This window comes from Lysobacter sp. HA18, assembly GCF_054057595.1.
Genome location: NZ_JBSRZL010000001.1, coordinates 925253 through 1145290, shown reverse-complemented (window position 1 = coordinate 1145290; position 220038 = coordinate 925253). Strand labels below are relative to the sequence as shown.

Genomic DNA, 220038 nt, shown 5'->3' with positions numbered 1-220038 from the left:
GACTGATCTATCTGGGCGTCGCGCACGAGCAGCCGCCGAAGTCCGGTCATCTGCGCCTGGTCATCGACATCGGCGGCGGCTCGACCGAATTCATCATCGGCAGCGGGTTCGAGGCGATCGAGCGCGAGAGCGTGCAGGTCGGCGCGATCGCCACCACGCGGCGGTTCTTCAGCGACGGCAAGCTCTCGCGCAAGGCTTGGCGTGCGGGCGTCGCCGCAGTCAGCGCGGAGCTGCAGCAATTCGCCGGCACGTACCGCTCGCTGGGCTGGGACGAAGCACTGGGCTCATCGGGCACGGCGCGAGCGATCGGCGAGATCTGCGCTGCGATGAAGCTCACCAAGGGTGCAATCACCGCGGAAGCTCTGCCTCTGGTCCGCGACCGCCTGCTGCAGGCCGAACGCATCGAGGACATCCAGTTGCCCGGTCTGTCGCCCGATCGGCAATCGATCATCGCGGGCGGCCTGCTGGTGATGGAAGCGACGTTCGACGCGCTGGCACTCACGCGTGTGGCCGTCAGCAAGGCAGCGATGCGCGAAGGCATCCTGTACGACATGATCGGCCGCGGCGGGCTGGACGATCCGCGCGAAGCGTCCGTGGTGGCGCTGATGGAGCGCTACGGCATCGACCGTGCGCAGGCGCAGCGCGTCGAGGACACGGCACTTCGCTTGTTCGACCAGGTCGCACGTGACTGGTCGCTGGACGACGACGACCGTCTGATGCTGGCGCGCGCCTCGCGCCTGCACGAACTCGGCCTCACCATTGCGCACAGCAAGTACCACCTGCACGGCGCGTACGTGATCGAGAACTCCGACATCTCGGGCTTCTCGCAACAGCAGCAGCAGTTCCTCGCCGCGCTGGTGCGGACGCATCGCCGTCGCCTGCACAAGAGCGATTTCGATGCCCTGCCCGACCGACTGCTCGCCTCCGCGCGCCGACTCGCTGCGCTGCTGCGTGTCGCGGTTGTGCTGCATCGCGGTCACGACCCCGAGCCGATTCCGCAGCTCGGCGCGCGTGCCGAAGGCGATCTGCTGACGCTGGCCCTGTCGCGGCCGTGGTTCGACAGTCGGCCGCTGCTGAAAGCCGACGTCCGCACGGAACAGGATTACTTCGGCGGCCTCGGTATTGAGCTGGTGATCGATACGCTCTGACGAATAGGGCGCGACGACTCACATCGTCGCGCCCGTTTCGCATCATGCAGTCCGCGCAGCCGGTGTACCGACGCGATACCAGTCCAGTCGACGCGTCGCGATCATGACGGCGGCGAGGATCGCGAACAGCAGTACCGAGCCCATCACCAGCGCGTTGTCTTCTGAAATCAGCAGCCCGTACAGTGCCGCGTACAGCAGGCCCAGCATCGCGGCGAACGCGGTGCCGCGTAGTGCGCTACGCAATGCTGCGCTGAGATAGAAGCCGATCAGTCCGATACACGCGACGCTGGCAACCGCATATGCCGCGGGGAACGCGATGTGCTCACTGAGGCTGACCAGCAGCAGGAAGAAGATCACCAGTGCGAGGCCGACCAATCCGTATTGGATCGGGTGGATCGGCAACTGGCGGATCACTTCGAACATGAAGAAGGCGACGAAGGTGATCGCGATGAACAGCACGCCGTACTTCGTCGCGCGGTCGGCCATGGTGTAGGCATCGACGGGGTCATCGAGCACGACGCCGACGGTTGCTGGCGCGGTGGCGTCAAGCACCGTGCCCGATGCGCCTCGTAGTGATGCAGCGCGTCCCGTGAGGTACTGGCGCTGCGCATCCGTCGCGATGGACGCGACCTGCCACTGCGCCTTGAAGCCCGCGTCGGAAATATCACTACGCCAAGGCGAGAGCCCCTGGAAGCTCGGATGCCGCCACGTCGAATGGATGTCGATGTTGTTGCGCTTGCCGACCGGCACGAACGCGATCGACTGCGTGCCCGCGAGCTGCACGTCCAGCCGCGACGTGAGCGAGAAATGTGCACCCGATGCGGGCACCGCGAGCGAGGCGTGCATGCCCGCGTCGTCGCGTGCACCCGCGCCCTCCTGCAGCGCGGCGTCCCGGCCGTCGATGCGTAGGCGGGGCGTGCCATGCAAGCCGCGAACGTCGGAAAGCGCGTAACCGAGCACCGGCACGCCGATGACGCGGTCGGCGCCCGGCGATTCGGCCGGAATCTGCACGTCGAAATCGCCGGTAATCGCGCCATTCCACTCGTACACCGGCACGCGATACAGCCCGCGACGGCGCGTCGTGGTCGCGAGTGCGCCGGCCGCGTCGAGCCGCGTCGGGAAGAACGTCCACTCCGACGCCTGTCGCTTGCGCACGCTGCGAACGACGCCGTCAGCTCCAGTCTCCTGGACGTCCACGGTCTCCGAATACGGCACCGTCAATACGGGCCCGATCACCGTCTGCGGCCCCGCGTACATGCGGCCGATATCCATGACCGCCTGTTCGCGATAACGCTGCCGTTCGCCGATCAGCCCGTTGACCATCGCGAGCGGTATGAGGATCAGCAACGTCATCACCGCTACCAACACCAGCTTGAACCCGATGCGCATGTCGCCCATCCATATGAAGGTGCGACGAGCCTCGCGCATGAGCGTGCGCCGGCGATGGCCGGACGGTGAAGCGAATATGAAGTCAGGCGGGAAGGTCGATGCGCGCTTCGGCGCCGCCATTATCGCGATTGCGGAGCGTGGCAGTGCCGCCGTGCAGGGCGGCAACCTCGGCAACGAAACAAAGTCCGAGGCCGCTGCTGCGGCTGGCCCCGCCCGGGCGCGGCAACGAGTAGAAGCGCTCGAAGACGCGGCTGGTCGCGTAGTCCGGAACGCCGGCGCCACGATCGAGGACTCGAAGTACGACGCCGCCGTCATCGTGTTCGGCCCGCAACTCGATCGTGCTGTCGTCCGGCGCGAAGTCCGATGCGTTCTCGATGAGGTTGGCGAGCGCCTGGCGCAGCAGGAACGCGTCGCCTGCAGTTTGCGGAAGACCGGTCGCGATCGCCGCTTCGGCCGTCTGCCCACGCGCACGGAGCCGTTCGCGGCAATCCGACAGCGCGCCGTCGACCAACGCGTTGATATCGACCCGTTGTGGCGATTCGATGCGCTGGCGATGTTCGACCGCCGCGAGCGCGAGCAGCTTGTCGATCATCTGCGCCATGCGATCGCTCTGCGCGCGGATGCCGGCGGCGAACTGCGCGCGGTCGGCGTCGGCCAGCGGTTGCTCGAGCAGCTCGGCACTCGCGCGAATGGCGGCCAGCGGGCTCTTCATCTCGTGCGTCAGCGAGTGCACGTACTGCTCGACGTATTGCTTGCCCTCGAGCTTCGTGCGCATGGTTTCCAGCGCGTGGCCGAGCTCCGCGAATTCGCCGGCGGTCGACGGCAGCGTCGCGCGCTCGCCTTCGGTGACGGACTGCGCGTAGCGGCGCAGCAGCCCGAGCTGTCGCGACAGCCACCACGCGGCGGCGAGCCCCGTCAGCAACGCGACGCCGAGCAACACGGCACCCCAGCGCGTGATGATGTTCTGGCTGCGATCGATGAACGGCTGCAGCGCGCGATTGGGTTTGGCGACGGTGAGCACGCCGATCAGCTGACCGTTCGCGTCGCGCACCGGCGCCGCGACGTGCATCACCGTCGAATATGGATCCTTCGGATTCTCCGCCGTCGATCGCGCGCCGTACTGGCCGTGCAGCGTGCGATAGACGTCGTTCCACTTCGAGTAGTCGCGCCCGATATCACGCCCCGTGCTGTCGAACACGACGATGCCGCGGGCGTCGGTCACGTACACGCGATACGTCGTGACGCGCTTGGGAAAACCCCAGATCGCAGCGCCGGGGTCGCGGCCGTGCAATGCGCGCACGTGCTGCGCGAAGCGGCCATCGGCGATATGGCCGGATGCGAGATCGTCGGCTGCGAGTTCGGCCAGCACGTTCGCGGTGTCGACCAGCGTGTCTTCCATCGCCTGCCGCACGCCGGGCTTCACCTGTGCGACGAACACCTTCGTCAGCAGCAGGCCGGCCAGCGCGACGATCGCGAAGTACCCGAGGAAGATGCGAAGGCCGATGCGCATGTCAGTCGACGTGCAGCGAGTAGCCGAGCCCGCGTTGCGTGCGGATCGGGTCGGCGTCCGGGTCGACGTCGCGCAGCTTCGCGCGCAGCGTCTTGATGTGCGTGTCGACGGTGCGGTCGGTGCTGTCGCTGTCCGTGCCCCAGACACGGTCCATCAGCTGCGCGCGGGTCAGGATCGCGCCGGGCCGCTGCAGCAGTGCCGCGAGCAGGCCGTATTCGTAACGCGTCAGGTCCAGCGCGCGCCCGCGCCAGGCGATGCGATGGCCTTCGGCGTCGTGCACGAATCGGCCCACCGGCGCCGCGCCGCGGCTGCGTCGCAGCACCGCGCGAACGCGGGCGACGAGTTCGCGCGGCGAAAAGGGTTTGGCGACGTAGTCGTCGGCACCGATCTCGAAGCCCAGCACGCGATCGGCTTCGGCGTCGCGTGCGGTGAGGAAGATCACCGGCAGGTCGCGGCCGCGGCGCAGTTCGCGACAGAGCGCGAAGCCGCCGATGTCGGGCAGGCCGACGTCGAGGATGGCGAGATCGTGCGTGCCCGCGGCCGCGAGACGCAGCGCGTCGCCACCGGTCAGCGCGTGCTCGACCTCGAAACCGTCCTCGCGCAGCGCGAACTCAATGGTCCGCGCGATCGCGCTCTCGTCCTCGACCAGCAGGATCCGCCCCATGTGCCCCTCCGATGCCGCCATCAGTGTGCCACCGCGTACCCGCGTACCCTATCCGGCATGAACTATCGCCACGCCTTCCATGCCGGCAACCATGCCGACGTCCTCAAGCACACCGCGCTGCTCGCGCTCTGCGACGCGCTCACCGCCAAGCCGGCGCCGCTTTTCGCGATGGACACGCACGCCGGCCGCGGCATGTATTACCTCGACGCGGCGCAGGCCAAGCGCACGGGTGAGGCGTCGGGCGGTGTTGGCGGCGTCGATCGCCTGCAGCCGGGCACCGCGCCTGCGCCGCTGCGGGCCTACGTCGACGCGATCACGGCCTGCCGCAATGCGCACGGCCCGAACGCCTACCCCGGCTCACCGTGGCTGCTGGCGCATGCGCTGCGTGAGCAAGACCGCATCACCTGCTGCGAGCTGCTGCCTGAAGAAGCCGAAGCACTGAAAACCGCGATGGCGCCGGACGCACGCGTCGCCGTGCATGCACGTGACGGCTACGGCGCGATGCACGCCCTGCTTCCGCCGCGCATCGGCAACGAGCGCTTCGCTCGCGGCTTGGTGCTGATCGACCCGCCGTTCGAAGCGCAGCTGCAGGAATTCGAGACGGCGCTGCGCGCGCTGCGCGATGCGATCGAGCGCTGGCCGCAGGGCACCTACGCGTTCTGGTACCCGATCAAGCAGCGACGCGCGTTGCAGCGCGCCTATCGCTCGATGGCGACGATCCCGGCGAAGTCGGTGATGCTCGCCGAGTTGCTCGTGCGACCCGACGACTCGCCGCTGCGCATGAACGGTAGCGGCCTGTTGCTGCTCAATGCGCCCTACCGCTTCGACCAGCGCATGCGCGAGCTGTTGCCTGTGCTCGCCGATGTGCTCGGCGAGCCGGCCGGTTCGGCGTGGCGCGTCGAATGGCTGAAAGCGCCGGCCTGATCAGTCGTTCGTCGCGACGCCGTTCTTGTCGACGAGGTCCGGCTCGAAGAAGCTCCAGCGCACCTCGGGGAATGCCACCTTCATCTCGCGCTCGACGGTGTTGATCGCGTGCACCATCGCCGTCGCGCTGCCTGCCTCGTGCATCTGCGCCTGCACCGACACCACCGCGTGATTGCCGAGCTGCACGGTGATGAGGTTGAGCACGCGATCGATCTCGGGCCGCGCCTTCAGGAACTCGCACAGCTGGGTTTCGCGCAGCGGATCCATGCTCTGACCGATCAGCATGGCCTTGATGCCGATGCCGACCATGATCGCGACCACGATCAGCAGCACGCCGATCGCGATGGTACCCACCGCATCCCAGATCGGATTGCCGGTGACGACCGACAGCATCACCGCGACCAGTGCGAGCACGAGGCCGGCGAGCGCCGCGAGATCCTCGCCGAAGATCACCAGCAGCTCGCCTTGGCGCGTTTCGCGGAACCACTGGAACAGCGAACGGCCGCCACGGGCCTTGTTCACTTCCTGCATGCAGGCGCGCATCGAAATGCCTTCGGCGATCACGCCGAAGGTCAGCACGCCCGCCGCCCACCACCACTGTTTCAGCGGCTCGGGGCTCGACAGCTTGTGGATGCCCTCGTACAGCGAAAACATGCCGCCGATGGTGAACAGCATCACCGCGACCAGGAACGACCAGAAGTAGATCGCCTTGCCGTAGCCCAGCGGATAGTTCGGTGACGGCGGCTTCTGCGACTGGCGCACGCCGACCAGCAGCAGCACCTGGTTGCCGCAGTCGGCGAACGAATGCACGGTTTCGGCGAGCATCGCGCTCGAGCCCGTAAAGAACGCCGCCACGCCCTTCGCGATCGCGATCGCGAGGTTCGCGCCGAGCGCGAAGAAGATCGCGCGAGTGGAATCGCCGCCAGCCATGGATCGTCCTGTTTCGAATAGGCCGGCGAGTCTACCAATCGGCCGTGCAGCTGCTCGCAGTGCGCGATTCGTCCCATCCAAGCGACCGTAGCTGCGGGCGAACCGAACGGCGCATGACGAGGCGGCCGCGCACAACGCAAATACAACGCGCCGGACAACGAAAGGCTCACGTCGACTCTGGAACGATCCCGCCATGGCAGCGCGCGACCGTCTCCCGCCCTGGCACGAACGCCATCGTCTTCCGAACGGCCGTGAGGTGCTGATCCGTCCCATCCGACCGGAGGACGCCGAACCGCTGCGCGCAGGCTTCGCGCTGCTGGAGCCCGAGGTGGTGCGGTCGACATTGGTGCGGGGCACCGAGCTGTCGACCTCCGACGCCGATCGCCTCGCGCGCCCGAACCCGCGCACCGAGTTCACGCTGGTCGCCACCGACCTCGACTCCCCCGGCGAGGCGCTGATCGGCGCGATCGCCTATGTCCATACCGACAGCGCCGGCCAGGTCGGCGACTTCACCATCCTCGTCAGCCGCTTCGTCGCGGGCATGGGCATGCGCCGCTACCTGCTGACCCGCGTGGCGAAATGGGCGCGCAGCCGCGGCCTCGGCGTCCTGCGCGGCGAGCTGCCGCAGGACCCGGACGTGCTCGGGCTCGCCGAGTCGCTGGGCTTCCAGGCGGGCGACGGCGGCCGTGATCCGTCGCTGGTGCGCGTCTCGCTGGAACTGCCGCGCCGATGACCGCACTCAGGACATGCGACGCGGTTCAGTAGAATCGCGCGCCTCATGCCGACCCCTCTTCTTCCCGTTCCGCCGCTGCCGAAGGCCGGCCAGCAGCGCGCCTGGTGGCGCGCGCCGGTCTCGCCGTCCGCGCTGGCCTTCCATATCGCCGCCACCGCGACCGCCCACAGCGGCCCGCTGCTCGCGATCACCCGCGACAACCAGAGCGCGCACCAGCTCGAAGGCGACCTGCGCACGCTGCTCGGCCCGCGCGCCGGCGTCGAAGGCGATACGCCCGTGCTCGCCTTCCCCGACTGGGAAACGCTGCCCTACGACGCCTTCAGCCCGCATCCGGACATCGTCAGCCAGCGCCTGGCCACGCTGCACCGACTGCCGCAGCTCAAGCGCGGTGTGGTCGTGCTGCCCGTGCAGACGCTCATGCAGCGGCTCGCGCCGCCCAGGCACGTGGTCGGCGGCAGTTTCGACGTGCGCGTCGGCCAGCGTCTCGACCTCGACTCCGAAAAGCGTCGTCTCGAAGCCGCCGGCTATCGCCACGTTCCGCAGGTGCTCGATCCGGGCGACTTCGCCGTGCGCGGCGGCCTGCTCGACGTCTATCCGATGGGTTCGGACCAGCCGTTCCGCATCGAGCTTCTCGACGACGAGATCGACACCATCCGCGTGTTCGACCCCGAATCGCAGCGTTCGCTGGAAAAGATGGATCGCATCCATCTGCTGCCCGGCCGCGAGCTTCCGCTGGACGAAGCCGCGCTCAAGGGCGCACTCGAACGCCTGCGCGAACGCTTCGACGTCGACACGCGCCGCAGCTCGCTCTATCAGGACCTGAAGTCGGGCCTCGCGCCCAGCGGCGTCGAGTACTACCTGCCGCTGTTCTTCGACGAGACGGCGACGCTTTTCGATTACCTGTCGGAAGGCGTGCTGCCCATCGTCACCGAAGGCAGCTTCGAAGCCGCGGAACAGTTCTGGTCGCAGACCGGCGATCGCTACGAGCAGCGCCGCCATGACGTCGAGCGTCCTGTGCTGCCGCCGTCCGAGTTGTATCTGTCGCCGGACGCGCTGCGTGGCGTATTCAACGAAACCTCGCGCGTCGAAGTCTGCGGCGCGAACCATGCGCAGCTCGACCGCGCGCAACCGCTCGGCGATCAGCCAGCGATGCCGCTGCCGCTCGCGCCGCGAGATCCCGCTGCGACGGATTCGCTGAGGTCGTTCCTGGGCACATACCCGGGCGACGTCCTGATCGCAGCGGATTCCGCAGGCCGCCGCGAAGCCCTGCTCGAACTCCTCGACGCCGTCGGCCTGACGCCAACGGTGTTGCCCGACTGGACGACGTTCTACGAGCGCGGCCCCGCCACCCGCGAAGGCCCCGCCGACAGCACATCGACCGACACCTCCAACGGCGTTACCGCCAAACGCGGTAACGCCCGCAGCGATGACCGTCGCGAAGACGACGGTCGATCGGTGCGAGTTGGTCCGGCGTCACCGACGCCGGATAACAAGTTCTTCGCGATCGCCGTAGCACCGCTCGACGATGGCTTCGCGATCAGCACGCCGACGTTCACCGTCCTCACCGAACGCCAGCTGTTCCCCGAGCGCGCATCGCAGCCGCGTCGGCGCAAGCGCGCCGGCCGCGAGCCCGAAGCGATCATCCGCGATCTCGGCGAGCTCAACGAAGGCTCGCCGATCGTCCACGAGGATCACGGCGTCGGCCGTTATCGCGGACTGGTGACGCTCGACGTCGGCGGCATGCCGGGCGAGTTCCTCGACATCGAGTACGCCAAGGGCGATCGCCTGTACGTGCCGGTCGCGCAGTTGCACCTGATCAACCGCTATTCCGGCGCGTCCGAAGAGACCGCGCCCCTGCATTCGCTGGGTGGCGAGCAGTGGCAGAAGGCGAAGAAGAAGGCGGCGGAAAAGGTTCGCGACGTCGCCGCGGAATTGCTCGAAATCCAGGCCAAGCGCCGGGCTCGCGCGGGACTCGCGATCGATGTCGATCGCACGATGTACGAGCCCTTCGCCGCCGCGTTCCCGTTCGAGGAAACGCCGGACCAGGCCTCCGCCATCAGCGCGGTCGTGCGCGACCTGCAGAGCAGCCAGCCGATGGACCGCGTGGTCTGCGGCGACGTCGGTTTCGGCAAGACCGAAGTCGCGGTGCGCGCGGCGTTCACCGCAGCCGCGGGCGGCAAGCAGGTCGCGCTGCTCGTACCGACCACGCTGCTCGCGGAACAGCACTACCGCAACTTCCGCGACCGTTTCGCCGACTGGCCGATCCGCGTCGAAGTGCTGTCGCGTTTCAAGTCGAAGAAGGAAATCGCGGCGGAACTCGAGAAGGTCGCCGAAGGCACGATCGACGTCATCGTCGGCACGCATCGCCTGCTGCAGCCCGACGTGAAGTTCAAGGATCTCGGCCTCGTCATCGTCGACGAGGAACAGCGCTTCGGCGTGCGCCAGAAGGAAGCGCTGAAGGCGTTGCGCGCGAACGTGCACCTGCTCACGCTGACGGCGACGCCGATTCCGCGAACGCTCAACATGGCGATGGCCGGCCTGCGGGATCTATCGATCATCGCGACGCCGCCCGCGCATCGCCTCGCGGTGCAGACCTTCGTCGTGCCGTGGGACGACGCGCAGCTGCGCGAAGCGTTCCAGCGCGAGCTGTCGCGCGGCGGCCAGGTCTATTTCCTGCACAACGACGTGGAAAGCATCGGCCGTATGCAGCGCCAGCTGCAGGAACTCGTGCCGGACGCGCGCATCGGTGTCGCGCACGGACAGATGCCGGAGCGCGAGCTCGAACGCGTGATGCTCGACTTCCACAAGCAGCGCTTCAACGTGCTGCTGTCGACGACGATCATCGAATCGGGCATCGATATTCCGAACGCGAACACCATCATCATCAATCGCGCCGACAAGTTCGGCCTTGCGCAGTTGCACCAGCTGCGCGGACGCGTCGGTCGATCGCATCATCGCGCCTACGCCTATCTCGTCATTCCGGATCGCAAGACGATCACTGCCGACGCCAAGAAGCGACTCGACGCGATCGAGGCGATGGATGAGCTCGGCGCCGGTTTCACGCTCGCGACCCACGACCTAGAAATCCGCGGCGCCGGCGAACTGCTCGGCGAAGAGCAGAGCGGCCAGATGGCGGAGGTCGGCTTCAGCCTCTACACCGAGCTGCTCGAACGCGCGGTGCGTTCGATCCGCCAGGGCAAGCTGCCGGACGTCGACATGGTCGAAGCGCGCGGCGCAGACGTCGAACTGCACGTGCCGGCGCTGATTCCAGATGACTACCTGCCCGACGTGCATACGCGCCTGACGCTCTACAAGCGCATCAGCAGCGCGCGTAACGCGGATGAGCTGCGCGAACTGCAGGTCGAGATGATCGATCGCTTCGGCCTGCTGCCCGACGCCGCGAAGAACCTTTTCGCGATCGCGGAGCTCAAGCTCGACGCGACGACGCTCGGCATCCGCAAGCTGGAACTCGCGGAGAAGACCGGGCGCGTGCAGTTCCTGGAAAAGCCCAACGTCGACGCAATGGCGGTGATCCGGCTCATCCAGGGCCAGCCCAAGCTCTACAAGATGGAAGGCTCGGACAAGTTGAAGCTGACGCTCGACCTGCCCGAGGGCGCGCAGCGCATAGCGGCCGCGCGCGGGCTGCTGATCACGCTCGCCGCGCGGTGACATGACCAGCTGCACATGCGCGCCGAGCCCCGGCGCGCTGTGATGGGCGGATTCCGGTTGGGGAAACCGTCGCCATGCGCAGCCTGCTGATCCGGCTCGTCGCGTTGTCCATGCTCGTGCTGCTCGCTGCCTGCGCTACCGCGCGTAGCGACGTCGAGCCGGGCGCCACCTTCGTGCTCATCCGCCACGCCGAAAAGGGCGACGACGACGCGCGCGATCCGTCGCTGTCGCAGGCCGGCCGCAAGCGTGTCGAACGGCTGGTGTCGCGGCTGCGCGACACGCGGCTCACGGCGGTCTACGCCAGCAACTTTCGACGCACGCAGCAGACCGCGGCGCCGATTGCCGCCGCGCACGGCCTGACCGTCATCACCTACGACGCGGCGCGTCCGGCTGCTGAATTCGCCGCGGCGCTGCGTAGTGCGCATCCGACCGGCACCGTGCTCGTCGTCGGCCACAGCAACACGATCCCGGCACTCGCGCAGGCGCTGTGCCGCTGCGACATCGGCCCGACCGCCGAAAGCGAATACGGCCGACGCATCACCATCGAGGTGCTGCCGGACGGCCGCGCCACGGTCGACGACCGCCGCGAGCCGTGAACAGGCCGACACATACGGCCGGCTAGGCTCGGCGGGTTGCCCCTTCGACCGGAGTCGCCATGCCCCGTTTCGCCAGCGCGTTCCTTCCCCTGCTCCTGCTTGCCGGCTGCGCGTCCGCAGGTGCCGGCAGCGGCCACACCGTCGCGGCCGGCACGCCGGTCACGCTCGCCAAGGGCGAGACGATCACCCTGCCCGACGCGTCCACGCTCACCTATGTCGACGTCAACAGCGATTCGCGCTGCCCGCCGAACGTGCAGTGCATCCAGGCCGGCACCGCGATCGTCGCGTTCCGCCACGGCGCGGGTACGGCGTCACACGATGTCGTGCTCGATTCGGGCAAGGCGCCTTCGGCCGACATGGACGCCACGTGGCGCCTCACACTGATCACGCTGGATTTCGCCTCGCCGCCGAACGCGACGGTGCGCGTCGACCGCCGCTGATCGCCGCGAAAAACCCAGGCGCGCCGTGTTCACCTGACGCGGCGCGTCTTTTTTTGACGCAGTGCGACATGACAGGCTGAGACATCCCAAGCCTGAACACGGATCATTTGTCAAGCGCTCTGGATCGGACTATGTTCGGGCTGTGGTCGCGGCCGTCGCCGCGATACGCATGGGGAACAACATGGTCAAGACCAATCGCGCATCGATCGGCTTCGCGCTGCTCGCGATGGTGGGCTTCGCGCACGCACAGGCCACGACGACCTGCCCGACGCTGCCCGCCGACAGCGGCCTCACGTGGGAAACGAAGACTGCAGGCGACACGCAGTTCTGCCGCGCGATGCGGTCGGACGGCAGCGAAGCCTTCGGCCTTTACATGGCCGCGCAGACGCCGTTCAAACCGAACCGCAGCGATCGCGCCGAAGAAGTGAAGATCGACGGCCGCGACACCTACTGGTATCGCAGCGAACTCGCGGGCCAGCCGGACGTGCAGGCGCGCGAGACGTCGATCTCGCTGCCCGGCGGCCGCGTCGCCTATCTGTGGATCCAGGCCAACTCGAAAGACGACCTGACGCAGGCGATCACGCAGAGCAGCACGCTGCGCTTCGGCGCCGGCGGCGGCGCGCAACTGTCGAGCAAGTGACGGCGACGTCCGGGCACGTGCCCGGACGTTTTCAGAATCGGCCGGCCTGGTAGTCCGCGAAGGCCTGCTCGAGTTCCGCGCGCGTGTTCATCACGAACGGGCCATAGCGCGCGACCGGCTCGCGCAGCGGGCGACCTGCGACCAGTAATACGCGCGCAGCACCTTTCGCTTCGAACGCGACGCTTTCGCCATCGAGCACTCCGAGTTGCTTCGTACGCACGAGCTGCCCGGCGATCTCGGCGTCGCCTTCGAACACGTACACGAACCCGGAGTGGCCTTCGGGCAGCTCGTACGTCCACGACGCGCCGGCATCGAGCGCGATGTCGAGATAGACCGGCGACGTCGCCGGCTGCGCGATCGGCCCGACCGCATCGCCGACTTCGCCCGCGATCACTTTCACGCTGACGCCCGCAGCGGGCCGCGCGACCGGAATCAGTTCCGGCGCGAATTCCTGGTACTTCGGCTCGCCCATCTTGTCGCGCGCCGGCAGGTTCACCCACAGCTGGAAACCGCGCATGCGGCCGGATTCCTGCTCCGGCATTTCCGAATGCACGAGGCCGCGACCCGCGGTCATCCACTGCACACTGCCGGGCACCAGCACGCCTTCGTTGCCGTGGTTGTCGCGATGACGCATGCGGCCGTCGAGCATGTAGGTGACGGTTTCGAAGCCGCGATGCGGGTGATCCGGGAAGCCGGCGAGGTAATCCTGCGGCCGGTCGGTGCCGAACTCGTCGAGCATCAGGAACGGGTCGAGATGATCGAGCTGCGGGGTGCCGATCACGCGCGTCAGCTTGACGCCTGCGCCGTCGGACGCCGGCATGCCAGTCGCGAGGCGGGAAATACGGGCGGGACGGGACATCGGCGGCTCCAGCGAATTCGATCCGACAAGGATGGCGGCGCGTAGCGCAAACCGAAGTGCGCACGAGGCGCACGTTTCGTTCCATCGGTGACGCCAGCCCGTCAGCCCAGCGCGGTGATCTTCCAGCAGCGGTGGATGCGGGCATCGCGCTCGAAGTCGGGCGGAATCGTGCTCGCGCTGATGTCCTCGACATTAGCGAACGTCGCCAGCTGCGCTTCGTCGAGCTTGAACCGACGGTAGTTGTTCGAGAAATACAGCACGCCGCCAGGCGCCAGCCGCGCGACCGCCGCACGAAGCAGCCGCACGTGCGAGGCCTGCACGTCGAAGTCGCTGGCGCGCTTGGAGTTGGAGAACGTCGGCGGGTCGCAGAAGACGAGGTCGTACTGGCCGCTGTCGCCCTCCAGCCATGCAATGGCATCCGCCTGCACCAGCCGGTGGCGCGAACCGCCGACGCCGCTTTCCTGCAGGTTGTCGGCGCACCACTGCAGGTACGTCGCCGACAGATCGACCGTCGTCGTCGAGCGCGCACCGCCGAGTGCCGCATGCACGGTCGCCGCACCGGTGTATGCGAACAGATTGAGGAAGCGCGTGTCGCGTGCTTCTTCCGCGATGCGCAGGCGCAATGGGCGGTGGTCGAGGAACAGGCCGGTATCGAGATAGTCGAACAGGTTCACGCGCAGGTGCGCGCGACCTTCGCGTACGACGATGAACTCGCCGCGCCGATCGAAGTGCCCGTACTTGCTGCCGCCCTTTCCGCGCTCGCGCGTCTTCAGCGCCACGTTGTCGCGCGGCACGGCGAACACTTCCCGCGCGGCGTTGAGCAGTTCATTGCGACGACGTCGCGTGTCGGCTTCCGGGATGTCCGCGGGCGCCGCGTATTCCTGCACATGCAGGAAGGTGCGCGGCTCGCGTTCGTCGGTGGTGTAGACGTCGATCGCCGCCGAGTATTCCGGCAGGTCGGCGTCGTACGCACGGAAGCAGGTGATGCCTTCGCGCTCGCGCCATGACTTCAGCTTGCGCACGTTCTTGCGCAGACGATTCGCGACCATCTCGGCGCCGGGCGACAGCGCACTTGGCGCTTCGACGTTTGCACTGTCGCGCGCGGGGCCGATCGGATCGACGGTGAGCAGCACCGTCTCGATCGCACCGTTGAACATGCGATAGGTCTTCTTCGCGCGCAGGCCGGTCGAGCGTGCGAGTGATTCGTCGCCGCAGAGCAGGCTTGCGCGCCAGGTCGGCAGGCTTTTGCGCAACGCGTCGCCCAGCGCGCGATACAGCGCGGGGTCGGCTTCGAGTCGCGCGTCGTACGGCGGATTGCACGCGACGACGCCGGTGCCCGACGCGATCTCGGGTGACAACGTCGGGCCCGGATCGCGCACGTCCGCTGCCCGCCAGTCGATGACATCGACGAGCCCCGCGGTGATCGCGTTGTCGCGCGCAGCACGTATGGCCAGCGGATCGATGTCGCGCCCGAAGAAGACGTTTCGCAGCGACGCGCGACCTTCGGCCTCGCGGCGGATCGCATCGACGCGCACGTCCGCCCACGACGTCGTATCGAACCCCAGCCAGCGCGTCGGCAACTCATCGCCATGCCGCAACAGCCCCGGCGCGACGTCGGCGGCCATCAGCGCGCCTTCGATCATCAACGTGCCGCTGCCGCACATCGGGTCGAGCAGCGCACCGCCGTCGCGATACGAATCCATCCAGCGCCCGCGCATCAGCACGGCGGCGGCGAGGTTTTCCTTCAGCGGTGCGTCGACCTGCTTGCGACGCCAGCCGCGGCGATGCATCGGCGCGCCCGACAGATCGATCGACAGGATCGCGCGGCCTTTGCGCACGACGAGGTTCAAGCGAACGTCCGGCGATTCGAGGTCGACGTCAGGGCGCGAACCCGTCTTCGCACGCAGCGTATCGACCACCGCGTCCTTGACCCGCTGCGCCGCGTACTGCGCGTGGTTCAGGCCGCTGCCGCCGACATGCGCATCCACCGCGATCGTCGCGCCCGCCGGCACGTGCTGCGTCCAGTCGACGGCGGATGCACCGGCGAACAACGCATGTTCGTCAGCGCATTCGAATTCGGTGATCGGCCACAGGATGCGGCTCGCGAGGCGCGACCACATCACCGCGCGTTGCGCGTCGACCGGCGTGCCTTCGACGTTTGCACCGGCGACGGTCGCAGTCGCATGCGTGCAGCCGAGCGCAATGAGCTCGTCGACGAGCAGGTATTCGAGGCCTTTGCCACAGCTGGCGAAGAAGCGCATCGGTCAGAGCCTCGCGAGCAGCGCGGCGAACGCCTGCGCGCTGGCCTCGACGTGATTGGACAGCCGGTGCGTGTCGTCGACCAGCAGCAGCGCGGCGCGACGCTTATGCGACCACGCGATCACGTCGTCGGCCGGGATGAGTTCGTCGTCCCAGCCATGGATCACGGACGTCGGCACGTGCGCGGCTTCGAGAGGGTGCTTCGCATCCAGCCGCACGGGCGGCGCCATCAGGAACAGGCCGGCGATGTCGAATTCTTGGGATACGTGTCCGCTGATCCACGCGCCGAGGCTCGAGCCGGCGAGCACGACCAGCCCACGCGACGCCGCCTCGCGCACGCGCTCGCGCAGGCGTTCGACGCGCGCGGACACATCGCCGAGCGGGCTGATGTCGCGCTTGGCGTCGAGGTCGGTGTAGTCGGGCCGCTCGTGCGTGAAGCCCAGGCGCGCGGCGACGTCGGCCAGCGCCGTCACCTTGGTGGCGTCGGGGCCGCTTTCGAAGCCGTGGGAGAGGATGCAGTGTCCGCGCATGCGGGGGCCGTGCCGGGAAAGGCCGCCATTGTCGCCGGTCCGCGCTTGCGGCGTGTCAGTCGAGCGCGATGACGGCGTCGCCGAGCCGGATTGCGCCGCCTTCCACGATCCGCGCGCACAGCCCGCCGTGGCCGCGCATCGCGTTGTAGCCGCCGTCGCCCAGCGCCGCTTCCATCTTCGAGCAGGGGTCGCAGGGACCGGTGCCTTCCAGCACGACGTCGCCGATGCGGAAACGCCGGCCCTTAAGCGCGATCACGGGAATACCGCTGACGACGACATTGCGGCGGAGCAGCGTCGGATCGATTGCGCCGAGCCCCGCGAGTTGCGCGATCACCGGCAGATGCTCGGCCTGCAGCAGGGTGACGCCGCGCTTGCCGCCGCCACCGGCGTAGCGGTCGCCGACGAGGCCTTTGTCGGCCACTGCTTCCACGACATCGCATGGGACGACCGGCGCATCGCGCGCGGGCCGAACGCCCAGCCATTCGACGCGGCCCTCGCGCGGGAAACGCGCCATCAGCGCGCCGAGCAGCGAACGGTCGGGAAATCGATTCATGCGTCGATCCTAGCGTCGCCGGGTGAAGCGAACGCGCGCCGCGCGACCGGGTAGCATCGCCGCATGCTGCCCGACCTCCCGCCGCTGCCCATCGACGTCGATCCCCTGCCCTACGAGTCGCGCCTCGCCGCGCGCCCGCTGTCGCAGGTTGACCTCGTCGTCATCCACTGCACCGAAGTGCCGACGCTCGCGGAATCGCGCACGTTCGGCGAGAAGGTGCTGTACGAGGACAGCGGCACCGGCAACAGCGGGCATTTCTATATCGACCGCGACGGGTCACTGCATCAGTACGTGGCGACCGATCGCGTCGCGCACCACACGCGCGGCTACAACCCGCGGTCGATCGGCATCGAGCTGGTCAACACCGGCCGCTACCCGCGCTGGCTCGACGCCGATCATCAGGCGATGACCGAGCCCTACACGCCGGCGCAGATCGACACGCTCATCGCACTGCTGAAGCGGCTCGTCGCCCAGCACCCGGCGCTGCGCTTCATCGCCGGACACGAGGACCTCGACACCACGATGGTCGATGCGACCGACGACCCGACGAAGCAGGTGCATCGCAAGCGCGACCCGGGCCCGCTGTTCCCGTGGGACCACGTGCTGGCCGGCGCGCCGCTGCAGCGCCTGAACGTGCCGGCGCCTGCCGCCGGGCCGTAAAAGACCGGCCGGTATACTTCGCGGCCGTTCCGCAAGGATTTGCCGCGCATGACTTCCCCCGTTTCCGAGCTGGTCGACCTGCTGGCGGTCGAGCGGCTCGAAGACAACGTGTTCCGCGGCCAGAGCCGCGACATCGGCACCAAGTACGTCTTCGGTGGCCAGGTGCTCGGCCAGGGGCTCGCCGCCGCGCAGAACACGATGGATTCGGCCAAGGATCCGCGCGCGGCGCATTCGCTGCACGCCTACTTCCTGCGTGCCGGCGATATCGATGCGCCCATCCTGTACATGGTCGACCGCACGCGCGATGGTGGCAGCTTCTCGGTACGCCGCGTGACGGCGATCCAGCACGGCCAACCGATCCTGTTCCTCGCCGCGTCGTTCCAGCACGAGGAATCGGGCAGCGAGCATCAGCTCTCGATGCCGGAAGTGCCGCAGCCGGAAGACGTCGAGCACGACCACACGGTGCCCCCCGAAGTGCTGGCGCGCCTGCCGACGAAGGTGCAGCGCTGGCTGTCGCGGCAGGGGCCGTTCGAGTTCCGCCACGTGTATCCGCGCGACGAGCTCAAGCCGCCGAAGCGCCCGCCCTACCAGCAGGTGTGGTTCCGCCTGAGCGAGAAGGTCGGCGACGAGCCCGAACTGCATCGCGCGCTGCTGACGTATGCGTCCGACTTCCATCTGCTCGGCACGGCGACGTTCCCGCACGGCATCAGCTACTACCAGCCGAACGTGCAGATGGCGTCGCTCGATCACGCACTCTGGTTCCACCGCCCGTTCCGCGCGGACGACTGGCTGCTGTATTCGATCGACAGCCCTAGCGCGCAGCATGCGCGTGGCCTGGCGCGCGGCATGATCTACGACCGCCACGGCCGGCTCGTGGCCAGCACCGCGCAGGAAGGCATGATCCGCGTGCTCGACGACAAGGCCGCGCGCGGCCCGATGGTGGGCTGATGCGTCAGGTCTTTTCCAGCGCGCGACTCGAGAACGTCGAACGCGTTGCCGCGATGCTGCGCGAAGCGGACATCGAAGTGCGCATCACCGACGGCCGCTCGTACAAGGGCGGTCGCCGTTCGACGGTGAGCTATCGCGACCAGGGCGATGCCGCGCGTCCCGCGGTATGGGTGGTGCGATCGGAAGACAGCGGTCGCGCGCGCGAGATCCTGCGTGGCGCGGGCTTGCTCGACTCCACACGTCCCAGCGACGCCAAGCTCAGCTTCCGCTCGGAATTCGGCGACGAAACCACGCGCACGCCAGCGCAGCGCCGCGCGACGAAGGTGAAAGTCGCGCTGCTGTTCGGCATCGTCATCGTGGTCGTCATGGCGTTTATCCGCGCCGGGCAGACACCGGTGCCGCCGAGCGTCGCGAGCGGCCCGTTCGACGGCCATGTCGCCGCCACGCTGATCCCCATCGCACAGGCCGTCATAGAGAAGGAACTGCCGGACATCGACACGCCGGTCGCCTGCCTCGCCGTCGACCACGCCGACGCACCGCGCGAAGTGCGCGATGCATTGCGTCCGCCCGCGGGCATGACCATCGTGCCGGCGTCGCACTGCCAACGCATCGCCGACGAGGACACCGGTTCGGTGCATCCGCCGTCGAAGAAGAAGGCCACGATGGTCGACGTCGATCATTTCCGGCCGACGTCGCCGGATGCCGGCACCATCGAATACAGCGCGTACCACCACCGCATGTGGGCGAAGTACAAGACGCTGGAAGTGCGACGCGTCAACGGCGTGTGGCAGGTCACGAAGACGCTGAAGGTCGTCTCGCCTTAAGTCGTCGTGGCGCGCGTAACTGCTCGCGCGCCGCAGAAAAACATCACACAAAAAAATGCCCCGCGTCCGAAGACGCGGGGCAATTCGTGCTGCTTTGGGGAAATCAGGACTTGCCAGTGCCGCCCGAGCCCACGCCGTTCGCGCGCTCCGGATGCATGCGCTTGAACGCGGCGCGCATTTCGTCGCGGGTGACGAAGCCATCGCGGTTGGCGTCCATCTGGTCGAACTTCGACGCGAAGGGCGAGGTGCCGGCTTCGGCGCGGCTCAGTCGGCCGTCCTTGTCGGTGTCGAGCTTGGCGAGACCGCCACGGCCTTCGTGCTTCGGTCGCTCGTTCGCGTCGATGCGGCCGTCGTGGTTGACGTCGAGCTGGTCGAACTTCTGCGCGAAGCCGGGGATCTTCGCCGCTTCGGTGCGATCGATCGCACCGTCGTTGTTGGCGTCGATCTTCTTCCAGCCACCTTCATGGCCGCCACGCATGCCGTCGTGCTGCGGACGCTCGGAGGCGTCGATGCGGCCGTCCTTGTTCTTGTCGAGCTGGTCGAAGTGCTCGGCGAAGCGCGGCATCGTCGCGGCTTCGGCGCGATCGATCACGCCATCGTTGTTGGCGTCGATCTTCTTCCAGCCGCCTTCGTGGCCGCCGCGCATGCCGTCGCGCTGCGGGCGCTCGGACGCGTCGAGGCGGCCGTCGTGGTTCTTGTCGAGCTGATCGAACTTGGCCGCGAAGCCCGGACGGGCGGCGGCTTCGGTGCGATCGATCACGCCGTCGCCGTTGGCGTCGATGCGGGCATGGGTGCGCGCGCCGGCGGTGGCGGTCGTCGACGCGGTCGTCGGCTGGGCCGCGAACGCCGCACCGGCGGCGAGGACCGAGGCGACAGCGAGGGCAAGGATCTGGGTGTGCTTCACGTGTGTTACTCCGGGTGCCAGGCGTTACCGCCGATGCAGGAGGAAACGCCCGGCCCGTCGCGCGGTTGACGCAGCGCGGCCCGTGTTCAGCCGCGGGCCAGCTGCAACGGGCGGTATGCTCCGGTCATGGGCAACACCCCGGCGCGCGAAGGCGAGGATCTCCGCCTGTTCCACACAGGTCTGCACGACTGCGGCTACTGGCCGGAGCGGCAGGCGCGCGACCTCGTGCTCGATCCGCGGGACCCCCGCCTGCCCGACTGGTACGCGCTCGCGCTGGGCTGGGGCTTCCGACGGTCCGGCGACATCGTCTACCGCCCGCACTGCGCATCGTGTCGCGCATGCACGCCGGTGCGCATTCCGGTCGCCGAGTTCCATCCGAACCGCACGCAGCGCAAGACGCTCCGTCGCAATGCCGACCTCGTCATGCGCGTCTGTCCGGCCGAGCGCACCGAAGAGCATCTCGACCTGTATCGACGCTACCTGTCCACGCGACACGCAGGCGGCGGCATGGACATGCACGGCGCGCCGGAGTTCGACCAATTCCTCGTCGGGCGCTGGAGCCGAACGCGCTTCCTCGAGTTCCGCACGTCGACGCCCGATCACACGCTGCTCGCGGTTGCCGTCACCGACATGACGCCGGATGCGCTGTCGGCGGTGTACACGTTCTACGACCCCGCGCAGGCCGATCGCGGGCTCGGCAATTACGCGATCTTGCGCCAGCTGCAATGGGCGGCCGAGGAAAACCGCGCTCACCTGTATCTCGGCTACTGGATCGCCGGACATCGCAAGATGGATTACAAGCGCAATTTCCGTCCGCTCGAAGCGTTCGACGGCCGCCAGTGGCTGGCCTTCCCCGACGAGACCCCATGACCCGAATCCTGACTGCCGCGCTGCTCATCGCGGCGCTGCTCGTTCTTGCGGCCTGCGTTCGCGTACGCGTGCAGGGCGACCGCGACCAGTGGGCGCGCGACATCCGCGCGAACGGCGCCGCCGCGCTGCGCATCGCGACGTACAACACCTCGCTCAACGACGATCGCGCCGGCGGCCTGATCGCGCGCCTCCAAGGCGACGACGCGAATGCACGCAAGGTCGCCGCCGTGCTGCAGCGCGTGCGTCCGGACATCGTGCTGCTCAACGAGTTCGACTTCGACGCGCAGCATCGCGCGGCCGATCTGTTCCAGCAGCGCTATCTCGGCGTCGCACAGGCGGGTGGCGGTGATGCGCTGACGTATCCGTATCGCTATCTCGCTCCGGTCAACACCGGCGTGCCAAGCGGTTTCGATCTCGATCGGAACGGCAAGGTCGGTGGCGAAGGTCGCGCGGCGGGAAACGATTCGTGGGGCTTCGGGCTGCATCCCGGCCAGTACGGAATGCTCGTGCTGTCGCGTTATCCGATCACCGCGAAGGACGTGCGCACGTTCCAGAACTTCCGCTGGAAGAACCTGCCGAACGCGCGCGTGCCGCGTGATCCGAAGACCGGCGAACCCTGGTATTCGGCCGACGCATGGGCGCGTTTCCCGCTGTCGTCGAAATCGCATTGGGACGTGCCGATCGAGACGCCGCTGGGCCGCATCCACGTGCTCGCCGCGCATCCCACGCCGCCGGTATTCGACGGCCCGGAAAACCGCAACGGCCTGCGTAATTACGACGAAATCCGCCTGTGGGCCGAATACCTGTCGCCGGGCGACAAGCCGTGGCTCTGCGATGACCGCGGCCGTTGCGGTGGCCTCGCGCAGGATGCGTCGTTCGTCATTCTGGGCGACCACAACGCGGACCCGGTCGATGGCGACGGTGAGCCCGGCGCGATCGGTCAGCTCGTGAACCATCCGCGCGTCAACGGTACGGTGCCGCCGACCAGCGAAGGTGGGCCCGAGCGCGCCGCGCAGTACGGGATCGCACGAAAGGGCGACATCGCCACGCACACGGGCGACTTCGGACCGCAGGCCGGCACGCTGCGACTGGACTACGTGCTGCCTTCGAAGGATCTACCGGTCCGTGGCGGCAGTATGTTCTGGCCGAAGGCGGGCGCGCCGGGTAGCGAACTGCTCGACGCCAGCGACCATCACCTCGTCTGGCTGGACTTCGCTCCGCGCTGAGACGCGCGCGACTCAGCCTTCCGGCGGACGCCGGCGATCGTCGTCGACCGACGCGTTCGCACCCGAAGGTTCGGCCGAATGCGGCATCGCGCTGGACGTTTCCTTCGGCGACGGCGCGCCCGGCCCGACCACCGGCAACGCATTCGGACGCGGCTCACGGCTGCGCGCGAAGCCGAACGCAATGTCGCTGTGCATCGACACGATCATGCGCACCATCGCCATCGGGATCATGAGTTCGATCTCGGCGTCGCCACCCGCATCGTCCTTCGCGCGCAGCGTCATTTCCACGAACGCGCCGCCCGTATCGACGATGTGACATGGAATGTGCGGGCCGGTCGCGCCTTCCTGCACGTACGGCTTGATCGCCTCGCCCAGCGCTTCCCACGCCTGCTCGAAGAGGAAGACGGCGTATCCGCTGGTGTGCTCGGTCATGTGCGCATTCTCACTTCAGGTCGATGTTCAACGCGGCGGCGGACTGCCGCGCACGTTCGCGGGCATCCTCGACGTCGGCACCGAGAGCGAGCGTGACGGCCACGCGCCGTTGGCCCGCAACGCGCGGCTTTCCGAACAACCGAAGCGCGGTATCAGGGTGCGCCAACGCATCGCCGAGGTTGGAAAACACCGGCACGCCGTGGCCTTCGGCGAGAACCGCGCACGACGCCGCCGCGCCGTACTCGCGCACCGCGGGAATCGGCAGGCCGAGGATCGCGCGCGCATGCAGCGCGAATTCGGACAGGTCCTGCGAGATCAGCGTCACCAGGCCGGTGTCATGCGGGCGCGGCGAGACTTCGCTGAACCACACGTCGTCGCCACGCACGAAGAGTTCGACGCCGAACATGCCCCAGCCGCCGAGTTCGTCGGTGATCGCGCGCGCGATGCGCTGCGACGTCGCCAGCGCGCGCGTGCTCATCGCCTGCGGCATCCAGCTTTCGCGATAGTCGCCGTCGCGCTGCAGATGCCCGACCGGCGCGCAGAACGTGGTGCCGCCGACGTGGCGCACGGTCAGCAGCGTGATCTCGTAATCGAAATCGACGAAGCCTTCGACGATGCAGCGCCCCGCACCGGCACGACCACCGGTCTGTGCGTATTCCCAGGCCTTGTCGATCTCGCCTTCCGCGCGAACCGTCGACTGTCCCTTGCCCGATGACGACATCACCGGCTTGACCACGCACGGCATGCCGACCGCCGCGATCGCCTCCACGTATTCCTCGTAGGTGTCGACGAAGCGGTACGGCGACGTCGGCAGTTCCAGCGTCTCGGCGGCCAGACGGCGGATGCCTTCGCGATCCATCGTCAGCCATGCGGCGCGGGCGGTGGGCACGATGCGGGTCGGTGTGCCGTCCTGCTGGTATTGCAGCTCGAGTTCCACCAACGTCGGTGTGTGGATGGCCTCGATCTCGGGAACGATCAGGTGGGGCTTCTCGAGGTCGATCAGTGCGCGCACCGCGTCGCCGTCGAGCATGTCGAGCACGTGGCTGCGATGCGCGACCTGCATGGCCGGCGCGTCGGCATAGCGATCGGCGGCGATAACCTCGCAACCCAGGCGCTGCAGCTCGATCGCGACTTCCTTGCCCAGCTCACCCGAGCCCAGCAGGAGCACGCGCGTGGCGTAGGGAGACAGTGGCGTTCCGATCGTGGGCATGGCGCGGGCGTCCTGCGGAAAGCGCACAGTCTAGGCGGCGTCGGCGTGGTCGGCATCGATGGCGCATCGCTGCGTGGTCGTCGCGTCGTCGAACGATGGCGATGCACGTGCGATCCTGTGCGCATGCGTCGACCGGGGCTGCCCATCCGACTGCGCGGCGGCCTCGCCTGCGCGCTGGCGATCGTGCTTGCGAGTTGCTCGCGGGCGCCCGCCGATGGCGATGCGCGCGTGAGTGGCCTGATGCTGGATTCGCAGCTCAGCGAGATCAGCGGGCTCGCGGTGTCCAACCGCCACGCCGACACGCTGTGGATGCACGACGACGGTGGCAACCCGCCGCGGCTGTTCGCGATCGACCGCAGCGGCGATCGCGTCGCCACGTTCCGCGTCGAAGGCGTGCCCAAGACCGACTGGGAAGACATCGCGGCGTTCCAGATGCAGGGCCGCGACTACCTGATGCTGGCCGATACCGGCGACAACGGCGGCCTGCGTCGCACGCTGCAACTGCATGCGATCGAGGAGCCGGCGACGCTCGAGAACGCGCGCCTGAAACCGGCCTGGTCGATCGTTTTCCGCTGGCCCGACGGCCCGCGCGACTGCGAGGCGGTGGCGGTCGACGCACGCCGCGGCGAGGTACTGCTGATCTCCAAGCGTCGCCAGCCGCCGGAGCTGTTCCGCCTGCCGCTGCATCCGCAGCTCGACCCGCCCGCCGTCGCCGAACGCATCGCGCGCCTGCGCATGCCGCCGCAACTGGCACCGCAGAGCGGCACCGAGGAGCGCGCGCCGCTGTCCGCGCAGGTCACCGCCGCCAGCATTTCGCCCGACGGCACGCGTCTCGCCGTTCTGACCTACCGCTACCTGCTCATCTACACGCGCATGTCCGACGAGGACTGGGCGCGCGCCGTCACCCATCCGCCGCAGGTGCTGACGCTGCCTTGGCTACCGCAGGCCGAGGCGATGGGCTGGGACCGCGACGGCCACCACGTGTTCGCGACCGGCGAGTTCGTCCCGGCCCCGCTCTACCGCATCGACGTCGATGCCGCCGACGAGCGGCATTAGAGAGTGATATCGATCTGATATCGTTTCCTCACCACTGAGGGAACACCCATGAAAGAGATCCAAGCCCGTTCGCTGCCCGGAATCCCGGTTCTGCTCGCGCTGCTGGTCGCCGGCTTCGCCGACGTTGCGTTCTTCATCAACGCCGCGGCCGACGCCCTGCCGGCCCGCATGGCCATCGCGGCCGTGATCGGCGGCCTGCTGTTTCTCTGCCTGTTCGGCCTCTACATGCTCGAGCCCAACCAGGCGGCGGTACTGAGCCTGTTCGGCCGCTACGTCGGCAGCGACCACCAGAACGGCCTGCGCTGGAACAACCCCTTCTATTCGAAGAAGAAGGTCAGCTTGCGCGTGCGCAACTTCGAAAGCGGCAAGCTCAAGGTCAACGAGCTCGACGGCTCGCCGATCGAAATCGCCGCCGTGATCGTCTGGCAGGTGGCCGACACCGCCGAAGCCGTGTTCAACGTCAACGACTACGAAAGCTTCGTGCACATCCAGGCCGAGTCGGCGCTGCGCGCGATGGCCACGAGCTACCCGTACGACCAGCATGAGGAAGGCCAGCTCGCGCTGCGCAGCCACGCGGCCGAGATCAGCAAGCATCTCGCCGAGGAACTCGCCGAGCGCTTGGCCGACGCCGGCGTGCAGGTGGTCGACGCCCGCATCAGCCACCTCGCCTACGCACCGGAAATCGCGCAGGCCATGCTGCAGCGCCAGCAGGCGAACGCGATCATCGCGGCGCGTACGCGGATCGTCGCGGGTGCGGTCGGCATGGTGCAGATGGCGCTCGCCGAGCTCGAGAAGAACGGCGTCGTGCATCTCGATGAAGAGCGCAAGGCGCAGATGGTGAGCAACCTGCTGGTCGTGCTCTGCGGTGAACGTGGCACGCAGCCCATCGTCAACGCGGGCTCGATCTACTGATGGATGGCACCGGTATCGCCCTCGCCTTCGCACTCACCAGCGTGCCGGCGTTCCTGGTCGCGCAGTCGCTGTCACGCAGTGCGCAGCGACGCGACCCGGACACGCGTGAATCGCATCTCGCACTGGTGCTGGTTCGGTTCATGCGCATCGTCGGCGCGACCATGCTGGTCGGCGCGGCGGCGATGTACTGGGTACGCGACGACGTAAGCCACATCGTGATCGTCGCGCTCGGCGTCGCGCTCGCGGTGAATGCACTGGCGATCGCGATGCTGGTCGCCGTGGTGCGCGGGCGTCGACGGTGAGCGAGAAAAAGGCCTATCCGCTGCGGATCAATGCCGAAGTGCTTTCGGCGGTGCAGCGCTGGTCCGACGACGAACTGCGCAGCCTCAACGCACAGATCGAGTACGTGTTGCGCGACGCACTGCGCAAGGCCGGCCGGCTGCCCAAGCCCGGCGATGACACGCCCGCGGAGGGCGAAGAAACATGAGCGGACGTCGCTGGTCGTACAAGGTCGTGCAGGTGAAACCGAAGCTGTTCGGCGCGCGCACGGCCGATGTAGAAGCGGTACTGGCCCAGCACGGGCAGGCGGGCTGGGAGCTCGTCAATGCCGTGCAGGTCGGAATGTATTCGTGGCTCTACCTCAAGAAGGAAATCTGACATGCGCAAGCGCAATGCATCCGTCGCCGTGGTGTTCATCGTTATCCTGATCGCCGTAGCTGCCGGCACGCACCTGATCTGATGGACGGGACGCGTAAGTTCGAGATCGAGCCGCCGGCAGGCATGACCGTCGCGATGCTCGCGGCCACTGCTGTGTTGCCCATGCTGGTCGTGGCCGTCCTGCTTGCGGGGATGGACAGGGCGGCGGATCGCGAAGGCACCGTCGTCACGATCAGCGCAGCGCTTCTGGCATGCGCGATCGCCGCCGGTTTCGCAGTCCTTTCGTTGCGTCGACGCCGCATCGAACTCACGCCATCGCAGCTGGTCGTGAAGGCGGGACCGTTCACGCGACGCATTCCGCGCGAACAACTCGACGTCGAGTCCGCACGCATCGCGGCTGCAGGCGAGCAGGCCGACACCCGCGCTGCGCTCAAACTCTTCGGTGCACGCCTGCCCGGCTATCGCGCCGGCTGGTTCGTAATGCTCGACGGCCATCGCGCGTTCGTGCTGGCCACACGCGGCCGCGTGCTGCGCCTGCCGGTGCGCGATGCCGCGCCGTTCGTGCTCACGCCATCGGAGCCCGACATGCTGCTGACCGCGCTGCGCAGCATGGTTTCGTCGGCGCCGTCCCGCTAACCTGCCGGCATGCGCGCGCGACCCGACATCCTCGTCAACACACCCGACATCGAGCTCTGGCCGGCGCACCTGCTGCGCGCACGCTCGAACGCCGATGCGCGCGTGGTTGCGCGCGCGAGCCACGTATTGCGACGCAAGCGCGACGGCCGCTTCCTCGCTGCTGCGACGTCGACGGGCATCGAACCGCTGAGCTGGAACTGGCGGCGCGAAGCGGGCGTCGACAACGCGCTGCGCGCGCTCGTTTCGAGCTCTCGAACCCCGCACGTCGACGATCGCGACCTGCCGCTCGCGCGCATCACGCAGCGGCTCGAAATCCTTGGACTCGACGCCGACGCCTATCGCGATCGCACCGGTCTTGATCTCGTCGCCGAACCGGCTGCGCTCACGTTCGCCGGTTTCGATCGCTATCGCCGTCCGCTGTGGCTGAGACCGGCGGCGGCGCGCGCGTGGCGCAGCCTGCACGATGCGGCGCAACGCGAAGGCGTCGTGCTCGAAGCGATCTCCGGCTATCGAAGCCACGACTACCAACTCGGCATCTTCGATCGCAAGCTCGCACGCGGCCAGACCGTCCAAGAAATCCTGACCGTCAACGCGGCGCCGGGCTACAGCGAACATCACTCCGGTCGCGCGCTCGACATCTCCGCACCGGGCGAGCCGCCGGCGGAAGAATCGTTCGAAACGACGGCCGCGTTCGACTGGCTGCAGCGCAACGCGGGCGCTTACGGCTTCGTCATGAGCTACCCGCGCGACAACCCGCACGGCATCGTCTACGAGCCGTGGCATTGGTGTCATCGCGGCTGAGCCCGCTCACCCGTCGATCACCGCCGCGCCGCAACCCTCCGCGTTTTCCATGGAGGACCGCCATGCCCATCGCCAACGCGCTCGCCGGCATCGCCGTGCAGGACCTCGCCGTTTCGCGCGGCTGGTATGAAGCGTTGCTCGAATCGCCATCGTCGAGTCCGATGCCCGAGGTGGCCGAATGGTCGCTGCCGCGCGGGGGCGGCCTGCAGCTGTTTCGCGATCCACTACGTGCCGGCTCGTCGTCCGCCACGCTCGCGGTCGACGACATCGACGCGCAGCGCGAACGACTCGCGACGCTAGGCGTGGAGATCGTGGATTCGACCGATGCTGACGCGGTACGCACGATCACCTTGCGTGACCCGGACGACAACCGGCTCGTACTCGCGCAGGCCCTGGACCCGCGCCTCGCGCACTGACCGCGCGTCAGCCCTGCGAGCGCTTCACCGGTTTCGCCGGCGCGGGTGCGGCGAAGTCTGCGATGCGCCAGAGATAGAAGCTGGCGTACGTGCGATACGGGCCCCACGCCTCGCCGCGTTCGGCAAGCGTGCGTGGCGTCGGCATTGCATCGAGGTCGTCGAGCAGTTGTGCACCCTTGCGGATGCCGAGATCGTCGACCGGCAGCACGTCGGGCCGCCCGAGCCGGAACATCAGCATCATCTCGACGGTCCAGCGCCCGATGCCGCGGATCGGCACGAGCGCCGCGATGATCGCGTCCTCGTCCATCACCGACATCTGGCGCAGCGTCGGGATCTCGCCGAGTGCCTCGCGCCTTGCGAGGTCGCGCAGAGCGAGGAGCTTGTTGCCCGATACGCCGCATGCGCGTAGCGTCGCGTCGTCGCAACGACCTAGCGTGTCGGCGTGCAGTCGGGCGCTGGCGATGGCGACTTCGACGCGTGACACGATGGTCGCTGCCGCCTTGCCCGACAGCTGCTGGTAAAGGATCGCGCGCGCCAGCGCGTCGACGGGATCGAACGGTTTGCGCCAGCGCGGCTCCGCATCGATCGGGCCGATGCGCCGCATCCAAGCCCCGAGCGCACGATCGGCGCGGCGCAGATGCTTGGTCGCCGCGTCGACATCGAATCCACGGGACCAGCGCGGCATGTCAGCGCCCTGCCCGTTCGACGGCGACGAGCAGCCAGCCGACGATGAGCAACATGCCGCCCGCAGGCGCGAGTCGCGTCGGCCAGCCCATCAGCTGCGCAGCGACGAGGCTGCCGGAGAACAACAGCACGCCGATCACGAAGGAGATTCGCGCGAGACCGCCCACGCGCCCGCGGCTCGGGATGTATGCGACCAGCGCGATGCCATGCGCCAGCGCCATTGCCGCGGCGGTGTAGAGCCAACGCTGTGCATCACCGGTCGCGCCGTGCGCCGCATAAGCGGAGAGCGCGACGCCCGAAGCGCCGAACAGCGCACCGACGACACCGGGCCAGCGCGCATCACGACTCATGCGTGGCCTCGAAACGCTGGCGCCGCAACATTTCCGCCGCCCAACGAAAAACGCGCCGCAAGCGGCGCGTTTTCGAAGTCGGTCGGGCTTACTTGACCGCCCACTGGACCGTGAACTTGCCCTGGTCGGTGAAGCCGGCATCGATGCCGCCGTTCCAGAGCTCGTACGGACGATCGACCGTGGCGTAACCGTGCGTCAGCGACCACGCACGGATGGCGTCGCGCAGATGCTGCAGGTTGCCCATGTCGCCAGTGAACGTCGTACCCACGACCTTCGAGGCGTCGTTGTAGGCGACCTTGACCGGCGTGCCGGCGGTGGTGATACCCTCGATCTTGTCGCCCGCGCCGGCCTTCTTGACCGGAACCGCGACGTCGAACGAGTAGTTCGCCGAACCCTGCTCGTTGGTGATGATGCGCACCGGGCCGGCCTGCTCGAGGCCATTCGACGCGATCACCTTCTTGATCCACTCGAGGTTCGAGTTCATCTGGCCGCGGATCTTGTCGCGGTCGATCGGCACGACGGCGCCGACAGTCAGCAGCGTCTCGACCGGACGGTTGGTCAGGCTCGGGAGCGGCGACTTGTACTCGGTCGGCAGCTGGCTGTAGTCGATGTTCGGCACGCCGGCGAGGGCGTTCGACAGGCGGCCCAGGCCGAGCTTGATGTCCTCACCCACGCTGTTGCTCACGTACAGGCCGGCGTAGCGCGCGATCGGGTTGAAGCCGTAGTCGACGTCGTAGGTCTGCGTGATCTGCGTATTGCGACCGTGGTTGCCGACTGGCTGCAGCTTGAACTCGCTGCGCTTGTTGTTGCCCGGCGAGCCGGTTTCGATCGCATAAGCGATGCGCTTGTTCCGCTCGCTCTGGGTGATCTCCCAGCTGCCGTTGCCGACGCCGCGGACCTTGGACTGGTACGCGATCTTGGCGCCGACGCCCTCGTCCTTGCCCGAGGTCTGAACCTGGGCGGCCGGGTCGTGCAGCAGCACGGGGTTCCAGTCGGTGAAACGACGGGTGTTGTTGAGCAGGTCGTACGCGATCGAGACCTTGCGGTTCGACTGGACCGACTCGGACAGGTGACGACTGCTGGGCAGGAAAATGCCCACGATCACGAACAGTGCGAAGACGATCGCGATGGAAATCAGGATCTCGAGCAAACGGGTCATTCAGGAGTTCTCCGGGGCCTGGCCCGCGCCACCCTTCGCAGGACCTAGGCGCAGACCGCCAATCGTAGCAAGACAGCGGCACTGGCGTGAATGCCGAATGCGGGTCGAATTCGACGGCGTGAAGCAGGCCGCGTTTTCGGGGTGCCGCTGGCCTGCCGATGTGCCGGGCCACGTTGCGCGCGGCAGCCAAGCTGCTACAGCCGCCTTCACACCAACGCGGGCGCAAAAGCGCCGGATCCGGCGGGCCGGACCGCGGCGCAGGCGAAACGCTGCTAGACCAGCTGCAGCTCGAACGCCTTGAGCACGGCGCGCGTGCGGTCGCGCACGCCGAGCTTGGACAGGATGTTCGACACGTGGTTCTTGATCGTGCCTTCCGCCACGCCGAGCGAATTCGCGATTTCCTTGTTCGAGAAGCCGCCCGCCATCAGCCGCAGGATTTCGGTCTCGCGCTCGGTCAACGGGTCCGGGCGGTCGAGGCTGACGAAATCGTTGCGCATGTGCTCCAGACCCGACAGCAGGCGCTGGGTGACCGCCGGCTGCACCAGCGATCCACCGTCGGCGACGGCGACGATCGCGCCGACCAGCTGGTCCAGCGAGACATCCTTCAGCAGGTAGCCCTTGGCGCCGGCCTTGATGCCCGCGAGCACGAGCTGGTCGTCGTCGAAGGTCGTGAGGATGATGGTCGGCGGCAGCTGGCCCAGGCGCGCGAGCGTCTGCACGGCTTCCAGGCCGGACATCACCGGCATGCGCATGTCCATCAGCACGACGTCGGGCTTGATCTGCGGGATCTGCTCGACCGCCTGGCGACCATCGGCGGCCTCTGCGATCACGTCGATGCCGTCGGCCAGCGCGAGCAGCGAGCGCACGCCCTGTCGGACGAGGTTCTGGTCGTCGACCAGCATCACGCGGATGCGACGATCGGATGGCGCGGTCATGCGGCAACTCCTTCTCGGACGGCCTCGGCGGCCGCGATGGGTAGAACGAGCCGGAGACGGAAGCCGTCGCCGGGCCGGGTTTCGATGTCGAGCGTGCCGCCCTGCTGCGCAAGGCGTTCGCGCATGCCGCGAAGGCCGTTGCCGGCGACGAGCAGGTCCGCGCCGCGGCCGTCGTCGCGCGCGGTCACGATGATGTTGGTGCCCTCGCGCCGCGCCGCGATCCACAGATGCCGCGCGCCGGAATGACGCACGGCATTGGTGATGATTTCCTGCGTGCAGCGCAGCAGCACGTGCGCACGCTCGGGGTCGTCGATGGTCAACGGCGATTCGATGTCCATCGCGATGTCGAGCGACGGCACGTTTTCGGCGAGCGGACGCAGCGCGACGGAAAGATCCATCGCACCACCGTCGCGCAGCTGGCTCACCGCTTCGCGCACGTCGGTGAGCAACAGACGTGCAAGCGTATGCGCCTGCAAAACGTGGTCTTTCGCGCGACCTTCGGCCAAATGACCCGCGACTTCGAGATTCAGGCTCAGCGCCGTGAGATGGTGCCCGAGCAGGTCGTGCAATTCGCGCGAGATGCGCGTGCGTTCGTTGACGCGCGCGCTCTCCGCAAGCAACAAACGCGTCGCGCGCAGTTCGGCATTGAGTCGACGCTGTTCTTCGCGCGCATCCGCCTGCTGTCGTGCGATCAGGCTCGTCGCGAACACGAACACCGAGAATCCGGTGTACAGCAGCGACTGCATCAACGCTTCGAACAACGGGAAGTTGAAGCCGTAGACGAAGACCGGCATCACCGCAAATTGGCTCGCGATCAGCCACGGGATGCCTGCGCGCAATGGCAGCAGCCAGGGCAGCAGGCACGCGGCGGTCATCAGAAGCACGCTGCCGAGGCCACTTCGGCTGTAGTAGCTGACGCCGATCGCGCTCGCGGTGAGCAGCAAAAGGCCGATGACGTCGCCGATGCGCGCCGTCCGGCGGCCGAAACCCTTGGCCAGCCAGAAGTAGCTCGCACCGAAAAGCAGGTAGACGCCCCAGCCGAGGAGAGTCATCGACCGCGGGCCCAGAGCCTCGTCGCCTGCGAGGTCTTCGGCGCCTTGCGGGCCGAACGTCATGTAGAGCAGAGGCAAGCCGACCATGGCCCAGGTCGAGAGACCGGAGTACCGCAGGAGTCGGGTGTGGTTCAGTTGGACCGGCATCGATGCATCCTACGCCGCGTTTCCGCAGCGCCCTCCGGCCGAAAGTCATGGCAAGCGGCGCTGGCCCCGACGGGGCGGGCGTGCGATAATCGCGCGCCGCGCCGCACTGGCTCGGCTGCCCTCCCCGGAGCCGGAAGAATGTCGATCGTCGTCCGCGACGTGCGCGAGCACGAGCTGGATTCCGTCCTAGCCCTGAACAACGCCGCCGGCCCCGCGATCCTTCCGCTGGATGCCACCCGTCTTCAGCACTTCTACGAGACCGCCGAGTACTTCCGTGTCGCCGAGCGCGACGGGTCGCTCACCGGTTTCCTCATCGGCATGGGCGACGCGTCGGATCACGACAGCTCGAACTTCCGCTGGTTCCGCGAGCGTCATTCGGAGTTCTTCTATATCGACCGCATCGTCGTGGCCAGCCGACGTCGTGGCGGCGGTGTCGGCCGCGCGTTCTATGCCGATGCGCAGACCTATGCCGAACTGCGCTATCCGCAGATGGCCTGCGAAGTACTGATGCAGGGCGGCAACGACCCGGTGCTGCTGTTCCACGGCACGTTCGGTTTCAACGAAGTCGGCCAGCACGTGATGGACGAAACCGGCCTGCGTGCGTCGATGCTGATGAAACCGCTGTGCAGCTATCCGTGGGTGCGCGACACGTACGGCCGCGACCTGCCGTCCGAACCCTGGATCCACACGCCGCGCACGCCGATCGCCTCGCGAACGCGCGCCGCAGGAGGCCGCGCATGAGCGCGCAAATGGATTTCGAGCCCGCGGGCGAACTGAAGATCGGGCAGGTCGGCATCGCGAATTTGCGCGTGCGCACGCTCGATGTCGCGAAGCTCGCTGAGGAAATGCGCGGCCGCGTGCAGCGCGCGCCGAACCTGTTCGCGCGTGCAGCGGTGGTGCTGGATTTCGGCGGCCTGACGCGTACGCCGGACGTCGCGACCGCGCAGGCGCTGGTCGATGCGCTGCGCGATGCGGGCGTGCTGCCTGTCGCCCTCGCCTACGGCACCACCGAGATCGAAGCGCTGTCGCGCGAGCTCGGGCTTCCGCTTCTCGCGAAATTCCGCGCGCAGTACGAACGTGCCGATGGCGCGCCGGCGGAACCTGCGCCCGCGCCACGTCGCGAGCGCGCGCCGGAGCCTGTGGCCGCGCCCGTAGCGGCACCCGCGGCCGCGTCGACGTCGCAGCCCGGCATGGTGCAGTCCGCGCCGGTGCGTTCGGGCCAGCAGGTCTACGCCGACAATCGCGATCTCACCGTGCTCGCGTCGGTCGGTGCAGGCGCGGAAGTCATGTCCGACGGCTCCATCCACATCTACGGCGCTCTGCGCGGTCGCGCGCTCGCCGGCGCGCAGGGTTACGAGCAGGCGCGCATCTTCTGCCGCGAATTCCACGCCGAACTCGTCGCGATCGCCGGTCACTACAAGGTGTCGGAAGACATCCCCGCCCATCTGCTCGGAAAGCCCGTGCAGGTGTGGCTCGAAGCGGGCCAGTTGCGGATCGAAGCACTGGACGCGTAAGCCGTCACACATCCGCATGCTTTAGGGCATGCTGTCGCCCGCACCGGCGTTGCCGGCGGGGACCTGAGCACGAATCCGGAGGAACCTCAGTTGGCAGAAATCATCGTAGTCACGTCGGGCAAGGGTGGCGTGGGCAAAACCACCACCAGCGCCAGCCTCGCCTGCGGCCTCGCGCGTCGCGGCCACAAGGTCGCCGTCATCGACTTCGACGTCGGCCTGCGCAACCTCGACCTGATCATGGGTTGCGAGCGTCGCGTGGTGTACGACTTCGTCAACGTCGTGCATGGCGAAGCGTCGCTCAAGCAGGCGCTGATCAAGGACAAGCGTTTCGACAACCTCTTCGTGCTCGCCGCCAGCCAAACGCGTGACAAGGACGCGCTGACCAAGGAAGGCGTGCAGAAGGTGCTCGACGATCTTTCCGCCGACGGCTTCGACTACATCGTCTGCGATTCGCCGGCCGGCATCGAGAAGGGCGCGTTCCTCGCGATGTACTTCGCGGACCAGGCGGTCGTCGTCGTGAACCCGGAAGTGTCGTCCGTGCGCGACTCCGACCGCATCCTCGGCCTGCTGGCGTCCAAGACGCGCCGCGCCGAGAACGGCGAACGCGTCAAGGAACACCTGCTGCTCACCCGCTACAGCCCCAAGCGCGTCGAGACCGGCGAGATGCTGAGCATCGGCGACGTCGAGGAAATCCTCGGCCTCAAGGCCGTCGGCGTGATCCCGGAGTCCGGCGACGTGCTGAACGCGTCGAACAAGGGCGAGCCGGTCATCCTCGAGACCACGTCCGACGCAGCGCAGGCCTACGACGACTCCGTCGCGCGCCTGCTCGGCGAGACCCGCCCGCTGCGGTTCGTACAGGTCGAGAAGAAGGGCTTCTTCGGCAAGCTCTTTGGAGGCTGAGCCATGGGCATCTTCGATTTCCTGACGACGAAGAAGCAGACGGCCTCGGTTGCGAAGGACCGCCTGCGCATCATCGTCGCGCATGAGCGCGTCACCCGCGGCGGCCCGGATTACCTGCCGATGCTGCAGCGCGAGCTGCTCGAGGTGATCCGCAAGTACGTGAACGTCGACGCCGAGGCGGTCAAGGTCGACCTGATCGGCGACGGCGACAACAAGGTGCTCGACATCTCCGTCGCGCTGCCGGAAGGCCCCGTGCAGTCCTGATCCACATGTCGTTTCCACTTCGATGCCCTCGCCCGCGCGGGGGCATCGTCGTCTCCGGCCCATGCTGACACTCGCCGACATCGACTTTGAGGCCGCGTCCGCGCTGCTCGCGCGCTACGGGCTCGTGCTCGTGCGCGTGGCGGACGGAGAACCGATTCCCGGCAGCTACTGGGGCGAGTGCGAGGCCGGATTGATCGGCTCGACCGTATACGCGCGCAGCGACACGCCAGTGCATTCACTTTTGCACGAAGCCGCGCACCTGATCGTGCTGCCGCCGGAGCGTCGTGCGCTGGTGCACACGGATGCGACGGATTCGGTCGAGGAAGAAGACGCCGTCTGCGTGCTGCAGTCGTTGTTGGGGGATGCCCTGCCCGGCGTCGGCGCCGACCGCGTGCTCGCCGACATGGACACCTGGGGCTACACATTCCGGCTGGGCTCGGCGAAGGCCTATGTCGAGAACGACGCCGCGGAAGCCTGGGCATGGCTCGACCGTGCGGGGCTGGCCGACGCCACCACGCGACGCCTGCGCCTGCCGGGCTGAACCGACCTGTCGAACGGCCGCCTTGCGCGGGCGGTTGGCCGCCTCTAGCCTCCGGACACGCCCTACCGGAGTTCCCCCATGAAACCCGTCCGCGCCCTGCTCGCACTGAGCATCGTCGCCGTCCTCGGCCTGTCCGGCTGCAAGGCACCGCCCGGCACGTCCTCGACGACCGCGCCCACCGCGTCCGGCACCGCCGCGCCGCCGGAAAACGAAACCGCCGACCAGTTCGTCGCGCGCGTCAACGACGAATACCGAGCCATGTATCCGGAGCTGACGTCGGCGCAGTGGCTGTCCTCGACGTACATCAACGAAGACAGCGAACTCGTTTCGGCGAAGGCGAACGAGCGCTATCTGGCGCAGCTCAACCGCTGGATCGAACAGTCGCGTCGTTTCGAAGGCCAGAAGATGTCTCCGGACACGGCGCGCGCCATCCAGCTGCTCAAGCTGCAGGCCGCGATGCCGCCACCCAAGGATCCGAAGAAGCTGGCCGAACTCACCGGCATCGCCACGCGCATGGAAGGCGCGTACGGCAAGGGCGAGTACTGCACCGGCGAAGGCCCGGCGAAGACCTGTCGCCAGCTCGGTGATCTCGAGGAAGTGCTGGCCAAGAGCCGCGATTACGACGAACAACTCGATGCGTGGCAGGGCTGGCATTCGACCGCCTCCGCGCAGCGCAAGGACTACACACGTTTCGCCAGCCTGATCAACGAAGGCGCGCGCGACATGGGCTATGCCGACGCCGGCGAGCTGTGGCGTTCGGGCTACGACATGACGCCTGCGGAGCTGTCGGCGGAAACGGATCGACTGTGGGGCCAGGTCAAGCCGCTCTACGAACAGTTGCACTGCTACGCGGGCACCAAGCTCGACGCGAAGTACGGCGCGCAGCGCGGCCACGTCGCCGGGCACATGCTCCCCGCGCACCTGATGGGCAACATGTGGCAGCAGGACTGGAGCAACCTCTGGGACATGCTCGCGCCGTATCCGGGCGCGGGCAGCCTCGACGTCAATGCGTCGCTGGAAGCGCAGTACCAGAAGAACCTGACGGCCGAGACCGCGAAGATCAGCGGCGAGCATTCGCCGTCGGCGACGTCGCAGGCCGAGCACGATGCGCTGCTCGTCACCGCGAAGCAGATGAACGAGCGTGCGCAGGATTTCTACACGTCGATCGGCATGCCGAAGCTTCCGGCGAGCTATTGGGAGCGCACGCAGTTCATCAAGCCGCGTGATCGTGACGTGGTCTGCCATGCGTCCGCGTGGGACATGAACATGGCCGGCGACGTGCGCATCAAGATGTGCACGAAGCCGACGGAAGAAGACTTCACCACGATCTACCACGAGATGGGCCACGTGTATTACTACCTGGCCTACAACAAGCAGCCACCGCTGTTCCAGTCGGGCGCGCACGACGGTTTCCATGAAGCGATCGGTGACACCATCGTGCTGTCGATGACGCCGTCCTACCTGCACCAGATCGGGCTGGTCGACCAGCCGCAGGTGAGCAACGAAGCGCTGATCAACGCGCAGATGCGCATGGCGCTGGCGAAAGTCGCGTTCCTGCCGTTCGGCCTGATGATCGACCGCTGGCGTTGGGGCGTGTTCGACGGCTCGATCAAGCCCGAGAACTACAACACCGCGTGGTGGCAGCTGAAGGCGAAGTACCAGGGTGTCGCGCCGCCGACGCCGCGCGGCGAAACCTTCTTCGACCCGGGCGCGAAGTACCACGTGCCGGCAAACACGCCGTACACGCGCTACTTCCTCGCCGACATCCTGCAGTTCCAGTTCTACAAATCGCTCTGCGATGCGTCGGGCTACAAGGGCCCGCTGTACGAATGCAGCTTCTACGGCAACCCCGGAAGCCGGACGTCGCTACCTGACGATGCTGTCGCATGGCGCCAGCCAGCCGTGGCAGAAGACGCTCAAGGAAATGACGGGCAGCGAGAAGATGGATGCGTCCGCCGTGCTCGAATACTTCGCACCGCTGCAGCAGTGGCTGAAGCAGCAGAACGAAGGCAAGACCTGCGGCTGGCAGCCGGACGCAGTGACATCCGCGCCGCCTGCACCGGCACCGTCCACACCCGCGACATCGCCTGCCAAGGCGTGATCGAACCGAAGGGCCGGCATTGCCGGCCCTTCTTCGTTATGGGTTACGGCGCCGGCACGTCCGCGCCTTCGCAGCGCAGCGCCTGTTTCTTCGACACGGCGATTTCCCAGCTCCAGAACGCGTAGGCGACGAGCGTCATCGTGGTCGCAGCCGCGGCGAGCCAGAGCACGTGGTGCGACAGCAGCGGCGAGATGACGCCCGCGACCAGCGCGTTCATCACCAGGCTGGTGAAGGCCTGCAGCGACGACGCCGAACCGCGCTGACGCGGATACATGTCGAGGATTGCGAGCGTCAGCACCGGGAACACCAGCGCGATGCCGAACGCATGCAGCGTCATCGGCAACACCGCCCATGGAATCTGCGGCACCGGGACGATCGCGTTGTAGGCGACGTTGAACACCATCGCGATCGCGGTTGCGGCGAACCCAATGCGCACGAGACGATCGCCACTGAGCTTTCCCGCGGCGCGCCCCGATACGAACGCGCCGATCACCATGCCGCCGATGGTCGGCACGAAGAACCAGCCGAACTGCGTTTCGCCCAAGTGCCGGCCGTGCAGTCGAAGCATCTCGAGCACGAACACCGGCGCCGATGCGATGTAGAGAAACAGCGCGCTGAAGTTGAACGACGCCGCGGCGGCGAGTCGCTGGAAGCGCGGGTTGGTGAAGATCCCGGCGTAGTCGCGCAGCAGCGTGCGCGGCACGAATGGGAGGCGCGATGAAGGCGGATGCGTCTCCGGCAACACGGCCGACGTCATGGCCAGCAACACCAGCGCAAACGCGACCAGGAACCAGAAGATCATCGGCCAGCGGCTCCAGCCCAGCAGCCAGCCGCCGATGATGGGCGCGATCGCCGGCGCGATGCCGAAGATCATCGACACCTGACTCATCAGGCGCTGCGCGTCGGGGCCGTGCAGCACGTCGCGAATCACGGCGCGCCCGACGATGAGGCCGACGCCCGACGACAGCCCCTGCAGCGCGCGGAAGGCGAGCAGCGTCGGCAGGTCCTTCGCGAGCGCACACCCCGCCGACGCCGCGGCGAAGACGATCAGCCCGCCGATGATCACGCGCCGCCGCCCGATCGCGTCAGACAGCGGCCCGTGCACCACGCTCATCAGCGCGTAGGCGATCAGGTAGACGCTGATCGTCTGCTGCATGGCCAAGGCGTCCGCGCCCAGCTGCGCGCCGATCTGCGGGAACGCCGGGAAGATGGTGTCGATCGAGAACGGGCCAAACATCGCCAGCCCGCCCAGCAGCAGGGCGAGGCGTCGCGTCGAGGGGCGGACGTTCGGCGTCATGGTCGAGGCGCGTGACGGCGGACTAGGGTAACCGGCGCGACACCGCCGACCGCCCCGGACGTGCCCGACGGCCGCTTCGTCGCGACCAATGGAACGGGCCGTGGACCGGCCGCGGGTTGTTCCGCCGCGCCCGCGCCCTTACGTTGACCGCATGGCCTCCCCCGACCCCCTGAGCGTCGCCACGCGCGGCACGCGGCGCAGCGACTACGGCATCGTCGCCTCGCTGCTCCCCTACCTCAAACCGCACGTCGCGCGCATCGCGTTCGCGATCGGCTGCCTGCTGGTCGCCAAGCTGCTCGGGCTGACCGTGCCGATGCTGCTCAAGCACATCGTCGATTCGCTGAACATCCAGGCGTCGTTGCGCGTGCTGCCGGTGCTGCTGCTCACTGCGTACGGCGCGGCGCGCGTCGGCGTCAACCTGTTCACCGAACTGCGGCAGGTCGTGTTCGCACGCGTCATGGCGCGCACCGCACGCGAGGTCACGCTGAAGGTGTTCCGCCACCTCCATGCGCTCAGCCTGAAGTTCCACCTGTCGCGACGCACGGGCGGCGTGTCGCGCGATGTCGAACGCGGCGGCACCGCGATCACCGATCTTCTCGACTGGACGATCTACACGATCATCCCGACGATCATCGAAGTGACGCTGGTCACCGGCTTCCTCGTCTACAAGTACGGCTGGTCGTTCGGCGGGATCACGCTGCTCACGCTCGCCGGTTACATCGGCTGGACGTTCGCCGTCACCGAATGGCGCACGCGCTACTACCGCGCAAAGGTGGAAGCGGACACCAAGGCGAACTCGCGTGCGGTCGACTCGTTGCTCAACTACGAGACGGTGAAGTACTTCAACAACGAAGAGCACGAGGCGCGGCGCTACGACGAGAACCTCAAGCACGTCGAGGAAGCGACGGTGATGAGCCTGAAGTCGCTCGCCGTGCTCAACGTCGGCCAGACCGCGATCGTGTCGCTCGGCGTCACCGCGCTGATGTGGCGCGCGGCAGCGGGCGTCGTCGCCGGGCAGTTCACGCTGGGCGACCTGGTGCTCGTCAACGCCTACCTGCTGCAGCTCGCCGGCCCGCTGAACTACCTCGGCATGATGTATCGCGAGATCAAGCAGTCGATCACCAACATGGAGCGCCTGTTCGGCCTGCTCGACGAGAAGCTCGACGTGCAGGACACGGCCGGGTCGCAGCCGCTGCACACGCGCAGGGCGCACGTGCGCTTCGAGGATGTGCGCTTCGCGTACGACCCGCGTCGCGAGATCCTCAAGGGCGTGAACTTCGAAATCCGTCCGGGGCAGACGGTCGCCGTCGTCGGGCATTCGGGCTCGGGCAAGTCGACGCTCGCACGCCTGCTCTACCGCTTCTACGACCCCGACCACGGCCGCATCACCATCGACGGCCACGACCTCCGCGATCTGACGCAAGGGTCCGTGCGCGCTGCGATCGCGACCGTCCCGCAGGACACCGTGCTGTTCAACGACACGATCTTCTACAACATCCATTACGGCCGCCCTGAGGCGACGCGCGACGAAGTGGAAGCCGCGGCGAAGGCGGCGCACATCCACGAGTTCATCCTCGCGATGCCGGATGGTTACGAAACGGAAGTCGGCGAGCGCGGCCTGAAGCTTTCGGGTGGCGAGAAGCAGCGCGTTGCGATCGCGCGCGCGCTGCTGAAGAACCCGGCGATCATGATTTTCGATGAAGCGACGTCCGCACTCGATTCGCGCTCGGAAAAAGCGATCCAGGCCGAACTCGAACGCATCGCCCAAGGCCGTACGACGCTGGTGATCGCGCATCGCCTGTCGACCGTGATGAATGCCGACCGCATCCTGGTGATGGACGCCGGCCGCATCGTCGAACAGGGCACGCACGACGAGCTCATCGCCGCGCTGGGCCATTACGCGCAGCTGTGGCAGCTGCAGTTGCAGGCCGCGGACGAAGCGGCCGCGGCGTAACGGTTACTCGCCCGGCACGCCGGGATCGAACTCGTCGTTGACGGTTTCGAGACAGACCGGCGCACGCGATTTGAGCGTGTACCGGCGAACGTGCGTGCGGTCGTCCTCGATGCTGCCGACCGTGCGCGACGCCTTGTTGGTGAGCAGGTTCACGCTGACGTCGGTCGTCTCGCCGCTGTTGCGCTGCACGCTGTCCTCGTCGAACCCGACCATGCGCATGCAGCCGTCCTGCCAGCGGAATTTGTAGGTCGTGCGGCTCGTCGACCATGAGCCCATGTTGGCGAAGAAGCCGACCGTCACTGCGAGCACGCGCTTATCGAGCGACACGCTGCCTTCCTCCAGTGGATCCTCGCGCGTCGGGTTGTCATTGCGGCGGATCAGCCGGTCCGACTGCGCGACGCGGCGCCAACCGCCCGCGGGGTCGGCAACGAGCACGACCAGCAGGCGCGGATTCGTGTCGAGCTCCTGCACGCCAAAGCCGTCGTTGTGCAGGACGTTGCGCGGGTCGGCGTTGTGCAGAAGCAGCACGGCGTCGGCCTTGGCGTCGGCGTCGATCGGGCCGTCGAGCCTGCTTTCGATGGTCCAGCCAGCGGGCACGAAGCCCTGCACCGTCGGGGCCTTCGCCGGCAGTGTCGGCGTCCCGACGTCGGGAATCACGAGTTCGCGTTCCTGGGCGCCGGCGGTACCCGCGATAAGCAGAGTCGATGCCAGCGACGTCACGATGAACCGGGTCATGCGCATTCCCCAATGAGCGGCCGTCAGCGTAGCCCGGCGCCTGCGGCGCGCCCAGCCCTCGCGGTACAATCGGCGTCGACGCACCCGGTGGGAGAAGCGGGTTTCGACCCGCTGCCGAAGGCGCAATCGCCCGGAATCGCTCAGGCCCCCACACCGCCGGCTGCACACACTCTGGAGAGATCGGCCTGCCTTCGGGTACGCGCCGGCGCCGAAGGGGCAAGACACGCATCCTCCCCCGCGTGTCCAAACTCTCAGGCAAAAGGACAGAGGGGCACCTTCCCGCGGCCGCGCGCCGCGCACTGATGCCCGCCATGACCCAGCCCACCTCCCTGCGCGCCCTCGAGCACCACGACGGCTTCATCGAACGCCACATCGGCCCGAACGACGCCGAGATCGCGCAGATGCTGCGCACCGTCGGCCACGATTCGCTCGACGCACTGACCGACGCGATCGTCCCCGGCTCCATCGCATCCGGCAATCCGCTCGCGTTGCCCGAGCCCATCAGCGAGGTCGAGGCGCTCGCCAAGATCCGCGCGATCGCATCGAAGAACAGCGTGTACCGCAGCTTCATCGGCCAGGGCTATTACGGCACGCAGACGCCGAACGTCATCCTGCGCAACATCCTCGAGAACCCCGCGTGGTACACGGCCTACACGCCGTACCAGGCCGAGATCTCGCAGGGCCGCATGGAAGCGCTGATCAACTTCCAGACGATGGTCGCCGAGCTCACGGGCATGGAGATCGCGAACGCATCGCTGCTCGACGAGGCGACCGCCGCCGCCGAGGCGATGACGCTTGCCAAGCGTTCTGCCAAGTCGAAGTCGAACACCTTCCTCGTGTCCGGCGACACGCATCCGCAGACGATCGAAGTGCTGCGCACGCGCGCCGAACCGCTCGGCATCAACGTCGAGCTGGCCAATGGCAACGACGACTGGAAGGCCGCGCTCGCCAAGGGCGACTTCTTCGGCGTGCTGATCCAGTACCCGGCGTCCAGCGGTTGGCTCGCCGACTGGACGGCCGATGCGGAAGCGATCCACGCGAACGGTGCACTTGTCGTGTTCGCCACCGACCTGCTCGCGCTGACGCTGCTCAAGCCGCCGGGCGAAATGGGTGCCGACATCGTGATCGGCAACAGCCAGCGCTTCGGCGTGCCGTTCGGCTTCGGCGGTCCGCATGCCGCATTCATGGCCTGCCGCGATGCGTTCAAGCGCTCGATGCCGGGCCGCCTGATCGGCGTGTCGATCGACACCGAAGGCAAGCCCGCGTATCGCCTGACGCTGCAGACGCGCGAGCAGCACATCCGTCGCGAGAAGGCGACGTCGAACATCTGCACCGCGCAGGTTCTGCTGGCGGTGATGGCGTCGATGTACGCCGTCTACCACGGCCCGGAAGGTCTGACGCGCATCGCATCGCGCGTGGCGCGTATGACCGCAATCCTTTCCGCCGGCCTCGCCGAACTCGGCTTCGATCGCCATCACCACAACACGGCGTTCGACACGATCTGCCTCAAGACCGGCGACCGCACCGACGCGATCGCGGCACGCGCACGTTCGATGGGCGCGAACCTGCGCATCGCGTGGGACGAGTACCTGTGCATTTCGCTCGACGAAACGACGACGCGTGCGGACCTCGAACTGCTGTGGCGCATCTTCGGCGGCGATGACGCGGCGCTGCCCGACATCGACACGCTCGACGCGAAGGCGCCGTCGCTCATCCCGGCCGAAGTGCAGCGCACGAGCGCGTTCCTGACGCACCCGGTGTTCAACACGCATCACAGCGAGCACGAAATCCTGCGCTACATGCGCATGCTGGCGGACAAGGACCTCGCGCTCGACCGCACCATGATTCCGCTGGGCTCGTGCACGATGAAGCTCAACGCCACGGCCGAGATGATCCCAGTGACGTGGCCGGAGTTCGCGAACATCCATCCGTTCGCGCCGGCCGACCAGGCGGAGGGCTATCGCGAACTGATCGCCGGCCTCGAGGACATGCTGGTCGAATGCACCGGCTACGACGCGGTGAGCCTGCAGCCGAACTCGGGCGCGCAGGGCGAATACGCGGGCCTGCTCGCAATCCGCGCGTACCACCTGTCGCGCAATGAAGGCCATCGCGACATCTGCCTGATCCCGGAATCCGCACACGGCACGAATCCCGCGTCGGCGCAGATGTGCGGCATGCAGGTCGTCGTCACCAAGTGCGATGCGAACGGCAACGTCGACGTCGGCGACATCCGCGCGAAGGCGGAGAAATATTCCGACCGACTCGCCGCGATCATGATGACGTACCCCTCCACGCACGGCGTCTTCGAGGAAGACGTCGTCGAGATCTGCGAGGTCGTGCATAAGCACGGCGGCCAGGTTTATACCGACGGCGCGAACATGAACGCACTGGTCGGCGTCGCCAAGCCCGGCAAGTGGGGCTCGGACGTTTCGCACCTCAACCTGCACAAGACGTTCTGCATTCCGCACGGCGGCGGCGGCCCGGGTGTTGGTCCGTGCGCGGTGAAGTCGCACCTGGCGCCCTTCCTGCCGGGCGCGCTGCACAAGGACGGCATGCGCACGTCGGGCGTGGGCGAAGGCGGCGTCGGCATGGTGTCGGCGGCGAGCTTTGGTTCCGCATCGATCCTGCCGATCAGCTGGATGTACGTGACGATGATGGGTGCGTCCGGCCTGCGTCGCGCAACGCAGGTGGCGTTGCTCAACGCGAACTACATCGCGAAGAAGCTCGAGCCGCATTACGAGACGCTCTACACCGGTCGTAACGGGCTGGTCGCGCACGAATGCATCCTCGACCTGCGCCCGATCAAGGACGCGACCGGCATCAGCGCCGAGGACGTGGCCAAGCGCCTCATCGACTTCGGTTTCCATGCGCCGACGCTGAGCTTCCCGGTCGCGGGCACGCTGATGGTCGAGCCGACGGAGAGCGAGTCGCTGCACGAACTCGACCGCTTCATCGACGCGATGATCCAGATCCGCGACGAGATCCGTGCGATCGAGGACGGTCGTCTGGATCGCGAGGACAACCCGCTCAAGAACGCACCGCATACCGCGACGATGGTCGCGGGCAGCGAATGGACGCACGCGTATCCGCGCGAGCTGGCCGCGTTCCCGTTGCCGGTGCTCAAGCAGCACAAGTACTGGCCGCCCGTGGCGCGCGTCGACAACGTCTACGGCGACAAGAACGTGTTCTGCTCGTGCGTGCCGATCGAGGCCTTCGACGGCGAGCCGGAAGCCTTCAGCGAACCCAACGTGATGTAAGCCGGAAATCGGCCGGAAAGAGCCCCGCATCTGCGGGGCTTTTTCTTTGCTGCATCCGTCAGACGACGTCGCCCATCAGCGGGTCGGCCCGTCGTTCGTTCGAGACGATGGCGACTGCCGCGGTGCGTTTCCCGCCACCGTGGCTGGCCTCGCCACCCAGCCGGCCGATCTGCGCCATGTGCGCGCGATCGCGACTCACCGCCTCGCCGCCCTTGCGGCCGGCCTCGCGGGCCTCCGCCGAGTCGAACTCGTGGGCGTGGCCGCTCTCGTGTGCGGCACGGCCGCCCATCGATGAGATTGCACGTTGTTTATCCGGATCCATGCTGCCGAAGCCACCTCCGTGGCGGCCGCCGCGGTTGCTGCTGGTCATGTCTGCTTCCTCGATTGGCGGCGGCGCCGTCTTCGACGCCGTTCCATTCCGTGGCTGCTGCGGGGGCAGTCAGCAACGGTCCGCGCTGCCCGACGGGTCCGTGCACCGGCCGGGAGCGTTCACAGGTTATCGACACGATTGTTATCGGCGCGCCAACCGGACGTTCACATCTGCACTCCGTTCGTCGTCGCGGCGCGCGTCCAGTGCGCATCGCGGTCACGCCGCCTCGGTAGGCTGGTGCGCTTCCGGAGGATCGAATGCCGCAACGTCACAACCTCACCGAAGGCCCCATCGCCCGCACGCTGTTCCTGTTCGCGCTGCCCATCCTCGGCGGCAACGTGCTGCAGTCGCTCAATGGTTCCATCAACGCGGTATGGGTGGGCCGGTTCCTCGGCGAGCAGGCGCTCACCGCCACCGCAAACGCCAACAACGTGATGTTCCTCCTACTCGGTGCGGTGTTCGGCGTCGGCATGGCGGCGAGCATCCTGGTCGCGCAGTCGATCGGTCGCAACGATTTGACGCAAGCACGCTGCGTCATCGGCACCAGCGCGACCTTCTTCATCAGCCTGTCGATCATCATCGCGGCGGTCGGCCTCCCCCTGTCGCGACACGTGCTCTCGTGGATGGACACGCCCGCCGCCGCGCTGCCGTTCGCCGAGGCCTACCTGCGCATCATCTTCCTCGCGCTGCCGTTCCTCTACGCGTTTACGTTCATCACCGCGATCCTTCGCGGCTCCGGCGACACGCGCACGCCTTTCATCTTCCTGTTGCTGACCGTCGTGCTCGACATTGGCTTCAACCCGCTGCTGCTGTTCGGCATCGGCCCGTTCCCGAAGATGGGCATCTCCGGCGCGGCCACGGCGACATTGATCGCCAACGCCACCAGCCTCACCGCGTTGCTGCTGTGGCTGCGCCACAAGAAGCATCGCCTGTGGATCAGCCGCAACGAGCGACATCTCTACAAGCCGAACTTCGCGGTACTGAAGTCGCTGATCGTCAAGGGCATTCCGATCGGCCTGCAGATGATGCTGATCTCCGTCGCGATGCTCGCGATGATGACGATGGTCAACAAGCACGGTGTCGAAACGACGGCCGCGTATGGCGCATCGCTGCAGCTGTGGACCTACGTGCAGATGCCGGCGATGGCGATCGGTGCGGCGTGTTCGTCGATGGCCGCGCAGAACGTCGGCGCGAATCGCTGGGACCGCGTGCATTCCACCGCGAAGTCCGGCGTGCTGTTCAACTTCCTCATGACCGGCGCACTGATCATTCCGCTGATCGTGTTCGATCGCCAGACGCTGTCGCTATTCCTGCCCGAGTCGAGCCCGGCGCTCGCGATCGCGCAGCACCTCGACCCGATCGTGATCGTCTCGTTCCTGTTTTTCGGCGTGACGTTCGTGCTGTCCGGCGTTGTACGCGCGACCGGCGCGGTGATTCCGCCGCTGCTGATCCTCGCGTTCGCGCTGTGGGGCGTGCGCGTGCCATTCGCGTCGATGCTGCAGCCGCGGCTGGGTGCGGACGCGATCTGGTGGAGTTTCCCGGCGAGCGCGATCGTCGCCATGCTCGCATCCGGCGCCTATTACCTGTTCGGCGGCTGGCGCAAGGCGAAGATGTTGCCGGCTGGCCACACGGAAATCGCGGTGCCGGCAGAAGTGCCGGCGATGCCGCCATCGCCGGTGGCGGACGTCGCCAGCTGCAACGAGGAAGCTACGGGCGTCGGCGGCCCATGACTTCGGCGAGATAAGGCGCGGTACGGCTGTCGGCGGCGCGAGCAATCTCCGCCGGCGGCCCGCAGGCGACGAGTCGACCGCCCTCCTCTCCTGCGCCGGGGCCGATGTCGATCACCCAGTCGCTCTGCGCGACCACGCGCATCTCGTGCTCGACCAGCACGACGGTGTTGCCCGCATCGACGAGCCCGTGCAGCTGCGCCATCAAACGGTCGACGTCGGCGGCATGCAGGCCCGTTGTCGGTTCGTCGAGTACGTATAGACCACGCCCACGCTGGCTGCGTTGCAACTCGGTCACCAGCTTGATGCGTTGCGCTTCGCCGCCCGACAGTTCCGTCGCCGGTTGCCCGAGGCGCAGATAGCCGAGGCCGATATCCCGCAGCAGTTCGAGCGGTCGCAGCACGGTCGATTCGTCCGCGAAGAATTCGCACGCTTCCTCGACGTTCATCGCCAGCACCTGCGCGATGTTCTTGCCGTTCCACTGCACCTTCAGCGTCGCCTCGTTGTAGCGCGCGCCGTGGCACGTCGGGCATGGCGCGTAGACGCTCGGCATGAACAACAGTTCGACGCTGACGAACCCTTCGCCCTCGCAGGTTTCGCAACGCCCCTTGGCGACGTTGAACGAGAAACGCCCGGCGTCGTAGCGACGACGACGCGCATCCCGCGTGGCCGCGAACAGCTTGCGCACGTGGTCGAACAGCCCGGTGTAGGTCGCGAGATTCGACCGCGGCGTGCGGCCGATGGGTTTCTGGTCGACGCGCACCAGTCGACGGATCGCATCGACGTCGCCACCGAGATGCCCGCGCGTGCGCTGCACGATGCTGGGCCCGTCCTCGGGTTCCGGCTCGTCATCCTCGGGCTCATGGCCGAGATGCCCGCAGACGAGTTCGACCAGCGCCTGGCTGATCAGGCTGGACTTGCCGGAACCCGACACGCCGGTCACCGCCGTGAGCACGCCGAGCGGAATGCGCGCGTCGAGCCCATGCAGGTTATTGCGATGCACATCGCGCAGTTCGAGCCAGCCGGTCGGATCACGACGCACGCGCGTCGGCGCAGGCACGCGATCGAACAGATAGCGCGCAGTCTCCGACGTCGACACCGCTTCGAGCCCCGGCGGCGGGCCGCTGTAGAGCACCTGCCCGCCGCGTTCGCCGGCGGCGGGCCCGACGTCGACCAGCCAATCGGCGCGCCGCATGGTGTCCAGGTCGTGCTCGACCACGAAGATCGAATTGCCGCTCTCGCGCAGCTGCAGCAGCGCCTCGAACAGCGCCTCGCTGTCGGCCGGATGCAGGCCTGCGGACGGCTCGTCCAGAACGTAGACGACACCGAACAGGTTCGAGCGGATCTGCGTCGCCAACCGAAGCCGTTGATGTTCGCCGGGCGACAGCGTGGGCGTTGCTCGATCTATCGCGAGATAGCCGAGTCCCAAGCCCTGCAGTGTGCCGATGCGCGCAACGAGATCCGCCGCGATGCGTTGCGCGGCGATGCGCTTTTCCTCCGACATGTTGCCGGTGCGGTGAATATCCGGCGCGGCCGCGTGCGTGGCATGACCGGCCGCCTTGCGTGTCGCGCGATCGCGCTTCGTCGCCTCGGCCCCGCGCGCGTCGCCATGTGCCTTGCGTGATGCGGCTTCGAAGCGGCCTTCCGCCACGGGGCGCAACACGTCGGCCAGTCGATCGAACGACAACTGCGACAACTCGCCGATATCGAGTCCCGCGAACTTGACCGACAGCGCTTCGCGCTTGAGTCGCTTGCCATCGCAGACCGGGCACAACGTGCCGGTGAGATATCGCGCAACGCGGCGCTTCATCAGCGCACTCTGTGTCGATGCGAATGTGTGCAGCACGTAGCGGCGCGCACCGGTGAACGTGCCCATGTACGCGGGCTCGGCCTTGCGCTTGAGCGCCGCGCGCGTTTCCGCGGGCGTGAAGCCCGGATACACCGGTACCGTCGGCGTTTCCTCGGTGAAGAGGATCCAGTCGCGATCCTTTTTCGGTAGGTTCTTCCATGGCGTGTCGACGTCGTAGCCGAGCGTCACCAGGATGTCGCGCAGGTTTTGTCCATGCCATGCGGGTGGCCATGATGCGATCGCACGGTCGCGGATCGACAGTGATGGATCCGGCACCATCGACGCTTCAGTGACGTCGTAGACGTAGCCGAGCCCGTGGCAGTTCGGGCATGCGCCCTGCGGGGTGTTCGCCGAGAAATCCTCGGCGTACAGCATCGCCTGCCCCGGCGGATACGTGCCGGCGCGCGAATACATCATGCGCACCAGGCTCGAGAGCGTGGTCACGCTGCCGACGGTCGATCGCGCACTCGCGGTGCCGCGTTGTTGTTGCAGCGCTACGGCGGGCGGCAGGCCTTCGATCTCGTCGACGTCCGGTACGCCCACCTGATCGATCAAGCGGCGCGCATACGGCGCGACCGACTCGAAATAGCGACGCTGCGCTTCCGCGTACAACGTGCCGAACGCGAGCGATGACTTGCCCGAACCCGACACGCCGGTAAACACCACCAGCGCATCGCGCGGAATGTCGACGTCGACGTCCTTCAGGTTGTGCTCGCGCGCGCCGCGGACGCGCACGAAGGCGTCGTCGCGCCTGGCCTGCCGCTTAGGAGTCTTGTGCCCGGAATCGCCGTCCATGCCGTGCTCGTCGTGAACCGCCTGAATTGGACGATGCCGCCAGCGCTCGCCGGGTGAAGACGCGCTCTGGTCTAATGCCGCCAGCCCTGTAGCCGACCGCCCCATGCGCCTGCCACCCCGCTTTCTCGCCGCGCTCGTACTCGCATTCGCCGCGCCTCCGGCGTTTGCCGCGCAGCCGATCACGGTGTTCGCCGCGGCGAGCCTGAAGGAAACGCTGGACGAAGCGGGCGCGCTCTACGGCAGCACGCATGGCGCGACGGTGCGCACGTCGTACGCCGCCAGCTCGGCACTGGCGCGGCAGATCGAGGACGGCGCACCCGCCGACGTATTCGTCTCCGCCGACCTGGACTGGATGGACGAGTTGCAGGCGAAGCGACTGATCGATGCGACGACGCGTCGCGACGTCGCCGGCAATTCACTGGTGCTGATCGCGCCGGCCAATTCGCAGACGCCGCCGACCGCGCTGAAGCGCGGCGTCGACCTGCGTCCAATGCTGGGCAACGACGGGCGCATCGCCCTCGCGCTTACGACCAGCGTTCCGGCCGGCAGGTACGGCCGCGCGGCACTCCAATCGCTGGGCGCATGGAACGGCGTGCAGCCGCGCGTGGTCGAGTCGGAGAACGTGCGTGCGGCGCTGCAGCTGGTCGCGCGTGGCGAAGCGGTGCTCGGCGTCGTCTACGCCAGCGATGCGCTTGCCGAACCGCGCGTTCGCGTCGTCGCGCGTTTCCCGGCGTCCACGCATCCGCGCATCGTGTATCCGGCCGCGCGCGTTGCCGAAAGCACGAATCCGCAGGCTGCGGGTTTCGTCGCGTGGCTGGCATCTCCGGCGGCGCAGGCCATCTTCCGTCGCCACGGATTCGCGGCGCCCAAGTGAGCATGCTCACCGCCGACGAAGCCTCGGCGGTCCTGCTGAGCCTGAAGGTCGCGACGGTCGCGACACTCGCGAGCCTGCCGGTCGCGATCGCGGTCGGCTGGCTGCTGGCGCGACGTCGCTTCCCGGGTCGGCTGCTCGTCGACGCGCTCGTACACCTGCCGCTGGTGTTGCCGCCCGTGGTGACCGGTTACGCCCTGCTCGCATTGCTGGGCCGACGCGGGCTCATCGGCGCGTGGCTGCACGACGCGCTCGGCATCACGTTCGCGTTCCGCTGGACCGGCGCCGCGCTTGCATGCGCGGTGATGGGTTTCCCGCTGATGGTGCGCGCGATCCGGTTGTCGATCGAAGGCGTGGACCGTCGATTGGAGAACGCAGCGTCCACACTTGGCGCATCGCGGTGGCGCGTGTTCACCGGCATTACGCTGCCGCTCGCGTGGCCGGGCATCGTCGCCGGCGCCGTGCTCGGCTTCGCGAAAGCGGTCGGCGAATTCGGTGCGACCATCACTTTCGTTTCCAGTATTCCCGGCGAAACGCGCACGCTGTCGTCGGCGATCTACGGCTTGTTGCAGGTACCGGGTGCGGAGTCGCGCGTCTGGTTGCTTTGCGCGGTTTCGGTCGCGATCTCGTTCATCGCGATGCTCGCGGCGGAAGCGCTGCTGCAGCGCGGCCGCACGGATCCGCCGACATGACCGGTATCGTCCACGACATCGACGTAGTGCTGCGACGCGGCGGCTTCGAACGACACGTGCGACTGCAGAGCGCGTCGCGCGTCATCGCGGTGGTCGGCGCGTCCGGAAGCGGCAAGACGTCGCTGCTGCATGCGGTCGCGGGGTTGGTCACACCGCTCGAAGGCCGCGTCGAAATCGCGGGCGAAACGTTGTTCGATTCGACTCGACGTATCGACGTGCCCGCGCACCGTCGCCGCATCGGATACGTGTTCCAGGACGGCCGCCTGTTTCCGCATCTCGACGTTCGCGCCAACCTGCTCTACGGCGCGAGGCAGTCACCATCGAACGCTGCGACACGTTTCGACGATGTCGTCGAGCTGCTCGCACTCGCGCCCTTGCTCGCGCGTCGAAGCAATGGGCTGTCCGGTGGCGAAGTGCAACGCATCGCGCTGGGTCGCGCCCTGCTCGCGCAGCCGCGACTGCTGCTGCTCGACGAGCCGCTGTCGATGCTCGACGCGGATCGTCGCGACGAACTTCTGCCTTACCTGCAACGCGTGCGCGATGAGAGCGGCCTGCCGATGATCTATGTCAGCCATGTGCCCGCGGAAGTCGCTCGCATCGCGCAGGACGTGCACCGCATCGACGCCGACTAGCGCCGGTTCGACTTCAGCGCGAAGAACCCAATCAGCGCGACGATGACCACCATCAGCACCACGATGCGCAGCGGATGCACGTCGAACAGCGCGCCGAGCATGTGGCAGCCCGTGCACAGCAGCGACGCGGCCGTTGCGAGCACGAACGCCTGGAACGGGAGTGCGGGGCGACGGTCGCGCATCGGTCGGCTTCCTTGCAGCAGGCCGACAGCGTAGGCGCGCGACGTTAGCCGCAGGTGCAGACGGTCACGCGCTCCGAGCCGCGCGGTCGGTCGCGGTGCGGTCTGCTTCGACGACGATGCGCTCGGCGTCCGCGAGGCGCAGCAGGTCGCGCTTCTCGTCGCCGATGCGGCGTCGCAGGCCGGGCCACAGCGGCTTGGAGTGCGCGAACAGCGTATCGACATGCGCGAGCTTGTAGTCCTGCACGGCGGTGACGATCTGCGCGTCGGTCAATGTCGAGGCACCCACCGTCGCGCCAAACGCCGTGCGCAGCGCCTTGGTGACGATCGACAGCGTCAGCGCGCCGTATTGCACCGCTGTGCTCCATAGCATGTCGTGCACGGCGTAACCGGCCGCGGCGAGGTCGATGCCGGCCTCGCGAAGGCGCGTCAGTTGAGCGTCGTAATGCGTGCGCCCGATGAAATCGTGCTGGTCCTGCGCGAAGCCCGGTTCGCTGGCGGCGATGCGCTTCCACATCGTGTCGAACGCGGACGTGCCAGGCTCGAGTCCGGCGAAGCGCTGCCCGTAGCTCGACTGCGCGAGGTAGGCCTGCAGCGTGCCCGCGCGCGACGAGAGCTGGTATTCGCCGTACGACTTGCCACCCGCGTCGTCCTGCCCGGTCGAAATGACGCCCGCGCCGCGCCCCGATGACTCATAGCGGCTCGACGTCAGCCCGAGCCGCCACTGGGAAAGGCGCTTGCGCGCCTGCCGGAGATTCATCGACGCCATGCGCGGCCTCGACGGATCGACATCAAGATGACGCTGGCCGCAGGTGTGCTCACAACTCCTTCGTCGCATATCGCCCGTGCAGGCCGCATCGACGCGCGCTGAAACGCAACGGGCCGCCCGAAGGCGGCCCGCGTCATGCGGCGAACTACATCGATTTCAGGCGAACGGATCCTGCAGCACGATATTGGCGTCGCGGTCGGGCCCGGTGGACACGATGGCGAGCGGGCAACCGGCGAGTTCCTCGAGCGAACGCAGGTAGGCGCGCGCGGCCGGCGGCAGCTTGTCCCATTCGGTGATGCCCGCGGTGCTCTCTTCCCAGCCCGGGAATTCGAGGTAGACCGGCGTGCACTCTTCCCAGCCGCCGGCGTCCAGCGGCGCGTATTCGGTGCGCTTGCCGCGGTATTCGTACGCGATGCAGATCTTGAGCTTCTCCATCCCGTCGAGGATGTCGAGCTTGGTGATGCACAGGCCGCTGATGCCGTTGATGGCGACCGCGCGCTTAAGCGCGACGATGTCCATCCAGCCGCAGCGACGCGGCCGGCCGGTGGTCGCGCCGTATTCCTGGCCACGATCGCGGATGCCCTGCCCGATCTCGTCGTCGAGCTCGGTCGGGAACGGGCCGCCGCCGACGCGCGTCGCATACGCCTTGGCGATGCCGAGCACGTAATCGATCGCGTCCGCGCCGACACCGGTACCAGCGAGCGCGCCGCCCACCGTCGTGTTCGACGACGTGACGTACGGATAGGTGCCGTGGTCGATGTCGAGCAGCGAACCCTGCGCGCCTTCGTACAGCACCTTTTTGCCCTGCTTGCGCAGCTCGTGAAGGATGCCGGCGACGTCGGCCTTCATCGGCTCCACGTACTCGCCGAACGCGAGCGCTTCGTCCAGCGTCTGCTGGTAGTCCACACCTTCGACGCCGAGATACTTGGTCAGCACGAAGTTGTGATAGTCGAGCGCGGCGCGCAGCTTCTCGGCCATTTCCTGCGGGTAATGCAGGTCGGCGATGCGGATGCCGCGACGCGCGACCTTGTCCTCGTACGCCGGGCCGATGCCGCGACCGGTGGTGCCGATCGCCTTGCCGCCGGCAGCCTTCTCGCGCGCCTGATCGAGGGCGATGTGGTACGGCATGATCACCGGCGTCGCCGGGCTGATCTTCAGGCGCGAACGCACTTCGACGCCATTGCCTTCGAGCTCCGCGATCTCCTTCTGCAGCGCGCCGGGATGCAGCACCACGCCGTTGCCGATCAGGCACAGCGCATCGGGACGCAGCACGCCCGACGGGATCAGGTGCAGCACGGTCTTCTTGCCGCCGATGACCAGCGTGTGGCCGGCGTTGTGGCCGCCTTGGAAGCGCACGACCGCGCCGATGTCCTGCGTCAGCAGGTCGACGATCTTGCCCTTGCCTTCGTCGCCCCACTGGGCGCCCAACACCACCACCGACTGACCCATTACCGCTCTCCAGATGCGCTGCATGCAGACGTCCGGCCGCGTGGACACGCGATATCGGCGGCACGCGGCAGCGCGCGTGATGGCGCCCTCGGGCGCACTCCGGCCGACCGATCCACCGTGGCGGATCGCAGACATGGAAAAAGCCGGCGGGTGTCCCCGTCCGGCTTTTGTGCATTATCCGGGTTTCGGTCCGGCGGGGCCACCCCGCCTGTCGTTCAGGCGCGCACGGCCCACAGCGAAAGCAGGCCGACGATGACGATCGCCGCGCCGAACGCACGCAGTTGCGGCGTCGTCAGCACGTACAGCCGCTCCACCGTGCGCTTCCAGCCCTCCGGCGTGAGGAACAGGAACAGGCCTTCGAGCACCGCCACCAGGCACAGTGCCGACAGCAACTCCCTCGCCATCAATGGTCGGACTTGAGGTACTGCAGGAACGGATCGTTCTTGTCGACGACGATCACCGTCTGCCCGGTGCCGAACGCATTGCGATACGCCTCGAGGCTGCGCTGGAACGCGTAGAAGCCCGGATCCTTCTGTGCGGCATCGGCGTACAGGCGCGCGGCCTGTGCATCACCCTGGCCACGCTGTTCCTGCGCATCACGCTCCGCTTCCGCGACGATCACCGCAGCGTCGCGATCGGCATCGGCCTTGATGCGCTGCGCTGCTTCGGCACCTTCGGCACGCAGCTGGCTCGCGACCTGCTTGCGCTGCGCGCTCATGCGGCTGTAGACGTCGGCAATGACCTTGCTGTCGGTCGGCAGGTCGATCTGCTTGATGCGCAGGTCGAGGATGCGAACGCCGAGCGTCGACGCACCGGTGTTGATCGCCGCCAGCTGCGCCGCGACGATGCGGCTGCGATCGCCGGACACCACTTCCGACAACGTGCGCGTATTGATCTCGTTGCGCAGCGCGTCCTTGATGATGGGCGCGAGGCGTTCGATCGCGACGGATTCATCGCCGCCCGTCGCGCGATAGAACGCGCGCAGGTTCTCGATGCGGCCGACGCCGAAGAAGTCCACGCTGATGTCCTTGCGCTCGGACGTCAGGTAACGCTCGGGCTCCGCGGGAAGCACGTTGAGTCGACGGTCGAACACCAGCTGGCTTTCGACCAGCGGGAACTTGAAGTGCAGGCCCGGGCCGAGATCGGTGCGCGCAAGACGACCCAGGTTGAGCACGATCGCGCTATGGCCTTCGGGCACAACGAACACCGAGCCCATCAGCGCGAGCAGCGTGGCGACGACAAGTGCGATCAGGACGGGATATCTCATCGTTCGGCTCCTGCGCTGCGCGGCTCACGTGGTGAGCGCGGGCCGCGACCGGCGTTCGCGCCCGAATCACCCGATGCGGTGACCGGCGACATCACGTCGGGAATGATCGATGGCGCGGTCTGCGCCTGCGGCTGCGCGAGCAACGGCGGAACGGTCGGCTGCGTGGCGTTCGCGTCGGACATCGGCACGTAGATCAGCTGGCGCGAATCGCCGCCCACGATCGTGCGGTTCTCCGACAGCACGTGCTGCACCGTTTCCAGCCAGAGGCGCTTGCGGGTGACATCCGGCGCGGCCTTGTACTGCTCGACGAGCAGCGAGAAACGATTCGCATCGCCGGTCGCGCGAGCAATCGCAGATGCCTTTTCGCCTTCGGCGGTCGCGCGCACGCGTGCGGCTTCACCGCGTGCTTCCGGGATCACCTTGGCGGCATACGCGCGTGCTTCGCTGATCACGCGATCCTTGTCCTGCTGCGCGCTGTTGACGTCGTCGAACGCGGGCTTCACTTCTTCCGGCGGACGCGCGTTCGGCAGGTTGAGTTCGGTGACCGTCAGCCCGGTGCGATACGCAAGCAGCGACTTCTCGAGACGCGTGCGTGCGGCGACCGCGAGCTGGTTGCGCGAGCCGAGCACCGTGTCCAGATTCGAACGGCCGACCATCTCGCGCACTGTCGACAGCGACGCTTCCTTCAGCACTTCGTCGGCATCTCGCGTGCCGAACAGGTACTGCTGCGAGTCGGCGATGCGGTACTGCACGTTCAAGTCGACGTAGACGATGTTCTCGTCCGACGTCAGCACCGGCACGGTCTGCGTGAACGTCTTGATCTCGGTCGCGTTGACCTTGGTGACGCTCTCGATCGGCCACGGCATCTTCAGGTGCGGGCCCGGCGTGAGCACGCGCGCGAACTGGCCGAAGCGCAGCACGACGCCGCGCTGCTGCTCGGAGATCAGCGTGAATGTCGAGAACACCAGCCAAGCGCCGAGCACCAGCGCGACCCAGCGCGCCGGGCCGTTGCCGTCGGCCATGCCGCGCAGCCGGTCGAGCAGATCGTTCGGCGCGAAACCACGGCGCGGGCCGCGCGATCGCGGCTCGCGGTCGCCGTTGTCACTGCCGGGCGTATTCCAGGCCATGCGGACTCCTGAGGGGTGCACCTGCGGGCCGCCGCGGGCGCGTCGATCGCGCCTTCGCGGGCGGCGACTGCCGGCGCGGGGATGTTCGGATTCTAGGTGGGGGGTCCGGCCGCCTCAACCAAGGGGCGAGGCGTCCGTCGGCGGCGGGAGCAGCGGCACCAGTGGGTGACCGCCCGCGCTGTCGGCGATTCGGCGGGCATCGACCTGCGGAAGGTCGACGTCGAGCGACCAACCATCGTCCTCGATGCGTTCCGCGCGGATGGCGCCCAGTTCGTACAGGCGGCCGCGTAGCCGTGCCGATGCGCTGGGCAGGTGGATGCGCCCGGTAACGCGTTCGAGCCCGAGCATCTGGCCGAGCGCTTCGCCCAGCAGGTCGAGGCCGGTACCGTCGCGCGCCGACAGCCACACGCGCGGGCGTTCCTCGACGAAGCGGTCGTAACGCGGCGCCATGTCCTCGAGCCGGTCGATCTTGTTGAACACCAGCAGCTGCGGGATGTCGCTGGCGCCGATGTCCTTGAGCACGGCGTCGACCTGCGCGATGCGATCCGTGCGCAGCGGGTCGGCCGCGTCGATCACATGCAGCAGGAGGTCGGCCTCGCGCGCTTCGGACAGCGTCGAGCGGAACGCGGCGACGAGGTCGTGCGGCAGGTCGCGCACGAAGCCGACGGTATCGGCCAGCACCACACCGCCACCGGCGACGTCGATGCGACGCACGGTCGGATCCAGCGTCGCGAAGAGCTGGTCGGCGGCGTAGGCCTCCGCGCCGGTCAATGAATTGAACAGCGTCGACTTGCCGGCGTTGGTGTAACCGACCAGCGCGACGCGCGGCAGCTCGCCCTTGGTGCGCGCGCGACGCATCTGCGTGCGCTGCACTTCGACCTTGTCGAGCTTCTTGGACAGCTGTTCGAGCCGCTTCTGCAGCAGGCGGCGGTCGGTTTCGAGCTGCGTTTCACCCGGGCCGCGCAGGCCGATCGAACCACCGCGCTGGCGCTCGAGGTGGGTCCAGCCGCGAACCAGGCGCGTGGCCATGTGCCGCAGCTGCGCGAGTTCGACCTGCAACTTGCCTTCGTGGCTGCGCGCACGCTGCGCGAAGATGTCGAGGATCAGCCCGGTGCGGTCGACCACGCGACGCTTGAGCAGCTTCTCGAGGTTGCGTTCCTGGCCCGGCGACAGCGAATGATTGACGAGGATCAGGTCGGCGCCGCTGGCTTCCGCCGCGGCGAGCACTTCTTCGAGTTTGCCGCTGCCGATCAGCGTCGCCGCGTTCGGGCGATCGATGCGCGCGGTCAGCACGGTGGCGACCGTCGCCCCGGCCGAACGCGCGAGTTCCTGGAACTCCTCCAGCACCGCCTCGTCGAGCGGGCCGGCATGCGGCTGGATCAGCAGCGCGTTCTCGCCCCCGCGTGAGCGTTCAAACACTCCGCACCTCCAACCGCAGTTCGGTCATTCCGATACCGGCTCCGACGACACGTCGCCATCGCCCGGCTGCACGTAGCCGCCGCCCGGGCCCACGCGCACGTTGCGCGCCGGCACGACGGTCGAAATCGCGTGCTTGTAGACCATCTGGCTCACGGTATTGCGCAGCAGCACCACGAACTGGTCGAAGGACTCGATGGTCCCCTGCAGCTTGATGCCGTTGACCAGGTACACCGACACCGGCACGCGCTCGCGGCGCAGTGCGTTCAGGAACGGGTCCTGGAGAGATTGCCCCTTCGACATTGCTGTTCCCCACCTTTTGCTCTTGTTGTTATTGGGCGGCCCGCTGATGCAGGCCGTGTCGCCGCGGTTGTCCCCACGGCAGCGACGGCCCGATGGTATCGCAAAGTGGCTGATTTCCCGTGGCGACGGCGTGGACGAACGCGACGATCAGCGCCGTTCGACGAAGTCCGTCACGAGTCGGTCGAGCCGGGCGCGGCCGGCCAGCGGGTCGCCCCATAGCGCGTCGAGCTCGCTGCGCAGCCACGTGAGCTGCCGCTTCGCGAGCTGGCGCGTGGCGAAGATGCCGCGGTCGCGCAGCGTCGCCGCGTCGAACTGGCCGTCGAGATGTTCCCAGGCCTGGCGATAGCCGACCGCGCGCATGGCCGGCAGGTCGAGCGGTCGCGGATGCGCGGCCAGTTCGGGCAAAGCGCGAAGGCGGCGGACTTCGTCGAGGAAGCCGGCGTCGAGCATGGCGTCGAAGCGACGCGCGATGCGGTCGTGCAGCACCTCACGCGATGGTGGCGCGACCACGAGCTTCAGCACGCGACACGGAAAACCATGCGCGGGCCGTTCGCGGCGCCAGTCGGAAATCGTGCGGCCGCTGATGCGCCAGACCTCGAGCGCACGCTGGATGCGTTGCGCGTCGGTCGCGTGGATTCGCGACGCCGCTTCGGGGTCGACTGTCGCGAGGTCCGCATGCAGCATCGCCCAGCCGCGCTCGGCGGCTTCGGTTTCGAGCGTCGAGCGGACGTTGGCATCGGCTTCGGGCATCGGCGCGAGACCCCGAAGCAGCGCATGGAAGTACAGCCCGGTACCGCCGGCGAGGATCGGCAGTCGGCCGCGCGCGAGGATGTCGTCGACAGCGGCGAGCGCATCCGTCGCGAACTCGGCCGCGGAGTACGGCTGCCACGGCTCGCGCACGTCGATGAGGTGATGCGCGACGCCTCCGCGTTCCTCCGCGGTCGGCTTCGCCGCGCCGATGTCGAGCCCGCGATACACGAGCGCCGAATCGACGCTCACCACTTCGCCGCCAAACCGCTGCGCCCACTCGACCGCGAGCGCGGTCTTGCCCGACGCGGTCGGGCCCATCAATGCGATGGCGAGCGGGCGCGGGTCGGCCATCGACGACGTCGCGACGTCAGGCGTGTTCGCCGCGCGCCAGCACGCTGCCGCGTCGACCGAACAGCAGGTACACGACCACGCCGATCGCGTTCCAGATCAGGAACCAGTACTGCGTGCGATGCGGCAGGCTGTAGAAGAGGTACAGACAGCCGAGGATCGCGACCGGCCCGACGATCCACGCCGCGGGTGTGCGGAACACACGCGGACGCTGCGGATCGCGGCGTCGCAACACCAGCAGGCAGGTCGCGACCGCGACGAACGCCGCCAGCGTGCCGGCATTCGCGAGCGCAGCGATCTCGTCCAGTCGCGCGATGCCCGCAAGCGCCGCGACGATCAACGCGGTGAACAACGTGATCGCAACTGGCGTGCCGGTGCGCGGATTGACCTTCGACAACGCACGCGGAAAGAGGCCATCGCGTGACATGACGAAGAAGATGCGGCTCTGCCCGTAGAAGAACGCGAGCAACACCGTCGGCAGCGCGACCACAGCTGCACCTGCGACGATCTTCGCCGCAGCGCCCTGCCCCAGCTCACGCATGATCAGCGCCAGCGGCGCCGGGCTCTGCGCGAACACCGTGTAGTGCATCGCACCCACCGCGGCCACCGCGACGAGCAGGTAGATCACGGTGCAGCCGATCATCGAACCGACGATGCCGATCGACAGGTCGCGCCCCGGGTTCTTCGCTTCTTCCGCGGCGGTGGAGATCGCGTCGAAACCGTAGAACGCGAAGAAGATGATCGCGGCGGCCGCCATGACGCCACGTTCCACGCCATCCGGCCCTGCGGACTTCTCGAAGCCGTACGGCATGAACGGATGCAGGTTGCTCGCGTCGAAATGCGGCATCGCGATCGCGACGAATACGCCGAGCGCGACGACCTTCACCGCGACCAGAATCGCATTCAGCGTCGCGCTTTCGCGCGTGCCGACCATCAACAACCCGGCGACCACGAACACGATCAGCACCGCCGGAAGATTGACGATGCCGCCGGCATGCGGGCCTGCGATCAATGCCTGCGGTAGCGCGACGCCGAGCCCGCGCAAAAACTCGACGACGGAGCCGGACCACCCGACCGCCACCGCACTCACAACCAGCGAGTACTCGAGGATCAGGCTCCAGCCCACCACCCAGGCGATGCTCTCGCCGAGCACCGCGTAGCTGTACGTGTACGCGCTGCCCGCGGCCGGCATCATTGTCGCCATCTCGGCATACGCGAGCGCGGCGCAGGCGCAGACCACGCCCGCCACCACGAACGACAGCAGCACCGCCGGGCCGGCGAGATTCGCCGCGACCCCGACCAGCGTGTAGATGCCCGTGCCGACGATCGCGCCGATGCCGAGCGCGACCAGGTGCGGCCAGCTCAGCGTCCGTACGAGGCGTCGCCCCTCCTCGTGCACGGTGATGCGATCGATGTCCTTGCGACGGAGCCAGGTCGACATGCATGCCTCGGGGCGGCGAACGGTGGCCGAAGTGTGGAGCAAGCGCGACCGCGATGCGATGCGCCCGCCGCCGCGGTCAAAATTTCGCCATGTTGGGACGCAGCCCCGACGCCATGCGGCTTCGCATGCTTATCCACAATCGACTCCCGCAGGTTATCCACAGCATGTGTGGGTAAGCGGCGTCGCGCCCGTTCGGCGCGATGTTGAGTGGTGCCGAAAGTCAATACGAAGAAGCGATCTCGTCGGTGTCGATGTCGCGCGCGGATGTCCGGCGCGGACAGTCGTTGCGCAGTCTCGCGACGTGCGTGGACGACGGGATCGCCGCCTCAATCCTCGTCCGGCCAGCGGATCGTCGGCGCCGCGCTGCGCGCTTTCGGTCGCGGTTGCGCGTCGACCGCGCTCCACACCTTGATCGCATCGACCGTCGCAGCGACGTCATGCGTGCGCACGATGCGCGCGCCATGTTGCACCGCGATCAGGTGCGCGGCGACGGAGCCGAAAATACGTTCCGCAGGTTTGTCGCGACCGGTGATGTCACCGATCGTGCGCTTGCGCGAAAGCCCCGCAAGCACCGGAACGCCGAGATCCGTGAACCGGTCGAAATTCGCGAGCAGTTGCAGGTTGTGATCCCGCGTCTTGCCGAAGCCGAAGCCGGGATCGACGACGATGCGCTTCTTGTCGATGCCCGACATTTCCGCAGCGAAGATGCGCTCCGCGAGAAAACGATGCACGTCCGCGACGACGTCGTCGTAGCGCGGATCGTCCTGCATCGAACGCGGCTCGCCGAGCATGTGCATCAGAACGGCGGGCACGCCCAACGACGCCGCGGTGTCGAGCGCGCCTTCGCGTCGTAGTGCATACACGTCATTGATCAAACCCGCGCCCGCGGCGACGGCTGCGCGCATCACCTCGGGTTTCGATGTGTCGACGCCGACCGGCACACCGGTCTCGCGTACGAGTCGTTCGATGACGGGCACGACGCGGCGGATCTCTTCGTCCGCATCCACTTCATCCGCACCGGGACGCGTCGATTCGCCGCCGATGTCGAGCAGGTCCGCGCCTTCGTCGACCAGCTTCCGCCCGTGCGCGACCGCGGCTTCGAGATCGAAATGCTGACCGACATCCGAAAACGAATCCGGCGTGACGTTGACGATGCCCATCACGCGCGGCCGATCGAGCACGAGGCGACGGCCGCCGCAGTCGAGTGCCGGCGCGATGTCGAACATCAGGGCTGGCCTTGCCGTGCTGCAATCCTGCTCAGCACGACGCCGAACGCGACGCCGAGCCCCACGCCGACCGCGATGTTGTGCATCGCCACACCGATCCCCGCACCGACGGCGATACCAATGGCGAGAAACGCGCCCATCCGACCCGACTGCTTCATTCGCCACCCAACAAAAAAGGCCAGAGCGGACTCTGGCCTTTTCGGATGTCGCTGGCAACGCGGATCAGGTGCCGGTGGGCTGCGGGCCGCCGAGCGTGAGGCGCTTCGGCTCCTCGTTCGCCGGGCCGCCACGGCCCCAGCCGGACGGCGGCGGCGGATCGCGGCCTTCCATGATCGCGTCGATCTGCGTCGCGTCGATGGTCTCGTACTCGAGCAGCGCCTTCGCCATCGCGTGCAGCTTGTCGACGTTGTCGGTGAGGATCTTCACCGAACGGGCGTAGGCATTGTCGAGGATGCCGCGCACCACTTCGTCGATCTTGCGAGCGGTCTCGTCGGACACGTTCTTGTGCTGCGTGACCGAGCGACCGAGGAACACCTCGTCCTCTTCCTCGCCGAACGTGATCGGGCCAAGTTCCGACAGGCCCCACTTGGTGACCATGTTGCGGGCCATCTTCGTCGCGCGCTCGATGTCGTTCGACGCGCCCGTGGTGACCTTGCCCGCGCCGAAGATCAGCTCTTCGGCGACGCGGCCGCCGTACAGCGAGCACAGCTGCGACTCGATGATCGTGCGGTTGTAGCTGTAGCGGTCGCCTTCCGGCAGGTACATGGTCACGCCGAGGGCGCGGCCGCGCGGAATGATCGTCACCTTGTAGACGGGATCGTGTTCCGGCACGAGGCGACCGACGATGGCGTGGCCCGCTTCGTGGTATGCGGTGTTGGTCTTTTCCTCGAGGCTCATCGCCATCGAGCGGCGCTCGGCGCCCATCAGGATCTTGTCGCGCGCCTTGTCGAAGTGCTCCATGTGCACCTGCTTGGCGTTGTCGCGCGCGGCGAACAGCGCGGCCTCGTTGCAGAGGTTCGCGAGGTCGGCGCCGGAGAAGCCCGGCGTGCCGCGTGCCACCACCATCGCGTCGACGTCGTCGCCGAGCGGCAGCTTCTTCATATGCACTTTCAGGATCTGGTCGCGACCGCGAACGTCCGGCAGGCCGACCGTCACCTGGCGATCGAAACGGCCTGGACGCAGCAGCGCGGGATCGAGCACGTCCGGACGGTTGGTCGCGGCGATCACGATGACGCCTTCGCCGCCTTCGAAACCGTCCATCTCGACGAGCAGCTGGTTGAGCGTCTGCTCGCGTTCGTCATGACCGCCGCCGAGACCGGCGCCGCGATGACGACCGACCGCATCGATTTCGTCAATGAAGATGATGCAGGGCGCGTGCTTCTTCGCCTGGTCGAACATGTCGCGCACGCGGCTCGCGCCGACGCCGACGAACATCTCGACGAAGTCCGAACCGGAGATCGAGAAGAACGGCACCTTCGCCTCACCCGCGATGGCGCGTGCGAGCAGCGTCTTGCCGGTACCCGGCGGGCCGACCATCAGCACGCCGCGCGGAATCTTGCCGCCGAGCTTCTGGAAGCGCGTGGGATCGCGCAGGAACTCGACGAGTTCGCCGACTTCCTGCTTCGCCTCGTCGCAACCCGCGACGTCGGCGAGCGTGACCTTGACCTGGTCCTCGCCCTGCATTTTTGCGCGCGACTTGCCGAAGCTCATCGCACCCTTGCTGCCGCCCTGTTGCATCTGCCGCATGACGAAAATCCACGCGCCGACGATCAACAGGATGGGAAGGAAGTTGAGCAGGATCGCCCACATCGACGGGCCGTTCTGCGGCGGCTGCTGGGCGACGGACACGCGGTGGTGCAGCAGGTCGTACATCAGCCCGCTGTCTTCCGGCGCGTAGGTCACGAACTTCGTGCCGTCCTTGCGCTCGCCGGCGATCGTCGTGCGGTCCTCGGCGATCTGCACCTTCTGGACGCGGTCGGACTGCACCTGCTGGATGAACTGGTCGTAGGCCAGCGTTTCCGTCTGCGCGCTGCGCGGCCCGAAGGCCTGGAAGACCACCATCAATACGACGGCGACCACCACCCACAGCAAAAGATTCTTGGCCAAGTCGTTCATCTTCATACCTTGTGTGTCATTGAAGCACGCACATCCTGTACGCGCCTTCAAGCACGGATCACATCGGACCCGGATCGACAACGGCCGCTTGCTGCACCGCGATCGCATCGCCACGTTTCCGCGGCGCCTGCCTTCGGCCATTAACGGCCTCGGGCCACCTTACTTCATCTCCGATCGTCGACCCTGCGCGAGCGCATAGACCTCCGGCGATCGTTTGCGCGAAGCCGCCGGCTTGCGGATCACGACCTTGTCGTAGCGCCGCCGCAGCTCCTTCACGTATTCGTCGAACCCCACGCCCTGGAACAGCTTGATCAGGAAGTTGCCGCCGACACGCAGGTGCCGATCGGCGAAATCCATGGCGAGCTCCGCCAGGTGCATGGAGCGCGGCAGATCCACCGCGTCCATACCGCTCATGTTGGGGGCCATGTCCGACAGCACAAGGTCTACCGGCAGTCCGTTGAGCGAGGCTTCGAGCCGGGCGAGGACTTCGTCTTCGCGGAAGTCGCCCAGCAGGAACTCCACGCCGGCCAGTGTCGGCATCTCGAGGATGTCGAGCGCGATGACGCGGCCCTTGTCGCCCATCGCCTGACGAACCCACTGCGACCACCCGCCGGGCGCGGCGCCGAGGTCGACGACGACCATGCCCGGTTTGAGCAGGCGGTCACGCTCGACGAGCTCCTCGAGCTTGTACGCCGCACGCGAGCGCAGGCCCTCGGCCTTCGCTTTCTTCACGTACGGGTCGGAGAAGTGTTCCTTGAGCCAGCGTTGGCTGGACTTGCTGCGCGTCGGCATCGTCGTGTGCACGCGCCGGAAAAGGCGGCGCAAGGCCGCATGATACCCTGCGCCTCCCCACGCTCCCGGTACCTCCGCTTGACCGCGCCCCGCCTTACGAATGCCCAGATCCGTTTTCTCCGCGGGCAGGCCCACGGCCTCAAGGCGATGTTGCAGGTCGGAGGCAAGGGCGTGACGCCCGCGGTCATCGCCGAAGTCGCGCAGGCGCTCGAGGACCACGAGCTGATCAAGGTGAAGGTCGCCGCCGAGGATCGCGAGGCGCGCGATGCGCTGATCGACGCGCTCGCCGACAGCGCGGGCGCCGCGCTGGTGCAGCGCATTGGCCATACCGCCGTGCTCTTCCGCCAGAGCCAGGAAAAGCGGCAGATCGTCCTTCCCCGCGCCTGACGCCGCCCCGACGGCGGCGCGTCGACACTCGTCGTAACGAGGAGCCGGCATGCAACTGACGCTCGAAACCCCGGAACACGCTTACGTGCTGCGCAGCGCCGACGGCAGCTCGGCTCTGGTCAACGATCGGCGCCTGACGACGAGCTTTGCCGTCTCGCCAGACACGCTGATCGAGGAATGGCCCGTGGTGGCGGTCGGTCTTTTGACGCCCGAGCTGCTGGAACCGCTGCTCGCGCTGAAGCCCGACGTCATCGTGATCGGCAGCGGCGGCCGCCAGGCATTCGCGCCGGTCGCGACGCAGGCGGCCTGCCTGCAGGCGGGCGTCGGCTTCGAAGTGATGGGCAACGATGCCGCCGCGCGCACTTACAGCGTGCTGGCCGGCGAAGGCCGGCGCGTCGTCGCGGGCTTCATTCTGGGCAGCTGATTCGCGGTCGACGCCGTAACCGTGGCGTCGAATCGACGATCAGCGCGCCGGCAGGTACAGCAGCGGATCGACCGGCTTGCCGGTGTAGCGGATCTCGAAGTGCAGCATGTCGCGCGGTGCGCCGCTATGGCCCATCTCGGCGATCGCATCGCCCGCCTTCACCAGCTGGCCTTCGTTGACCAGCCGGCGCCGGTTGTGTCCGTACGCGGACAGCCACTGTTCGTTGTGCTTGATGATCACCAGCTCGCCATAACCGACCAATCCGGCGCCGGAATACACGACGGTGCCGTCGGCCGCCGCACGCACCGGCGCGCCCTCGCTGCCGCCGATGTCGATACCCTGCTTCGTCGGCTCGCCAGGCACGAAGCGACCGACGAGCGAGCCGTCCGCCGGCCATTTCCATGCGAACCCGCTCGCGGGCGGCGCGACCACCACGGGCGGCGGCACGGGACGCGTGTCGTGCACGACCGGCGGTGCCGTGGTCGGCGTATGCGCGGTCGTGTCGCGCGAGGGCGCTGGCGTTGGAACCGACGGCGCGCGGGTGCCGCCGGGATACAGGCGCAAACGCTGGCCCGGATAGATCGTGTACGGCGGCGGCAATGCATTCCACGACGCGAGGTCGAGCACGCTGATGCCGTTGCGCGTCGCGATCGAATAAAGCGTCTCGCCACGCTGCACGATCGTGGTCCCGCCGGGCTTCCCCGTCGACACGCGCGGCGCGCTCGACGTGCGCGAGCCTGTCGACTCGCGCACCACCGTGCTCGAGCAACCGGCGATCAGCGCAACGGCGCTCATCGCCATCAGGGAACGAATGCCAAGACGATTCATGCGCCGTGCGCCCTCCAGACCAGCACGCCCACGCCGACCGCGACGAGCACCATCGCCACCCAGCCGATCGGTTCGATGTAGCGACGCAGCGTCGCTTCCGCACGCTCGCCGCCTGCGCGGATCACCGCGGCGACCAGGAACACGCGCTTGCCACGCCCGATCGCCATCGCAAGGATGAATTGCAGCATCGGTACGCCGACGATGCCCGACGCCCAGGTGAAGATCTTCATCGGGATCGGCATGAAACCGCCCAGCACGAGGAACGTAAATACCGCCCACGGCGATTCGGCGACTTTCGCCTGCACCGTGTGGATGCCCGATTCGATTGCCGGAAGCATGCCCATCGCCGCGAACAATGGCTTGATCGCTTCGAACGCGTAGTGGCCCAGCGCGTAGCCGACCAGCGAACCGAGCAGCGAGAACGCGAGGCTCAAGCCGGCGTAGCGGAATGCGCGACGCGGCTCGGCGACGCACATCGGCGCGAGCATCACTTCGGGCATGACGGGAAAGATGATCGCCTCGAAGAAGCTCAACGCTGCGAGGTAACGCACCGCATGTTTATGACGGGCCCATCCGATCGCGCGGTCGTACAGCGGGGCGAAAAGCTTCAAGCGGTTCTCCGTCTCAATCCACGATGCCCGACAACAGCGGCACGAACACGACCGGCGCCAACACCTGCTCGTCGAACGTGCCGTCCTCGCGCTGGCGGATACGCACCAGCGACTGCGCGTTCGCCGGCCCGACCGGCGCGATGAGCGTGCCGCCCGGAACCAGCTGCGCCTTCAACGCATCGACCAGTGCGGGTGCGCCGGCGGTGACGAGGATGGCATCGAACGGCGCGTTCTCGGGCCAGCCGATGCGACCGTCGTCATGCTTCGTTCGGACAGTCAGGCCGAGCTGGCGCAGGCGCTTGCGCGCGATACGCAGCAGTTCGCCGATGCGTTCGACCGTGTGCACCTCGAGGCCTAGCGCAGCGAGCACCGCGGCCTGGTAGCCGGAGCCGGTGCCGATCTCCAGCACCTTCTTCGGATTTGTTTCGATCAGCGCTTCGGTCATGCGCGCGACGACCCACGGCTGCGAGATCGTCTGCCCGTGACCGATCGGCAGCGCGGTGTCTTCATAGGCGCGCGTCGCGAGCACTTCGTCGACGAACAGATGGCGCGGCACCGTGCGGATCGCGTTGAGCACGCGCTCGTCGACGATGCCGTTCGCGCGCAGTCGCTCGACCAAGCGGTCGCGCACGCGCTGCGAGGTGAGCCCGCTGCCCGTCGCCTCGGGTTTGAGATGCATGCGCACGCTTATGACTCCGTCCGCAGGCGCAGCGTGTCGGCGAGACCGCCCACCCAACCGGCAACCTGCTCCAGCGCCTGGAAGCGCGTCAGGTCGACGTGGATCGGGGTAATCGACACGCAACCGCGACGGATCGCGTGGAAATCGGTGCCGGGGCCGGCGTCCTGTTCCGGGCCGGCGGCGCCGATCCAGTACCACTGGCGACCGCGCGGATCGACCTGCGAGACGCAGGCTTCGGCGCGATGGCGGTTACCGAGGCGCCCGACCTCGAAGCCCGCGAGTTCGTCCCACGGCACGTCGGGCACGTTGACGTTAAGGATGGTGTCGGCAGGCAACGGATCCACCGCCAGACGCGCGACCAACTCGACCGCCGCACGGGCGGCTGTCTCGTAATGACACCCGACGTGGTCGACCGTCGCGAGCGACACCGCGATCGCCGGCAACCCGAGGAAGCGGCCTTCCATCGCCGCGGCGACGGTGCCGGAATAGATGACGTCGTCGCCGAGGTTCGCGGTGTTGTTGATGCCTGACACCACGATGTCCGGCTCCTCGTCGAGCATGCCGGTCAGCGCGACGTGCACGCAGTCGGTCGGCGTGCCGAACACGCGGAACGTCTCGTTGTCCCGCTGCACGACGCGCACGGGCATGTCGAGGGTGAGCGAATTGCTCGCGCCGGAGCGGTCGCGGTCGGGCGCGACGGTGATGACGCTATGGCCGGCGGCGCGCAGGTGGTCCGCGAGGACGCGGATGCCCGGCGCGTCGACGCCGTCGTCGTTACTGACAAGAACTCGCATTCGGGGTCGTTGCGCCGGTGTGGAGGAACCGCCGGCGACGGCGGGCACTCATGATAGCCGAACGACCGCAGCGCCCATTCGCGCAATGAAGACGCTGTCGCAACGATGCGCACGCCGTCCCGTTACGCTGGCCGCATGGGCGACAACGATCCGCGCGACGAGGACCTCGAACTGTTCCGGCAGGCCGTTGGACCGGTGCGCCCGGTCGACGCCCCGCCGCTGCCGCCGGCCGGACCGAAGCCTAAGCCGCGTGCGCGAATGGCCGAACGCGACGAAGCCGCGGCAGCGACCGAGTTCAGGTTGGCGCTGGACGAACAGCTGCTGGGCGCGGGCGACGTGCTCAGTCATCGCACCGAGCGCCTGCCGCCGTACACCTTCCAGCGGCTCAAGCGCGGCGAGCTGTCCGCGCAGGAAGAGATCGACCTGCACGGCCTGGATGCGCGACAGGCGCAGTCACTGCTGCGCGAATTCCTTGCGGATGCGCGGCGTCATGGCGTCGGCTGTGTGCGGATCATCCACGGCAAGGGCCGCGGTGCGGACGAGCTCGACAGCAGCGGCGCACCGGTGCTCAAGAATCTCGTCGACCGCGTGCTTCGACATCGCGCGGACGTGCTGGGCTTCCATTCCGCGCCGCCCGCACAAGGCGGGACGGGCGCGGTTGTGGTGTTGCTGGCGAAGCGTTAGCGCGGAGTCTTCGCAGCTGCGTGCTTCAGTGGCGGATTCACCCACTCCACGTGGATTCCGCGTGCGACGGCCTGCTGATTGATCCGTGCGATGAACTCGCCGTCCTGCTGGCCCAGAACAGAGCTGGACGCGCGCGGCGCTACATACGTGGTTGAAGACGACTCGTGCATGCTCGCGCAGCCGGTGCCAGCGCCTGCGAGGAGAACGACCAGGAATGCGGAACGCATTGCGGACATAAACCCTCCTTCGGACGTCGATCGACATCCGCCCCCATGGCGGGCGTCGACTTCCTTATACGCCCGCCACTGAATGCGTTTCGCGTGATTCGCGGGCCGTTCGACGAACGGTCAGTCGAGCCGGCCGGCCGTCGATCGCACGTCGCCCAACGCTTCCAGAATGCAGGTCGCATAAGCGCCGGGCGGCAGGCCGAACGTGAGCTCCAGTGACGTTCTATCCGGACGAAGCCACGTCAGCGCCGACGGCCGCAATCGCAAGGCGCGACGTTCCTGCTCGAGCCCTGCCCGTTCGAGCCCGGCCTGCAGCGCCGGACCGTTGTCCGCGGCCATGCAGGTCGCTTCCAGCTCGCGACAGTCGCCCGCGCTGCGCAAGTCGCCGCGGCCCCACAGCGGCCCGGTCGGATGGATGTCGAACTCGGCAAGCCGCTGCGCCAGCGCGTCGTCGAACGGCTCGGGGCCGAATACGCTGCGACGGCCGTCGAGCATCCACACCTCGCCGTCGAGCGGCGTGTCCCAGCAGTCGCGACGCACGCGTTCGGCGAGCACGCGATTGAACAGCTCCGAACGCGCGGCCGACAGCAGCAGGCTTCGTTCCTCGCGACGCACGCGACGCCCCGCGAACATCGCGAGCGCCTGCTCGACGTTGTCGCCGGCGCGACCGAACCGCTGCTCACCGAAGTAGTTCGGCACGCCACGTCCTGCAATCGCTGCGAGGCGTGCATCGATCGCCGCGGCATCGCCTTCGACATCGCGCAACGTAATGGTGAAGCGATTGCCCGCGAGCGCGCCGCGCGGCAGCTTGCGCGAATGACGCGCGGAGAACAGCACGCGCAGCGACTCGTTCTCGAGCGTCGCGATGTCCGGCGATTCACGACCCGGCAGATGCACGGTGAAGCGCTGTCGCGTCACCGCGTGGCGATCCTTCAAACCCGCGTAGCCGATGGCGACTTCCTTGACGCCCGCCCACTCGGCGATGCGTCGCGCGGCGAACGCGGTGTTCATCCCGCGCTTCTCGATCTCGAGCAGCAGGTGCTCGCCCGTACCCGTCGGTTCGAAACCCGCGATCTCCTCGACGACGAAATCCTCGGGGCGCGACCGGAACGTGGCGGTCAGCACGGCATCGCCGTGCGCGCGCGGCAGCGATGTCGTCATGCCACCGACTCGAGCAGGCAGACCGCCATTGCGGCGATGCCTTCCTCGCGACCTGTGAAGCCGAGTCGTTCCGTGGTCGTCGCCTTGACGCTTACCGCGTCGATGGCGACGCCGAGATCCTGCGCGATGCACTCGCGCATGGTCTGCGCATGCGGCCCGACCTTGGGACGTTCTCCAATCACCGTCGCGTCGACGTTCACGACGCGAAAGCCGCGCTCCGCTGCGAGCGCGACGCAGTGGCGCACGAACGTACGGCTGTCGGCATCGCGCCAGCGTGCATCGCTTGGCGGGAAATGATGACCGATATCCCCAAGCGCGAGCGCGCCAAGGATCGCGTCGCACAGCGCATGCAGCACGACATCGCCATCCGAATGCGCGACGACGCCGCGCGAATGCGGAATGCGCACGCCACCCAGCATCACGTGGTCGCCATCACCGAACGCATGGACGTCGAAACCCTGGCCGATGCGGACGCTCATGCACTCACCTGGTTCGACCGGCGCGACAGCAGGAATTCGACGAGCGCAAGATCCGCGCGCGTCGTCACTTTGATGTTGTCCTCGCGTCCTTCGACGAGCAGTGGTCGACAACCGGCGAGTTCGAGCGCCATCGCTTCATCCGTCACGTTGACGCGCGCGGCGTATGCAGCGACGAGTGCGTCGCGCAGTACGTGCAGGCGCGCGGCCTGCGGTGTGAACGCGCGCCACAACCGCTCGCGTGGCTCGGTTCCCGCGCTGCATCCGTGGTTGTCCAGGCGCTTAAGCGTGTCGCGTACCGGCGCGGCGAGCAGTGCGCCGTCGTCGCTGTCGGACGCGGCGGCGATAAGGCGCTCGAGATCCGCTGCATCCAGGTTCGGACGCGCCGCATCGTGTACGAGCACCAGGACGCTGTCGTCATAATCGACGTGCGCCGCCAGCGCGTCCAGCGCTGCCAGCACCGATCCCGCGCGGTCGGCGCGACCGGTGCACGTCAGCACCGGCTTGCCGTGCAGCGACGTCCAGCCGGGCCAGCGCGTGTCTTCTTCGACAATCGCGACCATCGCACCTTCGACGCGCGGATGACGCAGCAATGCATCCAGCGCATGCGCGATCAGTGGCTTGCCCGCGACGTCGAGGTATTGCTTGGGAACCTCGCCACCGAAACGGGTGCCGGTGCCGGCGGCGGGCACGACGGCCCAGATGCGCGTCATGGCGTCGCGGGCGCAGTCGGCGCGTCGGCCGGCTTCTGCACGGGCCGCGTGTTCTCGACCACGCGATAGAAGACTTCGCCGGGCTTGATCATGCCGAGCTCGCTGCGCGCGCGATCCTCGACCGCGGCCTCGCCCGACTTCAGGTCTTCGACTTCGGCGGCCAGCGCGGCATTGCGCTGCTGCAGGCCGCCGTTGTCGTGTGCGAGCGCGTCGACCTGCAACTGCAGCGTACCGACCGCTTCACGTCCGCCCTCACCGCGCCACAGCCGCACCTGCAGCACTGCGAGCAGCATCGCCAGCAGGCCGATCAGGATCAGCAGGCCGTAGCGCGTTCGCGCCATCGGTCAGCGCACCAGGGACACGAACGCGTCGCGGCCGGCGTAACGCGCGGCGCTGCCGAGCTGCTCTTCGATGCGAAGCAGCTGGTTGTACTTGGCGACGCGATCGCTGCGGCACAGCGAGCCGGTCTTGATCTGCGTTGCCGTGGTCGCGACCGCGATGTCGGCGATCGTCGTGTCCTCGGTTTCGCCGGAACGGTGCGAGACGATGGCCGCATAGCGCGCGGCATCCGCCATCGCGATGGCCTCCAACGTTTCGGTCAGCGTGCCGATCTGGTTGACCTTGATCAGGATGGCGTTCGCGACGTTCTGGTCGATGCCTTCGCGGAAGATCTTCGGATTGGTGACGAACAAGTCGTCGCCGACCAGCTGCACCTTGTTTCCGACGCGCTCGGTGAGCAGCTTCCAGCCAGCCCAGTCGTGCTCGCCCATGCCATCTTCGATCGTGATGATCGGGTAACGCTGCGTCCAGTCGGCGAGGAAGTCGACGAACTGTTCGCTGGTCAGGCGCTTGCCTTCGCCGGTGAGGTTGTACTTGCCGTTCTCGAAGAACTCGCTGGACGCGACGTCGAGACCGAGCAGCACGTCCTCGCCCGCGCGATAACCGGCCTTGCCGATCGCTTCGAGGATGGTTTCCAGCGCTTCCTCATTGCTGCGCAGGTCAGGCGCGAAACCGCCCTCGTCGCCGACGGCCGTGCTCAGGCCGCGACCCTTGAGCACGCTCTTGAGCGCGTGGAAGATCTCGGTGCCCGCACGCAGCGCTTCGCGGAAGCTGTCGAAGCCGACCGGAAGCACCATGAATTCCTGCAGGTCGACGTTGTTGTCGGCATGTGCGCCGCCGTTGATGATGTTCATCATCGGCACCGGCAGCACGGCTTCGCGACCATTCGCGAGGTGCTGCCACAGCGGCATCTTCTTCGACGCTGCGACCGCGTGCGCATTCGCCATCGAAACGCCGAGCAGCGCGTTCGCGCCGAGACGACCCTTGTTGTCGGTGCCGTCGAGATCGATCAGCCGACGGTCGAGGCCGGCCTGGTCGTTCGCATCGAAACCAACCAGCGCCTGCGCGATCGCCGTGTTGACGTTCGCCACCGCGTGCGTGACGCCCTTGCCGAGATAGCGCGTCTTGTCGCCGTCGCGCAGCTCCACGGCTTCCTTCGTGCCGGTCGACGCGCCCGACGGCACCATCGCGCGGCCGAAGCTGCCGTCGGCGAGCGTGACGTCCGCTTCGAGCGTGGGGTTGCCGCGGCTGTCGAGGATTTCGCGGGCGTGGATCTTGGCGATCGTGGTCATCGTTGGAGCGTCGTCCTTAGACAGTGGATTCGAGGAAGCCGTTGCGCTTGGTCACTTCGTCGAGCGCCTTCAGCGTTTCGAGAAGCGCGCGCATTTTCGGCAGCGGCCATGCGTTCGGGCCGTCGGACAGCGCCTTCGACGGATCGGGATGCGTTTCCATGAAGATGCCGTCGATACCGACCGCCATCGCCGCGCGCGCGAGCACCGGCACGTGCTGGCGCTGGCCACCGCTGGACGAGCCCTGCCCGCCCGGCAACTGCACCGAGTGCGTCGCATCGAACACGACCGGGCAACCGGTTTCGCGCATCACCGCGAGCGAGCGCATGTCGCTCACCAGGTTGTTGTAGCCGAAGCTCGCGCCTCGCTCGCAGACCATGATGTCGTTGTTGCCGGTCGACTTCGCCTTCTCGACGACGGGCTTCATGTCCCACGGCGCAAGGAACTGGCCCTTCTTGATGTTGACCGGCTTGCCGGCGCTGCAGACCTTGGTGATGAAGTCGGTCTGACGCACGAGGAAGGCCGGCGTCTGCAGCACGTCGACCACGCTCGCGACTTCGTCGATCGGCGTGTACTCGTGCACGTCGGTCAGCACCGGCAGGCCGAGCTGGCGCTTCACTTCCGACAGCACCTTCAGGCCTTCTTCGACGCCCGGCCCGCGAAAGCCGTTGAGCGACGTGCGGTTCGCCTTGTCGAAGCTCGACTTGAAGATGAAGGGAATGCCGAGTTCCGTGGTGATTTCCTTGAGCTTGCCGGCGGTCTCCATCTGGAGTTCCATCGACTCGATCACGCACGGGCCGGCGATCAGGAAGAACGGCTTGTCGAGGCCGACCTCGAATCCGCAGAGTTTCATGGGGTACTCCAAAGCGAGGCGATGCGCGGTCCGCGCATCGCTCGAGACGACGAAGGCGCAGCGCGCATCAGTTGCGCACTTCCTTCAGCAATCGACCACCCGCCTGCGCCTTGTGTTCGCGGGCGGCACGGATGAAGCCGATGAAGAGCGGATGGCCGTCGCGCGGGGTCGACAGGAATTCCGGATGCGCCTGGCAGGCCAGAAACCAAGGGTGCGCGTCGCGCTTGAGTTCGACCATCTCGACGAGCAGGTCGTCCATCGACTTGCCCGACACGATGAGGCCCGCGTCCTCGAGCTGCGTGCGGTAGCGGTTGTTGAACTCGTAGCGATGGCGATGGCGTTCGCCGACGACGTCGCGACCGTAGGTGTCGCGCGCGAGCGTGCCCGGCTTGAGGCGCTGATCCTGCAGGCCCAAGCGCATGGTGCCGCCGAGGTCGCTGGCTTCGCTGCGACGTTCGACGTCGCCCGTCTGCGTCCGCCATTCGGTGATCAGGCCGATCACCGGATGCGGGGATGCCTTGTCGTTCTCGGTGCTGTTCGCGCCGTCGAGGCCGCAGACATTGCGCGCGTAATCGACCACCGCGGCCTGCATGCCGTAGCAGATGCCGAAGTACGGAATGCCGTGTTCGCGTGCGAACTTCGACGTCGCAACCTTGCCTTCGAAACCGCGATCGCCGAAGCCGCCGGGCACGAGGATGCCGTCGACGCCGTCGAGCGCGGACACGCCCTGCTTCTCGACGTCGCTGGATTCCAGCCACTTCAAGTTGACGCGCGTGCGCTGGCGCAGACCACCGTGCTTGAGCGCTTCGGCGACCGACTTGTACGCGTCCTGATGATCGACGTACTTGCCCACGACGCCGATCGTGACTTCATCGACCGGATGCTCGCTGGCGTCGAGCACCGCATCCCACTCGGACAGATCGGCCGGACCCGCTTGCAGGCCGAGGCGGCGGATGACGATGTCGTCCAGTCCCTGTTCGTGGAAGAAGCGCGGCAGCTTGTAGATGTTGTCGAGGTCGACGGCCGAGATCACCGCGCGCTCGGGCACGTTGGTGAACAGCGCGATCTTGCGACGGTCGGAATCCGGCAGCGGCTGTTCGCTGCGGCAGAGCAGGATGTCGGGCTGGATGCCGATCGAGCGCAGTTCCTTGACGGAGTGCTGCGTCGGCTTGGTCTTGAGCTCGCCGGCTGCGGCGATCCACGGCACCAGCGTGAGGTGCATGAACAGCGTCGATTCCGGGCCGCGCTCACTGCGCAGCTGGCGGATCGCTTCGAGGAACGGCAGCGATTCGATGTCACCCACCGTGCCGCCGACTTCCACCATGCCGATGTCGTAGCCGTCGGTGGCGTCGACGATGCAGCGCTTGATCTCGTCGGTGATGTGCGGGATCACCTGCACGGTGCCACCGAGGTAGTCGCCGCGGCGCTCCTTGCGGATCACCGATTCGTAGATGCGACCGGTGGTGATCGAGTTCTTGCGCGACAGGCGCGTGCGGACGTAGCGCTCGTAGTGGCCGAGGTCGAGATCGGTTTCGGCGCCGTCGTCGGTGACGTACACCTCGCCGTGCTGGAACGGGCTCATGGTGCCCGGATCGACGTTGATGTACGGATCGAGCTTCATCATCGTGACGCGCAGGCCGCGCGATTCGAGGATGGCCGCGAGCGATGCCGCCGCGATGCCCTTGCCGAGCGAGGACACCACGCCGCCGGTGACGAACACGAGCGGCGTTACATGGCTTGCGGAAGTCATGGGCGTGGGGTGCGCTGGAAAGTCGTAGTTTACAGGCGTGACGCGCGTCCCGCGAATCGACGAGCGCGCGACGCACAAAAGAAGCGCCCCGGACGAGCCGGGGCGCTGGGTTGCAGTACTGCGAGACGTCTTACTTGCGCTTGTGCGCGTCGCGCTTGGCCTTGCGCGCGTCCGCAGCGGCCTTCGCATCGGCCTTGGCGTCGGCGCTGACCTGCGCGTCGTCCGTCATCTGGCCGGTGCCGGCGAGCGCGTCGTCGGTCGCCGTGGTGGCGGTCGAGGCCGCCGTCTTGCCGGCGGTGACGGCCGAGTGCGTGGCGGCGTTGGCGTTGCCCGAAACGGCATTGACGGCATTGGTCGCCGCGTTCGTGGCGCCGGCGACCGGCAGCGCCGGCGTGGTGGCGCCGGCGGTCGCACCGGTCGAACCCGTGGCGGACGTGCCCGCGGTCGAGCCGGCGACGTTGCCGGAGACCGAACCCGACGCGTCGACGCCCGAGGTGCCGGCGGTCACGCTGCCATCGACGCCAGCGCCGGTGGTCGCATTGATCGGCGCATGCGCCGCGTCGCTGACGGCCGGACCGACCTTGTCACCCGCCTTGCGGGCGGTGGTCTTCGCGGTGTGGACCGCGCTGCTGCGTGCCTTGCCGGCGGGGAGCGTGGTGGAGTCGGTCACCGAACCGGTGACGCCACCCGTCGCGGAGCCGGTGGCGGTCGGGACGGTCGGCGTCGTGACCGGGGTTGCCGGGACGGACACCGGCGGCACGGACACCTGCGCGAATGCGGGGATGGCCATCGTGGCCAGAATCGAAAGGGCGAGGATTCGCTTCTTCATGGAGCCTCCATAAGGGAAACCGGGACGGCTCGGGGGAGTGCCGTCATCCGGCCCGCGACCCTACTGGCGGCCTACGTGGGCCGCTCGTGAAAACGGCGCTAAGGTCGCGTTCGGTCGTTCAGCCTTCAGCCGTCCAAGCCTATGCGACGCGCTCTGTTAGCATTTCGACTAATGAACAAGCGATATAACGCCGCCGACATCGAGGTGCTTTCCGGGCTGGACCCGGTCAAGCGCCGCCCGGGCATGTACACGGACACCGCCCGTCCCAACCATCTGGCGCAGGAGGTCATCGACAACTCCGTCGACGAGGCCCTCGGCGGCCATGCGCGGACCATCGAGGTCACGCTGCACAGCGACGGCTCCGCATCGGTCTCCGACGACGGCCGCGGCATGCCGGTCGACATCCATCCGGAAGAGAAGATTCCGGGCGTCGAACTCATCCTCACCCGCCTGCACGCCGGCGGTAAGTTCAGCGGCAACAACTACACGTTCTCCGGCGGCCTGCACGGCGTCGGCGTGAGCGTGGTCAACGCGCTGAGCACCAAGGTCGACGTGCGCATCAAGCGCGACGGCAACGAATACCGGATGACGTTCAAGGACGGCTTCCGCGATTCGCCGCTGGAAGTCATCGGCACGGTCGGCAAGAAGAACACCGGCACGCGCGTGCACTTCTGGCCGGATGCGAGCTACTTCGACACCGCGAAGTTCAACATCCGCGCGCTGCGTCATCTGCTGCGCGCGAAAGCCGTGCTCTGCCCGGGCCTAACCGTTCGCCTGTTCGACGAAGCGACCGGCGAGCGCGACGAGTGGTACTTCGAGAATGGCCTACGCGATTACCTCAAGGGCGAGCTCGGCGAACGCGAACTGCTGCCGCCGAATCTGTTCTCGGGTTCGTTGTCGAAGGAAACCGAAGTCGTCGACTGGGCCGCTGCGTGGGTGCCGGAAGGCGAGCTGGTGCAGGAGAGCTACGTCAACCTGATCCCGACCGCGCAGCACGGCACGCACGTCAACGGCCTGCGGACAGGCTTCACCGATGCGTTGCGCGAGTTCTGCGACTTCCGCAACCTGCTGCCGCGTGGCGTGAAGCTCGCGCCGGAAGACGTATGGGACCGCGTCGCGTTCGTGCTGTCGATCAAGATGACCGACCCGCAGTTCTCGGGTCAAACGAAGGAGCGTCTGTCATCGCGACAGGCCGCGGGCTTCGTCGAATCCGCCGCGCACGATGCGTTCTCGCTGTGGCTCAACCAGCATGTCGAGCTCGGCACGCGCATCGCGCAGCTCGCGATCGAACGTGCCGCTGCGCGCCTCAAGACCGAAAAGATCGTTCTGCGCAAGAAGGTGACGCAGGGGCCGGCACTGCCGGGCAAGCTGGCCGACTGCGCATCGCAGGATCTGTCGCGTACGGAACTCTTTCTTGTCGAAGGCGACTCCGCGGGCGGCAGTGCACGCCAAGCGCGTGAGAAAGATTTCCAGGCCATCCTTCCGCTGCGCGGCAAGATCCTCAACACATGGGAGGTCGCGTCGAGCGGCGTGCTGGCATCGCAGGAAGTGCATGACCTCGCAGTCGCCATCGGTTGCGATCCCGGCAAGGACGATCTCGCGGGCCTGCGCTACGGCAAGGTCGTGATCCTGGCCGACGCCGACTCGGACGGCCTGCACATCGCGACACTGCTGGCCGCACTGTTCCTCAAGCATTTCCCGTCGCTGGTCGCTGCCGGTCACGTCTTCGTCGCGATGCCGCCGCTGTTCCGCGTCGACGTGGGCAAGCAGGTGTTCTATGCGCTCGACGAAGAAGAGAAGCGCATCCTCATCGATCGCATCGAGCGTGATCGCGCGGCCAAGAAGAAGGGCACGCCGACGGGCGCCATCTCCGTCACCCGCTTCAAGGGCCTCGGCGAGATGAATCCGGAGCAGCTGCGCGAGTCCACCATGCATCCCGACACGCGCCGCCTGGTGCAGCTCACCGTGGATGACCAGGACGCCACCTCGGCGCTGATGGACATGCTGCTCGCCAAGAAGCGCGCCTCCGATCGGAAAGCGTGGCTGGAGAGCAAGGGCGACTTGGCGACGCTCGAGGTCTGACGTCATCGGCAACTCGGCGTTCAAGGCCCGCTTCGGCGGGCCTTCCTTTTGCGCCCCTGCTGAATCGCCCCGCCAGCAAACGGCAAACCGCGTATCCACCTGATTGTCTGAGCGCCTCGACCACGCACGCTGACGCCGCCCGCGGCCCCGTTTAGACTCGACGTGGGGATTTTTCCAACAAACGGGGAAGCACTATGTCGACGTGGGGTCGATGCGCCATCGCTGTGGCGCTCTTGTTGAGCTTTCACGCATCTGCCGATCCGATACGGATCGAAGATCTCGCCCGCCACGCCGAGTTGAACGAGGCAAGCCTGTCTCCGAACGGCGACTACGTGGCGCTGGCCGTGCCGTCGCAGGACGGACGCGAGACGCAGCTCGAAATTCTCAAGCTCGATGGCACGGGTAAGACACAGGTGCTGCGGTTCCCGCAGAAGCAGCACGTCATCAACATCTTCTGGACCTCCGACGAACAGATCGTGATGTCCCGGGCTCGCACGTTTCCCTTCCAGCCGCTGCCGACGAGCTACGGAGAGCTGCTCACTACCGACATTCACGGCAAGAACCAGGACTTGCTGTTCGGGTACCAGCCCGACGGCATGAACTATCCGGGCCGGCGCAAGGACCAAGGGTTTGCCAGCGTCGAGACGGTGCTTCCCGCCGAGCCGGGCAAGATCCTGGTGCGCTTCAATTGCTGGAACTGCGGCGACGAACCCGATAGCACGATCTACAAGGTCGACAGCGTGACCGGCGAACGATCCGAGATCGAGCGGTCCGAGGGACCCGGGGCCTTCATCTTCGACGCCGGTGGTCGCGCCCGCGTGCGTACGACACGGGACGCACAGGACGAGCCCGTGCTTGCCTATCGCCCCACGCCTGGTGCTGATTGGCAGCCGATGCCGAAGTCGATCGCCGGTTATCGCGTATCCGGCGGCGCATTCACCTCGAATCCTGACATCGCATTCCTGGAGATCAGCGACGCAGGCGAGCCACCGAAGTTCTATCGGGTGGACTTCAAGAATGGGACGCGCACGTTCGTGACGTCGAACCCCGAACTTGAGCACTCGGTATTGCTGCGCGTCGGTGACACCGGCGACCCGTTCGGCGTGATCTACACGGCCGGAAAGCCGTCGATTAAATATTTTGATCCAACCTCCGAATGGGCACGGCTCCACGCGGGACTGCTAAAGGCATTCCCGGGGCAGCTGGTGGACATTCGCGACGTCAGCCGGGACGGCAAGCGGTTGCTATTTACAGTGATGTCCGATCGTCACCCCGGCGCCTACTACGTCATGGATCGCACCGCCAACAAGGTCATGCTCATCGGCGAAACGAAGCCATGGATCGCGCCCGACGCCATGGCGACGACAGTGCCCATCGAGTTCGCGGCGCGCGACGGCCGGAAGATCTACGGCTTCTATACCGCTAGCGGGGACGGTCCGCGACCGCTGGTGCTTTACCCGCATGGTGGGCCGTTCGGCATCGCCGACCGCTGGGGTTACGACGCGGACGCACAGTTCCTCGCCAGTCGCGGCTACGGCGTCCTCCAGGTCAACTACCGAGGTTCCGGCGATCGGGGAACGGCGTTCCAACGAGAAGGCTGGCGCCAGTGGGGCGGCCGCCTCATTGACGACATGGTCGACGGCGTCAAGTGGGCCGCAACGCAGAAACTGACGGAAGCCGGGGACGCATGCGTGTATGGCGCCAGCTACGGCGGATACGCAGCGCTGCAGGCCGTACGCGTTGCGCCGACGTTGTTCAAGTGCGCGATCGGATACGCTGGCGTCTATGACCTCCCGCTCGATCAGAAGCAGGTCACCAACGTCGCATCCAAGCGCTTCTTCGCGCGAACGATGGGCGCCGACGACGCGGAGCTCGCGCGCGTTTCGCCGGCACGCCACGCGTCCGATGTGAAGGTCCCGGTCTTCCTGATTCACGGCAAGGATGACCAGACCGCGCACTTCGATCAGTACAAGGCGATGCTCGACGCCCTTACCGCCGCAGGCAACGTTCCAGAGACATACGTGGTCGCCGGCGAAGGCCACGGCTTCTACAGCCCCGACTCGCAGGCGGAGCTGTACCGGCGCCTCGAAGACTTTCTGTCGAAGCATCTCCCTTCGCCGTAGCTATTGCGACCGCCGAAATTGAGCGCGGGCGGTCCAAAGCGCCCGCGCTCCGTCGCTCAGCGCGACGGATACGTGACGATTGTTGCGCCGGGACATGACGGTCGGCATGCAGCCTGTACCTCCCCGTCATGCCGCTTCATGGAGGGTGACGCCATGGGCACTGCCAACTCCCACCATCACGCGGTCGACGTCAGCCCCGGCGACGCCCGTTCATCAACGGAAGCACTCGCGCTCGATGCGCGTCGTGCGATCACGGCGCTGGGCTTCGGTGCGGGTGAAGTAAGCGAACTGCTGGACGTAGATCGCGACACGGTCGCGAAAATCCAGGCGGGTAGCGCGCGCATCCCGCCCGGCACCGATCCCGCGGCGACGCGCATGTTGTTGCTCGTGCGCCTGCACCGCGGGTTGGGTGACGTCTACGGTTCGACCGAGCGCATGGACGAGTGGCTGGACACCGAAGACCCCACGCTGCATGGCAAGCCGCGCGACCTGATACGTACGGTCGATGGCCTCAAGCGCGTTGTCGCGAACGTCGAGAAGCGCTGCAAGGATTGCCTGTGGTGAGGCTCAGCGCCGCGCGTGGTCGAGCGCAGCGCGAAGGAGTCGTTCCAGCACCGTTTGCAACGCGAGCGCCTTGACGTCGTCGTAGGCGAAGCTGTCCTCGTCCATGTAGGTGCGCTGGCTGGTTTCCAGTTGCACGGCGTCGATGCCGTTGGCCGGTCGCCCGTAGTGACGCGTGATGTAGCCACCGCGGAAACGTCCGTTCGCGACCCAGTCGAATACAGGCTGCGTGGTAAGCACGTCTTCCAACGATGATTGCAGTTCGGGCGCACAACTCGCGCCGCCCGACGTACCGAGGTTGAGATCAGGCAACCGGCCTTCGAACAGGAACGGCAGCTTGTCACCGCGAATTGAATGCCCTTCCCAGAGCACAACTCGACCGTGCGCACCGCGCAGTCGCGCGAGTTCTGACTGCAACGCGTCGTGATAAGGACGCCAGTACGTCTCGACGCGCGAGCGAACTTCGGCTTCGTCGGGTTGCGTGCCGTCGAGATACACATCGTCGCCCGTGAAGCGGCGCGTCGGGCACAGGCCCGTCGTGTTCTGTCCGGGATACAGCGAGGTGTCGTCCGGCGGCCGATTGAGATCGACGACGTAGCGCGAATAGCGTGGAACCAGTACCGACGCACCGAGTTCATCGCGTGCGAATGCATAGAGGCGCGAGACGTGCCAGTCGGTGTCCGGCGCGCGGCGCGCTTCCTCCGTCATGCGCGCCGCGAGTTCCGGCGGAATCGCGCTGCCGTCGTGCGGAAGGCTCACCAGCAACGGCGCGCGGCCGCGATACACGGTGAACGTGTCGGTGGTCAGGACGTCGTCGCTCATGATCGATCCGCGCGATGCTCAACGCATCAGCACGACTTCCTCGGCGCTGGTCGGATGGATGGCGATCGTATCGTGCAGGTCGTCGAGCGTGAGGCCGCGACGCATCGCGACGCCGAAGCCCTGCAGCATTTCGTCGGCGGCGTCACCGAGCAGATGCAGGCCGACGACGCGGCGCTCCTCGCCCGTGCAGATGATCTTGAACAGGCTGCGCTGCGGCGATTCGGCGAGCGCGTTCAACATCGGGCGGAAGCCGGCACGCAGCACGTGCACGTCATCGCCGTAGACATCGCGGGCCGCGCGTTCGGACAGGCCGATGCGACCGATGGGCGGATGCGAGAACACGACGGTGGGCACGTCGACCAGGTCGAGCGGCGCGCGCGTGCGTCCGCCGAATACACGATCCATCAGTCGACGCGCCGCAGCGATCGCAACCGGCGTGAGTGCGGGCGACGGCGTGACATCGCCGACTGCGAATACCCCTTCGACGATCGTGTGGTTGTACGCGTCGACGGGCACGAAGCCGCGTGCGTCGAGCGCGATGCCGGCTGCGTTGAGGCCGAGACCTTCGACATTGGGCGAACGACCGGTTGCGAACAGCACCTGTTCGACGGGATCTGTCCACGAGCCGTCGGCGTTGCGCAGGCGAATGCCGCCTTCGACGCGTTCCAGCGCAGTCGTCGTTGTCGCGATCTGCACGTCGACGCCGAGATGTCGGTAATCCTCGACCAGCTGCGCGGTGATCTCGTCGTCGAAACTGTCGAGCAGTCGGCCGCGCACGCGCAAGGTGACGTGGCAGCCCAGCGCCTGCAGCACGCCTGCGAGTTCCACCGCGATGTAGCCGCCGCCGATCACCGCAACGCTCGCCGGCGGTGCGCGCCATGCGAAGAAGTCGTCCGATACGCCGCCGAGTTCCGCGCAGGGAATGTCCGGTTTCACCGGCCGGCCGCCAGTGGCGATCAGTACGTGCGATGCGGTGAGCACGACGCCGTCGGACGTGCGCACGCGGCGTGCGTCGAGCATCGTGCCGCGCACAGGCATGAGCGCGATGCCAGCTGCGTCGAGGCGACGTCGATAGCTCGCGTGGATGCCTTCGATGTAGCGCTCGCGGTGCGCGACGAAGGTCGGCCAGTCGAGCGTGCACGAGGCCGATTCGAAACCGAGCGATTCGGCGTGGCGCAACGTGCTGGCGACGTTCGCGGCCAGCCACATCGCCTTCTTCGGCACGCAACCGACATTGACGCAGGTGCCGCCGAGCGCATTCGGTTCGAGGAGCGCGACACGCGCACCGTGCTCGGCCGCGCGGAACGCACCCGCGAGCCCGCCCGAGCCGCCACCGATCACGATGAGGTCGAAGTCGGTGCGTGCGGGCGTGTCGGTCATGGTGTTCTCGCTAGAAGTGGACGCGCATTAGGCCGCGACGCGCGTTACGTCGCCGCGGTCGTTCAACGCACGAAGCGGTCGGGGCGATACGGCGCGGGATCGATCGCGGTCGCGCGGCCACTGACAAGGTCGGCCAGCAGCTGCCCAGTGCCTGCGCTCATGCCGACGCCCATCATGCCGTGGCCGGTTGCAAGCCAGAGGCCGCGTCGTCCCGGCACCGCGCCGATCATCGGCACGTCGTCGAGCGACATCGGCCGCCAACCGAACCAGCGTTCGCGCACGCGCGGGCCAACGGGGTCGCGCAGGTATTCGCGCGCGCCGCGTTCGAGCGCGCCGAGGCGTCGTTCGTCGAGGCGTTCGTCGTAACCGGAGAATTCCATCGTGCTGCCGAGCCGGTAGCCGCTCGCCCACGCCGTCACGCAGACCGCGCGTTCGCGCAGCACCAGCGGCCGACGCGGCACGAGTGCCGGCGGGTCGTAGGTGATCGAATAGCCCTTACCAGGCTGGATGGTGCGCGCGAGCCAACGCAGGCCGAGCGATTCCGCGAGTCGTGGCGACCACGCGCCGGTCGCGACCACGACGTCGCGTGCTTGGATGTCACCACTCGGCGTGCGCACGACGTAGCCGTTCGCGCCGTCGATCAAACCTGTCAACGCGCGATGCTCGTCGATCACCACGCCACGTTCGCGCGCAACGCGTGCGAGTTCGGCCACGTAGCGATCCGGACGCAACGCCGCATCGCCATCGAAACGGATCGCGCCTGCGACGCCGCGAAGCATCGACGGCTCGTCGCGTTCGTAGTCCGCACCGTTGAGCACAGTGACGTCGATGCCGAATTCGCGCAGCAGCGGCACTTCGTGCTGGCCGTGTTCGAAGCGGCGCGCATCGCGAAAGACGTAGTCCTCGCCGGTCGGTTGGAACTCGCAGTCGAGGCCGTATCGCGTTATCCAGTCTTCGAGGCGGCGTCGCGAATCGTCGAGCAATGCGGCTTTGGCGACGGCACTCTCTCGCCAATGCGCGCGATTGCAACGCCCACGCAGCGCCCATAGCCAGCGCCACAACGCGGGGTCGACGCGCGGACGGATGTACAGCGGCGCATCGGGCGTGAGCATCATCGACAGCGCGCGCCGGACCATGCCGGGCGCCGCGAGTGGTGGCGCGTGGCTGGGCGTGATCGTTCCGCAGTTGCCGTGCGAGCTGCCGCCGCCGATGCGGCCAGCCTCGATCACCCGCACGGCGCGGCCGGTTTCGGCCAGCGCCAGAGCGGAGGCCAGCCCGATGACGCCGCCGCCGATGATCAGAATGTCGGTCGAGGTCGGCGTCGCGTCGGTCACGAAAGGTCGGGTCCTGGGGCAGCGGATCGCGGAACCGGCTGGCGTCCCGCCGAACCGTGCGGCAAGTCTCGCATGGCGGTCGACATGCACCGCCGCGGCCTGCGCACCGACCCGTTCCATGCCGGAATCGCGCCTTCGCATGCGCTTCACGCGTTTTCGCCGGCCGCCGATGCCACGAATTTCGTGACGCGGAACAACGTTCGGAACCGGTTCGGACCGCGCACGCTGTCCGCTTCAGCCAGCTTGTTCGACGACGGTCACAACTTCGAAAAATCGGGGCTGGTCACGCGTCCGGTTTTCATATGTTCGACGTTAGCCCATGCGCCGCGCCGACAGGACGCCGCCGACCCGTGAGGTGACCCGCAGCCCGTTGCGGTGCGTACGACTCATCTCTCTCCCGATCTCCCGAGGGTTTCCATGTCGAATACGAAGTCCCGCGTCCTCGCCGCTGCCGTCCTGGCCGCGCTCGGTGTCTCCGCCTACTCCATCGCCGCCACCGGCACCTCGCCCGCCGCGGACCGCGCGCGCGGCCTGGTCGACGCCAACCGTTCGCTGGTCGCCGGCACCGATGGCGACGCGTTCGCCGTGCGCAACGTGGTCGTCGACCGCGACGGCACCGAGCATGTCCGTTTCAATCGCACCTACCTCGGCCTGCCGGTAATCGGCGGCGATTTCGTCACCCATTCGCACAACGGCCAAATGCGCGGCGCGACCATGAGCCTGCGCTCGACGCTGCGCCCGAACATCGCCGCGCGCATCAGCTCCAGCGATGCGATCGTCGCGGCCGGCAGTGAATTCGGCACCGGCTTCCAGGGCATGCCGAGCGCGCGCAAGGTCGTGTACGCACGCGACGCCGCGCCGGTGCTGGCGTGGGAAGTCGTGATGAGCGGCGCCAAGCGCGACCAGACGCCGACCGAGATGCACTACTTCGTCGACGCCAACAACGGCCGCATCCTCGACAGCTGGGACGCGGTGGAAACTGCGGCGGCGACCGGCACCGGCAACTCGCTGACGCTCGGCACCGTGTCGATCAACACCAACTCGATCACCGGCGGCTACGAGATGCGCGACACCGTGCGCGGTGGCGGCCTGAGCGAGGACAACCACAACGGCGCGACGACCTCGACCACCGGCACGATCTACACCGATGCTGACAACACGTGGGGCAACGGCAGCAACAGCGATCGCGCGACGGCAGCGGTCGATGCGGCGTATGGCGTCGCGGCCACGTGGGATTACTACAAGAACACGTTCGGCCGGAACGGCATCAAGAACGACGGCAAGGGTGCGCTGAGCCTGGTGCACGTCGGCACGAACTGGGTCAATGCGTCGTGGTCGGACGCGTGCTTCTGCATGCGCTACGGCGATGGCGACGGCGCGACGTACAAGCCGCTGGTCGCGCTCGACGTCGCCGGCCACGAAATGACGCACGGCGTGACCAGCGCGGTGAACGGCCTCGCGTATTCGGGCGATGCCGGCGGCCTCAACGAAGGCTCGTCGGACATCATGGGCACGATGGTCGAGTGGTCGGTCGCCAACCCGAACGATCCGGGCGATTACCTGATCGGCGAAGAGATCTACAACGTCAACGACGGCACGAAGGCGCTGCGCCGGATGTTCAAGCAGAACCTCGATGGCGCGTCGTACGTCTGCTACACGGCCCGTGGGTTTACCCGTCGCGACGATCCGCATTACACGTCGGGCGTGGCCAACCGGTTCTTCTACCTGCTCGCGGAAGGTGCGGTGGTTCCGGCCGGGTTCGGTGCGGGCACCAGCTACAACCTCACGCCCGCCTCGCTGGTCTGCAATGGCGACACCGGCGTGGCCGGCATCGGCCGCACCAAGGCCGCGGCCATCTGGTACCGCGCGATGGACGTGTACTTCACCTCGAGCACGACCTACCCGCAGGCCCGCACGGCGACGCTCAACGCCGCCAAGGATCTGTACGGCCTGAACTCGCCCGAGTACAACGCGGTCGCCCGCGCCTGGACGGCCACCAGCGTCAACTGATCCGCCCTCGTCGGCAGTTCCGGAACGGCCCGCTTCGGCGGGCCGTTTTCGTTGGCGCGGCGTCCGACGAACGGGCCCGCAAATGCGGCCGGGACCGATCCGCTGCACCCGCGATCGGGTTATTTTTTGACGCGCGTCACATTCCCGGATCGTTCGTCCGGGCCTGCGCGGATCGGAAGCACATGGATGTTTCCGCGCAGGTCGATCGCAGGACGCCCGTTCGGGACTGTCGCCGTGCCGGCCATGGAGGCCGGCGCGTTCCGCCTTGCGCGGCCTCCCCCGAACCCACAGGTGCCTGCCATGTCGAACACCCCGTCCCTCCTCTGCCTTGCGGTCGTCGCAGTGCTCGGCGCCTCCACGTGGGCCGTCGTCGCGGCCGACTCCTCACCGGTCGCCAGCCGCGCACGCGCGCTGCTCGACAGCCACCACGCCGCGATCGCCGCTACCGACGGCGACGAGTTCACGGTACGCAACGTCATCGTCGACCGCGACGGCACCGAGCACGTGCGGTTCACCCGCAGCTACCTCGGCCTGCCCGTCATCGGCGGCGACTTCGTGACGCATTCGCGCAACGGCCAGCTGCAGGCCGCGTCGCTGACGCTGTCGACGACGATCCGCCCGGACATCGCCGCACGCATCAGCTCGCAGGACGCCATCGTCATCGCCGGCGGCGATTTCGGCACCGGTTTCCAGGGCATGCCGACCGCACGCAAGGTCGTGTTCGCACGCGATGCGCTGCCGTCGCTCGGCTGGGAAGTCGTCATGCGCGGCCTGAAGCCGGACAACACGCCGACCGAAATGCATTACGTGGTCGACGCACGCACCGGTCGCATGCTCGATCGCTGGGATGCGATCGAAACCGCCGCGGCCGTCGGCACCGGCAATTCGCTGACGCTGGGCAGCGTGTCGATCAATACCGATTCAGTCACCGGCGGCTACGAGTTGCGCGACACGGTGCGCGGCGGCGGCACGACGCTCGACAACCACAACGGCTCGACGAGCTCGACCACCGGCACCATCTTCAGCGACGCCGACAACGCCTGGGGCAATAGCGCGGTAAGCGATCGTGCGAGTGCGGCGGTCGATGCGCACTACGGCGTCGCGGCGACCTGGGATTTCTACAAGAACACGTTCGGCCGCAACGGCATCAAGAACGATGGCAAGGGCGCGAAGAGCCTGGTGCATGTCGGCACCAACTGGGTCAACGCGTCCTGGGACGACTCCTGCTTCTGCATGCGCTACGGCGATGGCGACGGCACGACGTATCGCCCGCTCGTCGCGCTCGACGTCGCCGGCCACGAGATGACGCACGGCGTGACGAGTTCGGTCAACGGCCTCGCGTACTCGCGCGATGCCGGCGGCCTAAACGAAGGCTCGTCGGACATCATGGGCACGATGGTCGAGTTCTCGGTCGCCAACCCGAACGATGCGGGCGACTACCTGATCGGCGAGAAGATCTACAACTCGAATCCGGACAACACCAAGGCGCTGCGCCGCATGTTCAAACAGGACATGGATGGCGCGTCGTACGCCTGCTATCCGCGCAACCGCCGCTTCACCTTCTTCGACGACCCGCACTACACCTCGGGCGTCGCCAATCGCTTCTTCTATCTATTGGCCGAAGGCGCGGTGGTGCCGGCGGGGTTCGGCGCGGGCACCACTTACAACCTGACGCCGGCGTCGCTGGTCTGCAATGCCGACACCGGCATCGTCGGCATCGGCAGGACCAAGGCGGCGGCCATCTGGTACCGCGCGATGGACGTGTACTTCACATCCGGCACCACGTACGCGCAGGCGCGCACCTACACGCTCAACGCCGCGCGCGACCTCTACGGCGCGAGCTCGCCGGAGTACAACGCGGTCAGCCGCGCCTGGGCCGGGGCGAACGTCACCTCGTCCACCCGCTGATCCCGGCGCCGGAAACGCGAAAGGCCCGCTTCGGCGGGCCTTTCGTTTGCACGCATATATATATGAGTGCGGTGGATCAGTGCTGGTGACCGCCCTCGCCGTGGACGTGGCCGTGCTCGAGCTCTTCCGCGGTCGCCTCGCGCACGTCGACGATCTCGATCGCGAAGTGCAGGTCCTTGCCCGCCATCGGATGGTTGAGGTCGACGTCGACCACCGTCATGCCGACCTTCTGGATCGTCACCGCGCGCGGGCCGAAATTCGTGTTGAGCACGACCTGCATGCCCGGCTGCAGCGGCTGGCCTTCGAAATGCTTCTTCGGGATGCGCTGGCTCAGGCCGTCGCGACGCTCGCCGTAGGCCTGCGCGGCCGGCACGTCGACGTCGAACTTGTCGCCGTCCTCGTGGCCCATCATGGCTTCTTCGAGGCCCGGGATGATGTTGCCGTGGCCGATCATGATGGCCAGCGGCTCGCGGCCCTCGGACGACTCGATCGACTCCTGGCCCTGCTCGGAGACGGTGTAGTGGAAGCGGACGACGCTGTTCTTCTCGATCTTCATGGAAATCCTGGAACCCGCCGGCGGCGGAAGGGAGCGAAGCCGGCGCCCGCGCATGGACGCGGCGGCTGGCGGGACGAGCGGCATTGAAGCGGCGTGAATGAGCCGTCAAGCTTGCCGACAATGAAACCGCCGCATTATCCCGGCAAGCGTTTGCTCGCGCCAGCGAGCGTGGCGCTGCTGCTGCCCCTGCTGCTGGCCGCCTGTGGCGGAACCGCGCCGGTGGTCCGCCATGCGTCGCTGCCGCACGTCGTGTTTCCCACAGTCTGGCCGAACACCACGCCGGATAACCCCGACGCCGCGAATGCCGTGCTAATGCGCGCGTTGTCGCTGGTCGGGACGCCGTATCGCTACGGCGGCAACACGCCGGACGCCGGCTTCGACTGCAGCGGCCTGGTCGGCTACGTCTTCCACGACACGCTCGCGCAGCAGCTGCCGCGCAATTCGGGCGATCTGGCCCGCCTGGGCCAAGGCGTCGGTTTCGACCGCATGGCGACCGGCGACCTCGTGGTCTTCGGCGACAGCGCCAGCGTCAGCCATATCGGCATCTACGTGGGCGAAGGCCGCTTCGTGCATGCGCCCAGCACCGGCGGGACGGTGCGGCTGGACCGGCTGGACGGCCCGTATTGGCGGGACCACTTCCGCGGGGCGCGACGCGTCCTGATGTGAAAGCCAAGCGGCTGGACGGGGTCCGCCCGTTACTGCCGCCATCACAACGCTGAAGTCCGTTTCTGGGACACGGGCCCCGCGAATTAACGGTCACCTAACGTCTTACTAACCAAACGGGTCCGTTCGGCGGGCATGATGCCCCCGTGACGAACTAGTGAGGCCCCGGTGATGACCGGAAACATCTTCAACCGCTCCTTCACTCGCGCTGCCCTGGCTGCCCTTTTGGCGCTGGCGGCGGCCCCGGCGTTCGCCGATCCGGCGACCACCGTGGGCATGGGTGCGGACAGCGCCGACGCGCCGGCCGACTCGCGCGCAGCGCTTCCCGATTCGATGTCCCTCTCCGATCGCGCGCTCATGCTCGCCTCGGACATCAACCGCCTGATCGTGCCGGGCTCGCGCAGCACCAGCGCCACCGCTACGCCGGTCACCGGCCGCGCGCAGAGCGTCCTGGCCCGCGCGTTCGCCCTCCTCGGCACGCCGTACCGCTGGGGCGGCACGTCGACCGAAGGCTTCGACTGCTCGGGTCTGGTCGGCTACGTCTTCCGTAACGCTCTCGGTGTCGAACTGCCGCGCGTTGCCCGCGACCAGGCGCAGACGGGCACGATGGTCGATCGCAGCCAGCTCACCGCCGGCGACCTCGTCTTCTTCAGCACGCACAGCAGCGGCGTCGACCACGTCGGCATCTACATCGGGAACGGCAAGTTCCTGCATGCGCCGCGCACCGGTCGCGACGTCACCGTCTCCGAGCTCGACACGGGCTACTGGAACGGCAAGTTCGTGCAGGCGCGCCGCGTCGCCGGCATCTGATCCGCGCGAAGTGATCGTTTCGAAGGCCGCCTCCGGGCGGCCTTCTGCTTTCAGGGCTTCGCCGGCGCGCCGAGCACGTCTTCGAGCAGCGGTTCGATGCCGCGGCTCAGCGCCATCACCTGCTCCGCGTACTCGGCCAAGCGCCGGTCTTCCTCGTCGGTCGGCGTCCACGACGGCACCGGCACCGGCTTGCCTTCCGGCGCATCGAGCGCGACGAAGACGATGACGCAGTGCGTGCACAGCCGATCGCCCGTTTCAGGATCCTTCGGGTCGCGTGCGCGCACCTCGACGGCGAAATGCATGCTCGTCGTGCCGGTGTGCACCAGCTTGGCCTGCAGGGTGACGAGGTCGGAGATGCGGATCGGCGCGAGGAAGCGGATGCCGCCGACCGCGACGGTCACCGAGTAGTGCCCGCTCCATGCGACCGCCGCGGCGTAACCGGCCTGGTCGATCCACTTCATCACGGCGCCGCCGTGGACCTTGCCGCCGTAGTTGACGTCGGTGGGCTGCGCGAGGAAGCGCAGCGTCAGTTCGCGATCTCTCATGCGCGCCTGTGTAGCACAGCCGCTGCGATCAGGCCGCTTCGGTGTCCGCGCCGAGGTTGCTGACGTCCGAACGCCCCGCGTTGTACACGTCGATATCCAGCAAGCCCGTTTCGCGCGCGACCAGCACCGGCACCAGCACCTGCCCGGTCACGTTGGTCATCGTGCGCATCATGTCGAGCACGCGGTCGATCGCATACAGGTAGCCGATGACTTCCAGGGGCAGCCCCGCGGCACTCAGCACCACCGTCGCCATCACCACCGCCGTGCCGGGCACGCCCGCGGTGCCGAAGCTGCCGAGCACCGACGCGATCAGCACGATGAAGTACTGGTCCGCGCTGAGCGGCGTACCGGTGTACTGCGAGATGAAGAGCGCGCACAGCGCCGGATAGATCGCGCCGCAGCCGTCCATCTTGATCGACGCGCCCAGCGGCACCGCGAAGGCCGCGTAATCCTTGTCGACGCCGAGGTTGCGCGTGGCCGCATTGAGCGACGCCGGCATCGCCGCGAAGCTCGACGAACTGACGAACGCGACCTGCATCGCCGGGAACGCGCCCTTGAAAAAGCGCAGCGGATTGAGGCGATGCGCGAGCAGCAGACCGCTGTAACTGACGACGATGTGCAGCGCGCAGGCGATGTACAGCGCGAGCACGAAGTTGCCGAGCGGCAGCAACTTGGAGAAGCCGAATTCGCCGACCAGCGCGGCGATCAGGCCGAACGTACCGATCGGCGTCATCTCGAGCACGAAGCGCGTGACCTGCACCATGAGGTCGCGGCCCTCGCCCATCAGCTCGCGCATGCGCGGCACGCGGTCGCCGAGCTTCACCATCGCGAAGCCGAGCAGGCCGGCCCAGAAGATCACCGGAAGGATAGACCCCTTGCCGAACGCGAGCACCACCTCGCCCGCCGCGTTCTTCTTCTCGCCGATGCCGGTCATCGCCGCGAACGGGTTGTCCGGCACCACCGACAGCAGCACGTTCGCGACGCTCGGCACGTCCTTCGGCACGTAGTCCGGGTCGACGGCGAGATGCGCGACGCCGACACCGGGCTGCATGATCGTGCCGACGCCCAGGCCGATTCCGACCGCGATGATCGCAGTCAGCGCGAACCACAGGAACGTGCGGCCGCCGAGCTTGGCCATCGACTTCTGCCCGCTCAGAGCCGCCACCGCGTTGACGACCGCGAAGAACACGAGCGGCACCGCGATCATCTTGATCAGGCGGACGTAGACATCGCCGAGCGGCCCGAACCAGGTCGCGGCGGCCGGGCCCATCGCCCAGCCGGCGAACGCGCCCAGCACGAAGCCGAGCAGCACGCGCTTCCAGAAGCGGATCTTCAGCCAGGCGTGGACAAGGGACATGGGGCGAGCCGGAAAGGTCAGAACCGCACCATAGCGAAGTGCGCGTCGTGGAACGATGCTCCCGATGACGCCTCAGCGTCCCGCTGGCGTGACCGACCGCACGCATCCGTCCGGCCGACACGAATCGACAAGTCGCGTCGGCATAATCGGCCGCCTCACGACTGCCGTTCCGTCCATGCACCGTTTCCTGCCCGCGGGCCTCGCGCTCGCCGCTACCGTTTTCTGCGCTGCCTGCTCCACCACCTCCGCCAGCGCTCCGCAGTACACCGTCGACGTTCCCGCCATCGACCGCCCGACCGGCGAAACCAGCGCCTGGTGGTTCCGCAATGGCGCCTCGCAGGCCGCCGCGCGCGGCGCGATGGGCGGGCATGCGAAGAACGTCATCGTCTTCCTCGGCGACGGCATGAGCCTGCCCACGGTCGCGGCCGCGCGCATCCTCGAAGGCCAGCGCCACGGGCACCCGGGCGAGGAAAACCGCCTGAGCTGGGAAGACTTCCCGTACACCGCGCTCAGCAAGACCTACAACACCGATTCGCAGACGCCGGATTCCGCCGGCACGATGAGTGCGATCGCGACGGGCGTGAAAACGCGCATCGGCGTGATCTCCGTCGGCCCGGAAGTACCGCGTGGCAACTGCGAGCAGGCCAAGTTGCATCCGACGACGACGCTGTGGGAGGTCGCCGCGTCGCAGGGCATGGACGTCGGCATCGTCACCACCACGCGCGTCACGCATGCGACACCGGCGGCAACGTTCACGCACGTGCCCGATCGCAACTGGGAAATCGACGAGGAGATGCCGCAGGACGCGCTCGCCGCGGGCTGCATCGACATCGCGCGGCAGCTCGTGGAATCGCCGCTCGCGGGCCACGTCAAAGTACTGATGGGTGGCGGACGTTCGAACTTCCTGCCGGCCGCGGATGAAGATCCGGAATACGCCGACAAACATGGTTTGCGACTGGACGGTCGCGACCTCGTCAGCGAATGGTCGCAGCGCCATCCCGGTGGCGCCTACGTGTGGAATGCGAAGCAACTCGCGCAGGCGCCGGCCGACGCGCCGCTGCTCGGCCTGTTCGACCCCAGCCACATGCATTACGTCACCGATCGCGCGAGTGATGCAGGTGGCGAGCCCGATCTGGCGACGATGACGCTGGCCGCCATCTCGCGCCTGTCGAAGAGCCGCGACGGTTACGTGCTGCTCGTCGAAGGCGGACGCATCGATCACGCGCATCACGAAGGCAATGCGTATCGCGCGCTGACCGAAACCGTCGAATTCAGCGATGCGGTGCGTGCCGCGATGAACGCGACGTCGGCCGACGACACGCTGATCCTGGTCACCGCCGACCACTCGCATACGCTGAGTTTCGTGGGCTATCCGGTGCGCGGAAATCCGATCCTCGGCAAGGTGAAAGGCAGCAGCGGCGAAGGCGACGGCAAGACCGAATACGCGCTCGACGCCGCGGGGCATCCGTACACCACGCTCAACTACAGCAACGGCCCCGGCTACGTTGGCGCGACCGACCAGCAGCCCGAAGGCATCAAGCACTACCCGCATCTCGTCAGCGGTGCGCAGGACGCGAAGGACGGCCGCCCCGACCTTACCAACGTCGACACCGCATCACCGAACTACATGCAGGAAGCGCTCGTGCCGATGGCGTCGGAAACACACGGCGGCGACGACGTCGGGATCTGGGCACGCGGGCCGGGCAGCGAAGCGGTGCGCGGCAGCCTCGAAGAAAACTCGATTTTCCACATCCTGCTGCAGGCCACGCCGCGCCTTCGCAATGCGGTGTGCAAGGCCGGCGGCTGCGATGCGCACGGCGTGCCGGTGTCGATGCCGGCGTCGATCGTTCCGTCGCACTGACGACGCAACACGACGGCGGCGCGATGCCGCCGTCGTCGATCAGAACGGCTTGGCGAGCACCAGGTAGACGATCGCGACGAGCAGCAACACGGGAAGCTCGTTGACCAGGCGCAGCGTGCGCGATGACGGAATCGCGCCGCCCGCCGCGGCGCGCTTGAGCCAGCGCCCGCTCATCACGAAGAACACGAGCATCAGCACCACTGCGCCGATCTTCGCGTGCAGCCAGCCGTTGCCGGGCGCGAACCACACCGGCGCGCCGGCGATGAATTTGCCGGCGGACGCGAGCAACAGGCCGAGCACCAACGCGATGCCGAACATGGAGTGGCCGAAGCGATAGAGCCTGCGGCCCATCAGTACCAGGCGCTCGCGCACCGCGGCGTTGTCGCCGGCTTCAGCGATGTTGACGAGGATGCGCGGCAGGTAGAACACCGACGCCATCCACGCCATGACGAACACGACGTGGGCGGTCTTGATCCAGAGATAGGCCATGGCGCGGTAGCTTTCGGGCGGGGCCGGTAGGATGCCACGCGCATCGCGCCGCGATCGTCCACGAGCATCCGCATGACCAAGCACTACGACCGCGACTATTTCGAACGCTGGTATCGCGACCCCGCGCTCAAGCGTGAGGCGATCGGCGGTGCCGCACGGCTGGCGCGCAAGGTCGCGCTGGCAGTCGCCACCGCCGAGTACTGGCTCGAGCGTCCGCTGCGCAGCGTGCTCGATGTCGGCTGCGGCGAAGGCGCGTGGCAGCCGGCCGTCAAAAAGTTGAGGCCGAAGGCGAGCTACATCGGCTTCGACAGCAGCGCATATGCGATCGAACGCTTCGGACGACGCCGCAACCTGCACCTCGCCGCGTTCGCCGATTTCGCCTCGCTGCGCCCCTGCGCGCCGGCCGACCTCGTCGTCTGCAGCGACGTGATGCACTACCTCGAGGCGCGCGACCTCGATGCCGGCCTGCCCGGCCTCGCCGAGCTATGCGGCGGCATCGCGTTCCTGGAAACCTTCACCCGCGAGGACGAGGTGGAAGGCGACACCGCGGGCTTCCGTCGTCGCCCGGCGCGCTTCTATCGCGCACGGCTGGAAGGCGCCGGATTCGTGCAGCTTGCCTCGCACCTGTGGCTGTCGCCCGCCCTCGCCGAGCAGGCCGCGGCGCTGGAAATTCCGGGCTGAACGAGGCGGACACGCTTCACATTCCGCCGTCAAGCCCCTGCGCTATGCTGCGCTGCGACAGGGGGAATAAATGCTCTATCAGATGCATGAACTCGGCCGCGCCTGGCTCGCGCCGATGACCTATTGGGCCGACGCGATGAGCAAGGCTTTTGGCGCACCCGGCAGCTGGCTGCACGGCATGCCCGGCTCGTCGCAGTTGTCCGCCGGCTACGAGCTGTTCTACCGGCTCGGCAAGGACTACGAGAAGCCCGAATTCGATATCCACGATGTCGAAGTCGACGGCCGCGTGTATTCGGTGATGGAGCGCGAGTCGCTGCGCAAGCCGTTCTGCAGGCTGCTGCACTTCAAGCGCTTCGCCGACGACGTCGCCGGCGTGCAGACGCTCGCCGCGTCGCCGAAGGTGCTGGTCGTCGCGCCGCTGTCGGGCCACCACGCCACGCTGCTGCGCGACACCGTGCGCACGCTGCTGCGCGACCACGACGTGTACATCACCGACTGGGTCGACGCGCGCATGGTGCCGGCTGCCGAAGGCCCATTCCATCTCGACGACTACGTGCTGTACGTGGAGGAATTCATCCGCCACATCGGCACCGGCAACCTGCACGTGATCAGCGTGTGCCAGCCGACCGTGCCCGTGCTTGCCGCGGTGTCGCTGATGGCCGCGCGCGGTGAGCCGACGCCGAAGTCGCTGGTGATGATGGGCGGCCCGATCGACACGCGCGAGAACCCGACGCAGGTCAACGATCTCGCCACGCACAAGCCGATGTGGTGGTTCGAATCGCAGCTGATCCACCCGGTGCCGCCGCCGTTTCCGGGCGCGGGGCGTCGCGTGTATCCGGGCTTCCTGCAGCACATGGGTTTCGTCGCGATGAATCCCGAGCGGCATTTCCAGTCGCACTGGGACTTCTACGAGAACCTGCTGCAAGGGGATCTCGAAGACGCCGAATCGCATCGTCGTTTCTACGACGAATACAACGCGGTGCTCGACATGCCGGCCGAGTACTACCTCGACACCGTACGCGTGGTGTTCAAGGAACACCTGCTGCCGAAGGGCGAATGGGAAGTGCGCGGCCAGCGCGTGGATCCGTCGAAGATCCACAACATCGCGCTGCTCACCATCGAAGGCGAGCTGGACGATATTTCCGGCCGCGGCCAGACGCGCGCGGCGCAGAAACTGTGCACCGGCATTCCGGAGGCTGATCGTCAGCATTTGGTCGTTGAAGGCGCCGGTCATTACGGCATCTTCAGCGGACGTCGCTGGCGCACGCAGGTGTATCCGAAGGTGCGCGACTTCTTCGCGAAGTATTCGACGAACTGATCGCGGTATCGCGATGAAAAACGGGCGCCCTCGAGGCGCCCGTTTTGTTTTCGCAATCGTGATTGGTCAGGCGGAAGTCGAGGATTCGACCAGCATGTGCTTGGCGATCTGCCCGTGCACGCGGCCGACACCACGCGCCAAGTGCAGCGTCGCGAACAGCAGGAACACGCCGGCGACAAACACGAACGGCAGGCCCCACGCATCGATGCCGTTGACCTGCACCTCGTTGAACGGCACCCAGCCGAACCATGCGAGCGCGGCGACCACCGGTGCGGCGATGAAGCCTGCAGAGAGCGCGAGCAACGTGACCGCGACGGTGAAGTAGATGATGCCGATCGGCAGCATCAACAGCATGTAAGCCATCGTGCTCCACGTGCGCGGGTCGGTGAACATCGTGCGGATGCGATCGAGCAGCGGCGCGTCCTTGGTGACGTAACGCGGTCGACGCGGCATGCGTTCACCGAGCATCACTTCCACCAGCCGACCTTCCACCAGCGACAGCACGCGCACGGATCCGAAGAACAGGATCGCGAGCGGAATGCCGATGATGAGGATGGACATGCCCGCAGTCATCGAAAGTCCCGTCACCACCCACGTGAAGTAGAAGATGCCGGTGGCGAGCGAGAGCAGCATGTAGAACAGCGCGGCGTACGTGCGCGGTTCGGCGGCGACGCCGAAGAACCGGCCGAGCGCGGTGCGTCGTTTGACTACCTTCGGCGGCTGCAACGCGGTCTGCACGCGCACTTCCGTGTCGCGATAGATGTCGGCGACCTCCGACGGTGCGCCGTAGCTGCCGGCGACGTCGGCGATCACTTCGGCTTCGGAGCGACCGGGGTTCGCGGCCATTTCCGAGCGCAGGTAATCCTCGGCGTCGTAGAGCGCGTCCTGGATCAGCGCGGGATCGGCGCCGGCGAGCGCGGCACGCAGGCGTTCGAGGTATTCGGCGATCGTGGCCGGCGCGCGCAGGTCGGTGAAGGAGTGGGCGGCGTTCATACGAGGTCTCCCCGGGAGACGGACGGGAAAGTGGAGGTGGAAGTCGCGCGGGCGAGCGGTCCGAGCACGGCGTCGACGGAATCGCGCGTGCCGCGCCAGGCGTCGGCCCAGCGCATGAGCACGGCGCGGCCGTCGTCGTTGATGCGGTAGTAGCGGCGCGGCGGGCCGGACACGGACGGCTCGACGAAGCTTTCGAGCAGCCCGCTGCCCTCCAGCCCGCGCAGCACCGGGTACAGCGCGCTCTGCTTGCCGGACAGCACGCCCTCGAGCTGCTCCAGCCGCTTGGCGATCTGGTAGCCGTACATGGGCTCGGTGGCGTCCGCGAGCACGGCCAGCAGCGCCAGCGAGACGGTTCCAGCGCTTAGCTCCTTCTGGAACTTGCGCAGGTGGATGTCAGGATCGATGTCGGGTTGGGCGGACATGACGGAGGCTCGGCCTGGTGTCGAGTTCAATCTAGTGCGAACTCCGCTATAGCGAACCTGCCGGAGGTCATGCGGACCGAAGACATGGTCACGCCCCACCCTCGAAGCGGCCGCTGCGCCAGAATCGGCCGACCACTCCGGGAAACCCGCCCATGCCGACGTCGCGCCCGCTCGCCCTCTCGCTGTCCATCGCCCTCGCCTGCTGCGCACTCGCCACGCAGGCCGCGACGCCCGCCAAACCCGCGGCCGTGCGTTCGATGCAGGAAATCATCGACGCGTCCAAGCCGTCCGACTGGCGTGCGCTGGATCCGCAGAACGCGCTGTACATGGATCTCGCGAACGGGCACCGCGTCGTCATCGAACTCGCGCCGCACTTCTCGCCGCAGCACGTCGGCAACGTGCGCACGTTCGCGAAGGAGGGTTACTGGAACGGGCTGAGCATCGTGCGTTCGCAGGACAACTTCGTCGTGCAGTGGGGCGACCCGGAAGAGGACGCCGCCAAGCGCAAGCCGATCGGCAGCGCGAAGGCGAAGTTGCCGGCGGAGTTCACCAGTCGCGATGCATCGCTGACGAAAACGTGGACGCGACTTCCCGACGTCGACGGCTGGGCGCCGCAAGTGGGCTTCGCCGACGGCATGCCGGTCGGTCACGACCCGAAGGCCGGCACGTATTGGATGGCGCATTGCTATGGCGCGGTCGGCGCGGGCCGCAACAACGAAGCCGATTCCAGCGACGCAACCGAGCTTTATGTCGTGACCGGGCAATCGCCGCGACAGCTCGACCGCAACATGTCGATGGTCGGCCGCGTCGTGCAGGGCATGGAATGGCTGTCGACGATTCCGCGCGGCACTGGCGCGCTCGGTTTCTTCGAGAAGCCCGAACAGCGCGTCGGCATCACGTCGATCCGGCTCGCATCCGACGTGCCGGCGAGCGAGCGCACTAATATCGAGCTGATGCGCACCGATTCGCCGCTGTTCAAGGAGTTGGTCGAATCGCGCCGCAATCGTCGCGATGCGTTCTACAAGGTGCAGGCGCACCACATCGATCTGTGCAACGTGCCGCTGCCTTCGCGCGAAGCGAAGAAGTAACGCTCAGCGCGTGATCATCGGCGGCGCGACGCTGGCGCGCGCCGCCGGTTGCGTCGGGTGATCGTTCGCGATTTTGAGCGCGGCCTCTGCGGCCGAAGTCGCGCCGTCGGTTTTCGTCGTCGCATTCTTGGGTGCGGTCGCAACGCCCGGCATTGGCACGATGTCCGGCGTTACGTTCGATGCGACGCTGGTCGTGCGCGGCTTGAGCGGGCCAGCATCCATCGAACGCGGCACCGGCGGCGGATCGTTCGGTCGACCATCGCCCGCAAGTCGCGGCTCATCGCTCTCCGCGGCGATGCGTTCGGCTTCCTGGCTGAGCACCACCAGCGAGATGCGGCGATTGCGCGCATCCGCCGGATCATTGCGATTGAACGGCACGGACGACGACAGACCGACCACGCGCGCCAGTTTCTCCTCGCGCATGCCGCCTTCGATGAGTGCGCGACGTGCGGCGTTGGCGCGCTCGGCCGACAGTTCCCAGTTGCTGTAACCGATCTTCGCGGCGTACTGCGCGGTGTCGGTGTGCCCGGTGATCGCGACGCGGTTCGGCACCTGGTCGACGTACTTGGCGAGCTCGACCAGGATCTGCTTCGTGTAGCCCTTCAGCTCGGGCGAGCCCGAGTCGAACATCGGGCGGTTCATCGCATCGATGATCTGGATGCGCAGGCCTTCGGGCGTGATGTCGATCAGCAGCTGATCCTTGAACGGCTTGAGCGCCTGGCTCTGCGCGATCGCCTTCTCGAGTTGCTGCTTCAGCAGTTCGAGCTTCTTCTTGTCGGCCTGTTCGAGGGCTTTGCGCGCGGCTTCGTCGGCGTTCTTGCCGTTACCAAGGCCCGGAACTTTCGCGGCGCCCGCGCCCGGCGGATTGCGCACCTGCGAAAACATCTTGATCGGCGTGTCGCCGGCGCCACCGGGGCCCATGCGTCCCTGCACCATCGTGCTGGTGCGGCCTTGCACGGCGCTGGGGTTCTTGAAGTAGTCGGCGATGCCACCGAGCTGTTCCTGCGGCATCTGCGCGACGAGCCACATCACCATGAAGAACGCCATCATCGCGGTCACGAAGTCGGCGTACGCCACTTTCCACGAACCACCGTGATGCCCGCCGCCGCTCTTCTTGCGACGTCGGACGATGATGATGGGAGCGGGTTGCGCCGACATCGATCAGCCCTTCGCGGCCTTGAGGTCTGCCTCGAGGTCCTGGAACGTCGGGCGCACGTCGGAGAACAGAAGCTTGCGCGCGAATTCGATAGCGACGCTCGGTGCATAGCCGCGCAGCGACGCGATCAGCGCCATCTTCACCACTTCGAACGCCTTGCCATCCTCATGCGCGCGGTTTTCCATCGCGCTGGCGATCGGGCCGACGAAGCCGTACGACACGAGGATGCCGAGGAACGTACCGACCAGCGCCGACGCGACCTTCTCGCCGATCTCCGCAGGCGACGCACTGCCGACGATCGACATCGTATTGATGATGCCGAGCACGGCCGCGACGATGCCGAAGCCCGGCAACGCGTCGCCCACCTTCTGCATGGAATGCGCGGGCTCGAGCGATTCGTGGTGGTGCGTCTCGAGTTCGTACTCGAGCAGCGACTCGAGTTCGTGCGGTGCCATGTTGCCGCCGACGATCAGGCGCAGGCAGTCGGTGATGAAGTCGAGGATGTGATGGTCCGCGAGGACCTTCGGATACTTCTGGAAGATCGAGCTGTCCTGCGGCTGCTCGATGTGCGCTTCGATGGCCATCATGCCTTCGCGACGCATCTTCACCAGCAGCTCGTAGATGAGCTTGAGCAGGTCGACGTAGTCCTCGCGCTTGTACTTCGGGCCCTTCATCACGCCCTTGACGCCCGCGAGCGAGGCCTTGATCACCTTGATCGGCGTCGCGACCACCCAGGAACCGGCGGCGCAGCCGACGATCACGATGATTTCGTTGAGGTGCCACAACGCGAGCAGCTTCCCGCCCACCATCGTGAAGCCGCCGAGCACGCTGGCGAGAACGACGACGGCGCCGATGATCAGATACATCCGTGTGGCTCCTGACGCGGGGGACTGGACACCGAACCTATCGGCGATGGCCCGGCGATCTTGAGCAAAGCGGCCGTGGCGCGGGGCCTGCGTCGCATTACGGCCGCTTCGTGTTGGCGCTTCGGTCACGCCCGCGCGGACAGCATCGGGGCCGGACCCGCAGGAGCACGCCATGAATCCCACCACCCCGCAGCACGGCCCCAACCGCGACGCCGGCGCCCGCCTGTACGAGGACATGCCCTCGATCACCGACCGTGGCGACGCCGACACTGGCCGCGCCGACGACTCGTTCGGCCCGCCCGAGATCGGCGGCCCCGAGGAACCACGCTACGGACGCGACGTGCAGAGTGACGAAGACCGCGCCCTGACCCGGTCGACCCACCGCGCCATGCACGCGCGCCGCGGGCCGAAGAACGCCAGCCGCTCGGACTCCACTCTCACCGAGGAACTCAACGAGCGCTTCATGCACGACGAGCTGCTCGACGCGTCGGAGATCCTCATCAGCGTCGACAGCGGCCGCGTGCTGCTGACCGGCGAAGTGCCGCAGCGCTGGATGAAGCATCGCGCCGAGGACATCGCCGATTCCGTCCGCGGCGTGGCCGAGGTCGAGAACCGCATCCGCGTCGACAACGGCGTCGCTTCGTTCGGCACCGGCGGCGCGGTGCGCAGCGGCCTGAACCAGCCGGGCAGCGGGTTCTCCAGCTCGCCGCCGAACGCCGACTGGCAGCCGCGCGACAACCGCGTCGACTGACTTCGCCACCGCCGCAAAAGAAAACGCCCGCATCGCGCGGGCGTTTTCGCATCACAGGTACGAGTTGGATCAGAAGCCGAACCACATCCTCGCGAAGTACGCGCGGCCATTCAGGCCGAACTGCACGCTCTCGTAGATATGGCCGTTGTCGGTCTCGTTCGGGTCCTGCCGCGTCGGGAACACGTCGAACAGATTCGTGACGCCGAGCGTGAGCTTGGCCTTCGGCGTGAACGAGTACGTGCCGCTGACGTCGGCCGAGGTCTTGGCGTCGTAGTGCTGGTTCGGAACACCGGCCTCGGTGCCGGAGAACGTGCCGAGTTCCTGCGGACCGAAGTGGATGATCTTCAGGTTCGCGTTCCACTGCGCACGCGTCCAGTCGAAGCCGAGCACCGCCTTGCGACGCGGCGCGCCGTTCTCGACGAACAGGCGATCGCGCTCCGGCAGCAGCGTGTCTTCGCGACCGGCGAGCGATGCCGGCGCATTCACCTGCGTCACTTCCGTGCGGTTGAAGTTCGCCGCCAGGAACGTATCAAGCGCACCGCCCCACAGCGTGGCGTGGTTCGACATGGTGACGTCGAGCCCGGTGGTCTTGGTGTCCACCGCGTTGACGAAGAAGCGCGCCACGCCGACATCGCGTGCCTCGAGGATCGCGCCGATGTTCGGATCGTCGGTGCCGAACTCGCCGGTGAGGATGATGCGGTTGCTGATGTCGATGCGGTAGGCGTCGACGGTGAGCGACAGCGCGCGCGACGGCGTCCACGTCAGGCCGAGCGTGCCGCTCTTGGACTTCTCTTCGGTCAGCGCCGGGATGCCTGCGGCCTGCGCGAGCGGGCTGTCGTTCGACGCGATCACGATGTCGACCGGCTGGCCGCTGATGAAGTCGGTGATCGTCGAAGAGAAGTACTTCTGCTGCAGCGACGGCGCGCGGAAGCCGGTGCTGTACGAACCGCGCAGCAGCAGCGTGTCGGTGGCCTTGAACGCGGCGGCGATCTTGCCGTCAACGGTCGAGCCGAAATCGCTGAAGTCTTCCCAGCGCACGGCGAGGTCGGTGGTCCAGCGCGGCGACAGGTCGAGCTCGACGTCCGCGTACAGCGCATCGCTCGAGCGCGTGCGGTTGGTGACGTCGGCCGGCTGGAAGCCCGGGAAGCCCTGGCTGCCCGCGTTGCCGCCGACGCCTGCGCCGTCCGCATCGCGGTACGAGTTCGGCTCGCCCGCGCGGATGCGGTAGCGCTCGTCGCGATGCTCGGCGCCGAACGCGAGGTTCATGCCGTCCAGCACGCCGTCGTAGAAGCGCGAGAAGTCGAGGTTGGTGGTGTTCTGCTCGAACGAGAAGCCGCCGGCGTCGAAGCGCGACGGGCTGATCGCGGGGCGGCCCGCGGTCGCCTCGGCATTGGCGATCGACGCGTTGAGCGTGTGGTTGATGTCGTAGCGCAGCTCGTTGTAGCCATGCGTCTGCGACAGGTCCCAATGCCAGAGCCCGGCATCACCGCGCACGCCCAGGATGCCGAAGCGGTCCTCGATGTCGGCATCGATGAAGGGCACGAAGCCATCGGGGTACATGTCGGGCGAGTTGCGCGACGGGATGTCGTCGCTGCCGATGCCACCGCGCGCGAACGCGGCCGACGACGCGGCGCGGCTCTGGATGCCGGCGGTGAAGTAGACGGTCGCGGCGTCGCCCAGCGGCTGGTCGCCGTTCAAGAACAGCGTGCGGTTGATGACCTGCGAGTCACCGATGATGCGCAGCGGGTTCTCGGCGGTGGCGCGGTTGGAACGGCCGCGGTCCTGCCATTCGCCAGTCACCGCGAGCGTGCCACCGGTCGCGAGCTTCATGCCGCAGTAGGCGGACGCCAGCCAGTTCTCGCCGTCGCCGCGCGAGTACTGGCCCCAGCCGAGCGCGGTTTCGCAGCCTTCGCGGCGCTTGAGCGCGATGTTCATGACGCCGGCGATCGCGTCGGAGCCGTACTGCGCCGCCGCGCCATCGCGCAGTACTTCGATGCGGTCGATCGCCATCACGGGCACCGAATTGAGGTCGGTACCCGTGTTGCCGCGGTTGCGCGCGCCGTAGATGTTCACGAGCGACACCGTGTGGTGGCGCTTGCCGTTGACGAGCACGAGCGTCTGGTCGGAACCGAGGCCGCGCAACGCCGCGCCGTCGACGAGGTCGGCGCCGTCGGCACCGGTCTGGCGCGTGGAAATCAGGGACGGCACGGTGGCCTGCAGGGACTGCGCGAGGTCGAACTGCGCACCGGTCTCGGCCTGGCGCTGCATCGGCAGCACGTCCACCGGCACCGGCGTGGTGGTTTCGGACGAGCGCTGCACGCGGCGCGAGCCGACGATGCTCACGGTGTCGAGTTGCGGCGTCGCGGCGTCGGCAGGTGCGGTGGTCGCGTCCTGTGCGTATGCGTTCGGCATGGCGGCGAGCGCGAGCACGACGGCGATCGTCGAACTCAGAACGGCGCGACGCGGATGGTCGATCGAGTGTCCCTGCATCTGTGTTTCCCCAAGAAGTGATCCCCCGCGCGGAATCTAGCCGGGACGCGTCACCCCGTCTACGCGATGAACCGCTCAGCTGCAGGGCGCAGCCCATCACACGGCCTTTGCCGCTGCGTGCCTAGCCTCGAAACCGCCCTAACACCGGACGTAAATGCCATGCCCGTGATGCGTATGCGAGTGACAGGCAGCGACCACCACGCCCGCGCCATCGGCAATCTGCTGCAGAGCATCGACGGCATCGAGCACGTCGAAGAAGTGGCGGATCTGATGCCGCATGCCGACGACGACGATTCGAGTTCAGCAGGCCTGCCCGACGACCAGGGCCCCGGCGTGCACGAACTCGAAGTCGAAGCCGGCAACGACTACACCGTGCAGCGCGTGCGCGACGCGGTCGAGGCCTTGGCCCACGACCTCGACGTGATGGTCGAGTTCGAGAACGACGACGACTGGAACAGCTGAGCGAACGATGCCGCGTGTCGCGCCCCTGATGCGAACGACTAGCCCGCGCACGATGGTGCGCGAGCCTGCGCGCGTCCACGGCCCGACGGGAGCCTGATCATGCAAGGCCGGCTGCACGAAGCGCTGCTGTCGGACCTTTCTCCGCGGACGAGCACGTATCTGGCCGGCGCACCCGCGATGTTCGGTAGCGGCGTGCCTGCGGTCGACGGCATTCGCATCGGCATCGGTGGCTGGACGTATGCACCGTGGCGCCACACGTTCTATCCGCCGGGCCTGGTGACGCGTCGCGAACTCGAATACGCGAGCCGTCGTTTTTCGACCGTCGAAATCAACGGCACGTTCTACGGCGCGCGTCGTGCCTCCGAATACGCGCAGTGGCGCGAGCAAACGCCGGAAGGCTTCGTGTTCTCGGTCAAGGCGCCGCAGCACATCACGCAGCGCGGGCCGCTGGCGAAATGCGGCAAGGCCGCGTGGGCGTTCCTCAATGGTGGACTCGCCGAACTCGGCGATCGGCTCGGCCCCGTGCTCTGGCACATGCCGCCGAGCCGATTGTTCGACGCCGACGATCTCGCTGCATTCCTCGACCTGCTGCCGCGCACGCTGGACGGGCGACCGTTGCGTCATGTCATCGAACCGGGTCATCCGAGTTTCGTCGACCCGCGCTTCATCGAGATCGCGCGTGGCTTCGGTGCCGGCACCGTTTTTACCGACGCGCCCGACATGCCGGTATTCGGCGACGTCACCGGGCGCATCGTCTACCTGCGACTGATGCGCTCGCGAGTGGATCTCGCTGAAGGTTACGAAGGTGCGGAACTTGATACCTGGCTCGAGCGCGCGCGCGAATGGGCGCGTGGCGAAGAGCCCAGCGACGTGCCACATCTCGTCGAACCGGCGTCGACGCTAGGCAAGCGCGAGGTCTACGTCTACTTCATCGGCGGTGCGAAGCAGCGCAATCCGGCTGCGGGCATGGCGATGATTTCGCGGTTGCTGCGTCGCTGATCTGCAACGCCTAAACGTCGCCGCGCCAGCGCGGTACGTGGGCGATCGCTGCACTACCGACATCCACTACAGCCGCGTAACGACTGCGCTTCGACGAGCCGTCAGGCGTCGATGGTCACCAGCGTGCCGTGGCTGCCTTCGGCGACCGCATGCGGAACGTTGGCGGGAACGATGTACACCTCGCCGGCGCGCACGTGGGTGATCGCGCCTCCGATATCGAGGTTCATCTGCCCTTCCAGAACCAGCAACGCTTCGTCGACCGCATGCGACTCGTTCGGATAGGCACGGCCGTCCATGCGCGTCACCTTGACGTTGGCGCCCGCGGCGCGACCGACGACGGTCGAACACCACGCTTCTGGCAGCGTCGAGGCAAGAGCGACGAGATCCTTATGTACTGCCATCGGAAAGCTCCGTGGTGAATCTTGGATGTTTCGCGAGGGTCATCGCGAGCGTTGACCGAACGATTGCGGCCAAGTCCTCGCCCGATCGACAATGACTGCTCGACGCATACTGGCGGACGCGAACCTTATCGCCGCGTTCGCGTATGCATCGATCGAATGAATCAAGTCACGATGCTGGTCCCGCGATCCGCCGCAAGGTGCTCCGCGGTGCCGTAACGCGACGCGAGATACGCAGCCGCGAACGTCGACATCACTTCGCGCGCTGGCTCATCGCCACGCTGCCGAGAATGAGCGCGCCGGCGATCACCATGCGCAGCGTCGGTGCTTCGCCAAGCAGCATCCACGCCCAGGCGACGCCGAACAGCGGAACGAGGTACGTCACCGTCGACGCACGCCCCGCGCCGATGCGTGCAATCAGGCGGTAGTACATGACGAACGCGATGCCGGTGCACATCACCCCAAGCAGAATCACCGACAGCCATGCATGCGCGGACGGCATCTGCGTCGGCCACTGCGCGATGCCGAACGGCGCGACGAGGATCGCGCTGCACAGCAGCGTCGCCGGCGCGACCGCACTGGCCGGCAGGCCGGTCAGGTGTCGACGCACCAGGTTGATGCCGACGCCGTAGAGCAGCGCGGCCGCGGAACCCGCCATTACCGCAGGGCCGATGTCGGCGCCTGCGATGCGACCGCTCGCCAACACGACCACGCCGGCGAAACCGGTCGCCAGCGTGACGCTACGCGCCAAGCCGATCTTTTCACGGAAGAACATCGCGCCGACCAATGCGGTGAACAGGACGGTCATCGCATTGCAGATGGCGCCGACGCCCGCCGGCGCGCGTTCGGCGCCCCAGGCGAACAGCAGGAACGGGATCGCCGAGTTGATCGCGCCGATCAACGCGAGCTTCGGCCACATGCGCAGCGGGAACGACGCCCGCGCCTTCCACAGGAACGGCATCAGCACGATCGCGCCGAGCGCGAGGCGCAGCTCGACCAGCGCGGCCGGCCCGAACTCCGATGCGGCGACACGCATGAACAGGAAGGACGCGCCCCAGATCGCGCCGAGCACGCCGATCTCCAGCGGCGTCACCCAGGACGCGGCGGATGGGACCGCATTGGCGGTGGCGGATGCATTGGCGGACATGGCGTTTCCTCCGGAAAGCGCAGGCTGGGCCCGGCGGCGTCGACGCTATCCGCGTCTTGCGCACCACTGGCCACGAGCGAAGTTGGTGTCGAAGCCTATTGTCCGTGCGACGCGGGGCGGCACAAGCGCATACTTTCGGGGTCCGACCCAAATCTGGCTTGAGGCTCGCATGAGTACCCGCGCGGAATGGCTGTCGGCGCTGGCCGCCTTCGAATCGGCGGCGCGTCACCAGAACTTCGCCCATGCCGGCGAGGAGCTGCACCTAACCGCCAGCGCGGTGAGCCACCACGTGCGCAAGCTGGAATCGCGGCTGGGGCTGCCGCTGTTCCAGCGCCATGCGCGCGGCGTGGCACTGACCGCGGCCGGTCGCCAGCTGGCCGATGCGGCAAGCAGTTCGCTGGCCGACCTCGAGGACGTGCTGCGCGGGCTCAAGGCATCGAGCGAAGACCACGACATCGTGCGCATCGCCACGCTGCATTCCTTCACCTGCGCCTGGCTGATGCCACGGCTGCCGCGCTTCGCGGCGATGCACCCGGGCGTGCGGCTGAGCATCGAAACCGGCTTCGCCCTCGCCCGCTTCGACGACAGCGGCCCGGACCTCGCGATCCGCCACGGCGGCGGCCAGTGGCCAGGCGCGCAGGCCACGAAGCTGATGGACGAACATCTCTTCCCCGTCGCCGCACCGACGATGCCGGGCATCGCCGAAACCAAGACCGCACGCGACGTCGCGAGCCTTCCGCTGGTGGCCGACAACGCACGCCAGGGCTGGCACGACTGGTTCCGCGCGGCGAAGGTGCTGGGCATCACGCCGGACGAGCGCTTCCGCTTCACCGATTCCACGGGCGCGCTCGAAGCCTCGGCGACGGGGCTAGGTGCGGTGCTCGCACGCGAACACATCGTCGCGCCCTACCTCGCCAACGGCCGGCTCGTGCAGCTGCCGGGGCCGTCGCTCACCGCGCGCTGGGCGTACTACATCGTGGTGCCGACGCATCGTCGCCTGCGCCCCGCCGCGCAGACGTTCGTTGACTGGGTGATCGACGAAGCGCGCGCGCACGCCGGCTGACTCGCGCGTTCCGTGACGACCGCGGCGCGGCATCGACGCATGCACCACCGATAATGTCGCGATGTCGACACCCGAAACCCGCCGCGCCTTCCTGCAGATCCACGCCTGCGTGGTGCTGTGGGGCTTCACCGCCATCCTCGGCAAGCTAATCAGCCTGCGCGCGTTGCCGCTGGTGTGGTGGCGCATGTTGTTCGTGGTCGCGGTGCTCGCGTGCGTTCCGCGCGTATGGCGCGGCCTGCGTGCGATGCCGGGCCGCCTCATCGCCGCGTACGGCGGCATCGGCGTGCTGGTCTCACTGCACTGGCTGACGTTCTACGGCTCGATCAAGTTGTCGAACGCGTCGGTCGGCGCGACATGCATCGCGCTCGGCACGGTGTTCACCGCAATGGTCGAACCCTGGCTCGCACGCACGCGCTTCCAGCCGCGTGATTTCCTGCTCGGCGTCGCCGTGCTGCCGGGCGTCGCGCTCGTCGTTGGCGGCATTCCGCATGGCATGCGGGCGGGTGTGGCGGTCGGCACGTTGTCGGCGTTGCTGGTCGCGCTGTTCGGTTCGCTCAACAAGCGGCTCGTCGAACACGGCGATGCGTTGACGGTGACGGCGATCGAACTCGCCGCGGGCACCGTCGCGCTGACGCTGCTGTCGCCGCTCATGAGCGTTCTGATGCCGGGCGAAGGGCTCGCGCTCGCCCTCCCCTCGCTACGCGATATCGGGCTGCTGCTGGTGCTGTCGATCGGCTGCACGCTGGTGCCGTATGCGTTGTCGCTGGTCGCGCTGAGGCACATGAGCGCGTTCGCCGCGCAGCTCGCGGTGAACCTCGAACCCGTTTACGCGATCGTGCTGGCGATCCTGCTGCTGGGCGAGCAGCGCCAGTTGAGCATCACATTCTATGCGGGCGTGGCCATCATTCTCGGTGCGGTGCTCGCGTATCCGCTGCTGCACCGGCTGCGTCGCATCGAGCATCCCGAGATGCTCGCGGCATCGGAAGCCAAGGGCGCGGTCGACTGAGCGTCAGCCGCGCTTGCGGCCCGGCCCTTTCGGATCGCCGTCGCGCGCAAACGCCGGCGGGTAATAGAAGTTGAGCGTGCGCAGCAGACCGCTGCCGGTGTTGCGTACTTCGTGCCGCTCGCCCTTCTCGATGACGAGCAGGCGGCCCGGCTCCAGCGTGACGCGACGCTTGCGCCCGTCGACTTCCACCGTCGCCACACCGCGGCCGTCGACCACGTAGAGCCATTGATCCGCGCCGCGGTGATAGTTGTCGTCGCCGCCTTCGGTGTCACCGGGCGGCAGCACCATCTCCGCGCACTGCGCGCGGCGTACTTCGAACGCGACGCGGAACCCTTCGCCGAACCTGAGCTTCTTGGTGTGCATGGCCGCCTCCTGCACGAAGGCTGGCAGCGCACATGTCGACGGCCGATCAGTCCCGGAAACGACGAAGGCGCCGCAACTCGCGACGTCTTCGGGTCGACCACGTATCGACGGTCACGCGGCCGGCGCGTGGTCCGACTGGTCGAACGTCATGTGGCAGATGTTGAGCTTGTTGCCGTCGAGGTCGCGGAAGTAGCCGGCGTAGAAGCCGGGGAAGCGTTCGCCCGGCGCGCCTTCGTCGGTACCGCCGAGTTCCAGCGCCTTCGCATGCACCGCGTCGACCTGCGCACGGTCCTTCGCTTCCAGCGCGACCATCACGCCGTTGCCGACGGTCGCGGCGTTCTTGTCGAACGGCACGGTGACGCCGAGGCCGGCGCCGTGTCCGCCCGTGCCGTAGGCGATGAAATAGCCGGGCTGCTCCATCTCGCGCTTTCCGCCGATGAGCGCGAGCAAAGTGTCGTAATACGCGGCCGCGCGCGCGAGGTCGTTCGTGCCGATGGTGGTGTAGGCGATCATCCGTGCGTCTCCGGAAAGCGAGCCGGGATGCTAACCCGTTCACACGATGCGAAGGCCGCCGGCTGCTGGCGGAGACAGCCGCGCGCTGTTGCGTCTATGCTCGCCGCGTTCGAACAGGGGGAACGCCATGAACGCCAACACCCAGCACGATATCGCCAAGCTCCTGCTCCGCGTCACGCTCGGCGTGCTGATCCTTTTCCACGGGCTGTCCAAGCTCAACGGCGGCATGGGCGGCATCGTCCACATGGTCGAGGCGCATGGCCTGCCCGGCGCGCTCGGTTACGGTGTGCTGCTGGGCGAAGTGATCGGCCCGCTGATGCTCATCGCCGGCTTCCACGCGCGTATCGGCGCGGTGCTGGTCTTCATCAACATGGTGATCGCCGTGCTGCTCGTGCACATGCGCCAGATCGGCTCGTTCAACGAGCAGGGCGGCTGGGCGCTGGAGCTGCAGGGGATGTATCTCGTCTCTGCGCTGGCGCTCGCACTGCTCGGCCCGGGACGCTTCAGCGTCAACGAGCGCTGACGGCATGACGCGGACGATCGACTTCGCGCTCGAAAGCGAGTTCGTCGAACTCAACCAGCTGCTCAAGCTGGTCGGGCTTTGCGACAGCGGCGGCGCAGGCAAGCAGATCGTCGCCAGCGGCGCCGTCAACGTCGACGGCGCCGTGGAACTGCGCAAGACCGCAAAGATCCGCGCGGGTCAGGTGGTGCGCGTCGGACTGGTGGAAATCCACGTCACCTGACGCGACGTATCGCTCAACGCAGCAGCGGCTGCAGCGACGGCCACACGTGATTCAGCAGCTGGCCTTGGACCGCCGCGGTCGGGTGCAGGTTGTCGCGCTGGAAGGCGGTGCGGTCGAGCATGATCGGCTCGAGGAAGAACGGCAGGAGCGACGCACCGTTGGTCCGCGCGACCGTCGTATACGCATTCGCGAAACCTTCCGTATACGCGCGGCCCAGATTCGGCGGCATGCGCATGCCCAGCACCAGCACCTTTGCGCCCGATGCGCGCGACATCTTCACCATGCGGTCGAGATTCGCCTGCATGTCCCGCACCGGCAGCCCGCGTAGGCCGTCGTTCGCGCCGAGTTCGATCACCACCACCGACGGCTTCGCGCGTGAGAGCGCCGCGGGCAGTCGCGACAGGCCGCCTGATGTTGTCTCGCCGCTCACGCTGGCATTGACCACCGACCATCGCCCGCCGTCGGCGCGCAGCCGCTGGCCCAGCAGCGACACCCAGCCCTGCGACACCGCGATGCCGTAACCGGCCGACAGCGAGTCGCCCATCACCAGCACGGTGTGCGTCGTTGCGGGCGCGCGGACGGGCGCCTTGGCCGACACCGGCGCGACCACCGCGAGGGCGAACAGAAGTACCACCCACCAAAGGCCCTGTTGAACACGGCCCCTCATGCCTTCATATGTCTTGCTCATGCAGTCCTCCGGCCGACCCGGCCTCACTGGAGACATGATGCTCGACGCCACCGTGAACCCCGGCCGAAGGACCGCGCCCTCCGCGCTCGCCGTGGAGGGTCTCGGCAAGCACGTGCCGCTGCCGGCCGGCGACCTGGTGATCCTGCAGGACATCGGCTTCTCCATCGCGCCGGGCGAGACGATCGCCGTCGTGGGCGCGTCGGGCTCCGGCAAGAGCACGCTGCTCTCGCTGCTCGCCGGGCTTGATGTGCCGTCGTCGGGCCGCGTGCTGCTCGACGACGCGCCGCTGTCGTCGCTCGACGAGGACGGCCGTGCGCGCGTCCGCGGTGAGAAGGTCGGCTTCGTCTTCCAGAACTTCCAGCTGCTGCCATCGCTCACCGCGCTCGAGAACGTGATGCTGCCGCTCGAGTTGCGCGGTGATGCGGATGCCGAAGCGCCTGCGCGTTCGATCCTGCAGCGCGTCGGTCTTGCCGAGCGTCTCGGTCACTACCCGCGGCAACTGTCCGGCGGCGAGCAGCAACGCGTCGCCCTCGCCCGCGCATTCGTCACGCGTCCCGGCCTTCTGTTCGCCGACGAGCCCACCGGCAACCTCGACACCCGCACCGGCGCGGCCATCATCGAGCTGCTGTTCGAACTCAATGCGCAGGCCGGCACCACGCTGGTACTGGTGACGCACGACGACGCACTCGCCACGCGATGCAGCCGGCGTCTTCGCCTCGACGCCGGCCGTCTGGTCGACGACTCGGCGACCGCCTGATGCCGACCGCGCTCGTCCTCGCCTGGCGCCAGCTCCGCCGCGACCTGCGCGCGGGCGAAGTGCGCATCCTGCTCGCGGCGATCGTGCTGGCGGTGCTCGCGGTGACCGCCGTCGGTTTCGTCACCGACCGCGCTGATCGAGCATTGGCGATCGAAGCGAATCGACTGCTCGGCGGCGACGCGGTGCTGCGTGGCGACGATCCGCCATCGAAACGACAACTCGAAGCAGCACGTGCACCCGGACTGCGCGCCACCGGAACGCGCGAACTCACGACGATGGCGTCGGTCGGCGAAGGCGATGCGCAGCGGCTGAAGCTCGCCGATCTGCGTGCGCTTGGCGAAGGCTTCCCGCTGCGCGGAAACTTCAAACTCGTCGACGCGCAAGGCCGCGAAACCAGTGCAACGCACGGCCCCGCGCCCGGCACTGCATGGCTGACCCGCAACGGCGCGCAGGCGCTGGACGCGAAGCTCGGCGACGTGGTGACGCTCGGCGATGCGTCGTTTCCGATCAGCGCCATCGTCGCGCAGGAGCCGGACGCGTCGACCGACATGTTCAACATCGCGCCGCGCGTTCTGATCGCGATGGCGGATCTCGCGCGCACGGGACTCGTGCAGCCGGGCAGCCGCGTCGAATACAAGCTCGTGGTCGCGGGCGATGCCGGCGCGGTCGAACGATTCACGGCGCTCGCCAAGTCCTCGCGTATCCGCGGACAGCGGCTCGACACCATCGGCAGCGCGCGACCCGAAGTTCGATCCGCGCTCGATCGTGCAGGCCGCTTCCTCGGGCTCGCCGCGATGGTGTCGGTGATGCTGGCGGCGGTGGCCGTCGCGATGGCCGCGCGTCGCCACAGCGAACGCCATCGCCAGGGCGCGGCGGTGATGCGCTGCCTCGGCGCGTCGCAGCGACGCATCGTCGCCATCCATGTCGGCGAGCTGATGCTGCTCGGCGTCGGCGCGAGCGTGATAGGCGTCGTGCTCGCCTTCGCCATGCAATGGGGCATCGGCCTGTGGCTCGCGCAGCGGCTGGGACTGTCGATTCCCCCGGCTGGTTATGCGCCCGCGCTGCAGGGCCTGCTGCTCGGGCTTGTCGTGCTGCTCGCGTTCGGCGCGCCGCCGGTGCTCGCATTGCGTCGCGTGCCCGCACTGCGCGTGCTGCGTCGAGACCTCGATGGCGCGGAACCCAGCGCATGGCTGGTCGGTGCACTCGGTCTCGCCGCGCTTGGCACATTGCTGTGGTGGAAGGCTGGCTCGGCGACGCTCGGTGTCGCGATGCTGGTCGGCATCGTCGCGACGCTTGCGGTTCTCGCACTGCTCGCCGGCCTGCTGATCCTCGCAGTGCGCGCACTTCGATCGCGCATGCGCGGGCCGTTGCGTTACGGGCTCGCCAACGTGAGCCGGCGCTCGGGTACCAGCGTGGCGCAGGTCTGTGCGCTGGGCCTCGGGCTGATGGCGCTGCTGCTGCTCACGTTCGTGCGCACCGACCTGCTCGACCGCTGGCAGCACTCGCTGGCGACCGATGTGCCGAACCGCTTCATTATCAACGTGCAGCCGGAACAGGTGGCCGGTGTTCGCGATTTCATTCGCGGCGAAGGCCTCGAAGCGCCGGTGATGTTTCCGATGATTCGCGCGCATCTCGTAAGCCGGAACGGCGTGGCGGTCGATCCCAAGCATTACGCCGACGAGGATGCGCGGCGCTTCGCCGAGCGTGAGTTCAACCTGTCGGTCGCCGACAAGCCCGAAGCCAGCAACCACATCGTCGCCGGCCGCTGGTGGACCGGCACGCCGCGTGCGCCGGAACTGTCGGTCGAGAAACGCTTCGCGGATCGGCTTGGATGGAAGGTCGGTGATCGCGTCGGTTTCGATGTCGCCGGCCAGCCGTTCGAAGCGCGCATTACCTCGCTGCGCGAAGTCGACTGGGAAAGCTTCAAGCCCAACTTCTTCGTGGTCGCCTCGCCGCATGCACTCGACGGTTATTCCGCCAGCTGGATCACCGCGGTGCGCGTGCCGGCCTCGCAGCCGCGCTTCACGGCGCGCATCGTCGACCGCTTTCCCAACCTCACGGTGATCGACGTCGATGCGGTGCTCGCGCAGGTGCGCGCGACCGGCGATCAGGTGTCGACGGTCGTGCAGGTCGTGTTCTGGTTCTCGCTCGCGGCCGGCGTGCTGGTGCTGATGGCGGCGGTGACGGCGAGCCAGGACGAGCGTCTGCTCGAAGGCGGCGTGATGCGTGTGCTCGGTGCGCGACGCGGCCAGCTCCGGCTGGCGCAAGCGTCGGAGTTCGTCGCGATCGGGCTGTTGTCCGGGCTGGTCGCTGCAATCGCCGCATCGGTGCTGTCCGGCGTCGTCGCCACGCGCGTGTTCGACCTGCCGTGGCAGTTCGATGCGAAGCCTGCACTCGCCGGCGGCGTGATCGGCACGCTCGCTGCCTTGATTGCCGGTCTGTGGGCGACGCGCCGCGTGCTGGATGCGCCGCCGTCGACGACGCTGCGCGAACTGCAGGACTGACGCCTACATCACCTGCGACGCGATGGCGCCGCGGATCAGCAAGGCATCCTCGCCACGCGCGATGGCCCAGGCATCGAGTCCGATGCCGAGCACGAGGTTGGGGCTGAGCTGTGCGAGATCGACATCGGCGACGCCCATGTCGTGCGCGTCGAGTTCGCGCTGGGCATCGAGTGCGGCGGCGAGTCGTTCGGCCACCACGTGCATCGTGCCGTCGGTCAACTGGAATGCATGGAGACGCATGCATTGCCTCGCGGGCGATCGTGTCGCCATTCCCTGGCCGCATCGGGCGACCGCCGGGTTCGTGGACCCCTTACGAGGAGTCCCCGGCCGACGACGCCGGGGACTCACGCCTCTCAGGAGGCTGGCTCCGCGCTTTGTAGGGCGGAATGCGACGGAGAGCCGTCGCAAGATCACGCTGCGCCGACAGACGTTAGCCATGCGTGATGGGGAAACACGCAGAAAAAACCCCGAGCCAGGGGACTCGGGGCGGAGAGGAAATGACCGCGACCACGGTGGTGCGTGACTACGCGTTGAGGTTTATGCAGCAGCCGTGAGATCCCCGTGACGGCCGCTTGCCGTCCGTCGCATCAGCACTTTCGTGCCGCGATTTTTGTGCGCTGCGGATAAAGAAAGCCCCGGCATGACCGGGGCAGGCAAGCATCGTCGCCGCAGCACACCTGTGCACTCGGTGTGTCGGGGGCCGCGGTCGGTGCCTGTACGGCTTTGCTTGTCGGCGGCCTTGGCGCAAAGGTGCGGCGCGGCGGGTTAACCGACCCTGATCCGCGAATGCACGGCGCGAATGCTGCGCCGCGGCGATGCGGGATCGACATGTGCATGCGATCGCATCGCGCGTATCGGTGCGCGTGCGACACAGCGAGGCCGCACAACCCGAACGAGTCATCGCATGTGTCATCGATGCATCGCGCTTACGGCCGGCTTGCCGCTGCCTAGATGTCGCGCTGCATAGCCTCGATGACACGCCCCAGCGAGAGAGACGACTCATGCTTGCGACGACCTACCGGCGGCCCTACAAGGTGCGCGCCGAACAAATGCCCGAACCGCGCATCGAGCATCCGAACGACGCGATCGTCAAAGTCACCCGTACCTGCATCTGCGGGTCCGATCTGCACCTCTATCACGGCCTTGTGCCCGATACCCGCGTCGGCCAGATCTTCGGCCACGAGTTCTGCGGCATCGTCGAAGAAGTCGGCTCGTCCGTGCAGAACGTCAAGGCGGGCGACCACGTCATCGTGCCGTTCAACATCGCGTGCGGCACCTGCTACTTCTGCCAGCGCGAGTTGTACTCGAACTGCCACAACACCAACCCCGAAGCGACCGCGGTCGGCGGAATATTCGGCTATTCGCATACCACCGGCGGTTTCCATGGCGGCCAGGCCGAATACGCGCGCGTTCCGTTCGCAGACATCGGCCCGACCAAGATTCCCGACGGCATGCATATCGAGGACGCCGTGCTGCTGACCGACGTCGTGCCTACCGGCTACCAAGCGGCGGAAATGGGCGACATCAAGGAGAACGACACCGTCGTGATCTTCGGTGCCGGCCCGATCGGCATCCTCGCAGCGCGTTCGGCATGGCTGATGGGCGCGGGCCGCGTGATCGTCGTCGACCACGTGGACTACCGCCTCGACTTCGTCGCCAAGTGGGGCCCCGCCGAGATCGTCAACTTCAAGGAAGTCGACGACATGGTGGTGCATCTCAAGAAGATGACCGACTGGCTCGGCGCCGACGTCTGCATCGACTGCGTGGGCGCGGAAGCCGACGGCTCGCTCTGGCAGTCGATCACCGGCGTGCGCATGAAGATCCAGGCTGGCGCCGCGACTGCGCTGCAGTGGGCGATCAACTCGGTGCGCAAGGGCGGCAACATCTCCATCGTCGGCGTCTACGGCCCGACGGTGAACATGGTTCCGATCGGCAATGCGCTCAACAAGGGCCTCACCATCCGCGGCAACCAGGCGAGCGTGAAGCGCCACCTTCCGCGGCTGATCGAGCACGTCATGGCCGGGCGCATCAAGCCACGCGAAATCATCACGCACCGCGTGCCGCTGGAAGATGTCAACGACGCGTACCACATGTTCTCGGCCAAGAAGGACGGCTGCATCAAGACCGTACTGATCCCGCCGGGCATGAGCAGCATCGAAACCGCAACGTCCGGCGCATCGACGCCGACGCAGCACCTGCATTGAGGAGACCGACATGACCTTCGACCGTTCGCAGATCCCCGGTTGGGGCGCCGATCTCGATCGCAAGAATCGCCCCGCGGTGCCGATGGAGCGCCAGCCGCCGCGACTCGAAAACGTGCACTGGGAGATTCCCGAAGCACAGCCGCAGACCGTGGAAATCCTGCATTCCATCGAACGCCCGGGCCTTACGCCCGTGTTCGGTAGCGCATGTCCGCCTAGCGGCTTGTCCGGCAAGATCCGTCGTGCGGCTTTTCGCCATAGCGAAGGCCGGCTGCGTCACTGGATGATGCTGCTGCTGGCCGATCGCGTGAACGTGATCGAAGGCCTGTTCGACGATGCACGCAAGTCGAAGCGCGTGCATTCGGTGGCGGCCGTCGGGCTGGTCGGCCTGATCGCGTTCCTTTGGCTGCGCAAGTAGTGCGCTGATCAGTGCGTCGTCGCGGGCCGCTTGGATGCGTGGCTCGCGACGAGCACCCAGTGCTTTGATCGCAGCACCCAGGTGTCGGTAAACGCGAAGTCGGCGGTGAATGCCTGCCCGCCCGACGTGCCGCGAATGTGCGTGATGCCGGTGATCACCGCCGCATCGCCATATCGACGCACGACCTGGTCCCTGTTGCGGAACTCGTCGTAACGCGGCTCGCGCTTCACCACTTCGTCGAGGGTCTGCTGCAGGTTCTCGACCGCGCCGCTCGAGCCGGTAAGCGTGAAGCCGGGATCGAGCGCGCGTCGCAGGTAGGCCGCATCACCGACTTCGAACGCGTGACAGACGGCGGCTTCGGTTGTGCGCAGATCGCGTTCGACGTGATCGGCCGCGAACGCGACGTTGGACATCAGCAGTGCAACGGACAAAAACGCGAGCCGCTTCATACGATCTCCTCAGGACGATTTGCCGTCGGCTTCCCAGTGGAACCGATGCAATAACCGATGCGCCATCGGCGCGACCACCAGGCCGGCGGCGACGAGAAACACCAGACCGGCGTAAAGCGCATACAGACCTGCGAACAGCTTCCCCGGCTGCGTCTTCGGCGCATCCACCGGCCCCATACCGCCAAGCAGCATCGACGCGTTGAGGAACGCGTCGGTGGGCGTCAGCGATTCGAACGCCATGTAGCCGACCATGCCGATGCCGAGCGAGAGCGCGAGCAGCGCGGACGCCACGAGCACGTGCTTGCCGATGCGGCGCAGGAACTGCGCACGGGTGAGGGGCGGACGGCCGCGATGTTCGTACATGCGGCCGATGCTAGCGCGACCGGCTTCGGCCGCCTACGATCCGGCGGCCATGACCGACGAACGCATCCTTCTTCGCGACCCGACGCCCGACGATCGCCCTACCCTGCTCGCGCTCAACGAGGCGTCGGTCGCAGTGCTGAGTCCGATGGATGCGTCGCGGCTGGACGCGTTGCTGACGCAGAGCGCGATGTGCCGCGTCGTCGAACACGAGGGCGTCGTGCGTGCGTTCGTGCTCACATTCCGCGAACGTGCCGCCTACGACAGCGTCAACTATCGATGGTTCGACGCACGCTATCCGCGATTCCTGTACGTCGATCGCGTGGTGGTCGACTCACGGCTTCGCGGCGCGGGCTTCGGCCAACGCTTGTATGCGGACGTATTCGACCGCGCAAGATGCGATGACGTCCCGTACGTGACCTGCGAGTTCGATATCGAGCCGCCGAACCCCGCGTCCGAGCGCTTCCATGCGCGGCAGGGTTTCGTCGAAGTCGGGCGTCAGACCTTGCCCGGCGGGAAGCAAGTCAGCCTGCGGGCCGCGGACGTTGCCGCTCAGTCGATGCGGTAGACGCGCGCCTTCGGGTGGTCTTCGTCGAGTTCGAAGAACCAGCGGCCCGCGACGCCCGGCACCAGGCGCACGCTCGGCGAATCGATGGCGTGCGACAGCTTCACCGTGCCCTTGAGCACCTTCCACTGCTGACCATTATCGAGTTCGAACACAGTGCCCGCCGACCATCCGGACACGCTGCCGCGAACCTTCGCGGCGATCGGCGCATTGTCGAGGCCGATGTACTGCATCGGTGCGGTGCTGGCTTTCGCGACGTCCGCCTCGACGCTTGAAGCCGTGCGTGTCGCGGCGTCGCGCGCATCCGCGGCTTCGAGCAACGCATCCAGCTGCTCGAGCTGCTGGCGCGTCATGCCGGTCGACGCGATCTGTTCCGGCGTCAGCCGCTTCGAGATCGGGACGTAGCGACCCGCCGCGACAGCGCCAAACGATGCAACGAGCAGCAAGGCGAACAGGGCGCGGCGCACGGTCATGGCAGGTCGATCCGGACGGATTGCCGCCACGTTATGACCGCCGTGTTGCAGTTCGGAGACAGCGATCAGGCGTCGACCGGGAACAGCGGACCGCGACGCAGACGAACGGGTCCGGCGGCCATCAGCACGCTGGCCGACGGCAGCACCTGCTCACCCTGCGTGACCAGCAATACGCGCGTTTCTGACAGCGTTGCAGCGACGCGACGCACGTCGGGCATCGCAGCACGCCACGCGTCGTCACCCGCGAGCGAACGCGCAACTTCCGACGGGCAGATCGATGCAGTGGCCGATCTCGCAGACAGCAACGCGACGATCGTTTCGCGGATCGTCGCGTCGTCCGTCATGTCAGGCACCGAGCATCGGCAGCTTCAGGCCCTGCTCCACCGCGCACTGCTGCGCGATCTCGTAGCCCGCGTCGGCATGGCGCATCACGCCAGTGCCCGGGTCGTTCCACAGCACGCGTGCGAGGCGACGGTCCGCCGCTTCGGTGCCGTCGCAGACGATCACGACGCCCGAGTGCTGCGAATAGCCCATGCCGACGCCGCCACCGTGGTGAAGCGATACCCACGTCGCGCCGCCGGCGACGTTGAGCATCGCGTTGAGCAGCGGCCAGTCGGAGACCGCGTCGCTGCCGTCCTTCATCGATTCGGTTTCGCGATTCGGCGACGCGACCGAGCCGCTGTCGAGATGATCGCGACCGATCACCACCGGCGCCTTCAGCTCGCCATTGCGCACCATCTCGTTGAACGCGAGCGCGAGCTTGTGGCGCTGGCCGAGGCCGACCCAGCAGATGCGCGCCGGCAGGCCCTGGAACGCGATGCGCTCGCGCGCCATGTCGAGCCAACGATGCAGATGCGCATCGTCAGGAATCAGCTCCTTCACCTTCGCGTCGGTCTTGTAGATGTCTTCCGGATCGCCACTCAGCGCAACCCAGCGGAATGGGCCGACACCGCGGCAAAACAGCGGCCGCACGTACGCCGGCACGAAACCCGGGAAATCGAACGCGTTCGTGCAGCCTTCGTCGAACGCCATCTGGCGGATGTTGTTGCCGTAGTCGAAGGTCGGAATGCCCTGCTTCGCGAACTCAAGCATCGCTTCGACATGCACGCGCATCGACTTCTTCGCTTCGTCGCGCACGCGCTGCGGATCGGTCTTCTGCGCGGCCTGCCACTGCTCGACCGTCCAGTCGATCGGCAGGTAGCCGTGCACCGGATCGTGCGCGCTGGTCTGGTCGGTCACTGCATCGGGACGCACGCCGCGACGCACGAGTTCCGGCAGCACGTCGGCGGCGTTTCCAAGCAGTGCGATCGACTTCGCTTCGCCGGCTTTCGTGTACTTCTCGATGCGTGCGAGCGCGTCGTCGAGATCGGTCGCCTGCTCGTCGACGTAACGCGTCTTCAACCGGAAATCGATGCTCTTCTGCTGGCATTCGATGGTGAGCGAGCACGCGCCGGCCAGCGTCGCCGCGAGCGGCTGCGCGCCGCCCATGCCGCCGAGGCCGGCGGTGAGGATCCAGCGGCCCGTCAGATCGCCGTCGTAATGCTGACGGCCCATCTCGACGAACGTTTCGTACGTGCCCTGCACGATGCCCTGCGAGCCGATGTAGATCCACGAGCCGGCTGTCATCTGGCCGTACATCATCAAGCCCTTCTTATCGAGCTCGTTGAAGTGTTCCCACGTGGCCCAGTGCGGCACGAGGTTGCTGTTGGCGAGCAGAACGCGTGGTGCATCGGCGTGCGTCGGGAAGATGCCGACCGGCTTGCCTGATTGGATCAGCAGCGTCTCGTCGTCGTTGAGCTCGCGCAGTGATTTCAGGATGGCGTCGAAGCATTCCCAGTCGCGCGCGGCGCGGCCGATGCCGCCGTAGACCACCAGTTCCGCCGGGTTCTCGGCGACGTCGGGGTCCAGGTTGTTCTGCAGCATCCGAAACGGCGCTTCGGTGAGCCAGGACTTGCAGGTCAGTGCGGTGCCGCGCGGGGCGCGGATGATGCGGGACGGATCGACGCGCGTGGACATCGGTGCTTCCGGTGCGGTGATCGCCGGATTATCGCATCGCCGAAAACGACGACGCCCGGCCGGAGCCGGGCGTCAGGAGCCGCGCGTGAATCGCGTCAGTGGATCGACGGATCCAGCATGCGCAGCGCGTCGGCGATATCGGTCTGACCGGTGCTGCGCAGGTCGTCCTGCGTGTAGACGCGGCCCGGGCCGTGGTTGGCGCAGCCCTGATTGCCCGAGCGCGACCGGGCGCGGATCAGGGTGCCGGTTTCGCGCAGGCAGTTCGGATGCGCTTCGGCGTCGGCGATTGCCGCGGCGTTGGCATCGACGATGGGTGTCGGCATCGCAGCTGGCGCCGGGGTGTCAGGCGTGGCGACAGGCGCGGGCTCGACGGCAGGCGCCGGGGCGGCCTGCTGCGCGAAGGCGGGCAGCGCGGCGAGCACGAGCGTGGCGAGGAAAAGGGGGCGTCGGTTCATGGCGGGTCTCCCGAAAGGTCGACCCGGCCACGATACGCCTCTGCCGCGTCGTCGGCGCATGCGGCAGGCGCGCGGATTCAGGCCCGGCTTACGCGCCCGGGCACGTGGTCGGGCGCGCCTTGCGGAAGGCCTCGGCTTCGGCGGGCTGGACCTCGCGCGGCGGCGTGCCGCCGTCGAACACCACCTGCCAGACGCCCTGCGCATTGCGACGCCAGACCGACTCGAACGTGCCCTGCGTAAGCCGCGTCGCGCCGTTCTCCGTTTCCTCGACCAGCGCCGGCCCGGTCGACCACGCGATGTCGCCGACCACCGTCGTGCGCACCGGATACCACTCGAGCCGGATGCCGTCGCCGCGCACGATCGGCGCCCATGCGCGGACGATCGCGTCGCGGCCGCGTTGCGGTCGCGGCGAGCCGGCGGCGAACGCGGCATCGGGCGCGACGTGCTCGGCGAACGCCGCGGCGTCGTGATCGGCCACCGACTGCGCGAACGACAACTCGCGCGCGAACACGGCGCATTCGTCGGCGGAGAACGGCGCCGGCCGCGGCGGAACGGGCGCGGCGGCGGCGGCGGCGAGTAGCGGAACGAGCGCGAATGCGAAGGCCATGGACGGAGCTCCGGTGAAGTCCTGCGATGCTGTGCGCATCGTGCGTTCATGACGAGCGGCTAAAGTCATGGTTTCCGCAGACCTCCACGGCCGTACGTGATCCGACCGCTCGTTGTTGCCCTCGCCGCGGCGTCGCTCGCCGCATGCGCATCGCTCGCTCCGCAGTCCGCCGCGCCGGCCACGCCGCCGGTCGCGACCATCCTGATCTCCATCGACGGCTTCCGTGCCGACGCGATCCAGCACGGCCATACGCCGACGCTGGACGTTCTCGCCCGCGACGGCGTGCGTGCCGAATACATGCGGCCGTCGTACCCGAGCCTGACGTTCCCGAACCACTACACGCTAGTGACCGGCCTTCGGCCTGACCACCACGGCATCGTGCACAACACGATGGACGACCCGCAGCTCGGCCACTTCAACATGGACGACGTGGTCGCCACCGGCACCGCCGCGTGGTGGGGCAGCGAGCCGATCTGGGCGACGGTCGAGAAGTCCGGCCAGCACGCGGCCACGATGTTCTGGCCCGGCAGCGCCGCGCCGACCGGCGGCGTGCGTCCGTCGGAATGGCGCCTGTTCGACGAGAAGTTCAGCGGCACCGATCGCGTCGACACCGTGCTCGGCTGGCTCGACCGGCCCGAGCCGGCGCGACCGAAGCTCGTCACGCTCTACTTCGAGGACGTCGACCACGCCGAGCACGACCACGGCCCCGCGTCGCCGGAAGCGTTCGCGGCCGAAACCAAGGTCGACGGCTACCTCGCGCGCCTTCGCGCCGGCCTCGCCGCGCGCGGGCTCACCGACCGCGTGAACATCGTCGTCGTCTCCGACCACGGCATGGCGCCGGTTCCGCAGGGCCAGGTCGTCGTGATCGAGGACATGGCGTCGCCGGAGATCGCGGCGAACATCACGACCGGCCAGTCCGTCGGCTTCCGCCCTGTCGCGGGTCACGAAGCCGAAGCGACGGCGAAGCTCGTCGGCCGCCACGACCACTACGAATGCTGGACGCGCGAAACCATGCCGGCGCGCTGGCACTACGGCACCAACGTGCGCGTGCCGCCCATCGTCTGCCAGATGGACGAAGGCTGGGACGCCGTTGCCCGCGCCAAGCTCGCGACGCGTGCGGGCGGCATGCGCGGCTCGCATGGCTACGACCCGGCGCTGCCGTCGATGCGCGCGGTGTTCGTCGCCGACGGCCCGTCGTTCCGCAATGGCGTGGTGCTGCCCGCGATCGACAACGTTGACGTGTATCCGATGCTCGCGCGCGTGCTCGGCGTCACGCCGATGCCGAACGACGGGAATCCATCGGCGCTGACTGGCGCGTTGCGTTCGGACAAGTAATTTGGTGAGTTGATCAAGCCGGTGCGGCTGATGGCCGCATCGGCTTTTTTTATGCGTCGTTCGCGTCGACTAGGCGAGCAGTTTCGACATCGCGGCGCGATAGCGTGTCGCGATCGTCTCCGCATCGACGTGGCGGCCATCGCGCACCACGGTGCGTCCGGCGACATCGACTTCGCGCACCAGCGGTCGATTGCCGGAGAAGATCCAGCGGTCGACGACGTCATCCGCCGTCGCCCCCGCAAGAATCGGCGCGTCCGCATCGAGCACCACGCGATCGTCGTGCGTCGCCTGCCCCGACGAATTGAGCGCGCTTTCCAGCACACGCTCGAGCAACGTTTCCCCGACACTGGTCGACGCACCGACCGCGACATTGCGACGCCGCGTCACCAGTCGCTGTCCGTATTCCAGCCAGCGCAGTTCCTCGACCGGCGATGTCGACACATGCGAATCCGAACCGATACCGAAGCGTCCGCCGGCATCGACGAACGCGCGCAGCGGAAACAGGCCATCGCCGAGATTCGCTTCCGTCGTTGTACAGATCGCAACCGTCGCACGTGACGCGGCGATGTCGGCTATCTCGCTGTCGTCCAGATGCGTGGCATGCACCAGCGTCCAGCGCGAATCGACCGGTGCATGATCGAGCAACCACTGCACCGGCCGCGCGCCGCGCAACGCGATGCATTCGTCGACCTCGACCGTCTGCTCGGCGATATGGATGTGGATGCGCGAATCGGCCGGCAATGCGGTGAGCACTTCGTGCATCGCGTCTTCCGGCACGGCGCGCAGGCTGTGCAGCGCGCAGCCGACCTGCAACGTGTCGTCGCGGGAATCGCGCAAGGTGTCGAGCAGCCGCAGATACGTGTCGACGTCGTGGCCGAAACGACGCTGGTGCTCGGCGAGTGCCCGGCCGTCGAAACCGCCGGTCATGTACAGCACCGGCAGCAGCGTCAGTCGAATGCCCGTCATGCGCGCCGCGTCGATCAATGCACGCGACATCGCCGCCGGATCCGCATAAGGCCGGCTGTCGACATCGTGGTGCACGTAATGGAACTCGCAGACGGCGGTGTAACCGGCTTCGAGCATCTCGACGTAGAGCTGCGCGGCGACGTCGCGCAACGTGTCGGGGTCGAAGCGCGCGGCCATGCGGTACATGGTTTCGCGCCAGGTCCAGAAGCTGTCGGCCGGGTCCGTCTGCCGCTCGGCCATGCCCGCCATCGCACGCTGGAATGCATGCGAATGCAGGTTGGCGAGGCCGGGCAGTTCCCAGCCGCGGGCGGTGCGCTGGACGGGCGAGTCGGGCATGGGCGGGCGGCAGGCGTCGGGTGCGCTAGGCTACCGCGGCGGCAGGAGGTCGCACCGCATGCGCATCGTCGAATTCGTGGGTTTCGTGGTCGCCGTCATCGCGCTGTTCGCGTGGATGACCGGCGAGCGGCACACGCTCGCGTCGACCGAACGCGATCGCCAGGCCGCGCGCGACGCGGACGACAACGCCGACCGCTGAGGCCGGCCGCACGACGGCCGCATGCGAGAATGCCGCATGGGCCGTTTCCATCATGACGAGGCCGGACTTGCCGTCCTGCTGTCCAGCGAAGGCTGGAGGCGCCGCATCGCACTGTGGGGCGGCGCGCTTGCCGTCGCGCTCGCGGCAATCGTGTTCGCCAAGGCGGCCGACGCCGCATTCGGGCTGTTCCAGCGCGCGCTCGCGTTCTCGCCTTACGCCGCATTGATCGTGACGCCCATCGTTCTCGGCGGCTGCGCGTGGGCGACGTCGCGCGGCCTGCAAGCGACGCGCGGCAGCGGCATCCCGCAGGTCATCGCGTCGCTCGATCTTCCTGACGACCGCCGCGTCGAGCATGTCTCGCTGCGCGTATCGATCGCGAAACTCGTGTTGACGACGCTCGGGCTCGCGGGCGGTGCATCGATCGGTCGCGAAGGGCCGAGTGTGCATCTCGGCGCCGGCATCATGTACGCGGTCGGCCGCGCTATGGGCTTTCGCGATCCCGAACAGGGCGCGCGATTCCTGCTCGCAGGCGGCGCGGCCGGTATTGCCGCCGCGTTCAATACGCCGCTCGCAGGCGTCGTGTTCGCGATCGAAGAACTCAGCGGCACGTTCGAACATCGCTTCTCGGGCACGTTGCTGACCGCGGTGCTGGTGGGTGGCGTGGTGTCGCTCGGTCTGCTCGGCAGCTACACGTATTTCGGACACGTCAGCACGTCGCTTCCGCTTGGGCAGGGCTGGCTCGCCGTCGTGCTCTGCGGCGTGGTCTGCGGTTTGGCCGGCGGTGGTTTCAGCCGGCTGCTGCTGGCCGCGGTCGACGGCCGCCCGCGCGCGCTTGGCGCGTTGCGTGCGCGTCATCCGGTGCTGCTCGCCGTGCTCTGCGGCCTCGTACTCGCGCTGCTCGGCCTCGCGTTCGGCAACGGCATGTTCGGCACCGGCTACGCGCAGGCGCGCGAGCTGCTGCAGGGCGGCGGCATCGATCGCACGTTCGGCCCGGCCAAGCTGGTCGCGAACCTGGTGTCCTACGTCGCCGGCATCCCGGGTGGACTGTTCTCGCCTGCGCTCGCAGTCGGCGCGGGCCTGGGCCACGACCTCTCGCTGCTATTGCCCGGCGTCTCGCCGACCGCGGTCGTGCTGCTCGGCATGTGCGCCTACCTCACGGGCGTCACGCAGGCGCCGCTGACCTCGGCCGTGATCTGCATGGAGCTGACCGACAATCGCCTCATGCTGCTTCCCATCCTCGGCACCGTGCTGATCGCGCGTGCCGCGTCGTCGCTGGTCTGCCATGTACCGGTGTACAAGGCGCTCGCGCATCGGCTGGTCGCATCGATGGCGCCCGCTGCACCGGCCGAGCCCGCATGACGACGCCGATGTTCGACGGAATGATCGTCGGTGCGTCGCTCGCCACGCTCGATGGCGACAACTACGGCGCGATCGAGGACGGCGTCATCGCGTGGCGCGACGGTTTGATCGCGCATGTCGGACCACGTAATTCGCTGCACGGCGACCCGGCGTCGCTGGCTCGCGAGGTGATCGAAGCGCGCGGCTGGATCACGCCTGCTCTCGTGGACTGCCATACGCATGCCGTGTTCGCCGGCGATCGCGCGACCGAATTCGAAATGCGTCTTCAGGGTGCGACGTACGAACAGATCGCACGCGCCGGCGGCGGCATCCTCTCGACCGTGCGTGCCGTGCGGGGCGCCAACGAAGACGCGTTGTACGCGCAGTCGAAGCCGCGCATCGATGCGCTGCGCGCCGACGGTGTCACTACAATCGAGATCAAATCCGGCTACGGGCTGGACTTCGAGAACGAACGCAAGATGCTGCGGGCCGCGCGTCGCTTCAACGATGCGGGCCTCACCGTGCGTACGACGTATTTGGCTGCACACGCCTTGCCGCCGGAATATGCCGGTCGCGCGGACGAGTACATCGACGCCGCGATCGACTGGCTACCGAAGCTGCATGCGGAAGGCCTCGTCGATGCCGTCGATGCGTTCTGCGAAGGCATCGGTTTCTCGCCCGATCAGACGCGCAGGTTGTTCGAATGCGCGCGTTCGCTCGGGCTACCGGTCAAGCTGCATGCGGATCAACTGAGCGACCTCGGTGGCGCTGGCATCGCTGCCGAATTCGGTGGCCTGTCGGCCGACCATGTCGAGCACACCAGCGACGCCGGCGTCGAAGCTATGGCGCGTGCTGGAACGGTCGCCGTATTGCTGCCCGGTGCCTTCCACGTTCTGCGCGAAACGAAGCTGCCGCCGCTGGACGCATTTCGCGAGCACGGCGTGCCGATGGCGATCGCGACCGACTGCAATCCCGGCACGTCGCCATTGCTATCGCTGCGCCAGGCCATGCAGCTCGCCTGCACGCACTTCCGCCTGACGCCCGAAGACGCGTTGCGCGGCGCGACCGTGCATGCGGCGCGCGCGCTCGGGCTCGCCGACCGTGGCACGCTGCGCGTCGGCCTGCGTGCCGACTTCGCGCTGTGGCGCATCGCGCATCCCGCCGAGCTCTGCTACTGGCTCGGCGGCGACCTGCTCGACGCGCGCTACGTCGCCGGAATACGTTGCTGATCGATCCATCCACCTGCTGGAGAACGCGATGCGCCCGTCCGCCCTGCCCTGCCTTCTCCTGCTGATTCCTTCGCTCGCATGCGCGGCTCACAAGCGCGCGCCCGCATCGCAGTTCGTGCAGGACGCGCTGATCGTCGACACGCATATCGATGCGCCGACGGAACTGCTGAAGTCGTGGCGCGACCTCTGCAATGAAACGCCCGACCGCGAGTTCGATGCGACCAAAGCGTCCCGCGGCGGGCTCGATGTCGCGTTCATGTCGATCTACACGTCGCCGGAAGAAGATGCCAGCGGTGTCGCGCGGCAGAAGGCGCACATGGAAATCGACGCGGTTGAAGCGATGGCGGCGCGCTGCAGCGATCGATTCGCGCTCATCAGCGACCCCGGCGATTACCTGCACCTGCAGGCGCCCGGCCACCGCGTGCTGCTCGCGCTCGGCATGGAGAACGGTGCACCGATCGGCGACGAGCTGTCGCAATTGCAAACGTTTTACGACCGCGGTGTGCGTTACATCACCCTCGCGCACAGCCACAGCAATCGCATCGCCGATGGCTCGTACTCGCTCGATCGCCCGTGGCACGGACTGAGCCCGTTCGGCGAGAAGGTGGTCGCCGAAATGAACCGGCTCGGCATCATGGTCGACGTTTCGCATCTGTCGGACGAATCGGTCGAGGACGTGCTGCGCGTGACCAAGACACCGGTGATCGCGAGCCATTCGGGCATGCGCCACTTCACGCCCGATTTCGAGCGCAACCTGAGCGACAAACTTGCCAAGGGCATCGCGAAGTCTGGCGGCGTCGTGCAGATAACGTTCGGTAGCGGATTCATTGACCCCAAGGCCGCCGCCGACACCACCGCGTATTTCCGCGAGATGGCGAAGTTCCAGCACGCGCAGACCGAAGCGAAGGCACGCGGCGAAGCGGTGGAGTCCTTCGACGAGTGGGACAAGGCCTGGGACGCCGCGCATCCGAAGCCGCCGACCACCATCAAGCAGGTTGTCGACCAGATCGACTATGCGATCAAGCTGATTGGCGAGGACCACGTCGGGCTCGGTTCGGATTTCGACGGCGTATCAGGCGCGTTGCCGGATGGTTTGAAGAGCGTCGCCGACTATCCGAACCTCGTGCAGGCGCTGCGCGACCGCGGCTATTCGGACGCGACGATCCGCAAGGTGCTCGGCGGAAATCTGATGCGTGTGTGGAAGGCGGTCGACGCCGCGGGTGCGAAGTTGCGCGGCGAGTCGTCGTAACGCGTAAGCCACCTGAAGTCGTCCCGCAGCGGAGGCTGGAACGATGACGCGCATGAGCTGACGCAGGACGAAAGGCGCGATGTCGACGCCCTAGGCGCGTTATTCGATTTGCGGTATCCGACCGACACACCGCGCGCGTTCGTCGGCCACGCGAGCCGACGGTCAACCGAACTCCGTGGTGCGCGTTGGACGGAACAGGTCCACTTCGCGGAAGCCGCCAATGCATCGCTGGCGTTACGTCGTGATCGCACTTCTCCTGCTCTTCGCCGCGGATGTCGTCGCGCAGGCGCGTGGCGGACGATTCATGCAGATCCTTCGCGCCCGCGCGGCCGAGCGCTCCGTGAACAGTCATGTCGTCAACGGTGGCGACCCACGCGCGACGCTCACCACGCCGGGCGATTACCGCTACGAAATCCGCCACGACGGCATCGTCCGCATGTACCGCGTACACGTTCCGCGCAGCTATCGAGCGGGTCATCCCGTGCCGCTGCTCGTCGCGCTGCACGGCGGTGGTGGCGACATGGACTGGCAGGCGGACGATTCGAAGTACGGGCTGATCACCGCATCGGAAGCTCATGGCTTTATCGCGGTATTTCCCAACGGTTTCAGCCGCATGCCGGGCGGTCATCTGGCGACATGGAATGCGGGGCGCTGCTGTGGTGCCGCGCGCGATCGCGACATCGACGACGTCGGTTTCATTCGCACGGTGGTCGACAACGTCGAGCATCAGCTCGACATCGATCGATCGCGTGTCTACGCAACCGGCATGTCGAACGGCGGAATGATGGCGTACCGCCTAGCATGCGACGCGGCCGACGTGTTCCGTGCGATCGCGCCGGTTGCAGGTACCGACAACACGACACATTGCACGCCATCGCGACCTGTCGCTGTCGCGCATTTCCACGCTCGCAACGACGACCACGTGCTGTTCGACGGCGGCGCAGGGCCCGGTGCGTTCCGGGACACATCGATGGTTACCGACTTCACGTCAGTGCCGGCGACGATCGACCGGTGGTCGCGCCATGACGGTTGCCGCGCACCGCCGCGCCGCGTGCTCAGCGTGCCCGGTGCGTACTGCGAACTGCGCACGCCGTGCGATGGCGGAGCGAAAGTGCAGCTATGCGTCACCGAGACGGGCGGACATTCCTGGCCGGGCGGTCACAAGGACCGCGGCGAAGTGGCGTCGCAGGCGATCCCGGCGAACGACGTGATGTGGCGGTTCTTCGACTCGCTCTAGCGCTGCAACCAACGCGATTACCTGAAACGAAAAAGCCCCGCTTTCGCGGGGCTTTCGTGCATCCGGGCGGGCCGGTGCTTACTCCTTCGACGCGGCCTTCTTCACCGCGACCTTCTTGGTCGCCGGTGCCTTGGACACGGTCTTGGTCGCCTTCTTCGCGACCGGCGCAGCGGTCGTGCCCGTCGCGACGGCGGTCGCCTTCGGACGCGCATTGCCGTAGCTGGAGTTGTAGCGCTTGCCCTTGGCGGTCTTGCGGTCGCCCTTACCCATCGTGGTGCTCCTGGAATCTGAGATTGAAACGTCGGCGCCGCATATGCGGGCCTGCGGACGAGCCGCGTGAAGGATCGCGCTTGCGCGAGGCTGCGAAGCCTAGCACAGGCGGCCGTCGGCCCGGCCCATCAGGGCGTGCAGCAGTCGCCGTCGTGCAGGGACTGCAGGCGCAGATTCGTGACGTGGGCGAGCCCGACCAGCGTGCCGCCGAGCGTCATCGAGATGGCGTGCGCGATGGTCGAATCGTGCAGCGGCGCGTAGGTCACGCCGAGCCACAGCGCAGCGAGACCCGGCACCAGCAACACCAGCGCCCGCACGATCCGATGGCGCCGGTAACCCCGCACGAGGCTGTAGAGGCCGAGCACGCTGGCGAAGCTGATGAAGCCGAGTTCGAAGGCTTCGTTCCGCCAGGCTGCGAACCCCAGCGTCGGCAGTAGCACGATCAGCACCGGCAGCAGCGCGCAATGGATCGCGCACAGTAGGGAGCCGGTCGCGCCGATCCGGTCGAGGACAGGCCTCGACCGGGGGTGCGGCGTCGTGTGCTGAGGGGAAGCAGCCATTTGAAACACTATAACATTCGCCTGCGAACGGCCCGTCAATGCACGGCGACGGGCGCGGCGCCCTCGCGCCGGCCGCGACGCACCGCCGGAATCGCCTGCGCCAGCAGCGCGCAGGCCGCGAGCATCCAGACGATCAGCGCACCGCTCGGCAGGTCCAGCACGGCCGACAGCGCGAGGCCGGACACGTAGCCGGCGATGCCGATCGCGTATGCGGCGACGAGCTGGCGTTTGCCGGTCATGCCGGCGGTCGCGAGTGCCGGAACGATCAGGCTGGCGAACACCAGATAGACGCCGACGAGCTGCACCGATGCTGTGATCGCGAGCGCGAACAGCGCGTAGAACACCAGCCCGGCGAGCTGGCCGCGACGCATCCACATGAAAGCGAGCAGCACCACGGACAGGACCAGCGCCGGGATCAGCTGCGCGTAACTCACCCAGAGGATCTGGCCGACCAGCAGGTCCTTGAGGTGTTCACCGCCCTGCGGATTGTTCGCGAGCAGCAGCAATCCACCCGTCGCGGCGAGCGCGAACAGGGTTCCGATCAGCGGCTCCTGGTATTGCGGCCAGCGACGATCCGTCCACGACAGCAAACCGGCGCCGAGCAGCGCCGCAGCGGCCGCCGCGGCCTGCACGCCGTAACCGTGCTCATCGATGCCGAGGAACTGCGCCAGGATCACGCCGAGCCCCGCGATCTGCGCGATCGCGAGGTCGATGAAGATGATGCCGCGCGACAGTACCTGCCGACCGAGCGGCACGTGGGTCGACAGTACGATCAGGCCCGCCGCGCAGGCGGGCCCGAGGATGCTGAGATCGAGACCTTCCCAGTTCAACGTCACTTGGCGGCCTGCAGCAGCTTGGAGATGGTCGAGTCGAACAGGCCGAACAGATCCTTGGACTGCGCGTCACCGCCGACCGTCAGCGGCAAGGTCACCGCCTTGACGCCGGTGCGCTCGGCCAGCCAGTCGGCCGGCTTCGGGTCCTGGTACGCCGCGCGGATGATGGCGAGCGTATTCGCGGATTTCGTCGTCGCGATCAGGCTCGCGAGGTGCGCGCTGGTCGGCGGCACGCCGGGCTTGGGCTCGAGTGCGCCGATCTGCTGCATGCCGAGCCAATCCCACAGGTAGACCCAGCTGATGTGGTGCACGACGACCTTGCGCCCGGCGAGCGGCGCGGCCTGCGCCTTCCAGCGGCCCATCGCGGCCGTCCAACGCGTCTGGAAGTTCGCGAGATTCTGCTGGTAGGCGGCGGCGTTGCCCGGATCCAGCTGCGCGAGGCGCGCATCGAGGCGCTGCGCAACGATCAGCACGCGGCGCGGATCCATCTGGATGTGCGGGTTGCCTTCCGGATGCACGTCGCCGTTGGCGCGGTCGAGCGCGGTCGGGCGCTCGAGCGTCTTCACCTGCTTCGCCGCTTCGAAGTAACCCGCACCGGACGCGACCTTCGCGTTGCCGGACTGGCGGATCAGCTGCGGCAGCCAACCCACTTCGAGTTCGGCACCGGTGCACACGACCATGTCGGCCGCGCGCACTTTCGCGATCAGGCTCGGCTTGGCTTCGATGACGTGCACGTCCTGCAGCGCGGACGTACCGACATCGACGTCGACCTTGTCGCCGGCCAGTTCGTGCACCAGCGAACCCCATTCGGGTTCGCACGCGAAGACGCGCATCTTGGCCTGCGCGGGCGCGGCAACCGCACCGGCAAGCAGCACCGCGGAAATGAGCAAGGACTTCATGATTCGGTTCCTCAGAACTTGTGGGCGCCGTGGGCGCCGAGGCTGGTCTGGTACTGCACGGTCACGGCATTGTCCGTGTCCGTCGCGTTCGGTTTGTCATGGCTCAGCTGCAGGCGGAACAGGCTGAATTCGCTGTTGCGCCAGGTCGCTTCGACGGTGTGTCGCGTCGGGTCGGTTTCGCTCGCGAACGGACCTTCGCTGGCCGACCACAGGCGATCGAAGCGATAGCCGATGTCCCACTGGCGATTGAGTCGATACACGGCTTCCGCGTACGCGCCGCGACGATCGCCGTTCCACGCGAACGGCAGCGTCGAACCGAGCGGATCGGTGACCGTGCCATCGCGATGGTCGATAAGGTATTCGCTGCGCAGCGTCAGGCCGCCATCCTTGAAGTTGCCCTGCGGTGCCCACTTCCACGTGCCGTCGACGATGTAGAGCGTGCCGTCGCCGGTGAATCCGTCTTCGCCGTTCATCGCGTTCGAACGCAGCATCGACACGCCGGCCAGCCATTCGTTTTCCGCACCGACGTCGCCGCCGAGATGCGCGAACAACGTCTTCGTGCCGACGCCGCCATGGCCCGCGTTCGAACTCGGATAGTTCTCGCCGCGGAACGCTTCGCCACCGACTTCGAAGAACAGCGCGGTCGGCGCGACCCAACGCACCTGCACACCGTCGTCGCCATACTGGTTGCCGAGGAAAGCCTGGTACGGCAGCGGGCGATCGAAGAAATTGTCGGTGTGCGCGTGATGGCTGTTGAGGTAGCCGATGTTCGAATAGAACCGGCCCATGCGCACGTTCCAGCCCGCCGGCAGCGCGGTCGTGTCGATGAAGGCTTCCTCGACACCGATGTGGTCCTGCCCGCCTTCGCTCTCCGCCGTCAGCGTGAGCTGGCCGTAGAACTTTTCGTCGATGTTCGCGGCGAACGACACTTCGCTTTCGCCCAGCGAGAAACCGTTCGGTGCCGGGCGGCCGCCATCGACGAGCGGGAAGCCAGCGCGCATGTAGTTCGCGGGATCCAGCGAGTGATGCGTGTAGCTGCCGTTGAGGATGATCGAGATCGCCGGATTGAAGGCGTTCGGATTCGAGCTGCCTGAGCTACCGGAATCGGCGCTGGCGACGGAAGCAGAAGACGCAGCGGCAGCCGGTGCAGCGGACCCATTGTCGTCCGGTGCCGCGAGGTCGTCGTTCGCGGCAAGGTCGGACATGTCGGATGCCGCGGCCGGCGCCACGGGTGCGCTCGACGGATGCGTAGCGGTGTCGGTCGCGTCGGTGGCAGGCGCCGCCGCCACATGCGTCATCTCGTCGCGGAGCCGGGCGACCTCGGCTCGCGCCGTGCGCGCCTCGGCATTGGCCTTGTCCGCTTCGGCGCGTGCGGCCTTGGCTTCGGCTGCGAGCTGCGTGACCTGAGCCTTCAGGGCATCGAGCTGGGCCTGCGACACGCCGTCCGCGGCGTGCGCGGTGCCCAGCACGCCCGCAAGCGCCAGGACCAGAAGGGATTTCTTCATCGACGCCGATTCCGATTTTCAGAAGGTTATAACATTACGTTACGGACCCGGCGGTCATCCCCTCAATAGCCCGGAAGTCACGGATTCAGGCGGCAGCAGCCTCCGCCGCGCAGCTGGCGCACAGGCCGTGCACTTCCAGCGTCTGCGCGCGCGGCGCGAAGCCGAGCGCACGTGCGCGGGTGTCGAGCGCGCCGACGATCTGCTCGTCTTCGAGTTCCGTCGCGGCATGGCAGCGGTCGCAGATCAGGAACGGCACCGCGTGCTGCGCGCCGCCGGGATGGTGGCAGCCGACGAATGCGTTGATGGACGACAGCTTGTGGATGAAACCGTGCTCCAGCAGGAAGTCGAGCGCGCGATACACCGTCGGCGGTGCCGCGCCTTCATGCGTCGCCTTCATCAGCTCGAGCAGTTCGTACGCCTTGACCGGGCGGTCGGCATCGGCAATCAGGCGCAATGCGCTCGCGCGCAGCGGCGTCAGGCGAAGGCCGCGTTCCTCGCACGCACGCTCGACCTGCGCAACGAAATCATCGCCCGTGTGGACGTGATGACGCGGATCGGTGCAGTTGTCGTCATGGGCCATGCGGACCTCAGGCGTGGGCCGGCAGCTTCGCGAGCGCGGCGTCGATGCGACGCAGCGCTTCGTCGTGCCCGGCGAGATAGATGGTGTGCGCGATGTCGGGGCTCACCTGCGTGCCGGTGATGGCGACGCGCAACGGCTGCGCGACCTTGCCCATGCCGACGCCGCACGTCGCGGCGACTTCGTTCAACGTCGTGTGGATCGCATCGGGCGTCCACGCGGCGAGCTGCGCGAGGCGCGAGCGTGCTTCGTCCAGAGGTGCGCGCGCCGCAGCGGTGAGGTGCTTGGCGACGGCCGCATCGTCGTAGTTCGTCAGCGGCTGGAACCACACCGCCGCGCGCTCGGCCATGTCCTTCAGCGTCTGCACGCGATCGCGCATGGCGATGACGATGTCCGCCGGCGCGGGGCCGCTCGACAGGTCGTAGCCCTGTTGCTCGAGATGCCAGACGAGATGCTTCGCAACGTCGTCCGGCGCATCGCTCTTGAGGTACTGCTGGTTGAGCCAGCCGAGCTTCTGCGAATCCAGACGCGATGCTTTCGCGTTGACGTCCTTGAGATCGAACAGGCGCGTGAGCTCCTCGATCGAGAAGATCTCCTGATCGCCATGCGACCAGCCGAGCCGCACCAGATAGTTCAGCAGCGCGTGCGGCAGGTAACCGTTCTCGCGGTACTGCATCACGTCGGCCGCGCCGGTGCGCTTCGAGAGCTTGGCGCCCTGCTCGTCGAGGATCATCGGGAGGTGCGCGAAATGCGGCACGGGTGCGCCGAGCGCTTCGTAGATGTTGATCTGTCGCGGCGTGTTGTTGACGTGGTCGTCGCCGCGCACGACGTCGGTGATGCGCATGTCGATGTCGTCGACGACGACCGCGAAGTTGTAGGTCGGATAGCCGTCGGAACGGAAGATCACCAAGTCGTCGAGTTCGCTGTTCGCGAATTCGATGCGGCCCTTGACCTTGTCCTCCCACGCGACGGTGCCGTCCTGCGGATTGCGGAAACGGATCACGCGGTTCGCGTCGTCGCGATATGGAAGATTCGCGTCGCGCGCGGCGCCGCTGTAGCGCGGCTTCTCGCCCGCCGCCATCGCCTTCTCGCGCATCGCTTCGAGTTCGTCTTTTGTCTCGTACGCGTAATACGCCTTGCCCGCCGCAACCAGCTGCTCGGCGGCTTCGCGATAGCGGTCGAGGCGCTGCGTCTGGTAGATCGGGCCTTCGTCGTAGTTCAGGCCGAGCCAGTCCATCGCTTCGAGGATGGCGTCGATCGCGGCCTGCGTGCTGCGCTCGCGGTCGGTGTCCTCGATGCGCAGGATGAACTCGCCGCCGCGACGCCGCGCCTCCAGCCAGCAGTACAGCGCCGTGCGGGCGCCGCCGATGTGGAGGTACCCGGTGGGGCTGGGTGCGAAGCGGGTGCGGCTGGTCATGCGACGACTCGTCAGGCGTGGAACCGACGATTTTACGCTTGCCGTCAACGTGGCCGTTCAGCCCGCGGCGGACATCTCCACCATGAGCCAGTAGCCCTCATGGTCGTCCACCTGTCGCGGCAGCGCTTCCAGGCGCGTCGGCGTCGGCCAGCCGCTGGTGCGGGCTTGCGCCTGCACGGCTTCGCGGATCGCCTGCGTCAACGCCGACAGCCGCTCGGCCTCCGCGGTGCAGCCGGGAAAGTCCGGCAGCGTGGCGTGGTAACGATGCTGCGCATCGCGGCGAACAAAAGCGAAATAGCCGCGACTCATGCATGCACCGTGGCGCGTGCGCCGAATGTGTTGTCGTGCGTCCCCATGCCGACCGCCCCCCAAGGCCGTGACCGGTCCGCCGACTATACGCTCGCGGATCGCGGCGTACGCAGGGCGCAGATCGAGACGTGCGGCGCGTCGCATTCATGGATGCCGGCACGCCGCCGCCCCGATGGCCGAGCGCATTCGCACCCGCAATTACAATGCCGCGATGACTACGCTCTTCATCTCCGACCTGCACCTGGACGCCGAGCGCCCGCAGGTCACCGACCTGTTCCTGCGCTTCCTCCGTGACGAAGCACGCGGCGCGAACGCGCTGTACATCCTCGGCGACCTATTCGAAGCCTGGGTCGGCGACGACGATCCGTCGGAGGTCGGCAGCGCGGTCGCGAACGGTTTGCGTGAACTGGTCGACGCCGGCACGCCCACGTATTTTATCCGCGGCAATCGTGACTTCCTGCTCGGCGACGACTACGCGCGCCCGGCGGGCATGACCATCCTGCAGGACCCGTCGGTGCTGATGCTCGAAGGCCGTCCGGCGCTGATCCTGCACGGCGACCTGCTCTGCACCGCCGACACCGGCTACATGGCGTTTCGTGCACAGACGCGCGAGCCCAAGTGGCAGTCGGGATTCCTGTCGCAGCCGCTGGCCGCACGCATCGCGTTCGCGCAGCACGCACGTGCGCAGAGCCGCGATGCACAGGCCGCGCTCAAGGATGCCGGCACCATGGAAACGATCACCGACGTCGCGCCGTCGACCGTCGACGAATATTTCGTGCGCTACGGCGTCGACCTGATGATCCACGGGCATACGCATCGTCCGGCGATCCACCAACTCGACGTCAGCGGACGCGCGCGTCGACGCGTGGTGCTCGGCGACTGGTACGACCACGGGTCGGTGCTGCGCGTCGACGGCGACCGGATCGACCTGCAGGGCCTTGCGTAACCCGCCGCTGTGCCACTCAGTTCGCGAGTGATTCCAGGGATGCCAGTTCTTCGGCGTCGAACCCCGCTTCCAGTCGCGCCTCACGATTGAACGGTCCGTACAGCACGGCGCGCGCGTATTCGGCGAGCAGTGCCTTGAACGTCGGCTGCGGCTCAAGGCCGCGCTGCACGCAATGCCAGCGGAACCATCGACTTCCCGCCGCGACGTGGCCGACTTCCTCGCGCAGGATCACGTCGAGGATGTCGGCGGTCGCATCGTCACCGCGCTGGCGCAGCTTCACGATCATTCCCGGCGTCACATCCAGCCCGCGCGCTTCGAGCACGCGCGGCACCAGCGCCATGCGCGCGAGGCCATCGTGCGCGGTCTTTTCGGCCATTTCCCACAGGCCGTTGTGCGCGTCGAAATCGCCGTAGTCGCAGCCGAGATCACGCAGGCGTCCGCGCAGCATCGTGAAATGACGTGCTTCATCGTTCGCGACGGATGCCCAGTCGGCATAGAACTGCGCGGGCATAGCGCGGTAGCGGTAAACGGCATCCCAAGCGAGGTCGATCGCGTTGAACTCTATGTGCGCGATGGCGTGCACGAATGCGGCAAGGCCTTCGTTAGTGCCGAAACCACGCTTCGGGAGGTCACGTGCGGATACAAGGCGCGGACGCTCGGGGCGGCCGGGCATTTCGACCGGTCGAGGTGCAGGCGAGTCCGCACGCGGTGCAAGCTCGCCACGCGAGAAGCGTTCGAATGTTTCGAACGAACGCGCGACTTTGTCCTCGGGCGTCGCCGCGCGCAGGCAGGCGTGCGCGGCGTCATGCAGGTCCGCGTGCATCACGCGTCCGCGTCGTCGCCCGAGTCGTCCGTTTCTTCGGGACCGGCGGCGCGCGAGCACTCCCAGCCATCGGGATAGCCGCCGAACGATTCAGCCAGCACCGTCAGATCGCGCTCGAGCTTCGTGATGTCCGCGTGCTTGGCGGCCATGTGGCGGCTCGCGGTGACCTGCCAGATGCCTTCCTCGTCGATCGCAGGCGCGGTGAGCAGCAGGTCCGGCAATTGATTGGCAGCGTCGGTGAATGCGCGTGCCGCACTTTCCTCGCCGAACACCAGATGGAAATCGATCTCGCGCGGGATCGTGAGGTCGTCGCCGTCCTCCACCATCGCGCGCAGTACGTCGCCGTTCTCGTCATCCGGAATCATCACGAGTTGCAGCGACTTCATGTCACGCCACCTTCCGCGCCTGCTTGGCGGCGTCCGAACGCAGCTGCTTAATGCGCTCGAAATAGCCGGGCTCGACGCCGGTCACGTAGTCGCCGTTGAAGCACGACGAATCGAACGCGTCGATACGGTGCTTCGGGCCGGACACCGCTTCTTCGAGATCCGAGAGGTCCTGGTAGATCAGCCAGTCGCAGCCCAGCAGCTGCTGCACTTCGTCATCGGTGCGATCGTGCGCGACGAGTTCGTCGGCCGACGGCATGTCGATGCCGTAGATGTTGGGGAAGCGCACCGGCGGCGCAGCGGACGCGAGGTAGACCTTCGCAGCACCGGCGTCGCGCGCCATCTGCACAATCTGCTTGGACGTGGTGCCGCGGACGATCGAGTCGTCGACCAGCAGCACGTTGCGGCCGCGGAATTCCAGCGGAATCGGATTGAGCTTGCGACGCACCGATTTCGCGCGCTCGCCCTGCCCCGGCATGATGAAGGTGCGGCCAACGTAACGATTCTTGATGAAGCCTTCGCGGTACTTCACGCCAAGCACGTTGGCGATTTCCAGCGCCGCATCGCGTGAGGTATCGGGAATCGGGATGACGACGTCGATATCGTGATCGGGTCGCAGGCGAAGGATCTTTTCGCCGAGTTTCTGGCCCATGCGCATGCGCGCCTTGTGCACCGACACGTCGTCCATCATTGAATCGGGGCGCGCGAAATAGACGTATTCGAAGATGCACGGTGTCGCCGCGCGTTCTTCGGCGCAGGCGCGCGCATGCAGCGTGCCATCGGCGGTGACGACGATGCCCTCGCCCGGCCGCACGTCGCGCAGGCGCTCATAACCGAGCAGGTCGAGTGCTACGGATTCAGATGCGACCGCATATTCGTCGCGACCGTTGCTGGTGCGCTTGCCGAGCACCAACGGACGAATGCCGTGCGGATCGCGGAACGCGACCAGCCCGAAACCGAGCACCGTCGCGACCACCGCATAGCCGCCGATGCAGCGGCGGTGCACGCCTTCGACCGCCTTGAACACGGACTCGGGCGACAGCACGCCCTGCGTGTCGAGCTCATGCGCGAACACGTTGAGCAGCACTTCGGAATCGGACTCGGTGTTGACGTTGCGCTTGTCCTGCTCGAACACCTCGCGACGCAGCGCGTCGGTGTTGATCAGGTTGCCGTTGTGCGCCAGCGCGATGCCGTACGGCGAGTTCACGTAGAACGGCTGCGCTTCGTCGCAACCGGCGCTGCCCGCCGTGGGATAGCGGCAGTGGCCGATGCCGAAGTTGCCGTGCAGCAGCTGCATCGCCGCCTCGTCGAACACGTCGCTGACCAGGCCGTTGCCCTTGTGCACGCGGATGCGCATGCCGCTGGCGGTGGCGATGCCCGCGGCATCCTGGCCGCGATGCTGGAGCACGGTCAGCCCGTCGTAGAGCTGCCCTGCGACGTCGCTTTGGCCGACGATTCCGATGATGCCGCACATGAGTTCGGTGTCCTGCAGAAGATCAGACGGGAAGCCCCGGTAATGGGGGCGGTTCCGGGAGGTTTCGAGCGGGCGTGGCGCCGTCGAGATCGACGCGTTCACGCGCCCACGCCGGCAGCCACGTCGCCATCCAACGCGCGCCGGGCTTGAACAGCGGCACCAGCGTCGACGCCTGCCACGGTCGCTGGCGCGGAATAGCGGTGAATCCGAGCAGCAGTACGACTGTGCAGGCCATCGCGATGCCACGAACGCTGCCGAGCGCGAGGCCGAGCATGCGATCGACGCCATCGAGGCCCGCGGCCTTGAGCGCGCGTCGCATCAGGAAAGCGATGACTGCGACGCCGATCGACGTCGCGACGAAACAGGCTGCGTATCCGGCGAATACCTGCACCGGCGTCGGACCCGCTGGCCCCGCGATCGCATGCGCGACGCTGCCGCCGAGCAGCAGAGCGACGCTACCGCCAAGCAGCCATGCCGCAAACGACGCGACCACGCCAACGAAGCCGCGCATCAGGCCCGTCAGCGCGGAGACGCCGAGGATCGCGAGCAGCAGCCAGTCGAGCGCGCTCATCGTCAGGGATGCGGTCGCACGATGCCGCTGACGCCGACCTTGGACGCGACCTGCGTGCGCAATGCATCGGCCGCAGCGCGATCCGGAACCGGCCCGACGCGAACGCGGCTGAGGTCGCCGTGGTCGGTGTGCACTTTTTCGACGAAGGCGGGGAAGCCGGCGTTGCGTGCGCGATCGCGGAGGCGTGTGGCTTCGTCGGCATCAGCGAACGCGCCGAGCTGGACGGCGAAACCGACGTTCGATGCGGCGGGTGCGGTCGTCGCGACGGTCGCGGCCGCAGGCGTTGCGGCCGTCGGTGCTGGCGGCGTCGCGGGCTTGGGCGGTGTGGTCGCAGCCGGTGCCGGTCGCTGCGTGCCGGCGGCGACCGTCGTCGACGTCGCGTCTGTGGACGGCGTCGCCCGTGCCGGCGTCGCAGGTGCTGCCGGCAGCGGCGCGGTGGTCACTGCGGGCGCGGTGGAGGCGATCGCCGTGGTCGTCGCGGCAGGCTTGGCCGGCGTCGCGGTATCCGCGTCGAGCACGACAACCTTTGCGTTGACGTCGCTGCGCACGCGGCCTGCGGCCAGGCGCGCGGCTTCGGCGTCGGCGGACGTCACGAACGGGCCGATGCGCACGCGATGCACGGTGCGCGTGCCGAGTGCGGTCGGTTCCTGGTACGCGGCGAGGTGCGCGGCGCCGAGCGCATCGATCACGCGCGCAGCGTCGGACTCGGTCGCGTAGCTGCCGAAGTTCACTGCGTAGTTGCCGGCCGCGGTGGCGGGTGTTGTAGGCGCAGCGGCTGGCGGGGTCGCGACCTCGGGCGCTCCGGCACCCGCCTCGACCGGCGCCGAGAGCACCGGCTTGCCGGTGGCTTCCGGCGCGAGCGGCAGGTCGAGCGTGCGCGTATCGCCGTTCGCTGCCTCAGGCGCCGGCGGCACCTTGAGCGGAACGCGCGATGCGCCGCTGTCGGGCGCGGGATCCATCACGAGAAGGGGCAGGAAGACCACTGCCAGGGCGACGAGCACCGCCGCGCCGAGCAGCCGCTGTTTCAGGGCAGATTCCATCGCGTCCGCATGCGGCGGGGGCGGCCCGCCTTGTCGCGGCGAATTATACGCGCCGGGTCCGGGCGGCCCCGGCCGCGCGACGACCGTTCAGCCGGCGGTCGCTCCCGCGTCGATTGTCCGTAAGGCGTCAGCCGCGGTGTGGAACGAGCCGAACACGAGAATGCGGTCGCCTTTGTTCGCTTGGATTCCGGCGAGCGCTGACGCCACGTCCGTCCAGCGCGTCGCTGTCGAAGCGGCGGTATCTGCAAGACGATCGGCGAATGCGTCGACGTCTACCGCGCGCGGCCCGTGGCCCGGGAGGCCCGCGATATGCCAAGCAGCGACATGGCCGGCAAGCGCCTCGACCACGCCTGCAGCGTCCTTATCGCCGAGCGCCGCGAACAACGCAATCACCTTCCCTTGGACTGGAGTGCGCGACAGCCATGTGGCGAGCTCTCGCGCCGCCTGCGGGTTGTGCGCAACGTCGACCACGTACTCGACGCCGTCGCGCTCGATCCGCTGCAGCCGCGCCATGACACGTGCATCGGCGACGCCCGCGACGATCGCATCCTCGCCGATCTCCAACGGACTCGACCGAAGCGCCGCGATTGCCACAGCCGCGTTCCGCAGCTGCGACGGCGCTGCAAGCGACGGCCGTGGAAGCTCGTACGTTTCGCCGACCGCGCGCCACGTCCACGTGTCGCCGCCGTCATTCGCATCGACGAAGAAATCGCAGCCGATCCGCAACGCCTTCGCGCCGATCGAATATGCATGGCGAAGCACACTCGATGGCGGGTCGTCGTCGCCCAGCACCAGCGGCTTCCACGCGCGCGCGATGCCGGCTTTCTCGAAGCCGATCGATTCGATGTCCGGACCGAGCCAATCGGTGTGGTCGATGTCGACGGTCGTGATCACCGCCACGTCCGGATCGACGAGGTTGGTTGCATCCAGTCGGCCGCCGAGCCCGACCTCGAGGATCGCTAGATCCAGCGGTGCGCGCTCGAACAACCACAACGCCGCCAGCGTGCCGACTTCGAAATACGTCAGCGTCGTGTCGCCGCGCGCGGCTTCGATCGCTTCGAATGCGTCGACGATCGACGCGTCATCCGCATCGCGCCCATCGATGCGGATGCGCTCGTTGTAGCGCAGCAGGTGCGGCGACGTGTATGCGCCAACCCGCAGTCCCTGCGCACGCGCGATCGCCTCGATGAACGCGACCGTCGAACCCTTGCCGTTGGTGCCACCGACGGTGATCACCACGGGCGCCGGCCGCGTCAGCCCGAGGCGTTCGTGCACGGCGCGGATGCGGTCTAGGCCGAGATCCACGCTGCGCGGATGTTGTTGCTCAAGGCGGGCGAGCCAGTGGTCGAGTTCGGACGTCATGCGCGAATTGTAGGGCGGGTCTTGACCCGCCATCGTCGAACGTACGCGACGGCGGGTTGAAACCCGCGCTACAAGGCGCGATGCACGGCTTCGCCGAACAGTGCGGTGTGGTGGCTGCAGTCGTTGAGGCGCACGACGTCGAGGTGGTCGACGTCCGGCCCTTCCAGCAGGTTCAGCGTGGTCGGCGCCTGGCGGAAGCGCCAGAGGTTGGCGAGTGGCAGGCCGAGGATCCGACAGAGCAGCACGCGATTGACGGCGTCGTGCGCGACCACGAGCAGCGTGTCGTCATCGCCGAGTCCGTCGCATGCACGCGCGAACGCTGGCCATGCACGATCGAGCACCTGCTGCAGCGATTCGCCGCCGGGCATCAGCACGTCATGCGGTGTGTCGCGCCACGCGGTCAGCCGCTCGCCGTCGCGCTCGCGGATTTCGCCGGCGAGCAGGCCTTCCCACTCGCCGTGCGCGATCTCCATGAGGCCGGCGTCCGTCGTGAGCATCGCAGCACGGTCGCCCAGCGCGACCTCGGCGGTGCGACGCGCACGCAGCAGCGGCGACGCGACCGCGCGCGTGATCGGCACATCGCGCAACCGTCGCGCGAGTGCCGCGGCCTGCGATTCGCCGACCGGTGACAGCGGAATATCGACCTGGCCCTGGTAGCGGCCTTCAGCGTTCCACGGCGTTTCGCCGTGACGGGCAAGAATGATTCGCATGGGTCAGACCTGCTGGATCGAGAACACGCCGGACGTGGCACGCAGCACGTCGAGTTGCGCGTCATCGATCTCGCGATCGATGGTGATCGCGGCGCGCGCATAACCGTCGCCCGCTGCGCCAAGCGCGAAGCTGATGATGTTGATGCCGGCGGCGCCGAGCTGCGAGCCGACGGTGCCGACCATGCCGGGGCGGTCCTCGTTGCGCATGAGCAACACGTGCGCGAGCGGATCGAATTCGATCTCGACACCATCGAGTGCAACCACGCGCGGCGCGCGATGCAATGTGGCATCGATCTCGCGACGCACGGTGCGGCCGGCGTTGTCGCCTTCGACCGTCAGGCGCACGAGACGATCATAGCCGTCGCCTTCGCCACCGATCGTTTCGGAGACTTCAAGCCCGCGTGCGCCGGCTTCCTGCAATGCGTTGACCGGCGTGACACGACCCGATGCCGCGCCGAGCAACGACGACACGAGCAGTCGCGTGAGCGGTCGCGTATCGAGGCCGTCGGTCCTGCCGGCGTAGCGGATGTGCAACCGTGTTGGCGCGGGAACAAGACGCGACGCAACGCGACCGAGCGCCGTCATCAGCGGCATCCACGGCCCGACCTCGAGCGCGGCTTCTGCAGTGAGTGGCGGCAGGTTGACGCAGCCGGCGACCGCACCCGTCGCGACGAAATCGATGATCTGTCGCGCGAGGATCGTGCTCACGGCCTGCTGCGCTTCGCTGGTGGATGCACCGAGATGCGGCGTCAGCACGACGTTCGGATTCGCGCGCAGCGGCGAGTCTTCCTGCAGCGGTTCTGTGACGAAGGTATCCAGCGCCGCACCCGCGAGATGGCCCTCGTCGAGCAGTCGCAGCAACGCGGCTTCGTCGACCAGCCCGCCGCGCGCGGCGTTGATGATCATCGCGCCGGGTTTCATCGTGCGCATGCGCGCTTCGGACAGCAGGTTGGTTGTTTCCTTGGTACGTGGAATGTGCAGCGTGACGATGTCGGCCCAAGCGAGCAGGTCATCGAGCGTCATCAGCGGCACGCTGCCCTTGCCTGCCGCGGAGGCCGGCAGGAACGGGTCGTACGCGGCCACTTCCATGCCGATGCCACGCGCCTTGCGCGCGACGGTGCCACCGATGCGGCCGAGGCCGATCACGCCGAGGCGCTTGCCTTCGAGTTCGAAGCCGGTGAGACCGGCCTTCGGCCACTGCCCTGCTTTCATGCCGGCATCGGCGCGCGGAATGTGGCGTGCGAGCGAGAACAGCAACGCGATCGCATGCTCCGCCGCAGCTAGGGTATTGCCATCGGGCGCGTTCATCACCGCGATGCCACGTGCGGTCGCCGCGTCGACGTCGATGGTGTCGACACCAGCACCGGCGCGACCAATCACCTTCAGCTTCGTCGCCTGCACCAGCGCGTCGGCCGGCACGCGCGTTGCCGAGCGCACGAGCACCGCGTCGACATCGACCAGCGCGGCGGCCAGTTTGTCGGCGTCCTTGATCGGTTCGGGTGCGACGACCACGTCCCATCCCGCTTCGCGGAACAGTTTCAGGCCGTCGTCATGGATTCCATCGCATGCCAGCACTCGCATCGTCGTCGCGCTCCTTGAATGAGGGATGCGCGGATGCCCTGCCAGCCGGCCGTCGTGCAGGCCCGGATCGGGCTGCGACGGTGATGCGGTCTTGCGGTGTTGCATGCATGCGCGGACGCATGCGGACTGCGGGTCGGGAGACGGGGCCGGCTGGCATGGGAATCCGCGACGGGCTGGAGACTAGCAGACGCGATGTGGTCGACAACCGCTGGCCGACCGGCGGCGCGTGCGTGATGATCGGCATTCATTCGATCCGGAGACCGCCATGCCCGTCGCCCAAGGCCGCTTCACCGTGAAGCGCACGCCGCAGGATCCGCTGGAAATCGGTGGCGACGCGCATGCAATGCATTTGCGCATCGACAAGACGTTCGAAGGCCCGCTGCGCGCGACCAGCGTTGTGCACATGCTCGCGGTCGGTACCGAGGTCGACGGTTCGGCCGGTTACGTCGCGGTCGAACGCATTGAAGGTTCGCTGGATGGGCGCAGCGGACATTTCGCAGCGATGCACTTCGGCGTGATGGATCGCGGTTCGCCGTCGTTGCGCATCGAAGTGGTGCCGGATTCCGGCGACGACGAACTCGAAGGCATTCGCGGAACGATGACGATCGACATCACCGGCGGCGAGCACTTCTACACGTTCGACTACACGCTGCCCGACGCGTGAACATCTAGCGTCGTGCAACGAGAAAGGCCGGCGATCTACGCCGGCCTTTTCGCACGCGTCAGTGCATCACTTGCGCTCGGGAACGCCCAGCTCCTGCAGGATCTGCGGCGCGGGATAGACCTCCTGCATGATCCAGCGCATGTAGCGCTGGTCGACCGAGATCATCCGCGTCATCGCGGGGTCGAACACCCAGTTGCTGCTCACCGACTCCCAGTTGCCGTCGAACGCAAGGCCGACGAGCTTGCCCTGAGCGTCGAGCACCGGCGAACCCGAGTTGCCACCGGTGATGTCGAGGTCGGACAGGAAATTCACGGGTACCGTGCCGAGGCGCTTGTCCGCGAGCCCGCCGTAGTTCTTCGCGCGGATCGCATCGAGTTCCACCTGCGGCGCGTCGAACGGATCCTTGCCGGTCGCCTTCTGCACGACCTGCTCGAGCGTAGTGAACGACGGCTGCTTCGCGCCGTCGGGCTTCGTGTAACCCGTGACGTGGCCGTAGGTGATGCGCAGCGTCGAGTTCGCATCCGGATACACGGCCTGGCCGTGCGCCTTGCGGTAGTCGGCGAGCGCCTGCAGGAATTCCGGTCGGGCAACCAGCGCATCGCCGGAACGCGTCTTGGCTTCTTCTTCCAGACGCAGCACGTCAGGCATCACCGCGACGGCGAACTGGATCGCGGGATCCTTCGACTTCTCGAGCGCCGCGCGATCCGCGCTGAGCAGCGCGACGCGTGCGGTCGTGTCGCCGAGGCGCGTCTTCGCCAGTCGATCGAGCGCACGACTGACCGCCTTGTCGTCGGTGCCGCCCAGCCACTTGTCGACCGACGCGATGTGTTCGGTCGCCGGCAGCTTCACGTACTCGCGTAGCCAGTAAGCGATGAGGTCGCGATCCATCTGCGGCTGGTAGCGGCGCTCCATCTGGCGCAGCGCGCCTTCCAGCGACGGCAGGTCGCGCTGCATGTAGCCGGCTTCGCGCTGCGCGTCCGGCTTTTCGCGTTCGACGGCGGTGCGATAGATCTGCATTCCCGCGCCGAGAACACCGGTGCTGCGCAGCTGGCCGAAGACGAGGTCGCGATCGCGATGCGCGCGTGCTTCCTCGCCCAGCTGTTCGAGCCGGTCGTGCGCGGCCAGACCTGTCGCGCCGCGCGAGCCCTGGCTGCGAAGCCATGCGAGCACGGCTTCTTCCTCGCGATGCTTGCGCGCACCCGCATCGATACGACGGAAACCTTCGAGCTGGCCGTCGTAGTTCTTCAGCACGTTCTGCCAGCTGCGCACCGTCGCCGCGTACTTGACCGCGATGTCCGGATTGCGGCGCCCGGCGTTGTCGACCAGCGCAACCAGATTCTTGTAGTGACGGCTGACGGTCGGATACGTCCAGTTCGCGGTCGCGTCGAATTCGCTGGCGAGCGCGTAACGGCTCGTGCTGCCCGGATAGCCGGCCACCATTACGAAGTCGCCATCACCCAGTGCCTTGTCGGCGATCTTGAGGAAGTGCTTCGGGCGATACGGCACGTTGTCCTGCGAATACGCGGCCGGGCGGCCGTCCCTGCCGACGTAGGCGCGATAGAACGAGAAGTCGCCGGTGTGGCGAGGCCACATCCAGTTGTCGACTTCGCCACCGTAGTTGCCCACGCTGCGCGGCGGCGCGTAGACCAGGCGCACGTCCTTGATCTCGAGGTTCTTGAACAGGCGATACGTATTGCCGCCGGCGAAGCTGTACAGGCGGCAGCGATAGCCCATCGGCGCTTCGCAGTCGGCGACGAGCTTCTTCTCGATCGCATCGAGCGCGGTCGTGCGGCCGAGTGCATCCGGTGCCGCGGCGATCGCGGCTTTCACCGTCTTCGTCACGTCCTGGATCGAATCCAGAGCGTAGATGCGCGCGTTCGGCCCGGCCGAGAGTTCCTGCGCGGGCGTCGTCGCATTGAAGCCTGTTTCGATCAGGTTGTTCTGCGGCGTCGAATTGAGCTGGATGGCCCCGTACGCGCAGTGGTGATTGGTGACGACGAGGCCCTGCGGCGACACGAAACTCGCCGTGCAACCGCCGAGCGAAACCACCGCGGCCATCGGATCGCCGGTGAGATCCGCGAGCTGGCGCGCGTCGAGTTTCAGGCCCGCCTTCTTCAGTGGCGCGGCGATTTCGGGCAACTGCTGCGGCACCCACATGCCTTCGACCGCGACCGCGCTCGTGGAAAGAGCCGCGAGCGCGGCGAACGTGGCGAGGGCGAGTGGACGCATGCGCATGGGTGCTCCGGTGTTCGGTTTCGTTGGACGGTCGAGTCTAGCCAATGCACGCGCGACGACGCGCTTGACGCACGTCACAGCATCGCGCTGCACATCGCGTGTTCATTCGGCGGGAAGTCCCATTTCCGCGAGCAGCTGCGGCGCGGGATACACCTTCGCCATCAGCCAGCGCATGTAGCGCATGTCGACGTGGATCGCGCGCTTGTAGCGTGGGTCGTACATCCAGCTCGCGCTCACCGCTTCCCAGTTGCTGTCGAAGTTGAGCGCGATGAGGTTGCCGTTGGCGTCGAGCACGGGCGAACCTGAATTGCCGCCGGTGGTGTCGAGGTCGGTGAGGATGTCGACCGTCTGCGTCTTGAGCGTCGGGTCGGCCGTGGTGCCGAAGTCGCCCTTGGCGATCGCGTCGCGCAGCGGTTTCGGCGCGTCGAACGGCTTCATGCCGGTGTGCTTCTCGACGATGCCGGCGACCGTCGTCACCGGCACGTAGTGCACGCCATCACGTGGATCCATGCCGCGCAGGTTGCCGTAGCTCACGCGCAGCGTGGAGTTCGCATCCGGATACACCGCTCGGCCCTGCGACTTGCGATACGCGATGAGCGCGCGCATGTACGACGGCCGCAGGCGCAGCAGCTCGCCTTCGCGCGCCTTGCTCTCGTCCTCGATGCGCAATAGCGCAGGCTGCAACGTCGCGGCGGCGCGCAGCAGCGGATCGCTTTCGTTCGCGAGTGACGCGGCGTCGCGCGACATCATGGCCAGGCGCGTGGCTTCGTCGCCGAGTTTCGTACCGGCGTAGAGCGCGTCGAGCCTCGTGCGCAGTTCGTCCGGCGTGCGGCCGAACACGCCGTCGACTTCGGCGACATGCTGCGCCGCGGGCAGTGCCTGGTACTGCGTGAGCAGATACGTCAACACCGCCTTTTCGACCGCGGGATCGAAGCGGCGCTGCACCTGCTTGAGCTGGCCGGTGATCAGCGCTTCGTCGCGCTGCTGGTAGCCGAGTTCGCGTTGCGCGTCAGGCTTGCTGCGCTCATGCGCGAGACGCTGCACGGTGATTGCGGCGCGCAGCAGCTGCGTCTGCGAGCGGATCATGCCAAGCAGCTGGTCGCGATCACGGACGATCGCCGCCTGGTCGAGCAGCTTCTGCACCGCGGCGATGTCGGTGCGCGTCGCGCCGGCCGAGGGCTGCTTCGCAAGCCACGCCAGCATCTGTGCTTCATCGGTGCGACGCACGGTGGCGGCGTCGCTGCGACGCAGGCCATCCAGCTCCCCCTGAGCGCGCTTGAGGTTGTTCTTCAGGCTCTGCAGCTGGGATGCGTACAGCACGTGCGATTCCGGCGTCGCGGCGGCCTTGTCGATCGTCTCTATGACGCCCTGACTCAACGCGACGCGCGTCGGCAGCTGCCAGCCGATCTGCTGTTCGAATTCGCTCGCCATGCGGTGGCGATACGTCGTACCGGGATAACCGGCGAGCATCGCGAAATCGCCTTCGCCGACGTTGCGCGTCGACACCTGCAGGTGCGCCGGCGGGTTGTACGGCACGTTGTCCGCGCTGTAGTCGGCCGGCTTGCCATCACGGCCGACGTAGGCGCGCAGCACGGTGAAGTCGCCGGAATGACGCGGCCACACGAAGTTGTCGACCTCGTCGCCGTAGTTGCCGATCGATTCCGGCGGTGCGTAGACAAGCCGGATGTCGCGCAGTTCGAGCTGGCGGATCAGGTAGAAGTCGGTGCCGTAATACATGTTGGCGACGCTGCAGCGCGTGCCGGCGTCGCGCTCGCACTCGGCGACCGCCGCCTTCGTCGCGGCGTCCACGGCGTCGTAATACGCACGGCCGCTCTTGCCCTTGGCGCCGGCGAGGATGCGGTCGGTAATGCGGTCGAAGCCGGTGGTCACCAGCACGCGGTAGTCGGGCGCTCCGGGCAGCTCGTCGCCGCGGGTCTTGGCGACGTAGCCATTGCCGATGAGGTCGCGGTCGGCACGGCTGTTGTACTGGATCACGGGGAACGCGACGTGGTGATTGGTCAGCACCAGGCCGTCCTTGGAGACGAACGCGCCGGTCGCGCCGCCCACCTTCACCACCGCGCTCAGCGGCGGGCGGGTGAGGTCGGCCAGCGCCGCGGGGTCGCCCTCGAAGCCGGCGGCCTTCAGCTGCGGCGCCAGGTCCGGCAGCTGTGACGGCATCCACATGCCTTCGGACGCCACGACCGGGGCGATGGACAGGGACAGGGCGGTGGCGAGCAGACGGCGGCGCATGGAGGTGTTCCCTTCGATCGGCCGCCGACCATAGCGGCAGCGCTCGGGCGGCCGCAATCCGGCAAGGCCTTCAGGTCGCCGTCCGTATAATTCGCGTTCCATCGCGCGCCGCGCATCGCAGGCCCTCCCAGCATGTCCGAGACCGTCACCATCCCCCTGCCCGCGCAGACCATGCGCGCCCTCGTGAAGCGCGAAGCCGCCAAGGGGATCTGGATGGAGGAGGTGCCGGTGCCGACGCCCGGCCCGAACGAGGTGCTGATCAAGCTCGAGAAGACGGCGATCTGCGGCACCGACCTGCACATCTACATGTGGGACGAGTGGAGCCAGCGCACGATCAAGCCGGGCCTGGTCATCGGCCATGAATTCGTCGGCCGCATCACCGCGCTCGGCACCGGCGTAACCGGCTATACCGTCGGCCAGCGCGTGTCGGCCGAAGGCCACATCGTCTGTGGGCACTGCCGCAACTGTCGTGCGGGCAAGCAGCACCTGTGCCCGAACACCGTCGGCATCGGCGTCAACCGCAATGGCGCGTTCGCTGAATACATCGTGATGCCGGCCTCGAACCTGTGGCCGATTCCGGACCAGATCCCGAGTGAGCTGGCCGCGTTCTTCGACCCGTATGGCAATGCCGCGCACTGCGCGCTTGAGTTCGACGTCGTCGGCGAGGACGTGCTGATCACCGGCGCGGGCCCGATCGGCATCATCGCCGCCGGCATCTGCAAGCACATCGGCGCACGCAACGTGGTGGTGACCGACGTCAACGACTATCGACTGAAGCTCGCCGCCGACATGGGCGCGACGCGGGTGGTCAACGTGTCGAACACATCGCTCAAGGACGTCATGAAGGACCTCCACATGGAGGGCTTCGACGTCGGCCTCGAGATGAGCGGCAATCCGCGCGCGTTCAACGACATGCTCGACTGCATGTACAACGGCGGCAAGATCGCGATGCTCGGCATCATGCCCAAGGGCGCCGGCGCCGACTGGGACAAGGTGATCTTCAAGGGCCTCACGCTGCAGGGCATTTACGGCCGTCGCATGTACGAGACCTGGTACAAGATGACGCAGCTCGTGCTGTCGGGTTTCCCGCTCGGAAAAGTGCTCACGCACCAGCTGCCCATCGATAAATTCCAGGAAGGTTTCGACCTGATGGAAGCCGGCAAGAGCGGCAAGATCGTCCTGAGCTGGAACTGAGCGCGCCGCGATGATGTTCGTGCTGATCATCGCCGTCATCGTGATCGTAGGCTGGATCTATCTCGCGAACAATCAGAACAGCGGCGTCGTGCGTTCGGACACCGCCGGTTCCGGCGACTACGCGCCGGTGAACGCGTACGACAACCCGTACGACACAAACGAGAACAACGACCGCCCGTTCGAACCCGGTACGTGCAGCGATACGTCCGACGATTCCGCGTCGAACGACACCTGCGATTCGGGCGACAGCGGCAGCTCCGACTGAACTTATTTGCCCCGAGGGCAGGACCGCATGTCACTTACCGAACGCTACGAAACCACCCTCGACGAAATCCGCGACGCCGGGCTGTTCAAGTCCGAGCGCATCATCACGTCGCCGCAGTCGGCCGAAATCACCCTCGCCGACGGCCGCACGGTGCTGAACTTCTGCGCCAACAACTACCTCGGCCTCGCCGATCATCCCGACATCATTGCGGAAGCGAAGAAGGCGCTGGATACGCACGGTTTCGGCATGGCCAGCGTGCGCTTCATCTGCGGCACGCAGGACCTGCACAAGCAGCTCGAGCAGACCATCGCGACGTTCTTCGGCAAGGAGGACACGATCCTCTACGCTGCCTGCTTCGACGCGAACGGCGGCCTGTTCGAGCCGCTGCTCGACGAAAACGACGCAATCATTTCCGATGCACTCAACCACGCATCGATCATCGACGGCGTGCGCCTGTGCAAGGCCAAGCGCTACCGCTACGCCAACTGCGACATGGCCGATCTCGAGAAGCAGCTGCAGCAGGCGAAGGCCGACGGCGCGCGCACGATCATGATCACCACCGACGGCGTGTTCTCGATGGACGGCTTCATCGCGCCGCTCGACGAGATCACGCGCCTCGCGCAGCAGTACGGCGCGCTGGTGCACATCGACGAATGCCATGCGACGGGCTTCCTCGGCGCGACCGGCCGCGGCTCGGCCGAGGTCAAGGGTGTGCTCGATCGCATCGACATCATCACCGGCACGCTGGGCAAGGCGATGGGCGGCGCGCTGGGCGGTTTCACCACGGCCAAGCGCGAAGTGATCGAACTGCTGCGCCAACGGTCGCGTCCGTACCTGTTCTCGAACTCGCTGCCACCGCACGTGGTCGCCGCCGGGATCAAGGCCTTCGAGATGCTCGAGCAGGCCGGCGAGCTGCGCGAAGCGCTTGCCGCGAATACGCGTTACTTCCGCGAGCGCATGACCTCGATCGGTTTCGACATCAAGCCGGGCGTGCATCCGATCAGCCCGGTGATGCTGTACGACGCGCCACTCGCCCAGCGCTTCGCGGAACGGCTGCTGGAAGAAGGCATCTATGCGATCGGCTTCTTCTTCCCGGTCGTGCCGAAGGGCCAGGCGCGCATCCGCACGCAGATCTCGGCGGCGCATACGCGCGAGCATCTCGACCGCGCCATCGATGCGTTCACGCGCATCGGTCGCGAACTTGGTGTCCTGAAAGTCTGACGCCAAACGCATGCGCCGCAGTGTCCGGCGCATGCACGCAGTCCGGGCACGCGACGCGTGTAGCGTGCTCGCTCCGATTGGAGATGCGACATGAAGGCGCTTACGTTCGATCGCTTCGGCGGTCCCGAGGTTCTGGTCTATCGCGATGTGCCGGACCCGTTACCCGGCGACGGCCAGGCGCTCGTTCGTTTGCATGCGATCGGCCTGAATTTCGCCGATGTTTATCGTCGACAGGGCCACTACCTCCTCGCCGGTGATCCGCCGTGGGTCGCGGGCTACGAAGGTGCGGGCGAGATCGTGTCGGCGCCGGAAGGTTCGGGCTTCGCCGTCGGTGATCGCGTGGCGTTCGCCGATGCGCCGTTCGCGAATGCGGAACTCGCGGCGGTCGATGTCGATCGCCTGATCCCGTTGCCCGACGACATCGCATACGACACCGCCGCGGCGTTGTTGTTGCAGGGACTCACCGCGCAATACCTGATCCGCGACAGCTACGCATTGCGACCCGGTGACACTGCGCTCGTGCACGCCGCGGCCGGCGGTGTCGGGCAACTGCTGGTGCAACTCGCGAAGGCACGCGGCGCATATGTCATCGCATTGGCGTCGACCGAAGCGAAGTGCGATGTCGCACGACGGGCCGGTGCCGCTGCGGCATCGACGTACGACGGCGACTGGGTCGCGCGCGTCCAGCAGCTCGCACCCGACGGCATCGACGTGGCGTTCGATTCGATCGGCCGCACCGTGCACGAGTCGCTGCGCGCGGTGCGCACGGGCGGCACTGTCGTCTTCTACGGCATGGCGGGTGGCGACCCGGAACCTGTCGATCCACGCATGCTCATGGACGGCTCGAAGACATTGACCGGCGGCGATCTCTGGAACGTGCTGCGCACGGCGGACGATCGCCGCAACCGCGCCGCCGAACTGTTCGAATCGGTGCGACGCGACGACGTCAAGGTCGCGATCGATTCGCGCTTCGCGTTGTCCGACGGCGCCGCCGCGCATGCGCACCTGGAAAGCCGTCGCGCGCTCGGCAAGGTGCTGCTGATTCCCTGATGCGCCCTGCCCTGCGCCGCCTGTTCCTGCTCGCGCTCGAAACGGATCGCGAGGCGCAACGCGACAACGGCGTCTGGACGACACGCTGTCTGCACTGCCGCACGCGCCTGCAGGTTCGCGACGACGGCATGGCGATCGGCGCGAGTTCGCTCGAACACGTCGTGCCGCGCGCATGGTTCGGCAAACGCGCGGCGAACGAGCTCACCGCACGCGTGGGCGACGCGCCCGACGATGCACGCAACCTCGCCATCGCCTGCACGCGCTGCAATCAGGACAAGGGCAAAGGCCCCGATGCGCGCGGGCCGTCGGATGCACGCGCACGCGAGGTCGTCACGTCGCTGCTCGATAGGCGCATGGCGCGATGGCGCCTGCCGTTCGACGACGACGTGGCGGGCTGACGGGCATGGCATCGCCGACGACGATCGCTTTCGCGATCCTCACGTGAGCGCTTTCGTCGCGCGCGGACTGCGCGTCGACGGACAACGGCACTGCGTCAGTACGAGCAGCGATTTCCGCAGGGGCGTGGCTTGACGATGTCGCTGCCGTCGTCGGCGACCGCAGTCGGCGTGGCCGCGGGCGTCGTGGTGGTGACCGACGGGCTGGGGATCACGCCCCAGTACAGGAGGATGGCGAACAGGATGTCCATGACGGCTCCAGCGGTGCGTGGCGGGACCGCCCGGTGCACCGGCCGTGGCGGTCGACGGACGCTACGCCTGCTGATCTGAAGACGATGTCGACGTGGCCTTCACATCCAGGGCGTCGCGGGTTGGACCGAGCACGGCGGCTTCGTCGGCGGTCAACATGCGCCATTCCCCCTTGCCCAGTTCGCCCAGTGGCAAGGTGCCGATCGCGACGCGCACGAGCCGGAGCACGCCGATATCGAACGCTTGGAGCAGTCGACGGATCTGTCGATTGCGACCTTCGTCCAGCACGATTTCCAGCCACGCATTGCGCGCGCCACTGCGCAGCAGCGTGACCTTCGCGGCAACGAGTCGTTCGCCATCGACGTCGACGCCGGCTTCGATCGCGCGCAGCGTCGTGTCGTCAGGAATGCAGTCGACCTGCACGTGGTAGGTCTTGTCGGGTCCGCTTTCCGGATCGGTGATCGACGAGGCCCAACGCGGGTCGTTCGAGAACAGAAGCAGGCCTTCGCTGGCCTTGTCGAGACGTCCGACCGGCGCGATCCAGGGCAACCCTGCGCCGTCGAAACATCTATAGACCGTGTCGCGGCCCTGCTCGTCGCGCGCAGTCGTCACCAAGCCGCGTGGCTTGTTGAGCGCGATGTAGATCGGCGAGGCGTTGGCGTCATCGAGATCGCGGACGTCGACACGATCGACGTCCATGCGCACGGGAAACTCGGGGTCGCGAACGGTGCGCCCGTTGACGGTGACGCGACCGTCGCGAATCCATGTCGCGGCCTGCGTACGCGAACACAGGCCGCGCTTTGAAAGCACGCGCGCCAACCCGTGGCGCGGCACCGCTGGCGGCATCGACGCTTACTTCTGCGGTGCGTCGGCCGGCGGAGGCGGCGGAGGAGGCGCGGCCTGCGCACCCTTGGCCACGCGCACGCCCTTGGCCTTCATCCACGCGTCGAATTCGTCGGCCGTCATGCGCTTGCCGTTCTGGTTCATGTCGAACCGCCACGGCGTGTTGTCGAACTGCGTCTGCGGCTTGTAGGTCGCCGGATCCATGCCGGGCGTGAACTGACCGGGCTTGGTCGACATCGCGGTCGCGCGGCACTTGTCGATGCGGATGCGCAGCAGCACGGCGTCGACCGTCTGCGTCTGGTCGAACGCCTGCGCGAGCACGCCACTGGGCGCACCGAGTTGCGGCGCCGGTGCAACGAGTTCGGGTGCGAGCGCGGGCGCGGATACCGGCGCTGTCGACGAGCGCGCGATGCCAGTGCAGGCGTCCTGCGCGAACGCACTTCCGCTGGCCAGCACGAGGGAGATGAGAACGAGGCGACGCATGGTGATCTCCGGCGGCCGAATCGGGCGGACAGCATACGTCGCGATTCGTGAAAGCGCGTTTGTCGGACTCGACAGTTTGCTTCCATCTGCCTCATCGGCCGACGCGTGCCGCGACATGTCGATGCAACCGCCGCGCGCAGTCGAATATCGCGGGCAAAAAAGAAGCCCGGCACGAGGCCGGGCTTCGGGTGCAGCGGTGAACCGGACGTCTTACTGGTTCTGGACGTTCAGCTCGGTACGACGGTTACGCTCGCTCTTACACGCCGGCAGGGTCTGCGGGGTGTTCTCGAGCGGACGGCTCTCGCCATAACCGGTCGGGCCGGCCAGACGCGAGGCGTCGATACCGTGGCTGGTCAGGTAGTCGTACACCGCACGGGCGCGACGCTCCGACAGCGACTGGTTGTACGCATCGCTGCCGCACAGGTCGGTGTGACCGGCGACTTCAACGCGCAGCTGCGGGTAACGACCGAGGATCGAGACCGCCTCGTCGAGGATCGCGATCGCGTCCGGACGCAGCGTCGACTTGTCGAAGTCGAAGTTCACGCCCTTCAGGTCGATCGTCAGCGGCACGGCGCAGCCGTCCGGACCCACGGCCTGGCCGGCCGTCGAACCCGGGCACTTGTCGTCGCAGTTGTTCACGCCGTCGCCGTCGTCATCCTTGTCCGCGCAGGTCGGAACCGGAGCCGGGGCGACCGGCGCCATCGGCGGCGGACCCAGCGGGATCAGGACGCCAACCGAAGCGAGCAGGTCGCCGAAGCCGCTCTTGTCCGGAGCCGCGACGCTCTGGTCGTCGAAGTCCACGCGGTACGCGAGTTCGGTGCGGATGCGGACCGGGCCGGCATCGCCTTCGATACCGCCACCGATCTTGGCGGCGAAGTTGCCGTCCTTACGCTGGCCGGGCGAGTTCGGGCTCGGGAACGCGTCGTACTCTTCTTCCGAGCGCTGGTAGCCGGCGCCGAGAAGCAGGTACGGATCCCACGAACGGCCTTCCGCGCGGAAGTGGCGGCGGGCGTCGAACGAGATGCCGTACTGGCTCCACCAGAGGTTCTGGTTGGCGTCAAAACGGGGGTTCTGGTAGTTGAGCTGGGTTTCAAACGACCAGTTCGGATTGATGGCCTTGCCGATGCCAATCGCGCCGAACGGCGCATTGCGCGTGCCGCGGTCGTTGTCCTGGATGTTGAAGCCGGCGTCGGCGGACAGGTACCAGCGGTCGTCGAACGCCTGGGCGTGCGCCGCCTGGCCAAACGCCAGGCCCGCGAGCAATGCGGTACTCAGCATGCGGTTCTTCATGTGGAGCTCCAAAAGAGGTCGGAAACGGCAGCCAGGCCGGTAGTGTCCTGAACAGGCCGAGCTGAATGATTACACGGCCGCTAGGATTTTTTAACATCCCTGAACGAAAGGGCCGACCGGCGGGCCGCAAAAAGAAGCCCGGCACAAGGCCGGGCTTCGGGTGCAGCGGTGAACCGGACGTCTTACTGGTTCTGGACGTTCAGCTCGGTACGACGGTTACGCTCGCTCTTACACGCCGGCAGGGTCTGCGGGGTGTTCTCGAGCGGACGGCTCTCGCCATAACCGGTCGGGCCGGCCAGACGCGAGGCGTCGATACCGTGGCTGGTCAGGTAGTCGTACACCGCACGGGCGCGACGCTCCGACAGCGACTGGTTGTACGCATCGCTGCCGCACAGGTCGGTGTGACCGGCGACTTCAACGCGCAGCTGCGGGTAACGACCGAGGATCGAGACCGCCTCGTCGAGGATCGCGATCGCGTCCGGACGCAGCGTCGACTTGTCGAAGTCGAAGTTCACGCCCTTCAGGTCGATCGTCAGCGGCACGGCGCAGCCGTCCGGACCCACGGCCTGACCGGCCGTCGAACCCGGGCACTTGTCGTCGCAGTTGTTCACGCCGTCGCCGTCGTCATCCTTGTCCGCGCAGGTCGGAACCGGAGCCGGAGCGACCGGAGCCGCCGGCGGCGGGCCCAGCGGGATCACGACACCGACCGAGGCCAGGACGTCCTGGAACCAGTCTTCGCCGTCGTCATGGTTGTCGTCGTTGAGCAGTGCGCCCACGCTGTCGTTGTCCGCGTCGAGACGCACAGCGAGTTCGGTACGGATCTTCACGCGACCGACGTCGCCCTGCATACCGATACCGACCTTGCCGGCGACATGGTCGTCCTCGCGCTGGCTCGGAGCACCGTTACGCTCGAAGCGAGCCGGAATACGGGCATCGGACGGATCGAACTCCTCTTCCGAACGCTGCCAGCCCAGGCCCATCACCACGTAGGGGTTCCACGCGCGGCCTTCGGTCACGAAGTGGCGGCGAACGTCGAACGAAACGCCGTACTGGCTCCACCAGAGGTTCTGGTTGTAGTCGGCCTTCGGGTTCTGGTAGTTGGCTTCGAGATCCCACGACCAGTTGGGGTTGAACATCTTGCCGAAGCCGATTGCCGCGAACGGCGCATTGCGCGTGCCGCGGTCATTGTCCTGCAGGTTGTAGCCGACGGAACCGGTGATGTACCAGCGGTCGTCAAACTGCTGGGCCTGTGCGGCCTGCGCCAGCGACAAGCCACCAAGCAGGGCGGCGCAGAGGAGTTTCTTGTTCATCTTGTACTAGCTCCTTGTGGATCGGGAGAGGGGGAGTCCGCGTCAGCGTTTTTTTATTCCGACCGTGCGAGACGGCTAACTGAACAAAGCCATCGGCGCGCAGACTAGAAGCGGCCCTGTGAAGGTGCTGTTAACTGGCCCGTAACAATTTTCGAAGTTCCCGAAGAGCCTTTTTTCAGTGGGTTTCGGTTAATCGCGCGCTGCGTTGGCACGAAATCGCCCGTCTTTCGTGAACCGTTTTGCGCGGGCAACTCGGGTCTGCAGGGGGCGGATATCAGGGCCTGAAGCGGCTGCGCCTTGCCCCGCCCGCGCTTTCCCGGCATCGTGCCCGCACCGTACGCACGCGTATCCACGATGACCGACGCGCCGCACCCGCGCTTTCCGCACCTGTTCGCGCCACTCGACCTCGGCTTCTGCACGCTGCGCAACCGCGTGTTGATGGGGTCGATGCACACGGGCCTCGAAGACCACGCGCGCGACTTCCCGAAACTCGCGGCCTACTTCGCCGAGCGCGCGGCAGGCGGCGTCGGGCTGATGGTGACCGGCGGCTTCTCGCCGAACGTGCGCGGATGGCTCAAGCCGTTGTCGGGGACGTTGTCCATGCCGTGGCATGTGCGTCGGCATCGACAGGTGACATCGGCGGTGCATGCGCATGACGCACGCATCTGTCTGCAGATCCTCCATGCCGGTCGCTACGGCTATCACCCGCTGCAGGTCGCGCCGAGCGCGATCAAGGCGCCGATCAATCCGTTCAAGCCGACAGCGTTGTCGTCGCGCGGCGTCGAGCGGCAGATCCGTGCGTTCGTGCGCACCGCGGTACTCGCGCGCGAAGCCGGTTACGACGGCGTCGAGGTCATGGGCTCGGAAGGCTATCTGCTGAACCAGTTCACTGCGCCGCGCACCAACAAGCGTGGCGACGCCTGGGGTGGCGACGCTGCGAAACGCATGCGCTTCGCCGTCGAGATCGTTCGACGCATCCGCGAAGCCTGCGGTCCCGACTTCATCCTGATCTATCGGCTGTCGATGATCGACCTGGTCGACGAATCGCTCAACTGGAACGAAGTCGTGCAGCAGGCGCAGGCGGTCGAAGCCGCGGGCGCGACGATCATCAACACCGGCATTGGCTGGCACGAAGCACGCGTTCCGACGATCGCCACGTCCGTACCGCGCGCCGCGTTCGTTGACGTTACCGCACGACTGAAGCCGCACGTAAGCGTTCCGCTCGTCGCGACCAACCGCATCAACATGCCGGAAGTCGCCGAACGCGTGCTCGCCAGCGGTGCGGCGGACATGGTGTCGATGGCGCGTCCGCTGCTTGCGGACCCGCAGTGGGTTGCGAAGGCGCGCGATGCGCGCGTCGACGAGATCAATACCTGCATCGCGTGCAACCAGGCTTGTCTCGACCATGTGTTCGAGAACAAGCGTGCGACGTGTCTGGTGAATCCGCGCGCGTGCCATGAAACCGAACTGATCTATACGCGTGCGTCGACGCCCAAACGCGTCGCGGTGGTCGGTGCTGGCGTCGCCGGCCTTGCATGCGCGACGGTTGCCGCGCAGCGCGGTCACGACGTCACGCTCTTCGAAGCCGCGGACGACATCGGCGGCCAGTTCAATCTGGCGAGACGCATTCCCGGTAAGGAAGAGTTCGACGAAACGATCCGCTACTACCGTCGTCGCATCGAGATTGATGGCATCGACCTACGCGTGTTGACGCGCGCGACGCATGACCAACTCGACGCCTTCGATAGCGTGGTCGTCGCCACCGGCGTAGTGCCCCGCCCCGTCGAATTCCCGGGCAGCGACGATCCGCGTGTGCTGCGCTACGACGATGTACTCGCAGGTCGCGTCGCCGTCGGCCCGCGTGTCGCGATCGTCGGTGCCGGCGGCATCGGTTTCGACGTCGCGGAGTTCCTCGCGCACGAAGGTGTATCGCCATCGCTCGACATCGATGCATGGCGTCGCGAGTGGGGCGTCGATGTCGACTACACCGACGTCCCGGGCGGGCTGCGCGCGCCCGAGCGTCCGCCCGTCGCGCGCACGATCTGGTTGCTGCAGCGCACGACCGGCAAGCCCGGCGCGCGGCTCGGCAAGACGACCGGCTGGATCCATCGCGCAAGCCTCAAATCGCGCGCCGTGCAGGCGCTCGGCGGCGTGCAGTACGTGCGCTTCGACGATGCCGGCTTCCACGTCACCGTGGATGACGAGCCGCGCACGCTCGAGATCGACAACATCGTGATCTGCGCCGGCCAGGTATCGAGCAATACGCTGGAAGCACCGCTGCGTGCGGCCGGTCGCGACGTGCATGTCATCGGCGGTGCGGATGTCGCGGCCGAGCTCGATGCCAAGCGCGCGATCGCGCAGGGAAGCAGCGTCGCCGTCGCGCTCTGAGCGGCCGCGACGTCATCGGCGCAACCATCCATTGCAGCCATCGCGTTGCCGTAAGGCCGCGCGTGGCCGGATAGTCGCCGGTCCCGTCCAATGGAGTCGTCCATGAAGCTCTACACGAAGCCCGGCGCCTGCTCGACCGCCTGCCACATCTCGCTGCACTGGTCCGGTGCGCCTTTCAGCGTGCAGGTGCTCACGGCCGATGAAATGAAGTCCGCGCCGTACCTCGCGATCAATCCGGTCGGCGCGGTGCCGGCGCTCGTCGATGGCGACTTCAAGCTGACGCAGAACGCGGCGATCGTCGGTTACATCGCCGACATGTATCCCGACTCCGGTCTTGGCGGCGACGGCAGCCCGCGCGAACGCGCCGAAGCCAACCGCTGGCTGGCCTTCTGCAACGCAGACGTGCACCCGGCCTTCCATCCGCTGTTCGGGCCCGGCCGTTTCATCGCCGACGAGTCGCAGTTCGACGCGGTGCGCGCCATGGCTCGGCAGCGCCTGCGCGGCATGTACGAGCGCGCGGAGCGCCAGCTCGAAGGCCGCGAGTGGATCGCTGGCTTCCGCAGCTACGCGGATCCGTATCTCTACATCACGCTGATATGGGCGACGAAGACCGGCGTCGACCTGAGCGGTTTCGACAACCTCGCGGCCTTCATGCGCCGCATGGAAGCCGACGCCGGCGTGCAGGCCGCCTTCAAGGCCGAAGGCCTCGCCTGATGTTTGAAGCCCGCGCGGCGGAAACGTCGCGCGGGTTCGTTAGAGATCATCGCGCCAGTGGCGCGACATCTCGAGAAATGCGAACGACGCGGACCACGCGATCATCATCAGGCCGACCAGCGCTTCCGCGCCCGCGAGCCAGCGGATCGGTCCCTTCGGCGTGAGATCGCCGAAGCCCACCGTCGAATACGTCATCGCGGACAGATAGAACGCGTCGAACACACTGGCGCGGTGCGCGCCGTCAATGCTGCCCGCCTCGGGCACGCGCAGCAGCGCCCAGTAGCCGACGCCGAACACCAGCATCGCGAGTGCGTGCAGGACGAGCAGCCCGAACACCATCCACAGCATGTGGTGACGCGCGACCGGCCCGCCGCTGCGCTTACGATGCCGGGTGTACAGCTCGCCGAGCCGCTTCATCCCTTCGAAGTTGATCGCCACCGCCACGACCACCGCGACGATGGACGTCGCGATGGCGATGGCGTGCACCTCATAGGGCGCGCCGGCGAGCACCGATCAGCGCTTGTCGATCGACACGTACTCGCGGTCTTCCGGGCCGATGTAGTTCGCGCTGGGGCGAATGATCTTGCCGTCCTCGCGCTGCTCGATGACGTGCGCGCTCCAGCCGGTGGTGCGCGCGACGACGAACAGCGGCGTGAACATCGGCGTCGGGATTCCCATCATGTGATAGGCCGACGCGCTGTACCAGTCGAGGTTCGGGAACATCTTCTTGGTGTCCATCATCAGGTTCTCGATCCGCTCGGACACGTCGAACAGCGTCATGTTGCCGCCGTCAGCGCAGAGCTTGCGCGAGATTTCCTTGATGATCGGATTGCGCGGATCGCCGATCGTGTAGACCGGATGGCCGAAGCCGATGACGATTTCCTTGCGTTCCATGCGTGCGCGGATGTCGGCCTCTGCTTCGTCCGGCGTCGCGTAGCGACTGATGATGTCCATCGCCACTTCATTCGCGCCGCCGTGTTTGGGTCCGCGCAGCGCGCCGATCGCGCCGGTGATGCAGGAATGCAGGTCCGAGCCGGTGCCCGCGATGACGCGCGCGGTAAACGTCGACGCGTTGAACTCGTGCTCGGCGTAGAGGATCAGCGACTTGTCGAGCGAGTCCGCGTGCAGCGACGACGGACGCTCGCCGTGCAGCAGGTGCAGGAAGTGTGCGGCGACGGAATCGTCGTCGGTCTGCACTTCGATGCGCTCGCCGTTGCGGGTGAAGTGCCACCAGTACAGCAGCATCGAACCGAAGCTCGCGATCAGCTTGTCGGCGATGTCGCGCGCTTCCGACGCGGGATGACCTTCGCGTTCCGGCAGCACCGTGCCGAGCACCGAACAACCCGTGCGCAGCACGTCCATCGGATGTGCGTTCGCGGGCACGAGTTCCAGCGCTTCCTGCACGATCGCCGGCAGCCCGCGTAGGCGCTTGAGCTTGGCCTTGTACGCGCGCAGCTGCGACGTCGTCGGCAGCGTGCCGTGGACCAGCAGGTGCGCGACTTCCTCGAAGGTCGACTTCGTCGCGAGGTCGTGGATGTCGTAACCGCGGTAATGCAGGTCGTTGCCGCTGCGACCGACCGTGCACAGCGCGGTATTGCCCGCGGCGGTGCCGGACAGGGCGACGGACTTCTTGGCCTTCGGGAGCACTTGCTCGCTCATGTCATCTCTCTCATGGCGGCTTCCGCGATGCGGAAGCGTGGAATTCGTGGGATCGCGACGGATCAGTCGTTCTTCGACGTCGCGAAGAGCTGGTCGAGCTTGTCTTCGTAGGCGTGATAGCCCAGGAAGTCGTACAGCTCGGCGCGCGTCTGCAGCGTGTCGACGATGTTCTTCTGCGTGCCTTCGCGGCGCACGGTCTCGTAGAAGTTCAGCGCGGCCTTGTTCATTGCGCGATACGCGCCGCAGCAGTACAGCGCGATGTCGACGCCGGCGTCGCGCAGCTCGTCCGTGGTGAAGAACGGCGTGGAGCCGAACTCGGTGAGGTTCGCGAGGATCGGCACCTTCACCGCCGCCTTGAACTTGCGGTAGTCGTCGAGCGAGTTCATCGCTTCGGGGAAGATCATGTCGGCGCCGGCTTCGACGTAGGCCTGCGCGCGTTCGATCGCCGAATCGATGCCTTCGACCGCGGCGGCGTCGGTGCGCGCCATGATCACGAAGTTCGCGTCGGTGCGTGCGTCGACCGCCGACTTCACGCGATCGACCATTTCCGCCTTCGGCACCACTTCCTTGCCCGGACGATGGCCGCAGCGCTTCTGCCCGACCTGGTCTTCCATGTGCACGGCGGCCACGCCGACGTTGATGAAGGACCGGATCGTGCGCGCGATGTTGAACGCGCCGCCCCAACCCGTATCGATGTCGACCAGGAGCGGCATCTGCGTGGCGTCGACGATGCGGCGCGCGTCGGTGAGCACGTCTTCCATCGTCGAGATGCCGAGGTCCGGCATGCCCAGCGAATTCGCGGCAACGCCGCCGCCGGACAGGTACAGCGCCTTGTAGCCGGTGCGCTTGGCCATGAGGCCCGCGTACGCGGTGATCGCGCCCATTACCTGCAGCGGGGTTTCTTCGGAGAGTGCGGCACGAAAACGTGCGCCGGCAGACTGTTGCGTCATTGCGACCTCGTCGATTGCAGCCCGCATCGCGGGCGATGGCGATGCATGCACCGCCGGACCACCAAAGCGACGAAGGCGACCGTGGCCGCCTTCGTCATGCGCGTTACAGCAGGTGCGCGACGCCCTGCCGCTCTTCCTCGAGCTCGGCTAGGGTCTTGTCCATCGCCGTGCGGCTGAACTCGTCGATCGGCAGGTCGGTCACGCGGGTGTACTCACCGTTCGCGGTGGTCACCGGCACGCCGTACATCACGCCTTCCGGGATGCCGTAGCTGCCGTCGGACGGCACGCCCATCGTCACCCACTTGCCGTTGCTGCCGAGCACCCAGTCGCGGATGTGGTCGATTGCCGCATTGGCCGCCGATGCCGCGGACGACAGGCCGCGCGCTTCGATGATCGCCGCGCCGCGCTTGCCGACCTTCGGGATGAAATCGTTCGCGTTCCAGTCGGCGTCGTTGATGGTGTCCTTCAGCGACTTGCCGTTGACCGTCGCGAAGCGGTAGTCCGGATACATCGTCGGCGAGTGGTTGCCCCACACGACGAGCTTGTCGATGTCGCCGACCGCAACGCCGGCCTTGTTCGCCAGCTGCGACAGCGCTCGGTTGTGGTCGAGGCGCAGCATCGCGGTGAAGTTCTTCGCCGGCAGGTCCGGGGCCGACTTCATCGCGATGTAGGCATTCGTGTTCGCCGGGTTGCCGACGACCAGCACCTTGACGTCGCGCGATGCGACCTTGTTCAACGCCGCACCCTGCGCGGTGAAGATCTTCGCGTTCTCGAGCAGCAGATCCTTGCGCTCCATGCCCGGGCCACGCGGACGCGCGCCGACCAGCATCGCGATGTCGGCGTCCTTGAACGCGACCTCCGGATCGTCGGTGCCGACCATGCCGGCGAGCAGCGGGAACGCGCAGTCCTCGAGCTCCATCATCACGCCCTTGAGCGCGGCCTGCGCCTTCTCCATCGGCAGCTCGAGCATCTGCAGGATGACGGGCTGATCCTTGCCGAGCATTTCGCCGGACGCGATGCGGAACAGCAGCGAGTAACCGATCTGGCCTGCAGCGCCGGTAACGGCAACGCGGACGGGGGTCTTCATGTACGAACTCCGTGGATCAAGCGTGGGGTTGTCGGAGGAATGTTCCTGGATGCCACCGGTCTTACCGGACGGCTTGGACGCGGAGCTCAACGCTTCCGCGTCCATGTGTCACACGAGCTCTGCGCAGAATTCGCGGAAGCGCTCGAGGCCCGGCAGCAGCTGCGGCGTCGGGCAGGTGTAGCTGATGCGCAGCGCGCGCGGCTCGCCGAACGCCGAGCCCGGCACGCAGGCCACGCCCTTCGTTTCCAGCAGCGCGTTGCAGAACTCGACGTCGCTGTTGATCGCGATGCCGCTGGGGCCGTGCGTCTTGCCGAACGCGAAGCTGATGTCCGGGAACACGTAGAACGCACCCTGCGAACGCGGGCACTTGAGGCCGGGGATGCTGTCCATCACCACCATCACCTGGTCGCGCTTGGCCTGGAACTCGGCCGACTTCTGCTGCGGCACGTCCTGCGGACCGGTTAGCGCTGCGATCGCGGCAGCCGTGGTCACTTCCGGCAGGTTGGTGATGTGGTTCGAGTTCATCGTGACGCAGGCTTGCGCGACGACTTCCGGGCCGGCCATGAAACCGACGCGCCAACCCGGCATGCCGTAGGTCTTGGACAGCGAGTCGATGAAGATCACGCGGTCGCGCAGCTCGGCACGGGCATGCACGAAGTTGTGATAGCCGAGGCCGTCGAACACCATGCGGTTGTAGATGTCGTCGGTGATGATCCAGGTGTCCGGATACTTCACCAGCACGTCGGCGAGCGCGGTGATCTCGTCCTTCGAATAGACCATGCCGGTCGGGTTCGACGGATTGTTGAACAGGAACACGCGCGGCTTCTTCGCGAGCGCGACGTCCAGCTGCGCAGGCGTGAGCTTGTAGTTCTGCTCGGCCGGGCACGGCAGCAGGTCGATCTTCGCGTTGACGATCTCGGCGATGTCGACGTAGCTGGTCCAGTACGGCGTCGGGAAGACGATGGTGTCGCCTTCGTCGAGCAGCGCTTCGGCGAGGTTGTAGATGACGTGCTTGGCGCCGATGCCGGTCGCGCAGTTGGCGCGCGTGTAGCCGGTCATGCCGATCTCGGCCATGTGCGCGAGGAAGGCGTCGATCAGCGCGTCGGCGCCGCGATTGCTGCCGTACTGGCCGCTGTCGTGCGTGAGCGCGTTGGCCGCGGCTTCGTAGACGTGCGGGCCGGGCAGGAAGTTCGGGACGCCGATCGAGAAGCTGATGATGTCGCGGCCTTCGGCCTTGAGACGCTTGGCCTTTTCGGCGACCTGCATGATCGCACTGGGCTTGGCGCGACCGATGCGCGAGGCGATACGGGGCATCGCGGAACCTCGAAAAGTACGGCAGTGGAGGCCGGCCGAGGCGCGACGGCGCAGGGGCCGGAACAGGTCCGAAATGGTATCACGTGAAACTATCGCGCCGCCGGTGGCCCGCCCGGACGCGACGACGCCCGCCGAAGCTACCGGCGGGCGTCGCGAAGCAACGGATTACGGACGGGCGTCGGCGTCGAGCGTCTTGTTCCACTCCGCCACGCGGTCAGCCTTGGCGGCCAGCACGGCGTCGGTATCACCCTCGATCTTGACCGAGCGGATGATGTCGCCCTGCTTCACCGAGTCGACGATCTCCTGGCCTTCCAGCACCTTGCCGAACACGGTGTGCTTGCCGTCGAGCCACGGCGTCGAAACGTGCGTGATGAAGAACTGGCTGCCGTTGGTGTTCGGGCCCGCGTTGGCCATCGAGAGCACGCCGCGGTCGTGCGATAGGCCGTTACGCGCCTCGTCCTCGAACTTGTAGCCCGGGCCGCCGGTGCCCGTGCCCTTGGGGCAGCCGCCCTGGACCATGAAGTCGTTGATGACGCGGTGGAACGACAGGCCGTCGTAGAAGCCACGCTTGGCGAGGTTCACGAAGTTGGCGACCGTGAGCGGCGCCTTGTCGGCGGCGAGCTCGACGCGGATCGGGCCGCGGTCGGTGTCGAAATTGGCGATGAGGGACATGGAAACTCCTGGGGGAGGGTCAGCGGGAGGATTTGGACGCAGCGGCGGTCGCCATCGCGTAACGGGCGAATTGCGCGCCGCAGCCGACGATGCCGAGGCCACCGAGCGCGAGCAGCACAATGTCGGTGCCGGCCGGAACGGACGACGCGTCGATGACACCGTTTCGAAGCAACAGGCCTGCGACGATGAGCAGCGCGGCGACCGTGTCGACCGCGATCAGCCACTTCGGAAACGGCAGTACGGACGGCTGTTCAGGCATGGCGGGCGTCGGCAGCAGTTAGACCGCTATAATAGCCGGCTTCCCTTCTCAGCTTGCGCCTTAAGGCGTCTCTTCGCATGTCTATCGAACGCCTGCGCAACATCGCCATCGTCGCTCACGTCGACCATGGCAAGACCACCCTCGTCGATTGCCTTCTCAAGCAGTCCGGCACGTTCAACGAGCGCACCGTGCTCGCCGAGCGCGTCATGGACAGCAACGACCAGGAAAAGGAACGTGGCATCACGATCCTTTCCAAGAACACCGCGATCACCTGGAACGGCAATCGCATCAACATCGTCGATACGCCGGGCCACGCCGACTTCGGTGGCGAGGTCGAGCGCGTGCTGTCGATGGTCGACTCCGTGCTGATCCTCGTCGACGCGATGGACGGCCCGATGCCGCAGACGCGCTTCGTCACGCAGAAGGCGTTTGCGATGGGCTTCAAGCCGATCGTCGTCGTCAACAAGATCGACCGCCCCGGCGCGCGTCCCGACTGGGTCATCGACCAGGTGTTCGACCTGTTCGACAAGCTCGGCGCGACGAACGAACAGCTCGACTTCCCGATCGTGTACGCGTCCGCGCTGCACGGTTACGCCAGCCTCGACGACAGCGCGCGCAGCGGCGACATGACCCCGCTCTACGAAGCGATCATGAAGCACGTGTCGCCGCCGCAGGTCGATCCGGACGGCCCGTTCCAGATGCGCATCAGCCAGCTGGATTACAGCAACTTCGTCGGCCTGATCGGCGTCGGCCGCGTGCAGCGCGGCAAGGTGCGCACGAACATGCCGGTGAGCGTGGTCGATCGCGAAGGCAAGAAGCGCCAGGGCAAGGTGCTGCAGGTGCTCGGCTTCATGGGCCTCGAGCGCATCGAAGTGCCGGAAGCCGAAGCCGGCGACATCATCGCCATCTCCGGCGTGCAGGACCTCAGCATTTCCGACACCGTGTGTGCTCTTGACGCACCCGAGGCGCTGCCGGCGCTGACCGTCGACGAGCCGACGATCTCGATGACGTTCCAGGTCAACAACTCGCCGTTCGCGGGTAACAAGGATCTGTCGGGCGGCAAGTTCCTCACCAGCCGCCAGCTGCGCGAGCGCCTCGAGCGCGAGACGCTGCACAACGTCGCGCTGAAGGTCGAGGAAGGTTCGGACCCGGACAAGTTCCTCGTCTCGGGCCGCGGCGAGCTTCACCTGTCGGTGCTGATCGAGAACATGCGTCGCGAAGGCTTCGAGCTCGCGGTGTCGCGTCCGGAAGTCATCATCAAGGAAATCGACGGCCAGATGATGGAGCCGGTCGAGCAGCTGGTGGTGGACATCGAGGAAGTGCACCAGGGCGGCGTCATGGAAAAGCTGGGCACGCGTAAGGCGCAGCTGAAGAACATGGAATCCGACGGCAAGGGTCGCGTGCGTCTGGACTACATGATCCCGGCGCGTGGCCTGATCGGCTTCCAGAACGAATTCCGCACGCTGACGCAGGGCTCCGGCCTGCTGTTCCACGTGTTCGACCATTACGGCCCGAAGGAACAGGGCGCGATCGCCAAGCGCATCAACGGCGTGCTGATCGCCAATGCGCCGGGCGCGACGCCGGCGTATTCGCTCGGACCGCTGCAGGAACGCGGCCGCCTGTTCGCGGCGGAAGGCGACATGGTCTACGAGGGCCAGCTCATCGGCATCCACTCGAAGGACAACGACCTCACGGTCAATGCCATCAAGACCAAGCCGCTGACCAACATGCGCGCTTCGGGCAAGGACGATGCGATCCAGCTGAGCCCGGCGATCAAGTACACGCTGGAGCAGGCACTGGACTTCATCGAGGACGATGAGCTCGTCGAAGTCACGCCCAAGGAAATCCGTCTGCGCAAGAAGTTCCTGACGGAAACCGACCGTAAGCGTGAATCGCGCAAGGGCTGAGTCGGTACACTCCCGCCGGTGACGGACCACCCCCGCCCGTACAACACGAATCCGCGCGCCCATCCCGGGTTGCGCGCGATCGCACTGGTCGAAGGCACGAAGGGCCTGCTCGCTCTATTAGCTGCGAGCGGGCTCGAGATCCTGGGCCCGCTGCCGCTGCGCAGCGCGGTCCACGTGCTGATCCGGCATTTCGAACTGAGCTCGACCGACGGCCCGCTGGCTTGGCTCGCGAATGCGATCAGCCCGGGCGCCGTGCATGCGACTGCCGCCATCGCCTTCGTCTACGGCGTGCTGCACGCGGTCGAGGCCTGGGGCCTGTGGCGCGACAAGGTCTGGGCGTCGCTGCTGGGCTGCCTCGCCGCGGCCATCTACCTGCCCTTCGACGTCTATGCGCTCTGGCACCACCCCGGCTGGCCGGCGATCAGCGTGCTCGTCATCAACGTCGTCGTGGTCTACGTGCTCGCGCGTGACCTGATCCGACGCCGAGCCCGCTTGCCCGGCTGACCGCATCGTTGGATGCTGGCGTGTCCTTCTGGAGACCGCCATGCGCCTCGCTCCGCCTGCCCTTCTCCTCGCAACCGCGCTCGCCGGTTGTGCGACCTCGTCGAAGACCGAGCCCGATACGGGCGGCCCGACGATGACCGTCACCGCGCCCGCCGCGACGGATTTCCGCTTCCCGTTCGAAGACGCCGACATCGCGACGCTGTCCGCGCGCATGGCCAAGGGCGAATTGACGAGTCATGCGTTGACGCAGTCCTACCTCGACCGCATCGCCGCGATCGACGACGGCGGTCCGCGACTCAACGCAGTGCTCGCGCTCAATCCCGATGCGATGCGAGAAGCCGATGCGCTCGACGCCGAACGCCGCGACGGCCACGTGCGCGGACCGCTGCACGGCATCCCGATCCTGCTGAAGGACAACATCGACGCCACGCCAATGGCGACGACCGCAGGCTCGCTCGCGCTCTCCGACAATCGCCCCTCGCACGACGCCTTCCTCGTCAAACGCCTGCGCGACGCCGGCGCAGTGATTCTCGGGAAGACCAACCTCAGCGAGTGGGCGAACTTCCGCTCCACGCGCTCGATCTCCGGCTGGAGCGGCGCGGGCGGCCAGACGCGCAGTCCATATGCGCTGGATCGCAATCCGTGCGGCTCCAGTTCCGGTAGCGGTGCCGCGGCCGCGGCAAGTCTCGCGTCGGCAGCGATCGGCACCGAGACCGACGGCAGCATCATCTGCCCGGCGTCGGTGATGGGCGTGGTCGGTTTGAAGCCGACGGTGGGACTCGTCAGCCGCAAGGGCATCGTGCCGATCTCGGTCAGCCAGGACACTGCCGGCCCGATGGCGCGCAGCGTCGCCGACGCCGCGGCCGTGCTGACCGCGATCGCGGCGCCCGACTCCAAGGACCCGGCCTACGGCGGCAAATCGCGGCCGAAATCCGTCGACTACACCGCGCACCTGAAACCCGACGCGCTCAAGGGCGCGCGCATCGGCGTGCTGCGCAAGAGCGCGGGCTACCACCCGGAGGTCGACGCCGCCTTCGATCGCGCGATCGCGGCGCTGAAGGCCGCGGGCGCGACGGTCGTCGATGCCTCCATCCCGACCGCGGGCAAATGGGACGACGCCGAGAACACCGTGCTGACCGCCGAGTTCCGACCGGGCCTCGAGTCCTACCTCGCCCAGGCCGACGCACCGATGCGCCACCTGCGCGACATCATCGAGTTCAACAACGCGCACGCGACGCAGGAGATGCCCTACTTCGGGCAGGAACTGTTCGAGCAGTCGATGAAGGCGCCGGCGTTGTCGTCCTCGCAATACAAGACCGCACGCGACAACGCGCGTCGCCTCGCGGGCCCGGAAGGCATCGATGCCGCGCTCAAGCGCCAGAAGCTCGATGCACTGATCGCGCCGTCGACCGGTCCGTCGTGGCGCATCGACACGGTACTCGGCGATCACTTCAGCGGCGCAGGCTACGGCGCCGCGGCGGTCGCGGGTTATCCGAGCATCAGCGTGCCGATGGGCGATGCGCACGGGCTGCCGCTCGGCCTTGTCTTCCTCGGCAAGAAGTGGAGCGAGCCGCGCCTGATCGAACTCGCGTATTCGTTCGAACAGGCGACGCATGCACGCACGGCACCGCGTTATCTACAGACGATCGATGACGTCAGCACCGTCGCAAGTCACTAGATCGTAGGCTCGAAACAGAACGGCCCCGCGATTCGCTCGCGGAGCCGTCGATTGGAACTCGAAACAGTCGAAGATTGCGTACTTACACCGGCGCGCTGATCTGCGTCTGCTTGCGCACGATCAGCATCGCGATTTCCAGCGCCTGCTCGTAGTTGAGACGTGGATCGACGCTGCTGCGATACGCGCGCTCGAGATCGATTTCCTTGAGCTCGCGCGCGCCACCGAGGCACTCGGTGACGTCTTCGCCGGTAAGTTCGAGATGCACGCCACCCAGGCGCGTTCCCGCCGCGGCGTGCAGGTCGAACGCAGTTTCGACTTCGCCCGCGATGTTCGCGAAGCGACGCGTCTTGTATCCGTTCGCCGTCGCCTCGGTATTGCCATGCATCGGGTCGCAGACCCACAGCACGCGGCGGCCGTCGCGCCGCATCGCATCGAGCAGCGGCGGAAGCTTCGCCGCGATATGCGATGCACCCATGCGATGGATGAACGTCAGGCGCCCGGCTTCGTCTTCGGGGTTCAGGACGTCGACCAGCTTGATCAACATGTCCGGCGTCACCGACGGACCGATCTTCACCGCGATCGGATTGCGGATGCCACGCAGGAATTCGACGTGCGCGCCGTCGATCTGCGCAGTGCGCATGCCGATCCACGGGTAATGCGTGCTGAGATCGAACCAGCCCCAGTTGCGCGGCACCTGGCGCGTCAGCGCTTCCTCGTACGGCAGCAGCAAGGCTTCGTGCGAGGTATAGAAGTCGACGCGATTGAGGTTGTGCACCTCTGCGCCCGACAGCGTTTCCATGAAGCGCACCGCGTCGCCGATCGCAGCGACCATGCGGCGGTATTCGTCGGCGAGCGGCGAATGGCCGACCCAGCCGAGATCCCAGTACTCCGGGTGATGCAGGTCGGCGAAGCCGCCATCGATCAACGCGCGGACGAAGTTCATCGTCATCGCCGAGCGCGCATGCGCCTTGATCATGCGTCGCGGATCCGGGCGTCGCGCCTCGGGCGTGAATGCCGGCGCGTTGACGATGTCGCCGCGATAGCTCGGCAGGCTGACGCCGTCGATCGTTTCCATGTCGGTGGAACGCGGCTTCGCGTACTGACCGGCAAAACGACCGACGCGCACGACCGGCTTGCGCATGCCGTGCACGAGCACGAGCGACATCTGCAGCAACACCTTCAGGCGATTGGAGATGACGTCCGACGAACATTCGTCGAAGTTTTCCGCACAGTCGCCACCCTGCAGCAGGAAGCGCTTGCCTTCCTGCGCTTCGGCGAGTTGCTGCTTGAGGCTGAGGATTTCCCACGACGTCACCAGCGGCGGCAGGCGGCGTAGCTCTGCGAGCGCGGACTCGAACTCGCCGGCGTCGGGATACTGCGGCATCTGCATCGCCGGGCGCGCACGCCACGACTGCGCGCTCCACTCGCGTGGGAGCGACACGGCCTGCAGGTTGTCGTTGATTGCCATCTACCTCACCTTCGACGGAACGCGGCGAACGCGATCCAGATCGCCAGAACCACGAAACAGATCAGCGTCCACACCGGCATGGACTGACCGAGGAACGTCCATTCGATCTTGGCGCATTGTCCGTCACCGGTCAGCACTTTGCGGATGAGCTGGATGAACGGCAGCGTTTCACGCAGGAACGCGAACGGCGGCCCGCACGACGGCACCTGCTCGGGCGGCAGGTGCTGGATCCACACGTGACGACCGGCAATGCCGATGCCCGCAAGCGCGGGTATCAACGCGACGAGTCCCCAGCCGCGACGAGCGCCCGGCCGCTTGGGGCCGACGAGTCCACCGATGAGGAAGATGAGCCCGAGCGACATCACCGCGATGCGCTGGAAGATGCACAGCGGGCACGGCTCGAGTTTGAGCACGTGTTCGGCGTACAGCGCGTACGCCATCAGCGCGCAGCAGGCGACGAAACCCAACAGGAACTGGGTGCGGAATGAAGCGCGGAACGGATTGAGAGCCATAAGGCGACGTGATCCCCGTGATGCGGCCATGGTCGCAGGCAGACGTGCAGGACGCAAAGCGTGCGAGGGAATGAGGTTCATCGTGATTCGTGCAGCGAGGCGAGCCGCACTACGGAGCACGCCTCGCACGCGGGCGTTGATCCACGCTCTCCACAACGCAAAAACCCCGGCGCAAGCCGGGGTTTCTGTCGCGACCGACGACCGAAGTCGCCGATCGATACTTCGGTACTACTTACCGCGCCGCATCCGGACGGTCGACGAGCTCGACGTACGCCATCGGAGCATTGTCGCCAGCGCGGAAGCCGCACTTCAGGATGCGCAGGTAACCGCCCGGACGCTCGCGGTAACGCGGGCCGAGCTCGATGAACAGCTTGCCCACCGCTTCCTTGTCGCGCAGGCGCGAGAAGGCAAGGCGGCGATTGGCGACGCCGTCGGTCTTGCCAAGCGTGATGAGCGGCTCGGCAACGCGACGGAGCTCCTTGGCCTTCGGGAGCGTGGTACGGATCAGGCCCGTCTTGATCAGCGACGCCGCCATGTTGGTGAACATGGCATCGCGGTGAGCGCTGGTGCGGCTGAACTTGCGGCCGGCTTTCTGGTGGCGCATGGCGATCGATTCCTAAGTGAATGTTGGAACTGCTGGATTTCGCTGTCGCCATCCCGGCGTTGACGCTGTGGACTGCGGATGGTCCGGATCCGGTCGTCCTGACCGGATTGCCGCGGGCTTATGCGCCCGTCGGATGGAGCGGGATCCCGTCGGTGAGGACGGGAGCCAGTGCTTGGATGCCTAGGCATTCAAGCGGGTCTTGCTACGTGGCGCTTGAGATGCGGCGCTGCGTCGTGTTGCTGAAGCTGGAGAAGCGGGCAACGAGGGAAGCTAGTTCTCTCGTTGCCCTGCCTGCGCCAGCGGCGCAGGCGTTCGTCGCCGCAGAACGCTTTCGCGTTCTAGCAGCGGCGACTCACCCCATCATTCCGTGCGACGCGATGCCGGCCGGCGGCCAGTTCTCGAGGCGCATGCCGAGCGCGAGCCCGCGCTGCGCGAGCACTTCCTTGATCTCGGTGAGCGACTTCTTGCCGAGGTTCGGCGTCTTGAGCAGCTCGACTTCCGTCTTCTGGATCAGGTCGCCGACGTAGTAGATGTTCTCGGCCTTGAGGCAGTTGGCCGAACGAACCGTCAGCTCGAGATCATCGATCGGACGCAGCAGCAGCGGGTCGACACCACCGGTCGCCGGCTTCGCAGCGCCGCGCTCGCGGTGCGTGAAGTCGCCGAACACCGACAGCTGGTCGGTAAGGATGTCGGCCGCGGTGCGGACGGCTTCCTCGGCGTCGATCGTGCCGTTGGTTTCGATGTCGAGAACCAGCTTGTCGAGGTCCGTGCGCTGTTCGACGCGCGCGGCTTCCACCGCGTAGGCGACGCGACGGACCGGCGAGAAGCTCGCGTCCAGCATCAGGCGACCGATGGCGCGGGTCTCCTCGTCCGGACGACGACGCGCGGCTGCCGGCTGGTAGCCGTAGCCACGCTCGATCTTCAGACGCATGTTGAGCGCGGTGTCCTTGGTCAGGTGCGCGACAACGTGTTCCGGATTGATGATCTCGACGTTGTGGTCGGTGCGGATGTCACCAGCGGTGATGACGCCCGGGCCCGACTTGTTGAGCGACAGCATCGCGCTGTCACCCGTGTGCATGCGAATCGCGACGTCCTTGAGGTTCAGCAGAACCTCGAGCACATCCTCTTCGAGGCCTTCGACCGTGGTGTACTCGTGGAGCACGCCATCGATCTCCACCTCGGTAATTGCGAACCCGGGGATCGACGAAAGCAGCACGCGGCGCAGCGCATTGCCGAGGGTGTGACCGTAGCCGCGCTCGAGCGGCTCGATGACGACCTTGGCGCGATTGCCGGTGAGGCGCTCGATCTGGGGACCACGCGGGCGCAATACCTGGTTGGCGGTAACCGTCATGTTGTGGCTTCTCCTGGGGGCCGACGTCGTCACGCCGGCCCGGATGAAATTACTTCGAGTACAACTCGACGATGAGCGCTTCGTTGATGTCGGCCGGCAGGTCTGCACGGTCCGGAACCGACTTGAAGACGCCGGCGAACTTCTTCGCGTCGACTTCAATCCACGAGGGCGACAGATCCATCTGCTGGGCGACCGTCAGGGCCTCCTGCACACGGAGCTGCTTCTGCGCGCGCTCGGCGAGCGCGATCGCGTCCCCGGCCTTCACCTGGTACGACGGCAGATTGACGATCTTGCCGTTGACGGTGACGCCGCGGTGGCTGACGAGCTGGCGAGCAGCCGCGCGGGTGACCGCGAAGCCCATGCGATAGATGACGTTGTCGAGACGCGTCTCGAGCAACTGCAGCAGGTTCTCGCCGGTGTTGCCCTTCCGGTTCGAAGCCTTCTTGTAGTAGTTGCGGAACTGACGCTCCAGCAGGCCGTAGATACGCTTGACCTTCTGCTTCTCGCGAAGCTGGGTGGCGTAGTCGGACAGCTTGCCCTTGCGGGCGGTGGCGCCGTGCTGGCCGGGCTTCTGCTCGAGCTTGCACTTCGAGTCGAGGGCGCGGGCCGGCGACTTCAGGCTGAGGTCGGCGCCTTCGCGGCGCGCGAGCTTACAGGTAGGACCGATATAGCGTGCCATGTCTTATTCCTCCTCAGACGCGGCGCTTCTTCGGCGGACGGCATCCGTTGTGCGGGATGGGCGTCACGTCGATGATGTTGAGGATCTTGTAGCCGACGTTGTTGAGCGAACGTACGGCCGATTCACGACCCGGACCCGGGCCCTTGATGCGGACTTCCAGCGCCTTGACGCCGTAATCCATCGCAGCGCGACCGGCCTTTTCGGCGGCGACCTGCGCGGCGAACGGGGTCGACTTGCGCGAACCGCGGAAACCCGCGCCGCCCGACGTCGCCCACGACAGCGCATTACCCTGGCGGTCGGTGATCGTGATGATGGTGTTGTTGAACGAAGCGTGGACATGCGCGATGCCGTCAGTGACGACGCGCTTGATCTTCTTCTTCGGAGCTTTCGCGGCAGGCTTGGCCATGTCGGTTCCTTACTTCTTGATGGCCTTGCGCGGACCCTTGCGGGTACGAGCATTGGTCCGGGTGCGCTGACCACGCAGCGGCAGGCCGCGGCGGTGACGGAGGCCGCGGTACGAACCGAGGTCCATCAGGCGCTTGATGGCCATGCCGATCTCGCGGCGGAGGTCGCCCTCGACCACGAACTTGCCGACTTCGCCACGCAGGCGCTCGACTTCCGGCTCGGACAGGTCACGGATCTTCGTCGTGGGCTTGACGCCCGCCGACTCGCAGACCTGCTTGGAACGGGTACGGCCAATGCCGTAGATGCTCTGCAGCCCCACCCAGACGTGCTTCTGGGCAGGCAGGTTTACACCTGCAATACGCGCCATGAGGCGATCTCCAAACTGAAATGCGCCCGGCTCGCGCCCGGCGGTGAACTCTCGAGAAAAAACCCGAAATTGGTGTGTCCCGGCTTGCTTGGAGCCGATGCGGCGAACCGCTTCGACCCGGCATGGGGAGTGTGCCCATGCTCCGGCGACGAACCCCGGCTGTACCGGACATTGCGGCGAACCGCCCTGCCCGGCCCCGCGCGCTCCTCAGGCACGCGTATGGCCAAGGGTCCACCCGTGCGCGGGACTGCCGCCCGGGTCGCCCATGTGCGGCGCCGACTCGAGGGTCGACGTACCGCGTCGTGTTTCGTTTCGCCATCCCGGCCGGGATTCAAACCGATCGGCCATCCTGGCCTGGAGCAGCAGGCGCCACTCAGCGCGCCATTATGCCATCAAACGGCGAGCCGTGCAGCCCGCGTGAGGACTGCAAGCGGCCGCATCAGCGGCCGCGGTTGCCGCCACGAAGATTCGCCTTCTTGAGCAGGCTCTCGTACTGGTGCGACATCAGGTGCGCCTGGATCTGCGCAATGAAGTCCATCACCACCACGACCACGATCAACAGCGACGTGCCGCCGAAGTAGAACGAGGTACCGAGCTGCGTGCGCATGATCTCCGGCAGCAGGCACACCAGCACCAGGTACACCGCGCCGGCAGCCGTCAGTCGCGTCAGCACGCCGTCGATGTAGTCGGCGGTCGCGCGGCCCGGACGGATACCCGGAATGAGCGCACCGGACTTCTTCAAGTTCTCGGCAGTTTCCTGCGAGTTGAAGACGAGAGCGGTGTAGAAGAATGCGAAGCCGATGATCAGCGCCGCGTACAGAATCATGTGCAGCGGCTCGCCGGGCGACAGCATCTGGCTGAGCTTGAGCAGCCACGACTGCGAGTTGTTCTGGCTGAACCATGTGGCGGCGGTGGCCGGGAACATGACGATGCTCGACGCGAAGATCGCCGGGATGACGCCCGACATGTTGAGCTTCAGCGGCAGGAACGACGTCTGGTTCTGGTAGGCGCTGCGACCACCTTGGCGACGCGCGTAGTTCACTGTGATGCGGCGCTGGCCGCGCTCGACAAACACCACGAAGTACGTGAAACCGAGGACCAGCGCGAGCGTCATCAGCGCGGCGGGCGCACTGATGTCGCCGTCGCGGATCTGGCCGAACATGTTGATCACTTCGGCCGGGATTCGCGACACGATGCCGGCAAAGATTAGCAGCGAAATGCCGTTGCCGATGCCGCGCTCGGTGATCTGCTCGCCGAGCCACATCAGGAAAACCGTGCCGGCCGTCAATGCGACGACCGCAGTAATGATGAAACCGGGGCCACCCGCGTACACGACCGGCGTGCCGCCCGGTGCGGTCGCGGTCTGCAGCCAGGTCGCGATGCCCCACGCCTGGAACACGGCGAGCGGGATCGTGCCGAGGCGCGACCACTGGTTGATCTTGCGCCGACCCGATTCGCCTTCCTTCTGGATGGCCTTCAGGCTCGGCACCATCTGCGTGAGCAGCTGGACCACGATCGACGCCGAGATGTACGGCGCGACGTTCAGTGCGAACAGGCTCAGGCGATGCAGTGCACCGCCCGAAAACATGTTGAACATGTCGACGATCGTCCCCTGGCGGGTCGACATGAAGTCGACCATCGCCTGGGGATTCACGCCCGGGACCGGGACGTAGCAGCCGATTCGATAGACGATCAGCGCCGCGACGACGAAAAGAAGTCGCTGGCGAAGCTCGGTGAACTTACCGACGCCGCCACCGAGGCCGGCCATCGAATTGCTGCTACGCGCCATCAGGCCCTTACTCCGAAATCGAACCGCCAGCGGCTTCGATCGCCGCCTTAGCGCCTGCCGTTGCCGACACGCCCTTCAGAACGAACGCCTTGGTGACGTCGCCCTTCTTGACGATCTTCACCTTCTTCACGTTCGGCGCCACGAGACCTGCCGCCTTCAACGAAGTGATGCTGATCTCGCCGGCTTCAAGACCTTCCAGTGCGTACAGCAGCACTTCGGACGATTCCTTCGCCGTGGTCGAACGGAAACCGATCTTCGGCAGGCGACGCTGCATGGGCATCTGACCGCCTTCGAAGCCGGCCTTGATCTTGCCCTTGCCCGAACGCGCGAACGAACCCTTGTGGCCGCGACCACAGGTCTTGCCCAGGCCGGAACCGATACCACGACCGACGCGCTTGCGTTCGGTACGGGCGCCGTCGCCGGGCTGCAATGTATTCATACGCATGGTCGATTACTCCTCGACGCGAACGAGGTAGTGAACCTTATTGATCAGGCCGCGTACCTGCGGGCTGTCCTTCAGTTCACGAACATCGTTGATCTTGTTGAGACCCAACGCGCGCACCGACAGACGATGAATCGACTGCGTGCCGCGAAGACCCTTGACCAGACGGACCTTGACGGTGCCGCCCTCGACAGCCTGGTTCTTAACCATGGACCAGATCCTCCACCTTCTTGCCGCGCTTGGCCGCGATCTGCGACGGCGACCGGACGTCGGTCAGGCCGCGCATCGTGGCGCGCACGAGGTTGATCGGATTACGCGAACCGACGGCCTTAGCGAGGACGTTCTTGACGCCCGCCACTTCGAGTACCGCACGCATCGCGCCGCCGGCGATGACACCGGTACCTTCGGACGCGGGCTGCATGAACACGCGGGCTGCGCCGTGGCCGGCCTTGACCGTGTGCCACAACGTGCCGTTGTTCAAATCGACCTTCACCATCGACTTGCGCGCGTGCTCCATCGACTTCTGGATCGCGACCGGCACTTCGCGCGCCTTGCCGTAACCGAAACCGACCTTGCCGTTGCCGTCGCCCACCACCGTCAATGCGGTGAAGGTGAACTGGCGACCGCCCTTGACCGTCTTGCTGACGCGGTTGACCGCGATCAGCTTCTCGATCATGCCGTCGTCGACTTCCTCGCGGTTGCGATCACGATCGCGACCGCGCTGCTGACGTTCTTCTGCCATGTTGATTCTCTGTAGTGAAAGGATTTGCGGCGTGGCCGCTTATGGTTGTGTGTTACCGCGGGTGCATCAACGGCGCGGGAATCCGCGCCGTTGCCCGGTGCACGACTGCACCGGCAGGCCGAACGGCGAAGCCGTTCTTAGAACTGCAGGCCACCTTCGCGGGCGGCATCGGCGAGCGCCTTGATGCGGCCGTGATAGCGGTAGCCCGAACGGTCGAATGCGACCTTCTCGATGCCGGCGGCCTTGGCCTTCTCGGCGATCGTGCGACCGACCTTGGTGGCGGCGTCAGCGTTCTTGCCGTTCTTCAGGCCGTCGCGGACGTCGGACTGGAGGGTCGACGCGGATGCGAGGACCTTCGAGCCGTCGGACGAGAAGATCTGGGCGTACAGGTGCTGGCCGGTGCGGAGCACCGACAGGCGCGGCACGCCGAGCACACGGATGTGCGAGCGGGTCGACTTGGCGCGGCGAAGGCGAGCGATTTTCTTAAGCATGGTCTTGTCCTCGAAAGCTGAAGGCGGAAGGTCCGGCGCCGCGTTCGGCGGCGCCCGGCCGGATTAGGCCTTCTTGGCTTCCTTACGAATGATCACTTCGCCCGCGTACTTCACACCCTTGCCCTTGTAGGGCTCCGGCGGACGGAAGCCACGGATCTTGGCGGCCACTTCACCGACGAGCTGCTTGTCGGTGCCCGCGACCAGGATCTCGGTCTGCGTCGGCGTGGTGATGGTGATGCCTTCCGGCGCCGGGAACACGACCGGGTGCGAGAACCCCAGCGAGAGGTTCAGGTCCTTGCCCTGCATCGACGCGCGGTAGCCGACGCCGACGAGCTCGAGCTTCTTCTCGAAACCGTCGGAGACACCCTTGACCATGTTGGCCAGGATGGCGCGCAGCGTACCGGTGAGCGGGATCAGCGCGGCATCCGGCGTCGTGAACACGGCGGTGCCGTCTTCGATCTTGACGTCGATCGCGACCGGCTTCGGGACGCTCAGCGAGCCCTTCGGACCCTTGGCACTGATCGACTCGGGCTGGATGTTGAGCTCGACACCCTTCGGAAGGGCGACCGGCTTCTTGGCAACTCGGGACATGTCGATTCCTCCCTTAAGCCACGACGCACAGGACTTCGCCACCGACGCCCTGCTGGCGCGCCTGCGAGTCGGTCATGATGCCCTTCGAGGTGGAGATGATGGAGATACCGAGGCCGTTGAGCACCTTCGGAAGCTCACCCTTGCCGCGGTACTGGCGACGACCCGAACGCGAGAAGCGCTCGAGACGCTCGATCACCGGACGGCCTTCGTAATACTTCAGCGCGATTTCGAGCTGGGTCTTGCCCGGGCCCGCTTCAGCGGTGCGGAAGTCGAGGATGTAGCCCTCTTCCTTCAACACGCCGGCGATCGCGGCTTTGATCTTGGACGACGGCATCGTAACCGTCTGCTTCCGAACAGCCGCCGCATTCTTGATGCGGACCAGCATGTCGGCGATGGGATCAGTCATGCTCATGAGAGTTTCCTTATGAGAAGCACCGATATCCGCGGGATTGCGAATTTCAGTTGTAAGCCGCGGCGAGTCGCCCCGCCGCGGTGAAGCCGACTATGTTACCAGCTCGCCTTGCGGAGGCCGGGCACATCGCCGTTCATCGTTGCCTTGCGAAGCATGTTGCGGCCGAGGCCGAACTTGCGATACACGCCACGCGGACGGCCCGACAGCGCGCAACGGTTGCGCTGGCGCGACGGCGAGGAGTCACGCGGCAGCTTCTGCAGCTTGACGACCGCGTCCATCTTGTCTTCGTACGAAGCGGTGTCGCTGGCGATGATCTTCTTGAGCTCGTCACGCTTCGCGCCGTAACGCTTGGCGAGCTTCGCGCGCTTGATCTCGCGGTTGACCATGGAGGTCTTAGCCATGTGTGTCGTCCTTAGGGATCAGTTGCGGAACGGGAAGCGGAAGGCTTCGAGCAGCGCCTTGGCTTCGGCGTCGGTCTTCGCGGTCGTGGTGATCGCGATGTCCATGCCGCGCAGCGCGTCGACCTGATCGAAATCGATTTCCGGGAAGATGATCTGTTCCTTGACGCCCATGTTGTAGTTGCCACGGCCGTCGAACGACTTGCCCGACACGCCGCGGAAGTCGCGGACGCGCGGAAGCGAGATGTTCACCAGGCGATCGAGGAACTCGAACATCTTGGCGCGGCGCAGGGTCACCTTCGCGCCGATCGGCCAGCCGTCGCGGATCTTGAACGAAGCGACCGACACGCGGCTCTTCGTCACGATCGGCTTCTGGCCCGCGATCTTGGTCATGTCCGCGACCGCGTTTTCCAGGATCTTCTTGTTGGTCGCGGCTTCACCGACGCCCATGTTGAGCGTGATCTTGTCCAGACGCGGCACTTCCATCACGTTCTTGTAGCCGAACTTCTGGATGAGCTGCGGGACGACTTCGTCCTTGTAGAACTTTTCGAGACGGGTGGTCATTTCTGCATTCCTCAGGCGTCAACCGCCTCACCGCTGGAGCGGAACACACGCAATTTGCGTCCATCCTCCAGCACCTTGAAAGCAACGCGCTCGCCCTTGCCCGTCGCCGGGTTGAGGACCATCACGTTGGACGCGTGGATCGGCGCTTCGCGCTCGATGACGCCACCTGGCTGACCCGCCTGCGGGTTCGGCTTGGTGTGGCGCTTGACCACGTTGACATTGGACACAACGACCTTGTCGCCGAGCACGCGGACGATCTCGCCCTGCTTGCCCTTGTCCTTGCCGGCTGTAACGACCACCTGGTCGCCCTTGCGGATACGGTTCATGAATTTTCCTCCGCTCAGAGAACTTCAGGGGCGAGCGACACGATCTTCATGAACTTTTCGGTACGCAGCTCGCGCGTAACCGGTCCGAAGATGCGGGTGCCGATCGGCTCCTGCTTGTTGTTGAGCAGCACGGCGGCATTGCCGTCGAAACGAATCAGCGAACCGTCGGGACGACGGACGCCCTTGCGGGTGCGCACGACGACGGCGTCATAGACGTCGCCCTTCTTCACCTTGCCGCGCGGAATCGCGTCCTTGACGGACACTTTGATGATGTCACCGATGCCGGCGTAACGGCGCTTCGAGCCGCCCAGCACCTTGATGCACATCACTTCCTTTGCGCCGGAATTGTCGGCCACGTCGAGGTAGCTCTGCATCTGGATCATGATTAGCTCTCCTCTTAACCGGCCGCGCGGGTGACGACCTGCACCACGCGCCAGTTCTTGGTCTTCGACATCGGCGCAATTTCCTGCAGGCGGACGATGTCGCCCTCGTTGCAGGAGTTGTCGGCGTCATGCGCGTGCAGCTTGGACGAGCGACGGATGTACTTGCCGTACAGCGCGTGCTTGACCTGGCGCTCGATGAGCACGGTTACGGTCTTGTCCATCTTGTTGCTGACGACGCGACCTTCGACCGTGCGAATTGCCTTCTCTGTATTGTTGTCGGTCATGGCGGGTCCTTACTTCTGGTTCTGGCCCAGCAGCGTCATCGTGCGAGCGATCTCGCGACGGACGCGGCGGACGTTGTGGCTCTTGGCGAGCTGACCCGTGGCCTGCTGCATGCGGAGCGCGAAACGCTCCTTGTGCAGGTCGGTCAGATGGGTATTCAGCTCGTCGGCCGACTTCATGCGAAGTTCCTTGAGTTCCATTAGCGCACCGTCCGGGTAACGAAGGTGGTGGTGACGGAGAGCTTGGCCGAGGCAAGACGGAACGCTTCGCGCGCGACTTCCTCGCTGACGCCCTCGATCTCGTAAATCATGCGGCCGGGCTGGATCTGCGCGACCCAGTACTCGACGTTGCCCTTACCCGAGCCCATTCGGACTTCGATCGGCTTCTGGGTGATCGGCTTGTCGGGGAACACGCGGATCCACATCTTGCCGCCGCGCTTGACGTAGCGGCTGATCGCGCGGCGTGCCGCTTCGATCTGACGCGCGGTGAGCTGGCCGTGGGCGGTTGCCTTCAGACCGAACTCGCCGAAGCTGACGGCGTTCGCGCTCCAGCTCAGGCCGTCATTGCGGCCCTTGTGCATCTTGCGGAATTTGGTTCGCTTGGGTTGCAGCATGGCGATTACCTCTGCTCGCGGCCGCGACGATCATTGCGATCGCCACGATCACCGCGGTCCGAGCGCTCGCCGCGCGGCGACGAGTTCTCTTCCTGCTTTTCCTGGCCGACCTGGGCGAAGTCGAAGATCTCGCCCTTGTAGATCCAGGTCTTGATACCGATGATCCCGTACGTGGTCTTCGCTTCAGCGAAGCCGTAGTCGATATCGGCGCGGAGGGTGTGAAGCGGCACGCGGCCTTCGCGGTACCACTCCGAACGGGCGATTTCCGCACCGTTGAGGCGGCCTGCGACGTTGACCTTGATGCCCAGCGCACCGAGACGCATCGCGTTGCCGACCGCACGCTTCATCGCGCGGCGGAACATGATGCGACGCTCGAGCTGCTGCGCGATGGACTCGGCGACGAGCTGCGCGTCGAGTTCCGGCTTCCGAACCTCCGACACGTTGATGTGCGCCGGAACGCCCATCACGTCGCTGACTTCCTTACGCAGCTTCTCGATGTCCTCGCCACGCTTGCCGATCACCACGCCCGGACGGGCGGTGTGGATCGTGACGCGCGCGTTGTTGGCAGGACGCTCGATGAGGATCTTCGAGATGCCGGCGGCGGCCAGCTTCTTGCGAAGAAGGGCGCGGACCTTGAGGTCAGCCGCCAGGTACCCGGCGTACTGCTTCTTGTTGGCGAACCACTTCGAGTTCCAGTCCTTGGCAATGCCCAGGCGGATACCGGTGGGATGAACTTTATGACCCATGAGTCTGCTCCGCCTTACTTGCCTGCGCCCACGACCACAGTGATGTGGCTGGTGCGCTTGAGGATGCGGGTGCCGCGGCCCTTGGCCCGCGCCATGAAGCGCTTCAGCGTCGGACCTTCGTCGACCATGATGGTCTTGACGCGCAGGTCGTCGGCATCCGCGCCGAGGTTGTTCTCGGCGTTCGAGGCAGCGGAGAACACGACCTTGTAGATCATGCCCGCGACCTTCTTGTCGGAGAACTTGAGCAGGCTCAGAGCGCGCTCGACCGGCAGGCCACGGACCTGGTCGGCGACGAGACGGGCCTTCTGGGGGGAGATGCGCGCGCTGCGCAGGATGGCTTTCGCTTCCATGGTCATCTCCTTACTTCGACTTCTTGTCGGCCACGTGACCCTTGAACGTCCGGGTCATGGCGAACTCGCCGAGCTTGTGTCCGACCATGTTCTCGTTGACGAGAACCGGGATGTGGTTCTTCCCGTTATGGACGGCGATCGTGAAGCCGATCATTTCCGGCAACACGGTCGAACGACGCGACCAGGTCTTGATCGGCTTCTTGTTGTTGCCCGCGGTCTCCACCTTCTTGATCAGGTGGTGGTCGACGAACGGGCCCTTCTTCAGTGAACGTGGCATGGCCGATTAGCTCCTGCGATCGCGAACGATGAACTGCTGCGTCCGCTTGTTCTTGCGGGTCTTGTAACCCTTGGTCGGGACGCCCCACGGGGTGACCGGATGCGGATTACCCTGGCCCGCCTTGGCCTCACCACCGCCGTGCGGATGGTCGACCGGGTTCATGGCGGCGCCGCGAACGGTCGGGCGAACACCGCGCCAGCGCTTCGCACCGGCCTTGCCCAACTTCTCGAGGTTGTGCTCGTCGTTGCCGACTTCGCCGATGGTCGCGCAGCAGTCCGCCGGAACCTTGCGCATCTCGCCCGAACGCAGGCGGAGCGTGGCGTAACCCTGCTCGCGAGCGACCAGCTGGACGCCGGCGCCAGCGGCGCGGGCCAGCTGCGCACCCTTGCCCGGCTTCATCTCGATGCAATGCACCGTGGAGCCGACCGGGATGTTGGTGAGCGGAAGCGTGTTGCCGACGCGGATCGGAGCATCACGGCCCGCGATCACCTGATCGCCGGTCGCCAGGCCCTTCGGCGCGATGATGTAGCGGCGCTCACCGTCGACGTAGCACAGCAGCGCGATGTGCGCGGTGCGGTTCGGGTCGTACTCGATGCGTTCGACGCGGGCGGGGATACCGACCTTGTCGCGCTTGAAGTCGATGATGCGGTAATGCTGCTTGTGGCCACCGCCGATGTGGCGGGTGGTGATGCGGCCGTGGTGGTTACGGCCACCACTCTTGCCCTGCTTCTCCACGAGACCCTGGTACGGGTCGCCCTTGTGGAGGCCGGGAGTCACCACGCGGACCGCACTACGGCGGCCGGGCGAGGTGGGCTTGAAGGTCATCAATGCCATCTGTCTATCCTCAGGCCGTGGCCATCACGTCGATCGACTGGCCTTCGGCCAGCGTCACGTAGGCCTTGCGCCAGTCAGCGCGGTGGCCCATGCGGAACTTGAAGGCCTTGCCCTTGCCCTTCACGTTGACCACGTTCACCGCGCGGACGTTGACGCCGAAAATCTTCTCGACGGCTTCCTTGATCTCGAGCTTGTTGGCGTCGGTGGCGACCTCGAACACGTACTGGTTCGAGACTTCCTGCAGACGAGCCGTCTTTTCCGAGATGCGCGGGGCGCGGATGATGCTGTAGAGCTTGGCGTCGTTCATGCCAGCCACTCCTCGATCTTCTTGACCGCATCAGCGGTGAACACCACCGAGTCGACGCCGACGAGCGTCACCGGGTCGAGACCCTGGACATCGCGGACTTCGACGTACGGCAGGTTGCGCGCCGACAGGTACAGGTTCTCCGTCGCATCCTCGGTCACGAGGAGCGGACGGCGGCCGGTGCCGAGATCCTTGAGCTTGGTGATCAAGTCCTTCGTGCGCGGCGCTTCCATTTCGAAAGCGTCGACGACCGAGATGCGGCCCTGACGATTGAGCTCGGAGAGGATCGACGCCATCGCGGCGCGATACATCTTGCGGTTGACCTTCTGCGCGAAGCTGCGCGGCTTCGCTGCGAACGTCACGCCGCCGCCGACGAAGATCGGAGCCGTCAGCGCGCCATGACGCGCACCGCCGCCCTTCTGCTTCTTCGACTTCTTGGTGGTGCCGTTGACTTCCGAACGCGTCTTCTGGGCCTTGGTGCCCGAGCGACCTGCGTTGCGGTAGGCGACGACGACCTGGTGGACCAGGTCTTCGCTGAAATCACGACCGAAGATCGCGTCGGAGACCGACAGCTTCTTGTCGCTGTTGTTGATGGCGAGTTCCATCGTGTTCTCCTTAGCCCTTGGTCGTCGGGCGGACGATGACGTCGCCACCCGGCGCGCCCGGGATCGCACCCTTGACGGCGATCAGACCGCGCTCGGCGTCCACGCGGACGACCTCGAGGCCCTGGATCGTCTTCGTCTCGGCGCCCATGTGGCCGGACATCTTCTTGCCCGGGAACACGCGGCCCGGCGTCTGGCGCTGGCCGATCGAGCCCGGCGAACGATGCGAGAGCGAGTTACCGTGGGTGGCGTCACCCATGGTGAAGTTCCAGCGCTTGATCGTGCCCTGGAAGCCCTTGCCCTTGCTGACGCCCTGGACGTCGACCATCTGGCCCGGCTGGAAGATGTCGGCCTTGATTTCGCCGCCGATCTCGAAGCCATCGATCTGGTCGTTCTCGACGCGCAGCTCCCACAGGCCGCGACCGCCTTCGACCTTCGCCTTCGCGAGGTGACCGGCTTCCGGCTTGGTGAGCAGCGACGCGCGACGCACGCCGACGGTGACCTGCACGGCGCTGTAGCCGTCGGTGTCCGTGGTCTTGATCTGGGTGATGCGGTTCGGGGTCGCTTCGATCAGCGTCACCGGAACCGACTTGCCGTCTTCGAGGAAGACGCGGCTCATGCCGGCCTTGCGACCGACAATGCCCAACGAATACTTCTTCGCGGTCATGGTAGGAGGCCTCAGGTCAGCTTGATCTGGACGTCAACGCCGGCCGCGAGTTCGAGCTTCATCAGCGCGTCCACGGTCTTGTCGTTGGGGTCGACGATGTCGAGCACGCGCTTGTGCGTGCGGGTTTCGTACTGGTCACGCGCATCCTTGTCGGCATGCGGGGAAGTAAGAATGGTGTAGCGCTCGAGCTTGGTCGGCAGCGGGATCGGGCCGCGCACTTGCGCGCCGGTCCGCTTGGCCGTCTCGACGATCTCGCTGGCCGAGCGATCGATCAGTCGATGATCGTACGCTTTCAGCCGGATTCGGATCTTCTGGTCCGCCATGACGGGATTTCCTTCAGTAAAGAGCGACGGGCACGGCGGCTTCATGCGCCGGACCCCACGATGACCACGTATCTCGTGCCTTTCGGCTTTTGACACGCGAAAAACAAAGCGAGCCGGTTTCCCGGCTCGCCAGACAAGAAAGTATAGGACGCGTGAAGCCCGTCGGCAAGCAGCGCTAGCTGCGGCCGGAGCGACACACGACGCTTCCCTGTCGGACGAATACGAGTGGCGTCCTGCCCCTCATTTCGCTGTCGGTCCCTTCAAGGTGACTCGAAGGGACCGTGATTCTAGCCTGTATGCGAAGACCGCGTAAAGAGGCGGCGTCCGAAAAAATGCATTTCGGGGCGACGAGCGGCAGTGCCGAGCGTCGCCTTGTGCGCGCATCCGAAGCGATTCGAGCAATCGCAGCCGGAAAACACGGGAGTCGCCCTGTTCCAACCACTCCGACCTTGCGGTCCCCTCATAAAAAGGGGCGCCGAAGCGCCCCTTCTTATTCGCCGGCGTTATCCGGCCGAGAGGCCGGATCAACGGCGGCAGTTATCCGAACAAACGCTCGGATAACCCGTACTTACTTAACGATCTTCGCCACCACGCCGGCGCCGACGGTGCGGCCGCCTTCGCGGATCGCGAAGCGCAGGCCTTCGTCCATCGCGACCGGGTTGATCAGCTCGACCACCATCTTGATGTTGTCGCCCGGCATGACCATTTCCACGCCTTCCGGCAGCGTCACCGCACCGGTGATGTCGGTCGTGCGGAAGTAGAACTGCGGACGGTAGCCCTTGAAGAACGGGGTGTGACGGCCGCCCTCGTCCTTCGACAGCACGTACACCTCGGCTTCGAACGTGGTGTGCGGGGCGATCGAACCCGGCTTGCACAGCACCTGGCCGCGCTCGACGTCGTCACGCTTGGTGCCGCGCAGCAGCAGACCGGCGTTATCGCCCGCCTGACCCTGGTCGAGCAGCTTGCGGAACATCTCGACGCCGGTGACCGTGGTCTTCTGCGTCGGGCGGATACCGACGATTTCGATTTCGTCGCCCACCTTGATGATGCCGCGCTCGATACGGCCGGTGACCACCGTGCCGCGACCGGAGATCGAGAACACGTCTTCGACCGGCATCAGGAACGGCTTGTCGATCGCGCGCTCGGGCTCCGGGATGAACGTGTCCAGCGCGTCCACCAGCTTCAGGATCGACGGCACGCCGATGTCCGACTGGTCGCCTTCCAGCGCCAGGCGGGCCGAGCCGTGGATGATCGGGGTGTCATCGCCCGGGAACTCGTACTTCGAGAGGAGCTCACGCACTTCCATCTCGACCAGCTCGAGCAGCTCGGCGTCGTCCACCATGTCGGCCTTGTTCAGGAACACGACGATGTACGGCACGCCGACCTGACGGCTCAGCAGGATGTGCTCGCGCGTCTGCGGCATCGGGCCGTCCGCGGCCGAACACACCAGGATCGCGCCGTCCATCTGCGCCGCACCCGTGATCATGTTCTTGACGTAGTCGGCGTGACCCGGGCAGTCGACGTGCGCGTAGTGACGATTCGCGCTTTCGTACTCCACGTGCGCCGTCGAGATCGTGATGCCGCGCGCCTTCTCTTCCGGCGCCGCGTCGATCTGGTCGTAGCCCTTGAACTCGCCACCAAACCGCTCCGCGCCCACCTTCGTCAGCGCCGCCGTCAGCGTGGTCTTGCCATGATCGACGTGGCCGATCGTGCCCACGTTCACGTGGGGCTTGGTACGCTCGAACTTACCCTTGGCCATTGCAAATACCTCAGTTTTTCAGTTGATCAGTTGCCCCGGGCTCGCGCCCGGGGCGATTGGTTTTCGTCAGTTCTTCTTGATCACGGCTTCGGCGATGTTGGTCGGCGCTTCGGCGTAGTGATCGAATTCCATCGTGAAGGTCGCGCGGCCCTGCGACATCGAACGCAGCGTGGTCGCGTAGCCGAACATCTCGCCCAGCGGGATCATCGCGTTGATGATCTTGCCCGACGGGCTGTCGTCCTGACCCTGCAGGATGCCGCGACGACGGCTGACGTCGCCCATCACGTCACCGAGGTAATCCTCGGGGCTGACGATCTCGACCTTCATCATCGGCTCGAGCAGTGCCGGGCTCGCCTTGTGGAAGCCGTCCTTGAACGCCATGGAGCCGGCGATCTTGAACGCCATTTCGGACGAGTCGACCTCGTGGTACGAGCCGTCGACGAGCTTGACCTTGACGTCGACGATCGGGTAGCCGGCAAGCACGCCATTGGCGACGGCTTCCTTGATGCCCTTGTCGACGGCCGGGATGTATTCCTTCGGAATCACACCGCCGACGATCGCGTTCTCGAACTCGTAGCCCTTGCCCTGCTCGTTCGGCGACAGCTCGATCCACACGTGGCCGAACTGACCCTTACCACCGGTCTGGCGCGCGTACTTGCCTTCGACCTTGACCGACTTGCGGATGGTCTCGCGGTACGCGACCTGCGGCTTGCCGACGTTGGCTTCGACGTTGAACTCGCGCTTCATGCGGTCGACGAGGATGTCCAGGTGCAGCTCGCCCATGCCGGCGATGATGGTCTGGCCCGATTCTTCGTCGGTACGCACGCGGAACGACGGATCTTCCTGCGCCAGACGGCCTAGGGCGATACCCATCTTTTCCTGGTCCGCACTTGGTCTTCGGTTCGACCGCCATCGAGATGACGGGCTCCGGGAAGGTCATGCGCTCAAGCGTGATGATCGCGTCCTGCGCACACAGCGTGTCGCCGGTCGTGACGTCCTTCAGGCCGACCGCGGCGGCGATGTCGCCTGCACGGACTTCCTTGATTTCGTCGCGGTTGTTGGCGTGCATCTGCAGGATGCGGCCCACGCGCTCCTTCTTCGACTTGACCGGGTTATAGACCTGGTCACCCGAATTCAGAACGCCCGAGTACACGCGGAAGAACGTGAGCGAACCCACGAACGGGTCCGTCATGATCTTGAACGCGAGCGCCGAGAACGGCTCGGTGTCGGACGCCTTGCGGCTGTCTTCCTTCTCGTCGTCGTCGATGCCCTGCACCGGCGGACGATCGGCCGGCGACGGCAGCAGGTTGATGACGCCGTCGAGCATGGCCTGCACGCCCTTGTTCTTGAACGCGCTGCCGCAGAACACGGGCACGATCTCGACGCGCAGCGTGCGCTCGCGCAGGCCGGACACGATCTCGGCCTCCGTCAGCTCATCGCCGCCGAGGTACTTGTCCATCAGCTCTTCGGACGCTTCCGCCGCGGCTTCGATCATGAAGCTGCGCGCTTCGTCGGCCTTGGCCTGGAGCTCCGCCGGGATCTCGCGGTACTCGAACTTCGTGCCCTGCGACGCGACGTCCCAATGGATCGCCTTCATCTTGAGCAGGTCGACGACGCCTTCGAAGCCGTCTTCGGCACCGATCGGCACCTGCATCGGAACGGCGTACGCGCCAAGGCGCGCTTTCAGCTGTTCGACGACCTTGTCGAAGTTCGCGCCGGTGCGGTCCATCTTGTTGACGAACGCCATGCGCGGCACGGAGTACTTGTTGGCCTGGCGCCACACCGTCTCCGACTGCGGCTGCACGCCGCCGACGGCACACAGCACGAACACCGCACCGTCGAGCACGCGGAGCGAACGCTCGACTTCGATGGTGAAGTCGACGTGGCCGGGCGTATCGATGATGTTGAAGCGGTGCTCAGGCAGGGACTTGTCCATGCCCTTCCAGAACGCGGTCGTAGCGGCCGACGTAATGGTGATGCCGCGCTCCTGCTCCTGCTCCATCCAGTCCATCGTCGCGGCACCTTCGTGCACTTCGCCGATCTTGTGGCTGACGCCGGTGTAGAAAAGGATGCGCTCGGACGTCGTGGTCTTACCGGCGTCGATGTGCGCCATGATGCCGAAGTTGCGGTAACGCTCGATGGGAGTGGTGCGAGCCACGGGACCCTCTCGTAAGTTTTCGGATTCTCAAATGGCCGGACGCCGCCCTGAAGGCGGCCTCCGGTGGAAGGGCGACGCGAACGTCGCCCTGTAGCGCTCGAAGCGCTAGATCACCAGCGGTAGTGCGCGAAGGCCTTGTTGGCCTCGGCCATACGGTGCGTTTCTTCGCGCTTCTTGATCGCGCCGCCGCGGTTTTCACTGGCGTCGAGCAGCTCGGCCGCCAGCTTGCGCGGCATCGAGTTCTCGCCGCGCTTGCGGGCGGAGTCGATCAGCCAACGCATGGCGAGCGCACTACGACGCGAGGTGCGCACTTCAACCGGCACCTGGTACGTGGCACCGCCGACGCGGCGGGACTTGACCTCGACCGCCGGAGCGACGTTGGTCAGAGCCTTTTCGACGAGCTCGAGAGCGTTGGGGCTCTTCTGGCCGATGACGTCCATCGCGCCGTACACGATCTTCTCGGCGACGGACTTCTTGCCGCTCTGCATGACCATGTTGATGAAACGGGCGATCGTCTCGCTGCCGTGCTTGGGATCGGGCAGAACCGAGCGCTGCGGGGTAGAACCTTTACGCGACATTGGCGTGTACCTCTCGTATCAGTCGGCGGCGCGGTGCGCCGTCCGGAATCAGGACTTCGGACGCTTCGCGCCGTACTTGGAGCGGCTCTGGCGACGCTTGGCGACGCCGGCGGCGTCGAGCGAACCGCGAACCGTGTGGTAGCGAACGCCCGGGAGATCCTTGACGCGACCGCCGCGGATCAGCACCACCGAGTGCTCCTGCAGGTTGTGGCCTTCGCCGCCGATGTACGAGATGACCTCGTAGCCGTTGGTGAGGCGCACCTTGGCGACCTTACGGAGGGCCGAGTTCGGCTTCTTCGGGGTCGTGGTGTACACGCGGGTGCACACGCCACGACGCTGCGGGCAGTTCTGCAGGGCCGGGGACGTGCTCTTGTAGGTTTCAGGGTTGCGCGGCTTGCGCACCAACTGATTGATGGTCGCCATCTGGAGCTCTTCGTTTGGGCGCGGGGCCCGTGGAAAACGGAAGGCCAGCCCCGAGGGACCAGCCAAGACGAAAAAGCCTAGCCCGCGTCCGGCTAAACCGGTCGCGGGCTCGACTTGTGCGACGCGCGACCGCCATAAGGCGCGCGCATCGCGAGATCCCACCCTGCCTTGGGTCCAATACGAGGCACGTCCTGTGACCTCATTTGGTGATCTGGGGCTTGCCCGAAGGCCGCCCGGGTAATGCTTAGCCGGGGAAGTATAGCAGGGCCCGCCTGCCCGAAGGCAAGCGGGCCCGGTGCATCACTCTTCCTCGCCGCCCTCGGCCGCTTCGGCAGCGGCCGGAGCTTCCTCGACCGTCGCCGGTGCGGAGAGCGTCTCGAGTTCCTGATCGGTCAGGCCCGAGGCGTTCTTGCGGCGCTGGCTGTGGTACGCCAGACCGGTACCGGCCGGGATCAGGCGACCGACGATCACGTTCTCCTTGAGGCCGCGCAGCGTGTCGCGGGTACCGCGGACGGCCGCCTCGGTGAGCACGCGGGTGGTCTCCTGGAACGAGGCCGCCGAGATGAACGACTCGGTCGCCAGCGAGGCCTTGGTGATGCCGAGCAGCACGGGCTCGTACTTCGTCAGGATCTCGTTGCGCTTGCCGAGGCGCTGGTTCTCCTCGATCACGCGCTGACGCTCGACCTGCTCGCCCGCCAGGAACCTGCTGTCGCCAGCGTCCGCGATCTCGACCTTGCGCAGCATCTGGCGAACGATTACCTCGATGTGCTTGTCGTTGATCTTGACGCCCTGCAGGCGGTAGACGTCCTGGATTTCCTTGGTCAGGTAGACCGCCAGCGGCTCGACGCCGAGCAGACGCAGGATGTCCTGCGGGTTCGGCTCGCCGTCCACGACCGTCTCGCCCTTCTCCACGTGTTCGCCTTCGAACACGATGATCTGGCGGTACTTCGGGATCAGCTCTTCGTGCTCTTCACCATCGATCGGCTTGATGATCAGGCGCTGCTTGCCCTTGGTGTCCTTGCCGAAGCTGACGATGCCGGAGATCTCGGCGAGGATCGCCGGATCCTTCGGCTTGCGTGCTTCGAACAGGTCGGCAACGCGCGGCAGACCACCGGTGATGTCGCGGGTCTTCGACGCTTCCTGCGGGATCTTGGCGACCACGTCGCCCACGCCGACGGGCGCGCCGTCCTGCAGGTTGACGATCGAGCGCGGCGGCAGCATGTACTGCGCCGGCAGATCGGTACCCGGAATCTGCAGGTCCTTGCCGTTCGCGTCGACGATGCGCACCAGCGGACGCAGATCCTTCGCCTGCGTACCACGACGCTTCGGATCGGTGATTTCGCTCGAGGCGAGGCCGGTCAGTTCGTCGGTCTTCTGGATGACGGTGACGCCGTCGATGAAGTCGATGAAGCGCATGAAGCCCTTCACTTCCGACACGATCGGGTGGTTATGCGGATCCCAGTTGGCGACCTGCTGGCCGGCCTTGACGTCCGCGCCGTCGCGCACCGTGATCGTCGCACCGTAGGGCAGCTTGTAACGCTCGCGCTCACGACCGTGCGCATCGAGGATCGACAGTTCGCCCGAGCGCGAGACCGCGACCAGATGACCGTTCGCGTGATCGACGTGCTTGAGGTTGTTGAACTTGACCGAACCCGTCGTCTTGACCGTGATGTTGTCGATCGCCGCCGCGCGCGATGCCGCACCACCGATGTGGAACGTACGCATGGTGAGCTGCGTGCCGGGCTCGCCGATCGACTGCGCCGCGACGACACCGACCGCCTCGCCGTGATTGACGAGGTGACCGCGACCGAGGTCACGGCCGTAGCAGAACGCGCAGACGCCGAACGGCGTTTCGCACGTAATGGTCGAACGCACCTTGATCGACTGCACGCTGGCTTCTTCGAGCTTGGCGACCCAGGCTTCGTCGAGCAGCGTGTTGCGGGTGACGATCGGATCGTCGTCGTTGCCCGGCAGGAACACGTCCTCGGCAACCACGCGACCCAGCACGCGCTCCTTCAGCGGCTCGACCACGTCACCGCCTTCGACGATCGGGGTCATCATCAGACCCTCGAGCGTGCCGCAGTCGGTTTCGGTGATCACCACGTCCTGCGCGACGTCGACGAGTCGACGCGTCAGGTAACCGGAGTTCGCCGTCTTCAGCGCGGTATCCGCGAGGCCCTTACGGGCGCCGTGGGTCGAGATGAAGTACTGGAGAACGTTCAGGCCTTCGCGGAAGTTCGCGGTGATCGGCGTCTCGATGATCGAGCCGTCCGGCTTGGCCATCAGGCCGCGCATACCGGCGAGCTGACGGATCTGCGCCTGCGAACCACGCGCACCCGAGTCGGCCATGATGTAGATCGAGTTCATCGACTTCTGGGCGACCTGCTTGCCGTCGGTCCCTTCGACCATCTCGGTGCCGATCGCGTCCATCATCGCCTTGGCCACGCGCTCGTTCGTGCGCGACCAGATGTCGACGACCTTGTTGTAGCGCTCACCGGCGGTGACCAGGCCCGACTGGTACTGCTCCTGGATTTCCAGCACCTCGGCTTCGGCCTCGGCGAGGATCGCCTTCTTCTCGTCCGGGATGGTCATGTCGTCGATGCCGATCGACACGCCGGCGCGCGTTGCGTACGCGAAGCCGGTGTACATCAGCTGGTCGGCGAAGATCACCGTGTCCTTGAGGCCCAGCTGGCGGTAGCAGCTGTTGATCAGGCGCGAGATGTTCTTCTTGGTCAGCTCGGTGTTGGCGAGTTCGAACGGCAGGCCTTCCGGCAGAATCTCCTGCAGCAGCGCGCGGCCGACCGTGGTGTCGACGATCGACGTCTGCTTCGAACGCGTGCCGTCTTCTGCGATCACGGTCTGCGTGATGCGGACCTTGACCTTGGCGTGCAGCTCGACGACGCGGTTGTCGTACGCGCGCTTGACCTCGGCGACGTTCGCGAAGGCCATGCCCTCGCCCTTCTTGTTCACCAGCGCACGGCTCATGTAGTACAGGCCGAGCACGACGTCCTGCGACGGCACGATGATCGGCTCACCGTTCGCCGGCGACAGGATGTTGTTCGACGACATCATCAGCGCGCGCGCTTCCAGCTGGGCTTCCAGCGAGAGCGGCACGTGGACGGCCATCTGGTCACCGTCGAAGTCGGCGTTGAATGCCGTACACACGAGCGGATGCAGCTGGATCGCCTTGCCTTCGATGAGCACCGGCTCGAACGCCTGGATGCCGAGGCGGTGCAGCGTCGGTGCGCGGTTGAGCAGCACCGGATGCTCGCGGATCACCTCTTCGAGGATGTCCCACACCTGTGCTTCTTCGCGCTCGACGAGCTTCTTCGCAGCCTTGATCGTCGTGGCGAGGCCACGGCGCTGCAGCTTGGCGAAGATGAAGGGCTTGAACAGCTCGAGCGCCATCTTCTTCGGCAGGCCGCACTCGTGCAGGCGCAGCGTCGGGCCGACCACGATGACCGAACGGCCGGAGTAGTCGACGCGCTTGCCGAGCAGGTTCTGGCGGAAGCGACCCTGCTTGCCCTTGATCATGTCGGCGAGCGACTTGAGCGGGCGCTTGTTCGTACCGGTGATGGCACGGCCACGACGGCCGTTGTCCATCAGCGCATCGACTGACTCCTGCAGCATGCGCTTCTCGTTGCGCACGATGATGTCGGGCGCATTGAGTTCGAGCAGGCGACGCAGGCGGTTGTTGCGGTTGATGACGCGGCGGTACAGATCGTTGAGGTCCGACGTCGCGAAGCGGCCACCGTCCAGCGGGACAAGCGGACGCAGATCCGGCGGCAGCACCGGAAGGACGGTCATGACCATCCACTCCGGGCGGTTGCCGGATTCGATGAACGCTTCGATCAGCTTGATGCGCTTGGTGAGGCGCTTGAGCTTGGTCTCCGAACCCGTCGACGCGATGTCCTCGCGCAGCTGCACCATCTCGGTCTGCAGGTCGATCGTGCGCAGCAGCTCGTAGACGGCTTCGGCGCCCATCGCGGCTTCGAAATCGTCGCCGTGCTCCTGGCGCGCCTGCAGGAACTGCTCTTCATTGAGCAGCTGGCCACGTTCCATCGGCGTCAGGCCCGGCTCCGTCACCACGAAGGCTTCGAAGTACAGGATGCGTTCGATGTCACGCAGGGTCATGTCGAGCATCAGGCCGATGCGCGAGGGAAGCGACTTCAGGAACCAGATGTGCGCGACCGGCGACGCGAGGTCGATGTGGCCCATGCGCTCGCGGCGCACCTTGGCCAGCGTCACTTCCGTGCCGCACTTCTCGCAGACGACGCCGCGGTGCTTCATGCGCTTGTACTTGCCGCACAGGCACTCGTAGTCCTTGATCGGTCCGAAGATCGCCGAGCAGAACAGGCCGTCGCGTTCGGGCTTGAACGTGCGGTAGTTGATCGTCTCCGGCTTCTTGACCTCGCCGTAGGACCACGAGCGGATCAGGTCCGGCGAGGCCAGGCCGATCTTGATCGCGTCGAAGTCGATCGTCGTGCGCTGCTGGTTGAACAGATTGAGCAGGTCTTTCATTTCAGTCTCCTGGGGAGCGAAGTGCATCGAGAACGTCGTTGAATCCCGGCCGTTCGGCGCGCGTTACCGCGCGCCGCGAAAGCCGGCGTCCCGTTCTCAGATCTCTTCGAGCTCCATGTTGATCGCCAGCGAGCGGATTTCCTTCACGAGGACGTTGAAGGACTCCGGCATGCCCGCGACCATCTCGTAGTCGCCATCGACGATGTTCTTGTACATCTGGTTGCGGCCCTGCACGTCGTCGGACTTCACCGTCAGCATTTCCTGCAGGGTGTAGGCCGCGCCGTAGGCTTCCAGCGCCCAGACTTCCATTTCGCCGAAACGCTGACCGCCGAACTGCGCCTTGCCGCCCAGCGGCTGCTGGGTAACGAGCGAGTACGGACCGGTCGAACGCGCGTGCATCTTGTCGTCGACCAGGTGGTTGAGCTTCAGCATGTGCATGTAGCCGATCGTGACCGGGCGCTCGAACGCTTCGCCGGTACGACCGTCATGCAGGATCGTCTGACCACTCGACGGAAGCTCCGCGAGTTCCAGCATGCGCTTGATCTCGAACTCGGCCGCGCCGTCGAACACCGGGGTCGCCATCGGCACGCCGTCGACGAGGTTCTTCGCGAGGCGCAGCAGCTCCTCGTCGGAGAACTGCGTCAGGTCGACGCGCTCACCCACCACCGCGGTGTCGTGGTTGTAGATGTCGCCGAGGAACTTGCGAAGCTCGGTCACCGCGTTCTGCGCCTGCAGCATGCGATCGATCTTCTTGCCGAGGCCCTTCGCCGCCCAACCGAGGTGGACTTCGAGGATCTGGCCGATGTTCATTCGCGACGGAACGCCCAGCGGGTTCAGCACGATGTCGACGGTCTCGCCGTTGGCGCTGTAGGGCATGTCTTCGACCGGAACGATCGTCGACACGACACCCTTGTTGCCGTGGCGGCCTGCCATCTTGTCGCCCGGCTGGATGCGGCGCTTAACGGCGAGGAAGACCTTGACCATCTTGAGCACGCCCGGAGCGAGGTCGTCGCCCTGCGTGATCTTGCCGCGCTTGTCGGCGAAGCGACGCTCGAATTCCTTCTGGTATTCGTCGATCTGCTTCTGCGCACGCTCGATCGCCTCGACCGCATCTTCGTCCTTCATGCGCAGCGTGAACCAGTCCTTCTTGGACAGGCTGTCGAGCACGAGCGAGGTGACGGTGTCGCCCTTCTTCAGGCTGCCGCCACCGTTCGCCACCTTGCCCAGCAGCTGGCCGCGCAGGCGGTCGTAGATCGCCGCTTCGAGGATGCGGAACTGGTCGTCGAAGTCCTTCTTGACGCGACGGATTTCGCTTTCCTCGATCTGGCGCGCGCGCTTGTCCTTCTCGATGCCGTCGCGGGTGAAGACCTGCACGTCGATGACGACGCCGTCCATGCCCGGCGGAACGCGCAGCGAGCTGTCCTTAACGTCGGACGCCTTCTCGCCGAAGATCGCGCGGAGCAGCTTCTCCTCCGGCGTCAGCTGGCTTTCGCCCTTCGGCGTGACCTTGCCGACGAGGATGTCGCCCGCACGCACTTCCGCACCGATGTAGACCACACCCGACTCGTCGAGACGGCCGAGCGCCTGCTCGGACACGTTCGGGATGTCGGCGGTGATTTCCTCCGGCCCGAGCTTGGTGTCGCGCGCCTGGACAGTGAGTTCTTCGATGTGGATCGTCGTGTAGCGATCTTCTTCGACGACGCGCTCGCTGAGCAGGATCGAGTCTTCGAAGTTGTAGCCGTTCCACGGCATGAACGCGACCAGCATGTTCTGGCCGAGCGCGAGCTCGCCGATGTCCGTCGACGGACCGTCGGCCAGCACGTCGCCACGCTCGATGCGATCACCGACCTTCACCAGCGGGCGCTGGTTGATGCAGGTGTTCTGGTTCGAACGCGTGTACTTGACGAGGTTGTAGATGTCGACGCCGGCGTCGAGGCCTTCGTTGACTTCGCCTTCGCTGACCTTGACCACGATTCGCGCGGCATCGATGGCTTCGATCACGCCACCGCGGCGCGCGTTGACGGTCACGCCCGAGTCGCGCGCAACCGCACGCTCGATGCCCGTACCAACGAGCGGCTTCTGCGCACGCAGCGTCGGAACCGCCTGGCGCTGCATGTTGGCGCCCATGAGTGCGCGGTTCGCGTCATCGTGCTCGAGGAACGGCACGAGCGCGGCCGCGACCGACACGGTCTGCATCGGCGAGACGTCCATGAAGTGGACTTCGCTCGGCGCCTTCAGCAGTGACTCGCCCTGGTAGCGGCAGGCCACGAACTGGGCGGTCATCATGCCCTTGTCGTCCTGCGGCGCGTTCGCCTGGGCGATGACGTACTCGTTCTCTTCGATCGCCGACAGGAACTCGACGTCGTCGGTGACCTTGCCGTCCACGACCTTGCGGTACGGCGTCTCGAGGAAGCCGTACTGGTTGGTGCGCGCGAACACGGCGAGCGAGTTGATCAGGCCGATGTTCGGGCCTTCCGGCGTCTCGATGGTGCAGACGCGGCCGTAATGCGTCGGGTGCACGTCGCGCACTTCGAAGCCCGCGCGCTCACGGGTCAGGCCACCCGGGCCGAGGGCCGACACGCGACGCTTGTGCGTGACTTCCGACAGCGGGTTGTTCTGGTCCATGAACTGCGACAGCTGCGAGGAGCCGAAGAACTCCTTGATCGCGGCGGCAACGGGCTTGGCGTTGATGAGTTCCTGCGGCGTGAGGCCTTCGGACTCCGCCATCGACAGGCGCTCCTTGACCGCACGCTCGACGCGGACGAGGCCGACGCGGAACGTGTTCTCGGCCATTTCGCCGACCGAACGCACGCGACGATTGCCGAGGTGGTCGATGTCATCGACGATGCCGCGGCCGTTACGGATCTCGGTGAGCACGCGGATGACGTCGAGGATGTCCGACGTCTGGCCGAACAGGCCACGCAGGCGGCCGGACTCTTCGTCCTTTCGATCCTGGAAGTACTTCGCGTCGTACAGCACGGACGCGCCCTCGGTGTCCTTGCGGCCGAGGCGACGGTTGAACTTCATGCGGCCGACGCCCGACAGGTCGTAGCGCTCGAACGTGAAGAACAGATTGTGGAACAGGTTCTGCGCGGCGTCCTTGGTCGGCGGCTCGCCGGGACGCATCATGCGGTAGATCTCGACCAGCGCTTCGAGCTGCGTCTTCGACGGATCGATACGCAGCGTGTTCGAGATGTACGGACCGCGATCGAGGTCGTTGACCCACAGCGTGCCGACCTGCGCGATGCCCGCCTTGCGGAAGGCTTCGAGGTGGCCGTCGTTGAGCTCTTCGTTCGCGTTCGCGATCAGCTCGCCCGTCTTCGCGTCGACGACGTCATGCGACAGGATGCGGCCGACGAGGTAGCTGTCCGGCACGGCGAGCGCGGAGATACCGGCCTGCTCGAGCTGGCGCACGTGGCGCGCGGTGACGCGACGACCCGCCTCGACGATGACCTTGTCGCCGTCGGAGAGATCGAAGTCCAGCGTTTCACCACGCAGGCGCTCCGGCACGAGCTCCAGCTGCACACCCTCGGGGAGGATGTGGAACGTGTTGATGTCGAAGAACGACTTCAACATCTCTTCATTGTTGTAGCCGAGCGCGCGCAGCAGGATCGTCACCGGCAGCTTGCGGCGACGGTCGATACGGCAGAACACCGCGTCCTTCGGGTCGAACTCGAAGTCCAGCCACGAGCCGCGGTAAGGAATGATTCGCGCGGAGTACAGCAGCTTGCCCGAGCTGTGCGTCTTGCCACGGTCGTGGTCGAAGAACACGCCCGGCGAACGGTGCAGCTGCGAGACGATGACGCGCTCGGTGCCGTTGACGATGAAGGTGCCGTTCTCGGTCATGAGCGGGATCTCGCCCATGTAGACCTCCTGCTCCTTCACGTACTTGATCGCCTTCGTCGACGACTCGCGGTCGTAGATCACCAGGCGAACGGTCACGCGCAGCGGGGCGCCGTAGCTCATGCCGCGCTGGCGGCACTCGCGCTCGTCGAACGCCGGCTCGCCGAGCTTGTAGCCGACGTACTCGAGCGCAGCGTTGCCGCTGTAGCTCACGATCGGGAACACGGACTTCAGGGCGGCATGCAGGCCCTTGTCGTCGCGCTTGGTGGGATCGGTGTTTTCCTGCAGGAACTCGCGGTACGAGTCGACCTGGATGGCCAGCAGGAACGGCACTTCGAGGATCGCGCGGCGCTTGCCGAAATCCTTGCGGATGCGCTTTTTCTCGGTGAACGAGTACGTCGTCATGGGGAACTACCGCCTCTCTTGGAGCGGGGATCGGGGATCGGGGATCCGTCGCGTTGTGATGGTTCGGACACTCGATCCGTCAACCCCGTAAGGGGATGAACTGTCAGTTGGAAGCCGCAGGTATTGCCGGCACCTGCACGCCTTCTGAAGCTGCTTCCAACTACCAACTCTCTTGGGTTTCTTTGACACCGGAACCGGGGAACGGAAGGGCTCGTTGCCTCGCCGTGGTGCGCGGCGTTGGACAACGGGCCGGGTCGGAACGTTCCGAAAAAACCGGGTCCTTCTACAACGGCCAAAGGCCGGGGGCATTCGCCCCCAGCCTTCGGTTGGTCGCCAGTGGAATCCGGCGACGCAAGAGCTGCTTACTTGACCTCGACGGTCGCGCCTGCAGCTTCCAGATCCTTCTTCATCTTGGCAGCGTCGTCCTTCGACACGGCTTCCTTCACGACGCCACCGGCCTCGGTCAGGTCCTTCGCTTCCTTCAGGCCGAGACCCGTGATGGCGCGGACAGCCTTGATGACTTCGACCTTCTTCTCACCAGCCGACTTCAGGATGACGTTGAACTCGGTCTGCTCTTCGACCGGAGCGGCGGCGGCAGCCGGGCCCGCGGCCATGACCGGGGCAGCGGCGGAGACGCCGAACTTCTCTTCGATCGCCTTGACGAGGTCCATGACTTCCATCAGCGACTTGGTGGCGATGGCGTCGACGATCTGCTCGTTGGTAACGGACATTGTGATTTACCTTTCGGAAATAGGTTTCTAAAGCGGATTCAGGAATTTACGTCGGCGATCAGGCGGTTTCGGCGGCAGCTTCTTCAGCCGGCGCGGCGTCGCCGCCACCCTGCTGATCGGCCACGGCCTTGACGGCACGCGCGAACATCGAGGCCGGTTCGGCCAGGACGCGTGCGAGCATCGCGAGCGCCTGCTCGCGGGTCGGCAGCGAGGCTAGGACGTCCACGTGGGCGGCCGGCAGCAGCTTGCCTTCCACCGAGACGACCTTCGCCTTGAGCTTGTCGTTGCTCTTGGACGCGTCCTTGATCAGGCGACCGGCAGCGCCGGGCTCCTCGAGCGAGAACGCATACAGCAGCGGACCGACCAGGGCGTCCTGGACGCACGCGAAATCGGTGCCTTCAACGGCGCGCGATGCCAGCGTGTTCTTGACGACCCTGAGGTACACACCCGTTTCGCGAGCCTTCTTGCGCATCTCGGTCATCTGACTGACCGTGGTGCCCGCGTACTCGGCCGCGACCAGGGAGTGCGCCTTACCGGCGATTTCCGCCAGTTCCGCGACGACTACCTGCTTCTGGGACAGATTGAGAGCCATTGCACTCCTCCAATTGAACTCCGCGATGGCATGCGCCACAGCAGGACGGGGCGGCACCGGATCCATGGCGCCGGGGATGTCGCGAGGACATCCCGGTGGTGGCCGTCCAGAAACGAATTTCCAGAAGGGCACCATCTACGCAGGCTTGGTGGATTAAGCGATCCCGCTTCGACCGACGGCGATTCCCTGCCGTGTTGAGCTTCCTGCCCGTCGCCGGTCGGCGCTGACCGCACCTGCGGTCTTTGACGGTCGCTGCCACTGAAGCGGCAGCGCCTTCAAAAGAGTCGGCCGATGGCGTGAGCCACCGGCCTTGAAACGATTACTTGAGGGCGAGCGACGTCTGGTCGACGATCACGCCGGGACCCATCGTCGTGCTGATCGCGATCTTCTGCAGGTACTGGCCCTTCGAGGTCGACGGCTTGGCCTTGATCAGGTCAAGCAGCAGCGCCTGGAGGTTGTCCTTCAGCTTGTCGCCGTCGAAATCGGCCTTGCCGATCGTGCAGTGAATGATACCTGCCTTGTCCGTGCGGTAGCGGACCTGGCCGCCCTTGGCGTTCTTGACCGCTTCAGCCGGGTTCGGCGAAACGGTACCGACCTTCGGGTTCGGCATCAGGCCGCGCGGGCCCAGCACCTGGCCGAGCTTACCGACGACGCGCATGGCGTCCGGCGTGGCGATGACGACGTCGTAGTTGAGCTCACCGGCCTGCATGCGCTCGGCGAGGTCGTCCATGCCGACCGCTTCGGCGCCTGCGGCGAGGGCCTCGTCGGCCTTCGCACCGGCCGGCGCGAACACCGCGACGCGAACGGTCTTGCCGGTGCCGGCGGGCAGCACGGTCGAGCCGCGCACCTGCTGGTCCGACTTCTTGGCATCAACGCCAAGACGCACGGCGACGTCGACGGACTCGACGAACTTCGCCTTGGTGGCGGACTTGACGATCTTGATGGCGTCCTCGATCGGGTAAGCCTTACCCGGGACGACCGCGGCCTTGATAGCCTTCTGGCGCTTGTTCATTGCCATGTTCTTAGCCCTCCACCACGAGACCCATCGAGCGGGCGGAGCCCGCAATCGTCCGCACCGCCGCTTCGAGCTCGGCCGCCGTCAGGTCGGCTTCCTTCTGCTTGGCGATGTCCTCGAGCTGGGCGCGGGTGACCTTGCCCACCTTCTCGGTGTTTGGACGCTTGGAACCCGACTGGATGCCGGCTGCCTTCTTCAGCAGCACGGACGCCGGAGTGCTCTTGGTGACGAACGTGAACGTACGGTCGGAGTACGCCGTAATGATGACCGGAGTCGGAAGACCCGGCTCGAGCTTGGAGGTCGCGGCGTTGAACGCCTTGCAGAACTCCATGATGTTCAGACCGCGCTGACCCAGCGCAGGACCGACGGGCGGCGAGGGATTGGCCTGACCGGCCTTCACCTGCAGCTTGATGTAACCGACAACCTTCTTTGCCACGATCTTTCTCCTGGAGTTCGAACGTCAGCGGCTGCGAACCGGCGACTCCTCCTTTCGTTGAAGTTCGAAACAGGCCTTGGCCTGTTTCGCTCCCTCGGCGTTATCCGGCCGCAAGGCCGGATCGACGGCGAGAGTTATCCGAACCGAAGGTTCGGGTAACGCTTACTTGGCCTTTTCCACCTGTCCGAACTCGAGTTCGACCGGCGTGGAACGACCGAAAATCAGCACCGCCACGCGCAGGCGGCTCTTCTCGTAATTGATTTCTTCGACGACGCCGTTGAAGTCGTTGAACGGGCCCTCGGTGACGCGGACCATCTCGCCCGGCTCGAACAGCACCTTCGGACGCGGCTTCTCGACGCCTTCCTGCACGCGCTGCAGGATCTGATCGGCCTCGCGATCGGAGATCGGCAGCGGACGATCGGCGGTACCGCCGATGAAGCCCATCACCTTCGACGTCTCCTTGATCAGGTGCCAGCACTCGCTGTCGATGCGCGGGATGCCGTTGTCGTCATGCACCGCGATCTGCACCAGCACGTAGCCGGGGAAGAACTTGCGCTCGGAGCGGCGCTTCTGCCCGGCGCGCATCTCGACCACTTCTTCCGTCGGCACGAGCACGTCGCCGAACTTGTCCTGCATGTTCTCGCGCGCGATGCGGTCACGCAGCGCCTGCGCAACCGGCTTCTCGAAACCCGAGTAGGCATGCACGACGAACCAGCGCTTGTTGATTTCCGTCATTTCAACGTCCCAGCAGAAGCTTGACGAGCCACTGGATCACCACGTCGAACCCGGCGAGCAGCAAGCTGAGGATGAGTACGGCGAGCATGACGACCCACGTCGTGCGCATGGCTTCCTGGCGATTCGGCCAGACCACCTTGCGCAGCTCGAACCGCGACTCCGAGAGGAACTCGCGCGTGCGGCCGCCACGTGCGGACGTCGCGAACAGCGCGCCGCCAAGCACCAGGCCGGCCACGACCATGAGCGCGCGAACGCCGGTCGCGAGATCGGCGAACCAGTAGAAGCCGAAGAGGCCGGCAACGACCAGCAGGACGGCGACCACGTATTTGGCGACGTCGCCGGCGGACACGCCGCCAGCCTGTGCACCACGGTTTTGTACGACCTTGCTGTTCAACCCGCGATTCCCTCGCGAAAGCCCCTGCATCCTTGCCTGGGCTTCGATGATGTTCGGATCGACGGGCATCCGGATGGCCGTCGAGGTGGCACGCCAGGAGGGACTCGAACCCCCAACCTGCGGTTTTGGAGACCGCTGCTCTGCCAATTGAGCTACTGGCGTATCGACTTGTAGGCGTTTCCCGAAAAGGCAACGGCGGCTTGCGCCGCCTGCCTTTCCCGCCCGGTTGTGCGAGGCCGGTCGAAACCGGCTTCGCGTCCCGTAGGCCGGCGCCAGGCGCCGGTCGCGGGGTGCACCGCCGCCCGGAGGCGGCGGCCGCGGGTATTACTTAACGATCTTCGCCACCACGCCGGCGCCGACGGTGCGGCCGCCTTCGCGGATCGCGAAGCGCAGGCCTTCGTCCATCGCGACCGGGTTGATCAGCTCGACCACCATCTTGATGTTGTCGCCCGGCATGACCATTTCCACACCTTCCGGCAGCGTCACCGCACCGGTGATGTCGGTCGTGCGGAAGTAGAACTGCGGACGGTAGCCCTTGAAGAACGGGGTGTGACGGCCGCCCTCGTCCTTCGACAGCACGTACACCTCGGCTTCGAACGTGGTGTGCGGGGCGATCGAGCCCGGCTTGCACAGCACCTGGCCGCGCTCGACGTCGTCACGCTTGGTGCCGCGCAGCAGCAGACCGGCGTTATCGCCCGCCTGACCCTGGTCGAGCAGCTTGCGGAACATTTCGACGCCGGTGACCGTGGTCTTCTGCGTCGGGCGGATACCGACGATTTCGATTTCGTCGCCCACCTTGATGATGCCGCGCTCGATACGGCCGGTGACCACCGTGCCGCGACCGGAGATCGAGAACACGTCTTCGACCGGCATCAGGAACGGCTTGTCGATCGCGCGCTCGGGCTCCGGGATGAACGTGTCCAGCGCGTCCACCAGCTTCAGGATCGACGGCACGCCGATGTCCGACTGGTCGCCTTCCAGCGCCAGGCGGGCCGAGCCGTGGATGATCGGGGTGTCATCGCCCGGGAACTCGTACTTCGACAGAAGCTCACGCACTTCCATCTCGACCAGCTCGAGCAGCTCGGCGTCGTCCACCATGTCGGCCTTGTTCAGGAACACGACGATGTACGGCACGCCGACCTGACGCGACAGCAGGATGTGCTCGCGCGTCTGCGGCATCGGGCCGTCCGCGGCCGAACACACCAGGATCGCGCCGTCCATCTGCGCCGCACCCGTGATCATGTTCTTGACGTAGTCGGCGTGGCCCGGGCAATCGACGTGCGCGTAGTGACGATTCGCGCTTTCGTATTCCACGTGCGCCGTCGAGATCGTGATGCCGCGCGCCTTCTCTTCCGGCGCCGCGTCGATCTGGTCGTAGCCCTTGAACTCGCCACCAAACCGCTCCGCGCCCACCTTCGTCAGCGCCGCCGTCAGCGTGGTCTTGCCATGATCGACGTGGCCGATCGTGCCCACGTTCACGTGGGGCTTGGTGCGCTCGAACTTACCCTTGGCCATGGTTCCGTCTCGTTGGGGCGCTTCGCGAGAAGCGTTCGGTGGATTGCGATCTTGGTGATTCCGGCCATCAGGCCGGCTTGTGCGGAAATATCCGCAGACAACATGGTGCTCACGAAAGGAATCGAACCTTCGACCTCCTCCTTACCAAGGAGGTGCTCTACCGACTGAGCTACGTGAGCGAAAACTTTGCGGTGTCTGTCGCGGCGTTCAATGGAGCGGGAGACGGGAATCGAACCCGCACCATCAGCTTGGAAGGCTGAGGTTCTACCGTTGAACTACTCCCGCGCCGGACGAACCGCTTGGGCACTGCATCGATGGTTGGTAACGCCGTCGACTTGAAACAAAACGCTGGTGGAGGGAGGTGGATGGCTGCGAGCGCTACGCGCTCTTGGCCCTTCGGGCTGCACCTTTCGGCGCACACGACGACTTGCGTCGTCGCCGAACCAGCGGTGGTTCTCATCCACCTCTTGTTCGTCCCGGCCACACTTCCGCCGGTGATTTGCAGTACTTCGTGGAGCTGGTGGAGGGAGGTGGATTCGAACCACCGAAGGCGTAAGCCAGCAGATTTACAGTCTGCCCCCGTTGGCCGCTTGGGTATCCCTCCGGAGAGCCCGCAATTCTGGCCGACCGTTCGGGGCAAGTCAACGGACTGTTCACTTCTCCGAGCGTGGGGCGGCCGCCGCTCAGACGTTGAAGCGGAAGTGCAGGACGTCGCCTTCCTGGACCCGGTATTCCTTGCCCTCCAGACGCAGGCGCCCGGCGTCGCGCGCGCCCGACTCGCCCTTGTACTTGAGGAAATCGTCGAAACCGATGGTCTCGGCGCGGATGAATCCCTTCTCGAAATCCGTATGGATGACGCCCGCGGCCTGCGGTGCGGTCGATCCGGCCTTGACCGTCCAGGCGCGGACTTCCTTCACGCCGGCGGTGAAGTAGGTCTGCAGGCCGAGGAGCTTGTACGCCGCGCGGATGACGCGGTTCAGGCCCGGCTCGTCGAGGCCCAGGTCCGTCAGGAACGCGTCGCGGTCGGCGTCTTCGAGCTGGCTCAGCTCCTCCTCGATAGCGGCCGACACCGGCACCACCTCGGCGCCCTCGCCCTTCGCGCGCTCGCGCACGGCGTCGAGGTGCGGGTTGTTCTCGAAGCCGTCCTCGAGGACGTTGGCGACGTAGAGCACCGGCTTGATCGTGATCAGGAACAGGTCGCGAACGGCCGCCTTGTCCTCATCCGACAGGCCCAGCGCACGCGCGGCCTTGCCCTGATCGAGGCCGGCGCGGATGCGCGCGAGCACCTCGACACGCACCTTCGCGTCCTTATCGCCGGTTTTGGCCGAGCGCTCGGCGCGCTGCAGGGCCTTGTCGACCGACTCGAGGTCGGCGAGCGCGAGTTCGGTATCGATGGTGTCGATATCGGCCAGCGGATCGACCTTGTTGTTGACGTGGATGACGTCGGCGTTCTCGAAGCAGCGCACGACGTGCGTGATCGCGTCGACCTCGCGGATGTGCGCGAGGAACTTGTTGCCCAGGCCTTCGCCCGACGCTGCGCCGGCGACCAGGCCGGCGATGTCGACGAATTCGACCGCGGTCGGGATGACCTTCTGCGGCTTCACGATCTCGGCGAGCTGCCCGAGGCGCGGATCCGGCACCGGCACGATGCCGACGTTCGGCTCGATCGTGCAGAACGGGAAATTCGCCGCGGCGATGCCCGCCTTGGTCAGCGCATTGAAAAGGGTCGACTTGCCGACGTTCGGCAGGCCGACGATGCCGCATTTGATGCCCATGACGGGGCTCCGGTATTCAAACGGAAAAGCGGAAGCAGCCGGTCTACAGCGGCTTCCGCATGCCCGCTCAGGCTTTCGCGGTATTGAGGCGCTTCATCGCCTCGTTGACGTCGCCGGCAACCGCCAGCGGCAGTACGTCGAGCGCGTCGTCGATCGAACGCAGGATCATGGACTCATCCGCCGGTGATGGCTTGCCGAGCACCCAGCCGACGACCTTGTCCTTGTGGCCAGGATGGCCGATGCCGATGCGCAGCCGGTGGAACTTCGCGTGGCCAAGCAGCCGGATCGTGTCGCGCAGGCCGTTCTGGCCGCCATGGCCGCCATCGAACTTCAGGCGGGCGATGCCGGGCGCGAGGTCGAGTTCGTCGTGCGCAAGCAGTGCTTCGTCCGGCTCGATCTTGAAGAACCGCAGCGCGGCGGTGACGGACTTGCCCGAGAGGTTCATGAAGGTCGCGGGCTTGAGCAGCCACACGGAATTGCCGCCGATATCGAGCTTGCAGGCTTCGCCGAACAGCTTGGGTTCGATGCGGAACTGCGCGCCGTACTTGCGTGCGAGTTCGTCCGCGAACCAGAACCCGGCGTTATGCCGCTGGCGCGCGTGCTCGTTACCGGGATTCCCCAGTCCGACGATGAGTTTCAGGCCTGACATCGCGAGGTCCGCAAATACGAACGGGCCGACCACGAAGGCCGGCCCGTCCGCATGACGCGATTACTTCTTGTCGCCTTCCGCAGCCGGCGTCTCGTCTTCTTCCGACGTACGCGCCGCCTTGGCGATGACGACGGCGACGTCGTGTTCCTTGCCCAGCTTCAGCTCCGGCAGCTCGACGCCGTTCGGAAGCTTGATGTCGGACAGGTGGACGATGTCGCCCTGCTTGAGGTCGGAAAGGTCGACCTCGATGAACTCCGGCAGATCCTTCGGCAGGCAGCTGACGGCCACTTCGTTGAGCTCGTGCGTGACGACCACTTCGGTCGACTTACCGGCCGGCGACTTTTCCTGGTTGAGGAAGTGCAGCGGCACCGAGACGCGCAGCGTCTGGTTGGCGTCGACGCGCTGGAAGTCGAGGTGGACGATCTGCTGCTTGTACGGATGGCGCTGCATGTCACGCAGCACGACGCTCTCGACGCTGCCTTCGATGTCGAGCGACAGGATCGACGAGTAGAACCACTCGTTCTGGCTGGCGAGCCAGATCTTCTCGTGGTCGAGCTGGACCTGCTTCGGCGCGGACGTGCCGCCGTAGACGATGGCCGGGATGCTCGCGGAACGGCGCAGGCGGCGGCTCGCACCCTTCCCCGCGTCGTTGCGGCCCGTGGCCTTGATGGTGTGTTCGGACATTTCGATTACTCACTTTCTAGCGATGAAATCGCCTCGCGGCGATGGAGTGACTCACCCGCGACCAGGTGAGCCGGTTGCGGCCTTGCGGCCGCGAAATCAGTCGACGTACAACGAACTCACCGATTCGCCGAACGCCACGCGCCGGATCGTTTCGGCGAGCAGTTCGGCGACGCTGAGCTGGCGGATCTTGCTGCAGGCGCGCGCGGCGTCGGTGAGCATGATCGTGTCCGTGACGACGAGCTCGTCGAGCTGCGAATTGCTCACGTTGCTGATCGCCGCACCCGACAGCACGGGATGCGTGCAGTAGGCGACGACCTTCAACGCACCACGTTCCTTCAACGCACCGGCGGCGGCGCACAGCGTGCCGGCGGTGTCGACGATGTCGTCGACCAGCACACAGGTCTTGCCGGCGACGTCACCGATGATGTTCATCACCGTCGCGACGTTCGCTTTCGGACGACGCTTGTCGATGATCGCGAGTTCCGCGTCATCGAGGCGCTTGGCGATCGCGCGTGCGCGCACCACGCCACCGACGTCGGGCGACACCACGACCATGTTGTCCGTACCGTGCGCGCGCCAGATGTCGGCGAGCAGCAGCGGCGATGCGTAGACGTTGTCGACGGGAATGTCGAAAAAGCCCTGGATCTGGTCGGCGTGCAGGTCAACGGTGAGCACGCGATCGGTACCGACCGCGCTGAACATCTTCGCCGCCACCTTCGCGGTGATCGGCACGCGCGAGCTGCGCGGGCGGCGATCCTGTCGCGCGTAACCGAAGTACGGCACGACCGCGGTGATGTTCATGACCGACGCACGCTTGAGCGCGTCGATCAACACCAGCAACTCCATGAAATTCTCGGCCGTCGGCGCATTCGTCGGCTGGATGACGAACACTTCCTGGCGACGCACGTTCTCTTCGATCTCGACCTGCACTTCGCCGTCGGAGAACGTGCCGACCAGCGCCTTGCCGGGACGCACGCCGAGTTCCTTGCACACGGCTTCGGCAAGCGGGCGATTGGCGTTGCCGCTGAAGACGAGGAGATTGCGATCTTTGTGCATGGCGGCCGGCAATCGGAAAGGAAGTCGGTGTTCGGTCTGATGCACAGGTGCGGACGAAGCGCGTGTCGCGCCGTCATTCGCATCCATATCCATCGCTAATGGCAGGGGCGGAAGGATTCGAACCTTCGCGTGCCAGGATCAAAACCTGGTGCCTTAACCACTTGGCGACGCCCCTGTCGTTGTCGAACGCGATGACGACGCGTGTTACGGCGCCCGGAACCTTTCGAGTGCCCGATGCAGCGGCGACACACCGGCACCGGCGACGAGCCGGCATCGGAGGGTCGGCGGCAGCCGACGGAGCGCGGCTTCGGCCGATTCACGCGTGGCGAATTCGACGAAGCACCCGCTGCCCGAGCCGGTCAGTCGCGCCTTGCCCACCTGCGACAGCGTCGCGAGCACGGTGTCGACCACCGGTTCACGCGCGCGCAGGACGGGTTCGAAGGCATTCCCGAACCGGCCACTCCGGGGGTCTCCCCCCGCAACGAAGTCCGCCATTTTCAAGGGCGGTGAATCGCGCGTCAAATCGGGAGATGCGAAAAGTGAGGCGGTGGGGCAATGCACACCAGGCTCGGCCACGATGTACCAGGCCGGGCGGAGGTCGATTGGCGTCAGCACTTCGCCCACGCCCTCGGCCCAGGCGTTGCGGCCGAGGACGAAAACCGGGACGTCGGCGCCGAGCGTGAGGCCGAGTTCCGCCAGCTTCTCCAGCGGCCAGTCGACGCCCCACAGCCGGTTGAGCGCGACGAGTACGGTCGCAGCGTCAGACGAACCGCCACCGAAGCCGCCGCCGGTGGGGATGAGTTTTTCGACGGCGATGTCGACGCCTTCAGCGACGTTCGCCGCACGTTGCAGTGCGATAGCGGCACGAACCGCTAAATCATCGTGCGACTCGACGCCTTCGGCACCGTCACCTACCCGCTCGATTCGCCCGTCATCACGCAGCCGCAGCCGGACCGTGTCGCCCCAATCGAGCAGCCGGAAGACAGTCTGCAGCCGGTGGTAACCGTCGTCGCGGCGGCCGGTGATGTGCAGGAACAGGTTGAGCTTGGCCGGCGCCGGCCAGGCGGTCCACGCCGTCATGGCGCGTCGGTGCCGTCCGTCCAGCGGTCGATGACGAGGCGGACGCGCGCGTCGTCGCGGCGGGCGTCGATGCGGCTCGGCCGCGCGGCGGCAGCGTCCGCGGGCCAGGTGTAGTCGATGGTCCAGCCGGATTCGGCGAGGTGCGCGAGGCGGCCGTCCGCGCCGAACTGGACGACGGCGCTACCCGGATCGGCACGCATACCCCGCACCCAGGCCGGCAACGAACGCACCGGAATGCTCCAGCCGGTAGCGACGCGGAGCAGGCTTTCCGCGTCGCTGCCTTCGCGCGGGCCGCCGGCGAGGCCGTCAAGCGTGGCGCGGCCGGGTTCGCCGTGCAGGCGCCAGCCCTGGTGCGTGATCGGTGCGGTGAGTTCGATGTCGAAGCGCGGGCCATCCTGACGCCACTCGATACGGCCGCTGCCGGCGTCGCGGGCATTGGAGATGGCGATGCGGCCCTCGAGGCCCCAGCGTGTCTGCGTGGCGAGTTCGTGTTCGCGCTGCTCGAGGCGCCCGGTGGCCGCATCGGAGGCGATCGGCGTCGGCGTCACTTGCGTCGTCGCGCAGCCCGCCAGCAGCGTCAGCGCGACGAGCCCCATAAGCCAGCGACGCGGGGACGACAGTCGCGTACCGATCGATTCGCGCGCGGCTCGACCGAACGCACTCATGCGAGGCCGCCCTTGCCGCCGGAATTCTTGACCATCGGCGGCTTCGGAGTGGCAGCTGGCGACACGGCATCGCCTGCAGTACTCGACGCATCACTCTTGCTGCTGCTCCCGGCGGGCGCAGGCGGCAACGTCGCGCCAGTCTTCTGCAGCGCGCGGGCGAGCGAACGGTTTTCCGGGTCGATGCGGCGCGAATCCTCGAAGTAGCGGCGCGCTTCGTCCTTGCGGTCGAGCACCCACAGCACTTCGCCCACGTGTGCGGCGATCTCCGCATCCTTCTGCATCGTGTAGGCGCGCTGCAGTTCGACCAGCGCGTCGGCCGGCTTGCCGAGGCGGTAAAGCACCCAGCCGTAGCTGTCGACGATGGCGGCGTTGTTCGGTTCGGCGGCGCGTGCGCGGTTGATCAACTCCAGCGCCTCGCGATAACGCGTGGTGCGATCGGCCAACGTGTAACCCAGCGCGTTCAACGTAGCGACGTTGTCCGGCTGACCGACGAGGATGCGGCGCAGGTCGGCTTCGGCGCGCGGAATGTCGTCGCGACGCTCCCAGGTCAGCGCACGCGAATACAGCAGGTCGGGATCGTCCGGGAATGCGGCGAGGCCACGCGCATAGGCGTCCATTTCGCGCGCGTCGTCCTTGTCCTTCTGCCAGAGGCCGGCTTCGAGCGTGTACGCCGCGCGGCGCACGTCGTCTTCCGCCGACGCGTCCTGCTGGAGGTCGTGCAGCGCGTCGATGGCCTGCTTGCCGCGGCCGAGTTCGTGCAGCACGTTCGCCCGGCGCAGGCGCGCGGTCCAGCGCTGCGGGCCGCCCGGCACGGAGCCGTACCACTGCAGCGCCGCGTCGTAGTGCTTGAGGTATTCGGCGATCTGGCCGAGCAGCAGGCGACGATCGGGCTCGGGGCGCTGCGCATTGCGCGAGAGCTCGTCGTAGAGCTGCTGCAGGCGTGCGCGATCGTCGACTCGCGCATACAGCGAGGCACGCAGCTGGTAGGTCTGGTCGTCCTGCGGGCCGGTGGCGAGCGTATCGGCTGCGGCGACGGGCTCGCCGAGCGCGTCGTATTCGCGGGCGACGAGCAGGCGCAGGTCGGCGTCGGTTTCGGTTGCCGCGCGCAGCGAATCGATCGTCGCCTTCGCCTCGGCGTTCTTGCCGCTCTCGCGCAACTGGCTGGCCTTCAGCAGCGTGACGCGCGGGTCGCGCGGGAAACGCGTGATCACTTCATTGACGATGCGATCGGCCAGCGCGGGCTGCTGCAGGCGCTGGGCGAGGCCGCCGAGCGCCAGCCACGCCTGGAGCGTGGTCGGGACGGCGTTGGTGTCGAGCAGGCGGGTGACGATGCCGGCGGCCTGCTTGGGCGTGGTCGCGCCCCCGGCCAGCGTGCCGATGGCGAGGCGCCAGCCGTCTTCGGGACGCGCGAACAGGGCGGTGAGCTCGCGGGTTGCGGCGGTATCGTCGCCCCGGTGCAGCGCCAGAGTGGCCTGGGCGACGCGCACGTCGGCGGTGTCGTCGGCCTTGGGGCCGAGCAATTCGCGCCAGAGCTTGAGTGCTTCGGCGGCGCGGCGGTCGTTCTTGGCGACCAACGCGATGCCGGTCGCGCGCTCGGCCAGGGCGACGTCGCGCGCGGCTCGGGCAGCGGCGAGGTAGCCCGCGGCTGCGTCGTCCAGCTTGCCGGCCTGCAGGGCGAATTCGCCGGACAGCAGCGGCTGCAGCGGGAAGTCGCCGGGCGTCGCCGACTTGGCGGCGGGTGCGGCCAGGGCCGGCAGCGCGACAGCGATCGCGAGTGCCAGGCTGAACCGTTTGATCGAACGCAAAACGAGAGGCATGCGCACCCGGGATACTGGTCTCGAAGGTTGCAGCACCCGCACCGGTAGAATGCCGGGCCTGCCGTCGCAGCTTAGCGCACGCCCCTGTAACGAATGGGTTTCCACGTCATCGGCCTCAATCACGCCACCGCGCCCGTCGACGTGCGCGAACGGGTGGCGTTTGCCGGCGATGCGCTGAACGGTGCGCTCGACGAGTTGCGCGCGATGCCGCAGGTCAGCGAAGCCGCGCTGCTGTCGACCTGCAACCGCACCGAGCTGTACGTCGAATCGGATGACGATGGCGACGCGCTGGCGCAGTGGCTCGCGACGCGTTCGTCCGTCGGTCCCGATCTGTTCGCGTATCTGTATCGGCATCGCGACGCCGATGCCGTGCGTCATCTGTTCCGCGTCGCCACGGGGCTGGATTCGCTGGTGCTCGGCGAGCCGCAGATCCTCGGCCAGGTCAAGGACGCCTGGGCGACGGCGCGCGCCGCCGGCACGCTCGGCACGCGGCTCGACCGCCTGTTCCAGCACGCCTTCAGCACCGCCAAGCGCGCGCGCACCGATACGCGCATCGGCGCGAATCCGGTGTCGGTCGCATCGACGGCGGTGAAGCTGGCGCAGGAATCGTTCGCGCCCCTCGACTCATCGACCGTGCTGCTGATCGGTGCCGGCGAAACCATGGAACTCGCTGCGCGGCACCTCGTGCAGGCGCGCACGAAGCGACTGCTCGTCGCGAACCGCACGCTGGCGCATGCGCAGGATCTCGCGCAGCGTCATGGCGGTTATGCATTGCCACTCGACGATCTGGACAAGCACCTCGCCGAAGCCGACGTCGTGATCAGTGCGACCGCCAGCCGCGAACCGATCCTTCGCGCGGTGCAGGTGGAAGCCGCGCTTGCCGCACGACGTCGTCGCCCGATGCTGCTGCTCGACCTCGCGGTGCCACGCGACGTCGCCGCGGATGTGGCTCTGTTGTCGGACGTGTTCCTGTACACGGTCGACGACCTCGAACGCGCGATCGAGGACAACCGGCGCAGCCGTCGCGAAGCGGCCGACGAAGCCGAAGCGATCGTCGAACTGCAGGTCGCGCGTTTTCGCGACAAGCTCGAAGCCGGCGCGCGCAGTGAGCCGGTCAAGCGCATCCGCTCGCATGGCGAAAACGCACGTGTGGACGTGCTGGCCAAGGCGAAGCAACAACTCGCGTCGGGCATGTCGCCGGAAGACGCGCTGGAATTTCTCGCGCACACGCTGACGAATCGCCTGCTGCACGCACCTACCGTTGCGGTGCGCGATGCGGCGACGCAGGGTGATGCCGACCTCGCGCGCGCGGTCGAACGCCTGTTTCCGAACGCGCCGGGTAACGACGCCGAGCGTTAGCGACGCTGCGGTGTCGTCGCTCGGTCGCGTCGCGACCGTCTTGCCCTGTCGCCCGGTCACGTCATGAATCCTTCCCTGCGTCGCAAGCTCGAAGCCCTCGCCGAACGTCGCGAGGAACTCGAGCGCCTGCTCGCTGATCCCGCCGTCATCAATGACGCCGCGCAGTTCCGTCGCCTGTCACGGGAGTTTTCGCAGCTTGAACCGGTGGCGACCGCGCTCTCCGACGAACAGCGCGCGCGTACCGATCTCGCCGCGGCGCAGGCGATGCGCGACGACCCGGAGATGCGCGAGCTCGCCGACGAGGAAATCGACGCGGCGTCGCAACGGCTCGAACAACTCGAAGCCGAGCTGCTCGCCCACCTGATCCCCAAGGATCCGCGCGACGAGGGCGATCTCTATCTCGAAGTACGCGCCGGCACCGGCGGCGACGAGGCAGCGATCTTCGCGGGCGATCTGTTCCGCATGTATTCGCGCTACGCCGAACGCCAGGGCTGGCGCATCGAAGTCGAATCGGCAAGTCCGGGCGAGCACGGCGGCTTCAAGGAAGTGATCGCACGCGTCGAAGGCACCGGCGCGTACTCGCGGCTGAAGTTCGAGTCGGGCACGCATCGCGTGCAGCGCGTGCCGGCGACGGAATCGCAGGGGCGCATCCACACTTCGGCCGCGACGGTCGCGATCATTCCGGTCGAAGCCGACGAAGCGCCCATCGAGATCTCGCCGGCCGACCTGCGCGTCGATACATATCGCTCTTCAGGCGCCGGCGGCCAGCACGTCAACAAGACCGACTCGGCGATCCGCATCACGCACCTGCCGAGCGGCATCGTCGTAGAGAGCCAGACCGAGCGCAGCCAGCACGCGAACCGCGACAAGGCGATGAAGCGCCTGCGCGCAATGCTGTCCGACGCGCAGATCGCGAAGGCCGCCGCGGCGCAGGCAGAGACGCGCAAGTTGCAGGTCGGCAGCGGCGATCGCAGCCAGCGCATCCGCACCTACAGCTTTCCGCAGGGCCGCATCACCGACCACCGCGTCGAAGGGCTGACGCTGTACGACCTGCCGAACGTTGTCGAGGGCGCGCTGGACCCGCTGCTCGACCGCCTGCAGCAGGAACACCAGGCCGACGAACTCGCGCGCCTGACCTCGTCGGGCTGACGGGGTGTCGCGCCGCGGTGTGAGCGGCGACAATCGGGCGACGCCACTTCGACGCATCGCCATGGACGTTCGCATCCGCACCGCCACCACCGACGACCTCGACGCCGCGGCCGCGCTGTTCGATGCGTATCGCCGGTTCTACGGGCAGACGGGCGACGTCACGGCCGCACGCGCATTTCTCTCCGAACGCATGTCGCGCAGCGAGTCGACCGTCCTTCTCGCATGGCGCGGCAGCGATGCGGTCGGCTTCGTGCAGATCTATCCACTGTTCTCGTCAGTGCGCATGAAGCCTGTGCGCGTGCTCAACGATCTCTATGTCGATGCAAGCGCGCGACGTCTCGGCGTCGCGCGCGCATTGCTCGACGCCGCGGCCCAGTCAGCGCGCGGCGCCGGTGCGGCGCGCATCGTGCTCGAAACCGCGCAGGACAACGATGCCGCGCGTGCGTTGTATCGATCTGCCGGCTGGCAGGAAGAGACGACCCAGTGGTACGCGCTCAATCTCGCGGACAACGCCTGACGTGTCGATGGACGAACGCCAGCTCGCAC

At 66.7% G+C, this 220038-nt stretch carries 228 protein-coding genes, 5 tRNA genes, 6 pseudogenes and 1 riboswitch (2 of these 240 only partly in view); of the genes and pseudogenes, 81 read left to right on the top strand and 158 right to left on the bottom strand.

Annotated elements, in window-relative coordinates; translation table 11 throughout:
• Positions 1-1148, top strand: the 3' portion of a protein-coding gene (gene ppx / locus ACVWWW_RS05780; RefSeq protein WP_036141799.1) for an exopolyphosphatase. Its footprint begins 382 nt before the window's first position; 1148 of the gene's 1530 nt are visible here — the last part of the coding sequence; its start codon lies beyond the left edge, outside the window; its stop codon occupies positions 1146-1148.
• A gap of 42 nt (positions 1149-1190) precedes the next feature.
• Here ppx and creD read toward each other — a convergent pair whose 3' ends face one another.
• From creD to creB, 3 genes are all read right to left on the bottom strand, one after another.
• Positions 1191-2537, bottom strand: coding sequence for a cell envelope integrity protein CreD (gene creD, locus ACVWWW_RS05775; RefSeq protein WP_196804342.1), 1347 nt, complete (start codon positions 2535-2537; stop codon positions 1191-1193).
• An 82-nt stretch (positions 2538-2619) separates the two neighbouring features.
• Positions 2620-4047, bottom strand: a complete 1428-nt coding sequence (gene creC, locus ACVWWW_RS05770) for a two-component system sensor histidine kinase CreC (RefSeq protein WP_027082576.1) — start codon at positions 4045-4047, stop codon at positions 2620-2622.
• Between the two features lies 1 nt (position 4048).
• Positions 4049-4735 (bottom strand): two-component system response regulator CreB, encoded by a 687-nt coding sequence (gene creB / locus ACVWWW_RS05765; RefSeq protein ID WP_456998741.1) that lies wholly within the window; start codon positions 4733-4735, stop codon positions 4049-4051.
• Between the two features lie 33 nt (positions 4736-4768).
• On the opposite strand from creB, the gene ACVWWW_RS05760 reads away from it, so the two are divergent.
• Positions 4769-5635: a 23S rRNA (adenine(2030)-N(6))-methyltransferase RlmJ gene (locus ACVWWW_RS05760; RefSeq protein WP_027082574.1), complete on the top strand. Its 867-nt coding sequence runs from the start codon at positions 4769-4771 to the stop codon at positions 5633-5635.
• Here ACVWWW_RS05760 and ACVWWW_RS05755 read toward each other — a convergent pair whose 3' ends face one another.
• A complete protein-coding gene (locus tag ACVWWW_RS05755) occupies positions 5636-6565 on the bottom strand; it encodes a cation diffusion facilitator family transporter (RefSeq protein ID WP_027082573.1) in 930 nt (309 codons plus the stop codon).
• A gap of 193 nt (positions 6566-6758) precedes the next feature.
• On the opposite strand from ACVWWW_RS05755, the gene ACVWWW_RS05750 reads away from it, so the two are divergent.
• The 5 genes from ACVWWW_RS05750 to ACVWWW_RS05730 all read left to right on the top strand — a co-directional run bounded on the left by ACVWWW_RS05750 (position 6759) and on the right by ACVWWW_RS05730 (position 12643).
• Complete coding sequence (locus tag ACVWWW_RS05750; protein WP_027082572.1) at positions 6759-7298, top strand: hypothetical protein; 540 nt, start codon at positions 6759-6761, stop codon at positions 7296-7298.
• Between the two features lie 45 nt (positions 7299-7343).
• Complete coding sequence (mfd, locus tag ACVWWW_RS05745; protein ID WP_027082571.1) at positions 7344-10967, top strand: transcription-repair coupling factor; 3624 nt, start codon at positions 7344-7346, stop codon at positions 10965-10967.
• Positions 10968-11041: 74 nt separating this feature from the next.
• Complete coding sequence (locus tag ACVWWW_RS05740) at positions 11042-11563, top strand: phosphoglycerate mutase family protein (protein ID WP_051234971.1); 522 nt, start codon at positions 11042-11044, stop codon at positions 11561-11563.
• A gap of 59 nt (positions 11564-11622) precedes the next feature.
• Positions 11623-12003 carry a hypothetical protein gene (locus tag ACVWWW_RS05735; protein ID WP_027082570.1) on the top strand — a complete coding sequence of 127 codons (381 nt, stop codon included), beginning with the start codon at positions 11623-11625 and terminating at the stop codon, positions 12001-12003.
• Positions 12004-12184: 181 nt separating this feature from the next.
• Positions 12185-12643 carry a hypothetical protein gene (locus ACVWWW_RS05730; protein ID WP_155914215.1) on the top strand — a complete coding sequence of 153 codons (459 nt, stop codon included), beginning with the start codon at positions 12185-12187 and terminating at the stop codon, positions 12641-12643.
• Between the two features lie 31 nt (positions 12644-12674).
• Here the strand turns inward: ACVWWW_RS05730 and ACVWWW_RS05725 are convergent, their stop codons facing one another.
• The 4 genes from ACVWWW_RS05725 to ACVWWW_RS05710 form a co-directional block, all read right to left on the bottom strand.
• Positions 12675-13514 carry a pirin family protein gene (locus tag ACVWWW_RS05725; RefSeq protein ID WP_456998740.1) on the bottom strand — a complete coding sequence of 280 codons (840 nt, stop codon included), beginning with the start codon at positions 13512-13514 and terminating at the stop codon, positions 12675-12677.
• Between the two features lie 89 nt (positions 13515-13603).
• Positions 13604-15763 (bottom strand): bifunctional 23S rRNA (guanine(2069)-N(7))-methyltransferase RlmK/23S rRNA (guanine(2445)-N(2))-methyltransferase RlmL, encoded by a 2160-nt coding sequence (gene rlmKL, locus ACVWWW_RS05720; protein ID WP_027082568.1) that lies wholly within the window; start codon positions 15761-15763, stop codon positions 13604-13606.
• A gap of 3 nt (positions 15764-15766) precedes the next feature.
• Positions 15767-16291: a YqiA/YcfP family alpha/beta fold hydrolase gene (locus ACVWWW_RS05715; protein ID WP_027082567.1), complete on the bottom strand. Its 525-nt coding sequence runs from the start codon at positions 16289-16291 to the stop codon at positions 15767-15769.
• Between the two features lie 55 nt (positions 16292-16346).
• Positions 16347-16844, bottom strand: a complete 498-nt coding sequence (locus tag ACVWWW_RS05710) for an MOSC domain-containing protein (protein WP_027082566.1) — start codon at positions 16842-16844, stop codon at positions 16347-16349.
• Between the two features lie 63 nt (positions 16845-16907).
• Here ACVWWW_RS05710 and ACVWWW_RS05705 point away from each other — a divergent pair, with 63 nt between their 5' ends.
• Genes ACVWWW_RS05705 through ACVWWW_RS05695 form a run of 3 tightly spaced genes read left to right on the top strand, consistent with a single transcriptional unit; the run spans position 16908 to position 19276 of the window.
• Positions 16908-17504 carry an N-acetylmuramoyl-L-alanine amidase gene (locus ACVWWW_RS05705; protein WP_196804340.1) on the top strand — a complete coding sequence of 199 codons (597 nt, stop codon included), beginning with the start codon at positions 16908-16910 and terminating at the stop codon, positions 17502-17504.
• A 48-nt stretch (positions 17505-17552) separates the two neighbouring features.
• The gene (locus ACVWWW_RS05700) at positions 17553-18452 is read left to right on the top strand and encodes an acyl-CoA thioesterase (RefSeq protein WP_036141794.1); all 900 of its coding nucleotides are present in this window, start codon (positions 17553-17555) and stop codon (positions 18450-18452) included.
• Positions 18452-19276 carry a hypothetical protein gene (locus ACVWWW_RS05695; protein ID WP_051234966.1) on the top strand — a complete coding sequence of 275 codons (825 nt, stop codon included), beginning with the start codon at positions 18452-18454 and terminating at the stop codon, positions 19274-19276. The genes ACVWWW_RS05700 and ACVWWW_RS05695 overlap by 1 nt, the downstream gene beginning before the upstream one ends.
• A 103-nt stretch (positions 19277-19379) precedes the next feature.
• Here the strand turns inward: ACVWWW_RS05695 and ACVWWW_RS05690 are convergent.
• Together ACVWWW_RS05690 and ACVWWW_RS05685 are read right to left on the bottom strand one after the other, a co-directional pair.
• Positions 19380-19724: pseudogene (locus tag ACVWWW_RS05690) on the bottom strand (EF-hand domain-containing protein); the annotation flags it as partial.
• Positions 19725-19772: 48 nt separating this feature from the next.
• Positions 19773-20036: pseudogene (locus ACVWWW_RS05685) on the bottom strand (EF-hand domain-containing protein); the annotation flags it as partial.
• 270 nt (positions 20037-20306) lie between these two features.
• Here ACVWWW_RS05685 and ACVWWW_RS05680 point away from each other — a divergent pair.
• Positions 20307-21050, top strand: coding sequence for an arginyltransferase (locus ACVWWW_RS05680; protein ID WP_027082563.1), 744 nt, complete (start codon positions 20307-20309; stop codon positions 21048-21050).
• On the top strand, positions 21047-22276 hold the full coding sequence (locus ACVWWW_RS05675; protein ID WP_051234961.1) for an endonuclease/exonuclease/phosphatase family protein: 1230 nt from the start codon (positions 21047-21049) through the stop codon (positions 22274-22276). The genes ACVWWW_RS05680 and ACVWWW_RS05675 overlap by 4 nt, the downstream gene beginning before the upstream one ends.
• A gap of 12 nt (positions 22277-22288) precedes the next feature.
• On the opposite strand, the gene ACVWWW_RS05670 is transcribed toward ACVWWW_RS05675, so the two are convergent.
• Both ACVWWW_RS05670 and purT read right to left on the bottom strand, forming a co-directional pair.
• Entirely contained in the window at positions 22289-22708 is a 420-nt protein-coding gene (locus ACVWWW_RS05670; RefSeq protein ID WP_027082562.1) for a hypothetical protein, read from the bottom strand.
• Positions 22709-22718: 10 nt separating this feature from the next.
• Complete coding sequence (gene purT, locus ACVWWW_RS05665) at positions 22719-23918, bottom strand: formate-dependent phosphoribosylglycinamide formyltransferase (RefSeq protein ID WP_027082561.1); 1200 nt, start codon at positions 23916-23918, stop codon at positions 22719-22721.
• Positions 23919-24041: 123 nt separating this feature from the next.
• On the opposite strand from purT, the gene ACVWWW_RS05660 reads away from it, so the two are divergent.
• The 8 genes from ACVWWW_RS05660 to ACVWWW_RS05625 all read left to right on the top strand — a co-directional run bounded on the left by ACVWWW_RS05660 (position 24042) and on the right by ACVWWW_RS05625 (position 28396).
• Positions 24042-24974: a hypothetical protein gene (locus ACVWWW_RS05660; protein ID WP_155914213.1), complete on the top strand. Its 933-nt coding sequence runs from the start codon at positions 24042-24044 to the stop codon at positions 24972-24974.
• A 48-nt stretch (positions 24975-25022) separates the two neighbouring features.
• Entirely contained in the window at positions 25023-25886 is an 864-nt protein-coding gene (locus ACVWWW_RS05655; RefSeq protein WP_027082559.1) for an SPFH domain-containing protein, read from the top strand.
• Positions 25886-26188 (top strand): hypothetical protein, encoded by a 303-nt coding sequence (locus ACVWWW_RS05650; RefSeq protein ID WP_036141791.1) that lies wholly within the window; start codon positions 25886-25888, stop codon positions 26186-26188. Before ACVWWW_RS05655 ends, ACVWWW_RS05650 begins: the two co-directional genes overlap by 1 nt.
• Complete coding sequence (locus ACVWWW_RS05645) at positions 26185-26373, top strand: hypothetical protein (RefSeq protein ID WP_027082558.1); 189 nt, start codon at positions 26185-26187, stop codon at positions 26371-26373. Before ACVWWW_RS05650 ends, ACVWWW_RS05645 begins: the two co-directional genes overlap by 4 nt.
• The gene (locus tag ACVWWW_RS05640; protein WP_081672000.1) at positions 26370-26543 is read left to right on the top strand and encodes a DUF4177 domain-containing protein; all 174 of its coding nucleotides are present in this window, start codon (positions 26370-26372) and stop codon (positions 26541-26543) included. Before ACVWWW_RS05645 ends, ACVWWW_RS05640 begins: the two co-directional genes overlap by 4 nt.
• Before the next feature lie 81 nt (positions 26544-26624).
• Positions 26625-27179 carry a PH domain-containing protein gene (locus ACVWWW_RS05635; protein ID WP_051234959.1) on the top strand — a complete coding sequence of 185 codons (555 nt, stop codon included), beginning with the start codon at positions 26625-26627 and terminating at the stop codon, positions 27177-27179.
• 9 nt (positions 27180-27188) lie between these two features.
• The gene (locus tag ACVWWW_RS05630) at positions 27189-27980 is read left to right on the top strand and encodes a M15 family metallopeptidase (RefSeq protein WP_027082557.1); all 792 of its coding nucleotides are present in this window, start codon (positions 27189-27191) and stop codon (positions 27978-27980) included.
• 62 nt (positions 27981-28042) lie between these two features.
• Positions 28043-28396 carry a VOC family protein gene (locus tag ACVWWW_RS05625; protein WP_027082556.1) on the top strand — a complete coding sequence of 118 codons (354 nt, stop codon included), beginning with the start codon at positions 28043-28045 and terminating at the stop codon, positions 28394-28396.
• A 7-nt stretch (positions 28397-28403) separates the two neighbouring features.
• Here the strand turns inward: ACVWWW_RS05625 and ACVWWW_RS05620 are convergent, their stop codons facing one another.
• The 5 genes from ACVWWW_RS05620 to ACVWWW_RS05600 form a co-directional block, all read right to left on the bottom strand.
• Positions 28404-29081 carry a DNA-3-methyladenine glycosylase gene (locus tag ACVWWW_RS05620; RefSeq protein WP_027082555.1) on the bottom strand — a complete coding sequence of 226 codons (678 nt, stop codon included), beginning with the start codon at positions 29079-29081 and terminating at the stop codon, positions 28404-28406.
• 1 nt (position 29082) lies between these two features.
• Positions 29083-29430 carry a DUF423 domain-containing protein gene (locus ACVWWW_RS05615; protein WP_027082554.1) on the bottom strand — a complete coding sequence of 116 codons (348 nt, stop codon included), beginning with the start codon at positions 29428-29430 and terminating at the stop codon, positions 29083-29085.
• A gap of 88 nt (positions 29431-29518) precedes the next feature.
• Entirely contained in the window at positions 29519-30589 is a 1071-nt protein-coding gene (locus ACVWWW_RS05610) for a polyketide cyclase (RefSeq protein ID WP_027082553.1), read from the bottom strand.
• A gap of 272 nt (positions 30590-30861) precedes the next feature.
• Positions 30862-31524 carry a response regulator transcription factor gene (locus ACVWWW_RS05605; protein WP_036141786.1) on the bottom strand — a complete coding sequence of 221 codons (663 nt, stop codon included), beginning with the start codon at positions 31522-31524 and terminating at the stop codon, positions 30862-30864.
• Entirely contained in the window at positions 31521-32723 is a 1203-nt protein-coding gene (locus ACVWWW_RS05600) for a sensor histidine kinase (protein WP_027082551.1), read from the bottom strand. Before ACVWWW_RS05600 ends, ACVWWW_RS05605 begins: the two co-directional genes overlap by 4 nt.
• 138 nt (positions 32724-32861) lie before the next feature.
• On the opposite strand from ACVWWW_RS05600, the gene ACVWWW_RS05595 reads away from it, so the two are divergent.
• The 6 genes and pseudogenes from ACVWWW_RS05595 (at position 32862) to ACVWWW_RS05570 (ending at position 38043) form a co-directional block, all read left to right on the top strand.
• Positions 32862-33464 (top strand): GNAT family N-acetyltransferase, encoded by a 603-nt coding sequence (locus ACVWWW_RS05595; RefSeq protein ID WP_027082550.1) that lies wholly within the window; start codon positions 32862-32864, stop codon positions 33462-33464.
• On the top strand, positions 33461-34237 hold the full coding sequence (gene minC, locus ACVWWW_RS05590) for a septum site-determining protein MinC (RefSeq protein WP_027082549.1): 777 nt from the start codon (positions 33461-33463) through the stop codon (positions 34235-34237). The genes ACVWWW_RS05595 and minC overlap by 4 nt, the downstream gene beginning before the upstream one ends.
• A gap of 90 nt (positions 34238-34327) precedes the next feature.
• Positions 34328-35137 carry a septum site-determining protein MinD gene (minD, locus tag ACVWWW_RS05585; protein WP_027082548.1) on the top strand — a complete coding sequence of 270 codons (810 nt, stop codon included), beginning with the start codon at positions 34328-34330 and terminating at the stop codon, positions 35135-35137.
• Positions 35138-35140: 3 nt separating this feature from the next.
• Positions 35141-35401: a cell division topological specificity factor MinE gene (gene minE, locus ACVWWW_RS05580; protein WP_027082547.1), complete on the top strand. Its 261-nt coding sequence runs from the start codon at positions 35141-35143 to the stop codon at positions 35399-35401.
• A gap of 61 nt (positions 35402-35462) precedes the next feature.
• A complete protein-coding gene (locus ACVWWW_RS05575) occupies positions 35463-35942 on the top strand; it encodes a hypothetical protein (protein ID WP_036141783.1) in 480 nt (159 codons plus the stop codon).
• 78 nt (positions 35943-36020) lie between these two features.
• A pseudogene (locus ACVWWW_RS05570) lies at positions 36021-38043 on the top strand (M2 family metallopeptidase).
• 43 nt (positions 38044-38086) lie between these two features.
• Here ACVWWW_RS05570 and ACVWWW_RS05565 read toward each other — a convergent pair.
• Positions 38087-39340, bottom strand: a complete 1254-nt coding sequence (locus ACVWWW_RS05565) for a multidrug effflux MFS transporter (protein ID WP_027082544.1) — start codon at positions 39338-39340, stop codon at positions 38087-38089.
• A 151-nt stretch (positions 39341-39491) separates the two neighbouring features.
• On the opposite strand from ACVWWW_RS05565, the gene ACVWWW_RS05560 reads away from it, so the two are divergent.
• Complete coding sequence (locus tag ACVWWW_RS05560; protein ID WP_051234955.1) at positions 39492-41294, top strand: ABCB family ABC transporter ATP-binding protein/permease; 1803 nt, start codon at positions 39492-39494, stop codon at positions 41292-41294.
• 3 nt (positions 41295-41297) lie between these two features.
• Here ACVWWW_RS05560 and ACVWWW_RS05555 read toward each other — a convergent pair whose 3' ends face one another.
• Positions 41298-42029, bottom strand: coding sequence for a hypothetical protein (locus tag ACVWWW_RS05555; RefSeq protein ID WP_036142298.1), 732 nt, complete (start codon positions 42027-42029; stop codon positions 41298-41300).
• Positions 42030-42190: 161 nt separating this feature from the next.
• Positions 42191-42306, top strand: a riboswitch (glycine riboswitch).
• Between the two features lie 25 nt (positions 42307-42331).
• Between ACVWWW_RS05555 and gcvP the strand changes: the two genes are divergently transcribed.
• Entirely contained in the window at positions 42332-45286 is a 2955-nt protein-coding gene (gene gcvP, locus ACVWWW_RS05550) for an aminomethyl-transferring glycine dehydrogenase (RefSeq protein ID WP_027082541.1), read from the top strand.
• Positions 45287-45344: 58 nt separating this feature from the next.
• Here the strand turns inward: gcvP and ACVWWW_RS05545 are convergent, their stop codons facing one another.
• Positions 45345-45656, bottom strand: a complete 312-nt coding sequence (locus ACVWWW_RS05545) for a KGG domain-containing protein (protein ID WP_081671999.1) — start codon at positions 45654-45656, stop codon at positions 45345-45347.
• Between the two features lie 257 nt (positions 45657-45913).
• On the opposite strand from ACVWWW_RS05545, the gene ACVWWW_RS05540 reads away from it, so the two are divergent.
• Positions 45914-47386, top strand: a complete 1473-nt coding sequence (locus ACVWWW_RS05540; RefSeq protein ID WP_051234952.1) for an MATE family efflux transporter — start codon at positions 45914-45916, stop codon at positions 47384-47386.
• On the opposite strand, the gene ACVWWW_RS05535 is transcribed toward ACVWWW_RS05540, so the two are convergent.
• A complete protein-coding gene (locus ACVWWW_RS05535; RefSeq protein ID WP_051234950.1) occupies positions 47364-50027 on the bottom strand; it encodes an excinuclease ABC subunit UvrA in 2664 nt (887 codons plus the stop codon). The two genes, ACVWWW_RS05540 and ACVWWW_RS05535, sit on opposite strands and share 23 nt — an antisense overlap.
• A 103-nt stretch (positions 50028-50130) precedes the next feature.
• On the opposite strand from ACVWWW_RS05535, the gene modA reads away from it, so the two are divergent.
• The 3 genes from modA to ACVWWW_RS05520 are packed head-to-tail and all read left to right on the top strand — an operon-like array spanning position 50131 to position 52222.
• Positions 50131-50901, top strand: coding sequence for a molybdate ABC transporter substrate-binding protein (gene modA, locus ACVWWW_RS05530; RefSeq protein WP_027082540.1), 771 nt, complete (start codon positions 50131-50133; stop codon positions 50899-50901).
• A 2-nt stretch (positions 50902-50903) separates the two neighbouring features.
• A complete protein-coding gene (gene modB / locus ACVWWW_RS05525) occupies positions 50904-51590 on the top strand; it encodes a molybdate ABC transporter permease subunit (protein ID WP_027082539.1) in 687 nt (228 codons plus the stop codon).
• A complete protein-coding gene (locus ACVWWW_RS05520; protein WP_027082538.1) occupies positions 51587-52222 on the top strand; it encodes an ATP-binding cassette domain-containing protein in 636 nt (211 codons plus the stop codon). Before modB ends, ACVWWW_RS05520 begins: the two co-directional genes overlap by 4 nt.
• Here ACVWWW_RS05520 and ACVWWW_RS05515 read toward each other — a convergent pair.
• From ACVWWW_RS05515 to rlmE, 14 genes and pseudogenes are all read right to left on the bottom strand, one after another.
• Positions 52219-52404 carry a hypothetical protein gene (locus ACVWWW_RS05515; protein WP_027082537.1) on the bottom strand — a complete coding sequence of 62 codons (186 nt, stop codon included), beginning with the start codon at positions 52402-52404 and terminating at the stop codon, positions 52219-52221. The genes ACVWWW_RS05520 and ACVWWW_RS05515 overlap by 4 nt on opposite strands.
• Positions 52405-52468: 64 nt before the next feature.
• Positions 52469-53170 (bottom strand): VgrG-related protein, encoded by a 702-nt coding sequence (locus ACVWWW_RS05510; protein ID WP_051234947.1) that lies wholly within the window; start codon positions 53168-53170, stop codon positions 52469-52471.
• 156 nt (positions 53171-53326) lie between these two features.
• A complete protein-coding gene (locus tag ACVWWW_RS05505; RefSeq protein ID WP_027082536.1) occupies positions 53327-54619 on the bottom strand; it encodes an adenylosuccinate synthase in 1293 nt (430 codons plus the stop codon).
• A 215-nt stretch (positions 54620-54834) separates the two neighbouring features.
• Positions 54835-55023 carry a DUF2065 domain-containing protein gene (locus ACVWWW_RS05500; RefSeq protein ID WP_027082535.1) on the bottom strand — a complete coding sequence of 63 codons (189 nt, stop codon included), beginning with the start codon at positions 55021-55023 and terminating at the stop codon, positions 54835-54837.
• Positions 55023-55886, bottom strand: a complete 864-nt coding sequence (gene hflC / locus ACVWWW_RS05495) for a protease modulator HflC (protein ID WP_027082534.1) — start codon at positions 55884-55886, stop codon at positions 55023-55025. The genes ACVWWW_RS05500 and hflC overlap by 1 nt, the downstream gene beginning before the upstream one ends.
• Positions 55883-57013 carry an FtsH protease activity modulator HflK gene (gene hflK, locus ACVWWW_RS05490; RefSeq protein WP_027082533.1) on the bottom strand — a complete coding sequence of 377 codons (1131 nt, stop codon included), beginning with the start codon at positions 57011-57013 and terminating at the stop codon, positions 55883-55885. Before hflK ends, hflC begins: the two co-directional genes overlap by 4 nt.
• A gap of 114 nt (positions 57014-57127) precedes the next feature.
• The gene (gene hflX / locus ACVWWW_RS05485; protein ID WP_027082532.1) at positions 57128-58432 is read right to left on the bottom strand and encodes a ribosome rescue GTPase HflX; all 1305 of its coding nucleotides are present in this window, start codon (positions 58430-58432) and stop codon (positions 57128-57130) included.
• 24 nt (positions 58433-58456) lie between these two features.
• Entirely contained in the window at positions 58457-58732 is a 276-nt protein-coding gene (gene hfq, locus ACVWWW_RS05480; RefSeq protein ID WP_027082531.1) for an RNA chaperone Hfq, read from the bottom strand.
• Between the two features lie 147 nt (positions 58733-58879).
• Positions 58880-59833: a tRNA (adenosine(37)-N6)-dimethylallyltransferase MiaA gene (gene miaA, locus ACVWWW_RS05475; protein ID WP_027082530.1), complete on the bottom strand. Its 954-nt coding sequence runs from the start codon at positions 59831-59833 to the stop codon at positions 58880-58882.
• 16 nt (positions 59834-59849) lie between these two features.
• Positions 59850-61271, bottom strand: a complete 1422-nt coding sequence (locus tag ACVWWW_RS05470) for an amino acid permease (protein WP_027082529.1) — start codon at positions 61269-61271, stop codon at positions 59850-59852.
• Positions 61272-61597: 326 nt separating this feature from the next.
• Entirely contained in the window at positions 61598-62497 is a 900-nt protein-coding gene (gene folP, locus ACVWWW_RS05465; protein ID WP_027082528.1) for a dihydropteroate synthase, read from the bottom strand.
• The gene (locus ACVWWW_RS05460) at positions 62497-62655 is read right to left on the bottom strand and encodes a hypothetical protein (RefSeq protein WP_196804411.1); all 159 of its coding nucleotides are present in this window, start codon (positions 62653-62655) and stop codon (positions 62497-62499) included. Before ACVWWW_RS05460 ends, folP begins: the two co-directional genes overlap by 1 nt.
• 130 nt (positions 62656-62785) lie before the next feature.
• Positions 62786-64612, bottom strand: a pseudogene (gene ftsH, locus ACVWWW_RS05455) (ATP-dependent zinc metalloprotease FtsH); the annotation flags it as partial.
• A gap of 159 nt (positions 64613-64771) precedes the next feature.
• Complete coding sequence (gene rlmE, locus ACVWWW_RS05450; protein WP_027082527.1) at positions 64772-65404, bottom strand: 23S rRNA (uridine(2552)-2'-O)-methyltransferase RlmE; 633 nt, start codon at positions 65402-65404, stop codon at positions 64772-64774.
• A gap of 78 nt (positions 65405-65482) precedes the next feature.
• Here rlmE and yhbY point away from each other — a divergent pair, with 78 nt between their 5' ends.
• A complete protein-coding gene (gene yhbY, locus ACVWWW_RS05445; RefSeq protein WP_027082526.1) occupies positions 65483-65791 on the top strand; it encodes a ribosome assembly RNA-binding protein YhbY in 309 nt (102 codons plus the stop codon).
• 49 nt (positions 65792-65840) lie between these two features.
• Entirely contained in the window at positions 65841-66215 is a 375-nt protein-coding gene (locus tag ACVWWW_RS05440) for an MTH938/NDUFAF3 family protein (RefSeq protein ID WP_027082525.1), read from the top strand.
• A gap of 39 nt (positions 66216-66254) precedes the next feature.
• On the opposite strand, the gene ACVWWW_RS05435 is transcribed toward ACVWWW_RS05440, so the two are convergent.
• From ACVWWW_RS05435 to surE, 4 genes are read right to left on the bottom strand one after another with little or no spacing between them, the layout of a single operon-like run.
• Positions 66255-67043, bottom strand: coding sequence for a peptidoglycan DD-metalloendopeptidase family protein (locus tag ACVWWW_RS05435; RefSeq protein WP_027082524.1), 789 nt, complete (start codon positions 67041-67043; stop codon positions 66255-66257).
• A complete protein-coding gene (locus ACVWWW_RS05430; RefSeq protein WP_027082523.1) occupies positions 67040-67654 on the bottom strand; it encodes a DedA family protein in 615 nt (204 codons plus the stop codon). Before ACVWWW_RS05430 ends, ACVWWW_RS05435 begins: the two co-directional genes overlap by 4 nt.
• Before the next feature lie 13 nt (positions 67655-67667).
• Positions 67668-68333: a protein-L-isoaspartate(D-aspartate) O-methyltransferase gene (locus ACVWWW_RS05425; protein WP_155914412.1), complete on the bottom strand. Its 666-nt coding sequence runs from the start codon at positions 68331-68333 to the stop codon at positions 67668-67670.
• An 8-nt stretch (positions 68334-68341) separates the two neighbouring features.
• A complete protein-coding gene (gene surE / locus ACVWWW_RS05420; RefSeq protein ID WP_027082521.1) occupies positions 68342-69127 on the bottom strand; it encodes a 5'/3'-nucleotidase SurE in 786 nt (261 codons plus the stop codon).
• 135 nt (positions 69128-69262) lie between these two features.
• On the opposite strand from surE, the gene ACVWWW_RS05415 reads away from it, so the two are divergent.
• Positions 69263-69811 carry a Smr/MutS family protein gene (locus ACVWWW_RS05415; RefSeq protein ID WP_027082520.1) on the top strand — a complete coding sequence of 183 codons (549 nt, stop codon included), beginning with the start codon at positions 69263-69265 and terminating at the stop codon, positions 69809-69811.
• On the opposite strand, the gene ACVWWW_RS05410 is transcribed toward ACVWWW_RS05415, so the two are convergent.
• The 9 genes from ACVWWW_RS05410 to ACVWWW_RS05370 all read right to left on the bottom strand — a co-directional run bounded on the left by ACVWWW_RS05410 (position 69808) and on the right by ACVWWW_RS05370 (position 77448).
• The gene (locus ACVWWW_RS05410) at positions 69808-70047 is read right to left on the bottom strand and encodes a hypothetical protein (protein WP_155914208.1); all 240 of its coding nucleotides are present in this window, start codon (positions 70045-70047) and stop codon (positions 69808-69810) included. The two genes, ACVWWW_RS05415 and ACVWWW_RS05410, sit on opposite strands and share 4 nt — an antisense overlap.
• A gap of 111 nt (positions 70048-70158) precedes the next feature.
• Positions 70159-71199 (bottom strand): tRNA pseudouridine(13) synthase TruD, encoded by a 1041-nt coding sequence (gene truD, locus ACVWWW_RS05405; protein ID WP_027082518.1) that lies wholly within the window; start codon positions 71197-71199, stop codon positions 70159-70161.
• Positions 71196-71678, bottom strand: coding sequence for a 2-C-methyl-D-erythritol 2,4-cyclodiphosphate synthase (gene ispF / locus ACVWWW_RS05400; protein WP_027082517.1), 483 nt, complete (start codon positions 71676-71678; stop codon positions 71196-71198). Before ispF ends, truD begins: the two co-directional genes overlap by 4 nt.
• Complete coding sequence (ispD, locus tag ACVWWW_RS05395) at positions 71675-72388, bottom strand: 2-C-methyl-D-erythritol 4-phosphate cytidylyltransferase (protein ID WP_027082516.1); 714 nt, start codon at positions 72386-72388, stop codon at positions 71675-71677. Before ispD ends, ispF begins: the two co-directional genes overlap by 4 nt.
• Positions 72385-72729, bottom strand: a complete 345-nt coding sequence (ftsB, locus tag ACVWWW_RS05390) for a cell division protein FtsB (RefSeq protein WP_027082515.1) — start codon at positions 72727-72729, stop codon at positions 72385-72387. Before ftsB ends, ispD begins: the two co-directional genes overlap by 4 nt.
• Positions 72730-72732: 3 nt before the next feature.
• Entirely contained in the window at positions 72733-74019 is a 1287-nt protein-coding gene (eno, locus tag ACVWWW_RS05385; RefSeq protein ID WP_027082514.1) for a phosphopyruvate hydratase, read from the bottom strand.
• 16 nt (positions 74020-74035) lie between these two features.
• A complete protein-coding gene (gene kdsA / locus ACVWWW_RS05380; protein WP_027082513.1) occupies positions 74036-74869 on the bottom strand; it encodes a 3-deoxy-8-phosphooctulonate synthase in 834 nt (277 codons plus the stop codon).
• A 67-nt stretch (positions 74870-74936) separates the two neighbouring features.
• Positions 74937-76619 carry a CTP synthase gene (locus tag ACVWWW_RS05375; RefSeq protein WP_027082512.1) on the bottom strand — a complete coding sequence of 561 codons (1683 nt, stop codon included), beginning with the start codon at positions 76617-76619 and terminating at the stop codon, positions 74937-74939.
• Between the two features lie 130 nt (positions 76620-76749).
• Complete coding sequence (locus tag ACVWWW_RS05370) at positions 76750-77448, bottom strand: hypothetical protein (RefSeq protein ID WP_027082511.1); 699 nt, start codon at positions 77446-77448, stop codon at positions 76750-76752.
• Between the two features lie 171 nt (positions 77449-77619).
• On the opposite strand from ACVWWW_RS05370, the gene parE reads away from it, so the two are divergent.
• The 3 genes from parE to ACVWWW_RS05355 all read left to right on the top strand — a co-directional run bounded on the left by parE (position 77620) and on the right by ACVWWW_RS05355 (position 82217).
• Complete coding sequence (parE, locus tag ACVWWW_RS05365; RefSeq protein WP_027082510.1) at positions 77620-79530, top strand: DNA topoisomerase IV subunit B; 1911 nt, start codon at positions 77620-77622, stop codon at positions 79528-79530.
• 236 nt (positions 79531-79766) lie between these two features.
• Positions 79767-81653, top strand: a complete 1887-nt coding sequence (locus ACVWWW_RS05360) for a prolyl oligopeptidase family serine peptidase (RefSeq protein WP_196804339.1) — start codon at positions 79767-79769, stop codon at positions 81651-81653.
• Between the two features lie 153 nt (positions 81654-81806).
• The gene (locus tag ACVWWW_RS05355) at positions 81807-82217 is read left to right on the top strand and encodes an antitoxin Xre/MbcA/ParS toxin-binding domain-containing protein (RefSeq protein ID WP_036141774.1); all 411 of its coding nucleotides are present in this window, start codon (positions 81807-81809) and stop codon (positions 82215-82217) included.
• Positions 82218-82220: 3 nt separating this feature from the next.
• Here ACVWWW_RS05355 and hutG read toward each other — a convergent pair whose 3' ends face one another.
• The 3 genes from hutG to ACVWWW_RS05340 all read right to left on the bottom strand — a co-directional run bounded on the left by hutG (position 82221) and on the right by ACVWWW_RS05340 (position 85750).
• Complete coding sequence (hutG, locus tag ACVWWW_RS05350) at positions 82221-83036, bottom strand: N-formylglutamate deformylase (RefSeq protein ID WP_027082509.1); 816 nt, start codon at positions 83034-83036, stop codon at positions 82221-82223.
• Positions 83037-83054: 18 nt separating this feature from the next.
• Positions 83055-84416, bottom strand: coding sequence for a glutathione-disulfide reductase (gene gorA, locus ACVWWW_RS05345; RefSeq protein WP_027082508.1), 1362 nt, complete (start codon positions 84414-84416; stop codon positions 83055-83057).
• A 62-nt stretch (positions 84417-84478) separates the two neighbouring features.
• On the bottom strand, positions 84479-85750 hold the full coding sequence (locus ACVWWW_RS05340; protein WP_027082507.1) for an FAD-dependent oxidoreductase: 1272 nt from the start codon (positions 85748-85750) through the stop codon (positions 84479-84481).
• Positions 85751-85822: 72 nt separating this feature from the next.
• On the opposite strand from ACVWWW_RS05340, the gene ACVWWW_RS05335 reads away from it, so the two are divergent.
• The 3 genes from ACVWWW_RS05335 to ACVWWW_RS05325 all read left to right on the top strand — a co-directional run bounded on the left by ACVWWW_RS05335 (position 85823) and on the right by ACVWWW_RS05325 (position 89668).
• Positions 85823-86104, top strand: coding sequence for a hypothetical protein (locus ACVWWW_RS05335; protein WP_027082506.1), 282 nt, complete (start codon positions 85823-85825; stop codon positions 86102-86104).
• Between the two features lie 63 nt (positions 86105-86167).
• Positions 86168-87760 carry a M4 family metallopeptidase gene (locus tag ACVWWW_RS05330; RefSeq protein ID WP_027082505.1) on the top strand — a complete coding sequence of 531 codons (1593 nt, stop codon included), beginning with the start codon at positions 86168-86170 and terminating at the stop codon, positions 87758-87760.
• A gap of 300 nt (positions 87761-88060) precedes the next feature.
• Positions 88061-89668 (top strand): M4 family metallopeptidase, encoded by a 1608-nt coding sequence (locus ACVWWW_RS05325; protein ID WP_051234943.1) that lies wholly within the window; start codon positions 88061-88063, stop codon positions 89666-89668.
• Positions 89669-89744: 76 nt separating this feature from the next.
• Here ACVWWW_RS05325 and ACVWWW_RS05320 read toward each other — a convergent pair whose 3' ends face one another.
• Positions 89745-90224: an FKBP-type peptidyl-prolyl cis-trans isomerase gene (locus ACVWWW_RS05320; protein WP_027082503.1), complete on the bottom strand. Its 480-nt coding sequence runs from the start codon at positions 90222-90224 to the stop codon at positions 89745-89747.
• Positions 90225-90344: 120 nt separating this feature from the next.
• Between ACVWWW_RS05320 and ACVWWW_RS05315 the strand changes: the two genes are divergently transcribed.
• Both ACVWWW_RS05315 and ACVWWW_RS05310 read left to right on the top strand, forming a co-directional pair.
• Positions 90345-90890, top strand: coding sequence for a C40 family peptidase (locus tag ACVWWW_RS05315; protein ID WP_027082502.1), 546 nt, complete (start codon positions 90345-90347; stop codon positions 90888-90890).
• A 168-nt stretch (positions 90891-91058) separates the two neighbouring features.
• Positions 91059-91697, top strand: coding sequence for a C40 family peptidase (locus ACVWWW_RS05310; protein ID WP_036141771.1), 639 nt, complete (start codon positions 91059-91061; stop codon positions 91695-91697).
• 50 nt (positions 91698-91747) lie between these two features.
• Here the strand turns inward: ACVWWW_RS05310 and ACVWWW_RS05305 are convergent, their stop codons facing one another.
• Together ACVWWW_RS05305 and ACVWWW_RS05300 are read right to left on the bottom strand one after the other, a co-directional pair.
• Positions 91748-92242 carry an acyl-CoA thioesterase gene (locus tag ACVWWW_RS05305; RefSeq protein WP_051234940.1) on the bottom strand — a complete coding sequence of 165 codons (495 nt, stop codon included), beginning with the start codon at positions 92240-92242 and terminating at the stop codon, positions 91748-91750.
• Between the two features lie 28 nt (positions 92243-92270).
• The gene (locus ACVWWW_RS05300) at positions 92271-93599 is read right to left on the bottom strand and encodes a dicarboxylate/amino acid:cation symporter (protein WP_027082501.1); all 1329 of its coding nucleotides are present in this window, start codon (positions 93597-93599) and stop codon (positions 92271-92273) included.
• Between the two features lie 175 nt (positions 93600-93774).
• On the opposite strand from ACVWWW_RS05300, the gene ACVWWW_RS05295 reads away from it, so the two are divergent.
• Positions 93775-95460: an alkaline phosphatase gene (locus ACVWWW_RS05295; RefSeq protein WP_027082500.1), complete on the top strand. Its 1686-nt coding sequence runs from the start codon at positions 93775-93777 to the stop codon at positions 95458-95460.
• A 39-nt stretch (positions 95461-95499) separates the two neighbouring features.
• Here the strand turns inward: ACVWWW_RS05295 and ACVWWW_RS05290 are convergent, their stop codons facing one another.
• On the bottom strand, positions 95500-95949 hold the full coding sequence (locus ACVWWW_RS05290) for a CopD family protein (RefSeq protein WP_027082499.1): 450 nt from the start codon (positions 95947-95949) through the stop codon (positions 95500-95502).
• 72 nt (positions 95950-96021) lie between these two features.
• Between ACVWWW_RS05290 and ACVWWW_RS05285 the strand changes: the two genes are divergently transcribed.
• Both ACVWWW_RS05285 and ACVWWW_RS05280 read left to right on the top strand, forming a co-directional pair.
• Complete coding sequence (locus ACVWWW_RS05285) at positions 96022-96630, top strand: class I SAM-dependent methyltransferase (protein WP_027082498.1); 609 nt, start codon at positions 96022-96024, stop codon at positions 96628-96630.
• 70 nt (positions 96631-96700) lie between these two features.
• Positions 96701-97948 (top strand): polyhydroxyalkanoate depolymerase, encoded by a 1248-nt coding sequence (locus tag ACVWWW_RS05280; RefSeq protein WP_027082497.1) that lies wholly within the window; start codon positions 96701-96703, stop codon positions 97946-97948.
• Between the two features lie 66 nt (positions 97949-98014).
• Here the strand turns inward: ACVWWW_RS05280 and ACVWWW_RS05275 are convergent, their stop codons facing one another.
• Both ACVWWW_RS05275 and ACVWWW_RS05270 read right to left on the bottom strand, forming a co-directional pair.
• Positions 98015-98941 carry a sensor domain-containing protein gene (locus ACVWWW_RS05275; RefSeq protein ID WP_155914206.1) on the bottom strand — a complete coding sequence of 309 codons (927 nt, stop codon included), beginning with the start codon at positions 98939-98941 and terminating at the stop codon, positions 98015-98017.
• Positions 98938-99363, bottom strand: a complete 426-nt coding sequence (locus tag ACVWWW_RS05270) for a PadR family transcriptional regulator (protein ID WP_051234938.1) — start codon at positions 99361-99363, stop codon at positions 98938-98940. The genes ACVWWW_RS05275 and ACVWWW_RS05270 overlap by 4 nt, the downstream gene beginning before the upstream one ends.
• Positions 99364-99515: 152 nt before the next feature.
• On the opposite strand from ACVWWW_RS05270, the gene ACVWWW_RS05265 reads away from it, so the two are divergent.
• Positions 99516-100451, top strand: coding sequence for a peptidylprolyl isomerase (locus ACVWWW_RS05265; RefSeq protein WP_027082495.1), 936 nt, complete (start codon positions 99516-99518; stop codon positions 100449-100451).
• A 3-nt stretch (positions 100452-100454) separates the two neighbouring features.
• On the opposite strand, the gene motB is transcribed toward ACVWWW_RS05265, so the two are convergent.
• On the bottom strand, positions 100455-101609 hold the full coding sequence (gene motB / locus ACVWWW_RS05260; RefSeq protein ID WP_051234936.1) for a flagellar motor protein MotB: 1155 nt from the start codon (positions 101607-101609) through the stop codon (positions 100455-100457).
• 3 nt (positions 101610-101612) lie between these two features.
• On the bottom strand, positions 101613-102473 hold the full coding sequence (gene motA, locus ACVWWW_RS05255; protein ID WP_027082494.1) for a flagellar motor stator protein MotA: 861 nt from the start codon (positions 102471-102473) through the stop codon (positions 101613-101615).
• 172 nt (positions 102474-102645) lie between these two features.
• On the opposite strand from motA, the gene ACVWWW_RS05250 reads away from it, so the two are divergent.
• Positions 102646-103224, top strand: coding sequence for a BON domain-containing protein (locus ACVWWW_RS05250; protein ID WP_027082493.1), 579 nt, complete (start codon positions 102646-102648; stop codon positions 103222-103224).
• A 69-nt stretch (positions 103225-103293) separates the two neighbouring features.
• Here ACVWWW_RS05250 and ACVWWW_RS05245 read toward each other — a convergent pair whose 3' ends face one another.
• Positions 103294-105714, bottom strand: a complete 2421-nt coding sequence (locus ACVWWW_RS05245; protein ID WP_051234934.1) for a TonB-dependent receptor — start codon at positions 105712-105714, stop codon at positions 103294-103296.
• 159 nt (positions 105715-105873) lie between these two features.
• Between ACVWWW_RS05245 and ACVWWW_RS05240 the strand changes: the two genes are divergently transcribed.
• A complete protein-coding gene (locus tag ACVWWW_RS05240; RefSeq protein ID WP_027082491.1) occupies positions 105874-106176 on the top strand; it encodes a hypothetical protein in 303 nt (100 codons plus the stop codon).
• Between the two features lie 177 nt (positions 106177-106353).
• The gene (locus ACVWWW_RS05235; protein ID WP_027082490.1) at positions 106354-107175 is read left to right on the top strand and encodes a DUF72 domain-containing protein; all 822 of its coding nucleotides are present in this window, start codon (positions 106354-106356) and stop codon (positions 107173-107175) included.
• Positions 107176-107276: 101 nt separating this feature from the next.
• Here ACVWWW_RS05235 and ACVWWW_RS05230 read toward each other — a convergent pair whose 3' ends face one another.
• Together ACVWWW_RS05230 and ACVWWW_RS05225 are read right to left on the bottom strand one after the other, a co-directional pair.
• Complete coding sequence (locus ACVWWW_RS05230) at positions 107277-107576, bottom strand: cupin domain-containing protein (RefSeq protein ID WP_027082489.1); 300 nt, start codon at positions 107574-107576, stop codon at positions 107277-107279.
• 250 nt (positions 107577-107826) lie between these two features.
• Positions 107827-108720, bottom strand: coding sequence for a DMT family transporter (locus ACVWWW_RS05225; protein WP_027082488.1), 894 nt, complete (start codon positions 108718-108720; stop codon positions 107827-107829).
• Between the two features lie 169 nt (positions 108721-108889).
• On the opposite strand from ACVWWW_RS05225, the gene ACVWWW_RS05220 reads away from it, so the two are divergent.
• Positions 108890-109783, top strand: coding sequence for a LysR substrate-binding domain-containing protein (locus ACVWWW_RS05220; protein WP_036141766.1), 894 nt, complete (start codon positions 108890-108892; stop codon positions 109781-109783).
• A gap of 61 nt (positions 109784-109844) precedes the next feature.
• Positions 109845-110789: a DMT family transporter gene (locus ACVWWW_RS05215; protein ID WP_027082487.1), complete on the top strand. Its 945-nt coding sequence runs from the start codon at positions 109845-109847 to the stop codon at positions 110787-110789.
• A gap of 3 nt (positions 110790-110792) precedes the next feature.
• Here the strand turns inward: ACVWWW_RS05215 and ACVWWW_RS05210 are convergent, their stop codons facing one another.
• Entirely contained in the window at positions 110793-111152 is a 360-nt protein-coding gene (locus tag ACVWWW_RS05210) for a cupin domain-containing protein (RefSeq protein ID WP_027082486.1), read from the bottom strand.
• 111 nt (positions 111153-111263) lie between these two features.
• Positions 111264-111665: a VOC family protein gene (locus tag ACVWWW_RS05205; protein ID WP_027082485.1), complete on the bottom strand. Its 402-nt coding sequence runs from the start codon at positions 111663-111665 to the stop codon at positions 111264-111266.
• A gap of 127 nt (positions 111666-111792) precedes the next feature.
• Between ACVWWW_RS05205 and ACVWWW_RS05200 the strand changes: the two genes are divergently transcribed.
• Together ACVWWW_RS05200 and ACVWWW_RS05195 are read left to right on the top strand one after the other, a co-directional pair.
• Positions 111793-112188, top strand: coding sequence for a DoxX family protein (locus ACVWWW_RS05200; protein ID WP_027082484.1), 396 nt, complete (start codon positions 111793-111795; stop codon positions 112186-112188).
• Between the two features lie 4 nt (positions 112189-112192).
• Positions 112193-112408: an RNA-binding S4 domain-containing protein gene (locus tag ACVWWW_RS05195; protein ID WP_027082483.1), complete on the top strand. Its 216-nt coding sequence runs from the start codon at positions 112193-112195 to the stop codon at positions 112406-112408.
• Between the two features lie 13 nt (positions 112409-112421).
• On the opposite strand, the gene ACVWWW_RS05190 is transcribed toward ACVWWW_RS05195, so the two are convergent.
• Positions 112422-113075, bottom strand: coding sequence for an arylesterase (locus tag ACVWWW_RS05190; protein ID WP_196804396.1), 654 nt, complete (start codon positions 113073-113075; stop codon positions 112422-112424).
• A 58-nt stretch (positions 113076-113133) separates the two neighbouring features.
• On the opposite strand from ACVWWW_RS05190, the gene ACVWWW_RS05185 reads away from it, so the two are divergent.
• On the top strand, positions 113134-113853 hold the full coding sequence (locus ACVWWW_RS05185; RefSeq protein WP_051235409.1) for an ABC transporter ATP-binding protein: 720 nt from the start codon (positions 113134-113136) through the stop codon (positions 113851-113853).
• Positions 113853-116357, top strand: a complete 2505-nt coding sequence (locus tag ACVWWW_RS05180; protein ID WP_027082480.1) for an FtsX-like permease family protein — start codon at positions 113853-113855, stop codon at positions 116355-116357. The genes ACVWWW_RS05185 and ACVWWW_RS05180 overlap by 1 nt, the downstream gene beginning before the upstream one ends.
• Positions 116358-116360: 3 nt before the next feature.
• Here the strand turns inward: ACVWWW_RS05180 and ACVWWW_RS05175 are convergent, their stop codons facing one another.
• Positions 116361-116597 carry a hypothetical protein gene (locus ACVWWW_RS05175; RefSeq protein WP_027082479.1) on the bottom strand — a complete coding sequence of 79 codons (237 nt, stop codon included), beginning with the start codon at positions 116595-116597 and terminating at the stop codon, positions 116361-116363.
• Between the two features lie 761 nt (positions 116598-117358).
• Between ACVWWW_RS05175 and ACVWWW_RS05170 the strand changes: the two genes are divergently transcribed.
• The gene (locus ACVWWW_RS05170) at positions 117359-118561 is read left to right on the top strand and encodes a zinc-dependent alcohol dehydrogenase (protein ID WP_051234932.1); all 1203 of its coding nucleotides are present in this window, start codon (positions 117359-117361) and stop codon (positions 118559-118561) included.
• 10 nt (positions 118562-118571) lie between these two features.
• Complete coding sequence (locus ACVWWW_RS05165) at positions 118572-118976, top strand: hypothetical protein (protein ID WP_036141763.1); 405 nt, start codon at positions 118572-118574, stop codon at positions 118974-118976.
• 8 nt (positions 118977-118984) lie between these two features.
• Here ACVWWW_RS05165 and ACVWWW_RS05160 read toward each other — a convergent pair whose 3' ends face one another.
• Positions 118985-119425, bottom strand: coding sequence for a nuclear transport factor 2 family protein (locus ACVWWW_RS05160; protein ID WP_027082477.1), 441 nt, complete (start codon positions 119423-119425; stop codon positions 118985-118987).
• Between the two features lie 9 nt (positions 119426-119434).
• Positions 119435-119788: a hypothetical protein gene (locus ACVWWW_RS05155; RefSeq protein ID WP_036141760.1), complete on the bottom strand. Its 354-nt coding sequence runs from the start codon at positions 119786-119788 to the stop codon at positions 119435-119437.
• Between the two features lie 49 nt (positions 119789-119837).
• Here ACVWWW_RS05155 and ACVWWW_RS05150 point away from each other — a divergent pair, with 49 nt between their 5' ends.
• A complete protein-coding gene (locus tag ACVWWW_RS05150; RefSeq protein WP_027082475.1) occupies positions 119838-120353 on the top strand; it encodes a GNAT family N-acetyltransferase in 516 nt (171 codons plus the stop codon).
• Here ACVWWW_RS05150 and ACVWWW_RS05145 read toward each other — a convergent pair.
• The 5 genes from ACVWWW_RS05145 to ACVWWW_RS05125 all read right to left on the bottom strand — a co-directional run bounded on the left by ACVWWW_RS05145 (position 120338) and on the right by ACVWWW_RS05125 (position 123901).
• Positions 120338-120823 carry a hypothetical protein gene (locus ACVWWW_RS05145; protein WP_456998648.1) on the bottom strand — a complete coding sequence of 162 codons (486 nt, stop codon included), beginning with the start codon at positions 120821-120823 and terminating at the stop codon, positions 120338-120340. The two genes, ACVWWW_RS05150 and ACVWWW_RS05145, sit on opposite strands and share 16 nt — an antisense overlap.
• A 65-nt stretch (positions 120824-120888) precedes the next feature.
• Positions 120889-121167 carry a DUF3253 domain-containing protein gene (locus ACVWWW_RS05140; protein WP_027082473.1) on the bottom strand — a complete coding sequence of 93 codons (279 nt, stop codon included), beginning with the start codon at positions 121165-121167 and terminating at the stop codon, positions 120889-120891.
• A gap of 1 nt (position 121168) precedes the next feature.
• Positions 121169-122839, bottom strand: coding sequence for a urocanate hydratase (hutU, locus tag ACVWWW_RS05135; RefSeq protein ID WP_027082472.1), 1671 nt, complete (start codon positions 122837-122839; stop codon positions 121169-121171).
• 95 nt (positions 122840-122934) lie between these two features.
• Positions 122935-123294 carry a hypothetical protein gene (locus ACVWWW_RS05130; RefSeq protein WP_027082471.1) on the bottom strand — a complete coding sequence of 120 codons (360 nt, stop codon included), beginning with the start codon at positions 123292-123294 and terminating at the stop codon, positions 122935-122937.
• Between the two features lie 88 nt (positions 123295-123382).
• Positions 123383-123901, bottom strand: coding sequence for a DUF4440 domain-containing protein (locus tag ACVWWW_RS05125; protein ID WP_036141758.1), 519 nt, complete (start codon positions 123899-123901; stop codon positions 123383-123385).
• 96 nt (positions 123902-123997) lie between these two features.
• Here ACVWWW_RS05125 and ACVWWW_RS05120 point away from each other — a divergent pair, with 96 nt between their 5' ends.
• Entirely contained in the window at positions 123998-125236 is a 1239-nt protein-coding gene (locus ACVWWW_RS05120; RefSeq protein WP_027082470.1) for an alkaline phosphatase family protein, read from the top strand.
• A 69-nt stretch (positions 125237-125305) separates the two neighbouring features.
• On the opposite strand, the gene ACVWWW_RS05115 is transcribed toward ACVWWW_RS05120, so the two are convergent.
• Positions 125306-126538, bottom strand: a complete 1233-nt coding sequence (locus ACVWWW_RS05115; RefSeq protein ID WP_051234930.1) for a formimidoylglutamate deiminase — start codon at positions 126536-126538, stop codon at positions 125306-125308.
• Positions 126539-126596: 58 nt separating this feature from the next.
• On the opposite strand from ACVWWW_RS05115, the gene ACVWWW_RS05110 reads away from it, so the two are divergent.
• From ACVWWW_RS05110 to ACVWWW_RS05090, 5 genes are all read left to right on the top strand, one after another.
• Positions 126597-126737: a hypothetical protein gene (locus ACVWWW_RS05110; protein WP_155914204.1), complete on the top strand. Its 141-nt coding sequence runs from the start codon at positions 126597-126599 to the stop codon at positions 126735-126737.
• Positions 126738-126773: 36 nt separating this feature from the next.
• Positions 126774-128096, top strand: a complete 1323-nt coding sequence (locus tag ACVWWW_RS05105) for a chloride channel protein (RefSeq protein ID WP_081671995.1) — start codon at positions 126774-126776, stop codon at positions 128094-128096.
• Positions 128093-129304 carry an imidazolonepropionase gene (gene hutI, locus ACVWWW_RS05100; RefSeq protein WP_027082468.1) on the top strand — a complete coding sequence of 404 codons (1212 nt, stop codon included), beginning with the start codon at positions 128093-128095 and terminating at the stop codon, positions 129302-129304. The genes ACVWWW_RS05105 and hutI overlap by 4 nt, the downstream gene beginning before the upstream one ends.
• A 28-nt stretch (positions 129305-129332) precedes the next feature.
• Positions 129333-130553, top strand: a complete 1221-nt coding sequence (locus ACVWWW_RS05095; RefSeq protein ID WP_027082467.1) for a dipeptidase — start codon at positions 129333-129335, stop codon at positions 130551-130553.
• Between the two features lie 220 nt (positions 130554-130773).
• On the top strand, positions 130774-131790 hold the full coding sequence (locus ACVWWW_RS05090) for an extracellular catalytic domain type 1 short-chain-length polyhydroxyalkanoate depolymerase (RefSeq protein WP_196804338.1): 1017 nt from the start codon (positions 130774-130776) through the stop codon (positions 131788-131790).
• A 78-nt stretch (positions 131791-131868) separates the two neighbouring features.
• Here the strand turns inward: ACVWWW_RS05090 and ACVWWW_RS05085 are convergent, their stop codons facing one another.
• From ACVWWW_RS05085 to ACVWWW_RS05050, 8 genes are all read right to left on the bottom strand, one after another.
• Positions 131869-132060, bottom strand: coding sequence for a 30S ribosomal protein THX (locus tag ACVWWW_RS05085; RefSeq protein ID WP_027082466.1), 192 nt, complete (start codon positions 132058-132060; stop codon positions 131869-131871).
• 128 nt (positions 132061-132188) lie between these two features.
• Positions 132189-132620, bottom strand: coding sequence for a MerC domain-containing protein (locus tag ACVWWW_RS05080; RefSeq protein WP_027082465.1), 432 nt, complete (start codon positions 132618-132620; stop codon positions 132189-132191).
• Between the two features lie 35 nt (positions 132621-132655).
• On the bottom strand, positions 132656-133456 hold the full coding sequence (locus ACVWWW_RS05075; protein ID WP_196804337.1) for a metal ABC transporter permease: 801 nt from the start codon (positions 133454-133456) through the stop codon (positions 132656-132658).
• The gene (locus ACVWWW_RS05070) at positions 133453-134352 is read right to left on the bottom strand and encodes a metal ABC transporter solute-binding protein, Zn/Mn family (RefSeq protein WP_027082464.1); all 900 of its coding nucleotides are present in this window, start codon (positions 134350-134352) and stop codon (positions 133453-133455) included. Before ACVWWW_RS05070 ends, ACVWWW_RS05075 begins: the two co-directional genes overlap by 4 nt.
• Positions 134353-134363: 11 nt before the next feature.
• Entirely contained in the window at positions 134364-135857 is a 1494-nt protein-coding gene (locus ACVWWW_RS05065; RefSeq protein WP_051234927.1) for a hypothetical protein, read from the bottom strand.
• 85 nt (positions 135858-135942) lie between these two features.
• Positions 135943-136437 carry a transcriptional repressor gene (locus tag ACVWWW_RS05060; protein WP_027082463.1) on the bottom strand — a complete coding sequence of 165 codons (495 nt, stop codon included), beginning with the start codon at positions 136435-136437 and terminating at the stop codon, positions 135943-135945.
• Between the two features lie 7 nt (positions 136438-136444).
• A complete protein-coding gene (gltX, locus tag ACVWWW_RS05055; protein WP_027082462.1) occupies positions 136445-137851 on the bottom strand; it encodes a glutamate--tRNA ligase in 1407 nt (468 codons plus the stop codon).
• Positions 137852-137908: 57 nt separating this feature from the next.
• Positions 137909-138160: a type II toxin-antitoxin system HicB family antitoxin gene (locus tag ACVWWW_RS05050; RefSeq protein ID WP_036141753.1), complete on the bottom strand. Its 252-nt coding sequence runs from the start codon at positions 138158-138160 to the stop codon at positions 137909-137911.
• A gap of 211 nt (positions 138161-138371) precedes the next feature.
• On the opposite strand from ACVWWW_RS05050, the gene lpxH reads away from it, so the two are divergent.
• The gene (gene lpxH / locus ACVWWW_RS05045) at positions 138372-139106 is read left to right on the top strand and encodes a UDP-2,3-diacylglucosamine diphosphatase (RefSeq protein ID WP_027082461.1); all 735 of its coding nucleotides are present in this window, start codon (positions 138372-138374) and stop codon (positions 139104-139106) included.
• Between the two features lie 16 nt (positions 139107-139122).
• Here the strand turns inward: lpxH and ACVWWW_RS05040 are convergent, their stop codons facing one another.
• The 8 genes from ACVWWW_RS05040 to serA all read right to left on the bottom strand — a co-directional run bounded on the left by ACVWWW_RS05040 (position 139123) and on the right by serA (position 147050).
• Entirely contained in the window at positions 139123-139929 is an 807-nt protein-coding gene (locus tag ACVWWW_RS05040) for a ferritin-like domain-containing protein (RefSeq protein ID WP_027082460.1), read from the bottom strand.
• Positions 139929-140315 carry a ribonuclease E inhibitor RraB gene (locus tag ACVWWW_RS05035; protein WP_051234925.1) on the bottom strand — a complete coding sequence of 129 codons (387 nt, stop codon included), beginning with the start codon at positions 140313-140315 and terminating at the stop codon, positions 139929-139931. Before ACVWWW_RS05035 ends, ACVWWW_RS05040 begins: the two co-directional genes overlap by 1 nt.
• 1 nt (position 140316) lies before the next feature.
• On the bottom strand, positions 140317-141786 hold the full coding sequence (gene purF / locus ACVWWW_RS05030; RefSeq protein WP_027082459.1) for an amidophosphoribosyltransferase: 1470 nt from the start codon (positions 141784-141786) through the stop codon (positions 140317-140319).
• 22 nt (positions 141787-141808) lie between these two features.
• A complete protein-coding gene (locus tag ACVWWW_RS05025; protein WP_051234923.1) occupies positions 141809-142357 on the bottom strand; it encodes a CvpA family protein in 549 nt (182 codons plus the stop codon).
• Between the two features lie 2 nt (positions 142358-142359).
• On the bottom strand, positions 142360-143397 hold the full coding sequence (locus tag ACVWWW_RS05020; protein WP_027082458.1) for an SPOR domain-containing protein: 1038 nt from the start codon (positions 143395-143397) through the stop codon (positions 142360-142362).
• An 87-nt stretch (positions 143398-143484) separates the two neighbouring features.
• A complete protein-coding gene (gene folC / locus ACVWWW_RS05015) occupies positions 143485-144759 on the bottom strand; it encodes a bifunctional tetrahydrofolate synthase/dihydrofolate synthase (protein ID WP_027082457.1) in 1275 nt (424 codons plus the stop codon).
• Positions 144760-144827: 68 nt separating this feature from the next.
• Entirely contained in the window at positions 144828-145469 is a 642-nt protein-coding gene (locus tag ACVWWW_RS05010; protein ID WP_027082456.1) for a histidine phosphatase family protein, read from the bottom strand.
• A gap of 3 nt (positions 145470-145472) precedes the next feature.
• Positions 145473-147050 carry a phosphoglycerate dehydrogenase gene (serA, locus tag ACVWWW_RS05005; RefSeq protein ID WP_036141749.1) on the bottom strand — a complete coding sequence of 526 codons (1578 nt, stop codon included), beginning with the start codon at positions 147048-147050 and terminating at the stop codon, positions 145473-145475.
• 265 nt (positions 147051-147315) lie between these two features.
• Here serA and ACVWWW_RS05000 point away from each other — a divergent pair, with 265 nt between their 5' ends.
• Positions 147316-147714 carry a DUF3224 domain-containing protein gene (locus tag ACVWWW_RS05000; protein WP_027082454.1) on the top strand — a complete coding sequence of 133 codons (399 nt, stop codon included), beginning with the start codon at positions 147316-147318 and terminating at the stop codon, positions 147712-147714.
• A 66-nt stretch (positions 147715-147780) separates the two neighbouring features.
• Here the strand turns inward: ACVWWW_RS05000 and ACVWWW_RS04995 are convergent, their stop codons facing one another.
• Together ACVWWW_RS04995 and ACVWWW_RS04990 are read right to left on the bottom strand one after the other, a co-directional pair.
• Positions 147781-149871, bottom strand: coding sequence for a S46 family peptidase (locus ACVWWW_RS04995; protein ID WP_027082453.1), 2091 nt, complete (start codon positions 149869-149871; stop codon positions 147781-147783).
• A 180-nt stretch (positions 149872-150051) separates the two neighbouring features.
• A complete protein-coding gene (locus ACVWWW_RS04990) occupies positions 150052-152199 on the bottom strand; it encodes a S46 family peptidase (RefSeq protein ID WP_027082452.1) in 2148 nt (715 codons plus the stop codon).
• 171 nt (positions 152200-152370) lie between these two features.
• Here ACVWWW_RS04990 and tdh point away from each other — a divergent pair, with 171 nt between their 5' ends.
• The 5 genes from tdh to ACVWWW_RS04965 all read left to right on the top strand — a co-directional run bounded on the left by tdh (position 152371) and on the right by ACVWWW_RS04965 (position 156327).
• A complete protein-coding gene (tdh, locus tag ACVWWW_RS04985) occupies positions 152371-153393 on the top strand; it encodes an L-threonine 3-dehydrogenase (RefSeq protein ID WP_027082451.1) in 1023 nt (340 codons plus the stop codon).
• A 19-nt stretch (positions 153394-153412) separates the two neighbouring features.
• A complete protein-coding gene (locus ACVWWW_RS04980) occupies positions 153413-153658 on the top strand; it encodes a hypothetical protein (RefSeq protein WP_155914202.1) in 246 nt (81 codons plus the stop codon).
• Between the two features lie 27 nt (positions 153659-153685).
• The gene (gene kbl / locus ACVWWW_RS04975; RefSeq protein WP_027082449.1) at positions 153686-154879 is read left to right on the top strand and encodes a glycine C-acetyltransferase; all 1194 of its coding nucleotides are present in this window, start codon (positions 153686-153688) and stop codon (positions 154877-154879) included.
• 90 nt (positions 154880-154969) lie between these two features.
• Positions 154970-155929: a quinone oxidoreductase family protein gene (locus ACVWWW_RS04970; RefSeq protein ID WP_027082448.1), complete on the top strand. Its 960-nt coding sequence runs from the start codon at positions 154970-154972 to the stop codon at positions 155927-155929.
• Positions 155929-156327, top strand: coding sequence for a hypothetical protein (locus ACVWWW_RS04965; RefSeq protein ID WP_027082447.1), 399 nt, complete (start codon positions 155929-155931; stop codon positions 156325-156327). Before ACVWWW_RS04970 ends, ACVWWW_RS04965 begins: the two co-directional genes overlap by 1 nt.
• Positions 156328-156422: 95 nt before the next feature.
• On the opposite strand, the gene ACVWWW_RS04960 is transcribed toward ACVWWW_RS04965, so the two are convergent.
• The 5 genes from ACVWWW_RS04960 to ACVWWW_RS04940 all read right to left on the bottom strand — a co-directional run bounded on the left by ACVWWW_RS04960 (position 156423) and on the right by ACVWWW_RS04940 (position 160499).
• Entirely contained in the window at positions 156423-156575 is a 153-nt protein-coding gene (locus tag ACVWWW_RS04960) for a hypothetical protein (protein ID WP_155914200.1), read from the bottom strand.
• Positions 156576-156636: 61 nt separating this feature from the next.
• Entirely contained in the window at positions 156637-157419 is a 783-nt protein-coding gene (locus ACVWWW_RS04955) for a pseudouridine synthase (protein WP_081671992.1), read from the bottom strand.
• Between the two features lie 6 nt (positions 157420-157425).
• Entirely contained in the window at positions 157426-157899 is a 474-nt protein-coding gene (locus ACVWWW_RS04950) for a hypothetical protein (protein ID WP_027082446.1), read from the bottom strand.
• Between the two features lie 210 nt (positions 157900-158109).
• Positions 158110-159189 (bottom strand): OmpA family protein, encoded by a 1080-nt coding sequence (locus ACVWWW_RS04945; RefSeq protein WP_456952188.1) that lies wholly within the window; start codon positions 159187-159189, stop codon positions 158110-158112.
• Between the two features lie 182 nt (positions 159190-159371).
• Complete coding sequence (locus ACVWWW_RS04940) at positions 159372-160499, bottom strand: OmpA family protein (RefSeq protein WP_027082445.1); 1128 nt, start codon at positions 160497-160499, stop codon at positions 159372-159374.
• Between the two features lie 354 nt (positions 160500-160853).
• Here ACVWWW_RS04940 and ACVWWW_RS04935 point away from each other — a divergent pair, with 354 nt between their 5' ends.
• Positions 160854-162887, top strand: a complete 2034-nt coding sequence (locus ACVWWW_RS04935; protein ID WP_027082444.1) for an NADPH-dependent 2,4-dienoyl-CoA reductase — start codon at positions 160854-160856, stop codon at positions 162885-162887.
• Positions 162888-162989: 102 nt separating this feature from the next.
• Positions 162990-163601, top strand: a complete 612-nt coding sequence (locus ACVWWW_RS04930) for a glutathione S-transferase N-terminal domain-containing protein (RefSeq protein WP_027082443.1) — start codon at positions 162990-162992, stop codon at positions 163599-163601.
• A gap of 39 nt (positions 163602-163640) precedes the next feature.
• Here the strand turns inward: ACVWWW_RS04930 and ACVWWW_RS04925 are convergent, their stop codons facing one another.
• The 7 genes from ACVWWW_RS04925 to ACVWWW_RS04895 all read right to left on the bottom strand — a co-directional run bounded on the left by ACVWWW_RS04925 (position 163641) and on the right by ACVWWW_RS04895 (position 169542).
• On the bottom strand, positions 163641-164087 hold the full coding sequence (locus ACVWWW_RS04925) for a potassium channel family protein (protein ID WP_155914198.1): 447 nt from the start codon (positions 164085-164087) through the stop codon (positions 163641-163643).
• 27 nt (positions 164088-164114) lie between these two features.
• A complete protein-coding gene (gene prpC, locus ACVWWW_RS04920; RefSeq protein WP_027082442.1) occupies positions 164115-165260 on the bottom strand; it encodes a bifunctional 2-methylcitrate synthase/citrate synthase in 1146 nt (381 codons plus the stop codon).
• 62 nt (positions 165261-165322) lie between these two features.
• A complete protein-coding gene (prpB, locus tag ACVWWW_RS04915) occupies positions 165323-166210 on the bottom strand; it encodes a methylisocitrate lyase (protein ID WP_027082441.1) in 888 nt (295 codons plus the stop codon).
• Between the two features lie 103 nt (positions 166211-166313).
• Positions 166314-167297 (bottom strand): malate dehydrogenase, encoded by a 984-nt coding sequence (locus ACVWWW_RS04910; protein WP_027082440.1) that lies wholly within the window; start codon positions 167295-167297, stop codon positions 166314-166316.
• A 108-nt stretch (positions 167298-167405) separates the two neighbouring features.
• The gene (locus ACVWWW_RS04905) at positions 167406-168611 is read right to left on the bottom strand and encodes an aminotransferase class I/II-fold pyridoxal phosphate-dependent enzyme (protein WP_027082439.1); all 1206 of its coding nucleotides are present in this window, start codon (positions 168609-168611) and stop codon (positions 167406-167408) included.
• Positions 168612-168776: 165 nt separating this feature from the next.
• Positions 168777-169283, bottom strand: a complete 507-nt coding sequence (locus tag ACVWWW_RS04900; protein ID WP_027082438.1) for a peptidylprolyl isomerase — start codon at positions 169281-169283, stop codon at positions 168777-168779.
• A 19-nt stretch (positions 169284-169302) separates the two neighbouring features.
• A complete protein-coding gene (locus ACVWWW_RS04895; RefSeq protein ID WP_027082437.1) occupies positions 169303-169542 on the bottom strand; it encodes a hypothetical protein in 240 nt (79 codons plus the stop codon).
• A 77-nt stretch (positions 169543-169619) separates the two neighbouring features.
• Between ACVWWW_RS04895 and typA the strand changes: the two genes are divergently transcribed.
• The 3 genes from typA to ACVWWW_RS04880 are packed head-to-tail and all read left to right on the top strand — an operon-like array spanning position 169620 to position 173631.
• The gene (gene typA, locus ACVWWW_RS04890) at positions 169620-171449 is read left to right on the top strand and encodes a translational GTPase TypA (protein ID WP_027082436.1); all 1830 of its coding nucleotides are present in this window, start codon (positions 169620-169622) and stop codon (positions 171447-171449) included.
• An 18-nt stretch (positions 171450-171467) separates the two neighbouring features.
• Positions 171468-171953, top strand: coding sequence for a DUF2127 domain-containing protein (locus ACVWWW_RS04885; RefSeq protein ID WP_036141743.1), 486 nt, complete (start codon positions 171468-171470; stop codon positions 171951-171953).
• Between the two features lie 40 nt (positions 171954-171993).
• Entirely contained in the window at positions 171994-173631 is a 1638-nt protein-coding gene (locus ACVWWW_RS04880) for an amidase (RefSeq protein WP_051234919.1), read from the top strand.
• A gap of 82 nt (positions 173632-173713) precedes the next feature.
• Here the strand turns inward: ACVWWW_RS04880 and ACVWWW_RS04875 are convergent, their stop codons facing one another.
• The 54 genes and pseudogenes from ACVWWW_RS04875 to ACVWWW_RS04610 form a co-directional block, all read right to left on the bottom strand.
• Positions 173714-175099: a class II 3-deoxy-7-phosphoheptulonate synthase gene (locus ACVWWW_RS04875; protein WP_051234917.1), complete on the bottom strand. Its 1386-nt coding sequence runs from the start codon at positions 175097-175099 to the stop codon at positions 173714-173716.
• Positions 175100-175104: 5 nt separating this feature from the next.
• Entirely contained in the window at positions 175105-175611 is a 507-nt protein-coding gene (locus tag ACVWWW_RS04870; RefSeq protein WP_027082433.1) for a disulfide bond formation protein B, read from the bottom strand.
• Positions 175612-175843: 232 nt separating this feature from the next.
• A complete protein-coding gene (gene rplQ, locus ACVWWW_RS04865) occupies positions 175844-176215 on the bottom strand; it encodes a 50S ribosomal protein L17 (protein ID WP_027082432.1) in 372 nt (123 codons plus the stop codon).
• A gap of 352 nt (positions 176216-176567) precedes the next feature.
• Positions 176568-177566: a DNA-directed RNA polymerase subunit alpha gene (locus ACVWWW_RS04860; RefSeq protein WP_027082431.1), complete on the bottom strand. Its 999-nt coding sequence runs from the start codon at positions 177564-177566 to the stop codon at positions 176568-176570.
• Between the two features lie 49 nt (positions 177567-177615).
• Positions 177616-178245 (bottom strand): 30S ribosomal protein S4, encoded by a 630-nt coding sequence (gene rpsD, locus ACVWWW_RS04855; protein ID WP_027082430.1) that lies wholly within the window; start codon positions 178243-178245, stop codon positions 177616-177618.
• Positions 178246-178258: 13 nt separating this feature from the next.
• On the bottom strand, positions 178259-178651 hold the full coding sequence (gene rpsK / locus ACVWWW_RS04850; RefSeq protein WP_027082429.1) for a 30S ribosomal protein S11: 393 nt from the start codon (positions 178649-178651) through the stop codon (positions 178259-178261).
• Between the two features lie 9 nt (positions 178652-178660).
• Positions 178661-179017, bottom strand: coding sequence for a 30S ribosomal protein S13 (gene rpsM, locus ACVWWW_RS04845; protein WP_027082428.1), 357 nt, complete (start codon positions 179015-179017; stop codon positions 178661-178663).
• Between the two features lie 439 nt (positions 179018-179456).
• Positions 179457-180785 carry a preprotein translocase subunit SecY gene (gene secY / locus ACVWWW_RS04840; RefSeq protein ID WP_456954669.1) on the bottom strand — a complete coding sequence of 443 codons (1329 nt, stop codon included), beginning with the start codon at positions 180783-180785 and terminating at the stop codon, positions 179457-179459.
• A 28-nt stretch (positions 180786-180813) separates the two neighbouring features.
• Complete coding sequence (gene rplO / locus ACVWWW_RS04835) at positions 180814-181251, bottom strand: 50S ribosomal protein L15 (protein WP_027082426.1); 438 nt, start codon at positions 181249-181251, stop codon at positions 180814-180816.
• A 6-nt stretch (positions 181252-181257) separates the two neighbouring features.
• Positions 181258-181458 (bottom strand): 50S ribosomal protein L30, encoded by a 201-nt coding sequence (rpmD, locus tag ACVWWW_RS04830; protein WP_027082425.1) that lies wholly within the window; start codon positions 181456-181458, stop codon positions 181258-181260.
• Positions 181451-181990, bottom strand: coding sequence for a 30S ribosomal protein S5 (gene rpsE, locus ACVWWW_RS04825; protein WP_036141738.1), 540 nt, complete (start codon positions 181988-181990; stop codon positions 181451-181453). Before rpsE ends, rpmD begins: the two co-directional genes overlap by 8 nt.
• Before the next feature lie 137 nt (positions 181991-182127).
• Entirely contained in the window at positions 182128-182481 is a 354-nt protein-coding gene (gene rplR / locus ACVWWW_RS04820) for a 50S ribosomal protein L18 (RefSeq protein ID WP_027082423.1), read from the bottom strand.
• A 63-nt stretch (positions 182482-182544) separates the two neighbouring features.
• The gene (rplF, locus tag ACVWWW_RS04815) at positions 182545-183072 is read right to left on the bottom strand and encodes a 50S ribosomal protein L6 (protein ID WP_027082422.1); all 528 of its coding nucleotides are present in this window, start codon (positions 183070-183072) and stop codon (positions 182545-182547) included.
• 13 nt (positions 183073-183085) lie between these two features.
• Complete coding sequence (rpsH, locus tag ACVWWW_RS04810) at positions 183086-183484, bottom strand: 30S ribosomal protein S8 (protein WP_027082421.1); 399 nt, start codon at positions 183482-183484, stop codon at positions 183086-183088.
• Between the two features lie 95 nt (positions 183485-183579).
• Positions 183580-183885 carry a 30S ribosomal protein S14 gene (gene rpsN, locus ACVWWW_RS04805; protein ID WP_027082420.1) on the bottom strand — a complete coding sequence of 102 codons (306 nt, stop codon included), beginning with the start codon at positions 183883-183885 and terminating at the stop codon, positions 183580-183582.
• An 18-nt stretch (positions 183886-183903) separates the two neighbouring features.
• Complete coding sequence (gene rplE, locus ACVWWW_RS04800) at positions 183904-184446, bottom strand: 50S ribosomal protein L5 (protein WP_027082419.1); 543 nt, start codon at positions 184444-184446, stop codon at positions 183904-183906.
• Between the two features lie 11 nt (positions 184447-184457).
• Positions 184458-184772 carry a 50S ribosomal protein L24 gene (gene rplX / locus ACVWWW_RS04795; protein WP_027082418.1) on the bottom strand — a complete coding sequence of 105 codons (315 nt, stop codon included), beginning with the start codon at positions 184770-184772 and terminating at the stop codon, positions 184458-184460.
• 14 nt (positions 184773-184786) lie between these two features.
• Positions 184787-185155, bottom strand: coding sequence for a 50S ribosomal protein L14 (rplN, locus tag ACVWWW_RS04790; protein WP_027082417.1), 369 nt, complete (start codon positions 185153-185155; stop codon positions 184787-184789).
• Positions 185156-185169: 14 nt separating this feature from the next.
• Positions 185170-185439 (bottom strand): 30S ribosomal protein S17, encoded by a 270-nt coding sequence (rpsQ, locus tag ACVWWW_RS04785; RefSeq protein WP_027082416.1) that lies wholly within the window; start codon positions 185437-185439, stop codon positions 185170-185172.
• 9 nt (positions 185440-185448) lie between these two features.
• A complete protein-coding gene (gene rpmC / locus ACVWWW_RS04780; protein WP_027082415.1) occupies positions 185449-185637 on the bottom strand; it encodes a 50S ribosomal protein L29 in 189 nt (62 codons plus the stop codon).
• Positions 185637-186050, bottom strand: coding sequence for a 50S ribosomal protein L16 (gene rplP / locus ACVWWW_RS04775; RefSeq protein ID WP_027082414.1), 414 nt, complete (start codon positions 186048-186050; stop codon positions 185637-185639). The genes rpmC and rplP overlap by 1 nt, the downstream gene beginning before the upstream one ends.
• A gap of 5 nt (positions 186051-186055) precedes the next feature.
• A complete protein-coding gene (gene rpsC / locus ACVWWW_RS04770; protein ID WP_027082413.1) occupies positions 186056-186796 on the bottom strand; it encodes a 30S ribosomal protein S3 in 741 nt (246 codons plus the stop codon).
• A gap of 14 nt (positions 186797-186810) precedes the next feature.
• Entirely contained in the window at positions 186811-187146 is a 336-nt protein-coding gene (gene rplV, locus ACVWWW_RS04765; protein WP_027082412.1) for a 50S ribosomal protein L22, read from the bottom strand.
• 10 nt (positions 187147-187156) lie between these two features.
• Positions 187157-187423: a 30S ribosomal protein S19 gene (gene rpsS, locus ACVWWW_RS04760; protein ID WP_027082411.1), complete on the bottom strand. Its 267-nt coding sequence runs from the start codon at positions 187421-187423 to the stop codon at positions 187157-187159.
• Between the two features lie 6 nt (positions 187424-187429).
• On the bottom strand, positions 187430-188257 hold the full coding sequence (gene rplB, locus ACVWWW_RS04755) for a 50S ribosomal protein L2 (RefSeq protein WP_027082410.1): 828 nt from the start codon (positions 188255-188257) through the stop codon (positions 187430-187432).
• Between the two features lie 10 nt (positions 188258-188267).
• Entirely contained in the window at positions 188268-188564 is a 297-nt protein-coding gene (gene rplW / locus ACVWWW_RS04750; protein ID WP_027082409.1) for a 50S ribosomal protein L23, read from the bottom strand.
• Positions 188561-189166: a 50S ribosomal protein L4 gene (gene rplD / locus ACVWWW_RS04745; RefSeq protein WP_027082408.1), complete on the bottom strand. Its 606-nt coding sequence runs from the start codon at positions 189164-189166 to the stop codon at positions 188561-188563. Before rplD ends, rplW begins: the two co-directional genes overlap by 4 nt.
• A 10-nt stretch (positions 189167-189176) precedes the next feature.
• Entirely contained in the window at positions 189177-189830 is a 654-nt protein-coding gene (rplC, locus tag ACVWWW_RS04740; RefSeq protein ID WP_027082407.1) for a 50S ribosomal protein L3, read from the bottom strand.
• An 11-nt stretch (positions 189831-189841) separates the two neighbouring features.
• Positions 189842-190153 carry a 30S ribosomal protein S10 gene (gene rpsJ, locus ACVWWW_RS04735; RefSeq protein WP_027082406.1) on the bottom strand — a complete coding sequence of 104 codons (312 nt, stop codon included), beginning with the start codon at positions 190151-190153 and terminating at the stop codon, positions 189842-189844.
• A gap of 568 nt (positions 190154-190721) precedes the next feature.
• Positions 190722-191912, bottom strand: coding sequence for an elongation factor Tu (tuf, locus tag ACVWWW_RS04730; protein ID WP_456952168.1), 1191 nt, complete (start codon positions 191910-191912; stop codon positions 190722-190724).
• A gap of 66 nt (positions 191913-191978) precedes the next feature.
• Positions 191979-194070, bottom strand: a pseudogene (gene fusA, locus ACVWWW_RS04725) (elongation factor G).
• A gap of 110 nt (positions 194071-194180) precedes the next feature.
• Positions 194181-194648, bottom strand: coding sequence for a 30S ribosomal protein S7 (gene rpsG, locus ACVWWW_RS04720; protein WP_027082347.1), 468 nt, complete (start codon positions 194646-194648; stop codon positions 194181-194183).
• A 48-nt stretch (positions 194649-194696) separates the two neighbouring features.
• Complete coding sequence (gene rpsL / locus ACVWWW_RS04715; protein ID WP_027082346.1) at positions 194697-195071, bottom strand: 30S ribosomal protein S12; 375 nt, start codon at positions 195069-195071, stop codon at positions 194697-194699.
• A 300-nt stretch (positions 195072-195371) separates the two neighbouring features.
• Positions 195372-199592: a DNA-directed RNA polymerase subunit beta' gene (gene rpoC, locus ACVWWW_RS04710; protein ID WP_027082345.1), complete on the bottom strand. Its 4221-nt coding sequence runs from the start codon at positions 199590-199592 to the stop codon at positions 195372-195374.
• 96 nt (positions 199593-199688) lie between these two features.
• Positions 199689-203840, bottom strand: a complete 4152-nt coding sequence (gene rpoB / locus ACVWWW_RS04705; RefSeq protein WP_027082344.1) for a DNA-directed RNA polymerase subunit beta — start codon at positions 203838-203840, stop codon at positions 199689-199691.
• A 362-nt stretch (positions 203841-204202) separates the two neighbouring features.
• The gene (gene rplL, locus ACVWWW_RS04700) at positions 204203-204571 is read right to left on the bottom strand and encodes a 50S ribosomal protein L7/L12 (RefSeq protein ID WP_027082343.1); all 369 of its coding nucleotides are present in this window, start codon (positions 204569-204571) and stop codon (positions 204203-204205) included.
• 58 nt (positions 204572-204629) lie between these two features.
• Positions 204630-205163 (bottom strand): 50S ribosomal protein L10, encoded by a 534-nt coding sequence (gene rplJ / locus ACVWWW_RS04695; protein WP_027082342.1) that lies wholly within the window; start codon positions 205161-205163, stop codon positions 204630-204632.
• A 319-nt stretch (positions 205164-205482) separates the two neighbouring features.
• Positions 205483-206181: a 50S ribosomal protein L1 gene (gene rplA, locus ACVWWW_RS04690; RefSeq protein ID WP_027082341.1), complete on the bottom strand. Its 699-nt coding sequence runs from the start codon at positions 206179-206181 to the stop codon at positions 205483-205485.
• A gap of 4 nt (positions 206182-206185) precedes the next feature.
• A complete protein-coding gene (gene rplK, locus ACVWWW_RS04685; RefSeq protein WP_027082340.1) occupies positions 206186-206614 on the bottom strand; it encodes a 50S ribosomal protein L11 in 429 nt (142 codons plus the stop codon).
• Between the two features lie 162 nt (positions 206615-206776).
• A complete protein-coding gene (gene nusG / locus ACVWWW_RS04680) occupies positions 206777-207349 on the bottom strand; it encodes a transcription termination/antitermination protein NusG (RefSeq protein ID WP_036141679.1) in 573 nt (190 codons plus the stop codon).
• A 1-nt stretch (position 207350) separates the two neighbouring features.
• Complete coding sequence (secE, locus tag ACVWWW_RS04675; protein ID WP_027082338.1) at positions 207351-207743, bottom strand: preprotein translocase subunit SecE; 393 nt, start codon at positions 207741-207743, stop codon at positions 207351-207353.
• Between the two features lie 86 nt (positions 207744-207829).
• Positions 207830-207905 (bottom strand) — tRNA-Trp (locus ACVWWW_RS04670).
• Between the two features lie 162 nt (positions 207906-208067).
• Positions 208068-209258, bottom strand: coding sequence for an elongation factor Tu (tuf, locus tag ACVWWW_RS04665; RefSeq protein ID WP_456952168.1), 1191 nt, complete (start codon positions 209256-209258; stop codon positions 208068-208070).
• A 103-nt stretch (positions 209259-209361) separates the two neighbouring features.
• Positions 209362-209437 (bottom strand) — tRNA-Thr (locus ACVWWW_RS04660).
• Between the two features lie 32 nt (positions 209438-209469).
• Positions 209470-209543: transfer RNA gene (locus tag ACVWWW_RS04655), tRNA-Gly, on the bottom strand.
• A 233-nt stretch (positions 209544-209776) separates the two neighbouring features.
• A tRNA-Tyr gene (locus tag ACVWWW_RS04650) sits at positions 209777-209862 on the bottom strand.
• Positions 209863-209941: 79 nt separating this feature from the next.
• Complete coding sequence (gene ychF, locus ACVWWW_RS04645; RefSeq protein WP_027082404.1) at positions 209942-211033, bottom strand: redox-regulated ATPase YchF; 1092 nt, start codon at positions 211031-211033, stop codon at positions 209942-209944.
• 67 nt (positions 211034-211100) lie between these two features.
• Positions 211101-211682: an aminoacyl-tRNA hydrolase gene (pth, locus tag ACVWWW_RS04640; RefSeq protein ID WP_027082403.1), complete on the bottom strand. Its 582-nt coding sequence runs from the start codon at positions 211680-211682 to the stop codon at positions 211101-211103.
• Between the two features lie 60 nt (positions 211683-211742).
• The gene (locus ACVWWW_RS04635; protein WP_036141733.1) at positions 211743-212366 is read right to left on the bottom strand and encodes a 50S ribosomal protein L25/general stress protein Ctc; all 624 of its coding nucleotides are present in this window, start codon (positions 212364-212366) and stop codon (positions 211743-211745) included.
• Between the two features lie 96 nt (positions 212367-212462).
• Positions 212463-213422, bottom strand: a complete 960-nt coding sequence (locus ACVWWW_RS04630) for a ribose-phosphate diphosphokinase (protein ID WP_027082401.1) — start codon at positions 213420-213422, stop codon at positions 212463-212465.
• A 99-nt stretch (positions 213423-213521) separates the two neighbouring features.
• Positions 213522-213597, bottom strand: a tRNA-Gln gene (locus ACVWWW_RS04625).
• 29 nt (positions 213598-213626) lie between these two features.
• A complete protein-coding gene (gene ispE, locus ACVWWW_RS04620) occupies positions 213627-214502 on the bottom strand; it encodes a 4-(cytidine 5'-diphospho)-2-C-methyl-D-erythritol kinase (protein ID WP_027082400.1) in 876 nt (291 codons plus the stop codon).
• On the bottom strand, positions 214499-215167 hold the full coding sequence (gene lolB, locus ACVWWW_RS04615; RefSeq protein ID WP_051234916.1) for a lipoprotein insertase outer membrane protein LolB: 669 nt from the start codon (positions 215165-215167) through the stop codon (positions 214499-214501). Before lolB ends, ispE begins: the two co-directional genes overlap by 4 nt.
• 131 nt (positions 215168-215298) lie before the next feature.
• A pseudogene (locus ACVWWW_RS04610) lies at positions 215299-216990 on the bottom strand (tetratricopeptide repeat protein); the annotation flags it as partial.
• A gap of 87 nt (positions 216991-217077) precedes the next feature.
• Between ACVWWW_RS04610 and hemA the strand changes: the two are divergent.
• From hemA to ACVWWW_RS04590, 4 genes are all read left to right on the top strand, one after another.
• On the top strand, positions 217078-218343 hold the full coding sequence (hemA, locus tag ACVWWW_RS04605) for a glutamyl-tRNA reductase (RefSeq protein ID WP_027082398.1): 1266 nt from the start codon (positions 217078-217080) through the stop codon (positions 218341-218343).
• A 63-nt stretch (positions 218344-218406) separates the two neighbouring features.
• Positions 218407-219492 carry a peptide chain release factor 1 gene (gene prfA / locus ACVWWW_RS04600; protein WP_027082397.1) on the top strand — a complete coding sequence of 362 codons (1086 nt, stop codon included), beginning with the start codon at positions 218407-218409 and terminating at the stop codon, positions 219490-219492.
• A gap of 61 nt (positions 219493-219553) precedes the next feature.
• Positions 219554-220009 carry a GNAT family N-acetyltransferase gene (locus ACVWWW_RS04595; RefSeq protein WP_027082396.1) on the top strand — a complete coding sequence of 152 codons (456 nt, stop codon included), beginning with the start codon at positions 219554-219556 and terminating at the stop codon, positions 220007-220009.
• 7 nt (positions 220010-220016) lie between these two features.
• On the top strand, positions 220017-220038 hold the start of the coding sequence (locus tag ACVWWW_RS04590; RefSeq protein WP_036141729.1) for an O-linked N-acetylglucosamine transferase family protein. The gene runs 1691 nt beyond the window's last position; the window shows 22 of its 1713 coding nt (coding positions 1-22); its start codon is at positions 220017-220019; its stop codon lies beyond the right edge, outside the window.

Excerpts from the sequence above, each read along its gene's own strand:
- gcvP (WP_027082541.1), top strand. The coding sequence starts at position 42,332 with ATGCCCGCCATGACCCAGCCCACCTCCCTGCGCGCCCTCGAGCACCAC.
- ACVWWW_RS05415 (WP_027082520.1), top strand. The coding sequence starts at position 69,263 with ATGGGCGACAACGATCCGCGCGACGAGGACCTCGAACTGTTCCGGCAG.
- kbl (WP_027082449.1), top strand. The coding sequence starts at position 153,686 with ATGTCACTTACCGAACGCTACGAAACCACCCTCGACGAAATCCGCGAC.
- ACVWWW_RS04595 (WP_027082396.1), top strand. The coding sequence starts at position 219,554 with ATGGACGTTCGCATCCGCACCGCCACCACCGACGACCTCGACGCCGCG.
- rplD (WP_027082408.1), bottom strand. The coding sequence starts at position 189,166 with ATGGAACTCGCCATCAACAACAGCGACAAGAAGCTGTCGGTCTCCGAC.
- ACVWWW_RS05630 (WP_027082557.1), top strand. The coding sequence starts at position 27,189 with ATGCGCGCGCGACCCGACATCCTCGTCAACACACCCGACATCGAGCTC.
- ACVWWW_RS05620 (WP_027082555.1), bottom strand. The coding sequence starts at position 29,081 with ATGCCGCGCTGGTCCCGTGGATTCGATGTCGACGCGGCGACCAAGCAT.
- ACVWWW_RS05140 (WP_027082473.1), bottom strand. The coding sequence starts at position 121,167 with ATGACGGACGACGCGACGATCCGCGAAACGATCGTCGCGTTGCTGTCT.
- ACVWWW_RS05375 (WP_027082512.1), bottom strand. The coding sequence starts at position 76,619 with ATGACTTCCGCAAGCCATGTAACGCCGCTCGTGTTCGTCACCGGCGGC.
- ACVWWW_RS05560 (WP_051234955.1), top strand. The coding sequence starts at position 39,492 with ATGGCCTCCCCCGACCCCCTGAGCGTCGCCACGCGCGGCACGCGGCGC.
- ACVWWW_RS05410 (WP_155914208.1), bottom strand. The coding sequence starts at position 70,047 with ATGTCCGCAATGCGTTCCGCATTCCTGGTCGTTCTCCTCGCAGGCGCT.
- ACVWWW_RS04910 (WP_027082440.1), bottom strand. The coding sequence starts at position 167,297 with ATGAAGACCCCCGTCCGCGTTGCCGTTACCGGCGCTGCAGGCCAGATC.
- rplO (WP_027082426.1), bottom strand. The coding sequence starts at position 181,251 with ATGCGTATGAATACATTGCAGCCCGGCGACGGCGCCCGTACCGAACGC.
- ACVWWW_RS05610 (WP_027082553.1), bottom strand. The coding sequence starts at position 30,589 with ATGACCCGTTTGCTCGAGATCCTGATTTCCATCGCGATCGTCTTCGCA.
- ACVWWW_RS05165 (WP_036141763.1), top strand. The coding sequence starts at position 118,572 with ATGACCTTCGACCGTTCGCAGATCCCCGGTTGGGGCGCCGATCTCGAT.
- ACVWWW_RS05755 (WP_027082573.1), bottom strand. The coding sequence starts at position 6,565 with ATGGCTGGCGGCGATTCCACTCGCGCGATCTTCTTCGCGCTCGGCGCG.
- ACVWWW_RS05035 (WP_051234925.1), bottom strand. The coding sequence starts at position 140,315 with ATGAAGTCGCTGCAACTCGTGATGATTCCGGATGACGAGAACGGCGAC.
- ACVWWW_RS05540 (WP_051234952.1), top strand. The coding sequence starts at position 45,914 with ATGCCGCAACGTCACAACCTCACCGAAGGCCCCATCGCCCGCACGCTG.
- ACVWWW_RS05425 (WP_155914412.1), bottom strand. The coding sequence starts at position 68,333 with ATGCATCTCAAACCCGAGGCGACGGGCAGCGGGCTCACCTCGCAGCGC.
- ispF (WP_027082517.1), bottom strand. The coding sequence starts at position 71,678 with ATGAGCGTCCGCATCGGCCAGGGTTTCGACGTCCATGCGTTCGGTGAT.
- ACVWWW_RS04960 (WP_155914200.1), bottom strand. The coding sequence starts at position 156,575 with ATGGACATCCTGTTCGCCATCCTCCTGTACTGGGGCGTGATCCCCAGC.
- rplF (WP_027082422.1), bottom strand. The coding sequence starts at position 183,072 with ATGTCCCGAGTTGCCAAGAAGCCGGTCGCCCTTCCGAAGGGTGTCGAG.
- prpB (WP_027082441.1), bottom strand. The coding sequence starts at position 166,210 with ATGACGCAACAGTCTGCCGGCGCACGTTTTCGTGCCGCACTCTCCGAA.
- rplE (WP_027082419.1), bottom strand. The coding sequence starts at position 184,446 with ATGACCACCCGTCTCGAAAAGTTCTACAAGGACGAAGTCGTCCCGCAG.
- ACVWWW_RS04905 (WP_027082439.1), bottom strand. The coding sequence starts at position 168,611 with ATGCCCCGTATCGCCTCGCGCATCGGTCGCGCCAAGCCCAGTGCGATC.
- creC (WP_027082576.1), bottom strand. The coding sequence starts at position 4,047 with ATGCGCATCGGCCTTCGCATCTTCCTCGGGTACTTCGCGATCGTCGCG.
- minE (WP_027082547.1), top strand. The coding sequence starts at position 35,141 with ATGGGCATCTTCGATTTCCTGACGACGAAGAAGCAGACGGCCTCGGTT.
- ACVWWW_RS05295 (WP_027082500.1), top strand. The coding sequence starts at position 93,775 with ATGCACCGTTTCCTGCCCGCGGGCCTCGCGCTCGCCGCTACCGTTTTC.
- rpsE (WP_036141738.1), bottom strand. The coding sequence starts at position 181,990 with ATGGCAGAAGAACGTCAGCAGCGCGGTCGCGATCGTGATCGCAACCGC.
- ACVWWW_RS05440 (WP_027082525.1), top strand. The coding sequence starts at position 65,841 with ATGCAACTGACGCTCGAAACCCCGGAACACGCTTACGTGCTGCGCAGC.
- rplR (WP_027082423.1), bottom strand. The coding sequence starts at position 182,481 with ATGCTTAAGAAAATCGCTCGCCTTCGCCGCGCCAAGTCGACCCGCTCG.
- ACVWWW_RS05160 (WP_027082477.1), bottom strand. The coding sequence starts at position 119,425 with ATGAAGCGGCTCGCGTTTTTGTCCGTTGCACTGCTGATGTCCAACGTC.
- ACVWWW_RS05175 (WP_027082479.1), bottom strand. The coding sequence starts at position 116,597 with ATGCGTCTCCATGCATTCCAGTTGACCGACGGCACGATGCACGTGGTG.
- hflK (WP_027082533.1), bottom strand. The coding sequence starts at position 57,013 with ATGGCCTGGAATACGCCCGGCAGTGACAACGGCGACCGCGAGCCGCGA.
- rpsL (WP_027082346.1), bottom strand. The coding sequence starts at position 195,071 with ATGGCGACCATCAATCAGTTGGTGCGCAAGCCGCGCAACCCTGAAACC.
- ACVWWW_RS05460 (WP_196804411.1), bottom strand. The coding sequence starts at position 62,655 with ATGAAGCAGTCGGGTCGGATGGGCGCGTTTCTCGCCATTGGTATCGCC.
- ACVWWW_RS04950 (WP_027082446.1), bottom strand. The coding sequence starts at position 157,899 with ATGCGTCGCCTCGTTCTCATCTCCCTCGTGCTGGCCAGCGGAAGTGCG.
- ACVWWW_RS05310 (WP_036141771.1), top strand. The coding sequence starts at position 91,059 with ATGACCGGAAACATCTTCAACCGCTCCTTCACTCGCGCTGCCCTGGCT.
- ACVWWW_RS05150 (WP_027082475.1), top strand. The coding sequence starts at position 119,838 with ATGACCGACGAACGCATCCTTCTTCGCGACCCGACGCCCGACGATCGC.
- ACVWWW_RS05010 (WP_027082456.1), bottom strand. The coding sequence starts at position 145,469 with ATGCGAATCATTCTTGCCCGTCACGGCGAAACGCCGTGGAACGCTGAA.
- ACVWWW_RS05760 (WP_027082574.1), top strand. The coding sequence starts at position 4,769 with ATGAACTATCGCCACGCCTTCCATGCCGGCAACCATGCCGACGTCCTC.
- ACVWWW_RS05710 (WP_027082566.1), bottom strand. The coding sequence starts at position 16,844 with ATGAATCGATTTCCCGACCGTTCGCTGCTCGGCGCGCTGATGGCGCGT.
- ACVWWW_RS05470 (WP_027082529.1), bottom strand. The coding sequence starts at position 61,271 with ATGTCGACCTGGCTCCGTCGCAAGGACATCGATCGCATCACCGTGCAC.
- ACVWWW_RS05000 (WP_027082454.1), top strand. The coding sequence starts at position 147,316 with ATGCCCGTCGCCCAAGGCCGCTTCACCGTGAAGCGCACGCCGCAGGAT.
- ACVWWW_RS05125 (WP_036141758.1), bottom strand. The coding sequence starts at position 123,901 with ATGGCCTTCGCATTCGCGCTCGTTCCGCTACTCGCCGCCGCCGCCGCC.
- ACVWWW_RS05510 (WP_051234947.1), bottom strand. The coding sequence starts at position 53,170 with ATGGCGTCGATGAATCTCCGGCAGGCGCGCAAGCGCCTTTCCCAGTGG.
- ACVWWW_RS05225 (WP_027082488.1), bottom strand. The coding sequence starts at position 108,720 with ATGTCCGCCAATGCATCCGCCACCGCCAATGCGGTCCCATCCGCCGCG.
- ACVWWW_RS05595 (WP_027082550.1), top strand. The coding sequence starts at position 32,862 with ATGTCGATCGTCGTCCGCGACGTGCGCGAGCACGAGCTGGATTCCGTC.
- ACVWWW_RS05245 (WP_051234934.1), bottom strand. The coding sequence starts at position 105,714 with ATGCAGGGACACTCGATCGACCATCCGCGTCGCGCCGTTCTGAGTTCG.
- ACVWWW_RS05145 (WP_456998648.1), bottom strand. The coding sequence starts at position 120,823 with ATGACCGTGCGCCGCGCCCTGTTCGCCTTGCTGCTCGTTGCATCGTTT.
- motB (WP_051234936.1), bottom strand. The coding sequence starts at position 101,609 with ATGTCGGCGCAACCCGCTCCCATCATCATCGTCCGACGTCGCAAGAAG.
- ACVWWW_RS05170 (WP_051234932.1), top strand. The coding sequence starts at position 117,359 with ATGCTTGCGACGACCTACCGGCGGCCCTACAAGGTGCGCGCCGAACAA.
- hflC (WP_027082534.1), bottom strand. The coding sequence starts at position 55,886 with ATGAGATATCCCGTCCTGATCGCACTTGTCGTCGCCACGCTGCTCGCG.
- ACVWWW_RS05205 (WP_027082485.1), bottom strand. The coding sequence starts at position 111,665 with ATGATCGCCTACACCACCATCGGCACGAACGACCTCGCGCGCGCGGCC.
- ACVWWW_RS05105 (WP_081671995.1), top strand. The coding sequence starts at position 126,774 with ATGGGCCGTTTCCATCATGACGAGGCCGGACTTGCCGTCCTGCTGTCC.
- ACVWWW_RS04880 (WP_051234919.1), top strand. The coding sequence starts at position 171,994 with ATGCGCCTCGCTCCGCCTGCCCTTCTCCTCGCAACCGCGCTCGCCGGT.
- ACVWWW_RS05080 (WP_027082465.1), bottom strand. The coding sequence starts at position 132,620 with ATGGCTGCTTCCCCTCAGCACACGACGCCGCACCCCCGGTCGAGGCCT.
- ACVWWW_RS05020 (WP_027082458.1), bottom strand. The coding sequence starts at position 143,397 with ATGGAATCTGCCCTGAAACAGCGGCTGCTCGGCGCGGCGGTGCTCGTC.
- ACVWWW_RS05715 (WP_027082567.1), bottom strand. The coding sequence starts at position 16,291 with ATGCGCGGACACTGCATCCTCTCCCACGGCTTCGAAAGCGGCCCCGAC.
- ACVWWW_RS04635 (WP_036141733.1), bottom strand. The coding sequence starts at position 212,366 with ATGTCCGAACACACCATCAAGGCCACGGGCCGCAACGACGCGGGGAAG.
- ACVWWW_RS05280 (WP_027082497.1), top strand. The coding sequence starts at position 96,701 with ATGCTCTATCAGATGCATGAACTCGGCCGCGCCTGGCTCGCGCCGATG.
- rlmE (WP_027082527.1), bottom strand. The coding sequence starts at position 65,404 with ATGCCGACGCGCAGCAAGTCCAGCCAACGCTGGCTCAAGGAACACTTC.
- ACVWWW_RS05180 (WP_027082480.1), top strand. The coding sequence starts at position 113,853 with ATGCCGACCGCGCTCGTCCTCGCCTGGCGCCAGCTCCGCCGCGACCTG.
- ACVWWW_RS05210 (WP_027082486.1), bottom strand. The coding sequence starts at position 111,152 with ATGCACACCAAGAAGCTCAGGTTCGGCGAAGGGTTCCGCGTCGCGTTC.
- ACVWWW_RS05500 (WP_027082535.1), bottom strand. The coding sequence starts at position 55,023 with ATGGCGAGGGAGTTGCTGTCGGCACTGTGCCTGGTGGCGGTGCTCGAA.
- ACVWWW_RS05185 (WP_051235409.1), top strand. The coding sequence starts at position 113,134 with ATGCTCGACGCCACCGTGAACCCCGGCCGAAGGACCGCGCCCTCCGCG.
- lpxH (WP_027082461.1), top strand. The coding sequence starts at position 138,372 with ATGACTACGCTCTTCATCTCCGACCTGCACCTGGACGCCGAGCGCCCG.
- nusG (WP_036141679.1), bottom strand. The coding sequence starts at position 207,349 with ATGACGGAAATCAACAAGCGCTGGTTCGTCGTGCATGCCTACTCGGGT.
- rpsC (WP_027082413.1), bottom strand. The coding sequence starts at position 186,796 with ATGGGTCATAAAGTTCATCCCACCGGTATCCGCCTGGGCATTGCCAAG.
- ACVWWW_RS05315 (WP_027082502.1), top strand. The coding sequence starts at position 90,345 with ATGAAACCGCCGCATTATCCCGGCAAGCGTTTGCTCGCGCCAGCGAGC.
- ACVWWW_RS05155 (WP_036141760.1), bottom strand. The coding sequence starts at position 119,788 with ATGTACGAACATCGCGGCCGTCCGCCCCTCACCCGTGCGCAGTTCCTG.
- rpsM (WP_027082428.1), bottom strand. The coding sequence starts at position 179,017 with ATGGCGCGTATTGCAGGTGTAAACCTGCCTGCCCAGAAGCACGTCTGG.
- ACVWWW_RS05235 (WP_027082490.1), top strand. The coding sequence starts at position 106,354 with ATGTTCGGTAGCGGCGTGCCTGCGGTCGACGGCATTCGCATCGGCATC.
- rplL (WP_027082343.1), bottom strand. The coding sequence starts at position 204,571 with ATGTCCGTTACCAACGAGCAGATCGTCGACGCCATCGCCACCAAGTCG.
- rpoB (WP_027082344.1), bottom strand. The coding sequence starts at position 203,840 with ATGACGACGTACTCGTTCACCGAGAAAAAGCGCATCCGCAAGGATTTC.
- ACVWWW_RS05700 (WP_036141794.1), top strand. The coding sequence starts at position 17,553 with ATGACTTCCCCCGTTTCCGAGCTGGTCGACCTGCTGGCGGTCGAGCGG.
- ACVWWW_RS05215 (WP_027082487.1), top strand. The coding sequence starts at position 109,845 with ATGTCGACACCCGAAACCCGCCGCGCCTTCCTGCAGATCCACGCCTGC.
- rpsJ (WP_027082406.1), bottom strand. The coding sequence starts at position 190,153 with ATGGCGGACCAGAAGATCCGAATCCGGCTGAAAGCGTACGATCATCGA.
- prpC (WP_027082442.1), bottom strand. The coding sequence starts at position 165,260 with ATGAGCGAGCAAGTGCTCCCGAAGGCCAAGAAGTCCGTCGCCCTGTCC.
- hutI (WP_027082468.1), top strand. The coding sequence starts at position 128,093 with ATGACGACGCCGATGTTCGACGGAATGATCGTCGGTGCGTCGCTCGCC.
- rplA (WP_027082341.1), bottom strand. The coding sequence starts at position 206,181 with ATGGCAATGAACAAGCGCCAGAAGGCTATCAAGGCCGCGGTCGTCCCG.
- ACVWWW_RS05650 (WP_036141791.1), top strand. The coding sequence starts at position 25,886 with ATGGATGGCACCGGTATCGCCCTCGCCTTCGCACTCACCAGCGTGCCG.
- modB (WP_027082539.1), top strand. The coding sequence starts at position 50,904 with ATGCTCACCGCCGACGAAGCCTCGGCGGTCCTGCTGAGCCTGAAGGTC.
- ispE (WP_027082400.1), bottom strand. The coding sequence starts at position 214,502 with ATGACGGCGTGGACCGCCTGGCCGGCGCCGGCCAAGCTCAACCTGTTC.
- folC (WP_027082457.1), bottom strand. The coding sequence starts at position 144,759 with ATGACGTCCGAACTCGACCACTGGCTCGCCCGCCTTGAGCAACAACAT.
- ACVWWW_RS05320 (WP_027082503.1), bottom strand. The coding sequence starts at position 90,224 with ATGAAGATCGAGAAGAACAGCGTCGTCCGCTTCCACTACACCGTCTCC.
- ACVWWW_RS04945 (WP_456952188.1), bottom strand. The coding sequence starts at position 159,189 with ATGAAGAACCGCATGCTGAGTACCGCATTGCTCGCGGGCCTGGCGTTT.
- ACVWWW_RS05305 (WP_051234940.1), bottom strand. The coding sequence starts at position 92,242 with ATGAGAGATCGCGAACTGACGCTGCGCTTCCTCGCGCAGCCCACCGAC.
- ACVWWW_RS05735 (WP_027082570.1), top strand. The coding sequence starts at position 11,623 with ATGCCCCGTTTCGCCAGCGCGTTCCTTCCCCTGCTCCTGCTTGCCGGC.
- ACVWWW_RS05555 (WP_036142298.1), bottom strand. The coding sequence starts at position 42,029 with ATGACCCGGTTCATCGTGACGTCGCTGGCATCGACTCTGCTTATCGCG.
- ACVWWW_RS05655 (WP_027082559.1), top strand. The coding sequence starts at position 25,023 with ATGAAAGAGATCCAAGCCCGTTCGCTGCCCGGAATCCCGGTTCTGCTC.
- parE (WP_027082510.1), top strand. The coding sequence starts at position 77,620 with ATGAACAAGCGATATAACGCCGCCGACATCGAGGTGCTTTCCGGGCTG.
- rplN (WP_027082417.1), bottom strand. The coding sequence starts at position 185,155 with ATGATCCAGATGCAGAGCTACCTCGACGTGGCCGACAATTCCGGCGCA.
- rpsK (WP_027082429.1), bottom strand. The coding sequence starts at position 178,651 with ATGGCCAAGCCTGCCGCGAAAGCTCCGAAGAAGAAGATCAAGCGCGTC.
- surE (WP_027082521.1), bottom strand. The coding sequence starts at position 69,127 with ATGCGAGTTCTTGTCAGTAACGACGACGGCGTCGACGCGCCGGGCATC.
- ACVWWW_RS05275 (WP_155914206.1), bottom strand. The coding sequence starts at position 98,941 with ATGAACGCCGCCCACTCCTTCACCGACCTGCGCGCGCCGGCCACGATC.
- ispD (WP_027082516.1), bottom strand. The coding sequence starts at position 72,388 with ATGACGCGCATCTGGGCCGTCGTGCCCGCCGCCGGCACCGGCACCCGT.
- ACVWWW_RS04630 (WP_027082401.1), bottom strand. The coding sequence starts at position 213,422 with ATGCACAAAGATCGCAATCTCCTCGTCTTCAGCGGCAACGCCAATCGC.
- ACVWWW_RS05115 (WP_051234930.1), bottom strand. The coding sequence starts at position 126,538 with ATGCCCGACTCGCCCGTCCAGCGCACCGCCCGCGGCTGGGAACTGCCC.
- prfA (WP_027082397.1), top strand. The coding sequence starts at position 218,407 with ATGAATCCTTCCCTGCGTCGCAAGCTCGAAGCCCTCGCCGAACGTCGC.
- ACVWWW_RS05730 (WP_155914215.1), top strand. The coding sequence starts at position 12,185 with ATGGTCAAGACCAATCGCGCATCGATCGGCTTCGCGCTGCTCGCGATG.
- hutU (WP_027082472.1), bottom strand. The coding sequence starts at position 122,839 with ATGTCCACGCGCGTCGATCCGTCCCGCATCATCCGCGCCCCGCGCGGC.
- ACVWWW_RS04895 (WP_027082437.1), bottom strand. The coding sequence starts at position 169,542 with ATGCCTGAACAGCCGTCCGTACTGCCGTTTCCGAAGTGGCTGATCGCG.
- ACVWWW_RS05565 (WP_027082544.1), bottom strand. The coding sequence starts at position 39,340 with ATGACGCCGAACGTCCGCCCCTCGACGCGACGCCTCGCCCTGCTGCTG.
- rplP (WP_027082414.1), bottom strand. The coding sequence starts at position 186,050 with ATGCTGCAACCCAAGCGAACCAAATTCCGCAAGATGCACAAGGGCCGC.
- kdsA (WP_027082513.1), bottom strand. The coding sequence starts at position 74,869 with ATGAAACTCTGCGGATTCGAGGTCGGCCTCGACAAGCCGTTCTTCCTG.
- eno (WP_027082514.1), bottom strand. The coding sequence starts at position 74,019 with ATGACCACGATCGCCAAGATCCACGCCCGCGAAATCCTCGACAGCCGC.
- ACVWWW_RS05065 (WP_051234927.1), bottom strand. The coding sequence starts at position 135,857 with ATGAAGAAATCCCTTCTGGTCCTGGCGCTTGCGGGCGTGCTGGGCACC.
- rplQ (WP_027082432.1), bottom strand. The coding sequence starts at position 176,215 with ATGCGCCACCAGAAAGCCGGCCGCAAGTTCAGCCGCACCAGCGCTCAC.
- gorA (WP_027082508.1), bottom strand. The coding sequence starts at position 84,416 with ATGACCGACACGCCCGCACGCACCGACTTCGACCTCATCGTGATCGGT.
- hemA (WP_027082398.1), top strand. The coding sequence starts at position 217,078 with ATGGGTTTCCACGTCATCGGCCTCAATCACGCCACCGCGCCCGTCGAC.
- ACVWWW_RS05635 (WP_051234959.1), top strand. The coding sequence starts at position 26,625 with ATGGACGGGACGCGTAAGTTCGAGATCGAGCCGCCGGCAGGCATGACC.
- rpsG (WP_027082347.1), bottom strand. The coding sequence starts at position 194,648 with ATGTCGCGTAAAGGTTCTACCCCGCAGCGCTCGGTTCTGCCCGATCCC.
- ACVWWW_RS05740 (WP_051234971.1), top strand. The coding sequence starts at position 11,042 with ATGCGCAGCCTGCTGATCCGGCTCGTCGCGTTGTCCATGCTCGTGCTG.
- modA (WP_027082540.1), top strand. The coding sequence starts at position 50,131 with ATGCGCCTGCCACCCCGCTTTCTCGCCGCGCTCGTACTCGCATTCGCC.
- rlmKL (WP_027082568.1), bottom strand. The coding sequence starts at position 15,763 with ATGCGCTTCTTCGCCAGCTGTGGCAAAGGCCTCGAATACCTGCTCGTC.
- pth (WP_027082403.1), bottom strand. The coding sequence starts at position 211,682 with ATGTCAGGCCTGAAACTCATCGTCGGACTGGGGAATCCCGGTAACGAG.
- ACVWWW_RS04940 (WP_027082445.1), bottom strand. The coding sequence starts at position 160,499 with ATGAACAAGAAACTCCTCTGCGCCGCCCTGCTTGGTGGCTTGTCGCTG.
- ACVWWW_RS05195 (WP_027082483.1), top strand. The coding sequence starts at position 112,193 with ATGACGCGGACGATCGACTTCGCGCTCGAAAGCGAGTTCGTCGAACTC.
- ACVWWW_RS05750 (WP_027082572.1), top strand. The coding sequence starts at position 6,759 with ATGGCAGCGCGCGACCGTCTCCCGCCCTGGCACGAACGCCATCGTCTT.
- rpsN (WP_027082420.1), bottom strand. The coding sequence starts at position 183,885 with ATGGCTAAGACCTCCATGGTCAACCGCGAGATCAAGCGCGCGAAGCTC.
- ACVWWW_RS05220 (WP_036141766.1), top strand. The coding sequence starts at position 108,890 with ATGAGTACCCGCGCGGAATGGCTGTCGGCGCTGGCCGCCTTCGAATCG.
- ACVWWW_RS05515 (WP_027082537.1), bottom strand. The coding sequence starts at position 52,404 with ATGCGCGACCGTCGCCCCGCACTCCCGTTCCAGGCGTTCGTGCTCGCA.
- ACVWWW_RS05285 (WP_027082498.1), top strand. The coding sequence starts at position 96,022 with ATGACCAAGCACTACGACCGCGACTATTTCGAACGCTGGTATCGCGAC.
- ACVWWW_RS05190 (WP_196804396.1), bottom strand. The coding sequence starts at position 113,075 with ATGAGGGGCCGTGTTCAACAGGGCCTTTGGTGGGTGGTACTTCTGTTC.
- ACVWWW_RS05265 (WP_027082495.1), top strand. The coding sequence starts at position 99,516 with ATGCCGACGTCGCGCCCGCTCGCCCTCTCGCTGTCCATCGCCCTCGCC.
- tdh (WP_027082451.1), top strand. The coding sequence starts at position 152,371 with ATGCGCGCCCTCGTGAAGCGCGAAGCCGCCAAGGGGATCTGGATGGAG.
- tuf (WP_456952168.1), bottom strand. The coding sequence starts at position 191,912 with ATGGCCAAGGGTAAGTTCGAGCGTACCAAGCCCCACGTGAACGTGGGC.
- ACVWWW_RS04995 (WP_027082453.1), bottom strand. The coding sequence starts at position 149,871 with ATGTGGGTGCCGCAGCAGTTGCCCGAAATCGCCGCGCCACTGAAGAAG.
- ACVWWW_RS05330 (WP_027082505.1), top strand. The coding sequence starts at position 86,168 with ATGTCGAATACGAAGTCCCGCGTCCTCGCCGCTGCCGTCCTGGCCGCG.
- motA (WP_027082494.1), bottom strand. The coding sequence starts at position 102,473 with ATGTATCTGATCATCGGCGCCGTCGTCGTTCTCGCCAGCGTGCTCGGC.
- ACVWWW_RS05680 (WP_027082563.1), top strand. The coding sequence starts at position 20,307 with ATGGGCAACACCCCGGCGCGCGAAGGCGAGGATCTCCGCCTGTTCCAC.
- rpmC (WP_027082415.1), bottom strand. The coding sequence starts at position 185,637 with ATGGAACTCAAGGAACTTCGCATGAAGTCGGCCGACGAGCTGAATACC.
- rplX (WP_027082418.1), bottom strand. The coding sequence starts at position 184,772 with ATGAACCGTATCCGCAAGGGCGACCAGGTGGTCGTTACAGCCGGCAAG.
- ACVWWW_RS05640 (WP_081672000.1), top strand. The coding sequence starts at position 26,370 with ATGAGCGGACGTCGCTGGTCGTACAAGGTCGTGCAGGTGAAACCGAAG.
- rplV (WP_027082412.1), bottom strand. The coding sequence starts at position 187,146 with ATGGAAGCGAAAGCCATCCTGCGCAGCGCGCGCATCTCCCCCCAGAAG.
- ACVWWW_RS05605 (WP_036141786.1), bottom strand. The coding sequence starts at position 31,524 with ATGACCGCGCCATCCGATCGTCGCATCCGCGTGATGCTGGTCGACGAC.
- ACVWWW_RS05535 (WP_051234950.1), bottom strand. The coding sequence starts at position 50,027 with ATGGACGGCGATTCCGGGCACAAGACTCCTAAGCGGCAGGCCAGGCGC.
- ACVWWW_RS05520 (WP_027082538.1), top strand. The coding sequence starts at position 51,587 with ATGACCGGTATCGTCCACGACATCGACGTAGTGCTGCGACGCGGCGGC.
- ACVWWW_RS05290 (WP_027082499.1), bottom strand. The coding sequence starts at position 95,949 with ATGGCCTATCTCTGGATCAAGACCGCCCACGTCGTGTTCGTCATGGCG.
- ACVWWW_RS05130 (WP_027082471.1), bottom strand. The coding sequence starts at position 123,294 with ATGAACCGACGCCCCCTTTTCCTCGCCACGCTCGTGCTCGCCGCGCTG.
- ACVWWW_RS05240 (WP_027082491.1), top strand. The coding sequence starts at position 105,874 with ATGCCCGTGATGCGTATGCGAGTGACAGGCAGCGACCACCACGCCCGC.
- ACVWWW_RS04930 (WP_027082443.1), top strand. The coding sequence starts at position 162,990 with ATGAAGCTCTACACGAAGCCCGGCGCCTGCTCGACCGCCTGCCACATC.
- ACVWWW_RS05370 (WP_027082511.1), bottom strand. The coding sequence starts at position 77,448 with ATGAAGAAGCGAATCCTCGCCCTTTCGATTCTGGCCACGATGGCCATC.
- rpsD (WP_027082430.1), bottom strand. The coding sequence starts at position 178,245 with ATGGCACGCTATATCGGTCCTACCTGTAAGCTCGCGCGCCGCGAAGGC.
- ACVWWW_RS04860 (WP_027082431.1), bottom strand. The coding sequence starts at position 177,566 with ATGACGGTTACCGCCAACCAGGTATTGCGCCCGCGTGGTCCCCAGATC.
- creD (WP_196804342.1), bottom strand. The coding sequence starts at position 2,537 with ATGCGCATCGGGTTCAAGCTGGTGTTGGTAGCGGTGATGACGTTGCTG.
- ACVWWW_RS05435 (WP_027082524.1), bottom strand. The coding sequence starts at position 67,043 with ATGAATCGTCTTGGCATTCGTTCCCTGATGGCGATGAGCGCCGTTGCG.
- ACVWWW_RS05325 (WP_051234943.1), top strand. The coding sequence starts at position 88,061 with ATGTCGAACACCCCGTCCCTCCTCTGCCTTGCGGTCGTCGCAGTGCTC.
- ACVWWW_RS05085 (WP_027082466.1), bottom strand. The coding sequence starts at position 132,060 with ATGGGTAAGGGCGACCGCAAGACCGCCAAGGGCAAGCGCTACAACTCC.
- secY (WP_456954669.1), bottom strand. The coding sequence starts at position 180,785 with ATGGCCGGCCTCGGTGGCGGCGTCGGTAAGTTCACCGAGCTTCGCCAG.
- ACVWWW_RS05670 (WP_027082562.1), bottom strand. The coding sequence starts at position 22,708 with ATGACCGAGCACACCAGCGGATACGCCGTCTTCCTCTTCGAGCAGGCG.
- ACVWWW_RS05230 (WP_027082489.1), bottom strand. The coding sequence starts at position 107,576 with ATGGCAGTACATAAGGATCTCGTCGCTCTTGCCTCGACGCTGCCAGAA.
- ftsB (WP_027082515.1), bottom strand. The coding sequence starts at position 72,729 with ATGGCGCGAACGCGCTACGGCCTGCTGATCCTGATCGGCCTGCTGGCG.
- rpoC (WP_027082345.1), bottom strand. The coding sequence starts at position 199,592 with ATGAAAGACCTGCTCAATCTGTTCAACCAGCAGCGCACGACGATCGAC.
- typA (WP_027082436.1), top strand. The coding sequence starts at position 169,620 with ATGTCTATCGAACGCCTGCGCAACATCGCCATCGTCGCTCACGTCGAC.
- ACVWWW_RS05200 (WP_027082484.1), top strand. The coding sequence starts at position 111,793 with ATGAACGCCAACACCCAGCACGATATCGCCAAGCTCCTGCTCCGCGTC.
- mfd (WP_027082571.1), top strand. The coding sequence starts at position 7,344 with ATGCCGACCCCTCTTCTTCCCGTTCCGCCGCTGCCGAAGGCCGGCCAG.
- ACVWWW_RS05660 (WP_155914213.1), top strand. The coding sequence starts at position 24,042 with ATGCGTCGACCGGGGCTGCCCATCCGACTGCGCGGCGGCCTCGCCTGC.
- ACVWWW_RS05270 (WP_051234938.1), bottom strand. The coding sequence starts at position 99,363 with ATGTCCGCCCAACCCGACATCGATCCTGACATCCACCTGCGCAAGTTC.
- ACVWWW_RS04870 (WP_027082433.1), bottom strand. The coding sequence starts at position 175,611 with ATGGCTCTCAATCCGTTCCGCGCTTCATTCCGCACCCAGTTCCTGTTG.
- ACVWWW_RS04900 (WP_027082438.1), bottom strand. The coding sequence starts at position 169,283 with ATGTCCCTCATCGCCAATTTCGACACCGACCGCGGCCCGATCCGCGTC.
- ACVWWW_RS05040 (WP_027082460.1), bottom strand. The coding sequence starts at position 139,929 with ATGCACGCGGACCTGCATGACGCCGCGCACGCCTGCCTGCGCGCGGCG.
- ACVWWW_RS05675 (WP_051234961.1), top strand. The coding sequence starts at position 21,047 with ATGACCCGAATCCTGACTGCCGCGCTGCTCATCGCGGCGCTGCTCGTT.
- ACVWWW_RS04990 (WP_027082452.1), bottom strand. The coding sequence starts at position 152,199 with ATGCGCCGCCGTCTGCTCGCCACCGCCCTGTCCCTGTCCATCGCCCCG.
- rplJ (WP_027082342.1), bottom strand. The coding sequence starts at position 205,163 with ATGGCTCTCAATCTGTCCCAGAAGCAGGTAGTCGTCGCGGAACTGGCG.
- miaA (WP_027082530.1), bottom strand. The coding sequence starts at position 59,833 with ATGGCCGACCCGCGCCCGCTCGCCATCGCATTGATGGGCCCGACCGCG.
- hutG (WP_027082509.1), bottom strand. The coding sequence starts at position 83,036 with ATGAGCGACGACGTCCTGACCACCGACACGTTCACCGTGTATCGCGGC.
- ACVWWW_RS05095 (WP_027082467.1), top strand. The coding sequence starts at position 129,333 with ATGCGCCCGTCCGCCCTGCCCTGCCTTCTCCTGCTGATTCCTTCGCTC.
- minC (WP_027082549.1), top strand. The coding sequence starts at position 33,461 with ATGAGCGCGCAAATGGATTTCGAGCCCGCGGGCGAACTGAAGATCGGG.
- ychF (WP_027082404.1), bottom strand. The coding sequence starts at position 211,033 with ATGGGCATCAAATGCGGCATCGTCGGCCTGCCGAACGTCGGCAAGTCG.
- rpsS (WP_027082411.1), bottom strand. The coding sequence starts at position 187,423 with ATGCCACGTTCACTGAAGAAGGGCCCGTTCGTCGACCACCACCTGATC.
- ACVWWW_RS05090 (WP_196804338.1), top strand. The coding sequence starts at position 130,774 with ATGCATCGCTGGCGTTACGTCGTGATCGCACTTCTCCTGCTCTTCGCC.
- ACVWWW_RS05025 (WP_051234923.1), bottom strand. The coding sequence starts at position 142,357 with ATGAGCGCGCTCGACTGGCTGCTGCTCGCGATCCTCGGCGTCTCCGCG.
- purF (WP_027082459.1), bottom strand. The coding sequence starts at position 141,786 with ATGTGCGGCATCATCGGAATCGTCGGCCAAAGCGACGTCGCAGGGCAG.
- purT (WP_027082561.1), bottom strand. The coding sequence starts at position 23,918 with ATGCCCACGATCGGAACGCCACTGTCTCCCTACGCCACGCGCGTGCTC.
- ACVWWW_RS05300 (WP_027082501.1), bottom strand. The coding sequence starts at position 93,599 with ATGTCCCTTGTCCACGCCTGGCTGAAGATCCGCTTCTGGAAGCGCGTG.
- ACVWWW_RS05355 (WP_036141774.1), top strand. The coding sequence starts at position 81,807 with ATGGGCACTGCCAACTCCCACCATCACGCGGTCGACGTCAGCCCCGGC.
- ACVWWW_RS04965 (WP_027082447.1), top strand. The coding sequence starts at position 155,929 with ATGCGCCCTGCCCTGCGCCGCCTGTTCCTGCTCGCGCTCGAAACGGAT.
- ACVWWW_RS05705 (WP_196804340.1), top strand. The coding sequence starts at position 16,908 with ATGCTGCCCGACCTCCCGCCGCTGCCCATCGACGTCGATCCCCTGCCC.
- ACVWWW_RS04875 (WP_051234917.1), bottom strand. The coding sequence starts at position 175,099 with ATGGCAATCAACGACAACCTGCAGGCCGTGTCGCTCCCACGCGAGTGG.
- ACVWWW_RS04955 (WP_081671992.1), bottom strand. The coding sequence starts at position 157,419 with ATGCCGCCAGCGGTGCCGCGCCACGGGTTGGCGCGCGTGCTTTCAAAG.
- ACVWWW_RS05695 (WP_051234966.1), top strand. The coding sequence starts at position 18,452 with ATGCGTCAGGTCTTTTCCAGCGCGCGACTCGAGAACGTCGAACGCGTT.
- rpmD (WP_027082425.1), bottom strand. The coding sequence starts at position 181,458 with ATGGTTAAGAACCAGGCTGTCGAGGGCGGCACCGTCAAGGTCCGTCTG.
- truD (WP_027082518.1), bottom strand. The coding sequence starts at position 71,199 with ATGACGACATCGCTGCCGCGCGCGCACGGCGATGCCGTGCTGACCGCC.
- gltX (WP_027082462.1), bottom strand. The coding sequence starts at position 137,851 with ATGACCAGCCGCACCCGCTTCGCACCCAGCCCCACCGGGTACCTCCAC.
- ACVWWW_RS05250 (WP_027082493.1), top strand. The coding sequence starts at position 102,646 with ATGAATCCCACCACCCCGCAGCACGGCCCCAACCGCGACGCCGGCGCC.
- ACVWWW_RS05615 (WP_027082554.1), bottom strand. The coding sequence starts at position 29,430 with ATGAGTCGTGATGCGCGCTGGCCCGGTGTCGTCGGTGCGCTGTTCGGC.
- ACVWWW_RS05545 (WP_081671999.1), bottom strand. The coding sequence starts at position 45,656 with ATGACCAGCAGCAACCGCGGCGGCCGCCACGGAGGTGGCTTCGGCAGC.
- rplB (WP_027082410.1), bottom strand. The coding sequence starts at position 188,257 with ATGGCATTGATGACCTTCAAGCCCACCTCGCCCGGCCGCCGTAGTGCG.
- ACVWWW_RS05050 (WP_036141753.1), bottom strand. The coding sequence starts at position 138,160 with ATGAGTCGCGGCTATTTCGCTTTTGTTCGCCGCGATGCGCAGCATCGT.
- rpsH (WP_027082421.1), bottom strand. The coding sequence starts at position 183,484 with ATGAGCATGACTGATCCCATCGCCGACATGCTGGTCCGCATCAAGAAT.
- ACVWWW_RS05335 (WP_027082506.1), top strand. The coding sequence starts at position 85,823 with ATGGCGGTCGACATGCACCGCCGCGGCCTGCGCACCGACCCGTTCCAT.
- rplC (WP_027082407.1), bottom strand. The coding sequence starts at position 189,830 with ATGACCGCGAAGAAGTATTCGTTGGGCATTGTCGGTCGCAAGGCCGGC.
- ACVWWW_RS05070 (WP_027082464.1), bottom strand. The coding sequence starts at position 134,352 with ATGAAGTCCTTGCTCATTTCCGCGGTGCTGCTTGCCGGTGCGGTTGCC.
- folP (WP_027082528.1), bottom strand. The coding sequence starts at position 62,497 with ATGTTCGACATCGCGCCGGCACTCGACTGCGGCGGCCGTCGCCTCGTG.
- ACVWWW_RS05060 (WP_027082463.1), bottom strand. The coding sequence starts at position 136,437 with ATGGCCCATGACGACAACTGCACCGATCCGCGTCATCACGTCCACACG.
- ACVWWW_RS05625 (WP_027082556.1), top strand. The coding sequence starts at position 28,043 with ATGCCCATCGCCAACGCGCTCGCCGGCATCGCCGTGCAGGACCTCGCC.
- serA (WP_036141749.1), bottom strand. The coding sequence starts at position 147,050 with ATGCGAGTGCTGGCATGCGATGGAATCCATGACGACGGCCTGAAACTG.
- ACVWWW_RS05600 (WP_027082551.1), bottom strand. The coding sequence starts at position 32,723 with ATGCCGGTCCAACTGAACCACACCCGACTCCTGCGGTACTCCGGTCTC.
- ACVWWW_RS04970 (WP_027082448.1), top strand. The coding sequence starts at position 154,970 with ATGAAGGCGCTTACGTTCGATCGCTTCGGCGGTCCCGAGGTTCTGGTC.
- ACVWWW_RS05505 (WP_027082536.1), bottom strand. The coding sequence starts at position 54,619 with ATGGGTCAGTCGGTGGTGGTGTTGGGCGCCCAGTGGGGCGACGAAGGC.
- rpsQ (WP_027082416.1), bottom strand. The coding sequence starts at position 185,439 with ATGACCGACAACAATACAGAGAAGGCAATTCGCACGGTCGAAGGTCGC.
- ACVWWW_RS04935 (WP_027082444.1), top strand. The coding sequence starts at position 160,854 with ATGACCGACGCGCCGCACCCGCGCTTTCCGCACCTGTTCGCGCCACTC.
- ACVWWW_RS05575 (WP_036141783.1), top strand. The coding sequence starts at position 35,463 with ATGCTGACACTCGCCGACATCGACTTTGAGGCCGCGTCCGCGCTGCTC.
- ACVWWW_RS05110 (WP_155914204.1), top strand. The coding sequence starts at position 126,597 with ATGCGCATCGTCGAATTCGTGGGTTTCGTGGTCGCCGTCATCGCGCTG.
- lolB (WP_051234916.1), bottom strand. The coding sequence starts at position 215,167 with ATGAGTGCGTTCGGTCGAGCCGCGCGCGAATCGATCGGTACGCGACTG.
- tuf (WP_456952168.1), bottom strand. The coding sequence starts at position 209,258 with ATGGCCAAGGGTAAGTTCGAGCGCACCAAGCCCCACGTGAACGTGGGC.
- hfq (WP_027082531.1), bottom strand. The coding sequence starts at position 58,732 with ATGTCGAAGGGGCAATCTCTCCAGGACCCGTTCCTGAACGCACTGCGC.
- rplW (WP_027082409.1), bottom strand. The coding sequence starts at position 188,564 with ATGAACGACGCCAAGCTCTACAGCATCATCCGCGCCCCGCGCATCTCG.